General features: G+C 67.4%; 212 protein-coding genes, 4 tRNA genes and 3 rRNA genes (2 of these 219 only partly in view). 98 read left to right on the plus strand and 121 right to left on the minus strand.

Annotated elements, in window-relative coordinates; genetic code table 11:
• The 3 genes from JL101_RS20035 to JL101_RS20045 all read right to left on the minus strand — a co-directional run.
• A protein-coding gene (locus JL101_RS20035; protein ID WP_203097641.1) for a quinoprotein dehydrogenase-associated SoxYZ-like carrier crosses the window boundary here: on the minus strand, window positions 1–113 show its 5' portion. Its footprint begins 736 nt before the window's first position; the window shows 113 of its 849 coding nt (coding positions 1–113); its start codon is at window positions 111–113; its stop codon lies off the left edge, out of view.
• 24 nt (window positions 114–137) lie between these two features.
• Window positions 138–1,058, minus strand: coding sequence for a quinoprotein relay system zinc metallohydrolase 2 (locus JL101_RS20040; protein ID WP_203097640.1), 921 nt, complete (start codon window positions 1,056–1,058; stop codon window positions 138–140).
• A gap of 79 nt (window positions 1,059–1,137) precedes the next feature.
• A complete protein-coding gene (locus JL101_RS20045; protein WP_203097639.1) occupies window positions 1,138–1,821 on the minus strand; it encodes a sugar transferase in 684 nt (227 codons plus the stop codon).
• Window positions 1,822–2,059: 238 nt separating this feature from the next.
• On the opposite strand from JL101_RS20045, the gene JL101_RS20050 reads away from it, so the two are divergent.
• The gene (locus JL101_RS20050) at window positions 2,060–2,644 is read left to right on the plus strand and encodes an NADPH-dependent FMN reductase (RefSeq protein ID WP_203097638.1); all 585 of its coding nucleotides are present in this window, start codon (window positions 2,060–2,062) and stop codon (window positions 2,642–2,644) included.
• Window positions 2,645–2,729: 85 nt separating this feature from the next.
• The gene (locus JL101_RS20055) at window positions 2,730–3,839 is read left to right on the plus strand and encodes an S-(hydroxymethyl)glutathione dehydrogenase/class III alcohol dehydrogenase (protein WP_203097637.1); all 1,110 of its coding nucleotides are present in this window, start codon (window positions 2,730–2,732) and stop codon (window positions 3,837–3,839) included.
• 91 nt (window positions 3,840–3,930) lie between these two features.
• Here the strand turns inward: JL101_RS20055 and JL101_RS20060 are convergent, their stop codons facing one another.
• The 4 genes from JL101_RS20060 to JL101_RS20075 all read right to left on the minus strand — a co-directional run bounded on the left by JL101_RS20060 (window position 3,931) and on the right by JL101_RS20075 (window position 6,202).
• A complete protein-coding gene (locus JL101_RS20060; protein WP_158046694.1) occupies window positions 3,931–4,269 on the minus strand; it encodes a Gas vesicle protein V in 339 nt (112 codons plus the stop codon).
• A gap of 155 nt (window positions 4,270–4,424) precedes the next feature.
• Complete coding sequence (locus tag JL101_RS20065) at window positions 4,425–5,435, minus strand: Tim44 domain-containing protein (protein WP_203097636.1); 1,011 nt, start codon at window positions 5,433–5,435, stop codon at window positions 4,425–4,427.
• A 62-nt stretch (window positions 5,436–5,497) separates the two neighbouring features.
• Window positions 5,498–5,839: a hypothetical protein gene (locus JL101_RS20070; protein ID WP_203097635.1), complete on the minus strand. Its 342-nt coding sequence runs from the start codon at window positions 5,837–5,839 to the stop codon at window positions 5,498–5,500.
• A gap of 120 nt (window positions 5,840–5,959) precedes the next feature.
• Window positions 5,960–6,202, minus strand: coding sequence for an RNA polymerase sigma factor region1.1 domain-containing protein (locus JL101_RS20075; RefSeq protein WP_203097634.1), 243 nt, complete (start codon window positions 6,200–6,202; stop codon window positions 5,960–5,962).
• A 216-nt stretch (window positions 6,203–6,418) separates the two neighbouring features.
• On the opposite strand from JL101_RS20075, the gene JL101_RS20080 reads away from it, so the two are divergent.
• Window positions 6,419–7,846 (plus strand): GntP family permease, encoded by a 1,428-nt coding sequence (locus tag JL101_RS20080; protein WP_203097632.1) that lies wholly within the window; start codon window positions 6,419–6,421, stop codon window positions 7,844–7,846.
• A 10-nt stretch (window positions 7,847–7,856) separates the two neighbouring features.
• On the opposite strand, the gene JL101_RS20085 is transcribed toward JL101_RS20080, so the two are convergent.
• Window positions 7,857–9,692: a sigma-54-dependent Fis family transcriptional regulator gene (locus tag JL101_RS20085; protein WP_203097836.1), complete on the minus strand. Its 1,836-nt coding sequence runs from the start codon at window positions 9,690–9,692 to the stop codon at window positions 7,857–7,859.
• 212 nt (window positions 9,693–9,904) lie between these two features.
• Here JL101_RS20085 and JL101_RS20090 point away from each other — a divergent pair, with 212 nt between their 5' ends.
• The 4 genes from JL101_RS20090 to JL101_RS20105 are packed head-to-tail and all read left to right on the plus strand — an operon-like array spanning window position 9,905 to window position 11,727.
• Window positions 9,905–10,948, plus strand: coding sequence for an NAD(P)-dependent alcohol dehydrogenase (locus tag JL101_RS20090; protein ID WP_203097631.1), 1,044 nt, complete (start codon window positions 9,905–9,907; stop codon window positions 10,946–10,948).
• 26 nt (window positions 10,949–10,974) lie between these two features.
• On the plus strand, window positions 10,975–11,217 hold the full coding sequence (locus JL101_RS20095; RefSeq protein ID WP_201078160.1) for a CDGSH iron-sulfur domain-containing protein: 243 nt from the start codon (window positions 10,975–10,977) through the stop codon (window positions 11,215–11,217).
• On the plus strand, window positions 11,207–11,509 hold the full coding sequence (locus JL101_RS20100) for a hypothetical protein (protein ID WP_203097629.1): 303 nt from the start codon (window positions 11,207–11,209) through the stop codon (window positions 11,507–11,509). The genes JL101_RS20095 and JL101_RS20100 overlap by 11 nt, the downstream gene beginning before the upstream one ends.
• 35 nt (window positions 11,510–11,544) lie before the next feature.
• Entirely contained in the window at window positions 11,545–11,727 is a 183-nt protein-coding gene (locus JL101_RS20105; protein WP_203097628.1) for a hypothetical protein, read from the plus strand.
• An 8-nt stretch (window positions 11,728–11,735) separates the two neighbouring features.
• Here the strand turns inward: JL101_RS20105 and JL101_RS20110 are convergent, their stop codons facing one another.
• Window positions 11,736–12,035, minus strand: coding sequence for a hypothetical protein (locus JL101_RS20110; protein WP_203097627.1), 300 nt, complete (start codon window positions 12,033–12,035; stop codon window positions 11,736–11,738).
• 540 nt (window positions 12,036–12,575) lie between these two features.
• Here JL101_RS20110 and JL101_RS20115 point away from each other — a divergent pair.
• The 8 genes from JL101_RS20115 to JL101_RS20150 all read left to right on the plus strand — a co-directional run bounded on the left by JL101_RS20115 (window position 12,576) and on the right by JL101_RS20150 (window position 22,653).
• Complete coding sequence (locus JL101_RS20115; protein ID WP_203097625.1) at window positions 12,576–14,240, plus strand: aromatic/alkene/methane monooxygenase hydroxylase/oxygenase subunit alpha; 1,665 nt, start codon at window positions 12,576–12,578, stop codon at window positions 14,238–14,240.
• Between the two features lie 86 nt (window positions 14,241–14,326).
• Entirely contained in the window at window positions 14,327–15,385 is a 1,059-nt protein-coding gene (locus tag JL101_RS20120; RefSeq protein WP_203097623.1) for an NADH:ubiquinone reductase (Na(+)-transporting) subunit F, read from the plus strand.
• A gap of 41 nt (window positions 15,386–15,426) precedes the next feature.
• Complete coding sequence (locus JL101_RS20125) at window positions 15,427–16,548, plus strand: aromatic/alkene monooxygenase hydroxylase subunit beta (RefSeq protein ID WP_202682698.1); 1,122 nt, start codon at window positions 15,427–15,429, stop codon at window positions 16,546–16,548.
• A gap of 31 nt (window positions 16,549–16,579) precedes the next feature.
• Complete coding sequence (locus tag JL101_RS20130) at window positions 16,580–16,936, plus strand: MmoB/DmpM family protein (RefSeq protein WP_201078142.1); 357 nt, start codon at window positions 16,580–16,582, stop codon at window positions 16,934–16,936.
• 41 nt (window positions 16,937–16,977) lie between these two features.
• Complete coding sequence (locus tag JL101_RS20135; RefSeq protein ID WP_203097621.1) at window positions 16,978–18,036, plus strand: amidohydrolase family protein; 1,059 nt, start codon at window positions 16,978–16,980, stop codon at window positions 18,034–18,036.
• A 5-nt stretch (window positions 18,037–18,041) separates the two neighbouring features.
• Entirely contained in the window at window positions 18,042–18,857 is an 816-nt protein-coding gene (locus JL101_RS20140; protein WP_203097619.1) for a metal-sulfur cluster assembly factor, read from the plus strand.
• A complete protein-coding gene (gene groEL, locus JL101_RS20145) occupies window positions 18,854–20,482 on the plus strand; it encodes a molecular chaperone GroEL (protein ID WP_228434994.1) in 1,629 nt (542 codons plus the stop codon). The genes JL101_RS20140 and groEL overlap by 4 nt, the downstream gene beginning before the upstream one ends.
• A 233-nt stretch (window positions 20,483–20,715) precedes the next feature.
• On the plus strand, window positions 20,716–22,653 hold the full coding sequence (locus JL101_RS20150; protein ID WP_203097615.1) for a sigma-54-dependent Fis family transcriptional regulator: 1,938 nt from the start codon (window positions 20,716–20,718) through the stop codon (window positions 22,651–22,653).
• Here the strand turns inward: JL101_RS20150 and JL101_RS20155 are convergent.
• The gene (locus JL101_RS20155; RefSeq protein WP_228434995.1) at window positions 22,647–23,273 is read right to left on the minus strand and encodes a trimeric intracellular cation channel family protein; all 627 of its coding nucleotides are present in this window, start codon (window positions 23,271–23,273) and stop codon (window positions 22,647–22,649) included. The genes JL101_RS20150 and JL101_RS20155 overlap by 7 nt on opposite strands.
• Before the next feature lie 100 nt (window positions 23,274–23,373).
• Between JL101_RS20155 and JL101_RS20160 the strand changes: the two genes are divergently transcribed.
• Window positions 23,374–24,576, plus strand: coding sequence for a Bcr/CflA family multidrug efflux MFS transporter (locus JL101_RS20160; RefSeq protein ID WP_228434998.1), 1,203 nt, complete (start codon window positions 23,374–23,376; stop codon window positions 24,574–24,576).
• 6 nt (window positions 24,577–24,582) lie between these two features.
• Here JL101_RS20160 and JL101_RS20165 read toward each other — a convergent pair whose 3' ends face one another.
• From JL101_RS20165 to JL101_RS20175, 3 genes are all read right to left on the minus strand, one after another.
• Entirely contained in the window at window positions 24,583–25,530 is a 948-nt protein-coding gene (locus JL101_RS20165) for an Rpn family recombination-promoting nuclease/putative transposase (protein WP_203097611.1), read from the minus strand.
• Window positions 25,531–25,617: 87 nt separating this feature from the next.
• Window positions 25,618–25,806, minus strand: coding sequence for a hypothetical protein (locus tag JL101_RS20170; protein WP_203097609.1), 189 nt, complete (start codon window positions 25,804–25,806; stop codon window positions 25,618–25,620).
• 307 nt (window positions 25,807–26,113) lie between these two features.
• Complete coding sequence (locus tag JL101_RS20175; protein WP_203097607.1) at window positions 26,114–26,986, minus strand: extracellular catalytic domain type 1 short-chain-length polyhydroxyalkanoate depolymerase; 873 nt, start codon at window positions 26,984–26,986, stop codon at window positions 26,114–26,116.
• 875 nt (window positions 26,987–27,861) lie between these two features.
• Between JL101_RS20175 and JL101_RS20180 the strand changes: the two genes are divergently transcribed.
• The 4 genes from JL101_RS20180 to JL101_RS20195 all read left to right on the plus strand — a co-directional run bounded on the left by JL101_RS20180 (window position 27,862) and on the right by JL101_RS20195 (window position 32,075).
• The gene (locus tag JL101_RS20180) at window positions 27,862–28,554 is read left to right on the plus strand and encodes a LuxR C-terminal-related transcriptional regulator (protein ID WP_203097606.1); all 693 of its coding nucleotides are present in this window, start codon (window positions 27,862–27,864) and stop codon (window positions 28,552–28,554) included.
• Between the two features lie 65 nt (window positions 28,555–28,619).
• Window positions 28,620–28,838, plus strand: a complete 219-nt coding sequence (locus JL101_RS20185) for a hypothetical protein (RefSeq protein WP_201078129.1) — start codon at window positions 28,620–28,622, stop codon at window positions 28,836–28,838.
• A gap of 236 nt (window positions 28,839–29,074) precedes the next feature.
• The gene (gene glgC, locus JL101_RS20190) at window positions 29,075–30,376 is read left to right on the plus strand and encodes a glucose-1-phosphate adenylyltransferase (protein ID WP_267133569.1); all 1,302 of its coding nucleotides are present in this window, start codon (window positions 29,075–29,077) and stop codon (window positions 30,374–30,376) included.
• A 67-nt stretch (window positions 30,377–30,443) separates the two neighbouring features.
• On the plus strand, window positions 30,444–32,075 hold the full coding sequence (locus JL101_RS20195) for an alpha-D-glucose phosphate-specific phosphoglucomutase (protein ID WP_203097602.1): 1,632 nt from the start codon (window positions 30,444–30,446) through the stop codon (window positions 32,073–32,075).
• Between the two features lie 39 nt (window positions 32,076–32,114).
• Here JL101_RS20195 and JL101_RS20200 read toward each other — a convergent pair whose 3' ends face one another.
• The 6 genes from JL101_RS20200 to JL101_RS20225 form a co-directional block, all read right to left on the minus strand.
• A complete protein-coding gene (locus tag JL101_RS20200; RefSeq protein ID WP_203097600.1) occupies window positions 32,115–32,513 on the minus strand; it encodes a response regulator in 399 nt (132 codons plus the stop codon).
• 72 nt (window positions 32,514–32,585) lie between these two features.
• Window positions 32,586–34,421, minus strand: a complete 1,836-nt coding sequence (locus JL101_RS20205) for an MHYT domain-containing protein (RefSeq protein ID WP_203097598.1) — start codon at window positions 34,419–34,421, stop codon at window positions 32,586–32,588.
• Between the two features lie 155 nt (window positions 34,422–34,576).
• Entirely contained in the window at window positions 34,577–34,900 is a 324-nt protein-coding gene (locus JL101_RS20210) for a hypothetical protein (protein ID WP_203097597.1), read from the minus strand.
• A gap of 111 nt (window positions 34,901–35,011) precedes the next feature.
• Window positions 35,012–35,356 carry a hypothetical protein gene (locus tag JL101_RS20215; protein ID WP_203097596.1) on the minus strand — a complete coding sequence of 115 codons (345 nt, stop codon included), beginning with the start codon at window positions 35,354–35,356 and terminating at the stop codon, window positions 35,012–35,014.
• A gap of 228 nt (window positions 35,357–35,584) precedes the next feature.
• Window positions 35,585–35,779, minus strand: a complete 195-nt coding sequence (locus JL101_RS20220; protein WP_201078115.1) for a hypothetical protein — start codon at window positions 35,777–35,779, stop codon at window positions 35,585–35,587.
• Window positions 35,780–35,888: 109 nt separating this feature from the next.
• Window positions 35,889–36,434, minus strand: a complete 546-nt coding sequence (locus JL101_RS20225) for a YgjV family protein (protein WP_203097595.1) — start codon at window positions 36,432–36,434, stop codon at window positions 35,889–35,891.
• 546 nt (window positions 36,435–36,980) lie between these two features.
• Here JL101_RS20225 and JL101_RS20230 point away from each other — a divergent pair.
• The 3 genes from JL101_RS20230 (at window position 36,981) to JL101_RS20240 (ending at window position 39,054) form a co-directional block, all read left to right on the plus strand.
• A complete protein-coding gene (locus JL101_RS20230; protein WP_203097594.1) occupies window positions 36,981–37,562 on the plus strand; it encodes a hypothetical protein in 582 nt (193 codons plus the stop codon).
• Between the two features lie 90 nt (window positions 37,563–37,652).
• Window positions 37,653–38,492 (plus strand): SDR family NAD(P)-dependent oxidoreductase, encoded by an 840-nt coding sequence (locus JL101_RS20235; RefSeq protein WP_203097593.1) that lies wholly within the window; start codon window positions 37,653–37,655, stop codon window positions 38,490–38,492.
• A gap of 10 nt (window positions 38,493–38,502) precedes the next feature.
• Window positions 38,503–39,054 carry a 2,4'-dihydroxyacetophenone dioxygenase family protein gene (locus JL101_RS20240; protein ID WP_203097592.1) on the plus strand — a complete coding sequence of 184 codons (552 nt, stop codon included), beginning with the start codon at window positions 38,503–38,505 and terminating at the stop codon, window positions 39,052–39,054.
• Between the two features lie 109 nt (window positions 39,055–39,163).
• Here JL101_RS20240 and JL101_RS20245 read toward each other — a convergent pair whose 3' ends face one another.
• Together JL101_RS20245 and JL101_RS20250 are read right to left on the minus strand one after the other, a co-directional pair.
• Window positions 39,164–40,579, minus strand: coding sequence for a nucleobase:cation symporter-2 family protein (locus JL101_RS20245; RefSeq protein WP_228435002.1), 1,416 nt, complete (start codon window positions 40,577–40,579; stop codon window positions 39,164–39,166).
• Window positions 40,580–40,650: 71 nt separating this feature from the next.
• On the minus strand, window positions 40,651–41,181 hold the full coding sequence (locus JL101_RS20250) for an aspartyl/asparaginyl beta-hydroxylase domain-containing protein (RefSeq protein ID WP_203097591.1): 531 nt from the start codon (window positions 41,179–41,181) through the stop codon (window positions 40,651–40,653).
• Between the two features lie 262 nt (window positions 41,182–41,443).
• On the opposite strand from JL101_RS20250, the gene JL101_RS20255 reads away from it, so the two are divergent.
• Genes JL101_RS20255 through JL101_RS20280 form a run of 6 tightly spaced genes read left to right on the plus strand, consistent with a single transcriptional unit; the run spans window position 41,444 to window position 48,694 of the window.
• The gene (locus JL101_RS20255) at window positions 41,444–43,609 is read left to right on the plus strand and encodes a TonB-dependent siderophore receptor (protein ID WP_203097590.1); all 2,166 of its coding nucleotides are present in this window, start codon (window positions 41,444–41,446) and stop codon (window positions 43,607–43,609) included.
• 6 nt (window positions 43,610–43,615) lie between these two features.
• On the plus strand, window positions 43,616–44,395 hold the full coding sequence (locus JL101_RS20260) for an ATP-binding cassette domain-containing protein (protein WP_203097589.1): 780 nt from the start codon (window positions 43,616–43,618) through the stop codon (window positions 44,393–44,395).
• Window positions 44,392–45,285, plus strand: coding sequence for an ABC transporter substrate-binding protein (locus JL101_RS20265; protein WP_203097588.1), 894 nt, complete (start codon window positions 44,392–44,394; stop codon window positions 45,283–45,285). The genes JL101_RS20260 and JL101_RS20265 overlap by 4 nt, the downstream gene beginning before the upstream one ends.
• Window positions 45,278–47,311 carry a Fe(3+)-hydroxamate ABC transporter permease FhuB gene (gene fhuB / locus JL101_RS20270; RefSeq protein WP_228435004.1) on the plus strand — a complete coding sequence of 678 codons (2,034 nt, stop codon included), beginning with the start codon at window positions 45,278–45,280 and terminating at the stop codon, window positions 47,309–47,311. The genes JL101_RS20265 and fhuB overlap by 8 nt, the downstream gene beginning before the upstream one ends.
• Window positions 47,312–47,315: 4 nt before the next feature.
• A complete protein-coding gene (fhuF, locus tag JL101_RS20275; RefSeq protein WP_203097587.1) occupies window positions 47,316–48,053 on the plus strand; it encodes a siderophore-iron reductase FhuF in 738 nt (245 codons plus the stop codon).
• 20 nt (window positions 48,054–48,073) lie between these two features.
• Window positions 48,074–48,694, plus strand: coding sequence for an MSMEG_1061 family FMN-dependent PPOX-type flavoprotein (locus tag JL101_RS20280; protein WP_203097586.1), 621 nt, complete (start codon window positions 48,074–48,076; stop codon window positions 48,692–48,694).
• Between the two features lie 5 nt (window positions 48,695–48,699).
• Here JL101_RS20280 and JL101_RS20285 read toward each other — a convergent pair whose 3' ends face one another.
• The 9 genes from JL101_RS20285 to JL101_RS20325 all read right to left on the minus strand — a co-directional run bounded on the left by JL101_RS20285 (window position 48,700) and on the right by JL101_RS20325 (window position 58,249).
• Window positions 48,700–50,238, minus strand: a complete 1,539-nt coding sequence (locus tag JL101_RS20285) for an amidohydrolase family protein (RefSeq protein WP_203097585.1) — start codon at window positions 50,236–50,238, stop codon at window positions 48,700–48,702.
• Window positions 50,239–50,255: 17 nt separating this feature from the next.
• The gene (locus JL101_RS20290) at window positions 50,256–51,095 is read right to left on the minus strand and encodes a carbon-nitrogen hydrolase family protein (protein WP_203097584.1); all 840 of its coding nucleotides are present in this window, start codon (window positions 51,093–51,095) and stop codon (window positions 50,256–50,258) included.
• Between the two features lie 13 nt (window positions 51,096–51,108).
• Window positions 51,109–51,912: an ABC transporter ATP-binding protein gene (locus JL101_RS20295; protein ID WP_228435006.1), complete on the minus strand. Its 804-nt coding sequence runs from the start codon at window positions 51,910–51,912 to the stop codon at window positions 51,109–51,111.
• Window positions 51,909–52,814 (minus strand): ABC transporter permease, encoded by a 906-nt coding sequence (locus JL101_RS20300; RefSeq protein WP_203097583.1) that lies wholly within the window; start codon window positions 52,812–52,814, stop codon window positions 51,909–51,911. The genes JL101_RS20295 and JL101_RS20300 overlap by 4 nt, the downstream gene beginning before the upstream one ends.
• 80 nt (window positions 52,815–52,894) lie before the next feature.
• A complete protein-coding gene (locus JL101_RS20305; protein ID WP_203097582.1) occupies window positions 52,895–53,965 on the minus strand; it encodes an ABC transporter substrate-binding protein in 1,071 nt (356 codons plus the stop codon).
• 394 nt (window positions 53,966–54,359) lie between these two features.
• The gene (locus JL101_RS20310) at window positions 54,360–55,952 is read right to left on the minus strand and encodes a sulfatase-like hydrolase/transferase (protein ID WP_203097581.1); all 1,593 of its coding nucleotides are present in this window, start codon (window positions 55,950–55,952) and stop codon (window positions 54,360–54,362) included.
• Entirely contained in the window at window positions 55,939–57,333 is a 1,395-nt protein-coding gene (locus tag JL101_RS20315; RefSeq protein WP_203097580.1) for a hypothetical protein, read from the minus strand. The genes JL101_RS20310 and JL101_RS20315 overlap by 14 nt, the downstream gene beginning before the upstream one ends.
• A gap of 3 nt (window positions 57,334–57,336) precedes the next feature.
• The gene (locus tag JL101_RS20320) at window positions 57,337–57,561 is read right to left on the minus strand and encodes a hypothetical protein (protein WP_203097579.1); all 225 of its coding nucleotides are present in this window, start codon (window positions 57,559–57,561) and stop codon (window positions 57,337–57,339) included.
• A 211-nt stretch (window positions 57,562–57,772) separates the two neighbouring features.
• Window positions 57,773–58,249, minus strand: a complete 477-nt coding sequence (locus JL101_RS20325) for a hypothetical protein (RefSeq protein ID WP_203097578.1) — start codon at window positions 58,247–58,249, stop codon at window positions 57,773–57,775.
• A 193-nt stretch (window positions 58,250–58,442) separates the two neighbouring features.
• On the opposite strand from JL101_RS20325, the gene JL101_RS20330 reads away from it, so the two are divergent.
• Both JL101_RS20330 and JL101_RS20335 read left to right on the plus strand, forming a co-directional pair.
• The gene (locus tag JL101_RS20330; protein ID WP_228435008.1) at window positions 58,443–59,231 is read left to right on the plus strand and encodes a peptidoglycan-binding protein; all 789 of its coding nucleotides are present in this window, start codon (window positions 58,443–58,445) and stop codon (window positions 59,229–59,231) included.
• Between the two features lie 103 nt (window positions 59,232–59,334).
• The gene (locus tag JL101_RS20335) at window positions 59,335–61,275 is read left to right on the plus strand and encodes a di-heme-cytochrome C peroxidase (RefSeq protein WP_203097577.1); all 1,941 of its coding nucleotides are present in this window, start codon (window positions 59,335–59,337) and stop codon (window positions 61,273–61,275) included.
• Between the two features lie 292 nt (window positions 61,276–61,567).
• Here the strand turns inward: JL101_RS20335 and JL101_RS20340 are convergent, their stop codons facing one another.
• Window positions 61,568–62,893: a DUF3422 family protein gene (locus JL101_RS20340; protein ID WP_203097576.1), complete on the minus strand. Its 1,326-nt coding sequence runs from the start codon at window positions 62,891–62,893 to the stop codon at window positions 61,568–61,570.
• Window positions 62,894–63,208: 315 nt separating this feature from the next.
• Here JL101_RS20340 and JL101_RS20345 point away from each other — a divergent pair, with 315 nt between their 5' ends.
• Genes JL101_RS20345 through ligA form a run of 3 tightly spaced genes read left to right on the plus strand, consistent with a single transcriptional unit; the run spans window position 63,209 to window position 67,832 of the window.
• The gene (locus JL101_RS20345) at window positions 63,209–64,030 is read left to right on the plus strand and encodes an outer membrane protein assembly factor BamD (RefSeq protein WP_228435510.1); all 822 of its coding nucleotides are present in this window, start codon (window positions 63,209–63,211) and stop codon (window positions 64,028–64,030) included.
• Between the two features lie 8 nt (window positions 64,031–64,038).
• Window positions 64,039–65,718, plus strand: coding sequence for a DNA repair protein RecN (recN, locus tag JL101_RS20350; protein ID WP_203097830.1), 1,680 nt, complete (start codon window positions 64,039–64,041; stop codon window positions 65,716–65,718).
• Window positions 65,718–67,832, plus strand: a complete 2,115-nt coding sequence (ligA, locus tag JL101_RS20355) for an NAD-dependent DNA ligase LigA (RefSeq protein ID WP_203097574.1) — start codon at window positions 65,718–65,720, stop codon at window positions 67,830–67,832. The genes recN and ligA overlap by 1 nt, the downstream gene beginning before the upstream one ends.
• A 3-nt stretch (window positions 67,833–67,835) precedes the next feature.
• On the opposite strand, the gene JL101_RS20360 is transcribed toward ligA, so the two are convergent.
• From JL101_RS20360 to JL101_RS20400, 9 genes are all read right to left on the minus strand, one after another.
• Window positions 67,836–68,120 (minus strand): acylphosphatase, encoded by a 285-nt coding sequence (locus JL101_RS20360; RefSeq protein WP_203097573.1) that lies wholly within the window; start codon window positions 68,118–68,120, stop codon window positions 67,836–67,838.
• Window positions 68,121–68,285: 165 nt separating this feature from the next.
• Complete coding sequence (locus tag JL101_RS20365) at window positions 68,286–68,531, minus strand: 2TM domain-containing protein (RefSeq protein WP_203097572.1); 246 nt, start codon at window positions 68,529–68,531, stop codon at window positions 68,286–68,288.
• A gap of 14 nt (window positions 68,532–68,545) precedes the next feature.
• Entirely contained in the window at window positions 68,546–69,187 is a 642-nt protein-coding gene (locus JL101_RS20370; RefSeq protein ID WP_203097571.1) for a phosphoribosylanthranilate isomerase, read from the minus strand.
• A gap of 9 nt (window positions 69,188–69,196) precedes the next feature.
• Window positions 69,197–69,898 carry an orotidine-5'-phosphate decarboxylase gene (gene pyrF, locus JL101_RS20375; RefSeq protein WP_203097570.1) on the minus strand — a complete coding sequence of 234 codons (702 nt, stop codon included), beginning with the start codon at window positions 69,896–69,898 and terminating at the stop codon, window positions 69,197–69,199.
• Complete coding sequence (locus tag JL101_RS20380) at window positions 69,895–71,076, minus strand: NAD(P)/FAD-dependent oxidoreductase (protein ID WP_203097569.1); 1,182 nt, start codon at window positions 71,074–71,076, stop codon at window positions 69,895–69,897. The genes pyrF and JL101_RS20380 overlap by 4 nt, the downstream gene beginning before the upstream one ends.
• Window positions 71,077–71,099: 23 nt before the next feature.
• Window positions 71,100–72,035: a bifunctional Delta(1)-pyrroline-2-carboxylate/Delta(1)-piperideine-2-carboxylate reductase gene (gene lhpI / locus JL101_RS20385; protein WP_203097568.1), complete on the minus strand. Its 936-nt coding sequence runs from the start codon at window positions 72,033–72,035 to the stop codon at window positions 71,100–71,102.
• A 37-nt stretch (window positions 72,036–72,072) separates the two neighbouring features.
• Window positions 72,073–72,480: a lipopolysaccharide assembly protein LapA domain-containing protein gene (locus tag JL101_RS20390; protein ID WP_201078056.1), complete on the minus strand. Its 408-nt coding sequence runs from the start codon at window positions 72,478–72,480 to the stop codon at window positions 72,073–72,075.
• An 83-nt stretch (window positions 72,481–72,563) separates the two neighbouring features.
• Complete coding sequence (gene ihfB, locus JL101_RS20395; protein WP_037458738.1) at window positions 72,564–72,845, minus strand: integration host factor subunit beta; 282 nt, start codon at window positions 72,843–72,845, stop codon at window positions 72,564–72,566.
• A 123-nt stretch (window positions 72,846–72,968) separates the two neighbouring features.
• The gene (locus tag JL101_RS20400) at window positions 72,969–73,406 is read right to left on the minus strand and encodes a DUF6194 family protein (RefSeq protein ID WP_203097567.1); all 438 of its coding nucleotides are present in this window, start codon (window positions 73,404–73,406) and stop codon (window positions 72,969–72,971) included.
• A gap of 175 nt (window positions 73,407–73,581) precedes the next feature.
• Here JL101_RS20400 and JL101_RS20405 point away from each other — a divergent pair, with 175 nt between their 5' ends.
• Complete coding sequence (locus JL101_RS20405) at window positions 73,582–73,815, plus strand: hypothetical protein (RefSeq protein WP_203097566.1); 234 nt, start codon at window positions 73,582–73,584, stop codon at window positions 73,813–73,815.
• A gap of 91 nt (window positions 73,816–73,906) precedes the next feature.
• Here the strand turns inward: JL101_RS20405 and JL101_RS20410 are convergent, their stop codons facing one another.
• Window positions 73,907–74,719 (minus strand): SDR family NAD(P)-dependent oxidoreductase, encoded by an 813-nt coding sequence (locus tag JL101_RS20410; RefSeq protein ID WP_203097565.1) that lies wholly within the window; start codon window positions 74,717–74,719, stop codon window positions 73,907–73,909.
• Between the two features lie 213 nt (window positions 74,720–74,932).
• Here JL101_RS20410 and JL101_RS20415 point away from each other — a divergent pair, with 213 nt between their 5' ends.
• Window positions 74,933–75,547 (plus strand): glutathione S-transferase family protein, encoded by a 615-nt coding sequence (locus JL101_RS20415; protein WP_203097564.1) that lies wholly within the window; start codon window positions 74,933–74,935, stop codon window positions 75,545–75,547.
• A gap of 186 nt (window positions 75,548–75,733) precedes the next feature.
• Here the strand turns inward: JL101_RS20415 and JL101_RS20420 are convergent, their stop codons facing one another.
• From JL101_RS20420 to aroA, 4 genes are all read right to left on the minus strand, one after another.
• Window positions 75,734–76,120 carry a hypothetical protein gene (locus tag JL101_RS20420; protein ID WP_203097563.1) on the minus strand — a complete coding sequence of 129 codons (387 nt, stop codon included), beginning with the start codon at window positions 76,118–76,120 and terminating at the stop codon, window positions 75,734–75,736.
• Between the two features lie 154 nt (window positions 76,121–76,274).
• Complete coding sequence (gene rpsA, locus JL101_RS20425) at window positions 76,275–77,999, minus strand: 30S ribosomal protein S1 (protein ID WP_203097562.1); 1,725 nt, start codon at window positions 77,997–77,999, stop codon at window positions 76,275–76,277.
• A gap of 138 nt (window positions 78,000–78,137) precedes the next feature.
• Window positions 78,138–78,803, minus strand: coding sequence for a (d)CMP kinase (gene cmk, locus JL101_RS20430; protein ID WP_203097829.1), 666 nt, complete (start codon window positions 78,801–78,803; stop codon window positions 78,138–78,140).
• A gap of 64 nt (window positions 78,804–78,867) precedes the next feature.
• Window positions 78,868–80,205 (minus strand): 3-phosphoshikimate 1-carboxyvinyltransferase, encoded by a 1,338-nt coding sequence (aroA, locus tag JL101_RS20435; protein ID WP_203097561.1) that lies wholly within the window; start codon window positions 80,203–80,205, stop codon window positions 78,868–78,870.
• A 192-nt stretch (window positions 80,206–80,397) separates the two neighbouring features.
• Here aroA and JL101_RS20440 point away from each other — a divergent pair, with 192 nt between their 5' ends.
• Together JL101_RS20440 and JL101_RS20445 are read left to right on the plus strand one after the other, a co-directional pair.
• Window positions 80,398–80,790, plus strand: a complete 393-nt coding sequence (locus tag JL101_RS20440; protein WP_203097560.1) for a TIGR02300 family protein — start codon at window positions 80,398–80,400, stop codon at window positions 80,788–80,790.
• 138 nt (window positions 80,791–80,928) lie between these two features.
• A tRNA-Ala gene (locus JL101_RS20445) sits at window positions 80,929–81,004 on the plus strand.
• Between the two features lie 65 nt (window positions 81,005–81,069).
• Here JL101_RS20445 and JL101_RS20450 read toward each other — a convergent pair.
• From JL101_RS20450 to JL101_RS20480, 7 genes are all read right to left on the minus strand, one after another.
• A complete protein-coding gene (locus JL101_RS20450; protein WP_228435011.1) occupies window positions 81,070–82,491 on the minus strand; it encodes a ribonuclease J in 1,422 nt (473 codons plus the stop codon).
• A 430-nt stretch (window positions 82,492–82,921) separates the two neighbouring features.
• Window positions 82,922–83,007 (minus strand) — tRNA-Tyr (locus JL101_RS20455).
• A 38-nt stretch (window positions 83,008–83,045) separates the two neighbouring features.
• Window positions 83,046–83,121 (minus strand) — tRNA-Ala (locus JL101_RS20460).
• A 102-nt stretch (window positions 83,122–83,223) separates the two neighbouring features.
• Window positions 83,224–83,298, minus strand: a tRNA-Gly gene (locus JL101_RS20465).
• 348 nt (window positions 83,299–83,646) lie between these two features.
• Window positions 83,647–83,761, minus strand: a 5S ribosomal RNA gene (gene rrf / locus JL101_RS20470).
• A gap of 130 nt (window positions 83,762–83,891) precedes the next feature.
• A 23S ribosomal RNA gene (locus tag JL101_RS20475) occupies window positions 83,892–86,646 on the minus strand.
• 317 nt (window positions 86,647–86,963) lie between these two features.
• Window positions 86,964–88,450: ribosomal RNA gene (locus JL101_RS20480) — 16S ribosomal RNA — on the minus strand.
• The 16S, 23S and 5S rRNA genes sit together here with 3 tRNA genes alongside, the layout of an rRNA operon.
• A gap of 784 nt (window positions 88,451–89,234) precedes the next feature.
• On the opposite strand from JL101_RS20480, the gene JL101_RS20485 reads away from it, so the two are divergent.
• On the plus strand, window positions 89,235–90,740 hold the full coding sequence (locus tag JL101_RS20485) for a M23 family metallopeptidase (protein ID WP_228435012.1): 1,506 nt from the start codon (window positions 89,235–89,237) through the stop codon (window positions 90,738–90,740).
• A 111-nt stretch (window positions 90,741–90,851) separates the two neighbouring features.
• Here JL101_RS20485 and clpB read toward each other — a convergent pair whose 3' ends face one another.
• Window positions 90,852–93,512, minus strand: a complete 2,661-nt coding sequence (gene clpB / locus JL101_RS20490) for an ATP-dependent chaperone ClpB (RefSeq protein ID WP_203096591.1) — start codon at window positions 93,510–93,512, stop codon at window positions 90,852–90,854.
• A 211-nt stretch (window positions 93,513–93,723) separates the two neighbouring features.
• Between clpB and JL101_RS20495 the strand changes: the two genes are divergently transcribed.
• Together JL101_RS20495 and JL101_RS20500 are read left to right on the plus strand one after the other, a co-directional pair.
• On the plus strand, window positions 93,724–94,203 hold the full coding sequence (locus JL101_RS20495) for an NUDIX domain-containing protein (RefSeq protein ID WP_228435013.1): 480 nt from the start codon (window positions 93,724–93,726) through the stop codon (window positions 94,201–94,203).
• Between the two features lie 258 nt (window positions 94,204–94,461).
• Entirely contained in the window at window positions 94,462–95,223 is a 762-nt protein-coding gene (locus tag JL101_RS20500; protein WP_203096589.1) for an MOSC domain-containing protein, read from the plus strand.
• 37 nt (window positions 95,224–95,260) lie between these two features.
• Here the strand turns inward: JL101_RS20500 and JL101_RS20505 are convergent, their stop codons facing one another.
• From JL101_RS20505 to JL101_RS20545, 9 genes are all read right to left on the minus strand, one after another.
• Window positions 95,261–95,605, minus strand: coding sequence for a DUF4167 domain-containing protein (locus JL101_RS20505; RefSeq protein ID WP_407697340.1), 345 nt, complete (start codon window positions 95,603–95,605; stop codon window positions 95,261–95,263).
• A gap of 296 nt (window positions 95,606–95,901) precedes the next feature.
• On the minus strand, window positions 95,902–96,786 hold the full coding sequence (gene prmC / locus JL101_RS20510) for a peptide chain release factor N(5)-glutamine methyltransferase (protein ID WP_228435015.1): 885 nt from the start codon (window positions 96,784–96,786) through the stop codon (window positions 95,902–95,904).
• Window positions 96,783–97,844, minus strand: coding sequence for a peptide chain release factor 1 (gene prfA, locus JL101_RS20515; RefSeq protein WP_203096587.1), 1,062 nt, complete (start codon window positions 97,842–97,844; stop codon window positions 96,783–96,785). Before prfA ends, prmC begins: the two co-directional genes overlap by 4 nt.
• Window positions 97,841–99,181, minus strand: coding sequence for a glutamyl-tRNA reductase (hemA, locus tag JL101_RS20520; protein ID WP_203096586.1), 1,341 nt, complete (start codon window positions 99,179–99,181; stop codon window positions 97,841–97,843). The genes prfA and hemA overlap by 4 nt, the downstream gene beginning before the upstream one ends.
• Window positions 99,182–99,223: 42 nt before the next feature.
• A complete protein-coding gene (gene ispG / locus JL101_RS20525; protein WP_203096585.1) occupies window positions 99,224–100,384 on the minus strand; it encodes a flavodoxin-dependent (E)-4-hydroxy-3-methylbut-2-enyl-diphosphate synthase in 1,161 nt (386 codons plus the stop codon).
• 133 nt (window positions 100,385–100,517) lie between these two features.
• Window positions 100,518–101,789, minus strand: a complete 1,272-nt coding sequence (locus JL101_RS20530; RefSeq protein ID WP_203096584.1) for a helix-turn-helix domain-containing protein — start codon at window positions 101,787–101,789, stop codon at window positions 100,518–100,520.
• A gap of 115 nt (window positions 101,790–101,904) precedes the next feature.
• On the minus strand, window positions 101,905–104,157 hold the full coding sequence (ptsP, locus tag JL101_RS20535) for a phosphoenolpyruvate--protein phosphotransferase (RefSeq protein WP_228435512.1): 2,253 nt from the start codon (window positions 104,155–104,157) through the stop codon (window positions 101,905–101,907).
• A 141-nt stretch (window positions 104,158–104,298) separates the two neighbouring features.
• Complete coding sequence (locus tag JL101_RS20540; protein WP_228435017.1) at window positions 104,299–105,402, minus strand: NAD(P)H-dependent flavin oxidoreductase; 1,104 nt, start codon at window positions 105,400–105,402, stop codon at window positions 104,299–104,301.
• A 99-nt stretch (window positions 105,403–105,501) separates the two neighbouring features.
• A complete protein-coding gene (locus tag JL101_RS20545; protein ID WP_203096627.1) occupies window positions 105,502–106,737 on the minus strand; it encodes an aspartate kinase in 1,236 nt (411 codons plus the stop codon).
• Window positions 106,738–106,996: 259 nt separating this feature from the next.
• Here JL101_RS20545 and ubiG point away from each other — a divergent pair, with 259 nt between their 5' ends.
• A complete protein-coding gene (gene ubiG, locus JL101_RS20550; RefSeq protein ID WP_203096583.1) occupies window positions 106,997–107,806 on the plus strand; it encodes a bifunctional 2-polyprenyl-6-hydroxyphenol methylase/3-demethylubiquinol 3-O-methyltransferase UbiG in 810 nt (269 codons plus the stop codon).
• A 78-nt stretch (window positions 107,807–107,884) separates the two neighbouring features.
• Here ubiG and JL101_RS20555 read toward each other — a convergent pair whose 3' ends face one another.
• The 3 genes from JL101_RS20555 to JL101_RS20565 form a co-directional block, all read right to left on the minus strand.
• Window positions 107,885–108,064 (minus strand): hypothetical protein, encoded by a 180-nt coding sequence (locus JL101_RS20555; RefSeq protein WP_203096582.1) that lies wholly within the window; start codon window positions 108,062–108,064, stop codon window positions 107,885–107,887.
• A 324-nt stretch (window positions 108,065–108,388) separates the two neighbouring features.
• Complete coding sequence (locus JL101_RS20560; RefSeq protein ID WP_203096581.1) at window positions 108,389–109,462, minus strand: sensor histidine kinase; 1,074 nt, start codon at window positions 109,460–109,462, stop codon at window positions 108,389–108,391.
• A 149-nt stretch (window positions 109,463–109,611) separates the two neighbouring features.
• Complete coding sequence (locus tag JL101_RS20565; RefSeq protein ID WP_228435019.1) at window positions 109,612–110,631, minus strand: chemotaxis protein CheB; 1,020 nt, start codon at window positions 110,629–110,631, stop codon at window positions 109,612–109,614.
• A 120-nt stretch (window positions 110,632–110,751) separates the two neighbouring features.
• Here JL101_RS20565 and JL101_RS20570 point away from each other — a divergent pair, with 120 nt between their 5' ends.
• Window positions 110,752–111,783: a chemotaxis protein CheB gene (locus tag JL101_RS20570; protein ID WP_203096580.1), complete on the plus strand. Its 1,032-nt coding sequence runs from the start codon at window positions 110,752–110,754 to the stop codon at window positions 111,781–111,783.
• A 21-nt stretch (window positions 111,784–111,804) separates the two neighbouring features.
• Here JL101_RS20570 and JL101_RS20575 read toward each other — a convergent pair whose 3' ends face one another.
• A complete protein-coding gene (locus tag JL101_RS20575) occupies window positions 111,805–114,075 on the minus strand; it encodes a CheR family methyltransferase (RefSeq protein WP_203096579.1) in 2,271 nt (756 codons plus the stop codon).
• Between the two features lie 183 nt (window positions 114,076–114,258).
• On the opposite strand from JL101_RS20575, the gene glpK reads away from it, so the two are divergent.
• The 5 genes from glpK to JL101_RS20600 all read left to right on the plus strand — a co-directional run bounded on the left by glpK (window position 114,259) and on the right by JL101_RS20600 (window position 120,191).
• Window positions 114,259–115,758, plus strand: a complete 1,500-nt coding sequence (glpK, locus tag JL101_RS20580) for a glycerol kinase GlpK (protein ID WP_203096578.1) — start codon at window positions 114,259–114,261, stop codon at window positions 115,756–115,758.
• A 128-nt stretch (window positions 115,759–115,886) separates the two neighbouring features.
• Window positions 115,887–117,212 (plus strand): sn-glycerol-3-phosphate ABC transporter substrate-binding protein UgpB, encoded by a 1,326-nt coding sequence (gene ugpB, locus JL101_RS20585; protein ID WP_203096577.1) that lies wholly within the window; start codon window positions 115,887–115,889, stop codon window positions 117,210–117,212.
• Window positions 117,213–117,362: 150 nt separating this feature from the next.
• Window positions 117,363–118,247 (plus strand): sn-glycerol-3-phosphate ABC transporter permease UgpA, encoded by an 885-nt coding sequence (gene ugpA, locus JL101_RS20590; protein WP_203096576.1) that lies wholly within the window; start codon window positions 117,363–117,365, stop codon window positions 118,245–118,247.
• A gap of 12 nt (window positions 118,248–118,259) precedes the next feature.
• Window positions 118,260–119,105, plus strand: a complete 846-nt coding sequence (gene ugpE, locus JL101_RS20595) for a sn-glycerol-3-phosphate ABC transporter permease UgpE (protein WP_203096575.1) — start codon at window positions 118,260–118,262, stop codon at window positions 119,103–119,105.
• 6 nt (window positions 119,106–119,111) lie between these two features.
• Complete coding sequence (locus JL101_RS20600; protein WP_203096574.1) at window positions 119,112–120,191, plus strand: sn-glycerol-3-phosphate import ATP-binding protein UgpC; 1,080 nt, start codon at window positions 119,112–119,114, stop codon at window positions 120,189–120,191.
• A 45-nt stretch (window positions 120,192–120,236) separates the two neighbouring features.
• On the opposite strand, the gene JL101_RS20605 is transcribed toward JL101_RS20600, so the two are convergent.
• From JL101_RS20605 to JL101_RS20640, 8 genes are all read right to left on the minus strand, one after another.
• Window positions 120,237–121,502 carry a polyhydroxyalkanoate depolymerase gene (locus JL101_RS20605; protein ID WP_203096625.1) on the minus strand — a complete coding sequence of 422 codons (1,266 nt, stop codon included), beginning with the start codon at window positions 121,500–121,502 and terminating at the stop codon, window positions 120,237–120,239.
• A gap of 360 nt (window positions 121,503–121,862) precedes the next feature.
• Complete coding sequence (locus JL101_RS20610; RefSeq protein WP_203096573.1) at window positions 121,863–122,642, minus strand: sulfite exporter TauE/SafE family protein; 780 nt, start codon at window positions 122,640–122,642, stop codon at window positions 121,863–121,865.
• Between the two features lie 73 nt (window positions 122,643–122,715).
• Window positions 122,716–123,366, minus strand: coding sequence for a rhomboid family intramembrane serine protease (locus tag JL101_RS20615; RefSeq protein ID WP_203096572.1), 651 nt, complete (start codon window positions 123,364–123,366; stop codon window positions 122,716–122,718).
• A complete protein-coding gene (locus tag JL101_RS20620) occupies window positions 123,363–123,617 on the minus strand; it encodes a hypothetical protein (RefSeq protein WP_203096571.1) in 255 nt (84 codons plus the stop codon). Before JL101_RS20620 ends, JL101_RS20615 begins: the two co-directional genes overlap by 4 nt.
• A 15-nt stretch (window positions 123,618–123,632) precedes the next feature.
• Entirely contained in the window at window positions 123,633–124,316 is a 684-nt protein-coding gene (locus tag JL101_RS20625) for a peroxiredoxin (protein ID WP_228435021.1), read from the minus strand.
• 97 nt (window positions 124,317–124,413) lie between these two features.
• Complete coding sequence (locus JL101_RS20630; protein ID WP_203096570.1) at window positions 124,414–125,046, minus strand: hypothetical protein; 633 nt, start codon at window positions 125,044–125,046, stop codon at window positions 124,414–124,416.
• Between the two features lie 80 nt (window positions 125,047–125,126).
• Window positions 125,127–125,288, minus strand: a complete 162-nt coding sequence (locus JL101_RS20635; RefSeq protein WP_203096569.1) for a hypothetical protein — start codon at window positions 125,286–125,288, stop codon at window positions 125,127–125,129.
• Between the two features lie 44 nt (window positions 125,289–125,332).
• Window positions 125,333–125,809 carry an MgtC/SapB family protein gene (locus JL101_RS20640; protein WP_203096568.1) on the minus strand — a complete coding sequence of 159 codons (477 nt, stop codon included), beginning with the start codon at window positions 125,807–125,809 and terminating at the stop codon, window positions 125,333–125,335.
• Window positions 125,810–125,892: 83 nt separating this feature from the next.
• On the opposite strand from JL101_RS20640, the gene JL101_RS20645 reads away from it, so the two are divergent.
• The gene (locus JL101_RS20645) at window positions 125,893–127,524 is read left to right on the plus strand and encodes a sulfatase-like hydrolase/transferase (protein WP_203096567.1); all 1,632 of its coding nucleotides are present in this window, start codon (window positions 125,893–125,895) and stop codon (window positions 127,522–127,524) included.
• A 55-nt stretch (window positions 127,525–127,579) separates the two neighbouring features.
• Window positions 127,580–128,761: a GNAT family N-acetyltransferase gene (locus JL101_RS20650; protein ID WP_203096566.1), complete on the plus strand. Its 1,182-nt coding sequence runs from the start codon at window positions 127,580–127,582 to the stop codon at window positions 128,759–128,761.
• A gap of 22 nt (window positions 128,762–128,783) precedes the next feature.
• On the opposite strand, the gene JL101_RS20655 is transcribed toward JL101_RS20650, so the two are convergent.
• The 4 genes from JL101_RS20655 to JL101_RS20670 form a co-directional block, all read right to left on the minus strand.
• Window positions 128,784–129,869, minus strand: a complete 1,086-nt coding sequence (locus tag JL101_RS20655; RefSeq protein WP_203096565.1) for a patatin-like phospholipase family protein — start codon at window positions 129,867–129,869, stop codon at window positions 128,784–128,786.
• Window positions 129,870–129,887: 18 nt separating this feature from the next.
• Window positions 129,888–130,760, minus strand: coding sequence for an SIR2 family protein (locus JL101_RS20660; protein ID WP_203096564.1), 873 nt, complete (start codon window positions 130,758–130,760; stop codon window positions 129,888–129,890).
• A gap of 85 nt (window positions 130,761–130,845) precedes the next feature.
• Window positions 130,846–133,071 (minus strand): PAS domain S-box protein, encoded by a 2,226-nt coding sequence (locus JL101_RS20665; RefSeq protein ID WP_203096563.1) that lies wholly within the window; start codon window positions 133,069–133,071, stop codon window positions 130,846–130,848.
• A 142-nt stretch (window positions 133,072–133,213) separates the two neighbouring features.
• Window positions 133,214–134,338: an ArsO family NAD(P)H-dependent flavin-containing monooxygenase gene (locus JL101_RS20670; protein WP_203096562.1), complete on the minus strand. Its 1,125-nt coding sequence runs from the start codon at window positions 134,336–134,338 to the stop codon at window positions 133,214–133,216.
• Between the two features lie 350 nt (window positions 134,339–134,688).
• On the opposite strand from JL101_RS20670, the gene JL101_RS20675 reads away from it, so the two are divergent.
• The 3 genes from JL101_RS20675 to JL101_RS20685 all read left to right on the plus strand — a co-directional run bounded on the left by JL101_RS20675 (window position 134,689) and on the right by JL101_RS20685 (window position 137,889).
• Window positions 134,689–136,050 carry a ferritin-like domain-containing protein gene (locus JL101_RS20675; RefSeq protein WP_203096561.1) on the plus strand — a complete coding sequence of 454 codons (1,362 nt, stop codon included), beginning with the start codon at window positions 134,689–134,691 and terminating at the stop codon, window positions 136,048–136,050.
• A 73-nt stretch (window positions 136,051–136,123) separates the two neighbouring features.
• Entirely contained in the window at window positions 136,124–137,245 is a 1,122-nt protein-coding gene (locus JL101_RS20680) for a patatin-like phospholipase family protein (protein ID WP_203096560.1), read from the plus strand.
• A gap of 68 nt (window positions 137,246–137,313) precedes the next feature.
• Window positions 137,314–137,889 carry a TspO/MBR family protein gene (locus tag JL101_RS20685; protein WP_203096559.1) on the plus strand — a complete coding sequence of 192 codons (576 nt, stop codon included), beginning with the start codon at window positions 137,314–137,316 and terminating at the stop codon, window positions 137,887–137,889.
• Window positions 137,890–138,127: 238 nt separating this feature from the next.
• Here JL101_RS20685 and JL101_RS20690 read toward each other — a convergent pair whose 3' ends face one another.
• Window positions 138,128–141,271 (minus strand): ATP-binding protein, encoded by a 3,144-nt coding sequence (locus JL101_RS20690; RefSeq protein ID WP_203096558.1) that lies wholly within the window; start codon window positions 141,269–141,271, stop codon window positions 138,128–138,130.
• Between the two features lie 465 nt (window positions 141,272–141,736).
• On the opposite strand from JL101_RS20690, the gene JL101_RS20695 reads away from it, so the two are divergent.
• The 5 genes from JL101_RS20695 to JL101_RS20715 are packed head-to-tail and all read left to right on the plus strand — an operon-like array spanning window position 141,737 to window position 149,187.
• Complete coding sequence (locus tag JL101_RS20695; protein ID WP_203096557.1) at window positions 141,737–142,759, plus strand: gluconate 2-dehydrogenase subunit 3 family protein; 1,023 nt, start codon at window positions 141,737–141,739, stop codon at window positions 142,757–142,759.
• Window positions 142,760–142,772: 13 nt separating this feature from the next.
• Window positions 142,773–144,641 (plus strand): GMC oxidoreductase, encoded by a 1,869-nt coding sequence (locus tag JL101_RS20700; RefSeq protein WP_203096556.1) that lies wholly within the window; start codon window positions 142,773–142,775, stop codon window positions 144,639–144,641.
• A gap of 23 nt (window positions 144,642–144,664) precedes the next feature.
• Window positions 144,665–145,843 (plus strand): cupin domain-containing protein, encoded by a 1,179-nt coding sequence (locus tag JL101_RS20705; protein ID WP_203096555.1) that lies wholly within the window; start codon window positions 144,665–144,667, stop codon window positions 145,841–145,843.
• A gap of 34 nt (window positions 145,844–145,877) precedes the next feature.
• Window positions 145,878–147,248 carry a cupin domain-containing protein gene (locus JL101_RS20710; protein ID WP_203096554.1) on the plus strand — a complete coding sequence of 457 codons (1,371 nt, stop codon included), beginning with the start codon at window positions 145,878–145,880 and terminating at the stop codon, window positions 147,246–147,248.
• 4 nt (window positions 147,249–147,252) lie between these two features.
• On the plus strand, window positions 147,253–149,187 hold the full coding sequence (locus tag JL101_RS20715; RefSeq protein WP_203096553.1) for an alpha-amylase family glycosyl hydrolase: 1,935 nt from the start codon (window positions 147,253–147,255) through the stop codon (window positions 149,185–149,187).
• A gap of 226 nt (window positions 149,188–149,413) precedes the next feature.
• On the opposite strand, the gene JL101_RS20720 is transcribed toward JL101_RS20715, so the two are convergent.
• Window positions 149,414–149,587 carry a hypothetical protein gene (locus tag JL101_RS20720; RefSeq protein ID WP_203096552.1) on the minus strand — a complete coding sequence of 58 codons (174 nt, stop codon included), beginning with the start codon at window positions 149,585–149,587 and terminating at the stop codon, window positions 149,414–149,416.
• 338 nt (window positions 149,588–149,925) lie between these two features.
• Window positions 149,926–150,915 (minus strand): Rpn family recombination-promoting nuclease/putative transposase, encoded by a 990-nt coding sequence (locus JL101_RS20725; protein WP_203096551.1) that lies wholly within the window; start codon window positions 150,913–150,915, stop codon window positions 149,926–149,928.
• Window positions 150,916–151,343: 428 nt separating this feature from the next.
• Here JL101_RS20725 and JL101_RS20730 point away from each other — a divergent pair, with 428 nt between their 5' ends.
• On the plus strand, window positions 151,344–152,102 hold the full coding sequence (locus JL101_RS20730; RefSeq protein ID WP_203096550.1) for a hypothetical protein: 759 nt from the start codon (window positions 151,344–151,346) through the stop codon (window positions 152,100–152,102).
• Between the two features lie 128 nt (window positions 152,103–152,230).
• Window positions 152,231–152,674 carry a hypothetical protein gene (locus tag JL101_RS20735; RefSeq protein ID WP_203096549.1) on the plus strand — a complete coding sequence of 148 codons (444 nt, stop codon included), beginning with the start codon at window positions 152,231–152,233 and terminating at the stop codon, window positions 152,672–152,674.
• 16 nt (window positions 152,675–152,690) lie between these two features.
• On the opposite strand, the gene JL101_RS20740 is transcribed toward JL101_RS20735, so the two are convergent.
• Window positions 152,691–152,876 (minus strand): hypothetical protein, encoded by a 186-nt coding sequence (locus JL101_RS20740; RefSeq protein WP_203096548.1) that lies wholly within the window; start codon window positions 152,874–152,876, stop codon window positions 152,691–152,693.
• A gap of 132 nt (window positions 152,877–153,008) precedes the next feature.
• Between JL101_RS20740 and JL101_RS20745 the strand changes: the two genes are divergently transcribed.
• Complete coding sequence (locus JL101_RS20745) at window positions 153,009–154,445, plus strand: FAD-binding oxidoreductase (protein WP_203096547.1); 1,437 nt, start codon at window positions 153,009–153,011, stop codon at window positions 154,443–154,445.
• On the opposite strand, the gene JL101_RS20750 is transcribed toward JL101_RS20745, so the two are convergent.
• The 6 genes from JL101_RS20750 to JL101_RS20775 form a co-directional block, all read right to left on the minus strand.
• Window positions 154,440–156,062, minus strand: a complete 1,623-nt coding sequence (locus tag JL101_RS20750) for an MFS transporter (RefSeq protein WP_203096546.1) — start codon at window positions 156,060–156,062, stop codon at window positions 154,440–154,442. The genes JL101_RS20745 and JL101_RS20750 overlap by 6 nt on opposite strands.
• A gap of 13 nt (window positions 156,063–156,075) precedes the next feature.
• Complete coding sequence (locus JL101_RS20755; protein ID WP_228435023.1) at window positions 156,076–158,037, minus strand: amidohydrolase; 1,962 nt, start codon at window positions 158,035–158,037, stop codon at window positions 156,076–156,078.
• Between the two features lie 91 nt (window positions 158,038–158,128).
• A complete protein-coding gene (locus JL101_RS20760; protein ID WP_203096545.1) occupies window positions 158,129–158,815 on the minus strand; it encodes a hydrolase in 687 nt (228 codons plus the stop codon).
• Between the two features lie 54 nt (window positions 158,816–158,869).
• Entirely contained in the window at window positions 158,870–159,256 is a 387-nt protein-coding gene (locus JL101_RS20765; RefSeq protein ID WP_203096544.1) for a response regulator transcription factor, read from the minus strand.
• A 103-nt stretch (window positions 159,257–159,359) separates the two neighbouring features.
• Window positions 159,360–159,986, minus strand: a complete 627-nt coding sequence (locus JL101_RS20770; protein ID WP_203096543.1) for a response regulator transcription factor — start codon at window positions 159,984–159,986, stop codon at window positions 159,360–159,362.
• Window positions 159,983–161,602, minus strand: coding sequence for an ATP-binding protein (locus JL101_RS20775; protein ID WP_203096542.1), 1,620 nt, complete (start codon window positions 161,600–161,602; stop codon window positions 159,983–159,985). The genes JL101_RS20770 and JL101_RS20775 overlap by 4 nt, the downstream gene beginning before the upstream one ends.
• Window positions 161,603–161,833: 231 nt before the next feature.
• On the opposite strand from JL101_RS20775, the gene JL101_RS20780 reads away from it, so the two are divergent.
• The 5 genes from JL101_RS20780 to JL101_RS20800 all read left to right on the plus strand — a co-directional run bounded on the left by JL101_RS20780 (window position 161,834) and on the right by JL101_RS20800 (window position 165,914).
• Window positions 161,834–162,622 (plus strand): SDR family NAD(P)-dependent oxidoreductase, encoded by a 789-nt coding sequence (locus JL101_RS20780; RefSeq protein WP_203096541.1) that lies wholly within the window; start codon window positions 161,834–161,836, stop codon window positions 162,620–162,622.
• A gap of 186 nt (window positions 162,623–162,808) precedes the next feature.
• Complete coding sequence (locus tag JL101_RS20785) at window positions 162,809–163,444, plus strand: NnrU family protein (protein WP_203096540.1); 636 nt, start codon at window positions 162,809–162,811, stop codon at window positions 163,442–163,444.
• A gap of 60 nt (window positions 163,445–163,504) precedes the next feature.
• Window positions 163,505–164,326 carry a DUF2249 domain-containing protein gene (locus JL101_RS20790; protein ID WP_203096539.1) on the plus strand — a complete coding sequence of 274 codons (822 nt, stop codon included), beginning with the start codon at window positions 163,505–163,507 and terminating at the stop codon, window positions 164,324–164,326.
• Window positions 164,326–165,603 carry a hypothetical protein gene (locus JL101_RS20795; protein ID WP_203096538.1) on the plus strand — a complete coding sequence of 426 codons (1,278 nt, stop codon included), beginning with the start codon at window positions 164,326–164,328 and terminating at the stop codon, window positions 165,601–165,603. Before JL101_RS20790 ends, JL101_RS20795 begins: the two co-directional genes overlap by 1 nt.
• On the plus strand, window positions 165,600–165,914 hold the full coding sequence (locus tag JL101_RS20800; RefSeq protein WP_203096537.1) for a metal-sulfur cluster assembly factor: 315 nt from the start codon (window positions 165,600–165,602) through the stop codon (window positions 165,912–165,914). Before JL101_RS20795 ends, JL101_RS20800 begins: the two co-directional genes overlap by 4 nt.
• Window positions 165,915–165,963: 49 nt before the next feature.
• Here JL101_RS20800 and JL101_RS20805 read toward each other — a convergent pair whose 3' ends face one another.
• Window positions 165,964–167,166: an NnrS family protein gene (locus tag JL101_RS20805; protein ID WP_203096536.1), complete on the minus strand. Its 1,203-nt coding sequence runs from the start codon at window positions 167,164–167,166 to the stop codon at window positions 165,964–165,966.
• A gap of 572 nt (window positions 167,167–167,738) precedes the next feature.
• On the opposite strand from JL101_RS20805, the gene JL101_RS20810 reads away from it, so the two are divergent.
• From JL101_RS20810 to JL101_RS20840, 7 genes are all read left to right on the plus strand, one after another.
• Complete coding sequence (locus JL101_RS20810; protein WP_203096535.1) at window positions 167,739–168,191, plus strand: c-type cytochrome; 453 nt, start codon at window positions 167,739–167,741, stop codon at window positions 168,189–168,191.
• A 64-nt stretch (window positions 168,192–168,255) separates the two neighbouring features.
• Window positions 168,256–169,605, plus strand: a complete 1,350-nt coding sequence (locus tag JL101_RS20815; protein ID WP_203096534.1) for a cbb3-type cytochrome c oxidase subunit I — start codon at window positions 168,256–168,258, stop codon at window positions 169,603–169,605.
• 11 nt (window positions 169,606–169,616) lie between these two features.
• Window positions 169,617–170,426 (plus strand): CbbQ/NirQ/NorQ/GpvN family protein, encoded by an 810-nt coding sequence (locus JL101_RS20820; protein ID WP_203096533.1) that lies wholly within the window; start codon window positions 169,617–169,619, stop codon window positions 170,424–170,426.
• Between the two features lie 9 nt (window positions 170,427–170,435).
• Window positions 170,436–172,349 (plus strand): nitric oxide reductase activation protein NorD, encoded by a 1,914-nt coding sequence (locus tag JL101_RS20825; protein WP_203096532.1) that lies wholly within the window; start codon window positions 170,436–170,438, stop codon window positions 172,347–172,349.
• A gap of 20 nt (window positions 172,350–172,369) precedes the next feature.
• Window positions 172,370–173,044, plus strand: coding sequence for a DUF4142 domain-containing protein (locus JL101_RS20830; protein ID WP_203096531.1), 675 nt, complete (start codon window positions 172,370–172,372; stop codon window positions 173,042–173,044).
• A 112-nt stretch (window positions 173,045–173,156) separates the two neighbouring features.
• Window positions 173,157–173,336, plus strand: a complete 180-nt coding sequence (locus tag JL101_RS20835; protein ID WP_203096530.1) for a hypothetical protein — start codon at window positions 173,157–173,159, stop codon at window positions 173,334–173,336.
• Window positions 173,337–173,377: 41 nt separating this feature from the next.
• A complete protein-coding gene (locus JL101_RS20840) occupies window positions 173,378–174,160 on the plus strand; it encodes a CbiX/SirB N-terminal domain-containing protein (RefSeq protein WP_203096529.1) in 783 nt (260 codons plus the stop codon).
• A 48-nt stretch (window positions 174,161–174,208) separates the two neighbouring features.
• Here the strand turns inward: JL101_RS20840 and JL101_RS20845 are convergent, their stop codons facing one another.
• The 4 genes from JL101_RS20845 to JL101_RS20860 all read right to left on the minus strand — a co-directional run bounded on the left by JL101_RS20845 (window position 174,209) and on the right by JL101_RS20860 (window position 177,588).
• Window positions 174,209–174,952 (minus strand): Crp/Fnr family transcriptional regulator, encoded by a 744-nt coding sequence (locus JL101_RS20845; protein ID WP_228435025.1) that lies wholly within the window; start codon window positions 174,950–174,952, stop codon window positions 174,209–174,211.
• Between the two features lie 151 nt (window positions 174,953–175,103).
• Window positions 175,104–176,567, minus strand: coding sequence for a cytochrome c oxidase accessory protein CcoG (gene ccoG, locus JL101_RS20850; RefSeq protein WP_203096527.1), 1,464 nt, complete (start codon window positions 176,565–176,567; stop codon window positions 175,104–175,106).
• A 1-nt stretch (window position 176,568) separates the two neighbouring features.
• Window positions 176,569–176,736, minus strand: coding sequence for a hypothetical protein (locus JL101_RS20855; protein ID WP_203096526.1), 168 nt, complete (start codon window positions 176,734–176,736; stop codon window positions 176,569–176,571).
• A gap of 99 nt (window positions 176,737–176,835) precedes the next feature.
• Window positions 176,836–177,588: an SDR family NAD(P)-dependent oxidoreductase gene (locus tag JL101_RS20860; protein ID WP_203096525.1), complete on the minus strand. Its 753-nt coding sequence runs from the start codon at window positions 177,586–177,588 to the stop codon at window positions 176,836–176,838.
• Between the two features lie 229 nt (window positions 177,589–177,817).
• Between JL101_RS20860 and JL101_RS20865 the strand changes: the two genes are divergently transcribed.
• The 9 genes from JL101_RS20865 to JL101_RS20905 all read left to right on the plus strand — a co-directional run bounded on the left by JL101_RS20865 (window position 177,818) and on the right by JL101_RS20905 (window position 187,152).
• Window positions 177,818–178,096, plus strand: coding sequence for a DUF6522 family protein (locus JL101_RS20865; protein ID WP_203096524.1), 279 nt, complete (start codon window positions 177,818–177,820; stop codon window positions 178,094–178,096).
• Window positions 178,086–178,733, plus strand: a complete 648-nt coding sequence (locus JL101_RS20870; RefSeq protein WP_323374676.1) for a cytochrome c oxidase subunit 3 family protein — start codon at window positions 178,086–178,088, stop codon at window positions 178,731–178,733. The genes JL101_RS20865 and JL101_RS20870 overlap by 11 nt, the downstream gene beginning before the upstream one ends.
• Before the next feature lie 3 nt (window positions 178,734–178,736).
• Window positions 178,737–179,018 (plus strand): cytochrome C oxidase subunit IV family protein, encoded by a 282-nt coding sequence (locus tag JL101_RS20875; protein WP_203096523.1) that lies wholly within the window; start codon window positions 178,737–178,739, stop codon window positions 179,016–179,018.
• Window positions 179,019–179,444: 426 nt separating this feature from the next.
• Entirely contained in the window at window positions 179,445–180,293 is an 849-nt protein-coding gene (locus tag JL101_RS36810; RefSeq protein ID WP_203096522.1) for a calcium-binding protein, read from the plus strand.
• Between the two features lie 144 nt (window positions 180,294–180,437).
• A complete protein-coding gene (locus JL101_RS20885) occupies window positions 180,438–182,195 on the plus strand; it encodes a type I secretion system permease/ATPase (RefSeq protein WP_203096521.1) in 1,758 nt (585 codons plus the stop codon).
• Window positions 182,196–182,292: 97 nt separating this feature from the next.
• Entirely contained in the window at window positions 182,293–183,567 is a 1,275-nt protein-coding gene (locus JL101_RS20890; RefSeq protein ID WP_203096520.1) for an HlyD family type I secretion periplasmic adaptor subunit, read from the plus strand.
• A gap of 30 nt (window positions 183,568–183,597) precedes the next feature.
• Complete coding sequence (locus JL101_RS20895) at window positions 183,598–184,623, plus strand: M23 family metallopeptidase (RefSeq protein ID WP_203096519.1); 1,026 nt, start codon at window positions 183,598–183,600, stop codon at window positions 184,621–184,623.
• 257 nt (window positions 184,624–184,880) lie between these two features.
• On the plus strand, window positions 184,881–185,552 hold the full coding sequence (locus JL101_RS20900; protein WP_203096518.1) for a LuxR C-terminal-related transcriptional regulator: 672 nt from the start codon (window positions 184,881–184,883) through the stop codon (window positions 185,550–185,552).
• A gap of 151 nt (window positions 185,553–185,703) precedes the next feature.
• Complete coding sequence (locus JL101_RS20905) at window positions 185,704–187,152, plus strand: sensor histidine kinase (protein WP_203096517.1); 1,449 nt, start codon at window positions 185,704–185,706, stop codon at window positions 187,150–187,152.
• An 84-nt stretch (window positions 187,153–187,236) separates the two neighbouring features.
• Here the strand turns inward: JL101_RS20905 and JL101_RS20910 are convergent, their stop codons facing one another.
• The 3 genes from JL101_RS20910 to JL101_RS20920 all read right to left on the minus strand — a co-directional run bounded on the left by JL101_RS20910 (window position 187,237) and on the right by JL101_RS20920 (window position 190,830).
• The gene (locus JL101_RS20910; protein ID WP_203096516.1) at window positions 187,237–188,247 is read right to left on the minus strand and encodes an ABC transporter permease; all 1,011 of its coding nucleotides are present in this window, start codon (window positions 188,245–188,247) and stop codon (window positions 187,237–187,239) included.
• Window positions 188,240–189,766 carry a sugar ABC transporter ATP-binding protein gene (locus JL101_RS20915; protein ID WP_203096515.1) on the minus strand — a complete coding sequence of 509 codons (1,527 nt, stop codon included), beginning with the start codon at window positions 189,764–189,766 and terminating at the stop codon, window positions 188,240–188,242. The genes JL101_RS20910 and JL101_RS20915 overlap by 8 nt, the downstream gene beginning before the upstream one ends.
• 101 nt (window positions 189,767–189,867) lie before the next feature.
• Window positions 189,868–190,830, minus strand: coding sequence for a sugar-binding protein (locus JL101_RS20920; RefSeq protein ID WP_228435027.1), 963 nt, complete (start codon window positions 190,828–190,830; stop codon window positions 189,868–189,870).
• A 550-nt stretch (window positions 190,831–191,380) separates the two neighbouring features.
• Here JL101_RS20920 and JL101_RS20925 point away from each other — a divergent pair.
• Window positions 191,381–192,982, plus strand: a complete 1,602-nt coding sequence (locus tag JL101_RS20925; RefSeq protein ID WP_203096514.1) for an SLC13 family permease — start codon at window positions 191,381–191,383, stop codon at window positions 192,980–192,982.
• Between the two features lie 122 nt (window positions 192,983–193,104).
• Here the strand turns inward: JL101_RS20925 and JL101_RS20930 are convergent, their stop codons facing one another.
• Window positions 193,105–193,503 (minus strand): RidA family protein, encoded by a 399-nt coding sequence (locus JL101_RS20930; protein ID WP_203096513.1) that lies wholly within the window; start codon window positions 193,501–193,503, stop codon window positions 193,105–193,107.
• Window positions 193,504–193,726: 223 nt separating this feature from the next.
• Between JL101_RS20930 and JL101_RS20935 the strand changes: the two genes are divergently transcribed.
• On the plus strand, window positions 193,727–194,323 hold the full coding sequence (locus JL101_RS20935; protein ID WP_228435029.1) for a TetR/AcrR family transcriptional regulator: 597 nt from the start codon (window positions 193,727–193,729) through the stop codon (window positions 194,321–194,323).
• Between the two features lie 250 nt (window positions 194,324–194,573).
• Complete coding sequence (locus JL101_RS20940; protein WP_203096512.1) at window positions 194,574–194,741, plus strand: hypothetical protein; 168 nt, start codon at window positions 194,574–194,576, stop codon at window positions 194,739–194,741.
• Window positions 194,742–194,926: 185 nt separating this feature from the next.
• On the opposite strand, the gene JL101_RS20945 is transcribed toward JL101_RS20940, so the two are convergent.
• Together JL101_RS20945 and JL101_RS20950 are read right to left on the minus strand one after the other, a co-directional pair.
• Entirely contained in the window at window positions 194,927–195,640 is a 714-nt protein-coding gene (locus JL101_RS20945; protein WP_203096511.1) for a CBS domain-containing protein, read from the minus strand.
• Between the two features lie 146 nt (window positions 195,641–195,786).
• On the minus strand, window positions 195,787–197,196 hold the full coding sequence (locus tag JL101_RS20950) for an Nramp family divalent metal transporter (RefSeq protein ID WP_203096510.1): 1,410 nt from the start codon (window positions 197,194–197,196) through the stop codon (window positions 195,787–195,789).
• 384 nt (window positions 197,197–197,580) lie between these two features.
• On the opposite strand from JL101_RS20950, the gene JL101_RS20955 reads away from it, so the two are divergent.
• The 3 genes from JL101_RS20955 (at window position 197,581) to JL101_RS20965 (ending at window position 201,088) form a co-directional block, all read left to right on the plus strand.
• Window positions 197,581–199,359 (plus strand): SLC13 family permease, encoded by a 1,779-nt coding sequence (locus tag JL101_RS20955; RefSeq protein ID WP_203096509.1) that lies wholly within the window; start codon window positions 197,581–197,583, stop codon window positions 199,357–199,359.
• A 932-nt stretch (window positions 199,360–200,291) separates the two neighbouring features.
• The gene (locus tag JL101_RS20960; RefSeq protein ID WP_203096508.1) at window positions 200,292–200,540 is read left to right on the plus strand and encodes a hypothetical protein; all 249 of its coding nucleotides are present in this window, start codon (window positions 200,292–200,294) and stop codon (window positions 200,538–200,540) included.
• 53 nt (window positions 200,541–200,593) lie between these two features.
• Window positions 200,594–201,088 carry a cache domain-containing protein gene (locus JL101_RS20965; RefSeq protein ID WP_203096507.1) on the plus strand — a complete coding sequence of 165 codons (495 nt, stop codon included), beginning with the start codon at window positions 200,594–200,596 and terminating at the stop codon, window positions 201,086–201,088.
• Between the two features lie 72 nt (window positions 201,089–201,160).
• Here the strand turns inward: JL101_RS20965 and JL101_RS36815 are convergent, their stop codons facing one another.
• Both JL101_RS36815 and JL101_RS20985 read right to left on the minus strand, forming a co-directional pair.
• Window positions 201,161–202,996 (minus strand): PQQ-dependent sugar dehydrogenase, encoded by a 1,836-nt coding sequence (locus tag JL101_RS36815; RefSeq protein ID WP_203096506.1) that lies wholly within the window; start codon window positions 202,994–202,996, stop codon window positions 201,161–201,163.
• Between the two features lie 156 nt (window positions 202,997–203,152).
• Window positions 203,153–204,019 (minus strand): MBL fold metallo-hydrolase, encoded by an 867-nt coding sequence (locus JL101_RS20985; protein WP_456115336.1) that lies wholly within the window; start codon window positions 204,017–204,019, stop codon window positions 203,153–203,155.
• Between the two features lie 103 nt (window positions 204,020–204,122).
• Here JL101_RS20985 and JL101_RS20990 point away from each other — a divergent pair, with 103 nt between their 5' ends.
• Together JL101_RS20990 and JL101_RS20995 are read left to right on the plus strand one after the other, a co-directional pair.
• Window positions 204,123–204,455 (plus strand): ArsR/SmtB family transcription factor, encoded by a 333-nt coding sequence (locus tag JL101_RS20990; protein ID WP_203096505.1) that lies wholly within the window; start codon window positions 204,123–204,125, stop codon window positions 204,453–204,455.
• Window positions 204,456–204,492: 37 nt separating this feature from the next.
• Complete coding sequence (locus JL101_RS20995) at window positions 204,493–205,269, plus strand: sulfite exporter TauE/SafE family protein (RefSeq protein ID WP_203096504.1); 777 nt, start codon at window positions 204,493–204,495, stop codon at window positions 205,267–205,269.
• Between the two features lie 20 nt (window positions 205,270–205,289).
• On the opposite strand, the gene JL101_RS21000 is transcribed toward JL101_RS20995, so the two are convergent.
• Window positions 205,290–205,559: a hypothetical protein gene (locus JL101_RS21000; RefSeq protein ID WP_203096503.1), complete on the minus strand. Its 270-nt coding sequence runs from the start codon at window positions 205,557–205,559 to the stop codon at window positions 205,290–205,292.
• Between the two features lie 403 nt (window positions 205,560–205,962).
• Between JL101_RS21000 and JL101_RS21005 the strand changes: the two genes are divergently transcribed.
• Genes JL101_RS21005 through JL101_RS21015 form a run of 3 tightly spaced genes read left to right on the plus strand, consistent with a single transcriptional unit; the run spans window position 205,963 to window position 207,584 of the window.
• On the plus strand, window positions 205,963–206,517 hold the full coding sequence (locus JL101_RS21005) for a c-type cytochrome (RefSeq protein ID WP_203096502.1): 555 nt from the start codon (window positions 205,963–205,965) through the stop codon (window positions 206,515–206,517).
• An 18-nt stretch (window positions 206,518–206,535) separates the two neighbouring features.
• Window positions 206,536–206,991: a DUF305 domain-containing protein gene (locus JL101_RS21010; RefSeq protein WP_228420783.1), complete on the plus strand. Its 456-nt coding sequence runs from the start codon at window positions 206,536–206,538 to the stop codon at window positions 206,989–206,991.
• Window positions 206,991–207,584 (plus strand): DUF6692 family protein, encoded by a 594-nt coding sequence (locus tag JL101_RS21015; protein WP_203096501.1) that lies wholly within the window; start codon window positions 206,991–206,993, stop codon window positions 207,582–207,584. The genes JL101_RS21010 and JL101_RS21015 overlap by 1 nt, the downstream gene beginning before the upstream one ends.
• A gap of 426 nt (window positions 207,585–208,010) precedes the next feature.
• On the opposite strand, the gene JL101_RS21020 is transcribed toward JL101_RS21015, so the two are convergent.
• From JL101_RS21020 to JL101_RS21080, 13 genes are all read right to left on the minus strand, one after another.
• Window positions 208,011–208,253, minus strand: a complete 243-nt coding sequence (locus JL101_RS21020; protein ID WP_202679145.1) for a thioredoxin family protein — start codon at window positions 208,251–208,253, stop codon at window positions 208,011–208,013.
• A gap of 49 nt (window positions 208,254–208,302) precedes the next feature.
• The gene (locus JL101_RS21025; RefSeq protein ID WP_203096500.1) at window positions 208,303–209,763 is read right to left on the minus strand and encodes a permease; all 1,461 of its coding nucleotides are present in this window, start codon (window positions 209,761–209,763) and stop codon (window positions 208,303–208,305) included.
• A gap of 157 nt (window positions 209,764–209,920) precedes the next feature.
• A complete protein-coding gene (locus JL101_RS21030; protein WP_203096499.1) occupies window positions 209,921–210,409 on the minus strand; it encodes a hypothetical protein in 489 nt (162 codons plus the stop codon).
• A 53-nt stretch (window positions 210,410–210,462) separates the two neighbouring features.
• Entirely contained in the window at window positions 210,463–210,951 is a 489-nt protein-coding gene (locus JL101_RS21035; RefSeq protein WP_203096498.1) for a DsrE family protein, read from the minus strand.
• Window positions 210,952–210,984: 33 nt separating this feature from the next.
• Window positions 210,985–211,680, minus strand: a complete 696-nt coding sequence (locus JL101_RS21040; protein ID WP_203096497.1) for a c-type cytochrome — start codon at window positions 211,678–211,680, stop codon at window positions 210,985–210,987.
• Window positions 211,664–212,938: a sulfite dehydrogenase gene (soxC, locus tag JL101_RS21045; RefSeq protein ID WP_228435030.1), complete on the minus strand. Its 1,275-nt coding sequence runs from the start codon at window positions 212,936–212,938 to the stop codon at window positions 211,664–211,666. Before soxC ends, JL101_RS21040 begins: the two co-directional genes overlap by 17 nt.
• A gap of 191 nt (window positions 212,939–213,129) precedes the next feature.
• The gene (gene soxB / locus JL101_RS21050; RefSeq protein WP_203096496.1) at window positions 213,130–214,827 is read right to left on the minus strand and encodes a thiosulfohydrolase SoxB; all 1,698 of its coding nucleotides are present in this window, start codon (window positions 214,825–214,827) and stop codon (window positions 213,130–213,132) included.
• A gap of 81 nt (window positions 214,828–214,908) precedes the next feature.
• The gene (soxA, locus tag JL101_RS21055) at window positions 214,909–215,775 is read right to left on the minus strand and encodes a sulfur oxidation c-type cytochrome SoxA (protein ID WP_228435034.1); all 867 of its coding nucleotides are present in this window, start codon (window positions 215,773–215,775) and stop codon (window positions 214,909–214,911) included.
• 37 nt (window positions 215,776–215,812) lie between these two features.
• A complete protein-coding gene (soxZ, locus tag JL101_RS21060) occupies window positions 215,813–216,139 on the minus strand; it encodes a thiosulfate oxidation carrier complex protein SoxZ (protein WP_202679151.1) in 327 nt (108 codons plus the stop codon).
• A 21-nt stretch (window positions 216,140–216,160) separates the two neighbouring features.
• Window positions 216,161–216,616 carry a thiosulfate oxidation carrier protein SoxY gene (soxY, locus tag JL101_RS21065; protein ID WP_203096494.1) on the minus strand — a complete coding sequence of 152 codons (456 nt, stop codon included), beginning with the start codon at window positions 216,614–216,616 and terminating at the stop codon, window positions 216,161–216,163.
• Window positions 216,617–216,658: 42 nt separating this feature from the next.
• Window positions 216,659–217,057, minus strand: coding sequence for a sulfur oxidation c-type cytochrome SoxX (gene soxX / locus JL101_RS21070; protein WP_228435035.1), 399 nt, complete (start codon window positions 217,055–217,057; stop codon window positions 216,659–216,661).
• A 319-nt stretch (window positions 217,058–217,376) separates the two neighbouring features.
• Window positions 217,377–217,871 (minus strand): thioredoxin family protein, encoded by a 495-nt coding sequence (locus JL101_RS21075; RefSeq protein WP_203096492.1) that lies wholly within the window; start codon window positions 217,869–217,871, stop codon window positions 217,377–217,379.
• A gap of 26 nt (window positions 217,872–217,897) precedes the next feature.
• Window positions 217,898–218,632, minus strand: a complete 735-nt coding sequence (locus JL101_RS21080) for a cytochrome c biogenesis CcdA family protein (protein ID WP_203096491.1) — start codon at window positions 218,630–218,632, stop codon at window positions 217,898–217,900.
• 130 nt (window positions 218,633–218,762) lie between these two features.
• Here JL101_RS21080 and JL101_RS21085 point away from each other — a divergent pair, with 130 nt between their 5' ends.
• From JL101_RS21085 to JL101_RS21095, 3 genes are all read left to right on the plus strand, one after another.
• Complete coding sequence (locus JL101_RS21085) at window positions 218,763–219,122, plus strand: thioredoxin family protein (protein ID WP_228435037.1); 360 nt, start codon at window positions 218,763–218,765, stop codon at window positions 219,120–219,122.
• A 17-nt stretch (window positions 219,123–219,139) separates the two neighbouring features.
• Window positions 219,140–219,514, plus strand: coding sequence for an ArsR/SmtB family transcription factor (locus tag JL101_RS21090; RefSeq protein ID WP_203096490.1), 375 nt, complete (start codon window positions 219,140–219,142; stop codon window positions 219,512–219,514).
• A gap of 100 nt (window positions 219,515–219,614) precedes the next feature.
• Window positions 219,615–220,712: a YeeE/YedE family protein gene (locus JL101_RS21095; RefSeq protein ID WP_203096489.1), complete on the plus strand. Its 1,098-nt coding sequence runs from the start codon at window positions 219,615–219,617 to the stop codon at window positions 220,710–220,712.
• Window positions 220,713–220,732: 20 nt separating this feature from the next.
• On the opposite strand, the gene JL101_RS21100 is transcribed toward JL101_RS21095, so the two are convergent.
• Window positions 220,733–221,677 carry an MBL fold metallo-hydrolase gene (locus JL101_RS21100; protein WP_203096488.1) on the minus strand — a complete coding sequence of 315 codons (945 nt, stop codon included), beginning with the start codon at window positions 221,675–221,677 and terminating at the stop codon, window positions 220,733–220,735.
• Between the two features lie 167 nt (window positions 221,678–221,844).
• Between JL101_RS21100 and JL101_RS21105 the strand changes: the two genes are divergently transcribed.
• Together JL101_RS21105 and JL101_RS21110 are read left to right on the plus strand one after the other, a co-directional pair.
• Window positions 221,845–222,312 carry a flavodoxin family protein gene (locus JL101_RS21105; protein WP_203096487.1) on the plus strand — a complete coding sequence of 156 codons (468 nt, stop codon included), beginning with the start codon at window positions 221,845–221,847 and terminating at the stop codon, window positions 222,310–222,312.
• Window positions 222,313–222,517: 205 nt separating this feature from the next.
• Window positions 222,518–223,555 (plus strand): sodium:calcium antiporter, encoded by a 1,038-nt coding sequence (locus JL101_RS21110; RefSeq protein WP_203096486.1) that lies wholly within the window; start codon window positions 222,518–222,520, stop codon window positions 223,553–223,555.
• 30 nt (window positions 223,556–223,585) lie between these two features.
• On the opposite strand, the gene JL101_RS21115 is transcribed toward JL101_RS21110, so the two are convergent.
• The 5 genes in view from JL101_RS21115 to gsiC are tightly spaced (at most 9 nt apart) and all read right to left on the minus strand, a layout consistent with a single transcriptional unit that may run on beyond the window.
• Entirely contained in the window at window positions 223,586–224,533 is a 948-nt protein-coding gene (locus JL101_RS21115) for an isoaspartyl peptidase/L-asparaginase family protein (protein ID WP_203096485.1), read from the minus strand.
• A gap of 9 nt (window positions 224,534–224,542) precedes the next feature.
• The gene (locus tag JL101_RS21120) at window positions 224,543–225,361 is read right to left on the minus strand and encodes a M55 family metallopeptidase (protein WP_203096484.1); all 819 of its coding nucleotides are present in this window, start codon (window positions 225,359–225,361) and stop codon (window positions 224,543–224,545) included.
• On the minus strand, window positions 225,358–226,410 hold the full coding sequence (locus JL101_RS21125) for a DmpA family aminopeptidase (RefSeq protein WP_203096483.1): 1,053 nt from the start codon (window positions 226,408–226,410) through the stop codon (window positions 225,358–225,360). The genes JL101_RS21120 and JL101_RS21125 overlap by 4 nt, the downstream gene beginning before the upstream one ends.
• A complete protein-coding gene (locus JL101_RS21130; RefSeq protein WP_203096482.1) occupies window positions 226,407–227,294 on the minus strand; it encodes an ABC transporter permease subunit in 888 nt (295 codons plus the stop codon). The genes JL101_RS21125 and JL101_RS21130 overlap by 4 nt, the downstream gene beginning before the upstream one ends.
• A protein-coding gene (gene gsiC / locus JL101_RS21135; RefSeq protein ID WP_203096481.1) for a glutathione ABC transporter permease GsiC crosses the window boundary here: on the minus strand, window positions 227,291–227,716 show its 3' end. It continues 495 nt past the right edge of the window; only the last 426 of its 921 coding nucleotides appear in the window; its start codon lies off the right edge, out of view; it ends in the stop codon at window positions 227,291–227,293. Before gsiC ends, JL101_RS21130 begins: the two co-directional genes overlap by 4 nt.

The following is a 227,716-nucleotide window of genomic DNA, read 5'->3' on the forward strand; positions in this document are numbered from 1 at the left end:
TCGGGCTTGGCGTCGCTCGGCCGGGTTTGCGCCGGCACCGGGCCGACGGTGATCAGCAGGGCGGCCAGGGACGACCCCAGCAGGGTTGCCAGACGCGAAGCTCGTGCGGACATGATGCGATCCTCCGATCAGGTTTCCTATTCCCACTCCAGCTCGGCGAACACGGTCACCGCATTCCGGGGGTTGTCCTCGTCGAACAGGCTCCAGCGCCCGCGTTCCGACGCGGCGGCATCGGCCGACGCCCGGTCGATGGTGCCGCCGTCCTTCTGGATGGCGCGGATGTCCCCGACCAGCGTGGTCAGGTAGCGGCGGGTGTCTTCCGCACCCTCCGGCCAGGAGGCAGACGCCGGCCCGTGGCCCGGCACGACCCGCCGGGCCGGCACCTGGACCAGGGCGTCGATCACCCGGAGCCATCCGAGCCCGCTGCCGTCGACCGTGGGCAGCCTCTCCTGGAACACCAGGTCGCCCGCGAACAGCGTGCCGGTCGCGCCATCGAACACCGTCAGGTCGTTGTTGGTATGGGCGGTCGGGTGGGCCGTCAGCTCCAGGGTGCGGCCTCCCAGGTCGATCCGGTGAGTGGATTCGACCGTGACGGTCGGAGGGACCAGGACGGCACGGACCGCCTCCTCCGCGCCGAATTCCTCCTCCAGGCGCCGCTGGTAGGTGTCGGCACGGGCCATCAGGGCGCCCTGGAAATCGGCATGGGCGACGAAGTCCGGGCGGTCGTCGAGGAAGGCGCCGTTGCCGAACACGTGGTCCGGATGCATGTGGGTGTTGATCACGTACCGGATCGGCAGGTCCGTCCGCTGCCGGATCGCCTCGCGCAGGTCCCGGCCCAGGGCGGGCGTATTGCCGGTATCGATCACCGCGACCGCCTGCGTCCCGACGACGAACGCCATGTTGGCCACGTCGCCGCCGTTCGACCGGCCGGCATATTCCGGCAGTCCGGCATGGACGAAGATCCCGGCGGCCACCTCCTCCACGCGCAAGGGATCGGCGACCGCGGGTCCGGTGCCGGACAGGCATAGCAGCAGGATGGCCGCCTTCGATACCTTCATGACAAACAGGATAGTGGATCCCGGCCCCGCGAGAAACATCTCGATGGTCGAAAAGATCAGGCGGCTACGCCCCTCCGCCTCAGATGCCGTCCGCCCGCACGATCACCGCGATGGTGCGCCGGAGTATCGCCATGTCCTGCCGGAACGACCTTCCCTCCACATAGGCGAGATCGAGCCGGATGCGGTCCTCGAAAGTCGTGCGGTGACGCCCGGATACCTGCCACAGCCCGGTGATCCCGGGTTTGACGCGGGCGATCGCGGCGCGGGCTCCCGGATGAGCCGCCAGTTCGCTGGGCATATAGGGGCGCGGGCCGACCAGGCTCATGTCGCCTGCCAGCACGTTCCAGAGCTGCGGCAGCTCGTCCAGGCTGGTCCGGCGGAGCAGGCGGCCGACCCGGGTCACCCGAGGATCGTGATGCAGCTTGTGATGCCGCAGGTACTCGCTCCTCAGGACCGGATCCGCCGCCAGCAGCCTGTCCAGGCGGGCTTCCGCATCGACATGCATGGTGCGGAACTTCAGCGCGCTGAAGATTCCCGTCCCGGCACCGCAGCGCCGCTGCCGGAACAGGGCCGGGCCCCGCGTCTCCAGCCTCACCGCCAGCCCGATCAGCAGCAGCAACGGCGCCAGCAGGCCCAGCAGCATCGCCGCGACCGCGATGTCCAGCAGGCGCTTCGCCGGACCGCATCCCGCCGACCGCCGGGCGGCAATCGGCACCGTCGCGGGCATCGCCGCATCCCGATCCCCGGCTTCCATCACGGACATTGAGGCCTCCCCGTCGAGCGTCGTTCCGGACTTGTCGACGGGACGTTAGCCGGCCGGGCCGCGCGGCGCTGTGAGCCGGATTACAAACGGACGCCCCTGGCAAGACGCGCGGCCCGGAGCAATCTTGTTCTCCGCGGCCGTGGATCGTTCCGCGGCGGCCCGCGTTCCCCTCCATGCTTTCCGGACGGCAGCCGGACCTCCGGAACCCTGCCCCTGCGAGACCCCAAGGAGCTTGTCCATGACCGAACAACAGACGCCGCTGCGTATCGTCGGGATTTCCGGCAGTCTGCGCAAGGCTTCCCTCAACTCCGCCGCCCTGCGCGCCGCGCGCGATCTCGCCCCGCCCGGCGTGACGATCGAGATCTTCGACATCGCGGACATCCCGCTCTACAACGACGATATCAGGACCGAGAACGGATACCCGGCACCGGTCCAGGCCCTGCGAGATGCCCTGAAGGGCGCGGACGGCATCCTGTTCTCGACTCCGGAGTATAATTACTCGGTGCCCGGGGTGCTGAAGAACGCGATCGACTGGGCCTCGCGGCCGCCGGAACAGCCGTTCGACGCGAAGCCGATCGCGATGATGGGCGCCAGTCCCGGCGTTCTCGGCACCGTGCGCGCGCAGACCCACCTGCGCCAGTTCTTCACGTACCTGAACGGATTCGTGCTGAATCGCCCCGAGGTGATGATCGGGCAGGCCAATTCCAAGTTCGATCCGGAGGGACGGCTGACCGATCAGGGCACAATCGACTTCCTCAAGGGCTTCCTGGCCTCCTTCGCCGATCACATTCGTTACCACCAACGTGCTAAATCAAGGCATTAGACGGTTGGACGATTGACCTCACCGGACGAATGGTCAACGATCGCGGCACAAGGGAAGAAATGTCTCGGTTGGGAGGGATTTTGTAATGGACGTACGTGCTGCCGTAGCCTTCGAGGCCGGCAAACCACTCAGCATTGAGACAGTACAGTTGGAAGGCCCCCGGGCCGGCGAAGTGCTGGTCGAGATCAAGGCCACCGGCGTCTGTCACACCGACGCCTACACGCTCTCGGGCGCCGACAGCGAGGGCAAGTTTCCCTGCATCCTGGGCCACGAAGGTGCCGGCGTCGTGGTCGACGTGGGGCCGGGGGTCACCAGCCTGAAGAAGGGCGACCACGTCATTCCGCTCTACACGCCGGAATGCCGCCAGTGCGAATACTGCCTGAGCCAGCGGACCAACCTGTGCCAGGCGATCCGCGAAACCCAGGGCCGCGGCGTGATGCCGGACGGAACCAGCCGGTTCTCGCTGAACGGCAAGCCGATCTGGCACTACATGGGCACCTCGACCTTCGCCAACTACACCGTGGCGCCCGAGATCGCGCTGGCCAAGATCCGCGAGGACGCCCCGTTCGACAAGGTCTGCTACATCGGCTGCGGCGTCACGACCGGCCTCGGCGCCGTGATCTGGACCGCCAAGGTCCATCCCGGCGCCAACGTGGTCGTGTTCGGCCTGGGCGGCATCGGGTTGAACGTGATCCAGGGTGCCCGGATGGTCGGGGCCAACATGATCGTCGGCGTCGACATCAACCCGTCGCGCCGCGAGATGGCCGAGAAGTTCGGGATGACCCATTTCGTCAACCCGAAGGAAGTCGAAGGGGACCTCGTCCCCTACCTGGTCAACCTGACCAAGGGCGGGGCCGACTACAGCTTCGAATGCATCGGCAACATCAATACGATGCGCCAGGCATTGGAATGCTGCCACAAGGGCTGGGGCATCTCGACCATCATCGGCGTCGCCCCGTCCGGTGCCGAGATCTCGACCCGGCCGTTCCAGCTGGTGACCGGCCGCGTGTGGAAGGGCAGCGCCTTCGGCGGTGCGCGCGGGCGGACCGACGTGCCGAAGATCGTCGATTGGTACATGGACGGCAAGATCAACATCGACGACCTGATCACCCATGTCGTGCCGCTGGAGCAGATCAACGACACCTTCGACCTGATGCACGAAGGCAAGTCGATCCGTTCGGTCGTCACCTTCTGACGTCCTGCCGGATATCCTAAAAAAGAACGCCCGCGCGTGGCTTCAAGCGCGGGCGTTCTTGTTCGATATGCAAGGTTTCGGCAGGCGGGTCTCAGTAGCCGGAGCGTCCGGGCCGGCCACGGGGCGGGAAGCGGCTCGACGTCGACCGGATTTCCTGCCGGGCGCCGCCGTCCTCGTCATCGTCGGGATTGCGCGCGGACTGCCTTTCCCGCTTGTTCTCGGCCTCCGCGCTGGCGATGGTCGCCTCCATTTCCCTGATGCGCTCCTTCAGGGGGGCGATCACCGAGCCGTCCGGTTTGCGGGCGATGAACTGTGCGAGATCGTGCTTCAATCTGGCGAGCTGGCTCTTCAAAAGCGGCACGTTGGGCTTGGCGTTGGGATTGGGCTTCCCACCGCCGACACGGTAGGCTTGCTCCTCGTATTTGCTCACGACTTCCCTCCTGGTTCGACCCACAATACACGGGGACCGTCCGGTGTACCCATGGGACCGGCGTGGAGTACCGTAAGGTGCTTTGCCCCCGGGGTCACGCGGTTTAGGCCGCCGGCGTCTCGACCGGCGGCCCAAAGGCGAATGAAAGCCGAACCTTAGGCCTGCTGTATCGCCGAGAGAACCCAGCCGCCGCCGGCCGGGCGCCGGAAGGTCCAGACCTCGACGGCCTCGGTCGGCTTGGTGCGGTCGCCGTCCACCACGGAATCGCCGACCCGATCGACCGTGTAGTCCACCAGCGAATAGCGCATCGCGACCGTGGCGTAGTCCACGGCTCCCTCGCGCCAGGCCTCGGACAGGTCACCCTGGAGCAGGCGGACATCCTCGATCCGGTTGACGACGCCGCGCGCCGCGTTGGCGTCCAGTTCCTCGGCGAAGTAGGAGGCCATCTCCGGCGTGGTCAGCGAGCGCAGGGCCGCCCGGTCCTCACGTCCGTAACCGGTCTGGATATCGCGCAGCAACCGCTCGAACGCCTCGTAGTCGGCCGGTCCGATTCCGATGCCGTCGACTCCCTTGGGCGTCTTGGGCGTCTTGGCCGTCCGGGCTCCACCGCCGAGGCCCGCGCCGGTCCGGGCATATCCGCCCGGCGCCGCGTTCCGGTTCAACGGCCCCTGGCCCAGCGGGCCGCGGCCGCCGGAATTGCCGGCCCCGGCATAGGCCGGCTGGTTGCGGCTCCTGAAAAAGCGGATCGCCAGCCAGATCAGTCCGCCGATCAGCGCCACCTGGAGCAGGAATCCGAGGATCGACGCGAAGCCGCCCAAACCGCCGAAGAAGCCGCCCCCGAGGAGCATGCCGATCAGGCCGGCCCCGAGCAGACCGCCGGCGAGGCCGCCGAAGAAGCCGCGGTTGGCGGGCGTTGCCGGACGCTGAAGCCCGGCGGCCGCGCCGGGCTGCCCCGCGGTCGGGCGTTCGGTCGCCGAGCGCTCCAGCGGGGCGGCGGTGCGCGGGGCCGTGTTGGTCGGTGCGGGAGCTTCGTAGGTGCGGGCACCCCGGCTGCCTAGGTTGCTACTCCGCCCAGGGCGGGCGTCGACCGATGTCGCGACGAGCGTCAGGACGGCGGCAAGGGCGATGAGCGCCTGGGTTCGCCTGGGCTTTCTGTTCTGGGTCATGACCTGCTTCTTTGGGCCTGTTTCTTTTGCTTTCCTCCATATGGGAGGTCATGACCGGAATTTCAGCGACTCTCGGAAGCGGGGCCGGCGGTATCGGCCCGGCCCAGGGGATCGCGCATCTGGCGCAGCCGGTCGGACCGCCATTCCCAGTAGTTTGCGCCGACGTCGGCGATCTCGCCATATCCTCGCGCGGGGCGGACCCGCTCGGAGAAAGGATCGGACGGCGGCAGCGACGATCCCAGGAGCTGCCGGTCGTCCGGCAGGGGCGTCAGATTGCCGGAATGGTTCGGCGAACCGTAGGCGTCGCGATAGGTATCGTAAGGCACCACGCCCTGCGCCAGCGCGATGCCCGGGGCCAGCAGCAGGATCGCCCAGGGAACGGCATGGCGCAGGGGGAAGGGCATGGCGGCGGCTCCGGTTGCTCCGCCGAAGGTTAGCCGGAGACCGCTCCGCTCCCCATGCTTCCGGCCGGGGTAAGGCCCATGTTCCCGCCGTCCCCGGTCGGCCGCCCGGAAGGTCGGATCCTAGCGCGGATAGATGATCCGGTCGTCTTCCAGCAGGTTGAAGTCCCCGTTCGCCGCGGTCGACCGTGCCAGGACGATGCTGACCCCCCGGCTGCGGAGCACATCCAGGATCCGGTCGGCGTCCCTGGTATCGACGCCGTCTATCGGGAGCAGCCTGTCCAGTTCCGCGATCGTAACGTTGCCGTGCCGGTTTCCGATATCCAGCAGCCGCAAGACAGGAAAGCTATGATCGACAGTAGCCACAGCCGGCCCTCCACCAACGTTATTGCGCTATGGTCCAACATTCCGTCCGGCGAATCGTTACTCCGGCCCGCCTGGTCCGCCCTCTTGCGGCGGTATGAAAAACAATCCCTTTGGATAAGCGCTCGCCAAATGATCAAAAGCCGGGCTTCGGTGTTGTTTGCTTTGCTGCACCGCACCGGTTAGAAACGCCAAAAATCTTCATGTGAGGAAACCGCCATGGTAGGCCTTTTCGGCATCATACTATCTCTTGTATTGCTTATGTATCTGGCATACAGAGGCATCACGGTTCTCGTGCTTGCGCCTTTGCTTGCCGCCATGGCCGTTCTTTTCGCCGGCGATCTGCCGCTTCTGGCCACATATACGCAGGTCTTCATGACCGCGGCGGGCCGTTTCGTCACCACCTATTTCCCGCTGTTCCTGCTCGGCGCCCTGTTCGGCAAGCTGATGGACGACAGCGGGTCCGCCCGGACCATCGCGCACTGGATCGTCGAGAAACTGGGAGCCGAGCGCTCCATCCTGGCCGTGGTCCTGGCTTGCGGGATCCTGACCTATGGCGGCGTCTCGCTGTTCGTCGTCGCCTTCGCCGTCTATCCGATCGCCGTGGCCCTGTTCCGCGAGGCGCAGATCCCCAAGCGCCTGATCCCCGGTGCCATCGCGCTGGGTTCCTTCACCTTCACCATGACGGCGCTGCCCGGCACCCCGGCGATCCAAAACCTGATCCCGATGCCCTATTTCGGCACCGACGCCTTCGCCGCCCCCGGCCTCGGCCTGCTGGCCGCCGCGATCATGCTGGTCGGCGGCACCGCTTGGCTGACCTGGCGCCACCACCGCGCCCATGCCGCCGGCGAGGGGTACGGCACCCATCCCGACGATCCCCGCCCGGAACCGCGCGCCCGCTCGGTCGGCGCCATGGCGCTCGACCGGGACGAGGTCGCGGCGCCCGGCATCCTGGTCGCCGTGCTGCCGATCGTGCTAGTCATCGCGCTGAACTATGCCTTCACGAACTTCCTGATCCCGACCTGGGAAACCGGCTACCTGGCCGAACCCAAGTACGGTTCGACCACCGTCGCCAAGGTCCAGGGCACCTGGGCGATCATCATCGCCCTGATCGTCAGCAGCGTCGCCGTCGTCGCGCTCAACTGGCGCGTCCTGCGCGACCGGGTCGTCGCCTCGATCAACGAGGGCAGCCTGGGCTCCCTGCTGCCGATCTTCAACACGGCGTCGGAAGTGGGCTACGGCGCCGTCATCGCCTCCCTGGCCGCCTTCACCATCCTGCGCGACTTCGTGCTCAACCTGTCGCCCGACAACCCGCTGATCTCGCTGGCGGTCGCGGTCAACGTGCTGGCCGGCGTCACCGGATCGGCCTCGGGCGGCATGAGCATCGCGCTGGAGACGCTCGGCAGCACCTATGCCCAACTCGGACAGGCGGCGGGCATCAGCCCGGAACTGCTGCACCGTATCACCGCCATATCGTCGGGCGGGTTCGACGCCCTGCCCCATAACGGCGCCGTCATCACGCTGCTGGCGATCTGCAAGCTGACCCATCGGCAGTCCTACGTGGACATCCTGATGGTCGCGGTCGCCATCCCGGTGACGTCGCTGATCATCATCATCGCCCTGGGCACGATGTTCGGTTCGTTCTGAACCCGCCCGCTCAGCGATTCCGAAGCTTCTTGTAGACCGTGTTGCGGGTGATGCCCAGGCGGCGGGCGGTTTCGGCGACGTTGCCGCCGGTCTGCTCCCAAGTCGCGACGACACGGTCGATCACCGCCCGCTCCAGCGTCGAGGGTGACGGCGCGGGACGGGTCCGGGGCGCCCCGACATGGTCGGCATCGATCAGGCCCCGCTCTCCGACCGCGATGGCGAGCCGGGTCAGCGCCCCGCGCAGTTCGCGGATGTTGCCGGGCCAGGGTCGCCCGGCCAGCGCCTCCAGCGCCGCGTCCGTGATGGTGCAGCCGGGATCGATCGCCCGCAGCAGGTGGCGGGCGATGGCCGCGAAATCGGACCGGCCGGCCAGGGGCGGCAGTTCCACCGCCACCATGTCGAGCCGGTAGAACAGGTCGGCCCGGAAGCGCCCGGCACCCACCGCCTCCGCCAGATCCACGTTGGTCGCGGCGACGAGCTGGAGATCCACCTTCCTGCGCGTCCCGCCGCCGACCGGACGGACCGTCCAGTCGTCGAGCAGCCGCAGCAGGCTTCCCTGCACCGGCAGCGGCATGTCCCCGATCTCGTCCAGGAACAGGGTGCCGCCGTCCGCCTCGACGACCAGTCCCCGGGCGCCGCCCCGGCGGGCCCCCGTGAAGGCGCCCTCTGCATGGCCGAACAGTTCGGCCTCCACCAGGCTCTCCGGCAGCGCCGCGCAGTTCACCGGCACGAAGGCGCCGGAACGGCCGCTGGCGGCATGGGCGTGGCGGGCCATCAGTTCCTTGCCGGTCCCGGTGGCACCCCGGATCAGGATCGGCACCCCCCGCGCCGCGGCACCGGACACCTGCCGCATCGCCGCCCTGACGGCAGGGTCCTCGGCGATGAAGCCGGGCTTGGCGCCGGGCGTCCCCCGGTCCTTGCGCGCGTGGATCGGGCAGGCATGGCGCAGGTTGTCGATCGCCACGACGTAGCTGCTGCCCTCGTGGTCCTCCAATCGCACACGGTCCCGGCGATGCCCCTCGTCCAGGAACCGGTGGAAGCCGGTCCGGAACAGCTCCGCGAAATGGTGTCCGGGTCGGGCCGGCAGCCCCTGGAGGAAGAACTGCGCCTGCCGGTTGGCGGCCAGGACCCTGCCCTCCCCGTCCACCGCCAGCAGGCCGGCGCTCAGCGTGCGCAGATATTCGGCCCTCGTGTGGAAGATCAGGACGAGATGGTCCCGGTACGCTTCGCGGAACAGCCCGTTCTCGATCTGGCGGACCGACATCTTGACCAGCGCCATGGTGTGCCGCTGGCGGGATCGGCAGTCGCTCGACGCGTCCAGCACGGCGGCGATCTCTCCGGTCGGGCCGAAGATCGGCGCCGCGTTGCAGGTCAATCCGCCATAGGTGGTGAAGAAATGCTCCGGGCCATGGACCGTCACCGGCGCCCGCATGGCCGCCGCCAGCCCGAGGGCGTTGGTGCCCTGGTGCAGCTCGCCCCACAACCCGCCGGCCCGGATGTTCTTGGCGTCGGCCGTGGTGCGGAAGGTGTCGTCCGTGATCGTGTCCAGCACCATGCCCCCGGGGTCGCCCAACGCGATCATGAAGTTCGAGCCGGAGATCTGATGATAGAGGTTGTGCATCTCGGCCAACGCCAGCCGTCGGGTCAGCTCGTGCCGCTCCCGCGCCTCCTCCAGCAGGGTGCCGGCGGCGTATAGAAGCTCCGGCGAGCGGTTGGGCTCAAGCCCGGCCTCCAGGCAGCGGTCCCAGGATTGCCGGATCTCCGGGGCGAGCAGGTCCGGCGAGGCGATGCCCCGGTCCTGGAGCACGATGCGCGCCTGCCTCAGGCGCTCCGCGGGCGAGAGCATGTCCCGTTCCTCCCCTGACGACCTGTTATGTTCAAGTCTTGCACAGCCAAGGTGTGAGCAGGCGTTGATTATGTAAACACGCCATTCGGGTCAATTCCGGAGAATGCCGCGGATTCCCGCCGCTCCCGTTCCTGGCACGCCCATTGCGTCCAGAGTGCCGGTTCCAACGAGGACCGGAACACCGACCGAATCACAAACGGGGAGGCTCATCCATGAAGGCGGCCGTGCTCTACGAATTCGACCCGTCGCTCACCAGCCCGCAGTTCGTCCGGTACGAGGAGGTCCCCGATCCGAAGATCGAGAAGACCACCGACGTGATCGTGCGCATCGGCGGCGCCGGCGTCTGCCGGACCGACCTGCACATCGTGGAAGGTATCTGGCGCAGCAAGGTCGATGTCCAGCTTCCCTACATCATGGGCCATGAGAACGCAGGATGGGTCGAGGAGGTCGGCAAGGGCGTCGAGGGCATCAAGGTCGGCGACCCCGTTATCTGCCACCCGCTGGTGACCAGCGGCCACTGCCTTGCCTGCCGGCGCGGCGACGACATGCACGCGACCGACAGCAAGTTCCCCGGCATCAACGCCAACGGCGGCTATGCCGAGTACCTGCTGACCGGCGTCCGATCCCTGATCAAGCTGCCGTCCAGCCTGACGCCCAAGGACGTCGCTCCCTATACCGACGCGGGCCTGACCGCCTACCGGGCCGCCAAGAAGGCGTCGCGCCACCTGCTGCCCGGCGAATACGCCGTCGTGATCGGCGTCGGCGGGCTGGGCCATATCGGCGTCCAGGTGCTGGCCGCCCTGTGCGCCGCCGAGATCATCGCGGTGGACCGCTCGGACATGGCGCTTGGCCTCGCGAAGGAGTGCGGCGCGCATCATCTGGTGAAGTCCGACGGCACCGAGGTCGAGCAGATCCTGGCCCTGACCGGTGGCCGAGGGGCCGAGGCGGTGATCGACTTCGTCGGCGAGGGCGACGCGGTCGAGAAGGGTCTCGCCATGACCCGCAACGCCGGCTTCTATTACATCGTCGGCTATGGCGGGAAGGTGGAGATCCCGACGATCGAGATGATCACGTCGGAGAAGACCATCGTCGGCAACCTGGTCGGGACATATCCCGAACTGGTCGAACTGATGGCCCTGGCCGACCGCGGCCTGGTCAAGCTGGCGACCCGCGAGTACCGGCTGGAGCAGGCCAACGAGGCGCTGCACGACCTGCACCACGGCAAGGTCAAGGGCCGTGCCGTCCTAATACCCTGAGGCCCGGATACCGGAAGGACATCGCCATGGGTTTCGAACCCGAGGTCGCCCAGGCCGGCCCGTACGAGTGGGAGGTCGAGGAAGGCGATCTGGTCTTCTGGTGCCGCTGCGGGCGCAGCGCCACCCAGCCGATCTGCGACGGCTCCCACGCCGGCACGGGGATCAGCCCGATGGGGTGGAGGGCGCCCGGCACCGGGACGGTCTTCCTGTGCGGCTGCAAGCGCACCGCCAACCCACCGCTCTGCGACGGCCATCACAATGACCTCTGACGATGCGTTCCAGACCCTGATGGCCGAGCGCTACGCCATCGTCGCCAAGCTGACCGAGCTGAACTCGGCCCAGCTCACGCGGGAGGGCCGGCGCGCCGGGGTGGAGTTCGAGCTGTCCCGCTGCCGCCAGGACCTGGCGGCGGCGCCCACTCCCGAACTGTCGGCCCGGCTGGCCGAGCTGGAACGGGAACACCGCGACGCCATCGAGCAGACGAAGAAGATCGAGGCCGAACGCGAGGCGCTGATCCTCAAGCTGGAAGACATCGTCCATCGATTGAACGAACCGCACTGAACGCTGGACCGAACGAAAACCGGAGGCCCGACACCATGAGCACTTCAGCGGCATCGGCCGAGGATGCATCCAAGGACGAGTTCTTCAAGCGGCTCGCCGATCTATCACAGGAGATGATCGCCGCCCATGGAGAAGACTTCACCATGGGCGCCCTGATCCTGGGCGCCCGCTATATCGCGGAGAAAAAGGCGAAGCCGGAGGAGACGGCGAAGAAGTAACGCCGCGGTCAGTGGCTGGGCATGGCGAAGCGCATCAGGCTGTAGACGGTCACGACCAGCCCCGTCAGCGCGACATACATGTGCCAGTAGCTCGGCAGATGCTTCATCGACAGCTGGACCTCCAGGACGCCCTTGCCCATGGTCTTCATCTCGGACTTGATCTCACCGACATCCTTCTCGAGTGCCGAGATGCGCGTATCCATCTGCTCGAAGCGGCGATCCATGCGCCCTCCGAGTTCATGGATGGCGGCGAGGATTGCTTCACGCTCGCTGCTGGGAATCTTGCCGAAGGTTCCGCCAGTCATCATCAACCCCGCCGTCCGTCTCAAGCCCGGCACTGCTGCCGACCTGAAAAATAGCATGGTGTGCCGAAGCGCTCCAGAAAACTCTCGGGACCACCGGGCAGGTCATACTGTCGCATGACGCGAGTGGGACCAATCTTCACAACCGTCCACACCGGCCCGTTTTGAAACACTCCTGCAAGCCTGGACGTTCCACAAGTAAACAATGACCACAGACCAGATCAGGAAAAAGCCTCGCAAGGCAGCGATTACAAGACTTTGCAGGCCACTCAAGAGTTGGCACAGCGTTTGCTGACTATCGCAAGCACAACAAAGCACCGCCCATGACGCAGTGCAATAAACAAGGAAGTAGTGCGGGGAAACGGCCATGACAGCAGCACGGCGGAAAGTTTCTGCATCCTGAGCGCAAGCAGCGCTCCGGAACATCATGGATCGCCATCCCGGACTGAACTCAAGCCGGCCCGAAGAGCCGGCCAAGGCGGAAACCTGTCGTTACACGAAATGTCGGCAACGAGATTCCAGCCAACGAATTCCAGGGAGTAAACCATGCCTGACGGTTTGACGCTCAACAAGATCATCGCTCAGAAGGGCATCAGCATCGGCGAGGCGGCGCGCCGGGTCGCGGACTTGGGCTGGACGCCCTCCTATGTCCAGGAAGCCATGACCTTCCCGACCGACTACAAGATCTCCAAGGCGCCCAAGGACCCCATGAAGCAGGTCCTGCGGTCTTACTTCCCCATGCAGGAAGAGAAGGACAACCGGGTCTACGGCGCGCTCGACGCGGCGTTGCGCGGCGACATGTTCCGCAACGTGGAGCCCCGCTGGGTCGAATGGATGAAGCTGTTCCTGGCGATCATCCCCTTCCCCGAGATTTCCGCCGCGCGCTCCATGGCGATGGTCGGCCGGCTGGCGCCGGGCGATGACCTGCGCACCGGGTTCACCATGCAGATGGTCGACGAGTTCCGGCACTCGACCATCCAGATGAACCTGAAGAAGTGGTACATGGAGAACTACATCGACCCGGCCGGGTTCGACATCACCGAAGCGGCGTTCGGCAAGTGCTACGCCACCACCATCGGCCGGCAGTTCGGCGAAGCCTTCGTGACCGGCGACGCGATCACCGCCGCCAACATCTACCTGACCGTCGTCGCCGAGACGGCCTTCACCAACACCCTGTTCGTCGCGATGCCGTCGGAAGCGGCGCGGAACGGCGACTACGCCCTGCCGACCGTGTTCCTGTCGGTCCAGTCGGACGAGAGCCGGCACATCGGCAACGGCCACTCGCTGCTGATGTCGATCCTCAACAATCCGGACAACCACCAGCTCCTGGAACGCGACCTGAAATATGCGTTCTGGCAGAACCACGCGATCGTCGACGCCGCCATCGGCACCATCATCGAGTACGGCACGACCAACCGCGACAAGAACAAGGAGAGCTACGCGGAGCTGTGGCACCGCTGGATCTTCGAGGACTATTACCGGACCTACATGCTGCCGCTGGAGAAGTACGGCATCAAGATCCACCATGACGACGTCCACGAAGCCTTCGACCGGATCGTCAAGAAGAACTACGTCCACAAGGTCGCCCAGTTCTTCTCCGCCGGCTGGTGGGCCAACTTCTGGCGCATCGAGGCCATGACCGAGCGGGACTTCGAGTGGTTCGAGCACAAGTATCCCGGCTGGTATGACGAGTTCGGCGCCTGGTGGGAGAACTACGCCAAGCTCAGCAAGCCCGGCAACCCGCCGATCACCTTCGTCGACACCGGCTATGTCTATCCGCACCGCTGCTGGTCCAACCTGGTGCCCTGCCTGATCCGCGAGGACATGGTCGTGGACGAGGTGGACGGCCAGATCTACACCTACGGCCACGAGGTGGACCGCTGGACCCACAAGGTCGCCTTCCAGGGCGAGTACGAGGGCCGGCCGACCCCCGCCATGGGCCGTTTCAGCGGTCATCGCGAATGGGAAAGCATGTACCATGGCTGGGACCTGGCCGACGCGATCAAGGACATGGGCTTCGTCCGTCCCGACGGTAAGACCCTGATCGCCCAGCCCCACCTGTCGTTCGAGGAGAAGGACATGTGGACCCTGGACCATGTGCGCGGCTACGAGATCAAGAGCCCCCTGATCACGCTCCGCGAGATGACCCCCGAACAGCGCGAGAAGCACGTCGCCGAGTACAAGAAGGGCTTCAAGGTCCATCGGATCTGACGCCCGGCCGGAAACAGGGGAGCGCCGCCGAGGCGCTCCCCGACTTCCGCCGCAAGCCGCCAGATCTTCGTCCAGGGGAATTCCACATGACCCAGAACCCGTTGGCCGCCCGCGCGGTCCACACGGTCCTGTTGCAGCCCGCCGGCATCGAAATGGAAGTCGAGGAAGGGGAAACCGTTCTCGATGCGGCGTTCCGCCAAGGCATCTCGCTGATGCACGGCTGCAAGGAAGGACAATGCTCCAGCTGCAAATCGGTGCTGATCGACGGTGACGTCGAACTGCTGAAATACTCCACCTTCGCGCTGTCCGAGATGGACCGCGACACCAACCACATCCTGCTCTGCCGCACGCTGGCCTACAGCGACATAGAAGTCGAGCTACTGAACTATGACGAGGACCTGCTGTCCCGCTCGATCGCGGTGAAGGACTTCGCGGCCCGGCTGACCGCCATCGTCCCGCTGACCCACGACATCTTCCGCCTGGAACTGGAGATCGAGCAGCCGCTGAAGTTCTGGGCCGGCCAGTACGTGGACATCACCATCCCGGGCAAGGGCATCACGCGCTCCTTTTCCATGGCGAACCCGCCGAGCGACCCGCACCGCCCCCATTTCATCATCAGGAAATACCCCCAGGGCGCCTTCTCGGCCCAGCTCGACGGCAGCCTGAAGGCGGGAGACAGCCTGATGCTGCGCGGCCCCTTCGGCACCTGCCTGCGGCGCGAGAACCGCTCCGGCCCGATGGTGCTGGTGGGCGGCGGCTCGGGCATGTCGCCGCTGTGGTCGATCCTCCAGGACCAGATCGGCTGCGGCGAGCCCGCCCGGCCGATCCGCTTCTTCTACGGCGCCCGGCAGGCCCGCGACCTCTTCTACCTGGACCGTTTCGTCGAGCTGACCGAACGCCTGCCCGACTTCCGCTTCATCCCGGCGCTGTCCGACGCGGCGCCCGACGACGGCTGGACGGGCGAGACCGGCTTCATCCACGAGGTGGTGCGCCGGCATCTCGGCACCCTCGGCGACGCCTCCGACATCGACGTCTACTCCTGCGGCCCGCCGCCGATGATCGACGCCCTGCTGCCGGTGCTCCAGATCGGCGGCGTCGAACCGGACCGCATCTATTTCGACAAGTTCACGCCGGCCCTTCGGTAAGGACCGACCGCCAACCTTTGCAAACGGGGAGGAAAACAAAAATGACGGCACAGGTTCAGGAAACGGAAGTCAAGTCCGGCGCCGCCGGCGCGAAGAAATTCCCGGGATGGGATAGCCGCAAGTACAATTACTACGAACCGAAGGGCCGCAAGGCGACCCATTACGAGGACATGACGGTAGACGTCCAGCCCGATCCGGAACGCTACCTGCTCCAGAACTGGATCATCTCCTTCGCCGACGGGACGCCGACCTACTACAAGGGCTGGACCAAGCTCCAGTCGTCGGACTGGCACAAGTTCCGCGCGCCCGACCAGGAATGGGAGCGGACCCATTACCAGCGCCAGTCCACCATCGAAGGCATGATCAAGAACGTCGTGGACAATGCCCGCAAGTCGGGCGCTCCGTCGCGCTTCGATCCCCGCTGGGTCAAGATCCTCCAGGACCATGTCGGCGCCTACAAGCATGCGGAGTACGGATTGGGCAAGGCGACCATGCATGCCCAGCGCTACGGCTACACGCAGATGGTCAACAATGCCATCCTGACCAACTCGTCCTACAAGCTGCGCTTCGCCCAGGACCTGACGCTGTACCTGAGCGAGATCGGCATGGACCTGCCCGTGTTCGACGCGACGGCCGGCAAGACCCACTGGCTCGAGGACCCGGTCTGGCAGGGCGTGCGCGAGGCGACCGAGGCCGTCATGGGCGCCGAGGATTACCTGGAGCAGTATTTCGCGACCAACGTCGTGTTCGAGCCGCTGGTCGCCGAGCTGTTCCGCAGCGGCTTCGTCATGCAGCTTGCCGCCGCCCAGAACGACTTCGCCACCCCGGCCGTGGTGTCGGCGGCCGAGGCCGACTACGAGCAGAACCTCGCAAACACGGTCGAGCTGTTCCACCTGCTGGCCCAGGATCCGGAGCATGGCGAGGCGAACCGCAAGGTCATGGAAGGCTGGCTGGAGAAGCACGGCGCCCTATGCGTCAAGGCGGCGAACCAGTTGCAGCCGGTCTGGTCGCAGCCGCGCGTCAAGGCGGCCCAGTTCACCGACGCCTTCGCGGCCTCGTCCAACCGCCTGAGGGCCATCTGCGCCGAGATCGGCATCGAAGTGCCCGCCGCCGTCGCGATCGCGCCGGCCGCCGCCCCGGCCCAGCCGGCCGCCGACGCCTGAAAACCCCGGATCGAGAGAGGAGGAAAGAGCCATGAGCGTCGCCCATGACTTCAACATCTTCAAGCCCATGCAGGACCTGACCTTCGAGCACACGATCTCGCACCAGTGCGGCGTCACCATGAACGACAGCGTCGAGGCGCGCTGCATCGCCGAGGTGATGGAGAGCAAGCCGGGCATCAAGGTGACCTACATGCCGGCCATGATCCGAATCGACGGCGAAGGCAGGATGGAATTCAAGATGGACGAGATCAGCGAGGCGCTGGGTCGCGAGATGACCCCGCACCTGTTCGAGATCTCCACCTCCACCCATTACGGCCGCATGGTCATGATCGACGACAACACGGTCATGCTGTTCGGCAACATGGACGACGCACTCGAATACACCTGACCCGACAAGATCCAATCAAGAATCGATCGGCGGAGGAAACGATGTTCAAGACGGCGGAAGGCGAGGAAATCTTCATCATCGACGGCCACACCCACCTGTGGGACGGCAGCAAGGAGAACCAGAAGAACGTCCACGGCGCGCAGTTCATCGACTGTTTCTACGGCTATCATACCGCGCTCAGCCCCAAGGAGTATGTCTGGCCCAAGGAGAAGTTCGACAAGTACGGCGCCGAGACCATGTACAACGACCTGTTCGTCGAAGGCTACGACGACATGGCGATCTTCCAGCCGACATACCTGAAGGACTTCTACGTAAACGGCTTCAACACGACGGAGCAGAACGCCGTCCTGAAGGAAAAACATCCCGACCGCTTCATCCTCAACGGCGCCTGGGACCCGCGCGACGGCGAAGCGGGAATCGAGGCGCTGCACGAGTTGGTCGAGAAGTACAAGATCAAGGGCGTCAAGCTCTACACCGCGGAGTGGAAGGGTGCCAGCAAGGGCTGGAAGCTGACCGACGAGTGGGCCCAGCGCTACATGGCCGAGTGCGTCAAGCTGGGCGTGAAGAACATCCACGTCCACAAGGGCCCGACCATCCTGCCCCTGAACCGCGACGCCTTCGACGTGGCCGACATCGACGACGCGGCGACCAGCTTCCCCGAGCTGAACTTCATCGTCGAGCACTGCGGCCTGCCGCGCCTGGACGATTTCTGCTGGATCGCGGTGCAGGAGCCGAACGTCTATGGCGGGCTGGCGGTGGCCCTGCCCTTCATCCACAGCCGGCCCGACTACTTCAACCAGGTGATCTCCGAGCTGCTGTTCTGGCTCGGCCCCGACCGGCTGCTCTACGGCAGCGACTACGCGATCTGGTCGCCCAAGTGGATGGTCGAGAAGTTCATGGCGCACGAGCTTCCCGACACTATCAAGAAAGACAAGGGCGTCGATCTGAACCTGGATGCCAAGCGCAAGATCCTGGGGCTCAACGCCGCGAAGCTCTACGACATCGACGTGCCGGCCCACAAGGCTAGGTTGAGCGGAACGGCACCGGCCCATGCCGGGGAACAGACCATGGCGCAGGTCGCCGAAGTCCTGGGAGACTGACGCCCATGACACCCCACGTCACCTCGGGCGACCCCCGCGTGGCGGAGGTGTGGGCGAGCCTGGCAGCGGTGACGGACCCCGAACTCGACGAGTCCGTGACGGAGCTCCGCTTCGTCACGGAGGTCGACGTGGACGCGGAGGACCGCGTCCATATCGGGTTCCGATTGCCGACATACTGGTGCGCCGCCAACTTCGCCTTCCTCATGGCCGATGACATGCGCGTCGCCGTTTCCTCCCTCCCCTGGGTCCGGCAGGTCCTGGTCGACCTGCGCGACCATATGTATTCCGACACGATCAACGAGGGGCTGGCCCAGGGCCGATCGTTCAAATCCACCTTCAGCGATGAGGCGGTGGACGAGGACCTGGACGACCTGCGCCGGACCTTCCGGATCAAGGCGTTCCAGCGCCGGCAGGAGGCGGTGATCCGTTACCTGCTCGACCGGGACTGGTCGGTCCAGGCGATCCTCGACCTCGACTGCCCGCACTTGGCGACGCTGGCGATCGACGATGCCGAGGCCGCCCGCCAGCGCGGCCGCTACCTGGAAATCCGCCGGGAGTTCGGCGGCCCCGGCGACACCGCCTTCACGACGGCGCAGGGCGAGCCGATCGATCCCCGCAACTTCGCCGAATACCTGTCGCTGCTGCGCCGGGTCCGGATCAACACGGAGTTCAACGGGCATCTCTGCCGGGGCCTGCTCCAGGCCCGCTACGACGACCCCGCGCCAGACGGGGAACCCACCCTGGCCGACTTCATCGCCGGCCGGGTGGCAACCCAGGTGGCAAAAAGCAACACGGGAGGGAATGACGGATGCCGAAAATGATGCTCCACCGCGCGGAGGCGCGCGCCGCCCTCGGCCGGGGCGTCGAGAAGCTGACCCTGGCGGTCCAGGGCACCCTCGGCCCCAAGGGCATGAACGCGATCATCGACCGGCCCATCGGCACGCCGATCGTCTCCCGGGACGGGGTCAGCATCGCCGATGAGGTCGAGCTGGAATGCCGGTTCGAGAACATGGGCGCCCAGGTGGTGCGGGAGGTGTCCAAGCAGACCAACGAGATCGCCGGCGACGGGACCACCACCGCCACCGTGCTGGCCAACGCGCTGATCCAGGGCGGGCTTAAAGTCCTGGAGAACCAGGGCAGCCCGGTGGACCTGGTCGCCGGCATCGACCGGGCAGCGGGAGCGGTCATCGAAGCGCTGCGGAAGTCCGCCAAGCCGCTCTCCGGCCACACGCAGCTGGAAGCGGTCGCCACCATCGCCGCGACCGATCCGGCCCTGGGGCATCTGGTCGCCGAGGCGCTCCGCAGGGTCGGAAGCGACGGAATCGTCGAGGTGACCTTCGGCCCGGGCATCGAGACGACCCTGGAAGTGGTCGAAGGCATGTCGTTCGACCGGGGCTACATCTCCCACCACATGGTCACCGACGTGGAGACCATGCGGGCCGTCCTGGACGATCCACACATCCTGATCACCGACCAGCGGATCGCCTCGCCCGACCAGATCGCTCATATCCTGACGGAGGTCTCCGCTACCGGCCATCCCTTGCTGATCATCGCCGACGAACTGGCCCCGGAGGTCGTCGTGACCCTGATGGGCATGCGCCGCAACGGCGCGGGGCTGGCGGTCGCGGTCAACCCGCCGGAATTCGGCCACTGGCGGAAGGCCATGCTGGAGGACATCGCGATCCTGACCGGCGGACGGGTGATCGCCCGCGATCTCGGCGGCCGGCTGGAACAGGTCACCCTGGAAGACCTGGGAAGCGCCGACCAGGTCCGGGTCGGCCAGAGCTTCACGTCCCTGATCCGCGGCCACGGCGATCCCGAGCTGATCCGCGCCCGCCGCGCCCAGGTGCAGCGCCAGTTCGACGCGGCTCCCCCCAACATCGAGCGGGACAAGTATACAGAACGGCTCGCCAAGCTGACCGGCGGCACCGCCACCATCCTGGCCGGCGGGGCCACCCCGGCGGAGCAGAAGCGCCGGGTCCAGCTGCTCGACGACAGCCTCAACGCCGCCCGCGCCGCCATGGAGGAAGGCGTCGTGCCCGGCGGCGGCACGGCGCTGATCCAGGCGGCCCCTGCCCTGGACACGCTGGCCGACCAGACCTCCGGCGGGGTCCGCGACGGGATCCGGCTGTTCCAGCGCGCGCTTGCGGCACCGCTCGGCTGCATCGCCGAGAACTGCGGCCTCGCGGCGAACGACATCGCGGCCCGTGCGGCGGAGGCGCCCAGGGGCACCGGGTTCGACGCGCGGACCGGCCAGTTCACCGACCTGATCGAGGCCGGCATCACCGACCCGGTCAAGGTCACCACGACGGCGGTGCGCAACGCCTCCTCCGCCGCTTGCCTGATCCTGAACACGCACACGCTGATCGCGGACAAGCCCGACATGTCCGATCCCACGGCCGGACCGGCGCTCGGCGCCGGAGCGGAGAAGCTTGGACGCGAATAGGCTTGGTTGGCAGTGAGATCCGCCGCTACCTGCCGGCCGGGGGTGCGACGCACGGGGCTGACCGCCGGTCCCGTGCGTCAATCTCGCCCTGGACGGCAAAACCGAAGGAGAACGCAAGAAGACATCACCCGAACTTTATCGTTACCCAAAGACTGTACGCAGTGTAAACTCCATGTTCCGGACCGCGCCGTCTGAGCACTAATAATAGGATCCGGGCGAGGGAGTGTGAATACATGCCCAAGACGGGAATCGGGGCGACGATGCCGCCCCGTGCCGCTGCCCATGCCGATGAAGCGTCGATCATGCGCGCGTGGGAGGATTTCCTGGCCGGCGTCGATCACCATCCACCGGTCCGGAACGTGGTCATCAATTCCTGGCGGCGGAGCCTCGAAAGCGGCGTCAACGCCCACGGCTCGAGCGCTCCCCTGGCGGTCCGGGACGACGGGCTGCACCATCTCCGCATCCGGAACCGCGACCTGCTGACGGCGGCGGCCGGTACCCTTGCCGAGGCGATCGACCTGTTCATCGGCACCGGGTCGATCATGCTGGTCACCGACCCCGAAGGCGTCGTCCTGACCACCGTCGGCGACCGCGCGACCCTGGAGGCCGGCCGCGAGATCCACCTGGAGCCCGGCGGGGCGTGGCACGAATCGGCGGCCGGGACCAACGGCATCGGAACCGCGCTGGTCACCCGGCAGCCGGTCCTGGTCCATGCGACCGAGCATTTCTGCGCCGGGGTCAAGACCTGGACCTGCGCCGCGGCGCCCATCCGCGACCCGATCGACGGCTCGCTGGTCGGACTGCTCGATATTTCCGGGCCGCGCCAGACCTTCCAGCGCCACAACCTCGCCCTGGCCGTCGTCGCCGCCCGCCAGGTCGAATGGGCCATGGCCGACCAGGCGCGGCAGGAGCGCGTGAAGCTGCTGGAGGCCTGCGTCGCCAAGCTGCCGACCTGGGTCGAGGACGGCATCATCGCGGTGGACCGAAAGGGCCGCGTCCTGCACATGAGCGAACGCGCCCGCGGCTTGCTGGAACACGGCACCGGCCCCGCCCGGGTGGTGCTCGACAAGGAGTCCAGGGTCGCCAGCCTCGACCCGTCGTGCTGGCCGGCCGAGTGGACCAAGCCGCTTACGGTCGACGGCGAAACCCTGGGCGCCCTCCTGGTCATCCCGGCGAAGCCCCGGCGCACCGCCAGATCGGCGGGGCCGCGCCACGAGGGCGACGCCCGGCGCGGCAGCTTCGCCGCCATCGTCGGCTCCAGTCCCTCCGTCCGCGGCGCCATCGACCGGGCCCGCAGGCTGGCGGGCCGGCGGGCGCCGGTGCTGATCGAAGGCGAGACCGGCACCGGCAAGGAACTGTTCGCCCGCGCCATCCACGGCGAGGGCGCCGCGTCCCCGTCGGATCCCTTCGTCGCGTTCAACTGCGGCGCCGTTTCCAAGGAACTGGTCGCCAGCGAGCTGTTCGGCTATGTCCGCGGCGCCTTCACCGGGGCGGCCAACGAAGGGCGCCTCGGCCGGTTCGAACTGGCGAACGGCGGGACCCTGTGCCTGGACGAGATCGGCGAGTTGCCGCTCGACCTCCAGCCCTACCTGCTGCGCGTCCTGGAGGAAGGCATCGTCTACCGCGTCGGCGACAGCGAGCCGCGGCACGTCGATGTCCGCCTGATCGCGATGACCAACCGGAACCTGCGCGACGAGGTCGCCGCGGGGCGGTTCCGGCAGGATCTCTATTACCGGATCAGCGTGACGACGGTCCGGATCCCGCCGCTCCGCGACCGCGCCGGCGACACCGACCTTCTGGTGCCCCATTTCAACGACCTGCTCGCCCGCCGCCACGACTTGGCGCCCAAGCGGTTCGAGCCGGCCGTGATGGACGCGCTGCGCCGCCACTCCTGGCCGGGCAACGTGCGCGAGCTGCGGAACGTGGTCGAAAGCCTCCTGCTGATGAGCGACGAGGAGACCGTCACCCTGGCCGATCTGCCGCCCGACATCGTGCCGGCCCCGGCCGAACCCACGATCCCCCACCGGCTCGACCAGCTGGAACGCCAGGCGATCGAGGCCACCATCGCCGCCCACACCGGCAACCTGACCAGCGCCGCCCGCGAGCTGGGCATTTCCCGGACGACCCTGTACCGCAAGATGGAGCAGTACGGGCTGGAGCGGTATCAGTAATCCCGGCCGGGGCGCGCCCGGTAGACCGGCAGCGAGACCCCGAAGGCGATGCCGATGGCGCGGATTCCGAAGGCGGCGAGGAAGCCCGCTCCCTGGGACCACAGGGCACCGACCCCCGCCAGGACCAGCAGAAGATAGACCAGGGCGCCAGCCGCCGCGGCAGTCGCGTAGATCTCCTTGCGCAGGATCAGCGGCACCTCGGCGCACAGCACGTCGCGGATGATGCCGCCGAAGGTGGCCGTCATGACGCCCAGGATCACGGCGACCGGCAGCGGCGCTCCGGCACCCAGCGCCTTTTCCGCCCCGGTCACGCAGAACAGCGCCAGCCCGGCGGCATCGGCCCAGAGCAGGGCCTTGTAGCGCGATTCGAGATAGGGCGCCGTGAAGAACAGCAGCACGCCGACGCCGATGCAGGTCATCACGTATTCCGGCGCCGAGATCCAGTAGACCGCCCCCTGCCCCAGCAGAAGGTCGCGCATGGTGCCGCCGCCGATGCCTGTCACGGTGGCGATCAGGCAGAACCCGACGACATCCATCTGCTTGCGCGACGCCGTCAGCGCGCCGCTGGCCGCGAAGACGGCGACGCCGCAGAGGTCGAGCCAGGCGATCCATTGATCCAACGCGAGTCTCCCATGCCGATGGTTGGGGCTCCACCTTCTATACAGGCACGCCCAAGGGTGCGAAGCTGGGCGGACATATCCCCGCGACGCAGAAGACTCAATGACATCGCTGTCCGCAGGACGGGCCAGGCCCGTCAATCCCCATTGGCTCGCAATCGTCCTCAGCTCCTTGATGGCGTTCGCCCCGCTGGCCATCGACATGTATCTCCCGGCACTGCCGGAGATCGGCCGTAGCCTCGCCGCCTCCCCGGCATCGGTCCAGCTTTCGCTGTCCAGCTTCTTCCTGGGCTTCGGCTCCGGGCAGCTGGTATGGGGACCGCTGGGCGACCGGTTCGGCCGGCGCGGGCCGATCACCGTCGGCATCCTGATCTACATCGCCGCCAGCTTCGGCTGTGCGCTGACCACCGACGCCGACCATCTGGTACTGTGGCGGTTCGCCCAGGCGTTCGGCGCCTGCGCCGCTCCCGTCCTGGCCCGCGCCATGGTGCGCGACCTGTTCCCCCAGGACCAGGCGGCGCGCATGCTGTCGCTGATGATGCTGATCATGGGCGTGGCGCCGATGGTGGCGCCGCTGCTGGGCGGCCAGGTTCTCGTGCTCCTTGGCTGGCGCGCGATCTTCTGGGGGCTGGCCGCCTTCGGGCTCGTGGTGCTGCTGGCGCTTTTCTCGATACCGGAAAGCTTGGCGCCGGCGGCGCGCCGGCAGGTCGGCATCGGCGCCATGCTGTCGGGTTACCTGCGCCTGCTGGGCAACCGGTCATACCTGGCCTATTCGCTGGCCGGCGCCTTCTTCACCGGCGGGATGTTCAGCTACATCGCCGGGACGCCGTACGTCTATATCGAGTATTTCGGGATATCGCCGCAGTCCTATGGCCTGTTGTTCGGCGTCAATGTCGTCGGCATGATGATCTTCAACCTGGTGAACCGCCGGCTGGTCCTGGCGGTCGGGTCGGACCGCGCGCTGCTCTACGGAGCCCTGGGCTGCGCCGCGTCTGGCATCGTCCTGGCGGCGCTGGGCGCCACCGGAAGCTTCGGGCTGGCCGGTATCGCCGTGCCGCTGTTCTTCTATCTCGCCATGCTGGGTCTGGTCGGCGCCAACTCCATGGCGGGCGCCATGTCGGTCGTGCCCGGCATGGCCGGCGCGGCGTCGGGCCTTGCCGGAACGATACAGTTCGGCGTGGGAGCGGCGGCGAGCGCCCTGGTCGGCTGGCTGTCGGACGGAACGCCCGGGCCCATGGTCCTGGTGATCGGGGCCATGGGCATCTGCTGCGCCCTGGCGGCGCTGGCGCTTCCGGCGCGGCCTTGATGACGATCAGTGGAGATGATCTTCCGGGAAGACGGCATCGAGCGACTCGGCCGTCAGGGAACGCCTCAGCACCTGATCAAGCTGATCGTGGGGTGTGCGCCGAAGACTGTTCTCCACCGCCGCCGGAATCGGCCCGAAACGGGTTTCGAGCGTCATGCGGATGCTTTCCAGCTTCCCCTCCGCTTTGCCGCCGACCCATCCCTCGGCGCGACCCTCGTCCAGCCATTGCTGCGCAGCGAGCGATACCATGTCCTGCTCCCGGTCCGGCCTGACCCTGCCGTTCACCGTCCGCATCATGTCGACGGAGATCCGCGGGTACATATCGAGCATATAATACAGCACTTTCTGTGCCAGGGGCGAGCCCTCGCGCAGGCCCGACAGCACCGCCTCCAGCAGCATTTCCGGATCGGGCTGGCGGTAGACGTATTTCAGCGGCAGCAGCGCCGCCCGGACCTCCGGGTCGGAGGAGAGCTGGTCGTCGGGAATGGGGACGATGTTGCAGACGACGTAGCGGAAGTCGCGCAGGCCCTCGTCGGCACCGATGGCGTCGATGACGGAGGTCGGCACCGTCCACGGTCCCCTCCCGTGATAGAACACCAGAGGGACGATCGGCGGCAGCCGGCGCATCCGGGAAGCGTCGTCGCCGACGAAGCTCTCCCAGATGTCGACCAGATAGCCCAGCACCTGGAGCGGGGTCCGGGGATCGGGGTGGCTCTTGTGCTCCAGCAGCACGTAGATCAGCAGCGTGCCGCCGTCGCGCAGGCGGACCGAGAACAGGCGGTCGACCCAGCTGGGGGTCAGCGTCCAGTCGACGAAGCTCCCGTCCAGCGGCACCGGCGGCTCGTCGCCCAGGCGGGCGGCGATGTCGGCCGGCAGGTAGTCGCGGATCAGGATGCCGGCCCGGACCGGATCGTCCAGCAGGGCCCGGAACAGAAGGTCGTGCTGCTGGCCCATCGGAAGGCGACCGTCCGCATGCGGTGGAATGACGGCGCCAATTGAGGGCGCCCGCATCCAACCGGCAATGCGGCATGTCGCCCTGCGTCAGGCGGCCTTGCGGACGCTGTCGTTGGCGGGCTGGCCGTTGAAGTTCGCGCTGCCGACACCCTTGACGCCGCCCTCGGCCAGTTCGTCGCGGGTCAGCTTGCGCGCGATCACGGCGGTCACGGCGAAATGGACGATGGCGATCAGGGCGAGCAGGGTCACGATGTTGGCGGTGGCTTCGGTGAGCATTGGATAGTTCCTGTCTTGGATGTCCGTTTGTGCGGTGCACCAAATATGGTCCCTGAACACCCCGCATGTCAAATGCGGCATGCCGTATTTTGTATACCAGCACCGCGAGGCAGCCTTGCGTTTCGCGGATAGGTAAGGATAACCCGGCGCAAACTATCATCTGAGCCTGATCGCGGATACCCGCTGAGCACCCTTCGCACCTTTCACGGGCTTCTTCTGTTACTCATTCGCCTCTTGAAACAATGTGACGCACCGCAGCATAAGACAGCCATTTCCTTGCCCGGGGGTATCGATTGACATGGTTTCGTTACCCGCTGGAAGAGTGCTGCCGGGTCCAGCGTCCGGGGCGCCGCTTCGACAGGCCCCAGAACCACGCGATATGGTCCACGCAGGCTATGCCCATGTCGAAGACATAGGGGGCGGTCAGGACCGACCGCGCGCCGCTGCCGGCCCGCACCGGGGTGCCGTGCGCCATGCCCTTGACGACATATTCCTCGACGACCGCCTCGCCGGCCCGGTTCAGCCAGGCGCGCCGCATGTGCCCGTTGACCTTGTCCACCGTGCCGGGGCCGCGGGGCAGCCGGTGGACGCCGACCCATTGCTTGACGATCTCCGCGCCATTGGCGGGATTGACGGTGCGGTCCGAGTCGCCATGCCAGACCGAAACCCGCGGCCACCGGCCCCGGTGGGCCGAGGCGGCACGGACGAGCCCCGCCCAGACGATGGACGGCCTGGCCCGGCCATGGACCATGGCATTGAGCGCGTCCATCCTGCCATAGGCCGCCTTGTAAGGCATGCCGGCGATGACGGCCCCACCTGCGAAGACATCCGGATAGGTGGCGAGCAGAGTCGATGTCATCGCGCCGCCGGCCGACAGGCCGGTCACATAGATGCGCCCGGGGTCGATCCGATGTTCGGCGACCATCCGGTCGACCATCTGGCGAATCGACAGGGGCTCGCCCTGGTCCCGCTCCATGTCGCCCGGCGAGAACCAACCGAAACACCGGTTGAAGTTGTTCGCCCGCTTCTGCTCCGGCAGAAGCAGCGCGAAGCCCAGGCGGGCGGCCAGTCTCGACCAGGCTATGCCGTGGTCGAGACTGGCCGCCGTCTGCCCGCAGCCATGCAGGGCCACCACCAGCGGAGCGTTCCTGGACAACCGCGGCGGCACGAACTTGTACATCCGGAGATTCCCGGGATTGGAGCCGAACTCCTCCACCTCCAAGATGTCGGGCCGCCATGACGGTGCGGCATCGACCGAACGCGGATTGCGGAATGCCGTCGCAGCCCTGCCTGTCGCTCGGGCCATAGTCCTGCCTGTCGAAACGATTGGAAACGCCGGGGAAAGCCTGCCATCGGCCGGCCGCCACCGGGAATGAACCCGCCACCGAAGCGACTCGTTCCTTCGCGGGTGCGATATGATCACGGGGAACCGGACGTGCCTGGATTTGCGGCAACAGCGATTGCCTAATTTTTCGGCACAGTTACAAAAAAAGGATATAAGAAAGTTTGCGCATTAAGCAGTTGGCAAGCGCTTCGTTTTGTGCAAAAAAAAGGCCGCCCCGAAAGGCGGCCTGAGTCTAGGGAGGAAACGCCCAAAGAGGCGTATGCAGCATCACTGCTGCGATATCGAAGTTATCCGAATCCGGATTTCGATCAATGGGAAAGGCAGGTCGTCAGATCTGCCCTTCGCCATTTGCATGGCCATGCGCCATTTCCCGGCCGCGCGGAAGACGCCCCGGCCAGCGCCCTCCCCCTTGTGGAAAACACGACCTCGGTGCGGGTCACCCCGAACCGCCCCTCCTTCGGGTCGCGCCCTCCCCCGCCCGGCATGCGCCGAACCATCGTCAGACCAGCGGTTCTCTGCCCGCCTATGCCGTTCGCACGATGAACGCCGGGCGGATACACCGGTCTATCCCTAAAATTCTATTAATTTCCCCTTTATATTGGGCATTTTTTAGACCATTCTTAGTCTCAAGAAGATCACAACCCGAAAACGACTTACCAACCGGCCCCCTCGTCTAGCTGCGCAACAGCAATTCATAGGAACCCATAGTCATGAACGCCAACGGTCGCACGATCCTCGTTGAATCCAATCGTCTTTTTCGTGAAGGGCTGAAGCATCTGCTGGCGGGCACCCGCTTCGAAGTCGGTGCGGAGTTCAACACCATGGAGCAGGCGATCGCCCATGCCGGCGCCCGGGAAGGTTCGGGCCAGGACGCCGAGCCGGGCCTGGTGATCACCGGACAGGCCGTCAAGGCCGCCGCCGACCTGCAGCAGCTCCGGGATACCTATCCCGCGGCCCGGATCGTCGTGCTGGCCGACGACATGTCGGTGGACATGCTGCGCGAGGCGATGGGCGGCGGCGCCGACGGGTTCCTGATCAAGAACGTCTCGCCGGAGGCGCTGATCCAGTCGCTTCAGCTCATCATGCTGGGCGAGAAGGTGTTCCCGACCAATCTCGCGGCGATGCTGCTCGACATCAACGCGCCCTCGCCCCAGAACTCGATCCGCGGCCTGTCGCCCCGCGAGCAGGAGATCCTGCAGTCCCTGGTCACCGGGGCCAGCAACAAGATGATCGCGATCCGGCTCGGCATCACCGAGGCGACCGTCAAGGTCCACCTGAAGACGCTGCTGCGCAAGATCGACGTCAACAACCGCACCCAGGCGGCGATCTGGGCCATGAACAACGGCTTCTCGGCGGAAGGCGCCGGCACGCCGACCCGCGGCCTCCAGGCGGTTTCCGCCTGAGGCCGGGCATCCGGGGTCACGACAGGAACCAGGACGGCGACAACAGGCTGCAGACGGGGCTTCCCATGAACGATCATTCCAAACTTCACACCATTCCGGTCAAGCTGGGCCTCAGCGAACACTATCTCGTGGGCCGCATGCTGATGCTCAGGGAGAGGCTCACCCCGCAGCAGTGGAACGTCTACGATCGCAGCGCGGAGGCGATCTGCAACCAGATCCTCAGCCGTCTGCCCGCCGACAATCCCGACTCCGCCAAGTGGGACAACCGCCGCAAGCGGGGCTGAGACACCCGCCCGAAGCCGAAACCGAGAAGGCCCGAACGGCCGCGTCCCAGGTATGGGGCGCGGCCGTTCGCCGTTCACGGCAGTTCAAGTGACTACCTGGAACTGTTCTTAATTCAGTCTGAAAAACATAGTAAACGAGGAGGGATTAATCCTCTGGACAAAAGCATCACCGCAGTGCAACAAGGCTACCTTTTCCCGCATCGGCTGTTACTCTGATACCGAAGTGCGAAAGCCATATCCAAGAGCGTCAATCCCCAACAGACGCCAATAGAAGGAACAGCTTGATGCAACTCAAGATCATGGGCCTGATCCTCGCCGGCGGCAAAGGCACGCGGCTGTTTCCGTTGACGAAGGAGCGGGCGAAGCCGGCCGTACCCTTCGGCGGCAAGTACCGCATCGTCGATTTCGTCTTGAGCAATTTCATAAACTCGGGAATTTTCTCGATCTATGTCCTGATACAGTTCCGCAGCCAGTCCCTGCTCCAGCATCTGCGCGACGGCTGGCAGTTTGGCGGACTGCTGCAGGAACAGTTCATCATCCCGGTGCCGGCCCAGATGCGCTCCCCGGGGGAGACCTGGTATAGCGGCACGGCCGACGCCGTGGCCCAGAACTGCAACCTGATCGAACAGTCCCGGCCCGACCTCGTGGTCCTGTTCGGCGCCGATCACATCTACCGGATGGACATCCGGCAGATGATCGAGTTCCACTCCCGCAAGAACGCCGGCGTCACGGTCGCGGTGATCCCGGTCGACAAGAAGTACGCCAAGGAATTCGGCGTGATCGAGGTGGACGAGGAAGGGCGGATCATCGGTTTCGTCGAGAAGCGCGAGGATGCCCCGACCATGCCGGGGGACCCGACCAAGGTCCTTGCGTCCATGGGCAACTACATCTTCTCCACCGACCTGCTGCTGAAGATGGTCTACGACGACGTCAAGAACCCGAACAGCTCCCACGACTTCGGCAAGGACATCCTGCCGAACCTGGTCGGCAAGGTCGAGATGTTCGCCTACGACTTCCAGACCAACCGCATCGCCGGCGACCCGCCGGACCGGGTCCCCTACTGGCGCGACGTCGGCACGCTGGATGCCTATTACGAGGCCAGCATGGACGTCCGGGCGATCGATCCGCCGCTCAACCTCTATAACCGCCAGTGGCCGCTGCGCACCTCGGGCTATTCCGACCCGCCGGCCAAGTTCGCCTTCGACGAGGACGATCGCCGGGGCCAGGCGATCGACAGCATGCTGTCCGGCGGCTGCATCGTTTCGGGCGGCGTCGTCAAGCGCTCGGTGCTCGGCCGCTGGGTGCGCGTCCATTCCGGCGCCCTGGTCGAGGACAGCGTGATCTTCGACAACGTAGACATCGGCCGCCGGGCCAGGATCCGCCGCGCGATCATCGAGAAGAACGCCCGCATCCCGCCGGATGCCGTGATCGGATACGATCTCGAGGAGGACCGCAAGAAATACCACGTGACCGAAAGCGGGATCGTGGTCATCGACGGCACCCGGTCGCCGGTTCCGCTGGGCCACATCACCGTCTGATCCGGTACCCACCACCCCGGCCGGCCGACGACCGGCCGTCCCACCGACCAAGCGAACAGGAACAGGAATGGCCCCGGTGATCGTCCAAACCACCCCCTTCAACGACCAGAAGCCCGGCACGTCGGGCCTGCGCAAGAAGGTGGCCGTCTACAGCCAGCCGCACTACGTGGCCAACTTCGTCCAGTCCATCTTCGACGTGATGGACGGCATCCGGGGCCAGACCGTCGTGGTCGGCGGCGACGGGCGCTTCTACAATGCCGAAGCCATCCAGATCATCATCAGGATGGCGGCGGCAAACGGCATCGGGCGCCTGCTGGTCGGCCGCGGCGGCATCCTCTCCACGCCGGCCGCGTCCAACGTCATCCGCAAGCACAAGGCGTTCGGCGGGATCATCCTGTCGGCCAGCCACAATCCCGGCGGCCCCGACGGGGACTTCGGCATCAAGTACAATACCGGCAACGGCGGCCCCGCGCCGGAGCGGATCACCGACGCGATCCACCGCCGCACCGGCGAAATCACGGAATACCGCACGGTGGAGGCGCCGGACCTCGACCTCGACCGGCTCGGCGAAACCCGGCTCGACGGCATGGCGGTCCAGATCATCGACCCCGTCGCCGACTATGCCGAACTGATGGAGAGCCTGTTCGACTTCGCCCGCATCCGCGCGATGTTCCAGGGCGGCTTTCGGATGACCTTCGACGCGCTCAGCGCGGTGACCGGCCCCTATGCCACGGAGATCCTGGAGAACCGGCTGGGCGCCCCCGCCGGGACAGTGCTGAACGGGACTCCCCTGCCCGACTTCGGCGGGCACCACCCCGATCCCAACCCGGTCCATGCCCATGACCTCGTCGCCGCCATGACCGGGCCGAACCCGCCCGACTTCGGCGCCGCCTCCGACGGCGACGGCGACCGCAACATGATCATGGGGCCGAACCTCTTCGTCACGCCCAGCGACAGCCTGGCGGTCCTGGCGGCCAACGCCCATCTGGCCCCGGGCTATGCCGCCGGCCTCAAGGGCATCGCCCGCTCCATGCCGACCAGCCGCGCCGCCGACCGGGTCGCGGCCAAGCTGGGCATTCCCGGCTTCGAGACACCCACCGGCTGGAAGTTCTTCGGCAACCTGCTGGACGCAGGCATGGCGACACTGTGCGGCGAGGAAAGCGCCGGCACCGGTTCGGACCATGTCCGCGAGAAGGACGGGCTGTGGGCCGTGCTGCTCTGGCTCGACATCCTGGCGGTCCGGGGCGAGCCGATCGGCCGCATCATGACGGGGCACTGGCGCGAGTACGGCCGCGATTACTATACCCGGCACGACTACGAGGACATCGACACCGCGACGGCCGACTCGCTGATGGCCGATTTGCGGGCCTCTTTGCCGGCCCTCCCCGGCAAGATCTTCGGGGAAACCTCGGTCGAGGCGGCCGACGATTTCGAATACCGCGATCCGGTGGACGGCTCCGTCGCCAGCCGCCAAGGCGTTCGCGTCACCCTGAAGGACGGCTCCCGCGTGGTCTACCGGCTGAGCGGCACCGGTACCGGGGGGGCCACGCTCCGCGTCTACATGGAACGCTACGAGGCCGATCCGGCCGGCCAGGACAGGGACGCGCAGGAAGCCCTGTCGGGCCTGATCGCCATCGCCGACGGGATCGCCGGGATACGGTCCCGGACCGGCCGGGAAGCGCCGTCGGTCATCACCTGACCGGCGGCCGGGGCCGCCCGAAGGGGCGGCCCCCCCCTTTCACACGGCGGGACTGCTTCCCGTTTCGGGGCCCAGCATCGCCTTCAGCGTGCGCAGCATGCCGGCAAGGTCGAGCGGCTTGGTGAAGATCTCGATCGGGCCGTCGATCTCGACCCGCAGCCGGTGTTCGACCGCCTCCGACAGGTAGCCGCTGGCCACGATCACCGGCAGGCGCGGCGCCGCCACCCTCAGGCGGGCGGCCAGTTCGTCACCTGTCATGCGCGGCATCTTCAGATCGGTCACGACCGCGTCTGCCCCGTCGCGCTGCCAGATGTCCCAGGCTTCCTGTCCGTCACCCGCCCGACTGACCCGGAACCCCCGCCGCTGAAGCACATGCTCCATCGCCATCGCGGCGAGCACCTCGTCATCGACGACAAGGATGTGGCGCTGGTCCGACATTGTCTGCTCCCCCTCAACCGTATAGACCCATTGAACACCGGAACCGGGCATTTAGCACTTCCGAATTTGTGCTTATTCCACAAGCGGCAGCCGGACCTCGAAACGGGCGCCGGTCACCGTGCCGTCCGCCACGACATTGGCGGCGGTGATGCGGCCCGCCAGCGCCTCGACGATCCGGAAGCTGATGGCGAGGCCCAGGCCGGTCCCGCGCCCGGCCTCCTTGACCGTGAAGAAGGGATCGAAGATGCGGGCCATGTCGCGCGGCTTGATGCCGGTGCCGGTATCGGAAACGCAGATCACCAGGGTGCCGGCCGCCGGGTCGGTCCGGACCGCGACGTCGATCCGGCTGTCCCGGTCGGGCGCGACCGCGACCCTGTCCTGGACGGCGTCGCGGGCATTCGTCAGCAGGTTCAGCACGACTTGTTCGAGTTGGAGCGGGCGGCCCCGTGCCTGGGCCGGCTCCTCGGGCAGAGCGAGCGCCACGGTGACGCCCTCCGCCGCGAACTGCCGTTCGACCAGCTGGACCGCGACCTTCAGGCTGTCCCGCACGTCGAAGACCTCGGTCGTGCCGGTGTCGCGGCGGCTGAAGACGCGCATGTGGTCGACGATCGCGCGCAGGCGCTGCGCCTGCTCGACCGCCACCTTCATGACCTGCTTCATGTGGTCCCTGTCGAACTCGCCGTCCTCCATGGCCAGCAGCGCGTCCTCGCTCCACAGCGAGATCGCGTTGAGCGGCTGGCTCATTTCATGGGCTATGCCGGCGGCCATGGTTCCCAGCGTGGCGAGGCGCGACGTCTGGTCCAGTTCCTCCTCCAGCCGCAGGCGTTCGGTCAGGTCGCGGAAAGTCAGGACGATCCCGGCCACCGCGGGCTGGTGCAGCAGGTTGGTCGCGATCACCTCCAGGGTCCGGTAGCCGCCTTCGGGCAGTTCCGTCCTTACCGTCCGGCTGACGCTTTCGCCCGGCTTGGCCGCCGAGTCGGAGACCAGTTCGGCGATGTTCCCGCCGTCTCCCTCGACGACCTCCGCGGCGAGGCGTCCCAGCAGCGCGGTTTCGGACCGGCCGAAAATCCGATCGACGGGGCCGCTGGCGAAGCCGATGGTCCCGGCATGGTCGGTCAGCAGCATGGCATCCGACGCATTCTGCACCAGCGCCCGGAAACGCAGTTCGCTGGAACGCAGCATGCCGGCTTCCCGCCGGGCCAGCCGACGGTCGATCATCGCCGAGGCCAGGGCCATGGAAAGCAGCACGAAGCTGACCACCGTCACCAGGGTGCCGACCACGGTCTGGTCCAGCCCGTCGCCGCTCGGGGCCGGCAGGTCCGCATCCATCACCAAGGTCGCGGCCGCCATGCCGGTATAGTGCATGCCGACGACGGCGAGCCCCATGACGCCCGCGGCGGCGAACCGCTGGAGCCCCGAACCGGTGCGGAACGCCAGCCGCAACGCCGCGACAGAGGCGACGATGGCGATCAGCACCGACACCGCGACCAGCACGGGATCATAGTCCAGCCGGGCCTGCATCCTCATGCCGGACATGCCGAGATAATGCATGGAGACGATGCCGGCTCCCATCAGGGTGCCGGCGGCCAGGGTCCGTCCGGTGGAGGATGCGTCGGCATTGACGACGAACAGGCCGATGCCGGTGACGACGATGGGAAGCAGCAGCGATGCGACGGTGATGCCGGAGTCATAAGCGACCGGCATCGGCATCATCCAGGCCAGCATGCCGACGAAATGCATCGCCCAGATGCCGCCGCCCATCGCGACGGCGGCGGCGGCGATCCAGGCCCTGGCGCCCGTTCCATCGGTGGTGCGGACGCGGGTGGCCAAGTCGAGGGCGGTGAACGAGGCGAAGACGGCGATGGCGTAGGACAGCAGCACGAGCGCGGTGCTGTAATGCCCGCTCATTCCCATGGTCGTCCCGTCAATTTACAGCCTCCCTTAGGTTGCGAGGAGGCTTATACGACGGTCCAGGCCCGCCCGCACCTGACCTTTCGGCCCTTCCCTGTTCCGGATAGAAGGGATGTATGCCCAAAGGCCGGGCGGCCGTCAGGTCCTAGGCATCACCTGACGTCGAACCGCCACCATACGCTGGGCGGCGGCGGGCGATGATAGTGCGGCGGGGCCTGCCAGTGGCGCCGGCCGAAGTCGTCCTGGCGCCAGACGCGCTCGCGGCGCGCCGCCCGGCGCTCCCCGATGATCTCGCCCAACTCGACGCAGGCGCGGCGGTTGCCGAAATCGCAGGCCCGTTTCAGGCTGTGGGACTGGTACGGATTGGAATGCAGTTGCCTGCCCCAACGGTCCCCATGCCGGTCCCAATCGGCCTGCGCCGGGAGAGCGGACAATAGGAGCAGGGACGCTGATGCGAGCAGGGTACGGATACCCATGGGGGTCACCTTGCAGGTTCGTGTGCAAGGATCAACAGCCGCACCGGGGGGTTATTCCGACCCGGGCGGAGGAAGCGGCCGGGATGCCGCTCCCTGCCCGGATGGTCGCGGTCAGAGACCGGTCGCGGCGGTCCGGGTCGCGGAGTCGACGCGCAGCTTGTCGCCGTCGCGGGTCAGCACGAGGCGGGCGGCGGGCGTACCCTCGTCACCGGCCAGCTCGATCACGGCCGACTGGCCGGCGGCCAGGTCGTGGGTGAAACGCAGGGCCGGCGACCGGTCGTCCGCGACGACGGTGGTGACGACTTCGAACTTGTCCGAGGAATTGGTGAAATAGACCACGGCGGAACCGTCGCGCAGGGAGACGGTACGGGCCTGATCGGCGCTCACGACGTCGGCGGCCGAAGCGACCGAGGGAACCAGGAGGGCCAGGGCGGCAGCGGCGATGATGCGACGCATTGTGAAGTCCTTTCGCAGTGCAACAAACTGCGAGGATATATAATAGACCTTGGTTAGGAAAACATGAATTTTTGCACTGCAAAAAAGCTATAGGTGGTTTGCATCCATCGTATTGGCCCGATCGGGACGCGGTGCGGCGCATTCGGGATGGACATACTCGCGCCGATTGCCGGATCAGGTTGACAGCACCTGCGGAAGATGCCGATCAACCTGTCCTGGAAGTCCCTGTTACTTGCGATCTCGCGGCGGCGTCAGCATGGGCATCCAGAACTGCATGGACATACGGATCCAGTTCTGGATGAACTCCTGCTGCTGACGCTGGATTTCGGCGTTCCAGGCGCCGCGCATCATACCGGCCGAGGAGTTGAAGGCCGAGAGCCAGACGCTCATGAAGGGGTTCTTGGCGGTATAAAGGTTCTGCACGGAAGCCTCCTGTCGTGGGTGCGTGAAGACTCAACATCCCGCAGTGCGAAACGGCACCACGGGACGTTCATCGACCGACCGGCAGGAGGCTGCGGCGCCGCAGCCTGCGTCACGTTGAAGCGGCGAGCCCCGGAAGCGCGGGAGCCGGCGGCGTCCTGCGCGGGCGACGAAGCCCCAGTTCTGTCCGGAGGCGCCAGAGATTGCTGACGAAGCACATGGTGTCCGATGCCAGCCCGAACGGCGAGCCCACCACCATGTTGTGCGTCGCCCAACCCATGGAGCAAAGGATGAAGAAGCCGCGCAGCTTGAAGGTGTCGGTCTGCCAGCGGCCCAGCGTCGCCATCGCCATGCCGAACGCGGCGCCGGCCGAAGCGAGCCCGTTCCAGGTCAGGACGGTCAGCAGGGCGATCATCGGGACCGTGGACCAGAACAGGATCGTGGTCGCGCGGTTGCGGCGCTCGGGCAGCGAGGCCACCGCCTGGACCAGGGTCACGGCGCACATGGCCGAGCCGCTCCAGGCGCCGAGCAGTCCGTAATGGATGCCGAACATGACGGTGGCGAAGGCCTGGACCGCGAGAATGGCGCGGCGGTCCTTGAGGAAACCCCAGGACGAACCGGCAACGACGCCGGTGATGCCAAAAATTTCGGCGAGCATGGCTCTGGACAGCACTGCATGGGAGGGAGGGGAAAAGACCGTATTGTATATACCTCGACCGATGATCGGGCTGTCGTGCGATGTTCGCTGGTGAGCCATGCGGAAACTGTGCCCTCGATAGCGCACTTGTCACATGCCGGACACACCCGCATTATCGGATGACACCATTCCGAATGGAGCGGCCGGGAGGAAGAGCCGACTCGCCGGCGGTCCCCAGGCCGGCTGGGACAGGCCGGCCGCCGGAGTCCGGGTGCATTCGCCGTCTGTCCGCCGGCTTTAAGATTTCGTTACCGAGCCTTTCCGCATACGCCAGGAACGAAGTTCCGAACAAAGTTAGATAGTTCAGGGTCGTTAACGACTTTGAACATATGACCTATCTCACAGACGCGGCTTCGCTGCAAAATTCCATGGATTTTCCTTGTATTGCAAAGGGATGGCAAAATTGGTTTCGCATCTAACTCCTGCGAATTGGGTAATCATTCATTAACTTAACGAGCCGTATTTCAGATCCCAGCAAGATCACGCTGCGTATGGAGCACGTCGACCATGAAGGACGATCAGAATTCCGGTAAGGACAACGGTTCCTACCTGCTCGGACAGGCCCTCACGGGTCGGCACCTGCTGGATTCTCCCGGTCCTTCGAGCGGCATCGACACTGGCGGCGCGAAGCGGCCCGACGGCGACACCTACCTGCGGGGTCCCCGCCCCCTGCCCCGCCGGCCCAACCGGCGCATCGACCCGCGCGGCTTGGGCGACCGCCCGACGGTGACGGACCGCACCGTCGGCGTTCCCGATCGCACCGCCGCCGAGCGGATCTCGGCCGCCGCGTCCGCCATGCAGGCCGACAACGACTTCGAACTGGACGACGACGATTCCGACGACCTGAACTCGAACGGCCTGATCTCCCGCTCCGGCTGCCCGCGCGGATGGCTGATCAGCGAAGCCGAACTGGCGCGCCGTTTCGCCCGCATGGGCGGCCGGTTCGAGGACGTCGAGGTGGACACCGAGCTGGACCGGCCCGCCGCCCCCGCCAAGCCCGCCCAACCCGCCCCGCGGGACGCCGCGCACGCCTCCTCCTACACCTCCCTGTTCGACCTGCCCCGCCGTCCTCCCGCTTCGAAGCGCTGACCGGACGCCCTGCGCGCGAGGGCTTGAAACTTCCCGCCGCCGACGTGTTTCCTTCCCGGGGAATAGGCCCCACGGGAAGAGGAAATGGATATGTCGAACCACCCTGCCCTGGCACCCGGCCGCGTCGCCGTCGTCACCGGGGCGGCCAGCGGCATCGGCCTTGCCGCGGCACGTCGCTTCGCGGCGCTCGGCATGAAGGTCTGCATGGCCGACATCGATGCGGACACCCTGGAAACAGCCGCATCCCAGCTTGGCGGCACCACCGAGACCCTGGCGGTCCCGACCGACGTCTCCGATCGCGCCCAGGTCGAGCGCCTCCGGGACAAGGTCCTGGACCGCTTCGGCGAAGTCGCCGTCCTGATGAACAATGCCGGCCGCGAGGGCGGCGGCGGGCTGTTCGGCGATCCTGCGCGCTGGCGGGCCATCCTGGACACCAACCTGTGGGGCGTCGTCCACGGCGTGCAGGTCTTCGGCCCGGCCATGATCGCCCAGAACACAGCGGCGGCCATCGTCAACACCGGCTCCAAGCAGGGCATCACCTGCCCGCCCGGCGACACCGCCTACAACGTGACCAAGGCCGGCGTGAAGGTCGTGACCGAAGCGCTCGCCCACGAGCTGCGCAATACCGAGGGCTGCCAGGTAACCGCCCACCTGCTGATCCCCGGCTTCACCTTCACCGGCTTCACCCGCGTCCGCGTTTCGGAGAAACCGCCGGGAGCCTGGACGCCCGAGCAGGTCATCGATTTCATGCTGCCCGCCATGGCCGCAGGCGACTTCTATATCCTCTGCCCGGACAACGACGTGACCCGGGAGATGGACGAGAAGCGCATCCGCTGGGCGGCCGAGGACATCATCCGCAATCGTCCCCCCCTGTCCCGCTGGCATCCGCTGTACAAGGAAGAGTTCGAGAAGTTCGACCCGAAGGGCTGAAAGGGACATCATGACCGCCACAGCGAACGATACCGCCACCGCACGCCAGGACCCCAGCCGGGTCGCCTACCAGAAGCCGCAGCCTTTCGGCATGATGCCGGACATCTTCTTCGGCGGCGCCCTCGACCTTGGCGACGACGACAGTTCCTGGGTGCCCCAGGCCGACGGCGTCTGGTTCAAGCCGCTGATCCTCAACGTCAGCCAGGGCTACTATGTCAACCTGCTGAAGGTCCGCCAGTCCGGCGTACTGTCCCGCCACCGCCATTCCGGTCCGGTCCACGCCTTCACCCTGCGTGGCTCGTGGCACTATCTGGAGCATGACTGGGTCGCCCGCGAGGGCGACTACGCCTTCGAACCGCCGGGCGAGACCCACACGCTGGTCGTGCCGGAGGGCGTGGAGGAGATGGTGACCCTGTTCCACGTGACCGGCGGCTACACCTATGTCGATCCCCAGGGCGAGGCGCTGGGCTACGAGGACGTCTTCACCAAGCTCGCCAACGCCCGCCGCCACTTCGAGGCGATCGGCCTCGGCGCCGACCACGTCCAACGGCTGGTGCGGTGAGGCGGGGAGCCGGAGCCAAGTTTAGATTGCGGCACCCGACACCACCCCGTCCACTTGCCGGGTGCCGCTTCGCTCTACCAGACCCACAATAGGTTGGGTCCCGCCTCCCTCACACGTGCTCGGCCGCCGCTGCCGCCGCGGAGGCCTCGCCGCGGGCATGCTCCGCGCTCTTCATGCCGTTGAAGAAGGCGTTCAGCGCGACCGCGACGATGGCGGCCAGCAGGATGCCGGACTCCAGCAGCGGGTGCAGGGCGTGGGGCAGATTCTTGAAGAAGTTCGGCGCCACCAGCGGGATCATGCCGAAGCCGATGGAGATCGCGACGATGAACAGGTTGTTCGGGTTGTTGCGGAAATCGACGGCGGTCAGGATCCGGGCGCCGGTCGCCGCGACCATGCCGAACATCACCAGACCCGCCCCGCCGAGCACCACCACCGGCACCGCCTCGACCAGCGCCGCCATCTTGGGAAGCAGGCCCAGGATCAGCATGATCACGCCGCCCGCCACCGTGACCCAGCGCGAGCGGACGCCGGTGATGCCGACCAGACCGACATTCTGCGAGAACGAGGTGTAGGGGAAGGTGTTGAAGATGCCGCCCAGCAGCGTGCCGACGCCGTCGGCGCGCAGGCCTCGGGTCAGCGAGGCTTGGTTCACCTCGCGGCCGGTGATGTCGCCCAGCGCCAGGAACATGCCGAGCGACTCGATCATGACGACCAGCATCACGATGCACATGGTCAGGATCGGGATCAGGTGGAACTGGGGCATGCCGAAATGGAAGGGCAGCACCAGGTCGAACCACGCCGCGGTCGCGACCTTGCCGAAGTGCATCAGGCCCAGCGACGCCGCGAGGACCGACCCGGCGACGATGCCCAGCAGCACCGCGATGTTGGCGACGAACCCCTTGCCCCACTTAATCAGCGCCAGGATCACCAGCAGCACGAACAGCGCGATGCCCAGCCCGGCCACCTGCCCGTAATTGGGATTGGGGAAGGCCGCCGGCACGCCGTCCACCATCTTGGTCAGCATCGGCAGCCCGCCGCCCGCCCAATTGATCCCGACCCGCATCAGCGAGATGCCGATCACCAGGATGATGGTGCCGGTCACGACCGGCGGAAAAAGAGGCAGTAATCTGCTGATGAAAGGGGCAACCACGATCCCGAACACACCCGCCGCGATGACCGAGCCGTAGATCCCCAAGAGCCCGATATCAGGCGCCGCGGCCATGGACAGCATCGGCCCGACGGAGGCGAAGGTCACGCCCATCATGACCGGCAACCGGATGCCGACTCCGGGGAAACCCAGGCACTGCACCAGCGTCGCCAACCCGCAGGCGAACAGGTCGGCGCTGATCAGGAAGGCGACGTCCTCCGGCGGCAGGCTCAGCGCCCGCCCGATGATCAGCGGCACCGCAACCGCACCGGCATACATCACCAGCACGTGCTGCAAGGCCAGGGGTATCAGCCGCGGCAGCGGCAGTCGTTGGTCCACGGGGTGGGTGGTGGTCGCCATAAGGGTCCTCTGCGCCAAGAATGCATCCTGAGGCGCAGAGGATTGCAACAATTACGCCATAATTCCACCGATCCGGCGCCCCGCTGCCGTCACTGCCCGTAGGCCAGCACGTGGTCGGGATAATGGACGTCGGCGGCGGGATCGCGCTTGAAGTCGAGCAGTAGGACGACGCGCGTCTCGCCGCTGCGATTCCAGGCCTCGTGCTCGGTCGTGTCGTCGAACAGCATCAGGCCGCCGGGGGTCCATGACTTGGTCTCCGGCCCGACCCGGATCGCGCAGTCGGGGGGCGTCAGCAGCCCCAGATGGGCGCGTAGGACCTCGCTGGTGTAGCCGAAATGCGGCCCGATATAGGTCCCGGGCGCCAGGGAGGAGAAACCGGCGGTCAGCAGTCCGGGAATCCCCTCGATCGCCTCGGTGGTGCGCGGGCAGAGCGCGCAATGCTCCTCCACCTTCTGGCCGAACTTGTAGAGCGGGAACACCGTCCAGTTCCCGTCATAGATGCTCTTCTCGGGCCAGGCGATGAAATACTCCTTGGAGAGGGCGAGCAATTCGGCCCGGATATCCATCCAGGCGTCGGAGAGGGCGGCCAGTTCCGGCACCTGCGCCGGGTCCATGAACATGATTGAACCTCGTGAATACAATGTAACTCAAAAGAGAAATATAATGGCACAGAATGCTCCGAAGGGGCAATCGCCGCTGCGGTTTTGAGCTTCAGGTGGCGCCGACTTCACGCCCGCCCAGGCATATCGTCCGCAATCCCCTCGATTGACTACCCCAACCAAAACTATTGCAAGTCACTCGCATTATCATTAGCGTCCCGCAGCACCGTCCCGGCGCCTCCCCGACCGGCCGCCCTGTTCTGTCTTCTGCGGGAAAATCCCCATGCCTTCCGAAACTCGCCCAATTCCCCTCCTGGCAAGGCTGCTGGGAACCGCGGCGATCACAATTCTTCCCGTGGCCCTTCCCGCGACCCTTCCCGCCGGGGCTTCCGCCCAGGAGACGGACGGCGGCCAGATCGTCCTGCCGCCCATCTCGGTCGAAACCACGGCCCCGACCGGCACCAGCCCGGTGCAGGGCTACGTGGCGCCGGTGACGTCCACCGCTACCAAGACCGACACGCCGCTGATCGAGACGCCGCAGTCGATCTCCGTCATCACCCGCGACCAGCTCGACGACCGCGCCGTGCAGTCCATCAGCGAGGCGCTGGGCTACACCGCCGGCACCTTCTCCGGCACCATCGCCGACCCGCGATTCGACGATCCCAATATCCGCGGGTTCAGCGCCGGCCCCAACCAGTTCCTGGACGGGCTGCGCATCCTGCGCACCTTCGGCGCGCCGGCGATCGAGCCCTACGGCCTGGAGCGGGTCGAGGTGCTGCGCGGCCCCTCCTCCGTGCTGTACGGCCAGTCGGTGCCGGGCGGGCTGGTCAACATGGTCAGCAAGCGCCCGACCGAACAGAGCTTCGGCGAGGTCAACCTCCAGGCCGGCAGCCACGACCGCTACCAGGGCTCCTTCGACCTGGGCGGACCGCTCGACCAGGAGGGGCAATTCCTCTACCGGCTGACGGCGCTGGGCCGCAAGAGCGACACCCAGATGGACCATGTGGAGGACGACCGCTGGTTCGTCGCCCCGGCGCTGACCTGGAAGCCCGACGCCGACACCAGGCTGACCCTGCTCGGCCGGTTCCAGCACGACGAGGCGCAGTCGCCGCCGGGCCTGCCCGCCGTCGGCACCCTCTTCGGCAGCCCGTTCGGCGACATCTCCACCAGCTTCTACCCGGGCGAGCCGACCTTCCGCGACAGCGAGCTGGAGCTGTCCAGCATCGGCTACGACTTCGAGCACCGCATCGACGACACCTTCACGATCCGGCAGAACGCCCGGTACCTGCATCTCAGTTTCGACTACGACACGCTGTTCACGTCGGGCTTGGCCGCCGACCAGCGCACGCTCCAGCGCGGCAGCCTGGTCCAGCGGGAAAGCTCCGACACCGTCAATGTCGACACCTCGGGACAGGCGAAGTTCGTCACCGGCCCGCTGGGCCACACGGCGTTGCTGGGCGTGGATTACCGCCGCTTCTGGGGCGACACCCAGACGGGATTCGGCGCCGCCCCGTCGCTCGACCTGCTGAATCCGGTCTACGGGCAGGCGATCGCCCTGCCCCCGATCGGGACCGACCGCGACGACGACCTCAGCCAGCTCGGCGTCTATGTCCAGGACCAGGTCAGGCTCGACAAGTGGCTGCTGACCCTGGGCGGGCGCCACGACTGGGTCGAGACCGAGCAGCGCAGCCGCATCACCGGCGCGGAGACCACGCAGGACGACAGCGCCTTCACCGGCCGCGCCGCCCTGATGTACCTGTTCGACAGCGGCTTCGCCCCCTATGTCAGCTACACCACCTCGTTCGACCCGGTGATCGGGACCCAGGCGCCCCAGCGCGGCGGCGGCAGTTTCGAGCCGACCGAGGGCGAGCAGTACGAGGTCGGCGTCAAGTACCAGCCGCCCGGCAGCAACAGCTTCTTCACCGCGGCCCTGTTCGACCTGACCCGGACCAACGTCACCACCACCGACCCCGACTTCCCGACCTTCCAGGTCCAGACCGGCGAGGCGCGGGTCCGCGGCATCGAGCTGGAGGCGACCGCCAGCCTGATGCAGGGCCTGGACGTCACCGCCGCCTATACCTACCTCGACTCGGAAGTGACCGAGAGCAACACCGGGACCGAGGGGAACCGGCTCGCCGCCGTGCCCGAGCACCTCGCCAGCCTGTGGGGCGACTACAGCTTCCCCGAGGGCAGCGTGCTGGAAGGCTTCGGCCTGGGCGCCGGCGTGCGCCATGTCGGCTCCCGCTTCGGCAACGAGGCCAACGACATCAAGGTGCCCGGCGTCACCCTGTTCGACGCCGCGATCCGGTACGATTTCGACCGTTTCCGCCTCGCCCTCAACGCCAACAACCTGTTCGACAAGGAATACGTGACGTCGTGCGGCAGCGTCGGCGGCTGCTACTACGGCAACCGCCTCGCGGTGATCTCCACCCTGACATACCGCTGGTAACCCGCCTTGGACGGAAACCTCTACGAACTCCAGGGCGCCGCCTTCGGCGTGCCCGGCCGCGACCTGCTCCATCCGCTCGACCTGACCCTGGCCGGACGCCGCATCCACGGGCTGATCGGCCCCAACGGGTCGGGCAAGAGCACGCTGGTCAAGCTGCTGGCCGGGCAGCAGAAGCCCACCCGGGGCACCGTCCGGTTCGCCGGCCGGCCGGTCGGCGACTGGGCCGGGCGCGCCTTCGCCCGCAAGGTGGCCTACCTGCCCCAGTTCACCCCGGCCGCCGACGGCATGACCGTGCGCGAGTTGGTGGCGCTCGGCCGCTTCCCCTGGCACGGCGCGCTGGGCCGGGTCACGGCGGCGGACCGGGCGGCCGTGGAGGAGGCGATCGCGCGCACCGGCATGGCGGGCCTGGCCGGGCGGCTGGTCGATACCCTGTCCGGCGGCGAGCGGCAGCGCGCCTGGCTCGCCATGATGCTGGCCCAGGACACCGAATGCCTGCTGCTGGACGAGCCGACCTCCGCCCTCGACGTGGCGCACCAGGTCGAGGTGCTGGCCCTCGTGCGCCGGCTCAGCCTGGAACGGTCGCTGGGCGTCGTCGTCGTCCTGCACGACGTCAACATGGCGGCGCGCTATTGCGACGAGATCCTGGCACTCGGCGGCGGCCGGCTGGTCGCGCGCGGCTCGCCGGCGGAGATCATGCGGCCGGAGATGCTGGCGCGGATCTACGGCCTGCCCATGGGCGTGCTTCCCCACCCGGCGACCGGCCAGCCGATCGGCTACGTCCAATGAGAGGTAGCGCCGCCCTGTCCCGGCGGGCCTTCTGCGGGGCCGCCGCCCTGCTCGGCCTGCTGCCGTCCGACCTCGCCGCGGCGCCCGCACCGTCGCGCGTCGCCGCGGTGGACTGGGCCATGCTGGAGACGGTGCTGGCGCTCGGCCTCGTGCCGGTCGCCGGGACCGAACTGGCCCACTACGCTCGCTGGGTCGTGACGCCCCCAGTCCCGGCCCCCGTCGCCGACCTGGGCCTGCGCGGCGCGCCCAACCTGGAGCTGCTGCTGCGGACCGCCCCCGACCTGATCCTCAGCTCCCACTTCTACGCCGGCATCCGCCACCGCCTCGGCCGGATCGCGCCGGTGCGGGAATCCTCGATCAACGCCCCGAACGGCCGCCCCTATGCCCGCGCGCTGGCCGAAACCGCCGAGCTGGGCGCCTTGCTGGGCCGGGCCGACGCCGCCCGCGACTTGGTCGAAACGACAGAAGCGGCCATGGACGCCCACCGCCGCCTCCTGGCAGGAACCGACCGGCGCCCCGTCCTGGTGATGAATTTCGGCGACAGCCGCCATATCCGCACCTTCGGCGCCGACAGCCTGCTCGGCTCGGTGCTGGAACGGCTGGGCCTGCCCAACGCCTGGACCGACCGGACGCAGTACCGGGCCTCGGCCACCGTCGGCATCGAGCGGCTGGCGGAGATGCCGGACGCCGTCCTGGTCGTGGTCGAGCCGACGCCTCCCGGGGTCGAGCCGGTGCTGCACTCCAGCCCGCTGTGGCACGCGCTGCCCGGCGTGCGCGCCGGTTCCCTGGTCCGCCTGCCTGCCGTCAATTCCTTCGGCGCGCTGCCCGCCGCCACCCGCTTCGCGGATCTGCTGGTGCCGCGCCTGACCGGGGAGCCCGCCGATGGCTGACCTCGCCGCCCCCCGCCGCCACACGCCGGCAATGCCGCGCGGCCCGGCCCTGCTGGCCCTGGCGCTGGGCCTGACGGCCGCCGTCCTGGCGTTCCGGGAACTCCATCTCCTGCTCCCTGTGGCCCGCTGGCCCGGCGCGCTGCTGGCGCCGGACCTGACGGACATGGACCAGGTGCTGTTCCACTACAGCGCCCTGCCCCGCCTCGCGATGGCGCTGCTGTGCGGGGCGGCGCTCGGGCTGTCCGGCGCGCTGCTCCAGCGGGTGCTGCGCAACCCGATCGCGGAACCCTCGACGCTCGGCATCTCGACCGGCGCCCAGCTCGCCCTCGGCGCGGCGACGCTGCACGCCCCCGCCCTGATGGAAGCCTCGCGCGAGGCGGTGGCGCTGGCCGGCGCGGTGGCATCCATGCTGCTGGTCCTGGCGCTGTCGTGGCGCCAGGGCCTCCGCCCGGTCTCCGTCGTGCTGTCCGGCCTGGTGGTCGGCCTGACCTGCGCCGCCCTCGGCGGCACCCTGATCCTGCTGAACGGCGAGTACCTGATGTCGCTGTTCATCTGGGGCGGCGGCTCGCTCAGCCAGCAGGGCTGGGGCGACGCCCTGACACTGCTGCCCCGCCTGGCGGCCGCCGGCATCGCCGCGACCCTGCTGATGCGCCCGCTGGTCCTGCTGGGACTGGACGACGCGGCGGCCCGCAATCTCGGCGTGGCGCTCCACGCGACACGGCTCGGCGTCCTGCTGGTGGCGGTCTGGCTGGCCGCCTCCGTGGTGGCGCTGGTCGGAATCATCGGCTTCGTCGGCCTCGCGGCGCCGACCTTCGCCCGTCTCGCCGGCGCCCGGAACCCGCGGCAGGTGATGGTGTGGGCTCCCGTCATCGGCGCCCTGCTGCTGTGGCTGGCCGACGCCGCCACCCAGACCCTCGCCGGCGGTCAGGCCAGCCTGGTCCCGACCGGCGCCATGACCGCCATGCTGGGCGGGCCGCTGCTGCTCTGGATGCTGCCCCGGCTGCACGCGCTGGCCGGGCCGACCGACGCCGGGACCGCCTCGACCGGGATCGGGCGCACCGTCCCGCATCCCTGGCGGCTGGTCGCCGGGCTGGCCCTGGCGCTGCCGCTGCTGTGCTGGGCGGCGCTGGCGCTCGGAACCGGGCCGGACGGCTGGACCCTGGCGACCGGCGACCAGTTCGACCGGCTGCTGCCCTGGCGGGGTCCGCGCCTCGCGGCATCCGTCGCGGCCGGCGCGATGCTGGGGGCGGCGGGGACCATCCTCCAGCGCCTGACCGGCAACCCCATGGCGAGCCCGGAAGTGCTCGGCATCAGCTCCGGCGCCGGGCTCGGCCTCGCCGTGCTGATGCTGACCGCCGCCGCCCCGGGCCGGATGGAACAGCTCGGCGCCACCTCGGCCGGAGCGGCGGCGGCGCTGGGCGTCATGCTCCTGCTGGCCCGCCGCTCCTCCTTCGCGCCGGAACGGCTGCTGCTGGCCGGCGTGGCGCTGGCGTCGTTCTGCGGCGCGGTGCTGGCCGCCATCATGGCGAGCGGCGACATCCGGGCGTTCCAGCTGCTGGGCTGGATCACCGGATCGACCTACGGCACGGAAGCGCAGGACGCCCTCCTGGCCGGCGCCGCCGCCCTGGTCCTGCTGCTGGCGGTGCCGCCGACCGCCCGCTGGCTGGAGGTCCTGCCGCTGGGCGAGACCGCCGCCCGCGGCCTCGGGCTTCCGCTGGGCGGCAGCCGGCTGTACCTGATCGTGCTGGCGGCCCTGCTCAGCGCGGCGGCGACGCTGGTGGTCGGCCCGCTCAGCTTCATCGGGCTGATGGCGCCGCACCTCGCCCGCTTGGCCGGGCTGCGCCGGCCGCTGACCCACCTGGCGGGCGCCGTCCTGCTGGGCGCCCTCCTGATGGGTCTGTCGGACTGGCTGTCGCGGACGCTGGCGTTTCCCTACCAGCTTCCGGTCGGCCTGTTCGCGACGCTGGTCGGCGGCCCCTACCTGATGTGGCTGCTGGCCCGCCCCGCGGGCTCCGGCCGAGGTTGACGCGATGGAAACTCCCGTTCCCGCCCCCTTCGAGTTCCTGACCGGCCCGGCCGGCCGGTTCGGCGCCCGTCTGGTGCCGCCCTCGTCCGCCCCGGGCGCCATCCCGGCCGCGGCCCTGGTCGCCGTGGGCGGCCTGGACCTGGCGCTCGGAACCCTGCGGTCCCGCCATCCCGACGGGGAAGCGCGGGCCTTGCTCTCCCTCTGGTCGCGCCATTACTTCTACACCCTGATCCCCCCGGTGGTGCTGGGCGCGCTGCTGGCCGGCCGGACGCTCCCGCTCGACCTGTCCGAAACGGCGGTCCAGTTGAACGACGACGGCCTCCCCGCCGCGATCGTCCTGCCGCACGCGGGGACCGACGGCGACCCGGTCGCCGCGGCCGACATGCTTCGGGCGCTCGCCCGCGACCATCTGGAACCGCTGATCGACGGCCTCGCCGCCCAGGCCGCCGTCTCGCCGCGCGTGCTCTGGGCCAACGCCGCCGGCTACCTGCACTGGGTGGTCGAACTGCTCGCCGGCGAGGACCCGGCCTCCCCGGCGCTCGCCGAAGCCCATGCCCTGATCCACGCGGGCGCCTGGCCGGACGGCCGGCCCAATGCGCTGGACGAGCCGATGCGCTATACCGACGGACCGGACGGCCGGCAGGCCTGGCGCAAGGTCTGCTGCCTGCTGTACCGCGTCCCCGGCCGTGACCTGTGCCCCTACTGCCCCCTGGCGCTCCGGGCGAGCCGCCGCGAACACTGACCCGAAAGGACTCCCGCCCCATGGACCATGACACGACCGACTGGTTCGACGACGCCCATGGCATCCACGGCGTCGAAGCCCTGGCCGCCCGCTATCCGACGCCGCACGAGAAGGTCGTCGGCAAGCAGATCGACCGGATGGACGACCATTCCCGCACGCTGATCGCGGCATCCCCCTTCCTGGTGATGGCGACGGCCGGCGCTTCCGGCCTGGATTGCTCGCCGCGCGGCGGCAAGCCCGGTTTCGTCCAGGTCCACGACGACCACACGCTGCTGCTGGCGGACTGGCCGGGCAACAACCGGCTCGACAGCCTGCGCAACATCGTCCAGAACCCGGCGGTCGGGCTGGTCTTCCTGCTGCCGGGCATGGGCGAGGTGTTCCGGGTCAACGGCCGGGCGAGGCTGTCCGCCCATCCCGGCCTGCTCTCCCGCCTCGCGGAGGGTGGCAAGCAGCCCCGCTCCGCCATCGTCATCACCGTGACCGAAGCCTTCATCCACTGCCCGCGCGCCATCGCCGTCGCCGACCTGTGGAACCCGGAGAAACACGTGGACCTGTCGGCGCTGCCCAGCGCCCGCACCGTCTTCGAGGCCCACGTGGCCCTGTCGTCTGTCGCGCCGTCGTCCCGCAAGGTCCGGGCCTGAAATCCTCAGAACATCGCGGACTGGCCGTAGAACGGCTTCGCCTCCCCCTCCCGGATGTAGCCGTCGTAGAAGGACTTGACGTGCGGGAACACGGCGTTGCCGAGTTCCCGGCGGGCCACCTCGTCGGGCGTGCGCGGCCTGGAGAGGGTCTCGGCGATCTCCGCCAGCACCTGGTCGCGGTCGATGCGGGTGAAGCGGCCCTCGGCGTAGACCAGGTCGCCGTCGATATAGACCGCGTCGACCGCGTTGGTCTTGGCCCGCTGGATGACGGCGTCCAGCATCGGGATATCGGGGTCCTGGAACGGGTACGTCGCCGTCTTCCAGTTGATCAGCACAGCGTCGAAGAAGCGGCCGGGGTCCAGGCGGCCGATCTGCTCGCCGAAGGCGGTGGTGCGGGCGCCCGACTCGGTCGCCATCTTCAGCACCTGCGGGCAGGTCGGCACGTCGTCCTCCATCCCCGGCGTGCGGTGGACCCGCAGCGCCAACCGCATCTCCTGGAGCATGTCGCGGTCGTCGTTGATCCCGGCCTCGTCCAGGCCCATGCCGACGGTGATCCCCTTCTTCTCGAAGAAGTTCAATGGCGCGATGCCGGAGCGCAGGCGGAAATTGGACGAGCAGTTATGGCAGATGCAGGTGCCGGTGTCGGCGGCGATGTCGATCTCCTCCTCGTTCAGCCAGACGCCGTGGCCGAGCGTCATGCGCGGGCCGAGCAGGCCCAGGTCGTGTAGGTGGCGCACGGCGGTCTTGCCGGTGCGGCGCATCGCGTACTCCTTCTGGTACGCGGTCTCCAGCAGGTGCATGTGCATCGGCACGCCGGCGGCCTTCGACTTCTCGTTCAGCGCCAATAGCCCCTCGTCGGTGCACCAGTGCAGGTTGGCCGGCGCCAGCTGGATGCGGGTCAGGCGCTGGCCCTCGTTCTCGCGCGTCAGCTGGTCGAACAGGGTCAGGAAATCCTCGAACGGCAGGGCCTGCGACTTCAGATACTTCAGCAGGTCGGCGCCGAGCGGCCCCGGCAGGCGCTCGCAGAAGGCCTCGTCGGCCTCGTAGACCAGCCGGTTCTGCTCGCGCACGGCATAGCAGTAGGACGCGCGCATGCCGAGGTCGCGGTAGGCCCCCAGCACCTTCGAGGCGGCGCCGTGGACCGCGTCGTAGCCGCCCTGCATCCAGCCATGGATATGCTGCACGGTGGTGATTCCGGACGAGATCATCTCGAAAGCGGAATACAGCGTGTCGAGGTAGAGGTCGATCCGGCGGGCCGGCATCCGGCTGGCGAACCACAGCTCCAGCGCGTGGTCCGGCGAGCCGAGCTGGAGCGGCGTCAGGCCCACATGGTGGTGGCTGTTGACGAAGCCCGGCAGCATGACATGGTCCGGATAGCTGCGCACCGACGCCAGCGGGGCAAGTCGCTTCATCTCGTCGAGGGTTCCGGCGGCGGCGACGACGCCACCGCGCGACAGCACCGCGCCGTCCTCGATGACGACGGGGGTGTGGCGGTCCTGGATGCCGGTGACGACCCAGCGGGCCTGGACGATGAGGTCTCCCATGGGGGACTCCTTGGTGTTCATGATCGTTGGGGAATGAGGGTGCGGAGCCGGCGGGCGGTCGGGTTGCGTTCCGCGGCGAGCGAGAGGCGGGCGGGATCGATGTCGGCGAGCACGGCGGCTCCCGGACCGGAGACGACCGCGCCGTCCGGACCGACCGCGACCGTGTCGCCATCGTGGCGGACGCTGCGGCCGTTGATCGTTTCGATACCGGATCGGGCTGCCGAGACGGCATAGACCGCGTTGGCCCGGGCATGGGTGCGCAGTTCGGCCAGGAAGATGCCGTCGGGATCGTCGGGCGCCGGGCCCGCCACCAGCACCGCGACGATGTCGGCCCCCGCCGCGGCCGCCGCGCGCCAGCATTCGGGGAACCGGCGGTCGTAGCAGACCAGCGCCGCCAGCCGGATCGGCCCGACCCGGACGGTCCCGATCCTGGCCGGACCGGCATCGAAATGATCGGCCTCGCCGAACGGCTGGCCGGGAGCGGCGGGCGGCAGGTGGATCTTCAGCGCGATCGTTTCGGCGATACCTTCCGGCCGGGCGAGGACCGCCGCGTTGAGCGGCCTGCCCGGCCCGTCCGGCGACAGCGCCATGCCGAACAGGATCGGGACGCCCAGGCGGGACGCCACCCCAACCGCCCATGCCGCGGTCGGACCGTCCAGCGGTTCGGCGGGATGACCGAAGCGGCCGGGGTCCTCCGCCGCGGCATAGGGCACGGCGAACAGCTCCGGCAGGATCACCAGATCGGCGCCGGCCCCGGCGAGCGCCTCGGCGGCCCGCTCCGCCCCGGCGAGGGCGCAGCCTTCCCCGCCGCCGGCCGGCCCCGTCGAGGCCGCGCCGACTCGAAAGAATCTTTCCATGAAGGATCGGCCCCTACGCTTCCTGTTCGGCGAAGGCGCGGTCCACCTCGTCGGCCAGCAGCTCGGTGAAGAGGTCGCGATATTCGTGGTAGCGCGGGTCGCGGCTGGGCCTGGGGCGCGGCAGGTCGATCGGGACGATGGTCTTGACCTGGCCGGGACGCGCGGTGAAGACGACCACCCGGTCGGCGAGCGAGATCGCCTCGTCGATGGAGTGGGTGACCAGGATCACCGAGGCGCCACTGTCCCGCCAGATCTGGAGCAGGAAGTCCTGCATCTTCGACCGGGTCTGGACGTCGAGCGCCGCGAACGGCTCGTCCATCATCAGCACCTTGGGCCGCATCGCCAGCGCCCGCGCGCAGGCGGCGCGCTGGCGCATGCCGCCCGACAGTTCGTCCGGCTTCTTGTCCAGCATGTCGCCCAGGCCCACCGACCGCAGCATGTCGGCGGCGACCGCGCGCCGCTCCGTCACCGGGACGCCCCTCACCGACAGCCCGAAGGCGACGTTGTCGGCGATGGTCAGCCAGGGGAACAGCGAGGCATCCTGGAAGATCAGGCCGCGCTCGGCGGACGGCTGGGTCACCGGGATGCCGTCCTGCTCGATGCTGCCGCCGGAGGCGCCCTCGAGCCCGGCGATCATGTAGAGCAGCGTGGATTTCCCGCAGCCCGAAGGCCCCAGCAGCACCACGAACTCGCCCGGCATGATGTCCAGGCTCAGGTTCCGAAGCGCGTGGACCGGCGGACGGCCCTCCGGCATCCAGGTCTTGGCGACGTCCCGGATCGAGACGGCGGGATGGACCGGTTCGTTTGCCGCTGTCATCGCGAACCTCCCTGGCCGGGGGCTACCCACCACAGCATGCGGCCCTGGATGGTGCGGAGCCCCCAGTCGAACAGGAAGCCCAGCACGCCGATGATCGCCATGGTGAAGAAGACCAACTTGGCGTTGAAGGTGGCCCGCGCCATGCTGGTGATCTGGCCCAGGCCGGTGCCGACCCCGACCGCCTCGGCGATCAGCACGACCATCCAGGCGGCGAACAGGTTCAGCCGCAGCGTCATGAACAGGCTCGGCAGGATGGCGGGCAGGATCACGCGCCAGAAGGTCTGCGCCTCGGTCGCCCCCATGATCCGGGCGACATGCAGGTAGTTCTTCGGCACGCTCTCGAACTGGGCGACGGTGGACAGCACGATCGCGAAGAACACGGTGATGAACACCAGGAAGATCGCCGGCACGTCGCCGATGCCGAACACGAAGATCGCGACCGGCAGCCAAGCCACCGGCGAGATCGGCGCCAGCAGCAGGATCGTCGGCAGCAGCAGGTTGCGGACCAACCTGACGTAATGGACCATGGCGCCGACCGCGACGCCCAGCACGAAGCCAAGCGTCAGGCCCAGCACGACGCGGCTGGTCGTCCACAGGATCGTCAGGAGGAGCCCGGTCAGCCCGCTGCCCGTCCCCCGGCTGCCAACCCTGTTGGTCTGGTCGAAATAGGCCAGCGTGCCGGGTATGTCCTGGAGGAACAGGTGCGGCGGCGGCAGCAGCAGCGGGTTGGCCCAGCCGACCGCCCACAGGATCTCCCAGATCGCGGTGAACAGGCCGATGGACGCCAATCCCCAGCCGAGGGAGACGACATGGCGGCGGAGCTTCGGCGATACCGGCGGACGGACGGCGGCGCTCTGGCCGCTCCCCCGTCCCAGGGCGCCGATCTCCGTTTTGGTGGTCATGCTCATGCAGGTTGCTTCCGGTAGCGGGATGGCCGCGCCTGCGGGGCGCGGCCTCTCTTGCTTCGGGTCAAAAGGCGGGATCAGGCTGCGGACTTCAGGTTGAGGGAGCCGTAAAGCTCGCCGTTCTCGGCGATGACCTGGTCCAGCAGGCTCCAGTCGAAGGCGCCGGCGTCGGGCATGTTGCGGATATAGCCCAGCTCCTGCATCGACCGGCCCCGGTCGATGATGAATTGCTGCTGGTTGCGCTGGTCCACGACGATCGGCTGCTTGTTGGACGCGTCCAGCGCCGCCTCCATGGTCGTCTTGTAATAGCTGCCGACGGTGTCGTTGAGGGCGGCCTGCTTGTCGGACTCGGCCTGCGACTGGGCTACCATCAAGGCCTTGATCACCGCCTTGACCGCGCCCGGATCGCTCTCCAGCAGAGGGATGCGGGCGGCCAGCACGCAGTCGGAATAGCCCTTGCCGTAAAGGTCGGTGCCGTCCGACAGCACGGTGGCGCCGGGGCGCCCCATCACGCACTGGGAGGCATAGGGCTCGATATGGCAGATCGCGTCCACGGCGCCGGCGATGAAGGCCTGGGCCAGTTCGGGCGAGGTGTTCAGGTAACGGACATCGACGTCCTGGAAGCTCATGCCGGCCTGCTTCAGGTAGTCGTAGGGCAGCACCTCCAGCGTGTCGGCCTGGAAGGTGCCGAAGCTCTTGCCCTTCAGGTCGGCGGCCGACTTGATGCCTTCCTTCGCCACGATGATGCAGCCCTGGACGCCGCCGCCGGCCACGATGCGGACCGGCGCGCCGGCATCGTAGAGGGTCATGAAGTTGGAGTACGGGATCATCGAGATATCGACCAGCCCGGCCCCGAACATGGTCGTGATCTCGGTGTTGGACGGCGTCACGACGAATTCCAGGTCGACGCCGTCGGCCTTGGTCAGCTCCCGCTCCTTGGCAAGGAAGATGCCCATGTTGCAGAAGCCCGAGCCGTGGGTCGCCTTGACCGTGGTCGCGGCATGCGCGGCTTTCGGGGTCAGCAGGGCCGCCAGATGGGCGGGGATCGCCACCGTCGCGGCACCGGCGGCCGAGGTCTTCAGGAAGCCGCGCCGGGATATTTCGGCCGACGAGAATTTGCGGAAGAAGGTGCCGTCACGATCGCACATGGTCCACTCCAGCCGGTTGAAAGACCGCATGGAGCCCGCACAAGGTCATGTCTCCACCCGACGAGGGGACCGGAGCGGCGCCTGAACTGAAAGTCCTTCACTGCGCCTGCCATTGCACGGAGTCCATACAATGGGCACGCCAACCCGAAAGAGCGTCGATCGCTCTGCGCTGATGGATTCCCATACGCAACCGCCGTGCCAGTTCCGGATTCCGCCCCACGCCCCGTGAAGCGCCGGAATTTCAGGCGCCGACCGCGGCCCGAACGCCCGGATATGCGGCAAATGCACCGAATCGGTGCATACGTCATTATGCTGATCGAAGATCCACCCGGCCGGGATCCGTAGGGCGGCTATGGCGAAGCGGCAGCCGACACCAACGCGCCGGCTCCCCGGGTCACTCCGGCCCGCAGGTCCGGGCCAGTTCGGCCGGCGCGACGATGCGCCGGATTTCCGGCTGCTTCCAGCCGACGAACACGCTGCGCGCCGGCAGCAGGGGCATCGCCGTGCCGAAATAGGTGTTGAAGACCACCCGGTACAGGTTGGCCAGGCCGATGTCGCGGGGCAGGTCCCGCTGTAGCCTTCCGTCGCTGGCATAGACCGCGAGCAGCGGCGAGAACCGCTCCTGCATGCAACTCCGCTCCGCGCTGTCATGGTCGAACCGCTGGCCGCCGCCGTGGTCGCCGTGGACGATCACGACGGTGGGGCGCTTCGCCTCTCCGATGATCCTCCCGACGAGCGCCAGGATGCCGTCGTTGGTATAGAGCAGCTTCTCGACATAGCCGCGCCGGTACGATTCCCGCTTCTCCGGCTTATGCTCGGTATAGTGGGCGCCGTCGTTCATGCTCCAGAACCCGCCTTCCGGCGGCAGCACCTCGCCGGCCCGCGTCACGTCGAAGGGGGGATGCGGCGTCAGCAGGTGAAGGTACAGGAAATACGGCCCCGTCAGCTCCCGCTCGTAAGCTTTGGCGAAGGTCTCCGGCGGAACGCTGGCCTCGCGAAGCCCCGCCTTCAGGGCGATCGGGTAGAAGACGGTCTGCCGCAGCCCGGTGATCTCGAAATTGCTCAGCACGTGCCTGTCCAGCAGCCGGTCGAGCTGGTCCATCCGGACGGGATCGTAGCGGATGTCCAGCGCCGCGGTCTCGTACCCCAGCCGCTCCAGGGTTGCCATCACCGGATTGTGCCGGAGGCGGGCGCGCAGGGCGTCGCGCAGGTCGGCGCCCGTCCTCTCCCCGCCGACGCCGTCGAGATCCGAGGCGGTGAAGACGCTGGTCATGGTCTGGAGCGTCTGGCTGTAGGGCGAGGTGGCGCCGTCCGCCACGGCGAACCCCATCGACCGCAGCCCGTCCAGGAAGCTCGAATTGTCGAAGCCGTAATAGCGTTCCAGCATGTCGGCGCGGGAATAGCCGTCGAGCACGATATGCACGATGTCCGGCCGGTCCCCCCCGGTCCGGACAGCGTCGAACGCGGCATCGCCCCGCTCCTGCTCTCCGCCGCCTGCTGCCGCCGTGTTGACCATCAGCCCGCGATGGGCCAGCGTGACGGCGGGAAAGGCTACCATCACGGCCGCGACGACGGTAGCGATCCGGGAGAAGTTCCCCCCTGGACGCGCTCGCCACCCGATCAGGACCGCCGCGGCGACCATGCCGGCCAGGGCGTAGATGCCGGGAAGCTCCTCGATCCAGGGGCTGAAGACGCCGTCGATCATGCGCTGGATCAGCCGGAAGTCGAAGGTGATCACCAGGGCCAGCGCGACCCAGAGCGCCGCCCGGTGCCGGTCGCCCAGGATCCGGCCGAGCCCGGCGGTGGCTGCCAGCGCGACGAGCACGCACACGGCCAGCGGGCGGACGACGTCGGACAAGTTGGTCATGCCCAGGTCGGCCGACATCAGGTAGAGCGGGAAATAGGCCGCGATCAGCAGCGGGTACAGGGGAAAGCCAGCCGGCTTGCCGACGCCGGCCGACCTCCCGGTTCCCTCAGCCCCGGTCATACCAGAACAGCCGGCGGCCGCTGTCGGCGACCGGCATCTCCCGCACGATCCGGGCGCGGCCGAGGAGCGCCGCGGTGAAGGCCTCGACGCAATAGCCGTCGAAGATGTCCTCGCGCAGCGCCAGCATGCGCCGGACCGTGGGATCGTCCTTCGGCACGAACTCGATCACCCCGCGCGGGGCCAGCCCGGTCAGCCAGCCGATGGTCTGGTCCAGCGGCACGTTCCGGCCGATCACCAGGTGATGCTCGAAGGCGAGCGCCAGCAGCCCGTCGGCCTGGCCCCGTCCCTGGATGCCGCGCCGCTCGCTCTGCTTCCAGCCCTGGTCGGGGCTCGGGTTCGCGGCGTCCTGGAACAGCGGCAGCAGGTTCAGCCGCTCGGAGACCGCCCGGTCGAAGGCCAGTTCCAGCGCCTTCTGGTCGAAATCGAAGCCGATCGCCATCCCGGCCCCCGCCCCCAGCGCCACCGCCGAATAGTTGCCGCTGTTGCAGCCCAGGTCCCACAGCAGGGTCGGCCGGGTCGCCTCGGCGAACTCGGCGATGAAGCGGCACTTGGCCTCCTCCGCCGCGTCCGTATAGGTGTTGTTGCGGGCGTAGTCGCCCCAGACCGTCCTGCCGGTGTCGGCCGGCTTCAGCTTCTCGATCCAGCCGCGGAGCTGGGTCAGGATGCCGAGCAGCGCCGGCTTCGACAGGCCTTTGCGCCGGATGCCGGCGGCACCCTTGTCGTTGGCCGACGCCTCCAGCCGCGCCTGGAGCACGACATAGGTCATCACCTGCCAGGACATTTTCTTGTGGAACGGCAGCAGCCGGTTGAGGTCGGCGGTCGGGATGCCTTCCAGGCTGCCGCGGTACCACTGGTTATGGGGCACGCCCAGCACCGCGCGCAGCAGCAGCGGGTTCAGGAACTGCTCGCAGAACTGCCGCAAGCCGGTCCAGTATTCGCCTTCCCGGTAGCGCCGGAGCGACAGCAGGTCGATCAGCACCGGGCGGGGGCCGATGAACTGAACATTGTAGGCGCTGGCGTCGCTCAGCATGACATTGTCGGCCAGCAGCTCGATCTGGAGGTCGAGATGCAGCAGCGCCGCCGCCTTCAGCGCCGGGAACGGCCATTCGTAGGGATACGACACGAAGGGGATGCGCGGATGCTCGACGACGATCGGCGCTCCCCGGACCTCCGCGCCCAGGGATGCCGGCAGCAGGGCGGGATCGACCTCCTCCGACGCCACCAGGCGGCCGTCGGCGGCAAGGCGGCGGAGCACCCCGCTGTCGCGGACGAAGGTATAGTCGGCGAGCGCCCGGGCGGCGACGGTGCGGAAGATCCGGCCATCGGCTTCGAACACGTGGCCGGACGGATCGCGGAAGGAACCGGGCTCGGCAGCGGTCATGCGTCAGCCGGCCTTGCCGTCGCGGGGATCTTTCCCATCCCTCGGCGACGCGGGCACGCGGCCGAACCGGCTCTTCAGCTTGCCCCAATACAGGCGGATGGCAAACAGACCCCCGGCGATACCGCCGATCAGGCCTTGCAGGATCATGCTGCCGGTGCCCGGATCAAGATAAGCGTAAGCATTCTGCATCGAAACGATCAACATTGCCGGAACAACCAGCAAAGCCATGCATATCCGGTTCATACCGGTTGGCCTCCCACCATGCTCTTATCCTTGACGAAGACGACACGAGTCTTCGCGCGAATCCATCCGGATCAGATGGAAACGGGATTGGAGCACGGTGGGCGGGGCTCAACAACCCCACCCAACGTACATGAAAGTGACACATCAGTGTAATAAACGGACGGGCAGGCTTCGGCGGCGGGGTGGTTCCGCCCCGTTATCGCAGGCTGGCCTGGGCCACCTGGCTCTGCCGGGCCAGCTCGTCGGGCCCCATCGCCACGGCGGTGTAGAACGGCCCGCGCATCTCCGAGCAGTAATACTGGTCGCCCATGGCCAGCAGGCGCAGGGATTCGCCGTTGGAGATGCGGGTGTGCATCTTGTCGAACTCCGCCATGCCGCCCATCCGGTCCGCCAACTCGTGCTGGGACCGGCGCAGGATCGCCGCGTTGCGGTTGGTGAAGCTGGCATATCGGGCGAAAGCCGTGGGATCGCCCCAGACATGGCCGCAGGCGAGGCCCGCCAGCATCGTCCGCGTCTGGAGCGAGACGATCCGGTCGGCCGAACTGTCGCCCAGCATCAGCGGAGTCTGCGCCGTTTCCAAGACAGGATCGGGCGTTTCCGCGCAACCGGTCAGGACCAGCGCGCCGAGTAGAATGCTGACGAGCGCTCCCGCATTCGTGAAAAGGTGTTTCATTTTTGCCCACCGGAAAGTCAAAGCCTTGTGGAGCGTAGCACCTTTTCACCCCGGAATTCGATAACGCTGACCGTGGGCGGAACAGCCACCTCCATGAAGACTACCCCTACAGTTCCCCCATTTGTGCGCTGTACCCGGATCGGCACCGGGGCATTCTTCAGGGACGGTGGAATTTTCGATATGGCTGGCGTCGATGCGTGCGTTCATCCTGCCCCTCACGGTTCTGCTCGCAGGCTGCGTCACCGGAACCGCTCCGGATGGCGGCCCTGCCCGGCGCGCTTCCGGGAGCGACGGGGCGGCAAGTCCGCCGGCGCACGAGCAACCCCAGACCGACGAGAAGGCGCGGCTCGTCATGCGCGTGCAGGATCTCCTCGCCCTGCTCGGCCATGATCCCGGAGGCGCGGACGGCATCGCCGGCCCGGCGACCAGGTCGGCCATGGCGCGGGCCGCCGCCGACCTCCGCATCCCGGTGCCGGAGGAACCCGACCTCCGCTTCGCCCGCGCGCTTGAGTCGGCCGTGGCCGAACGCGTCCGCACCGCCCAGCGGCAGCTTGCCGCCCGCGGCTACGATCCGGGGACCGCCGACGGGCAACTCGGCCCCCGGACCCGCCAGGCGCTCGCCCGCTATCGCGCCGACAACGGCCTGCCGGACGGCCCGGCGATCATGGCGGACTGGCCGGAGCCGAAGCCGGAGCCCGAACGGGAGGCGAAGCCGGTTCAGGCGCAGGCCCCTGCGGGCAATCCGGCCCCTTCCGGGCCGCTGACGCCGGGCCGGCGCATCACCGTCCTGCTGCCCGGGGAGCCGGAAGGACGGGTCCTGACGGTCGGGGACGACGGAACGGTGGAGGTGCCGGGCATGGGTACCGTCCAGGCCGCCGGCAGGCATCCGTCGGAGATCGAGAAGGACATCGCTGTCGGAATGCTCGACCGCTACATCGCGACGCTGGTCGGCGCCGTCCGCGTCGATGTCCTGCCGCCGTGAACCTCCGGGATCGCTGCCCTCTGGAATAGACCCTCTTCCAAAGTAATACCACTTTAGTGTATCTGGAACAGGCAAATTCTATTCCGGTGGAAGAGATACGTTAATGAAATACACCCATATGGCATTGCTGGTCACGGCCACGCTGCTCGCGTCGGGTTGCGACAAGATCAAGGAGTTCCTGCCACCCGACCTGCCGCCGGCCCCCGTCGTCAAGGAGGCGAAGTGGTTGAACCAGAATTGGAGCCAGGCCGACCGGCACTGGTTCCACCACGCCACCCAGGGCACCTCGACCTTCCCGATTCCCTATTCCTGGTTCGTGGCGCTGGAGCAGCCGGAGATCACCATCTTCAGCGCCGCCCCGCTGCTCCGGGACGAGACCTACCTGTCGCGCTTCGGCTTCATTCCCAGCCCCAAGGCGACGCCGGGCCTCTCCGCGGCGGAATCCAACCGCTGGGGCCAGAAGGCGGGCGAGGTCAACCCCGACATGCTGCCGGTCGGTTTCGCCCGCACGCCCGGCTATGACGACCCCGCGACCGGCCGCAAGCTGCCCGACCAGATCGGCCTGACCTGCGCCGCCTGCCATACCGGCCACCTGGAATACAAGGGCGTCAGCTTGCGCTTCGACGGCGGCACGGCCCCGGTCGATTTCGGCAAGCTCCAGACCGTGCTTGGCCTGTCGCTGGCCTATACCAAGTACCTGCCGTTCCGTTTCGGCCGCTTCGCCGACCGCGTGCTGGGGCCGAACCACACCGCCGACCAGAAGGCGGAGCTGAAGGCCCAGCTCGACGCGCTGATCGTCGCCGGCGAGGTACTGTCCAAGAAGATGAAGGAGCTGCCGGGCACCGACGCGGCCGAAGGCTTCGCCCGCCTGGACGCCCTGACCCGGATCGGCAACGCCGTCTTCGTCAACGCCCTGATCGGCGCCAAGGACGCGCCGGGCTTCGACCCCTGGCAGAACTTCGCGCGCATCTCCGCGCCGGTGAAGTTCCCGCACACCTGGAACACCTCCTGGTTCGACTGGGTCCAGTACGACGCCTCGATCATGCAGCCGATGGTCCGCAATGCCGGCGAGGCGCTGGGCGTGGCGGCGAAGATCAACCTGACCAACCCCGCCCGCGAACTCTACGCCTCCTCCGTCCAGGTCGAGAACATTTACGACATGGAGGAGATGCTGGCCGGCTCCGATCCCCTCAAGAAGGTCCCCGGCCCCGACGGGCGGGAAGTGCCCCAGGGCTTCAACGGCCTCCTGGCGCCGACATGGCCCGAGAAGGAGTTCGGCGCGATCGACCCGGCCAAGCGGGACGAGGGCCGCAAGCTCTACCGCGACCTGTGCCAGGGCTGCCACCTGCCCCCGGTCAACGATCCGGACAAGGAGTTCTGGTCCGACAAGTACTGGACCGAACTGCCCCAGGCGACCGGCAAGTACCTGAAGGTCACCCAGGTCCCCATTTCCGTGGTCGGCACCGATCCGGGGCAGGCCGACATCCTCCAGAACCGCACCGTGACGACGGTACCGCCCTATGTCGCGATCGACTACAAGGACCCCTGCGCGCCGCCATCGGCCGACGCGGCGCAGCCCGTGACCACCACCAGCTTCGCCGCGGCGCTGGGCTACACCGTGCAGCGGGCGACCGAGACCTGGTACCTGACCAACAAGGTGCCGCCCGAGCGGCAGGAGGAGATGAACGGCAACCGGGCCAACTGCCTCCAGGCCAAGGCGATCTACAAGGCCCGCCCGCTCGACGGCATCTGGGCGGTCCCGCCGTTCCTGCACAACGGCTCCGTGCCGACCCTCCACGACCTGCTGCTCCCCGCGGCGCAGCGCCCGAAAAGCTTCTGCCTGGGCGGCCGCGAATACGACCCGAAGAAGCTCGGCTACGAGGCGTCCTGCGCCAAGGGCACGACCCTGGTCGACACGACCGTCGCCGGCAGCCGGAACACCGGCCACGAATTCAAGGACGGCCCAAAGGGCAACGGCGTCATCGGCCGCGCGCTCACCGAGGCCGAGCGCATGGCCCTGCTGGAGTACCTGAAGAGCCTGTAGACCTCCCGGCTCGCCGAGAGCAACCGTCGGTCGGCCTACGGCCGAGGCCGACCGACGGCAATCGCCTCACCCGCCGCCACATCAGCCGCGGCCCGGCTGCCCCGGGGCGGATCGACCTGATCGGGCACCGCCCCGGCGGGGGCGGCGCAAGCGTGATTCAGGCTCTTGCCACAGATTACGGCGATGGACGAAGATACCGACCGGATCATCTGGGGATATCGCCGTAATCTGTGGCCGATTCCCTTCATTCCATGCCGGCCGCGAACAAGGCAGGCCGGATGGGGGCCGCCCCTCACCCGTGCCCCTCCCGCCCGGTCACCACCTTGCGGATCCGCCGCACTCCCTGCCACACCAGCACCAGCACCACCGGCACCGCGATGCCGACCGCCAGGTCGGGGTCGATCGGCAGGCCGACGCCCTTCAGGGCTTTCGACAGGTACGAGACGATGCCGATCAGGTAATAGCTGATCGCGACCACCGACAATCCCTCGACCGTCTCCTGCAATCTCAGCTGAAGGCTGGCGCGGCGGTCCATGGAGAGGAGAAGGTCGCGGTTCTGCTCCTCCAGCGCCAGATCCACGCGGGTGCGCAGCAGGTTGCTGGCGCGGCCGATGCGGGCCGACAGCGACTCCTGCCGCTTGGCGACCGCCTCGCAGGTATCGACCGCCGGGGTCAAGCGGCGGGCCATGAATTCCGCGATGGTCTGCATGCCTTCGATGCGGTCCTCGCGCAGCTCGACGATCCGCCGGGCGACCAGGTCGCTATAGGCCCGGGCCGCGGCGAAGCGGTAGGTCGTCTCGGCCGAGGTCTGCTCCGCCTCGGCGGCCAGCTTCGACAGCTGCTGGAGCAGCGCCTGCTCGTCCTCCATGCGGGCGATGTGGGTGGTCTGCTCGGTCAGCTTGGCAAGCTCCGCCTCGATCCCGCGGATCCGCGGCAGCACGCCGCGGGCCAGCGGCAGGGCCAGCAGGGCCATCATCCGGTAGGTGTCGATCTCGAACAGCCGCTGGACCAGCCGCCCGGCCTGGCGCGGCTTCATTCCGTGGTCGGCGACCACGTAGCGCCCGAACCCGTCGGCATGGATGCGGAAGTCGGTCCAGCCGGTGGCGCCGCCGCCGGCCATCCGCGCGCCGACGAACCCGTCGGACCCGAATACGCCCTGGAGCCCCTCGGGCGTCGCCAGCGGCGAATCGGACTGGACCAGCGACAGGTGGACGCCGGCCAGCATCTCGCCCGCGATGCCGGCCAGCCATTCCGGCGGCAGGGCCATCAGCGCGGTGTCGGAGAAGCCGTCGCCGCCCCTGGGGTTCCCCCACGGCCGGAAGACCGTATAGCTGCTGAACTCGGTGTGGCGCTCCCACTTGATCCGGCAGGTGCCCAGGTCGGCGCTGTAATGGGTGGCTCCCGCCGGCGGCGGCGCCACGCCGGCGCGCTCGCACAGGCGGGCCAGATGGGCGCGGTCCCGCTCGCCGGCCCCCTCGCCCGACAGCATCGCGAGATGGGTAGCCCGGAGCGGCGCCCTCAGGCTCTCCGCCGGTCGGGCGTGGACCTCGTTGGCCAGCGTCTCGCGCAGGGCATGGTCCTTCAGCGGGCGCAGGGGCGTGGTCAGCGTGGCGGTCATGGAGGCGGACACTGCAATGGCTTCGGGTGCGGCAGATTAGCGGGTTTGCCCGCCGAAGGCTCGCGGGAAACCGGTCGGGGCGGTCCGGCCGATAATTCGGGGAGCCGGTTGATATGCCGCAGGTGTTCTGGTAACGTTCCAGCCGAACTCCTCAACTTTGTCATCTTGGAATGCTTCAGGGTTTTCGACAAATTAACCGAACCGGCGGCACCGTCGCAGGCACTCCCTCCCGACCCGGCGCTCCAAACGGTGTCGCGTCCGGGTTGGAGCGTGCTATACAGGCGCCAACTCCGTACCCCGTGTGAAATGTCGATGATGACCCGTCTGTCTCCCGCCCTGATCCGCCTGGTCGCCGCTCCCCTGCTCGGCCTCGGCCTCGCCGCCTGTGCGTCGACCGAGGAGGCGCCCTATGTCGAGCGCCCGGTCGAAACGATCTATTCCGAGGCGGCCACCGCCATGGACGAGGAACGGTACAAGGAGGCGGCGCGCCTGTTCGACGAGGTCGAGCGCCAGCACCCCTACTCGCAGTGGGCGACCCGGGCGCAGCTGATGGCGGCTTACGCCCACTACCAGGCGCTGGAATATGACGATGCGATCATCGCGCTGGACCGGTTCATCCAGCTCCATCCCGGCAGCGACGACATCGCCTACGCCTATTACATGAAGGGGCTCTCCTATTACGAGCAGATCACCGACGTGGGCCGCGACCAGCGAATCACCCAACAGGCGCTCGACGCGCTGGGCGAGGTCACGCGGCGCTTCCCGGAATCGCCCTATTCCCGCGATGCGGCGCTTAAAATCGACCTGACCAATGACCATCTGGCAGGCAAGGAGATGGAGATCGGGCGCTACTACCTGCGCCAAGGCCATCAGAACGCCGCGATCGGCCGTTTCCGCACCGTCATCGAGAAATACCAGACCACCAGCCACGTGCCGGAAGCTCTGCATCGCCTGACCGAAGCCTACCTCGCCCTCGGCGTGGTGGACGAGGCGCAGGCGGCGGCGGCCGTGCTGGGTCACAACTTTCCGGGCAGCGAATGGTACGTAGACAGCTACGCCCTGCTGGTGGACGCGAACGTGCGGCCGGAGAGCAGCAGCAACTCATGGATCAGCCGGGCCTGGGCCTCGGTGTTCTAAGGCAGCCCATGCTGGTCGCGCTGTCGATCCGCGACGTCGTCCTGATCGAGCGTCTGTCCCTGTCGCTGAACGCGGGGCTTTGCGTCCTGACCGGCGAGACGGGTGCGGGCAAGTCGATCCTGCTCGACGCGCTGGGCCTGGCGCTCGGCGGCCGGGGCGACAGCACCCTGGTGCGCCACGGCAGCGACCAGGCTTCCGTCACCGCGGAGTTCGACCTGCCGGAGGACCACCCGGCCGTGGCCCTGGTGCGCGAGCAGGGGCTGGAGATCGAGGACACCCTCGTCCTGCGCCGGGTCGTCACGGCCGACGGGCGCTCGCGCGCCTATGTCAACGACCAGGCGATCGGCGTGACCCTGCTCCGCCGGCTGGGGGAGACGCTGGTCGAGGTCCACGGCCAGTTCGACACCCACGGCCTGCTCAACCCGCAGACCCACCGGTCCGTGCTGGACGCCTATGCCGGCCTCGCCACCATGGGCGCGCAGGTCTCGGCCGCGTACCGCGCCTGGCGCCAGGTCGAGGCCGCGCGCGAGGAGGCGGCGGAGGAGATCGCCCGCGCCCGGGCGGAGGAGGACTATCTCCGCCACGCCGTCGCCGAGTTGGACGAGCTCCGGCCCCGTCCCGGCGAGGAGGAGGAGTTGGCCGAGACCCGCACGGTCATGATGCACCGGGAGAAGGTGGTCGAGGCGCTGAACGCCGCCTTCGGCGAGCTGGCCGGCGAGCGCGGGGTCGAGCGGGGCCTCAACGGCGCCCACCGGGCGCTGATGCGGATCATCGACAAGGCCGGCGGCCGGCTGGAGCCGGTGATCGGCGCCCTGGACCGCGCCCTGGCGGAGGTCGCCGACGCCGTCGCCACCCTCCAGGCGCTCTCCAGCGACGAGGACATGGACGCCAACGCGCTGGAGAAGCTGGAGGAGCGTCTGTTCGCGCTCCGCGCGGCCGGCCGCAAGCACAATGTGGACGTCGACAGGCTGGCGGCGCTGCGCGAGGACATGTCGCGCCGCCTCAACCTGATCGAGGACCAGGGCGACGCGCTGGAACGCCTCGCCCGCGAGGCGGCCCAGGCCCGCGACGCCTATCTGGAGGCGGCGAAACGCCTGTCCGACTTCCGCCGCAAGGCGGCGGCCAAGCTGGACGCCGCGGTCGCCCGCGAGCTGCCGCCGCTCAAGCTGGACCGCGCCCGGTTCACCACCACGCTGGAGCCGCTGGACGAGTCCTCGTGGGGTCCCGACGGCATCGACCGCGTCGCCTTCCTGGTGGCGACCAACCCGGGCTCCCCGCCCGGCCAGATCAACAAGATCGCGTCCGGTGGCGAGCTGGCGCGCTTCATGCTTGCGCTCAAGGTGGTGCTGGCCCAGGTCGGCACCGTGCCCACCCTGGTGTTCGACGAGGTGGACACCGGCATCGGCGGCGCCGTCGCGGCGGCGGTCGGCGAGCGGCTGGCCAAGCTGGGTCGCGACCGCCAGGTGCTGGTGGTGACCCACAGTCCCCAGGTGGCGGCGCGCGGCGCCCATCACCTGAAGGTGCAGAAGCAGGTCCAGAAACAGGATTCGGAGGAACGGGTGACGACGGAAGTGGTGGAATTGGGCGACAGGCAGCGGCGCGAGGAGATCGCGCGCATGCTCTCCGGCGCCAAGGTCACCGAAGAGGCCCGCGCCGCGGCGGAAAGCCTGATCGCGGGGCACGGCTGATGACGGCGGGTGCCCGCGAAGCCGTCCGCGACATCCCCGCCGACGAACTCTCCCCCGAACAGGCCGCCGAGGAACTGGCGGCCCTGGCGTCGGAGATCGCCCACCACGACACCCTCTACCACCAGCAGGACCGGCCGGAGATCTCCGACGCCGCCTACGACGCGCTCCGCCGCCGCAACGACTCGATCGAGCTGCGCTTCCCCGAGCTGAAGCGCGGCGACAGCCCCTCCCAGAAGGTCGGGGCCGCCCCCGCCGCGGGCTTCGCCAAGGTCCGCCACGCCGTGCCGATGCTGTCGCTGGGCAACGCCTTCGCGGGCGAGGACGTCCACGAGTTCGTCCAGCGCATCTGCCGCTTCCTCAACATCAAGGAAGCCGACCAGGTCGAGTTCGTCGCCGAGCCCAAGATCGACGGCCTGTCCTGCTCGCTGCGCTACGAGAGGGGCCGGCTCGTCCTCGCCGCCACCCGCGGCGACGGCCAGGAGGGGGAGGACGTCACCGCCAACGTCCGGACCATCGGCGACGTGCCGAAGCAACTCCCCGGCCCGGTTCCCGACGTCCTGGAGGTGCGCGGCGAGGTCTACATGGACCGGGCCGAGTTCATGGCCCTGAACGAGCGCCAGGCCGCCGCCGGCAAGCCGATCTTCGCCAACCCGCGCAACGCCGCCGCCGGCAGCCTGCGCCAGCTCGACTCCAGGATCACCGCGTCGCGGCCCCTGGGCTTCTTCGGCTATTCCTGGGGCGAGGTGTCCGAGCCGCTGGGCGCCACCCAATGGGAGGTGCGCCGGCGCCTGGAGGACTGGGGCTTCCGCCCGAACCAGCCGGCGGCGCTGTGCTGCGGCGCCGACGCGCTGCTGCGCTATTACGACGGGATCCAGGAGCGGCGCTCCAGCCTCGCCTTCGACATCGACGGCGTCGTATACAAGGTCAACCGGCTGGATTGGCAGGACCGGCTGGGCTTCGTCAGCCGGGCGCCGCGCTGGGCCATCGCCCACAAGTTCCCGGCCGAGCAGGCCCAGACCCGCCTCAAGGACATCACCATCCAGGTCGGCCGGACCGGCGCCATGACCCCCGTGGCCGAGCTGGAGCCGGTGACCGTCGGCGGCGTCGTGGTCAGCCGCGCCACCCTGCACAACGAGGACGAGATCCGGCGCAAGGACGTGCGCAAGGGCGACCTGGTCGTCGTCCAGCGCGCCGGCGACGTGATCCCGCAGATCGTCCAGGCCGTCCTGGACAAGCGCCCGGCCGAAGCCGAGCCCTACGTCTTCCCCGACCATTGCCCGGTGTGCGGCAGCGCCGCCGTCCGGCCCGAGGGCGAGGTGATCCGCCGCTGCACCGGCGGCCTGATCTGCGAGGCCCAGGCCGTCGAGCGCCTGCGCCATTTCGTCAGCCGCGACGCCTTCGACATCGAGGGCCTGGGCGAGAAGATCATCCGGGAATTCTGGGACGAGGGCATGGTCCGCCGCCCCGGCGACATCTTCCGCTTGCGCGAGAAGGACGCCGCCAGCCTGACCCGGCTGAAGAACCGCCACGGCTGGGGCGAGAAGTCGGCGGCCAAGCTGTTCGACAGCATCGACGCCCGCCGCGACATCCCGCTCGACCGCTTCATCTTCGCGCTCGGCATTCCCCAGGTCGGCCAGACCACCGCCCGCCTGCTGGCCCGCAGCTACCGCAGCTTCGACCATTGGCGGGAGCAGATGGCCGCGGCGCAGGTCCACGGCTCCGAAGCCTATGGCGAACTGATCGGGATCGAGCAGATCGGCCCCTCGGTCGCCGACGACCTGCTGGGCTTCTTCGCCGAGCCGCACAATCTGGAAGTTCTGGAAGACCTGCTGGCCGCCGGGGTCACCGTCACCGACTTCGTGCCGCCCCGGACCCAGTCCTCGCCCATCGCCGGCAAGACGGTCGTGTTCACCGGCACCCTCGAAACCGTGACCCGCAGCGAGGCCAAGGCCAGGGCAGAATCCCTCGGCGCCAAGGTGGCCGGCTCCGTCTCGTCCAAGACCGACTATGTCGTGGTCGGCGCCGATGCCGGCAGCAAGGCGACCAAGGCCCGCGACCTCGGCCTCACCACCCTGACCGAGCAGGAGTGGCTGGACCTCGTGGCCTCGCAGTAGGGGTCAATAGGTCGCCCGCTGCTCGAACCCGTCCACGCTCGGGAACCCCGCCGGCGCGACCGCCACGCCGGCGACCCGGGCGTGCGTCGGCCCCCGCCGGCAGGCCTCGACCATGTCGTCCACCTGCCCGGCCGGCCCGGCGAAGACCGCCTCGACCGTCCCGTCGCTCCGGTTGCGCACCCAGCCGACCAGCCCGCGGGAGCGCGCCTCCTCGACCGTCCAGGCGCGGTACCACACGCCCTGGACCTTGCCCGAAACCGTGACGTTGACTGCCTTGGTGTCACTCATGGGTACCCTCGCGCTTCCTTTTTCCCACTCACCGCCTGAAGCGGTCGAACAGTGGTGTAGGTCGGCATTCGCCCGTCAGGGCGAACGCCGACACCCTGCGTCAACGCTCCGGCCACGCTGTCGGCGTCGGCCTGCGGCCGAGGCCGACCTACGATCCATCATGTTTCACCGCTTGAAACGGTCGAACAGCCCCATGGCGAAGGCGGCGTGGATCGCCAGCGGCGCTCCCCACGCGACCAGGGGGAAGACGAACCAGACCCTGCCCGGCGTCAGCAGGAAATTGATCGGCACCAGCAGGATCATGGCCGAGAAATAGATGATCAGGTGGTTCAGGAAGCCGCGCAGCCGGCGCTTCGCCGGGCCGGCCTCGTCCCGTTCCTCCACCTCGCCTTCGGACGGCAGCTCTTCCATGGCCCTAGCCCGGATCAGCGGCCGGCGGCCTTCAGGAAGTCGCGGATCAGGTCCGGGTCCTTGTGGCCCGGCCGGTCCTCGACCCCCGAACTGACGTCGATCGACGCGGCGCCGCTGACCGCGATGGCCTCCGCGACGTTGCCTGCGGTCAGGCCGCCCGACAGCATCCAGGGCTTCGACCAGGTCCGCCCGGTCAGGATGGTCCAGTCGAAGGCGATGCCGTTGCCGCCCGGAAGTGCGGCGACCTTGGCCGGCGGCTTGGCGTCGAACAGCAGCCGGTCGGCCACCGCGGCATAGGCGTCGACGGCGTCCAGGTCGGCCGCGGAGGACACCTTGATCGCTTTCATCACCGGCATGGAGAAGGCGGCGCGGATCTCCGCGACCCGCTCCGGCGTCTCGTCGCCGTGGAGTTGGATCAGGTCGAGCGGCACCTGGCTCACCACATGCTCCAGGTACTCGTTCGTGGGATCGACGAACAGCCCGACCGTCCTCACTCCCGTCGGCACCATCCGCGCCAACTCCGCCGCCAGCGGCGGCGCCACGTGCCGGGGCGAGCGCTCGTAGAACACCAGCCCGATATAGCGCGCCCCGCCCTGGACCGCGGCCGTGACCGCGCCCGGATGGCTGACGCCGCAGATCTTCACCTGAACAGACATGTGCGATTCCTAAAGTTCGCCGACGATGGCGCGCGCGGCCTCTGCCGGGTCCGGCGCCTGGGTGATCGGGCGCCCGATGACGAGGAAGTCCGCCCCCTGCTCCACGGCGTCGCGCGGGGTCATCACGCGCTTCTGGTCGCCCACGGCGGAACCGGCCGGCCGGATGCCCGGCACCATCAGCACGAAATCCGGCCCGCACTCGGCCCGCAGCGCCGCCACCTCGGCCGGCGAGCAGATGATCCCATCCAGCCCGGAGGACTGCGCCAGCGCCGCCAGCCGCCGGGCCTGGTCCAGCACCGGCACGCCCTGCCCGACCGCCACCAGGTCGTCGTCGTCCAGGCTGGTCAGCACCGTGACGCCCAGCAGCCGGGGCCGCGGCAGGTCGGTCATGGAAGCCGCCTCCGCCGCCGCCCGCATCATCGCCGGCCCGCCGCCGGTATGGATGGTCAGGAAGGCGGGCTGGAGCGGCAGCACCGCCCGCACCGACGCCGCCACCGTGTTCGGGATGTCGTGGAGCTTCAGGTCCAGGAACAGCGGCAGCCGCACGCCGCCCATGACGGCCCGGATGCCCGCCGGCCCCTGCCCGCAGAAGAATTCCAGCCCCAGCTTGACCCCGCCCACAAGGCCGGCCAGCGTCTCGGCCAAGCCGCGCGCGGCGTCGATTTCGGGCGTGTCGATGGAAACGAAGATCCGGGATGCCGGCGAAGTCATGATGATGGCGTATCCGTCACTGTGTCCCGCGGGGTGTCCCGCGGGACGGGTTGGCGGCCGGCGGCCCACGACGTCAATGTCGGTCCCAGGTCCGGGTTTTCCAAGGCCGCGGCCATGCGTTCGCCGAGCACGGGGCCGAATTTGAAGCCGTGGCCGGAAAATCCGGTCATCACCCAGGCCCGTCCCCCCGACGCTCCCGTCCCGTCCAGCGGCTCGACGACGAAGCGCTCGTCCTTCTCGCAGGTATAGAAGCATGTGGCGGCGCTGGCGATCGAATAGCGGTCCGGATCGGCCAGCCGCGCGCGGCCGAACGCCCAGATCCGCTCCGCCTCCTCCAGCCCGGCCTCGCGGTCCCGGTCCGGGTCGCCGGTCAGGGTGAAACGGTGGTCGCCGATCTTCATCCCCGTCCCGGCCACCGACGGCACCAGGTAGAAGCCGCACTCCGGGTCGATGTCCAGCACCATGGGATGCCTCGCCCAGGCGTCGCGCAGCCCCTCCGGCATCGCCAGGTAGGTCAGCACCTGCCGCGACGGCACCGCCCGCCCGGCCAGTTCCGGCACCAGCCGCGGCACCCACGGCCCCGCCGCGACCACCAGGGCGTCGGCCCGCACCACCGTCCTGTCGGCCAGCCGGATCGTCGCCGTCGCCGGATCGACATCGAGCACGGCGGCATGGGGATGGATGGTGACGTTCCGGCCCGGCAGATGGTGCGCCATCAGCTCGACGATGCGCCCGGCCAGCAGCACGCCGCCGGTCTCCAGGTGGAACGCCTCCCGCACCCCGCCAGCCTCGATCAGCGGGAACTCCGCCGCCAGCGCCGCACCCGACAGCCAGCGCACCGCCCGTCCGCGCGTGGCCAGGGTCGCCGCACTCTCGTGCAGCCAGGATGTGTCCTCGACCGAACCGAGGCACAGCGTCCCGGTCGGCTCGTACAATCGCTGCCCCAGGTCGGCCCACAGCCGCTCCCACGCGCGATAGGCCTCGTCCACCATGTCGGTGTAGCCGCCCTCCGCCCCGTAGGCGTGGCGGATCAGCCGGTGCTGGTCCACCGAGGAGCCCAGCGGGTTCGGCACCGCGTACTGGTCGTAGACGCTGACCCTGTGTCCCCGGCGCGCGAGCGCCCAGGCGGTCGAGAGGCCCATGATTCCGGCCCCGACCACCGCGACATGCATTCCCATGGTGCCTTGAATCCCTTCGCGCCTCAGGTGACTTCGACGGCGTACTGGGCGGCGGCGAGGTCTTCCAGCGCGGTCCCGACCGACTTGAACAGGGTGATCTGGCTGTAGAAGCGCCGGCCGGCGCGGTCGCCCCGGGTCAGGTCGAACAGGTCGCCGGCGATGTCGTCCACCGTCATCAGCCCGGCCGCCAGCGGCTGGGTGATGTCCCCGGCCTCCTTCGTGGCGCCTTCGCGGGTATCGACGAAGATGCGGGCGCGGGCGATCGCCGCGTCGTCGGCCTCCCGCATCTCGGGGGTGAAGCCGCCGACCAGGTCCACGTGGACGCCCTCGGCCAGCCACTCCCCCCGGATCAGCGGCTCGCGCGACAGGGTAGCGCAGGACACGATGTCGGCCCCGCGCACAGCCCCCTCCAGGTCCTGGGTCGCGGAGACCTTCATCCCGCGCCGGTTGAGCTGCTTCGCCAGCCGGTCGGCCTTGGCCGGATCGCGGCCCCAGATCAGCACCTCGCGAATCGGCCGCACGGTCGCGTGGGCCAGCACCAGATGGGGCGCCAGCGCGCCGGTGCCGACCATCAGCAGCCGGCTGGCGTCGTTCCGCGCCAGGTAGGAGGCCGCCAGGGCCGAGGCCGCCGCCGTCCGCTTGACGGTCAGCGCCGGCCCGTCGATCATGGCCAGCGGCGCGCCGGTCTTGCCGCTCAGCAGCAGGTAGGAACCCATGATCGAGGGCAGGCTGCGCGTCCCGTTGTCGGGGAACACGGTGACCAGCTTGACCCCGATATAGCGGCCGACCTGCCAGGCCGGCATCACCAGCAGCGTGGCGGCGTGCTGGTCGAAGGTCGGGATGGTGTGGTGGTGCCGGACCGGCGCCTCGCACCCCGAGCGGAACATCTTCCGCAACCTCTCGATCAGCGGCCCGAACTCTAGGGCCGCCTCCACCTCGGCGGCACTGATAGTCCTCATCAGCCCTTCCGTACTGCTTGCAGCCTCACGGCCGGCGTCACTGCGCCCTGGCCGTCTCGATCTGGGACATCGGCACCCGGCGCGCCGCGGCGTCGGACGTCAGCATCGGCGCGTTGCTCGCGGCCAGCCGCTGGGCCGCCTCGGCGACGCGCTTCTCGGCGGCGGTGCGCTCCTCCCGCTCGCGGGACAGCTCGCGCTCCAGCTGGGCGGCCTTGCGACCGCGCACGCGGGCGGCGACGCGGTGCTTGCGGTCGGCGCTCCAGGCGACGAAGCCGCCGGCCAGGAAGCCCAGGACCAGCGCCGTGAGCGCCGCGACATAGATCGGCACCGTGATCGAGAACGGCAGCGGCCACAGGGCCAGCTCGACGGGATCGCGGTTGGACACGGCGAACGACACGATGACCAGGGCGATCGGGATGGTGATGATCCAGGACAGGTAACGCACGGGCTTCCTCGCCTCTTGAAGCTTCAATCACGGAGCGGCTCGGCCGAGGGTCGCGGGAACGCGGCCTCGGCGGACAGTGACCCTTACTCCGTGTTCAGACGTTCGCGCAACTGCTTGCCGGTCTTGAAGAAGGGAATAAACTTCTGCGTCACGTGGACGCTGGCGCCGGTGCGCGGATTGCGCCCGACCCGGGCGTCGCGCTTCTTCACCGAGAACGCGCCGAACCCGCGCAGCTCCACCCGGTCGCCGCGCGCCAGCGCCTCCGATATCTCGTCGAAGATGGTGGTAACGATCTTCTCGATGTCGCGCTGGTACAGGTGCGGATTCTGTTCGGACAGACGAAGAATCAGTTCAGACTTTGTCATTGGTCCCGACTCTCCCTGGTTGCGCGGGCGTTCCCTTGAGCTGGGGATCTCTCTCCGCACGCAGCCCCAACGGTGCCATGCCGGGACCGGCACCGTCAAGGTAAGTTCTTATGATACAACAGTTTAGCCCGATACGTTTTTGCCTGCGCGCTCGTCGAACCGCGCGACCGCCCTGCCATGGGCCAGCCCGATCAGCGGCCGGCACTCCTCCTGGAAAGTCTTTGCGGAGGGAATGATGACGCTCACCCAGCCGTCCCAGCCATAGCTCGGATGAGGCATCAGCGTGTCTATCATCGTGAAGTCCCACGGTCCCGCGATCACGCCGCCCTTGGAGGGGATCTTCCGCAGCCGGCCGAACAGCTCCACATAGGTTTCCCTCGGCACCCCCAGGTCCAGGCGGAACAGCCCCTTGCGGTCGAGCCGGCTGCCCTTGTCGCTCTTCCCATCCTTCCGCTTCAGGGTCGCCATGTGCGTCCCCTGTTCCAAGCAGTCTTCCGGATTGTAGAAATACTCGTCCTGCCCCGGCCTGGGGATCACCCGCACCTCCGCGCACGTGTCCATGATGTACTGATGAATCTCTTCCGGCGTCGCGGCACATCCTCTCCGGCTTTCGGACGGCCGTGAATACCACTTTCGCGAAAGAAACACCCTGCGACACGTCAACCCGCCGCCGCGGCGGGCCGAACATCCCCTGAATTCAGCGTGAATTCTTTCTACTGGAAGATCCTTGCGGGCGATGCGGCCGCTCCCTGCGGATATTGCGAACGGCATCCTGTGGGTCCGAGCTTTCGACGAGGCGCGCCGCCGCTTCCGCCAGGCCCTCGGCCGCGCCCTGCTGGATCGCGGCCTCATGATCATCACGCCGGACCTCCGCGCCGTCTTCGCCCTGCGGGCGCTGGGACACTACCGGGAATTCGGTGGCAAGCCGCTGCGCATGCCGGCGCGCCGGCGGGATTGGCCGCAGCCATGACGGCCTCCGACGTAGGTCCGCCTTCGCCCATAGGGCGAACGCCGACGCCCCGCATCACCTCCGCTTCGCGTCAACCCGGTCGGAAACCACCTTAGACGAAGACCATGCCGCCATCCACCAGCAGCGACTGCCCCGTCATGAAGTCGCTGTCGGATGACGCCAAGAAGCGGGCGACGCCGACCAGATCCTGGGGCGCCGAGGGCCGGCCGAGCACCGCGATGCCGGCGAAGGTCTCGAACGCCTCGTTGTCGCGGCTGGTCAGCCCGTGCTCGCGGAAGCCGCCGTCGATCACCTTCCACATGTCGGTCGCCACCACGCCGGGGCAGATCGCGTTGGCGGTGATGCCCTCCTTGCCGAACGCCCGCGCGGCGGCCTGGGTCAGCGCCACCACGGCGAACTTGCTGGCGGAGTAGTGGGCCAGCGGCTCGTAGCCCTGCTTGCCCGCGATCGACGCGGTATTGACGATCTTGCCGCCGGCCTTGCCGGTCCCGGTACCGTCCCGGGCCTGGGCCTGCATCTGGCGGATCGCCTCCTGCATGCCGATCAGCACGCCCAGCGCGTTGACGTCGTTGACGAAGCGCCAGTCCTCCTCGGTGATGTCCAGGAACGGCTTGGTCTGGGCGACGCCGGCATTGTTGAAGATCACGTCGAGCCGGCCATGGGCGCGCACCGTCTCCCCGATCATGGCGCGCACGCTGCCCCGGTCCCGCACGTCCACGGCGACAGCGACGGCCGTGCCGCCGGCCTCCCGGATCGCTCCGGCCACCGCGTGGGCGTTCTCCTCCGACAGGTCGGCGACTGTGAGCCGGGCGCCGTCGGCGGCGAGACCCCGCGCGATCTCCGCGCCGATCCCGCGGCCGGCGCCGGTGACGATGATGCTCTTGTCTTGGATGTTCGTTGGCATGGCGTTCCTCCTTTGCCCGGACCATACAAGCAAACCCCGCACCAGATCCCGGCTTCCGGAAAAGCCCTGTCCCGGCAGCGACTTGCCCCGGAGCCCCCGCGCAGCCGCCGTCCCCTTCCGCGACAGTCCCCGCGACACTGTGCGACGGCTGTAGCGGCCGGCGGCGTGCTACCGTTTCCGCCGCCGTCTTCCCTTCTTCCGCGGGAGTGTCCGATGAGGCTCTACATGACGCCGGGTTCGTGCTCGACCGGCATCCACATCCTGCTGGAGGAAATCGACAACCCGTTCGAGGCGGCGATCGTCAACCTGCCGGCCGGCGACCAGTTCAAGCCCGACTATGTCGCGATCAATCCCAAATCCACCATCCCGACGCTGCTGCGCGACGACGGCACCGCCCTGACCGAGTTCCAGGCCATCGCCTACTGGCTGGCCCGCATCAACCCGCGCGCCCGGCTGATGCCGGGCGATCCCGACGGCGACGCGCTGGTGATGGAGGTGATGGATTATGTGGTCGGCACCATCCACATGCAGGGCTTCGCCCGTATCTTCACGACATCGAGCTTCACCCCCGACCCGTCCGCGCACGATGCCGTCCAGGCCCGCGGGCGGGAGATCGCGGCCAAGGGCCTCGGCCTGATGGACAAGGTGCTGGAGGGCAAGGACTATGTCGCCGGCGCCTTCTCCATCGCCGACGCCGCCCTGTTCTATGTGGAGTTCTGGGCCGACAAGACCGCCATCGACCTGCGGCCCAACTGCCGCGCCCATTATCACCGAATGCGCGCCCGCCCCGCTGTCCACCGCGTCCTCCGGGAGGAAGGATACCGCTGAGGCGAGCATATAAGACCAAAATCCTGGAATTTTCGGCCTGTTTTCCTATATGAAGATGCCGGGACCGCATTGCCGGCCCGGCAACCGAGGCTACGGGGCGGCGATCGATTGGGTCACGGATGAACGGCGATGGGCAAAGATACCGCCGGCAGCATCTTTATCCATCGCCGTTCATCTGTGGCCCGTTCAGCGCTCGACCTTGTCGTCCGCGTCCGGCCGGGCGCCGGCACCGCCCGCGCCGACGGCGACCTCCGGCGAGGTGCCCGGTGTCGTTCCGCCCACGCCCAGGCCGGTAGTTCCCGACACGGTGCCCTCGTTGTTCTCCGGGCCGGGCGTTCCGGGAGTCGCAGTGGTGCTGGAGCCGGAGCCCTGCGCGCCTTCCAGGCGCGACCGGCCGGCGCCGGTCCCCGCGAGGCCGGCTTCTTCCGACACCCCGGCATTGCCCAGGATGCTGGTCTCGCGCTGGGAGACGACGCCCTGCGCACGGTCCTCCTTGCTGACCTTGACCTCGCGGCCGGGATCTTCCATCGGGGCGTCGCGGCCGGTGGTCGCGGTGTTCTTCTCGTCTGCCATGGCTCGGGCCTCCGGTCTGTTGAACGGTTCGTGCCGCTCCCAACAGACCTTCGACCTGCGGGGTTCCCCCCAGCCGGGTTCCCCAAAGAGAAGGGCCGCCGCGGTTGCCCGCGGCGGCCCTTTCGACCGGAAGCCCGGATCAGCGCGACGGAGATTACTCGTCGCTCTGCTCCTTGCTCTGGGCGCGGCGCAGCGCCGCACCCAGGATGTCGCCCAGGCTCGCGCCGGAGTCGGACGACCCGAACTCCTGCATGGCCTGCTTCTCTTCTTCCACTTCCTTCGCCTTGATCGACAGGCTGATGCGGCGGCCGCCGCGATCGACCTGGGTGACCTTGGCGTCGACCTTCTCGCCGACCGCGAAGCGGTCCGGGCGCTGCTCGGAGCGCTCGCGCGACAGGTCGGACTTGCGGATGAAGCCCTGGAAGCCGTCGGCCACCGCGACCTCGATGCCGCCGTCGGTGATGGCGGTGACGGTGCAGGTGACGACGTCGCCCTTCTTCAGGCCGGCAGCGGCGCTCTCGAACGGATCCGAGGAGAGCTGCTTGATGCCCAGGCTGATCCGTTCCTTCTCGACGTCGACGTCGAGAACCTTGACCTTGACCTGATCACCCTTCTTGAACTCGGCGATGGCTTCCTCGCCGGACTTGTTCCAGTCGATATCGGACATGTGGACCATGCCGTCGATATCGCCGGGCAAACCGACGAACAGCCCGAATTCGGTGATGTTCTTGACCTCGCCTTCCAGCTCGGTGCCCGCCGGGAACTTGTCGACGAACGACTCCCAGGGGTTGTCCAGGCACTGCTTGAGGCCCAGGCTGATGCGGCGCTTCTGCGGATCCACGTCAAGCACCATGACCTCGACTTCCTGGGAAGTCGAGACGATCTTGCCGGGGTGGACGTTCTTCTTGGTCCAGGACATCTCGGAGACGTGCACCAGACCCTCGATCCCCGGCTCCAGCTCCACGAAGGCGCCGTAGTCGGTGATGTTGGTGACGCGGCCCTTGAACTTGGCCCCGACCGGGTACTTCGCCTCGACGCCTTCCCACGGATCGGCTTCCAGCTGCTTCATGCCGAGGCTGATGCGCTGGGTCTCCGGGTTGAAGCGGATGACCTGGACGGTGACCGTCTGGCCGATCTGGAGGGCTTCCGACGGATGGTTGATGCGGCGCCACGCGATGTCGGTGACGTGCAGCAGGCCATCGACGCCGCCGAGATCGACGAACGCGCCGTAATCGGTGATGTTCTTGACGACGCCCTGGAGGACCTGGCCTTCCTTGAGGTTGGCGACCAGCTCCGACCGGGCCTCGGCGCGGCTCTCTTCGAGCACGGCGCGGCGGGACACCACGATGTTGCCGCGCGAGCGGTCCATCTTCAGGATCTGGAACGGCTGGGGGGTGCCCAGCAGCGGGGAAATGTCGCGGACCGGACGGATGTCCACCTGGCTGCCCGGCAGGAACGCCACGGCGCCGGAGAGATCCACGGTGAAGCCGCCCTTGACCCGCCCGAAGATCACGCCGGTGACGCGGGACTGATCGTTGAACGACTTCTCCAGCAGCGTCCAGGCTTCTTCGCGCTTGGCCTTCTCGCGGGACAGGACGGCTTCGCCGTTCTTGTCTTCCATCCGCTCGAGATAGACCTCGACGGTGTCGCCAGGCTTCAACTCGGCATTGCCGCCGGGTCCGCCGAATTCCTTGAGGGCAACGCGGCCTTCCGACTTCAGACCGACGTCGATCAGCACGTTATCGTTCTCGATCGTGATGATACGGCCTTTGACGACGGTACCTTCCAGGCTGTCGCTGGTGCCGAGCGACTCCTCGAGCAGCGCGGCGAAGCTTTCCATGCCGCCCATGCTCTCGGATCTAGCTGCTGCTTGTGCCATTGAAACTCCTTGGGTTGATCATATAGCGCCCCCCGAACCGTCGGCATCCGATGGTTGAAACGGTAAGGGGACCGCCGCGCCGGACCTCATGCCCGGCGACTTTTAATTCCATCCTGGACGGCTGGCTCGGCAGCAGGCCTACGCACAATGATCGGAGAGGCCGGTTTTGGAGCAGATGAAGGTCATCGCCGCGTCGAGCGCCTCATTGGCATCCATCGACGAGGTGTCAAGCAAAAATGCGTCGGCAGCCGGTTTGAGCGGGGCTACCGCTCGCTGGCTGTCGCGCGCATCTCGTTCCTTCATGTCCTCCAGGACGGCTGCATATATAACGGCGACGCCGCGATCCCGCAACTCTTTCAAACGCCGTTCGGCCCGTGCCTCGACCGAGGCGGTAACGAACAGCTTGGCGTCTGCGAAGGGGCATACGACGGTCCCGATGTCGCGGCCGTCCAGCACGGCGCCCCGCGCCCCGCCGGGCGGGGTGGAGGCGAAGCCGCGCTGGAACGCCAGCAGGGCCGCCCGCACCTCCGGCACGACCGCCACCTTCGACGCGGCGGCGGCGATCTCGTCGCCGCGCAGCGCCGGGTCGGCCAGCACCCGCGGCGTGGTCTCGGGGTGGAGCGCGCGGGCGGCCGCGGTCGCGGCGGCGGGGTCCCCGGGGTCTCCGCCGCCGCGGATCACCGCGAGGCCGACGGCGCGGTACAGCGAGCCGGTGTCCAGGTGGGCGAAGTGCAGCCGGTCGGCCAGCCGGCGGGCCAGCGTGCCCTTGCCGCTGGCCGCCGGCCCGTCGATCGCGACCACCAGGGCCCCGTGCGCGGCTTCAGGCATGGAATACCCTCTATGCTGTCTGTCTGGTCAGTTTGTCTGGTCAGCGGGCTTCGGGAGCGGAAATGCGCGCTCCGAGGCCGTTCATCAAGTCCACGAAGCCCGGAAAGCTGGTGTCGATGAAACCGGAATCGTCCACCGCGACCGGCTGGTCGGACGCCATGCCGAGCACCAGGAAGCTCATGGCGATGCGGTGGTCCATGGCGGTCGCCACCGTCGCGCCGCCGGGCGGGACGCCGCCGCCGTGGACCGTCAGGCTGTCCGGGCCGGCTTCCACGCGCACGCCGCAGGCATGCAGCCCGTCGGCCACCATGGCGAGCCGGTCGCTCTCCTTCACGCGCAGCTCGGCGACGCCGTGCATGGTCGTCGTCCCCTCGGCGCAGGCGGCCGCCATGGCCAGGATCGGGTATTCGTCGATCATCGACGGCGCGCGGTCGGGCGGGACCGCGATGCCGGTCAGGGCGCTGGACCGGACCCGCAGGTCGGCGACCGGCTCGCCCGCCTGGTCGCGGCGGTTCAGGAAGGTGATGTCGGCGCCCATCTCGATCAGGGTGTCGTACAGGCCGGTGCGGCGCGGGTTCATGCCGACGTCGGTCAGGGTGACGTCGGAGCCCGGGCGGATCAGCGCGGCCACGGCCAGGAAGGCGGCCGAGCTGGGATCGGCCGGGACGTTCACGGTCTTGCCCGTGATCTCCGGCTCTCCCGTGATGGAGACCGCGAGAGCCCCGCCCTCGATCCGCTCGGTGGTGACCGTGGCTCCGAAGTGGGCCAGCATCAGCTCGGAATGGTCGCGGGTCGGCTCCGCCTCGATCACCGTGGTGACGCCCGGGGTGTTGAGGCCGGCCAGCAGGATCGCCGACTTGACCTGGGCGGAGGCGACCGGCAGGCGGTAGGTGATCGGCACGGGGTTCTCCGTCCCGACGACGGCGAGCGGCAGGCGGCCGCCGGACCGGCAGACGAAGCTGGCGCCCATCTGCTCCAGCGGGGTGCTGACCCGCGCCATGGGGCGCTTGGTCAGGCTGGCGTCGCCGGTGAAGAAGGTCGTGATCGGGTGGGTGGACACCAGCCCCATCATCAGGCGCGCGGCGGTTCCGCTGTTGCCCATGTCGAGCACCCGGGACGACTCGACCAGGCCGCCGACTCCGACGCCGCGCACCCGCCAGACGCCCTGGTCGTCCCGGACGATGTCGGCGCCGAGCGCCCGCATGGCGGCGGCGGTATGCAGCACGTCCTCCCCGGTCAGCAGGCCGTGGACGGTGGTCTCCCCGACGGCAAGCGCCCCGAACATCAGCGCCCGGTGCGAGATCGACTTGTCGCCCGGAACCCGGACGGTGCCGGACAAGGGGCCGGTTTGGACGGACTGGAGCGGCCTGGGCGCCATGCCTGTTGCTTCCCTCTGGCTGACGGCGGATGGGGTCGGCCGGTTCCTAGCATAGATGCGCGCCAGGGGTAAGGGGCGGCCGGAACGAGCGTGCCGGTGGCATCGTCAATTAGATTTTGACTTCAGCGTGGCGGCATGGCAGAGGGGCGTGCTTTGACCAATAGATACCGTGATGAGACCGGAGGATAAGGCGTGGCGAAACCTGAGTGGGGAACCAAACGCATCTGCCCCAATTGCGGGGCGCGCTATTACGACCTCCGCAAAGACCCGCCGGTTTGCCCGAGCTGCGGCACGACCTTCGACCCCGAGGCGCTGCTGAAGTCGCGCCGCGCCCGCCCCGCTCCCGTCGAGGAGGTGGTCAAGAAGGCCCCCGCCGACACGGAGGACGAGGAGGAGACGGTGGACGCCGGCGACGGCGAGCTGGAGGAAGCCGATGACGAGGTCGCCGTCGACGACCTGGACGAGGAAGCCGACGAGCCCGTCCAGGAGGAGGACGACGTCCTGCTCGAGGACGCCTCCGAGCTGGGCGACGAGGACGACATGGGCGAGGTCGTCGATGTCGAGGGCGAGGACGAGGAGCGCTGAGGGGCCCCGGCGAAGAATTTCGAGTGGAGGCGAATTTTTCACTTGAATGACGGGGTCGGTTTGAGGATAGTCCCCGGCACCGCAAAGCCGGGGGCACCCAGCCCCCACCGAAGGCCACGCACCGGACTTCAAGAGATCGGGGCCATAGCTCAGCTGGGAGAGCGCTACAATGGCATTGTAGAGGTCAGCGGTTCGATCCCGCTTGGCTCCACCAAAAAGAAGAAGGCCCCGACCACGGATGTGGTCGGGGCCTTCTTCTTTTTAAGTCGCCTGCCCGGGTCAGGCCGCGAAGGCGGATTTCGCGCCGTTGCGGTCGGCGCGCTGTTCCGCCCGGATGCCGAAGGTCGCCTCGACCGATCCGGCCCAGGGGAGCAGGAACTGGCCGTCGTTGACCAGCCGGTGCGGCTCGATATGGCCCACCACCGCGGTGCCGCTATCGGCGAGGCGGATGACGTCGCCGTCTTCCGGCACCAGCGCCCGCTCGACGCCGCAGCTCCGGGCCAGCCGGGCATGGGCCTCCAGGTGCTGGATCTCGCCATGGACCGGGACCGCGAAGCGCGGCCGGATCAGCTCGTACATGCGGGTGAGATCGCCGCGCGCCGGATGGCCGGACACGTGGATCGGCGCGTCGGACGGGGTCACGACCTTGACGCCCATGTTGGCGAGCAGCTTGTAGATCGCCTCGATCGCATCCTCGTTGCCGGGGATGGTGCGGGCGGAGAACATCACCGTGTCGCCGCGGTGCAGGGCCAGCGAGCGGTGCTCCGCCCGGGCGATCTTGCTGAGGGCGGAGCGCTCCTCCCCCTGGCTGCCGGTGCAGATCAGGACGAGGTTGCGGCGCGGCACGGATGCCGCCTCCGACAGGCTCAGGAAGGGGGCGAGACCGTCCAGGTAGCCGCAGGCGCGCGCCGCCTTCTCCATCCGGAGCAGGGAGCGTCCGGCCAGCACCACCTTGCGGTCGTTGGCGGCGGCGGCCTCCGCGACGGCCTTCATGCGCGCGACGTTGCTTGCGAAGCAGGTCACCGCGATGGCGCCCTTGCGGCCGCGGAACGCCTCGACCAGCCCGGCGCGGGCCTGCCCCTCGGAGCCGGTGGTGCCTTCGACCTGGGCGTTGGTGCTGTCGCACACCATGGCGAGCACGCCTTCGTCGCCGAAGCGCTTGAGCGCCGCGAAATCGGTGGAAGCCCCGACCAGGGGTTCCGGATCGAACTTCCAGTCGCCGGTGTGAAGCAGGTTGCCCGCCTTGGTCCGGATCGCCAGCGAGACGGGTTCCGGAACCGAATGGGTCACCGCGATCGTCTCGATGTCGAAAGGACCGATCTTGAGACGGCCGCCGATCGGGATCGTGTTGACCTGTACGGCCCGCGCGGCTCCCGTTTCCTTCAGCCGCTCCCGGATCAGGTGGGTGGCGAAGGGCGTCGCGTAGATGGGGCAGCTCAGGCGCGGCCAGAGATGATGGATGGCGCCGACATGGTCCTCGTGGGCATGGGTGACCACGAGGCCGACGACATCGTCCATCCGCTCTTCGATGAAGGCCGGATCGGCCATGAAGGACTGGACTTCGGGCATGTCGTCGCCCGCGAAGGCCACGCCGGCATCGACGATCAGCCATTTGCCGGCATGACCATAGAGGGTCATGTTCATGCCGATGCGGTTGCAGCCGCCGAGCGGAAGGAAGATGATTTCATCGGCACGCGGCACGGGGCCGCGGACGGGAGCGGAAGCCGAAGCGCGGGACTTCCTGGAAGCTCTTGCCGGGGCGACGGGGGCCGTGGGGACCAGCGGTTCCCCGACGCCGAGGTCCTGGGCACTTCTGACGGATAGGGTGGATGTCCGCGACCTGCGGCGATCCCTTGAACTTCTCATACAGCTTGTTCTTTCTTGCTTGCGTCCGGAATGGGATGGAAAACCCTTCGGATTGGTCCGGACCGGTTTGAAACGACGCACCGGCTCGGTGCGCCCACTGGAATTCTGAAATGGCCTGCGGCGGTCGAAACGCGGCGGCGCGCCCGGCATTACGCCGGCGCAGCCGTTATCGGCGGAAAGCAAATCGGAAAAACGAAAAACCCGGCTACTCTGACCGGCACCGCCAAGCGATGCGATCCGAGGAACCGGGTGCTCTGATCTGTCATGGTGGAGGGGGCTGGATTCGAACCAGCGTACGCTGTCGCGGGCAGATTTACAGTCTGCTGCCTTTAACCACTCGGCCACCCCTCCGGATGGAACTTGCCTGAACCCGCGAGGGGGTAGTGTGATGGTGGAGCCAAGCGGGATCGAACCGCTGACCTCTACAATGCCATTGTAGCGCTCTCCCAGCTGAGCTATGGCCCCATGTCTCTGGTATGTATCGTGTCGTTCCGCCGTCTCGCTCCCCTGCCCTACGCCGGCGCCGACTTGCGTGGCGGCCGGTTCCTGTACCGGACGGAAGAACGATGGAGCGGGCGAAGGGATTCGAACCCTCGACCCCAACCTTGGCAAGGTTGTGCTCTACCCCTGAGCTACGCCCGCAAACCTGTGTTCGGATCACCCTCCCCCGGGGAACGGTGATGGAAATGATGTGTTCGGAAGAGGCTCTGCCTGCCGGCTTGCCGGCGCGCCCGAACGGGCGCCTTTCCTACCGGGCATTCCTGTTCCCGGCCCCCGATCGGTTCCACTCGAGCCGATGGGCCGGAGCTTCGTTCCCTCCCGGGGTCCCCGCGCTTCCAGTTCCTGATATGGGCAACTGTGGATCCGGGTATCCTGACGCCGGCGCCCTTGATCGGAGGTGCCGACATCATCTTACTTGATTACCTGTTTCAAAAGGTAAACTTTTCAACCGTTTTGCTCAACAGGCCGGCTGAACACTGCGTCTGGCGGACCTGGCGGCGACCTACTCTCCCACGTCTTGAGACGCAGTACCATTGGCGCGGAGGGTTTTCACGGCCGAGTTCGGGATGGGATCGGGTGCGGGCCCCTCGCTATGACCACCAGGTCGGCCAGGCGCAGGGGCGCCGGGCTGTCGAGGATGAGTTCAAGTGACCTTGGACGGAAGTGATGCATGTCCTCGATGGATCGCCGCCGTGCGGCCTTGCCGCTGCGTATGGCGTCCGGAGGGCTCGGTCGGGATCAAGCCGCTCGAGCGATTAGTAAGGCTTAGCTTCACGCGTTGCCGCGCTTCCACACGCCTCCTATCGACGGGATGGTCTATCCCGGCTCTAAGGGGAGTGCTTGTTTTGAGGGGGGTTTCCCGCTTAGATGCTTTCAGCGGTTATCCCGTCCGCACTTAGCTACCCGGCGATGCGGCTGGCGCCACAACCGGTACACCAGAGGTGCGTCCATCCCGGTCCTCTCGTACTAGGGACAGCGCCTCTCAGCACTCCGACACCCACGGCAGATAGGGACCGAACTGTCTCACGACGTTCTAAACCCAGCTCACGTACCACTTTAATCGGCGAACAGCCGAACCCTTGGGACCTGCTCCAGCCCCAGGATGTGATGAGCCGACATCGAGGTGCCAAACCTCCCCGTCGATGTGGACTCTTGGGGGAGATCAGCCTGTTATCCCCGGCGTACCTTTTATCCGTTGAGCGATGGCCCTTCCACGCGGGACCACCGGATCACTATGGCCGACTTTCGTCTCTGCTCGACTTGTCGGTCTCGCAGTCAGGCTGGCTTATGCCATTGCACTCGTCGAGCGATTTCCGACCGCTCTGAGCCAACCTTCGCGCGCCTCCGTTACTCTTTGGGAGGCGACCGCCCCAGTCAAACTCCCCGCCATGCAGGGTCCCGGCTCCCGGTTCAGGGAGCGCGGTTAGATGCCAGAGATCCCAAGGGTGGTATTTCAAGGATGGCTCCGCGCAAGCTGGCGCCTGCGTTTCATAGCCTCCCACCTATCCTACACATGGGAACCCTGGCACCACTGCAAAGCTGGAGTAAAGGTGCACGGGGTCTTTCCGTCTGACCGCGGGTACTCCGCATCTTCACGGAGAATTCAATTTCGCTGAGTTGGTGTTGGAGACAGCGGGGAAGTCGTTACGCCATTCGTGCAGGTCGGAACTTACCCGACAAGGAATTTCGCTACCTTAGGACCGTTATAGTTACGGCCGCCGTTTACCGGGGCTTCAGTTCGGAGCTTGCACCCCTCCCTTTAACCTTCCGGCACCGGGCAGGCGTCAGACCCTATACGTCGTCATGCCAGACTTCGCAGAGCCCTGTGTTTTTAGTAAACAGTCGCCACCCCCTGGTCTGTGCCCCCCGCCCCTGCTTGCGCAGGAACGGGGCCCTCTTCTCCCGAAGTTACGAGGGTAATTTGCCGAGTTCCTTCAACACCATTCTCTCAAGCGCCTGGGTATGCTCTACCTGTCCACCTGTGTCGGTTTCGGGTACGGTCTGTATGGCAGGGCTGTTTCCAGGAACCCCTCCAGCGCACGGCCAATCCGATAAGGCCGCACGCACTTCGGGATTCGTCACCTCTGCCAGGCCCTGGAATATTAACCAGGTTCCCATCGACTACGCCTTTCGGCCTCGCCTTAGGGGCCGGCTCACCCTGCGCGGATTAACCGTGCGCAGGAACCCTTGGACTTCCGGCGAGAGTGTTTCTCACACTCTTTGTCGCTACTCATGTCAGCATTCTCACTTGCCATACCTCCAGGCAACCTCACGGGTGCCCTTCATCGGCCTAGGCAACGCTCCGCTACCACGTCGTCATCGTGAGATGATCGACATCCGCAGCTTCGGTGGGTGGCTTGAGCCCCGGTACATTTTCGGCGCAGGCCGGCTTGTCTAGACCAGTGAGCTATTACGCTTTCTTTAAAGGATGGCTGCTTCTAAGCCAACCTCCTGGTTGTCATGGCCTTCCCACATCCTTTCCCACTTAGCCACCACTTGGGGACCTTAGCTGGCGGTCTGGGCTGTTTCCCTCTTGACGATCGACCTTAGCACCGACCGTCTGTCTGCCGGACTGTGCTCCACGGTATTCGGAGTTTGGTTAGGTTTGGTAAGCGGTGAGGCCCCCTAGCCCATCCAGTGCTCTACCCCCGTGGGCAATCATCCGACGCGCTACCTAAATAGCTTTCGCGGAGAACCAGCTATTTCCTGATTTGATTGGCCTTTCACCCCTAGCCACAGGTCATCTCCGACTTTTTCAACAGGCGTGAGTTCGGTCCTCCAGTGCGTGTTACCGCACCTTCAACCTGCCCATGGCTAGATCATCAGGTTTCGGGTCTAGAGCATGCAACTGAAACGCCCTGTTCAGACTCGCTTTCGCTGCGCCTCCACCTACCGGCTTAAGCTCGCTGCATACTCTAAGTCGCTGACCCATTATACAAAAGGTACGCCGTCACGGCACAGGGCCGCTCCGACTGCTTGTAGGCATCCGGTTTCAGGTCTGTTTCACTCCCCTCGTCGGGGTGCTTTTCACCTTTCCCTCACGGTACTGGTGCACTATCGGTCACTGAGGAGTACTTAGGCTTGGAGGGTGGTCCCCCCATGTTCAGGCAGGATTTCACGTGTCCCGCCCTACTCGAGGATCGCGGAGGTCATTACCCGTACGGGGCTGTCACCCGCTCCGGCCCGACTTTCCAGACGGTTCCGGTTGTCCCTCTGCGACCACTGGCCTGGTCCGCGTTCGCTCGCCACTACTTGCGGAGTCTCGGTTGATGTCCTTTCCTCCGGGTACTTAGATGTTTCAGTTCCCCGGGTTCGCCTCTTCCTCCTATGTATTCAGAGAAAGATACCGCCGAAGCGGTGGGTTGCCCCATTCGGAAATCCACGGATCAAAGCCTGCTCGCGGCTCCCCGTGGCTTATCGCAACGTGCTGCGTCCTTCATCGCCTCTCAGTGCCAAGGCATCCACCAGATGCCCTTCAGACGCTTGATCTCGACTCGATTTCTCCGAACGCCACGCGCAGGGGCAAACCCGCACGCGGACGATCTTCGAGAAGATGCATCACGACCCAACCGACGCTCTCCCGTTGCCGGAAGAAGGCCCTGTCGGGTCATCCTTGGTCACTTATCCTCTTCACGATGTAAATAGATCCCGTATCCGCACACCCGTGGCGCGCGGACACAAACCGCTTCCCAGCAGAAACCCCTCCCCCCGGTTGCCCGGGAGGCGGTGCGATCTGATGAGAAGGGATGCGGAGGCGGCGGCGCGGCGGATCTTGCGATCCAGGCCCGGCCCGGAGGCTTCCTTAGAAAGGAGGTGATCCAGCCGCAGGTTCCCCTACGGCTACCTTGTTACGACTTCACCCCAGTCGCTGACCTGACCGTGGTCGGCTGCCTCCTTGCGGTTAGCGCACCGGCTTCGGGTAAAGCCAACTCCCATGGTGTGACGGGCGGTGTGTACAAGGCCCGGGAACGTATTCACCGCGGCGTGCTGATCCGCGATTACTAGCGATTCCAACTTCATGCACCCGAGTTGCAGAGTGCAATCCGAACTGAGATGGCTTTTGGAGATTGGCTCGACCTCGCGGTCTCGCTGCCCACTGTCACCACCATTGTAGCACGTGTGTAGCCCAGCCCATAAGGGCCATGAGGACTTGACGTCATCCCCGCCTTCCTCCGGCTTGTCACCGGCGGTTTCTCCAGAGTGCCCACCGTTATGTGCTGGCAACTGAAGATGGGGGTTGCGCTCGTTGCGGGACTTAACCCAACATCTCACGACACGAGCTGACGACAGCCATGCAGCACCTGTGCGGCGTCCGGCCGAACCGAAGGATGGGTCTCCCCACCCGCGACGCCCATGTCAAGGGCTGGTAAGGTTCTGCGCGTTGCTTCGAATTAAACCACATGCTCCACCGCTTGTGCGGGCCCCCGTCAATTCCTTTGAGTTTTAACCTTGCGGCCGTACTCCCCAGGCGGAGTGCTTAATGCGTTAGCTGCGACACCGAAGCCCTAAGGGCCCCGACGTCTAGCACTCATCGTTTACGGCGTGGACTACCAGGGTATCTAATCCTGTTTGCTCCCCACGCTTTCGCGCCTCAGCGTCAGTGTCGGTCCAGATGGCTGCCTTCGCCATCGGTGTTCTTCCCAATATCTACGAATTTCACCTCTACACTGGGAATTCCACCATCCTCTCCCGAACTCGAGCGTGCCAGTCTCAAGCGCTGTTCCCAGGTTGAGCCCGGGGCTTTCACGCCTGACTTGACACACCGCCTACGCGCCCTTTACGCCCAGTAATTCCGAACAACGCTAGCCCCCTTCGTATTACCGCGGCTGCTGGCACGAAGTTAGCCGGGGCTTCTTCTCACGCTACCGTCATCATCGTCGCGTGCGAAAGAGCTTTACAACCCGAAGGCCTTCATCACTCACGCGGCATTGCTGGATCAGGCTTGCGCCCATTGTCCAATATTCCCCACTGCTGCCTCCCGTAGGAGTCTGGGCCGTGTCTCAGTCCCAGTGTGGCTGATCATCCTCTCAGACCAGCTAAGGATCGTAGCCTTGGTAGGCCGTTACCCCACCAACAAGCTAATCCTACGCGGGCCCATCCCGTGGCGATAAATCTTTGTCCCAGGGGACACATACGGTATTAGCTCCAGTTTCCCGGAGTTATTCCGTACCACAGGGCAGGTTCCCACGCGTTACTCACCCGTGCGCCACTAGGGCCGAAGCCCTCGTTCGACTTGCATGTGTTAGGCATGCCGCCAGCGTTCGTTCTGAGCCAGGATCAAACTCTCAGGTTGAAGACGATCCAGCCGCCCCGGCCGAAGCCGGAACATCCGAACCGCTCAACGGGAACCGTCACCCAAGACAGTCCCGAGAACCTAAGCCTTGAACCATGTGATTCTCTGCGTAGCTTCCAGGATGTCAGACTGACAGTTCCGATTTGTGCCCCGAACCGGGCCAAACCGCGCCGCCGCCTGCGCATCCCTTCTCTCATACGATCAACTTGTCAAAGATCCGGGCGGGTCCGAGAGCCGGAGCCGCAGGCCCGTTTGAAAAACAGGCCGAAGTTCTTGCCTCAACCCTAAACCCGGAGACAGATTTTCGACGCGCTACAGCGCGTCGTTCGATCGGTCCTCGGTGGGCTGGTCCCTCTGCATGTCGGCGGCGTCAGCCACCAGCGCTTCGGTGAGGCGGTATATAGACCGGCGAATTCGGCCCCGCAACAGAAAAATTCACGGCCATGAAACTTTTCTGACGCATCGGTCAGGAACAGCGGCCAAGGCCCCAATGGACCGCCTTGCCACCAGTGGGCTGGAGTCGCTTCGTTGATCGGTTCGCGACGCAACAGATCGCAAGAAAGTCGTACGATATCAGCCCCTTGCGTTCCGACTTTAAGGTGCCTCCGGAGGCTTTTCCGCTTGACTAAAAAGAAAAGCTCGCCAAGGGCGATTCGGTATTCCTGCGCCGTTGACAGGGATACTCCTCTCGCGCATGGTCGGTCGACAGCTTCGTCAAACCTGAGCTTTCCCCATTTTCGAGAGCCGAACCCCGGGCGCTCGGTAGCAGCAAGGAGGACACCCGGTGCGTCTAAGGGTTGCCGCCATACCCGCCCTCGCCGTCTGTCTGGCAGGCATTCCCTCCCTCGCTTCCGCGGATTGGGAGTATCCTTACAATCACCCTGCCCGCTCAGGCGCCGCTGAACGGCCGCCGTCGGGGACTTCGGCGGCCCATCCGGTCGATCTCGACCGGGAAATCGCCCGGCTGAACCTCGTCACCGCGACGACCGCCGACGAGCCGGACGCACCGGGCGCCTCGGACCGGGAGGACAGCCCTTCCAAGGATGCCGGGCAGACCGTGGCACAGGCACTGGGCGAGCCGCTGCCGGACGACGGGCAGACGGAACTGCTTGCCGATATTGACCGGAAAGTGGTCGAGGTCGGCCGGGGCGACACGCTCCTGGAGCTGCTGGTCAATGCCGCCGTTCCCCGCCTGGACGCCCATGACGCCATCGAGGCTCTCCGCAGCGTCTTCGACCCGCGACGGCTGCAGGTCGGTCAGGAAATAGCGCTGCTGTTCCAGCAGGAAGCGGGATCGGACCGTCGGTTCGTCGGGCTGGAACTGGAGCCGGGCGTGGACCGGGCCGTTTCGGTCGCGCGCCTCGACGGCGACGCCTATGAAGCGGTCTCCATCGACAAGGAACTCCAGCGACGCAAGGCCGCCGCTTCGGCGGTGATCGATTCCAGCCTGTTCGAAGCGGGAGCCAGCGTCGGCGTGCCGATCCCGGTCATGGCGGCGATGATCCGGGCCTATTCCTACGACGTCGACTTCCAGCGCGATATCCAGCCCGGCGACGATTTCCAGGTGATGTACGAACGCTACTTCACCGACAGCGGAGCCGCCGCCCGTGACGGCGACATCCTGTACGCGGCCCTGACGCTCGGCGGCAGGCGCATGGAACTGTACCGCTACAAGACCCGCGACGGAGTGGTCGACTACTTCAACCGGAAGGGCGAAAGCATCCGCAAGGCGCTGCTGCGCACGCCGATCGACGGTGCGCGGGTCTCCTCCAAGTTCGGCATGCGCAAGCACCCGGTCCTGGGCTTCAGCAAGATGCACGCGGGCATGGACTTCGCGGCCCCGAGCGGTACCCCGATCTACGCGGCCGGCGACGGCGTGGTGGAGGAGATCGGCGGCAAGGGATCCTACGGCAACTACGTCCGCATCAAGCATAACCAGCAGATGGCGACCGCCTACGCGCATCTCTCGAAGTTCGGCCCGGACATGCGCCGCGGAGGACGGGTGAAACAGGGCGACATCATCGGTTATGTCGGCAACACCGGCCGCTCCACCGGCCCCCACCTCCATTACGAGGTCCTGCGCAACGGCCGGCAGGTCAATCCCATGAGCGTCGATCTGCCGACAGGCATCGCCCTGCAGGGCGCCGAACTGGCCGCCTTCAGGCGCCATGTGGAAGAGTCCGACCGGCAGTTCGTCGCAAACCTGCAAAGCGCGGCGCAGGTCGCCCAGACGGCCGGGGCGAGCGGCGACGATCATCCGCAGTCCTGCCGCGGCGAGCGGAGCTGCTGAAGAGTCCCTGCGGCAAAGACCTGACCTGGACGAAGGGCCGGCCCGTCATGGCGCCGGTCCTCAAGTAAAGCCCCCTCCCGCGCCGGCGGGAGGGGGCTTGCACAGGGTAGGTCAGTGGACGGTCGGCCTGTTGCTCCAGCCGGAGCGTCCGGGGGCGCCCGCCGCCGCGGCTCCGGCGGTCGCCTGGGTATCGGCCGGAACGCCGTCGATCATCAGGCCGTGCTCGCCGGCGCTGACCTCGACCGTCTGCCCGTCGGCGATACGGCCTTCCAGCAGCATCGTGGCGAGCGGGTTCTGCAGCGCCCGCTGGATCACCCGCTTCAGCGGCCGGGCGCCGTAGACCGGGTCGTAGCCGGCATCGGCCAGCCAAGCGAGCGCCTTGTCGTCGATCGCCAGTTCGATGTCGCGATCGGCCAGCATGCGCCGCAGGCGGCCCAACTGGATCTTGACGATGCCGCCCATGTGGCTGCGGCTCAGCCGATGGAACAGCAGGATCTCGTCAAGCCGGTTCAGGAACTCCGGCCGGAACGACGCCCGGACGATCTCCATCACCTCGTCGCGCACGGCGGAGCTGTCTTGCCCCTCCGGCTGGTTCGCCAGGATCTCCGACCCGAGGTTTGAAGTCATGACGATCAGGGTGTTGCGGAAGTCCACCGTACGCCCCTGCCCGTCGGTCAGGCGACCGTCGTCCAGCACTTGGAGCAGCACGTTGAAGACGTCGGGATGCGCCTTCTCGACCTCGTCGAACAGGATGACCTGATAGGGCCGGCGCCGGACCGCCTCCGTCAGGGCCCCGCCCTCCTCATAGCCGACATAGCCCGGAGGCGCGCCGATCATGCGGGCGACGGCGTGCTTCTCCATGTATTCCGACATGTCGAGCCGGATCATGGCGGTCTCGTCGTCGAACAGGAACTCGGCCAGCGCCTTGGTCAGCTCGGTCTTGCCGACGCCGGTCGGACCCAGGAACAGGAACGAGCCGATCGGCCGGTTCGGGTCCTGAAGGCCGGCACGCGCGCGCCGGACCGCGTTGGAGACCGCGACGATCGCCTCGTCCTGGCCGATCACCCGGGTACCCAGGCGGTCCTCCATCGCCAGCAGCTTCTCGCGCTCGCCCGTCAGCATCTTGTCCACCGGGATACCGGTCCAGCGGCTGACGATACCGGCGACGTCGCCGTCGCGCACCTCCTCGTTCAGCATCCGGTTGCCCGCCACTTCCTCGGCAGCCTTCAGCTTTCGTTCCAGCTCCGGAATGACGCCGTAGGCGAGCTCGCCGGCCTTGGTCCAGTCGGCGTTGCGCTGGGCCTGCTCCAGTTCGACGCGGGCGTGGTCCAGCTGTTCCTTCAGCTTCTGGGCGCCGGTCAGCTGCTCCTTCTCCGCCATCCAGCGCGACGTCATGTCGGCCGACTTGCGCTCCAGCTCGTCCAGTTCGGTGCCCAGCTTCTCCAGCCGGTCGCGCGACGCCTGGTCGCTCTCCCGCTTCAGGGCCTCTCGCTCGATCTTGAGCTGGATGATCCGGCGATCGAGCTCGTCGATCTCTTCCGGCTTCGAATCGACCTCCATCCGGAGCCGCGACGCGGCCTCATCGATCAGGTCGATCGCCTTGTCCGGCAGGAACCGGTCGGTGATGTAGCGGTGCGACAGGGTGGCCGCGGAGACGATCGCGCTGTCGGTGATCCGCACGCCGTGGTGAAGCTCGTACTTCTCCTTCAGGCCGCGCAGGATCGAGATGGTGTCCTCGACCGTCGGCTCCGAGACGAAGACCGGCTGGAACCGCCGCGCCAGCGCGGGGTCCTTCTCCACATGCTTGCGGTACTCGTCCAGCGTCGTGGCACCCACGCAGTGCAGCTCGCCGCGCGCCAGCGCCGGCTTCAGCATGTTGGAGGCGTCCATCGCGCCGTCGGCCTTGCCGGCCCCGACCAGGGTATGCATCTCGTCGATGAACACGATGATCTCGCCGGCCGCGGCGGTGATCTCCTGCAGGACGGCCTTCAGCCGTTCCTCGAATTCGCCGCGGTACTTGGCACCCGCCACCATGGCACCCAGGTCGAGCGCCATCAGGCGCTTGTCGCGCAGGCCTTCCGGCACGTCGCCCTTGACGATGCGCTGCGCCAGCCCTTCGACGATGGCGGTCTTGCCGACGCCGGGTTCGCCGATCAGGACCGGGTTGTTCTTGGTGCGCCGGGCCAGGACCTGGATGGTGCGGCGGATCTCCTCGTCACGGCCGATGACCGGGTCGAGCTTCCCCTCGCGCGCAGCCTCCGTCAGGTCGCGGGCGTATTTCTTGAGCGCGTCGTAACCCTGTTCGGCCGACGCGCTGTCGGCGGTGCGGCCCTTGCGGATCGCGTTGATCGCCTGGTTGAGCGACTGCGCCGTGACGCCGGCATCCTTCAGGATCCTGGCGGACGGGCTGCCCTCGGCCATGGTCAATGCCAGCAGCAGGCGCTCGGCGGTGACGAAGCTGTCGCCGGCCTTTGTCGCCAGTTCCTCCGCGGTCTGGAAGAGGCGTGCCAGCTCGGGTGCCAGATAGATCTGGCCGGCGCCGGCCCCTTCGACCTTGGGCTGCTTGTTCAGTTCCGCCTCGACCGCGGAAAGTGCCCGCGCCGGGTCGCCGCCCGCCGAGCGGATCAGGTTGGCCGCCAAGCCTTCCTTGTCTTCCAGCAGGGTGCAGAGCAGGTGTTCGGCGGTCAGCCGCTGGTGTCCGCGCCGCAGCGCCAGACCCTGGGCGGCCTGCACGAAGCCGCGGGACCGTTCCGTGTATTTCTCGAAGTCCATGAATACGCTCCTAGTCTACCGGTCGCCCGCCAGGCAGCACGACCGAATTCCGACCCACTGATGTGCGATCCAGGAGGATGCTGAACCCTATATGGCGAGGGGTTATTCGGCGCACAAGCGGGCAGGAGTGGGCATTTCGCCATCCGATGCCTATGTTGCCGAAGCGTCACCAGCAGCCCCATGGCCCCCGTCCATCCAGGAGATCAGCCGCGTGAAGAAGCTTCTGGCCCAGTCCGGCCTGCTCCGTACCGCCCATCTGGCGCGCGTCGGCTGGCTGACCGTCGCGAGGCCGCTGACCATGGGTGTACGCGCCATCATCCGCGACGCGGACGGCGCGGTCCTGATGATCCGCCACAGCTATGTCGACGGCTGGCACCTCCCAGGCGGAGGCGTCGACCGGAACGAGACGGTCCGCCAGGCGATGACGCGGGAGGTCCGGGAAGAGGTCGGGGTCGAGGTGGTCGGGACCGCGCGCATGCTCGGGCTCTATGCCCGGTTCCGGCACCGATCGAGCGATCATGTCAGCGTCTTCGTGGTCGACGAGTGGCGTGGCGGCCCCGAGGTCGACGGGCTGGAGATCGTGGAATGCCGCTTCTTCGCGCTGGACGCCCTGCCCCGCGACACGACTCCGGCGACGCGCCGGCGGCTCGCCGAACTGGTCGGGGACGCCGAGCCCTCCGATTTGTGGTGAGGCGGCCAAAAAAATACCCCCGCCGAGGGATGGCGGGGGCGGCCGGACCAGTCTGCGAGGTTTCGGATCACGGAACAGGAGAGAGTGTGTGACCGGCTGGAAGCGTTTATAGCCGATCCGGAGCCTCCTGCAAATGCAAATCGTTCGCATTCTCATGCAGACCTGAAAATTTCCGGATCCGAAACACGCGCCCTCTCAGGCCGGCCGCATCCCATCGTGGGATTGACGCACCCCTGTCCCATCTGCATAACATCAGGCATGAATACCGCAGTTGCGAAGATATATCGTTATCCGGTCAAGGGACTGAGCGCCCAGGCTCTGGACGAGGTCGCCCTCGCGCCCGGCGAAGGACTTCCGGACGACCGGCGGTTCGCCATCAGCCACGGAGCTTCCAGCTTCGACCCGACGGCGCCGGAGTGGCGCCCCAAGAGGGATTTCCTGATGCTGGCCAAGAACGAAAGGCTGGCGGCGCTGGAGACCGACTACGACTCCGCGACCGGCATCCTGACGGTGCGCCGCAAGGGCAGGCAGGTGGCCCGCGGACAGATCACCAGCGGCATGGGACGGCTGCTGATCAACCAGTTCTTCGCGGCCTACATGAAGGGAGAGGCGCCTGGAACGCCGAGCCTGGTCGAGGCGCCCGGAGTCATGTTCAGCGATACGCCGGAGAAGTACGTCTCGATCCTGAACCTGGCCAGCGTCCAGGACATAGAACGCGTCGTCCAGGCCCCCGTCGATCCCGTCCGGTTCCGGGCGAACCTGCTGCTCGACGGGTTGGAGCCCTGGGCCGAGGCTAAGTGGGTCGGCCGCTCCGTCGCGATCGGCGATGCGGTGCTGGAAGTGGAAGAACAGATCGGCCGCTGTGCCGCGACCGAGGTGAACCCCGCCACGGCAACGCGGGACATCAATATTCCGCTTCAGCTCCAACGGGGCTATTCGCACCGCAACTGCGGTGTCTATGCTCGGGTCATCCAGGGTGGACGGATCGCGTCCGGCGATCCGGTCCGCCTGATCGATTGAGGCCGCGGCCGACCCCGATCCATGGGAGCAAGCAGCGTTACGCGTTCATTTGAGCGCGTTCGTCCTCCGCATCGGCGTCTTCATCGTCGTCCTGGTCATCGCCGAACTGGTCCTGGCCGTTGCCATTGGCGCCGCCGTGCCCATTCGGCGCGCCATTGCCGTTGCGGCCCTCGCGGCCGCGCTGGTTTTCGCCGCTCTGTTCGTTGATGAGGCCGATGATGCGGAAGTAATGCTCGGCATGCTGAAAATAACTTTCTGCCGCAATACGGTCACCGGCAGTCTGTGCATCCCGAGCTAGCGCCAGATACTTTTCATATACCTGGAAAGCGTTGCCTCGGATGCGAACATCGGGACCGTTGCTGTCGAAAGTCTGATGGCGCAAAGGAACATTGTTCTGACGACGGCCACCATTGTTGCTGCCCCGGCCGCGAGAACGCCTGGTGTTTGGTCCTTGTCTCATTCGGCTATTACGAGCCCCACTTTGAGATTTGCGCGCCCCGATCCAGCTTGGCGGCGATCACACGGGCTACCAAGCACCCGCGGAGCGATGCTGCGCGGTGGAATATCGGGGGTTCTTATCACGCAGGCCGCGCCAAACATGCTGCGGTCCTTCGTAGTAAAAGACCCTAGCGGGGAAACGACTGCAATCCAACCCCTTTCTTGTGTGCAAACGCGGAATCACGCGTCCAAATGGCCAAAAACCGCGCGTTCCACGCCTCCGAGATCCTTGCGCGCGCCGATCCGCCCGAATCCGGCCGCCCCGAGCAGGGCCGACACGTCGGCTGATTGGCCGAATCCAACTTCGAAGATGATTCGCCCGCCCGGTTTCAGCACCCCGGGAAGTTGCGCGACGATGGTGCGGTAGGCGTCCAGCCCGTCGGGGCCGCCGGCCAATGCCCCCGGCGGGTCGAACCGGGTGACTTCCGGGGCCAGGGTTTCGATGTCGGCATCGGGGATGTAGGGCGGATTGGAGATCACGAGGTCGAAACGATCCTCGATTCCCGAAGCCCAGTCCCCTGTGGAGAAGCGCGCGCGCTGCCCCAGTCCGAGCCGCCGGGCGTTGGCCGAGGCCGTCTCCACCGCCTCCTCCGAGCGGTCGACGCCGAGCCCCGTCGCCCTCGGCAGTTCGCTGAGGACGGCCAGCAACAGGCAGCCGGTGCCGGTCCCGAGGTCCAGGATCGACAGGGGTGCCTGCCGGTCCTGGACGCCGGCCAGGGCCTCCTCGACCACCGTCTCGGAATCGGGCCTCGGGTCCAGGGTCGCGGGGGAGAGGGTGAAGTCCAGGCTCCAGAACTCGCGCCGGCCCAGGATGCGGGAGACCGGCTCGCGCGCCACCCGCCGGGCGACGAAGCCGAGGACGCGGGCGACCTGGGGCTGGTTCAGCCGCGCCGTGGCATGGATCAGCATGTGCTCGCGCGTCATGCCCAGCGCGGCCCCCGTCAGCAGGCGGGCGTCCAGTTCCGGCGTGTCGATACCGGCCTCGCGGAGCAGGCCCTCGGCGTGGCGCATCACCTCGCGGAGCATCGGCGTCCCGGACAGCCCCGGCGCGGCCGGAGCGGTCATTGCAGTTCGGCGAGGCGCTCCGCCTCGTCCGCCGCGATCAGGGGATCGATTACCTCGTCCAGGGCCTCGCCGCCCATGACCTTGTCGATCTTGTAGAGCGTCAGGTTGATCCGGTGGTCGGTCACGCGGCCCTGGGGAAAGTTGTAGGTCCGGATGCGTTCCGACCGGTCGCCGCTGCCGACCTGGCTCTTGCGGTTGGCGGCGCGCTCGGCGTCCAGGGCGCTGCGCTGGGCGTCGTAAAGGCGGGAGCGGAGCACCCGCATGGCCTTGGCCTTGTTCTTGTGCTGCGACTTCTCGTCCTGCTGGGAAACGACGATGCCGGTCGGCAGATGGGTGATCCGCACGGCGCTGTCGGTGGTGTTGACCGACTGGCCACCCGGCCCGCTGGAGCGGAACACGTCGATGCGCAGGTCCTTTTCGTCGATCTGGATATCCACCTCCTCCGCTTCCGGCAGGACGGCCACGGTGGCGGCGGAGGTATGGATGCGGCCGCCGGCCTCGGTCGCGGGAACCCGCTGGACCCGGTGGACGCCGCTCTCGTATTTCAGCCGGGCGAACACGCTGCGCCCGCTGATCGAGGCGGTCGCCTCCTTGTAGCCGCCGATCCCCGTCTCGGACACGTCCATGGTCTCGAACCGCCAGCCGCGCAGCGCCGCGTAGCGCTGGTACATCTGGAACAGCTCGGCGGCGAACAGGGCCGCCTCCTCGCCACCGGTGCCTGCGCGCACCTCCAGGATCGCGTTCTTGGCGTCGGCCTCGTCCTTGGGCAGCAGCAGGACCTGGATGCCCCGCTCCAGCTCGGGCAGGCGGCGGTCGAGCGCCTGGATCTCGGCCTCGGCGAGATCCTTCATCTCGGGATCGGACAGCATGGCCGCCAGGTCCTGGCGCTCGGCCCGGGCCTTGCGCAGGTCGGCGATCGCTTCCGCGATCGGGGTCAGCTCGGCGTATTCCTTCGACATCCGGGCGAAGGCCTGGGCATCAACCTGACCGCCGGCCAGGGCGTCGCGCAGCTCGTCATGGCGCGCGGCGACGCGGTTGAACATATCCTCGAAACTCACCGTACCTCACCCTCACTGGGCCCCGGAACGGGGCCCGCAGTCGAAAATCCAGCGCCGGCGGCGGCGTTCTCCGCCCCGTCCAGGCGGAAGAGCCGGCGCAGCAGCCGTTCGGCCTCCACCTGCTCCATGTCGTGCGACGCCGCCATGGCCCGCAGCACCTGCGACGGGTCGTGAAGCAGCCGGTTGACCAGCAGGCGGGTCGCCTCGGCCGGATCGGCGCCGGCATGCTCGGCCAGCAGGCGGCTCCTTACGGCCTCGAAATGACCGCGCAGGGCCGCCACGGCCGGAACCGCCGCCCGCTCCGCCCGGCCCCGGGCGAAGGCGGCGACCGCCTGGTCGACGATCGCCCAGGCGGCCGCGGCCGCGGCCTCGCGGGTGGCGCGGCCCTCCAGGGCGACCCGCTCCAGGTCGGCAAGGTCATAGACGAAGACGCCTTCCAAACCGCCGACGGCCGGATCGACGTCCCCGGGGATCGCCGTGTCGATCACGAAGACCGGGCGGCGGCGGCGCTTCTTCAACACCGCCTCCATCCGGTCGGCAGACAGGATATAGCGCCCGAGCCCCGCCGCCGTCACGACGATATCGGCGGAGACCAGCGCCGTGTCGAGATCGTCGATCGGCACATGGTGGCAGCCCAGCCGCCGGGCCGCCGCTTCCGCCCGCCGATCGACCCGGGCCGCGACGGTCAGGCGGGGCAGCCCCGCCTCGCGGAGCGCATCCACCATCAGCTCGCCCATGTCGCCCAGCCCGATCAGCAGGGCGGCGGAGCGGTCCAGGTCGCCGTGGATGTCGCGCGCGGTCTGGACCGCGGCGGCGGCGATCGATACGGGACGTTCCGCGATGGCGGTCTCGGTGCGGACCCGCTTGGCCGCGGCGTAGGCCGCCTGGAGCACCGCCTCCAGCTCCGGCCCGGTCGCATGGGCGGCGACCGAAGCCCGGTGGGCGGCCTTGACCTGCCCCAGCACGTGCGGCTCCCCGACGACCTGGCTGTCGAGCGAGCAGGCGACGGCGAACAGGTGGCGGACCGCGTCGCCGCCGGTCAGGGTATAAAGCTCCGGCGCCAGGGCCTCGGCGGTCATGCCGGCACGCTCGGCCAGCGCCGACGCGGCGGCCGCGGCGGCGGCGGCGGGATCGCAGGACGCCGCCAGAACCTCGACCCGGTCGCAGGTGGACAGCCAGAGCATCTCGGTCAGCCCGGCCGCCCGGAGGCGGGCCAGCACGCCGGGAACCTCGGTCCCCTCGGTGCAGATCAGGTCGCGCACCGCTCCAGAGCTGGAGCGGTGATTGGCGCCGACCAGCACCAGTTCGGACGACGCATGGCCCCCGGATGCGGGCATGGCGGGGGCGTCAGGGTAGATCTGGGCGGCGCCGGCCCGCCGTCACTCGGCCGCCTCCGCGGCGGCGGCTTCGGCCTTCCCAGCCTCGATGCGGGCGGCCTCGGCCTTCTCGGCCTCGATCTGAGCCGCCTTCTTCTCGACCAGGCCGACGAGATGGCCGACGATGTCCTCGTCCTTCAGCCGGTGGTCCGGCTGGCCGGCGATGTAGACCTGATGCGTGTTGCTGCCGCCGCCGGTGAACCCGATGTCGGTTTCCCGCGCCTCGCCCGGCCCGTTGACCACGCAGCCGATCACCGACACGGTCATCGGCGTGGTGATGTGGGCCAGCCGCTGCTCCAGCACCTCGACGGTCTTGATCACGTTGAACTGCTGGCGGGCGCAGCTGGGGCAGGAGATCACCGTGACGCCACGCCGCCTCAGGTTCAGCGACTTCAGCATCTCGTAGGCGACCTGCACCTCCTCGACCGGGTCGGCCGACAGGGAGACGCGGATGGTGTCGCCTATGCCGGACCACAGCAGCATCCCCAGGCCGATCGAGGACTTGACCGTGCCGGCCCGCAGGCCGCCGGCCTCGGTGATGCCGATATGCAAGGGATAGTCGCAGGCCTCCGCCAGCCCCTGGTAGGCCGCGACCGCCAGGAACACGTCGGACGCCTTGACGCTGATCTTGAAGTCGAAGAAGTCGTGGTCTTCCAGGATGCGGGCATGGTCCAGGGCGCTCTCGACCATCGCCTCCGGGCAGGGCTCGCCGTACTTCTCCAGCAGGTCCTTCTCCAGCGAACCGGCATTGACGCCGATGCGGATCGAGCAGCCATGGTCCTTGGCCGCCTTCACCACGTCGCGCACCCGGTCGGCCGAGCCGATGTTGCCCGGGTTGATGCGCAGGCAGGCGGCACCGTTCTCCGCGGCCTCGATCGCGCGCTTGTAGTGGAAATGGATGTCGGCGACGACCGGGATCGTGATTTCCCGCGTGATCTGCTTCAGCGCCAGGGCCGATTCCTGGTCGGGGCACGAGACGCGGACGATGTCGGCGCCGGCCTGCTCGATCCGCTGGATCTGCTCGACCGTGGCCTTGACGTCGGTGGTCAGCGTGTTGGTCATCGTCTGCACCGAGATCGGCGCATCCCCGCCCACGGGAACCTTGCCGACATGGATCAGGCGGCTCTTGCGGCGCTCGATGTGGCGGTAGGGTCGGACGGTCATGGACTGGCTTTCGACAATGGTTACAGGCGCCCCGGACGGGCGCGGACATATGGGCAGACGCAGGGACGCCTCACGCTAAAGTGCGGACGCGCATGCCCCCGGTCAAGTGCAAGTCCGGGGCAAGTCCCTCGGGTCAGCGCACCCCGGCGGCGAACCGCTGCGGGTCGAGCTGGACGTCGCGCATCACCTGCCCCTGGGCGCCCAGGGCGCTGCCCTGCCCGCCGTCGACCGAGACCATCAGGCCGCCGGCATTGCCGGTGACCATCCGCAGGCCGGGCTGGTCGGGCACGCGGTAGACATCGCCGGGGCGGAGCACGCGGGTCATCAGCAGGTCGCCGGTTCCGTCCCGTACCTGGATCCAACTGTCCTGGGTCGCCCGGATCTGGATGCGCGACTGCCCGTTGATCGCCCCGTAGATCCGGGCATCCCCCTGCCCCGCTTCCGGAGCGGCCGGAGGCGCCGGCGGCATCGGCAGGGCGGCGACCTGGCCGGGCGCGGCCGGGGGAGCGGGGATCGCGGGCGAAGCGGCGGAGGGCCGGGCGCCCGTCTCCGACGCCTGCGCGGCGCGGGGATCGCCGTTCGGCGGCGTGATCGGGGTCGACTCGACGATTGGGCTCTCCTCCTCCTCCTCGGCCTCCTCCGCGGCAGCCACGGTGGCGGCGGGCGCGGACGACGGGGCGGGAGCAGGAGCCGGCGCCACCGCCATGGATGGCGGAGCGGTCTGGGGAGCCGCGTCGGGAGGCGTCGGCGGGGGGGCCGCCGGCGCGGGAGCCGGGATGGCCGCCGCGGGCGGCGCTTCGGCCGTCCGGCTGTCGGGCGCGGCCGGGCCGGGCTCCGACGGGGTGACCGGAACGACCAGCCCGGGAGGCGGTGCGGCCGGCGCGACGTTCAGCGCGCTGGCGATCCGATCCGGCAGTTCGGGCACCAGGTCGACCAGGTCGCGTCCGGTGGAATTGACATAATACCAGCCGCCATAGGCGGCGCCGGCCAGCAGCACCGCGACCAGCAGCAGCGCTCCGCCGGGGATGCGGCCTTCCGGGACCGGCTTGGGCAGGTAGAGCTCGGGCTTGGCGGTCAGCGCGCCCGAACTTTCCTCCTTGAAACGGCGCAGCACCATCTGGGGATCGAGCCCGAGATGCTCCGCATAGGTGCGCAGGAAACCGGACACATAGGTTGCGCCGGGCAGATCGTTGAACCGCCCCTCCTCGATCGCCTCCAGATAGGCGAAGCGGATGCGCAGGGCCACTGCGACCTCCTGGAGGTCGTAGCCGAGCGAGAGGCGGCGGCTGCGCAGCACGTCGCCGACCCGGGGTTCGTCGGAACCCTGGAACACGCGGGGCGCGGATCCCTGCCCGCTCCGGCCTTCCTCGACGATGTGGAGTTTCCTAGGTCTGGTGTCGCCCATACCGTCAGCCGTCTTCCCGCACTGGGTCCATGATCAGGCGGCAGGCGAAGTCACGCAAACCGCCCCGTCACTGTCGCCGAAGTTGTAACAAACTTTCCGAGCGGAATGCAATGAATTAGATCATGACACCATGATCTATCGCAAATGAACGAAGCTTTTCCCGCAGGCTGTGATCGCGCACAGGATAGAGGGTTTCTATATACTCGCGTAATTGCGATACGTTCAGGCTGCGCAGCATCGTCTTGACCGGGCCGACCGCCGGCGGCGACATGGACAGGCTGCGGAATCCGACGCCGAGCAGGGCCATGGCGTCGAGCGGCCGGCCGGCCATTTCGCCGCACACGCTGATCGGAACGCCGGCGCCTTCGCACAGGCAGACGAGATGGCGGAACATGGTCAGCATCGGCGGCGACAGCGGGTCGTACCGGGTATTGATCCGCGGATTGCCCCGGTCGGCCGCGAACATGTACTGCATCAGGTCGTTCGACCCGACCGAGATGAAGTCCAGCCGGGGCAGCAGCGCCGGCAGGTGCCAGACCAGGGCGGGAACCTCCAGCATCGCCCCGACCAGCACGCGGGCCGGCGGAACGCCGCCGCGCCTGACCAGCCGGTCCAGTTCCAGATCCAGCACGGCGCGGGCGTCCTCGAACTCGGCGCATTCGCTGATCATCGGGAACATGACCCGCAGGTCCCGGCCGCCCGAGGCGCGCAGCAGCGCCCGAAGCTGCTGGCGCAGCATGGCGGGACGGTCCAGCCCGATGCGGATGGCGCGCCAGCCCAGGGCCGGGTTCTCCTGCTCCTGGTCGGCGAAATAGGGCAGGCTCTTGTCGCCGCCGACGTCGAGCGTGCGGAACACGATCGGCCGGTCGCCGGTCAGTTCCAGGACCCGCCCATACAATTCGGTCTGGGCTTCCACACCGGGATATTCCGACCGGATCATGAAGGGGATCTCGGTCCGGTAGAGCCCGACCCCGTCGGCGCCGGTATCGTCCAGGTGCTGCAGGTCGATCAGCAGCCCGCAATTCAGGTTGACCGAGACCTCCACGCCGTCCAGCGATACCGCAGGCTGGTTGATCGTCTCGGCATAGAGGCGCTTGCGCTGAGCGCGCACCGTCATGCTGTTGTGGAAGGCGTCCTGGATGTCCTCGGCCGGGCGGACCAGCACCTGGGCGTTGTCGCCGTCCACGATCAGCTGGTCCAGCGGCTCGATCCGGGTCAGAACGTCGGTGCATTGCCCGACCACCGGGATGTCGAGCGCCCGGGCGACGATCGCCACGTGGCTGGACGCCGATCCCTCCTCCAGCACCAGCGCCCTGAGCCGGCGCCGGTCGTAGTCGAGCAGCTCGGCCGGCCCCATCGAGCGGGCCACCAGCACGACGTCGTCCGGCAGGTTGGCCGACGCCAGCGACTCCTTTCCCGCCAGGTGCTGGAGCAGCCGGTTGGTCAGGTCGTCCAGGTCGAGCAGCCGCTCCCGGAAATAGGGGTCGTGCATCTGGCTCATGCGCGCGCGGGTGTCGTTCTGCACCCGCTGGACCGCCGCCTCGGCGGTCAGGCCGTTCCGGATCGCCTCGCGGATGCGCGACAGCCAGCCGCGGTCCTCGGCGAACATCCGGTAGGTCTCCAGGATGTCGTGGTGCTCGCCGCCCTCGACGCTGGAGACGCGCAGCAGGTCGTCGAGCGCGGTATGCATCCCCTCCAGCGCCTTGCGGAACCGCTCGATCTCCACGTCGGGATCCTCGGCCACCATCTGCCGGATGGTCAGCTGCGGACGGTGCAGCACCGCCAGCCCCATTGCGAGCCCGCGGTTCAGGCTGACGCCGTCGAACCGGGTCGGCAGCAGGGCCGCGTCGGCGACCGCCGAAATCTCCTGCTGGCTGACCAGTTCGCCGCCGGCGGTCAGTTCCGCCACCACCATCGCGATGGTCTGGAGGGTCTCGACCTCCTCCTCGAAATAGACGCGCTTGTCCTTGTGCTGGATCACCAGCACGCCGCGCACCCGCCCGCCGCGCAGGATCGGCACGCCCATCAGCGACAGGAAAGCCTCCTCCCCGGTTTCGGGACGGTAGGCGAAATTGGGATGGGACGGCGCGTTGGCCAGCGCCACCGGCCGGGCATGGGCGGCGATGTCGCCCACCAGCCCCTCCCCGACCCGCAGCCGGGTCTTATGGACGGCCGACTGGTTCAGGCCGACCGTGGCGAACAGTTCCAGGATGTCGCCGGCGCGCATGACGTAGCAGGAGCAGACATCCGCTCCCATCTCCGCCCCGATCAGCGTGACGATCTTGTCCAGCCTGTGCTGCGCCGAGCCGGAACCGGCCATCACGTCGCGCAGCCGCGCCAACAGGCGCCGAGACGTTATACCGGGCATGGTCGCTCCCTGTTCCGTCCCGTAAGTTCCGTGGTCCCGGGTCCTGTCGCCCTGAGTTCCACTGTCCATGGCGTCGCCCATGGACCGGCCCGATCCCGGTGCATCCCGCGCCGGGGTTCCCTGCCCCGGAGCGTCAGTCATCTATTCCGCCGCCCCGGGTATGACGTCTCGCCTCTCCGGTTTCCCGAAGGCACCGGAGCGCGCCTCCAGCGCGCGGAGGGCCTGCTCGACCAGCTCCCGCAGGATCTCCGCGGCCGGCTGCTCGCGGGTGACCATGCCGACGCTCTGGCCCGCCATCAGGGAGCCGTTCTCCACGTCGCCCTCGATCACCGCGCGCCGGAGCGCGCCGGCCCAGAAATGCTCGATCTCGAGCTGGGCTTCCTTCTGGCTCACCTCGCCCCGGTTGAACCGCTCGATCACCTCCGCCTGGAAGGCCTGGAACCGGCGGGTCCCCTCGTTGGTCAGGGCGCGGACGGGGATCACCGGGAAACGCGGGTCGATCTGCACGGACGGCACGGCGTCGCGCGCCGCGGCGTTGATGAAGGCCTGCTTGTAGCGCGGATGGGCGACCGACTCCGTGGCGCAGACGAAGCGCGTGCCGAGCTGGACCCCGGCCGCTCCCATTTCCAGGTAGGACAGGATGGCCTCGCCCCGGCCGATGCCGCCGGCGACGAAGACCGGCACGTCGCTGACCACCGGCAGGACCTCCTGCGCCAGCACCGACGTGGACACCGGCCCGATATGGCCGCCCGCCTCCATCCCCTCGATCATGATGGCGTCGGCGCCGCTCTTGACCAGCTTGCGGGCGATCGAGGCGGCGGGCGCGAAGCACACCACCTTGGCTCCGCGCTCCTTGATCCGCCGGATCGAGGCAGACGACGGCAGCCCGCCGGCCAGCACCACGTGCCCGACCCGGTGGTCGGCGCAGACATCGATCAGCTCGTCCAGGCGCGGGTGCAGGGTGATCAGGTTGACGCCGAAGGGCCGGCCGGTCAGCGCCCTGGTCCCCTGGATCTCGGCATCGAGCTGCTCCGGCCCCATGGAGCCGGACGCGATCACGCCGAAGGCCCCGCCGTTGGAGATCGCGGCCACCAGGTGCCGTTCCGAGACCCAGGTCATGGCGCCGCCCAGCACCGCGAGATCGGTGCCCAGGAAGGCCCGTCCCCGGCTCCACAGGCGGTCGAGTCGGGCGCGCGCGGCGCGCGTCGGGTCTTCGGCCGGCATCGGGGCTGGAGCTTGGGTCATGGCAGGGCCTTCATCGGGCTCACCCTCTCACGGTCGGCGGCACAGGTTGGCAGCTCGGGTCGGCGGGACCAGATCGGGGGCCAAGGTCGGGCGCGCGGGTCAGGCGGCGTCCAGCCCGTAGGCGGTATGGAGCGCGCGGAGCGCCAGCTCGGTGTATTCCTCCGCGATCAGGACGCTGACCTTGATCTCCGACGTCGAGATCACCTGGATGTTGATGCCCTTCTCGGCCAGCGACTTGAACATGCGCTGGGCGACGCCGGCATGGCTGCGCATCCCGACGCCGATCACCGACACCTTGACGACGTTGCTGTCGGCCAGCAGGCGGCGGTACTGCAGCTCGCCCTTGGCGGCCTCCAGCACGTTGCGGGCCCGCTCCAGGTCGCCCTTCGACACCGTGAAGGTGATGTCGGTGCTGGCGCCGTCCTCCGACACGTTCTGCACGATCATGTCGACGTTGACCGACGAGTCGGCCAGCGGGCCGAACAGGCCGGCGGCGACGCCGGGGCGGTCGGCCACGCCGATCAGGGTGATCTTCGCTTCGTCGCGGCTGTAGGCGATGCCGCTGACCAGTTCCTGTTCCACGATTTCGTCCTCGTCCACAACCAGAGTACCGGGCAGCTCGCTGCCCGCCGCCTTTTCGAAGCTGGAAAGCACCTGCACCCGCACGCCGTGCTTCATGGCCATCTCGACCGAGCGGGTCTGGAGCACCTTGGCGCCCAGCGACGCCATTTCCAGCATTTCCTCGTAGGTGATCTTGGACAGCTTGCGCGCCTTCGACACGATGCGCGGGTCGGTCGTGTAGACGCCGTCCACGTCCGTGTAGATGTCGCAGCGGTCGGCCTTCAGCGCCGCGGCCAGCGCCACCGCCGAGGTGTCGGAGCCGCCGCGGCCCAGGGTGGCGATCCGGCCGTTCGGCGACACGCCCTGGAAGCCCGCGACCACGGCGACCTCGCCGGTCGACAGCCGGCGCTCCAGCTCCCCGGTCTCGATCGAGCAGATGCGCGCCTTGGCATGCACGTCGTCGGTCCGGATCGGGATCTGCCAGCCCTGCCAGGATCGCGCGGGAATGCCCAGTTCCTGCAATGCCAGGGCGGTCAGGCCGCTGGTCACCTGCTCGCCCGAGGCGACGACGGCGTCGTACTCCCGCGCGTCGTGCAGCGGGCTGATGCCGGCGCAGTATTCCACCAGCTTGTTGGTGACGCCCGACATGGCCGAGACGACGACCGCGACCTGATGGCCGGCGTCGACTTCCGCCTTAACCTTGCGCGCCACATTCTTGATGCGGTCGATGTCGCCGACCGATGTGCCGCCGAATTTCAAAACGATCCGCGCCATTGCCTTGAAGCCCCACCACCTGACCAGTCTGCCCGCTGCCCGGCGGCCCTGCCCCAGTTCAAAACGGATCTGATGATCACGCATCCGGACCGATCCGCCGGGATCGATCGGGGACCGGTTTGATCGGGTACCGGCGAACAGGCGGTTCCATTGCCGCAGCAAGGCGGGGTATCCATACTATCTCGGGGGAAGCGAAGCAAGCTTGCCCCGACTGACTTCCAGTCGCATCCGGCAGCAACCGGCACCCAGGAACATACCCATGTCTGCCACAAGCACCGCCTCAGCAACTTCCCGCGTCTCCGCCTCCGCAGCAGCGCCTTCCGGCGGCACGGTCGATGCCGGGGAGATCGCCCGTTTCAGCGCCATCGCGGCGCAGTGGTGGGACCCGCGCGGCAAGTTCAAGCCGCTGCACAAGTACAACCCCATCCGAATCGGCTATATCCGCGACGCGGTATGCGCCCGGTTCGGCCGCGACCCCGCCGCTCCACGGCCCCTCGAAGGACTGCGCTTCGTCGATATCGGGTGCGGCGGCGGCCTGCTGGCCGAACCGCTCGCCCGGCTGGGCGCCGAGGTGGTCGGCATCGACGCGGCCGAGCGGAACGTGAAGGTGGCGGCGCTCCACGCCGAGGAATCCGGCGTGAGCGTCGATTACCGCCACACGACGGCGGAGGACCTGGCCGAGTCCGGGGAACGGTTCGACGTGGTGCTGGCGCTGGAGGTGGTCGAGCACGTGGCCGACGTGCCGCTGTTCCTGCGTTCCCTCTGCACCCTGATGAAGCCGGGCGGGGATCCGGGAAGCATGCTGTTCCTTGCGACCATCAACCGCACGCCGAAGTCCTTCGCGCTGGCGATCGTCGGGGCCGAATACGTGCTCCGCTGGCTCCCCCGCGGCACGCATGACTGGCGCAAGTTCCTGAAGCCCTCGGAACTGGCGGCGGGACTGCGCCCCCATGGGGTCAAGGTGCGCGACATCACCGGCGTGGTCTATAACCCGCTGCGGGACGAGTTCTCGATCAGCCGGCGCGATCTGGACACCAACTACATGCTGTGGGCCGGCGCCGACGCATAGCCTGGGGAACCCGCGGCACCAAAAGCAAAGGCCTCGGAAGATCCGAGGCCTTGCTATGGTCCGGCGGTTCGCCAGGAACTATCCAAGCGCAACCCTCCGCTCAAGTTTACGACTCTGCAGCGACTGCATGCCCTTCAGTTCATCGAGACGTTCGAGGAGCTTGGCGTTGGCCGGGCGTTCGCCGGCAGGATTGGGGTGGTTCTGAAACAGCGTGGTAATCCGCTGCCCACTTGCCACCATTTCTTCAAGAGTCAGCATCCCACCTCTCTCGATATCCGCACGATTTCCTGACGGAGGCCACGGCTGTCCGGCACGGTACTTGCCAATCAACCTGAATGTGATGTTAAAGATATTTTGTCTTCCCTTTATCGTCATGCCCGGACTTGATCCGGGTATCTCCCTGCACGGCGACGCTGATGAAGCCTGCAAGCGATGACCGGGCCAAGCCCGGTCATGACGATGAACGGAGGAACGCTCCACCAAAAAAGCACCCTCTGATTGAGGCGGCAATCACCGTGCCGAATAGCCGTGGGCGCGGGCCGCCTGTAGGCGACAACCATTTTACGCCAACCAGATGCCGGATCATGGCGTCATGGGCAGGGGCAGCTTCAGGGTGAAGCGGGTGCCGTCCTGCCGGGCGACGTCCAGGCGGCCCCCGACCTGTTCGGCCATCGCCTTCACCACCTGCAAGCCCAGGCCACTGCCACGATACCAGTCGAAATCCGGGGGCAGGCCGCAGCCGTCGTCGGCGACCGTGAGTTCCACTCCGCCTCCGGCGGAGCGGCGGAAACATACCCGGACGCTGCCGGCCTCGTCGGCGAAGGCATGGCGGAAGGCGTTGGTGACCAGTTCGGCGGTTATCAGCGCCAGCGGAACCGCGAGGTCCGTCGGAACCTCGATGGCATCGGCCTCGACCTCCAGCCTCCGCCGGCGGCCATCCACGCCCAGGGTCTCGCCGAGGAAGGTGCAGATCTCGTCCAGGTACTCGTGGAAGGCGACGCCTTCGGCACTGTTGCGGGCATAGAGCATGCTGTGGACCTGGGCGATCGCCTGGATGCGCATCACCGCGGTCTGCAGGGCCTGCCGGGTGGCGGCATCGGCGGCACTGCGCGCCTGGATCCGAAGCAGGCTCATGACCATCTGCAGGCTGTTCTTGACCCGATGGTCCACCTCGCGGATCAGCAGGTCCTTGCGGCCGATCAGGGCGTCACGCTCGGCCACGGCGAGGTTCAGGCTGGCGGTCCGCTCCGCCACCTGCTTTTCCAGCGTCTCGTTGGCCAGCCGCAAGGCGGCATTGGCGTTTTCCAGCTCTTCCGCGGTGACCTGAAGCTCCTCCAGGGAAACCTGCAGTTCCTCGTTCAGGATCGATATCTCGCCCTCCAGCCCTGTCTGGGGGCGCCGAGCGTTCCGGCCGACCGACACCTGGGCTTCCAGATAACGCGCGTGGCTCTGTGCCAACAGATGGCGCAGATGGGCATTGTCGTTGATCAATTCCCTCCGCTCAGCCTGCAGCGAGGAATTCTCTTCGGCCAGGGCATCGAGACGCCTCGTCATGTCTTCGAGCGCGGTCTGGAGCTGTTCGTTTTCCTGACCGGTCGCCGCTTGGCGATGGCGTAGTTCCACCAGCTCGTCGGACTGCTGCCGAGGTCCATTCATGATCCGTCACCGAATTCAATTTAGCAATCTAGCCTAAGAAATATTTACATCCATGGCAATCAAGTCGGGCACGATTGCCGCAGAAGCTGAATTTTCTGCCGGATGAGATGAAATTTATTAGAACATACCGAATTTCCCCGCCAGGATCTTCAGATGCCAGCCTCTTCGGCACTGGGCGCCCTGATCCAGCCCTGCTCGAGAAAGCGCTGCAGCGCTTTCGCTTTTTCCTCTGCTTCCGCCCTTGCCTCGTCCCAGCGTCGCGAGGAAAGGTTATGCCCATTGTCCAGTGCCATTTCGGCCATCCGCCGACACAGCGCGGCACGCTCGTTCAAGGTTCGCAATGCGATCTCGAACGACTGCTCAAGCTTCTCGACCTGGCCGGCATCCATGTCGGCGATCGCGAAACGATGACCGATGTGGCAGGTATAGTAAGGCAACTGCCCGACCATTGTTTCCTTCAACGAGCCGCCGCAACCCGGGCAGGTCAGTGAAACCGGCTGCCCTATTTCGTATCTGCCTGTCACCTCGTCATCCTTTTCTGGTGCTTGCATGCTCTCGCCGTGCTCCTGCATACCTTCCGGAGCCTTGGCCTGGCCTGTGCCCGACAGGCGGACGACGAGTTCGGGGATATCCCCGACCGGCATGCAATGGTCGGCCCCAACATAGCGCAACGCATTGCTCGGCATGCCAGGATATTCAGCCTCATCCGGGTCCTGCACCACGGTGACGCCGCCGCACCGCTTGATCGCGCTGAAGCCGGCGGTGCCGTCGCTCAAGGTTCCGGACAGGATGATCCCGACGACCCGCGGGCCATAGGCTTCGGCGGCCGATCGGAACAGCGGATCGACCGCCGGGCGGGTCCGGTTTTCCCGCGGGCCACGCGTCAGCCGCATGTGTCCGGGTTCGAGGAGGAGATGGTGATCCGGAGGCGCCACATGGATGTGCCCGTTGCGGATCTCTCCGCCGTCGATGGCTTCGGCGACCGGCAGCGGACTCGACGAATTCAGGATCCGCGACGCGGCGCTGCGCCGCGCGCCGATATGCAGGACGATGAACACGGCTGCGGCAAGGTCCTGCGGCAAGCCACCGACGAAAATCTGGAGCGCCCTGAGGCCGCCGGCCGAGGCCCCCACGACGATGATGTCTCGACACTTCATGACATTCGACAACAGGCGAGGACGCCATCCATGGCGACGCGGCGTGAGGAATATGGGAGTATGGGCGTCGTGGCCCGACAGTCCAAACCCGCAAGGGCGTGCCGAGACATGCACGCATCGAGGTGATATCGCATGGAACAGGCCCACAGGCGGGACATCGTCGTCATCGCGGCGTCGGCCGGCGGCGTGAGCGCCTTGCAGATCCTGTGCGCAGGTCTGCCGAAGGATCTCGGGAGCGCCATCTTCATCGTCCAGCATGTCAGCCCCGGCGCCAAGAGCATGCTGCCCGCGATCCTGGGCCGTACCGCGTCCCTGCCGGTGCTCCATCCGGCGGAAGGAGACGCGATCCGGTCCGGCCACATCTACGTCGCGCCGCCCGACCGGCATCTCCTGGTCAGGCAAGGCTATCTGCTGGTCAGGAGGGGACCGAAGGAGAACAGGACGCGGCCGGCCGCGGACCCGCTGTTCCGCTCGGCGGCGGCGGCCTACGGCTCGCGGGTCGTGGGACTGGTGCTGACCGGCACCCTTGACGACGGAACGGCCGGGCTGCTGGCGGTGAAGCGCTGCGGCGGCATCGCCGCGGTCCAGGATCCGGACGATGCCGCCTGGCCCGACATGCCGCGCCATGCCATGCAGAAGGTCGCGGTCGACCACTGCCTTCCCCTGGAGCGGCTGGCGGATCTCATTCGCCGGCTGTCCCTGGAACCCGCCGGACCGCAGCCGCCGATACCGGCCGACATCGAGCTGGAAGCCCGCATCGCCGAGCAGGAAATGATCGCCATGATCGAAGAGACGAGTGACAACTCCATATCGGGCCGCCCCGCCCTGATCACCTGCCCGGACTGCGGCGGGGCGATGATGGAAGTGATGGACGGCCCCCTGCTCCGGTTCCGCTGCCATATCGGCCACGCATACAGCCCTGCGACGCTGGCCGAGGCGCAGGGCGAAGCGTTCGAGCAGGCCCTCGGGATGGCGCTCCGCACCCACCACGAACGCATCAAGCTGTTCGAGCGGATGGCGGAGAACGCCACGGCGCAGGGCCAGCATCACGCGGCCGCGAAATGGACGACGGCGGCGGAGGAGGCCCGGGGCCATGTCGACGTGCTGCGGACCGTCCTGTCCAACCAGTCGCCCGCCGGCGCAGTCACGCCTGAAGCGGACTGACGCTCCGGCCGGCTGATCCGCTCAGGGCATTCCGCCCTGCTCCCGGGCACCGTCGGCCAGTTCGAGCTGCTGGCGCTCCGTCGTGTCGTGGACGATGGCGATCAGGATGGGCGGATCCTCGTCGTGCAGGTACTGCATGCAGATCTCGGCCGGATAGGGGCCGCGGTGCCGCGCATCGAGAACGGTCTCGAAGACGACCTCCTCGCTCTCCTTGGAGATCAGCGGCGCCAGCAGCTCGCGCAGCCTCTTGCTGGAAACCTCGGGCATCAGTTCCGTCAGGGCCATCTGCTTGAGCTGGTCCAGCGGATAGCCCAGCTTCCGCTCGGCGCCTCTGTTCACCAGCTGGAAGTGGAGGGTATCGGGCGACAGGATATAGACCTCGTTCAGCGATTCGCCGATGATGCGGCCGAGATACAGGTTGAAATCCTGCGTGCGGCGGAGATCGGTGACGTCGTCGATCAGCAGGACGAGGCCGCGAAGATCATTGGTGCCATACGCCAGGGGCAGTATCCGGAAACGGCAATCCAGCGTGCGGCCACGCCGATCGATCGCCTTGAACTCGATCGACTCCACTGCCTCGCGCTGGTCCAGGACCTGCCGCATCTCGGCGTTCAGCTTGAACAGGGGCAGCCCGATGTCGAGGCTGCCCAGGCGCTGGCCGATGACCTCCTCGCTCCGCAGGCCCCAGGTGTTCTCGTTCCAGCGGTTCCAGGATTTCACCCTCAGGTCGCAGTCGAGGACGATGATCCCGTTGTCCATGCTGCGCAGGACCGCTTCGGAATAGAGCCGGTATTCGGCCGTCTCCTCGGACTGGCGGCGCATCTCCTCGTTGGTGGTCTCCAACTCCTCGTTGGTCGAGCGCAGTTCCTCGTTGGTGGTCTCCAGCTCCTCGTTGGTCGACTGGAGCTCCTCGTTGGTGGTCTCCAGCTCCTCGTTGGTCGACTGAAGCTCCTCGTTGGTGGTCTCCAGTTCCTCGTTGGACGATTGCAGCTCCTCGACCGTGGTCTCCAGCGTTTCCTGGGTCACCTCCAGCTCCCGCTGGAGCAGGCGGGCCCGCGTGGTGTCATTGAACCCGAGCAGGGTCGCCATGAGCTGCCCGTCCTCGCCATGGATCGGAGAAATGTCGATCGTCAGCCAGATCGGATCCGCCGGCGGGCGGTGATAATTCTGATTGTCCAGCCGCAAGGAGCGGTTCGTGATCTGTACCTCGTCGATGCGGCTGCGCAGTTCGGTCGGGCGATAGGATATGGCGAGATCCTGGAAGGGTTTGCCGATATCCCCCGGCCCGATATCGAGCAGGCGCCGGGCCATGGTGTTGGCGAGCAGGACGTGGCCCTGGGGGCTGACCGCCAGGTAGGCCGTGGCGCTGCAGTCCACGATCGCTTCCAGCAGGCGGTTCTGGTTGACCTTGCGCACCGGGTTGTTCTCCGTCGTGACGGCCAGGCTTCCGCCGAGGCTGCGCTGCCATTCCTGGCCGACCTTCTTGAAGATCCGGCTCTTTAGATTGACCGATTCGAACAGCTTGGACCGGGCGAGCTGGGTTTCGGCCTTGCCGAGGAACAGGAAGCCGCCGGTGTTCAGCGCGTAATGCAGCCTGGGCAGGACGGCGGCCTGGGTCTTGGTATCCAGATAAATCAGCAGGTTGCGGCAGATCAGCAGGTCCACGCGGGAAATCGGGGCATCATGCACGATGTTGTGGCGCCCGAAGATGACGCACTTCCGCAACTCGCGATGGAAGACATAGTGGTTGCTGGAGCGTTCGAAATACTTGTCGAGCAGAGCAGGCGGCACGCCCTCGACATCGCGCGGGACATATGTGGCGAGCCGCGCCGTCCGCAGCGCATCCTCATCCAGGTCGTTGGCATAGATCTTCACGGACCGGCAGAAATTCTCGATGCCCAGCGCTTCGGCGAACAGCATGGCCGCCGAATAGGGCTCTTGTCCGGAGGCGCAACCGACGCTCCAGATCCGGATCGGGTGCTTGTCCTTCCTGCGCTCGATGATCTGCGGAACGACCTCCTCCTGCAGCACCCTCCAGGAGTCCGGATCGCGGAAGAAGGACGTCACGTTGATCAGCACGGTGCTGAGGAGGTTCGAGACTTCCTTGGGGTCGCTGTCGATCAGCGCGCGGTAGGTCGCGTAGTCCGGACACTCGACCTCGGCCATCCGCTGCTGGATCCGCCGTTGAAGGCTGGTCCGCTTGTATCCGCGGAAGTCGACCTGGCGCATCTCCTGCAGGTGATGGATCAGGTCTTCCAGTTCAGGGTTCGAGGGCTTCTCGTCAACCATCATGGCCTCGGCGGTGGCAGGGGCGCGGATACTAGCGCAAGGGTTTCCAATGGCCAAATCGGCTTGCGTCCGCAAAACCAGCCGGCGTTCACGCGCCATTGACACTTCGGAGCGCGGTCATCCACAGTCGGCTTCAGCGAAGGTGGAGAATGGACCACCAATAACAACAATCGACGGGGGGATATAATGGCGCAAAAGGCGGTGCATGTGCTCGCCATCGACCAGGGCACCACTTCGACCCGGGCGATCGTGTTCGACAGCGCAGGGCTGCCGGTCGCCACGGCGCAGCGCGAGCTTCGCCAGTTCTATCCCTATGACGGCTGGGTCGAGCACGACCTGGAGGATATCTGGCGCGACACCACGGTGGTCTGCCGCGCTGCGCTGGAGGAGGCGGGCCTGACCGCGGACGGCATCTCGGCGATCGGCATCACCAACCAGCGCGAGACGACGGCCCTGTGGGACCGGGCGACCGGCGAGGGCCTGCACAACGCGATCGTCTGGCAGGACCGCCGCACGGCGGAGACCTGCCGCCGGCTCCACGCCGACGGCGTCGAGGCGCTGGTGGCGGAGCGCACGGGCCTGCTGATCGATCCCTATTTCTCCGCGACCAAGCTGGGCTGGCTGCTCGACCACGTGCCCGGCGCCCGCGCGCGGGCAGAACGCGGCGAGCTGTGCTTCGGCACCATCGACAGTTTCCTGCTGTTCCGCCTGACCGGCGGAGCCGTCCACGCGACCGACGCCAGCAACGCCTCGCGCACCTTGCTGTTCGACATCCACACCCAGGACTGGGACGACGAGTTGCTGCGCCTGTTCGGCGTTCCTCGGGCGTTGCTGCCGCGCGTGCTCGACAACAGCGCCGACTTCGGCATGGCGGAAGCCGACTTCATCGGGGCTCCCGTGCCGATCACCGGGATGGCCGGCGACCAGCAGGCGGCCACCGTCGGGCAGGCCTGCTTCGAGCCGGGCATGATCAAGAGCACCTACGGCACCGGCTGCTTCGCCCTGCTGAACGTGGGCGACAAGCCGGTGCGCTCGACCAACCGGCTGCTGACCACGACGGCCTACCGGTTGGAGGGCAAGCCCGCCTACGCGGTGGAGGGCTCGATCTTCGTGGCCGGGGCCGCGGTGCAGTGGCTTCGCGACGGCATCAGGGTGATCGCCGACGCCGCGGCCTCGGAACGGCACGCCAACGACCTGCCCGATACCCAGGGCGTTTACATGGTGCCGGCCTTCACCGGGCTGGGAGCGCCCTACTGGGACCCCGACGCCCGCGGCGCCCTGATCGGGCTGACGCGGGACACCGGCATCAGCCATATCGTCCGGGCGGCGCTGGAGGCGGTCTGCTACCAGACCCGCGACCTGATGGAATGCATGGCGGCCGACGGCGGCACCCGGCCCAGCGCGCTCCGCGTGGACGGCGGCATGGTGCGGAACGACTGGCTGATGCAGTTCCTGGCCGACATCCTGGAACTGCCGGTGGAACGCCCGATCGTGACCGAGACGACGGCGCTGGGAGCGGCATACCTCGCGGGCCTGCGTACGGGAGTGTACGCCTCCCTCGACAGCGTCGCCGCCGCCTGGCAGCGGGAAAGGCTGTTCGAGCCCGCCATGCCGCCGGCCGACCGCACGCGCCTGTACGACGGATGGCGGCGGGCGGTCCGCCGCGTGCGCAGCGATCTGGCGTAACCCTGAAAAGAAGTTTAGAATGCGTCTCAACCGGCGGATGGTCATCGAAGCTTAATCGAACCGTCACGGCGGAGACATAGCGGAGGGCTAACCATTTGGCCCATCGTGAAAATCGGGAGACGAGACAAATGCAGCGCATCCACGCGACGATCGCCGTTTCGGCGTTCGCCCTTCTTGCCATGACGGTCGCCGGCACGGCCCCCGCGCACGCCCAGACCGAGATCCAGTGGTGGCACGCCATGTCGGGCGCCAACAACGAGACGGTCGAGAACCTCGCGAAGGAATTCAACGCCACGCAGAGCGAGTACAAGGTCGTCCCCGTCTACAAGGGGACCTATCCGGAGACCCTGAACGCCGGCATCGCGGCCTTCCGCGCCCGGCAGCCGCCCCACATCATCCAGGTGTTCGACGTCGGCACCGGCGTGATGATGGGTGCGCGCAGCGCGATCAAGCCGGTCGCCGAGGTGATGAAGGAAGGCGGCGAGAGCTTCGACAAGTCCAAATACCTGGCGGGCATCGTCTCGTACTATAGCGCCGCCGACGGCACCATGCTGTCCTTCCCGTTCAACAGCTCGTCGCCGATCCTGTACTACAACAAGGCGAGCTTCCGGAAGGCCGGCCTCGACCCCGAGGCGCCGCCCAAGACCTGGCCGGAAGTTTTCGAGGCGGCCAAGAAGATCAAGGCTTCGGGCCAGTCCTGCGGCATGACCACGACCTGGCCGACCTGGATCCACCTGGAGAACTTCAGCGCCTGGAACAACCTGCCCTACGCCACCGACCAGAACGGCCTGACCAGCCTGACGCCGGAACTGAAGATCAACGGCCCGCTCAACATCCGGCACTTCTCGACCCTGGCGGAGCTTCAGAAGGACGGCACCTTCCAGTACGGCGGCCGCACGTCGGAGGCAAAGGCCAAGTTCCTGAACGGCGAATGCGCCATGCTGCCGGAATCGTCGGGCGGCATCGGCGACATGGTCAAGGCCGGCCTGGATTTCGGCACCGGCAACCTGCCCTATTATCCGGAAGCGGCGGGAGCCCCGCAGAACACCGTTCCCGGGGGCGCGTCCCTGTGGGTCTTCGCCGGCAAGCCGGCCGCCGACTACAAGGGCGTCGCCCAGTTCTTCACCTACCTGTCGAAGACGGAAGTCCAGTCCAGGCTGCACCAGGTGTCGGGCTACCTGCCGGCCACCATGGCCGCCTATGAGGCGACCAAGAAGGAAGGGTTCTACGAGAAGAACCCCGGCCGGGAGATCCCGATCCAGCAGATGATGGGCAAGGAGCCGACCGAGAACTCGAAGGGCATCCGCCTCGTCAACATGCCGCAGGTCCGCGACATCCAGAACGAGGAGATCGAGGCCCTCCTGAACGGCAGGCAGGATGCCAAGACCGCGCTGGACAACGCCGTCCGGCGCTCCAACGAGGCGATCAAGGAAGCGGCCAAGGCCTACCAGTAAACCCGGCGGCCATCCCCGCACCGTAGGTCGGCCTTCGCCGAAGGCGAACGCCGACGCCATGCCCCGGCATTCCGGCATGGCGTCGGCGTCGCCCCTCCGGGTCGAGGCCGACCTACGGCGCGGCTCCGCTCGCCCTTTTCACGGATCTTCATGTCAAGACGCGTCGTCTTTCCCAACCGGCTGCTGCCGTACCTGCTGCTGGCCCCCCAGATCGCCATCACGCTGGTGTTCTTCTTCTGGCCCGCCTTCCAGGCGGTCCGCCAATCGCTCTACCGGGACGATCCTTTCGGCTTCAGCAGCCGCTTCGTGGGGTTGGACAATTTCGAGCTGGTGCTGTCCGATCCCAACTACATCAACTCGCTGAAGGTGACGGTCGTCTTCAGCCTGTCGGTCGCCGTCGTGGCGCTGGTGGTGGCGCTGCTGCTGGCGGTCATGGCCGACCGGGTGGTCAAGGGCAAGGGCGTCTACCAGACCCTGCTGATCTGGCCCTACGCCGTCGCCCCCGCGATCGCCGGCATGCTGTGGCTGTTCCTGTTCAGCCCGGCCATGGGCACGCTGGCGGTGATGCTCCAGCGCGCCGGGTTCGACTGGAACCCGCTGCTGAACGGCAACCAGGCCATGGCCATGGTCGTGGGCGCCGCCGCCTGGAAGCAGATCAGCTACAACTTCCTGTTCTTCCTGGCCGGGCTCCAGGCGATCCCGAAATCCCTGATCGAGGCCGCCGCGATCGACGGCGCCGGGCCCGGACGGCGGTTCTGGACCATCGTCTTCCCGCTGCTGTCGCCCACATCCTTCTTCCTGCTGGTGGTCAACACCGTCTACGCCTTCTTCGACACCTTCGGCATCATCCACGCGGTGACCGGCGGCGGACCGGCGCGGGCGACCGAGACCCTGGTCTACAAGGTCTACAACGACGGCTTCGTGAACCTGAACCTCGGGGCCTCCTCCGCCCAGTCGGTGATCCTGATGGTGATCGTCATCGCGCTGACCGTCGTCCAGTTCAAATATGTCGAGCGCAGGGTGCATTACGCATGATCGAGCCCCACAATGATTGAAAGGCGTCCCCTGGGCGTTCTGCTCGCCCACTTCATCCTGATCCTCGGCATCCTGATCGTCGCCTTCCCGATCTACTACACCTTCGTCGCCTCGACCCTGACCACGCCGGAGATCATGGCACCGCCCATGCCGCTGGTGCCGGGGCCGCACTTCCTGGAGAACTACGGCGGCGCCTTCGGAGGCATCGGGACCATCGGCGGCGTCGGCGTCGGCCGGCTGTTGCTGAACACGCTGGTCGTGGCGCTCGCCATCGCGGTCGGCAAGATCATCATCTCGATCCTGTCGGCCTACGCGATCGTGTTCTTCAGCTTTCCCGGCCGGATGCTGTTCTTCTGGATGATCTTCATCACGCTGATGCTGCCGGTCGAGGTGCGGATCCTGCCGACATACCAGGTGATCGTCGACCTGGGGCTGATCGACACCTACACCGGCCTGACGCTGCCGCTGATGGCGTCGGCGACCGCGACCTTCCTGTTCCGGCAGTTCTTCATGACCATCCCGGACGAGCTGATCGAGGCCGCGCGGATCGACGGCGCCGGGCCGATGCGGTTCTTCAAGGATATCCTGCTGCCGCTCTCCTACACCAACATCGCGGCGCTGTTCGTCATCCTGTTCATCTATGGCTGGACCCAGTACCTGTGGCCGCTGCTCATCACCAACGACAACGAGATGAACACGATCATCATCGGCTTGCGGAAGATGATCTCGTTCGTGGACGCGGACACGCAGTGGAACCTGATCATGGCGATCACGATCCTCGCCATGATCCCGCCGATCGCCGTCGTGGTCTTCATGCAGCGCTGGTTCGTCAAGGGCCTGGTCGATTCGGAGAAGTGAAGAAAAATGGCTGAAGTCGGTATCCGCGGCGTGCGGAAGACCTATGCGGGCGGTTTCGAGGCGATCAAGGGGATCGACTGCGCGGTCGGCGACGGCGAGTTCCTGGTCATGCTCGGGCCGTCGGGCTGCGGCAAGTCCACCCTGCTGCGCATGGTCGCCGGGCTGGAGACGATCAGCGCGGGCGAGGTCTCGATCGGCGGCCGGGTGGTCAACGACCTGGAGCCCAAGGACCGGGACATCGCCATGGTGTTCCAGAACTACGCGCTCTACCCGCACATGACCGTCTACGACAACATGGCCTATGGGCTGAAGATCCGCGGCATGTCCAAGCCGGAGATCGAGGAGCGGGTCCACAAGGCGGCGGATATCCTGGAGCTTCGGCCCTTCCTGGACCGCCGCCCCCGCCAGCTCTCCGGCGGACAGCGCCAGCGCGTCGCCATGGGCCGCGCCATCGTGCGCGAGCCCAAAGTGTTCCTGTTCGACGAGCCGCTGTCCAACCTGGACGCCAAGCTGCGCACCCAGATGCGGGTGGAGATAAACCGCCTCCAGGACCGGCTCGGCATCACCAGCCTCTACGTCACCCATGACCAGGTGGAGGCGATGACGCTCGCCGACCGCATGATGGTGATGAACGGCGGCGTCGCCGAGCAGATCGGCACGCCGATGGAGGTGTATCACCGGCCGGCCAGCACCTTCGTCGCCGGGTTCATCGGGTCGCCCGCGATGAATTTCCTGCCGGCCAGGCTGACGGCCGCGGGGGTCGAGCTGAACGGCGGCCATGCCGTGCCGCTGCCGGGGGAAACGGGAATAGCCGGCGCCGCGGGCCGGGAGGTCACCCTGGGCATCAGGCCCGAGCATCTGACGCTGGAGAGCGGTCGGGGAATCGGCGACATCGCCGTACGGGTCGAACTGGTCGAGGCCCTGGGAGCCGACACCGTGGTCCATGCCCGCCTTGCATCGAGCGGCGATCCGCTGCTCGCCCGCCTGCCCGGCAGCGCCCGCGTCGCGACGGGTGACACGCTGCACTTCGCGATCACGCCGGGGGAGGTCCACCTGTTCGACCGCCAGGGCGGCCGCAGGCTCTGAGGCATTGCTGCCGGAGGGGCGGCGTGGCGTCGCCCCTCCTTCTTCCTACTCCGCCGCGACCTGCTGCGACGCCGGAGGCGCGAAGCGGCCGGAGGTGTCGTGGGTCAGCATGAAGTCGCGGACCTTCGGCAGGATCTGCTCGCGCCACCGGCGGCCGTTGAAGATGCCGTAATGGCCGACGCCCTTCTGCAGATGGTCGCCGCGCTTCTCGGCCGGCAGGCTGGAGACGATCTGGTGGGCGGCGCGGGTCTGGCCGGGGGCCGAGATGTCGTCCAGTTCGCCTTCGACCGTCATCATCGCGGTGTGCCGGATCGCCGAGGGATCGACGCGCTGGCCCTGCCACTGCATGGTGCCCTTGGGCAGAGAGTGCTTCTGGAACACGTTCTCGACGGTCTGGAGGTAGAATTCCGCCGGGAGATCCATCACCGACAGGTACTCGTCGTAGAACTTGCGGTGCTGCTCGGCGCTGTCGCCGTCGCCCTGGATCAGGTGCTGGTACAGCTTGACGTGCTCGCCCACATGGCGGTCCAGGTTCATCGACATGAAGCCGGTGAGCTGGATGAAGCCGGGATAGACTTGGCGCAGGCCGCCGGGGTAATAGGCCGGGACGGTCTGGATGACGTTGCGCTCGAACCAGCTCAGCGGCTTGTTCTCGGCCAGCTCGGTCACGACCGTCGGCGCCGCCGTGGTGTCGATCGGGCCGCCCATCAGGATCATGCTGGCGGGCTGGTTCGGATCGTCGTTCTGGGCCATCAGCGACACCGCGCACAGCACCGGCACGGTCGGCTGGCAGACAGCCATCACATGGGTGTGCGGACCCAGGTGCCCCATGAACTCGATCAGGTAGCTGATATAGTCGTCCAGGTCGAACTTGCCGCGTGACAGCGGGATCTTGCGGGCGTCGAGCCAGTCCGTGATGTAGACGTCGTGCTCCGGCAGCAGGGCCTGGACCGTGCCGCGCAGCAGGGTGGCGTGGTGGCCGGACATCGGCGCCACGACCAGCACGGGGGGATGCACCTTGTCGGTGTCCCGCTCGAAATGGATCAGGTCGCAGAACGGCTTGCGAAGCACGGGGACTTCCCGGACAGCCACCTCGACGCCATCGACTTTGGTGGTCGGAAGGCCGAATTCCGGTTTGCCGAACCGCCGCGTCGTCCGCTCGAACAGCTCGGCCCCGGCGGCGATCGTGCGCCCGATCCGGGTGTAGGAGGCCGGCATGAACGGATTCTGGAAAGCGGTCTGGGTGGCCTCCGCCATCAGGCGTACGGGATACCAGGCCGCGTGCTGGAGATCATAGAGCTGGTAGAGCAAGATTCCCCTCACATACACCGTTTGAGTGACGCCGCGGCGTTCGTTTTTTGCTGCGCTGCGATCCTGCGACTTGTTGCCGCTTACCCTTGCGAACAGCTTGATGTAGCAATTGTTTCATAGTCGTAAATATGAACTATCGAACCATTGATAGCCGCAGCGCAGCTTAAATGTGCCGCAGAGCAGGAAAGTTGCGCGCTGCCGGCATATCCCGCAACAAAAAAGTTCGGCATTTGATCGGTCTTAATGCCGCATGGTCATGCCGACCCCAACAACCGTAGCACCAACGGATATGTCGCGGGTGCGAAGCAGTTCACACCCTTTTGCCGTATGCTTTGGATCGGGTTACGGGATCTGCCAGTGTCAGGCGACCATACGCCAGGCCATGTAGCCGAGCACGCCGGCATTGGCCGCCATGATCAGCGGGGCGACCCGGGCGACCACGCCGCGGAAATTCCGCCCGGCCACGTGCCCGGCCAGCCCGACCGCCAGCAGGCTCGGCACCGTGCCGGCGGCGAAGGCCACCATGCCGAAGGCGCCGGCCACCGGGCTGCCGCTGGCCGCTGCGACCGCGACCGCGCCATAGAGCAGCCCGCAGGGGATGAAGCCCAGCGCCAGCCCGAGGCCGTAGCCGCGCCAGCCGGTCGGCCGGCCGAACAGCGGCTTGGCCAGACCGCTCACATGGTCGGCCCACCGGCGCCGGACCCTGCCGCCGGAGCTCTTGCCCGAGCGGGGAGCCCGGCCGAGGAGGCCGCCCAGGGCCTGGACCAGGAAGAACAGCGCGGCGAAGACCAGCAGCGCCCCGGTGACCCAGCGCAGGCCCGGCACGGCGCCGATGCCGCCGGCCAGCAGCGCCGCCGCCGCGCCGATCCCCGCATATGTCGTTGCGCGCCCGAAATGGTACGGCAGGACCGCGGCGCCGGTCAGCCGGTGGAACTCGGTCATCCGGCTGGCGGGGACCCCTTCGAGCCGCGTCGCGACCTGGGCCAGGACGAAGGGGCCGCACATCCCGGCGCAGTGGGACCAGCCGCCGACCAGGCCGGCCATGAACAGGCTGGCGAACAGCCCGCCGTCGCGGCCGAAATCCACCCCGCATTGCTGCAGGCCCGCGTCGATCAGGGTCAGTACGGTATGCTGGTCCATCGTGCCGGTTCGTCTCGCTGCGGGATACCCGCCCCACATCAGCGTATCGGGGCGCCGGGAACAATGACGTACGTCAAGGCCGGAGACCGAACCGCCCGCGAAAATGCCGGAAAGGCAGGACCAGGATCGTTCCGGTTATGAAACCGCCGAGATGCGACCACCAGGCGACCATGGCCTCCAGGTCTCCGGCCACCGCTTCCAGGCCCTGGATGCCGAGCCAGCCGCCGAGCGCCACGTAAACAGGCACGGGCAGGGAAATCCGCCTTCCCGGCAGGACCAGGATCAGCCACGCCTTGGGATGGAGCATGACGGCGGCGGCCAGCAGGCCGGAGATCGCGCCGCTCGCCCCGACCACCGGATCGATCGAGGCGGGGTCATGCAGGATCTCCGCGCCCGCCCCGCCCAGCCCGCACAGCAGGTAGAACAGGCCGTAGCGGACATGGCCCAGGGCCATCTCGACGCTGTCCCCGAACAGCCACAGGAACAGCATGTTGCCGGCCAGGTGCCAGACGTCGGCGTGCAGGAACATGGAAGACAGCAGGCTGAAGGCCCAGCCCAGCGACGGAACGTCGGGCGGCAGCAGGCGGGCGCCGGTGACCACGGCCGGAACCATCGAGAAGCCGAGCACGAAGTTCCATGCCGCGGGTCCGGACAGGGCCTCCTGGACCAGGAAGGCAAGGACGCACAGGGCGACGATCGTGACCGTCGCATAGGGCGGCCTCACGCCGGCCCGCTCCCCTCGTCGAGGTCCAGCGCCTCCCGCCCCAGATCGGTCAGCCGCCATCCCGCCCCGTCGCCCTCGATCAGCTTCGCCCTGCCGGTCTCCCGCACGGTGGCGCGGACCCGGTGCAGCGGCAGCCCGGCCGCCGCCGCGATCTCCTCCGGCGCCGCGAACGCCGCGCCGCGGCGGGCCATGTCGGCCAGCACGCGGCGCGCCACCTCCGTCAGGGTGCCGTCGGGGTTGATGCAGGCCATGCGCCCGGCGCCCGCTCAGCCCTTCGAGCCGGGAGCCGGCACGGTGGTCTTGCAGAACCACCAGTCCGTGCACTCGTAGCCCAGACCCTTGCGCGCCTCGGCGTCCTCGACGGTGCGCGGAGGCGGGACGATCACGGACTCTCCGGGCCGCCAGTTGGCCGGGGTGGCGACCCTGTGCCGGTCGGTGGTCTGGAGCGCATCGATCAGCCGCAGGATCTCGTCCGTGTTGCGGCCGGTGGTCAGCGGATAATAGATCATGGCGCGCAGGACGCCCTTGTCGTCGATGACGAACAGGCAGCGGCTGGTCTCGGTGGAACTTTCCTCGGGGTTGATCATCCCATAGAGCGATGCGACCTCCCGGTTGCCGTCGGCGATCACCGGGAACGGGATCTCGACGCCGAACTTGTCGCGGATCGCCTGGACCCAGGCGAGATGGCTGTAGATGCTGTCGATCGACAGGCCCAGCAGCTCGGTGTTCCGCTCCTTCAGGGCCGGGGCCATGCGGGCGAACTCGATGAACTCGGTGGTGCAGACCGGCGTGAAGTCGGCCGGATGGGAGAACAGGACGACCCAGGTCCCGCGATAGTCCTCCAGGGCCAGCCGCCCCTGGGTGGTCTCGGCCTCGAAGGCGGGCGCCATGGCGTTCAGGCGCGGCAGGGCGGTCTGGATGTGATAGTCGCCGGTGGTGCTGTGTTCCACTGTGTTCCTCCGCGGGCTCGGGCTGGTACCGTATCGGCACCCGCTTTTACCCGAGCCCGCGGCCGAAAGGTATGCGCTTATCGGGGGTGGTGCCGGATCACGCGACCGTGCCGGTCGCGGCGGGCGCCGGGTCGGCCTTGGCGACCTCGTGGACCTCGACCGGGCGGCTGGCGTGCTTGCGCAGGATGCCGGTCACCTTGGCCTCGTCGGCGGTTCCCGGCTTCCCGGGACTGTCCAGCGTCACCCACATCAGGATACCGCCCTTGTCCAGGTGTTCCTGAAGCCAATCGTTGCGCTTGTCGCCGATCCATTGGGACATCACCGATCCCAACGCGCCGCCGCCGACACCGGCCGCCGCGGCTCCCAGTCCCGCCACCAGGGCGGTGCCTCCGGTCGCGACGATGGCCCCGGCGGCGACCAGCGCGCCGATATAGGCGGGGGCGGCCATGGCGGCGCCCACCCCATTGCCGACCTCCTCCGGGGCGACATAGGACTGGCGCGGCGCGTTCGGGTCGTCCTTCGCCTCGTCGACGGTCCGGTAGGTACGCCCGAGCTTTTCGGTCACGGCCGCGTCGCTGGACATCAAGCTGATGGCGGCGCCGTCGACCCCGGACAGGGTCAGTTCGTCGACCGCGGCTTCAAGCGATTCGGTGCTGCCGAAAACGGCTATGGCTTCGCGCACCGAGGGCAGGTCCGTACCGCCGGACGCGGTGCCGTTGGCGTATGTCATTCCAGATCCTCCGTTTCGGTCCCGTAGGACGCTTGCGGAGGCAATTGGTTCCCGATGGCCGGCTTGCAAGCCGCCCCCTATCATGCGGCCGGAACGGGGACGGCCGGACGCTCCCAACCCGTACGCGGGACCATGGGCGATGGCTTGGGAGCCGGCCAGAGGACGTACAGCGCCGCCACGACGACCGCGACCTTAAGGATCAGCGCAAGCGCCACCTTGATGAGGAATGGAGTATTCGGCATGCCGCCATCCTGACGGCAGGATCGGGCCGGCGCCTTGATCTCCGTCAATCGCTCCGGTCCTGGTGGAACACCCATTTCTCCACGAAATGCAACCCGGTCAGGATCACCGCCGCGAAGATCGTGATCATCAACGCCAGGGCGTGGAGCCCCGCTCCCGCTCCGACCCCAACGGCGCTGCACAGCCAGATGTTGACGGCGGTGGTGAGGCCATGGACGTCCCGCCGGGCCTGGATGATGACGCCGGCGCTGATGAAGCCGATGGCCTGGGCCAGTCCCTGGACGATGCGCAGCGGGTCCATGTCGGTATGGCCCGCCGCCTTCAGCATCTCGAAGATCTCCAGGGTGACCAGCGTCGTGCCGGCCGAGCTGAGCGCCACCAGCATGTGGGTGCGCAATCCGGCCGACTTGCCCCGGATCTCCCGGTCGATGCCCAGCACCATGCCGCAGAACGATGCCACCGCGAGCCGGAACGCCATTTCCGACAGCGGCGTGATGGTCCGGAACTCCGCCGCGAAGTCCATCGATCACCCTTCGCGTTTGCCGTGGATTTGACTCAATGGGGCGGTCATCTACACTCCTTGATGAAGGTTCGGTGAAAGCGCTGATGGCCCCTGTATCCAGAGCACCCTCCCCGGTAACATTTGTCTCAACCTTCGGGTTCCTGCTCGCCTGGGCCTATCTCAGCCTGGTGCTGAACATGCCCAACTGGACCGGCGATCTGCTGGGCCCCAACCATGTCAGCCCGTCGCTGGAGGTCGCCGCGATCTTCGGCCTGTTGGCGCTGGCATCGGCCGCCGGGGGCCGGGCCGGCCGGGGCCTCAGCGTGGCGCTGGCCTGGGCGGCGCTGCTCCTGGGGGCGCTGCGCCTCGCCGACATCACCAGCCACATGCTGATCGGCCGGCCCGTCAACCTGTCGCTCGACCTCATGCTGCTGCCGGCGATCCTGGAAGTGCTGGCCGGGGCCGCCAGCGTCCCGGAACTGGTCGCCGCCGCGGCGGCGGTGCCGGCACTCCTGGCCGCGCTGTTCCTCCTGAACCTTCTGGCGATCCGGACGGCCGCGAGGTTCCTGGAACGTCGGCCGAACCGGCTGCTGTTCGCCGGGGCCTTGTCCGCCCTGGCGGTACCGACCCTGTTCGGCCTGCACCCCTATGCGCCGCTCGACCAGGGATCGGTGGCGCTGCTCCGCTGGCAGGTCGCCCAGGCCGCGAGCGCGTCGGCGCTGCGGGCGGAGCATCTCGCCGGCTTCCGGACCGATCCGTTCGCCGGCCTGTCCGACGACGCCGTGCTGGCGCACCTGGGGCGGCGGGATGTCCATGTCATGTTCTTCGAGTCCTACGGCGAAACGGTGCTGGTCGATCCGCGCTACCGTTCCGTGATCGAACCGACCCTGGCGGATTTCGACCGCGCCCTCTCGGAGGAGGGATTCGGCGTGCGCTCCGGGCTGATCGAGTCGCCGATACGGGGCGGGCAGTCCTGGCTGGCCCACGGCACCTTCCTCAGCGGCGCCCGGCTCGGCGACCAGGGGCTCTACAACCTGATGCTGGAGAGCGGCCGGCAGTCGCTGACCCATTATTTCAGGCGCGCCGGCTATGAGACCATGGCCGTCATGCCGGCCCTGTCCCGGGCCTGGCCGGAGGGCGGCTTCTGGGGCTTCGACCGGATCTGGAGCACCGACGACATGGGCTATGCCGGGCCGCCCTTCGGCTGGGCCGCGATCCCCGACCAGTACACGCTCGATTTCATCCACAGGCAGAAGCTTCGCCAGCGCGACCGGCCCCTGTTCATCGAATACGCCCTGATCAGCAGCCACGGCCCCTGGGAGCCGCTGCCCCCGCTGCTGGACGACTGGGACGGCATCGGCGACGGCTCGGCTTTCGAGGGCATGGCGGCGCCGGTCCCGGCCGACCGGCAAGGCTGGAGCGGCATGACCCGCAACTATGCCGACTCGGTCGACTACACCCTGAAGGTCCTGCGCGACTACATAACCCGATACATCGCAGACGATGCGCTGATCATCGTCCTGGGAGACCACCAGCCGGCACCGCTGATCACCGGCGACGGCGCGTCGCGCTCGGTCCCCATCCATGTCATCAGCCGGGATCCCGAACTGCTGGCCCCGTTCGAGGAGTGGGGCTTCAAACCCGGCATGATTCCGGAACCGGAACGGCCGCCCGTACCCATGGAGCAGTTCCGCGACCGCTTCCTGGCGGCGTTCAGCGCACGCGAGACCGGCTGACCGATCGAACGGCCGGCTTGCCCGGGGGAGCGGCGCTGGGGTACACCATGACCCCATGTCCATCCCTCCCGTCTACGCCTCCTTCGAGCCGGCCGATCTCGACCGGATGACGATGCTGTTCCGGCACGCCTTCGCCTCGACGGCGGACGGTGTCCGCTTCTACATGTCGATCATCGGGGACGACAATTTCCGGGTGATGCGCCGGTCGGGCGCCGCCGTGGGCACCCTGGCGCTGCTCGACATGGCCCAGTATTTCGGCGGGCGCGCCGTTCCCTGCCGGGGGATCGCGGCGGTCGCGGTCGAGCCGGGCGAGCGCGGGCGCGGCACCGGCGGCCGTATGATGGCCGCCATGCTGGAGGAGGCGCGCGCCGACGGCATGCCGATCTCGACCCTCTATCCCGCGACCCTGCCGCTCTATTCCAAGGCCGGCTACGGCATGGCCGGCGACCGCTTCACCTACCGCATCCCGTTCGGAATCCTGCGCGGCCTCCGTCCCGACCCGGCGCCCCGGCTGGCCTCGCCGCCGGACCGCGCCGTCCTGGCCGGGCTTCAGCGGGAGCGGGCGCAACGGACCAACGGGCTGCTGGAGCGTTGCGAACTGATGTGGCAACGGGTGCGCGGCACCGCCGACAAGCCGCTCGACACCTTCCTGATCCCGGGCGACGACGGCCCCGAGGGATACCTGACGGTCGGCCCGCGGGCGCCGGACCGGACTCTCCACGTGGAGGACTGGGTCGCGCTGACCCCCCGTGCCGGGCGGGCGATCCTGGGCTTCCTGGCGGGCTGGCATTCCCAGGCCAACACCGTCACCTGGGGCGGCGGCCCGGAGGATCTTCTTCTCCACCTGCTGCCCGACGTCGGCGGCTCCATCGCCTCGTGGGAGCAGTGGATGCTGCGCGTCACCGACGTGGCCGGCGCCCTGGCCGCCCGCGGCTGGCCCAACGGGATCCGGGCCGAACTGACGCTCGCCGTGGCCGACCCCCTGCTGCCCGACAATGCCGGCCGCTATAGGATGGAGGTCGCCGACGGCGAGGCTTCGGTCGAGCGGACCGGCGACGCCGGCTCCGGACCCGCCGACATCGAATTCGGCATCGACGCCCTGGCGACGCTCTACAGCGGCCATCTCGGCCCCGGCACCCTGGCCGGCCTCGGCCGCCTCCGCGCTTCTCCCGAGGCGCTCGCCACCGCGACGGCCTTGTTCGCAGGACCGCGGCCGTGGCTGGCGGACATGTTCTGAAACCTCCCTGAACCGGAGGGGATCAGGATCCGCGGTGCTTCCGGGCCGTCTCCGCCGGTTCGGGCGCCACCGCGAAATAGTCGAACCGCCCTTCGGGCTCCGGCCGCTTGGGCAGCATGTCCAGGGCCTTTGCCATCTGGCGGCGCCCCGCCGCCCAGCGGTCCCGGATCGATCCCGGCGAGAAATCGAACAGTTTCCCGGCGAGCTCCAGTTCCGGCGCATCATAGATGACGTGGACCAGCGTCACCCGCGACCCCCGGGGTTCGTACCGATCGCGCAACGCGTATTCCCGCCGGAGCCCGGCGATGTTCCGCCTCCCCTGGCTGGAGAACACGAGGTCCTCCGTCCGCTGGAACGCGGCGTTCAGGCGCTTCGGGCGATCGCCGCGCATGCTGTGCAGGTCGGACGCGAAACAGACCATGTCCCGTTCGGGCGGATCCTCCAGCACGCGGTCCACCGGCAGGTTGTTGCCCAGCCCCGCGTCGCACAGCAGGCGCCCGTCGACTTCCACGGGCTGGAATATCGGCATCAACGCCACGGCCGCCAGCAGGTGCCGGGCGTCGATCCGGTCCTGGGTATTGTCGAACAGCACTTCCTCCCCTGTTTCCACGTCGATGCAGACGAAGGAGAGCCGCGTCTCGGCCCGGTTCAGCAGATCGAAGTCGATCAGCCGCTCCAGGGTCCTGCGCAGCGGAGCCTGGTCGTAGAGCGCGACGTCGTTGGGCAGCCAGGGCAGTGCCGAAAGCGCTCCGGGGAAGCGGTGCCGGTAGATGCCGGGCCGCCCGAAAGCCAGCGCGTTGACGATATGGGCGGCGCTGTAGAACTCGCGCAGCCGCGCGTCGTCCGTCGGGATCGGCCAGAAACTGGCCTGCGCCGCCTCTTCCCAATACTGGCGAAGCCGTTCCTGGCGGTGCTCGGGACGGTTGCCCGCCAGGATCGCGGCCGTCAGGGCGCCCACGGAGGTTCCGGCCACCCAGCCGGGCCGGATGCCGCGCGCCTCCAGTTCCTCGTGGACGCCGCCGTGATAGGCGCCCAGCGCGTTGCCGCCGCTCAGCACGAGCGCCGTTTCGACCGGCTTGCCGGTCCCGGATGGGATCGATGCTGTCATCGGGTACCTTTTGCACTGCTACGGAAACTGGCCGGCCCGGGCCTCTTCGAGGCCTTCCCTCAGCTTGGTGAGGAACGATACCAGCGCCCGGTCAGGCGTCTCCGCCTCCTCGCTCAGGACGCGGATGCCCCACTGGTTCAGGACCGCCTCCTCGACCGGGTTGCGTTCGATCATGAAGACGAAGGATTGCGGCCGATCCACTTCGTAGCCGGACTGCCTCCATGTCTGCCAAAGGCGGTGCAGCAGCAGCCTGATGTTCATGTCGTGCATGCTGTATCCGATGAACAGGATCGTCTTTCCGAACGCATCGGACCGGAACTTGATATCGAGGGGCGAGTCGAACGACAGACGCCTGAAATAGTCGCTCTCGGTTATGACCAGCGACTGGTCGTCGTCGAAATCGCCGTGGAACTTGATGATCTGCGTGACGCCCTCCACGGTCTTGGCCATGTCGCGGGCGTTGATGACCTTGATGAAATCCCGGTCGTACAGCGCATAGGCGACTTCCAGGTTGCGGTCGTAGTTGGTCGTGTAGATGATCGGGAAATCGAGCTGCACGATCAGCTCATGGACCTTGGACTCCCGGATCCTCTGCTCCGACACGCACCAATTGCGATCCATCCAGCTCCTCAGCGGGCCGATGCTGCCCTGGCGCAGGCGGTAATACTCGGCCAGGACTGGATAGTCGACGCCCAGGCCGTAGCGCAGCCCCTCGTCGAACCCGAACTCCCTGCCCATGCGGGCGATCAGTTCCCGCCATGGCGGCAGGCCCGCGTTGATCGATACGCCCGCCCCCGCGAACAGGATCGCACGGCGGTCCTTCAATGCATGAACCAGCTCCTGGATCGGCGACATCGATACGGCGGTTGCTCCGGCAGTGGTTTGAGACATGGGCTCACCTTTCAGCCGGAGAACAGGCTCATCCCGAGTTGCGTTCCTCGCGACGGGACACCGGGCCGACGCTGCGAGGCGTCCGCTACAGGATCGCTCCGTAAGTCGCCGGCATCGGCTGCCCGGGCCTGAATTCCGTGGCATCGGCGGCGGATCGGGAAGACCGCTCCGGACGGCTCTCCCCCGCCCCCTCCTGTATCGCGGCCTGGATCTTCCGGTTCAGCTCGGCGCCGGAGTAGGGTTTGGCGATCATCGCGTAGCCCCGGTCGGTGCCGTCCTCGTTGGCGACCGCATGGCCGGCGAATCCGGAGGTGAGGAGGATCGCGAGGCCGGGGCGCAGGCGTTGCGCCAGGCGGGCGAGTTCCGCCCCGTTCATGCCGGGAGGCATGACGATGTCGCTGAACAGCAGGTCGATGGGCTGTTCTCCCCGCAAGACCACCAGCGCCTCGTTGGCGTTGGCGGCGCCGGTCACCCGGTGTCCCTGATCCTCCAGGGTGGACATGGCGGCCACGCGGATCAGGGCATCGTCCTCGACCAGCAATATGTCCAGCGGGCGGACGGCGCCCGGATGGGCCGACTGCCTTGACGGCCGGCGTACGACCCGGTCCCGCGGAAAGCGGACCGTCGCGGTGGTCCCGCTGCCCACGACGCTGCTGAGCTGGATGGTGCCGCCGTGCAACTCGACGAGCCGGCGGGTCAGCGGCAGGCCCAACCCGGTTCCCTCGACATCGCGGGCTCCGGCGTCGTCGGCGCGCCAGAAGGATTCGAACATGCGGCTCAGGTTGTCCTCGGCGACGCCGATTCCGGTGTCCACGACCGACAGGACCAACCCTCCGAAGGCGTCCAGGTCGACCATGATATCCACCTTCCCGCCGCTCGGAGTATATTTGACCGCGTTGGAAATCAGGTTGAGCAGGATCTGGCGCAGCCGCTTCTCATCCCCGCGGATGAAGCGCGCCTCGGCCTCGACCGCGGCCGACAGGGACAGGCCGGCCCGTTTGGCCCGGGGCTCCAGCATCCGGGTGCAGAAATCGACCGCCTTCAGCAAATCGACGTCTTCCTCCTGAAGGGCCAGCTTGCCGGCCTCGGCCTTGGCATGGTCAAGGATCTCGTTGATCAGTTCGAGCAGGTGCTGGCCGCTGTCGCAGATATCGTTAGCCCATTCCCGGTAGCTCGGATCGCCGAGCGGTCCCGAAACCTCGTTCCGGGTCATGTCGGCGAAACCGATGATGGCGTTGAGCGGGCTGCGCAACTCGTGGCTCAACCCGGCGAGGAACTCGCTCTTGGCCTGGCTTGCGGCCTCGGCGGCGTCCTTGGCCCGCTGCAGTTCCGCAGCCGTGCGCTTGCGCTCCGAGATATCCCGCATGATCCCGGTGAAGTGCCGCTGCCCGTCGCCGCTCTCCCATTCCGCGATCGACAGGTCGAGCGGAAAGACGCTGCCGTCCCGGCGCCGCCCCTGCACCTCGCGCCCGACACCGATGATTCGCTGCTCCCCCGTCGCCAGGTAGCGGGCGAGATGGCCGTCATGGGCCGAGCGGCCCGGCTCGGGCATCAGGATGCCGACATTCTGCCCGATCACGTCGGCCGCGGCGTAGCCGAACATGCGCTCCGCGGCCGGATTGAACGCGACGAGCCTGCCCTGGTGGTCGATGATCGTGATCGCGTCGACCGCGGTATCGAAGATGGCCCGGTGCCGGGCCTCGCTTGTCCGGAGGGCGTGGATGCTGTCGATCCGTTCCCGCTCGCGGGAGAGCATGGTGCCGAACAGCAGGATCCCGCCGGTCGTCATGATCGCCAGCGGCAGCGCGGCGGTCGAGAACGTGTGGATCGCGTCGGCCCAGGACGGCAGCAGGAAGACGCTCAGCACCTGGGATGACGCCATGATGCCGAGAACCAGGAAATGCCCTGTCCGGAGCCGGCCGAGGGACCTCCGGAACATCAGGACGAAGACGATGCCGGCGAGCGAGCACAGCATGACGCCGGCCGTCCCGGCGAGCGCCCCGATGCCGCCGCTCCAGAAATAGCGGTACGCTCCGGCGACGGCCCCGGCGAGGACCGCGGCGGGGATCCCGCCGAATGGAGCGGCAAGGCCGAGCATGATGCTCCGCGCATCGATGAGCACTCCGGGAATGATCTGGATCGGCGCCAGCATCGAAAGCACGGCGCCGCCGCCGAAAAGAATACCGCAGGCCAGGGTCCGCAAACGCGGCCGCTTATCGACCCGCCTCAAGGCGTTGGTGTAGGCAGCGAGTATCAATCCGAGCAGGCCGGCGCTCTCGGCGAGGGAAAACAGGACACCAAAAAAGGACATGAAACTACTCGCGAAAAGATCTTCGGCGAGTGTGCTGCCTAGGTCTTGAAGATTTGATAACGCGGCGCCTGCCGGGCCGCGGACCCTGTCCCGGACAAGTAAACGAAGTCACGGCAACATGAACATATATTGTTATGAATTTCTAACGATTTTGCTTGGAATCGCAAAATTCCCCGATCGGGTGCCGTCCGAGCACGGCCTCGATCTGCTTCGCCGTCTCACGGGCGGTCCGCATGACGCCGATCAGCGTCGCCGAAGCGATCCCGGTCCACTCGCCGTAGCCGACCAGCCAAAGGCGCGGCTCCCCCGTGGACCGCGTGCCGTCGACCCGGACCCTGCCGTCCGCCTCGACGACGCCGAGCCCTTTCAGCGGGTCCAGGGCCGGCCGGAACCCGGTGCACCAGATCACGGCATCCGCCTGCGTTTCGGTACCGTCGCGCCACACCACGCCCGACTCGGTGAACCGCACGAACGGCCGCACCGATGTCAGCACGCCGCGGTCCCGCGCCTCGCGGACCGGCGGCACCATGACGATGTCGCCCAGCCCTCCCTTCGGCGTCTCCACCGTCCGCCCTTCCTGCAAAGCCCGCCAGCGGTCGGTGGCGCGCTCGAACAGGACCCGCCCGTCCACATCGTTGGGCAGGAACGACGGCGGGTCGATCGTCACCCAGAGCGTCCGCGCCACCTTCGAGACTTCCGCCAGGATCTGCGCGCCGGAATTGCCGCCGCCGACGATCAGGACGGTGAGGCCGGCGTAATCGTCCGGGCGGCGATAGTCCGCCGAATGCACCTGCCGGCCCCCGTACTCGTGCCGCCCGGGATAATCCGGAACGAACGGCCGGCGCCAGGTCCCGGTGGCGCTCACCACCGCCCGGCCCCGCCAGTCGCCGCGGTCGGTGCGGACCAGCAGGCCGTCGCCGGCCCGGACCACCGTCTCCACCCTTGCGGGACGGACGACGGGAAAGCCGTAGCGGGCCTCATAGCGCGCCAGGTAATCGATCACATGGTCGCGGCGCGGATACTCCTCCCCGGCCGGGGGCATCGGCCACCCGGGAAGCGAACTCCACTGCGCCGGAGAGAACAGGCGCAGCGACTCCCAGCCATGCCGCCACGCACCGCCCGCTCCATCCTCCCCGTCGAGGATGACGAAGGACAATCCCGTCCGGCGCAGAAAATACCCGACGGCCAAGCCGGACTGCCCACCGCCGATCACCACGACATCGCATGCCCGGGCCTGCCGTTCGGCCCCGATCGGCTCGCCGTCCATCGCTCGACTCCCTCCATGGAACTTCAGGCCCGACGGCGGGGCCTTGCGGGCGGTTCCCGCACTTTAGGGCAGTGCGCGCGGGTCCATCAACACTCCGGCACCGGAGAGATCGCGGGGCGGTTTCACATGAATGAAAATCGCGAGCTCACAAAATCCCGACGAGTAAAGGCGCCTTTTTGATACACCAATACTGAAGTCTTCTCTTTAGGTGCTGCACCGATACGTTGGGTCTCCAGGGAAAATATGTGAACCGGATCACTGTGAGCCAGGTCTCATCTTCGTAGCCTCGGCCATCGCACCGGATAGCCGGGATCTTCCATAGCCCGGACACCTCTCGATAGGAGCCGACCATGCTCGAACACGGCAAGCGCGCGCGCCTGAAGTCAGGCGCGGTCCGATCCGTCGACGGATTGCCCGACGCTACCAGACGCACGTTCCTGCGAACGGTCGCGGTCCAGGCGGTCGCCCTTCCGGCGGCCTCCGTCCTGGCCGCCCACGGCGGCTCTCTCGCCGCCGCCACCTTGGGTCCCGGCACAGCCCCGTCGGTGCCGGGCTCCGGGGACGGCACCGTGCGTCCGATCGTCCGGGAATTCGCCGATCCCTGGCTGGAACTCGTCCGGCTCCTGCGCGAAGCGGCCGAGGTCGAGCATGCCCTGATGGTCCAGTACCTGTACGCCGCCTTCTCGCTGAAGCCGGCCTATGCCGCCATCGCCGGATACGGTGCTCCCAACGCCGACGACCTGCTCGGGGTCGCCGTCCAGGAGATGCAGCACCTGGGAGCGGTCAACCGCTTCCTGGTCGCGATCGGCTCCTGTCCCCACCTGGAGCGGCAGGATTTCCCCTACGAGCCGGCGATCTATCCCTTCGCCTTCCATCTGGAACCGCTCAGCCGGCACAGCCTGGCGAAATACGTCTATACCGAGGCGCCTCCCGATGCGCTCGACAGGACCGGTGCCGGCCCGGAGGATGCCCGGTTCATCGACGAGGTGTTCGCGGCACTGGGCACGGAGCGGCGGCCCAACCATGTCGGCAGCCTCTACGAGCAGATCATCGCCCTGGTCGGAGAGCTGAGGCAATCCGGCTCCGCCCCGAAGCATGTCGATTTCGACGGATGGGCCGCCGCCTTCGAGGCGATCAAGGACGAGGGCGAGATCGACCATTATCTATTCTTCCGCAGGCTCTTCACCGGCCGGCACGAAGGCTTGGCCGCGGCCATGGGCGGGGCGGGGAATGCCTGGGACCTGCCCAGGAGCGATCCGCGCTATCCGGCCTTCGATATCGCGATCGATCCGACCGCGTTCATCGGGCATCCCGGGCAGATCATGGACGGGACCGCGCTGCGCATCGCCTGGCTCGGGAACCTGGAGTACTGGACGGTCCTGTGCCTGCTCGACGACCACTACCGCGAAGGCGGCGACTGGGCTGTCGAGCGCGCCAGGGCGCACATGGTCGGCGCCATGCTGCCGATCGCCCGGACCCTGGGCGCCCGGGGTACCGCCCTGCCCTTCGACGCGCTGAGCATGGGCTATGCGCCCGGCACCGACGGCGCCCTGTCGCGGCTCGCGATCCTGCGGCTGGTCAGGGAGGCGCAAGCTGTCGCCCGCTCCCTCGGGCCGGACCTGCCGGGCGACTTCCCGTGGGACGTCCACGCGGACACCATCGCGGCGATCGAGGGCGACGTCGTCCTCGCCGGCTTCGGCACGCGGAGGTGACATCGGACCGCCTCCGGGGGCTTGCCTTTTGGCGGCGCAGCATAGGAATATCCCGGCACAAGGGGAGATCCGCATGAAGCCCGAGGCATACGCCACCAAGACCATCAATCTGGCGCTTCAGGGCGGAGGCAGCCACGGCGCCTTCACCTGGGGCGTGCTGGACCGCCTGCTGGACGAAAAGCGCCTGGTCATCGACGGAATCAGCGGGACCAGCGCCGGCGCCATGAACGCGGCGGCGCTTGCCCAGGGCTGGACGCGGGGCGGACGCGCGGGAGCGAAGGCGACCCTGGACCAGTTCTGGCGCAGGACCTCCGAGCTGTCGCACTTCAACCCGATCCGGCGCAGCCTCGCCGACCGCCTGCTCGGCCGGTGGAACCTGGACCATGCGCCGGCCACCAGGGTGCTGACATGGTTCCAGCACCTGCTGTCCCCGTACCAGAGCAATCCGCTAGGCCTCAATCCGCTGCGCACCGTGCTGAGCGAGCTGATCGACGAGCCGGACATCCAGGGCTGCTCGGGCATCAGGCTGTTCATCGCCGCGACCAACGTGGAGACCGGCCGGGCCCGCGTCTTCTGGCGGCACGAGGTCACGCTGGACGTGCTGCTCGCCTCGGCCTGCCTGCCCTTCACGTTCCAGGCGATCGAGATCGACGGCGTGCCCTACTGGGACGGCGGCTACATGGGCAATCCCGTGATCTGGCCGCTGATCTACCACTGCGACAGCCGCGACGTCGCGGTCGTGCAGATCAATCCCCTGGTCCGCAAGGGCACCCCCCGCACGTCCATCGAGATCATGAACCGGGTCAACGAGATCAGCTTCAACGCGTCGCTCATGGCGGAGATGCGGGCCATCGCCTTCGTCCAGCGGCTGATCGAGGAGGACGTGGAAGGCGGGTCGAGCAGCCGGCTGAAGCGGATGAACATCCACATGATCGGCGACGAGGAACGCATGCGCGCGCTCGGCGCCACCAGCAAGATGAACGCCGAACTGGATTTCCTGCTCCATCTCAAGTCGCTCGGCCAGAACGCGGCCGACGCCTGGCTGACCGAGAACTGGGGCCATATCGGCCAGCGGTCGAGCATCGACCTGCGCCGCATCTTCCTGGCGGCCCAGCCCTCCGGAAGCCCGTCGCCCTCCGCCGGACCCGGCGGTCCCGATCCGGCGCTGCCCCAGAAGGTCGCGGGGCAGGCATAGCGCCGGCCGGAACCAAACCCGGACGGGTCCTGTTGCCCTCGCCAGACCACGACTTTCGGAGTTCCGGCATGGGCACGCGACGCACATTCTCTCCCGGCATGGCGGCCCTCGCCGTGGGCGGCGCGCTGGCGCTGAGCGGGCTTTTCAGCCGGCGCTACAGCCCCGACCCGACCCATCCCGACATCCGGGACTGGTACGACAGCCTGGAAAAACCCTCCTACAAGCCGCCCGATCCGGTTTTCGGGGCGGCCTGGCCCGTGCTGAGCACCCTGCTGGGCATCGGCGCTTACCGGCTGATGAGGTCGTCCCCCAGCCCCGAGCGCGACGCCGCGCTGGCATTAGCGGCGCTCGACATCGCCGTCATGAGCGGATGGGCAAAGGTCTTCTTCGGCGAGCGCAACATCACGGGCGCCGCCATCGACAGCGCCGTGCTGGTCGCCGGAGCCGCCGGCTATGTGGAGCGGGCGTCGAAGGTGGACGGCGTCGCCGCCGCCCTGGGCGTGCCCTTCGCCGCCTGGAGCCTGTTCGGCGGCGTCATGACGGAGGATCTGCGCGAGCGGAACAGGGATCTCGACGGCCGCGACGCGGGCCGGCGTCCGCCAGGGCGGCGAAGGCCGGTCCGGTCGGCGCGGACTCAGTGGTGAGCCGCCCCAGTCTTCTCCGATCTCATCATATCCAGAAACGCGACCACGGTGGGAACACCAATAAGGACGAGCGCGAACAGCAATCCCATGATGACACCTCTTCAATGAGCCGGAACGACCGGTAATCCGCCTAGCATAACCGCATCCGGGCCGTCCGGTCTCGCCCGAGGTGACGTCATACCCCGTTTGCCGCGACCCCTGATCGATTTCGCTCCGACCGGACCGGAACCGGCCGTCGTCACGTCCAGGACAGGACCGCCCGGGCGTTCCTCAGGTCGCGGGTATCCAGACCTTCCCGGAACCATGAATAGATCGGCTCCAGGAGCTCCCGCGCTTCCCGGCGTCGGCCCCGGCGGCGCCACAGGCGGGCGAGGCTGGTCGCGGCGCGCAGTTCGCGCATCCGGGCGTTCTGCCGGCGGGCGATGTCCAGCCCCCGGCGCAGGGCCGCTTCGGCCGCGGCGACCTGGTCGACCGCGATCAGCAGCTCGCCCCGGCGCCACTGCAGTTCCGCCTGCGACCCGAGCTCCCAGCGCTCCGCCCGCTCGATCGCCTCGTCGATGAGCACCAGTCCTTCGGACGCCCGCCCCGCCTTGCTCAGGGCTTCGGCGAACAGGGCGAGATGGAAGGGAATGCCGAGTTCGCCGCGGGTCGCCCGATAGGCCGTCATTCCCTCCTGCATGATCGGCATGCCTTCGGCGATCCGGCCCAGATGGACCAGCGCCCATCCCCGGAGAATCCGACCCGCGGCCAGCGCCGAGGCGAAGCCGCAGTCCGACGCCAGCCCGATCAGTTCCCCGGTCAGGTCGGCCACCTGCTCCGGAGCCCCCGCATAGGCGGAGAAGTCGCTGGCCTGTTCGAGCGCGAAGGCAAGGGTGGCCGGGTGCGACAGAAGCCTGGCCCGGGTGAGCGCCTCCCGCTGCCGCTCGACGGCCCTGTCGGGATAGCCCTGGCTGAACAGGTTCCAGGACAGGAACCCGAGGCATTTGATGCGGTGGTTGTAGGGCTGCACCAGGGGAAGGTACCGGTTCTGCGGCAGGTCGTGGAGCGCTATCGCCTGTTCCAGGTGCCTGCCCGCGGCTTCGAGCTGTCCGAGGTAGAAGGAGATGACGCCGACCGCGCTGTGGCCCGTCAGCCGGGCCGGCGTTTCCCGCTGCTGCTCGGCCTCGGCCAGCAGCTCCTTGGCGATGGCGAGCGCATGCCTCAGTTCGGCGCGGCCGAGATGGAATTCGGTCTGGCCGTAGAGGACGGTCAGGAGCTGCGCCCTTTCGCCGATCTGTTCGCACAGCTGCCGCGCCCGGGCATAGGCTCCGCCCACCTCCGGGGCCGCCAGACCCTTGGTGGCGGCGAGGGCCGCCCCGAGCGTGATCTGAAGCGGGATCTCCAGGCGATCCCGCCCGGTCCCCTCGGGCAGTCCGGCGAGGAGGCGCAATCCCTCGTTCACCTGCTCGACGGCTTCGAGGCTGCCCGCCTGGGCCAGCGCCCTTTGCCCGGCGATCAGCCGATACCGGGCGGCTTCCCGGAACTGGCTGGATTCCTCGTAATGGCGGGCGACCAGTTCGGGCCGGCTCCGGACGGTATCCGGAAACTGCTCGACGAGGGTCCGGACGATGCGGCCATGCAGCTGCTGCCGCTTGCCGCGCAGCAGCGCTTGGTAGGCGGTCTCCTGGATCAGCGCGTGCTTGAAACTGTAGGTCGCCCCGGGCGGAGTCCCGTGGGACAGCAGGAGTCCTCCTCCGGTGAGCTGGTCCAGGGCATCGCGCAGGGCGCGGTCGTCCAGGTCGGAGACCGCGGCCAGCATATCGTAGGAGAACTCCCGCCCGATCACGGCGCCGATCTGCGCCACCTCCTTGCCCGGGGCCAGCCGGTCGAGGCGGGCCATCAGCAGATCCTGCAGGGTGGCGGGAATCGTCGTCGCCGCAAGGCCGGGATGCCCGCTCCCGTCGCCGGGAACGCTGGCTTCGATCACCGCCTTCGTCAGTTCCTCGATGAACAGGGGGACGCCGTCGGCCCGGCCGATGATCCTGCCGACCACCCCGTCGGGCAGCGTTCCGCAATGCGCGACGCTGTTCACCAGCATCGCCGACTGCGCGGGAGTGAACCGTTTCAGCACGACGCCGGTGACGTTGGGCCGGGCGTCCTCCGTCCAGGGCGGGTCGAAGTCCAGCCGGAACGTGACGATCACCATCAGCCGCGACGACCGGGCGCGATCCATGATCAGCGTCAGCAGGTCCAGGGTGCTCGGGTCGGCGGCATGCACGTCCTCGAACTGCAGCAGCAGGGGCCGGCGGGAAGCCAGCCCCGCGAAATGGGCCGCCAGGGCTTCGAGCATCAGTTCCCTGCGCTGGCTCGCCTCCTGGACGACCGGCCGGCCCCGATCGTCGACCGGGATCGACAGCAGGGACGCGATCGGCTGCAGCGCTCCGTCGCCAAGGCAACCCGACCGGGCGAGCATGGCCCTCAGCTTGTCGAGCCGGCGATCCGGCCTGTCGTCGGCCGCGAACCCGGCCTCCCGCTCAAGCGTCTCGATCACGGGAAAGAAGGCGGTATGCCGGAACTGCGGACTGCAGGAGAACTCGAGCCGGCCGTCCGGAGGGATGTCGAGGTTGCGCGAGAGTTCATGGAGCATGCGCGACTTGCCGATGCCGGGTTCTCCGCCGAGCAGCACCACCTGGCCTTCGCCCCTCTCCGACCGGCGCCAGCGGTCCGCCAGCAGCGCGAACTCCTCCTCACGGCCGATCAGCGGAGTCGCTCCCGTTTCGTGAAGGGCGGCGAAACGGTTTGCCACGTTCCTTTCGCCGTCCACCCGCCAGACCCGCACGGGTTTCGCGAAGCCCCTCAACTCCCGGTCGCCCAGGTCGGCGCAGTCGAACAGCCTGCCGATCAGCCGGCGCGTCGTCTCCGCGATGACCACCGAATTCGGCTCGGCCAGCGTCTGCAGGCGGGCCGCCAGGTTGAGCGGACCTCCGATGACCATCCGCTCCTCCAGGGCGGACCGGTCGGCCGGATCGTCCACGACCACCAGGCCAGTCGCGATTCCGACGCGGACGCGCAGGCCGGTCCTCGACGGCAGCACCAGTCCGGCGACGGCCCGGACCAGGCCCAGGCCGGTGCGGACCGCCCGCTCGGCGTCGTCCTCCTGGGCCGCGGGATAGCCGAAATAGATCAGGATGCCGTCACCCAGATGCCGGGCGATCCAGCCGTCGAACCGCTCGACGACACCGGTGCAGGCGTCACGGTATGCCCGGATGACATTGACCATGTCCTCCGGGTCCAGCTGCTCCGACAGGGCGGTCGATCCGACGATGTCGCAGAACAGGGCCGTGATCTGCCGGCGCTGCCCTTCCGGCCGCAGTGCCTCCCCGTCCCGGCTCCGGGTCCTCAAGGCCGTCCCGCAATGGCGACAATAGAAATCCCCGCGCTGGTCTTGATGGCCGCAGGCAGGGCATTTCATCGGGGAATCTCTCTCGCTACACTGGACTAGGATACACCTGACTCTGGAAGAAAGCGTCGCGCCATGGTCGTCGGCAGCGTACCGCACGCTTCGACCGGCATCCTATTCCGCTTTCGGCGTGTCACCAAAGAGCAGGTGGCTGGTCAGGACGATCCGGCGGGACCGATGGTCTCCTTGAAAATAGGCCTCTCCACTTCGGTACATACAACCAATTCCATGAATATCTTGGGCCGGTTTGATAGTAACAATCTCGAATACATATGCCTCAGACAGTAACCGTGCAGCCTTGAGAAACCGTCCGTCGGGCAAAGCGAAACCGCACCCGACCCGCGGAACCCAAGGATCCCCATGAGCGCTCGACTTGACGCAGTACAGTCTTTCCATCCCGGAGGGATCATGACGTTTGCCACCATTGTCGAAACGACTGACGACGATCATGTCCTTGATCTGTGCGCGAAGCACTTGGCGCGGCTGAACTCCGACCTCCGGCATTCCTACAACGGGCACCTGGCCGGGGATCCGCGGGGACGCTTCAGCGAAGGCTGGCGCTTTCCGGCCATCGAGTCCGACCGGCAGCCGGAGTTCAACCAGGTCACCTTCGTCTGGCGCCGGGAAATGGACGAGCCTCGCCCCGACGCCGTCGGCCTGATCGGGACCTTCCGAGCCCTGTACGACCGGATCCCGCTGCGCGAGATCCCGGATTCCCTGTACTGGCATGTGACGCTCCGGATCCCGAAGCGGACCTGCCACAGATACCTGTTCCAGGTCGGTGGCGCCTACCATCAGGACCGCATCAACCCGCAGACCGAGACGGACGGCGACGGTCGGGTCTGGTCGCGTTTCTTCACGGAGGAAACGACCACGCCGCTGGTCCTGCAGATCCATGAGCGCCGGCTCCTGGGCCGGTTCGTGCAGCATATCCTGCCGTTCCGGACCGATGCCGCGGAGGAGTTCCTCCGGTCGCCGGGCAATCCCTTGCCCAAGGATGTCTACGAACTGGACCAGGCCGTGGGGGTCGTCAACTTCATCGACAAGGTGCTGGCCCGGGAGGAGCGGCACAACCGGATCGACTATGCGATCTGCCTGCGGGAGATCGAGAAGATCCTGCGCCAGCGGGAGCCCTATTCGGAGCCGGAGAAGGTGAGCAAGGATGCCTTCACCAGGCTCTACGGCGAAATGTGGGGCCAGGTGCCGGGCTGGAACGCGTCGGCCTACGAGAACCCCTCGCACTTCCTCCGCATGGTCCGCAGGCACGTCTTCCTCGGCGCCTTCTCCCATCCGAAATACGGCGGCAACGCGATGGCCCTGGGCTGGCGCTTCCTGGAGGAGCGCTTCCGCGATCAGGCCGGCAACAGCGTCTTCGACTGGCGCAAGGCCATCGAGAAGCCGCTCGGGACCAACAACGAGTATGTGGGCTAGGAGGGCCGGGCGCGTGGCTGAGACATACGACATCGTCATCATCGGCAGCGGCGCCGGCGGCGCGCCGATCGCGGCGGAACTGGCGGCCCTGCAAGGCCGGGCCCTGCGCATCCTGGTCCTCGAGAAGGGCCCGAAGCTCCGGACGCAGGAGGACAATCCGGCCGGCGGCTTCAGCGACTTCAAGCGGGACGAACTGCTCAACGCCGGGCCGGAGAAGCGCATCAACTGGGGCGGCGTCGGCAACACGAACCGTCCTTTCTATTCCAGCCACATCGAGCCCGACCTGAACGACGAGCCGCACCTGTGGTCCGGGCATGACGAGCAGGACCCCCGCGTCACGGTCGAGGGCTATACCGCCCAGGTCGTCGGCGGCGGGACCCAGCTCTACGGCGCCGTTTCCCTTCGTTTCCCGGAGCGGGACTTCAAGCTGGCCTCGGCCGACCGTCCCGCCGGGCTGCCGAACGATCCCTACGCCGATCCCGACGTGGACATCCGGGACTGGCCCATCGGCTACGACGACCTGCTGCCCTATTACGAGAAGGCGGAGACGCTGGTCGGCATCAACGGAACTGTCACCGACGTGCAGACCGGCGCGCAAGCCCAGGAGAAGAAGTTTCCGAAGAACTGCTACCAGACGCCGGTCGCTCCGAACCCGATCAGCGACTTGGCCCTGAGCGGGATGAAGAGCATCGGCGCCCAGGTCTACCGCACGCCGCTGGCCGTCATCACCGAGGCCCACGCCCCCAGCGGACGGCCGACGCCGGGCTGGGTCAAGACGGGCTATGTCAACCGCTACGGCGACCCCTTGGGCTACAAGTCGAACACCTGGGTCTCCCTGCTTCGCCCCGCCATGCGGACGCATCCCGGCCGGATCGACCTGCGGGCCAACTGCACCGTCACCCACCTGGAGGCGAGCGGCAAGCGCATCTCCAAGGTCCATTACCGCGACGCCAGCGGGTTCCCGAAAAGCGTCGAGGGGAAGATCGTTGTGGTCGCCTGCTCTGCGATCGAGTCCGTGCGGCTGCTGATGCTGTCGGCGGAAGAAGACCCCACCGGACTGGGCAAGCTCCTGCGCCACGACGAGGACGGCACTCCCCTCGGCCGGTATTTCCTGACCCACTGCTTCGGCGGCGCGGAGGTCAGCATCCCGGACGGCAGGCGGTTCGACAAGACGCAGTCCCTGGACAGCGACTACGCCACGGACTGGACGAGCCGGCTCGACTTCCTGCGCGACAAGAACCTGTGGGCCGGCGCCGCCATCTACAACAACACGTCCGACCAGTCCCTGCCCGTCACCCTGGCGCGGACGGACGGAGCCAACGACCTGGATACCTGGTGGCAGGGCTTCGACAACGACCCCGCCAAGACCGGCGAGGGCATCCTCGACTGGATGAACGCCGATTTCGGCACCCGGCTGAGCGTCAGCTTCATGGCCAACCAGGTCCCCTGGCGGAAGAACCGCATCCGGCTGAGCGACGTGCGCGACAAGTGGAACCGCAAGAGCGCCTGGGTCGTCAAGGACTGGCACCCCCATGACGGCCACGTCATGGACACCCTGGCCCGCGTGTGCGAGGACATCCTCTTGGCGGGCATTCCCGGAACCATGCGGGAGGGCCAGAATATCCCGTGGAACAGAGGCGTCATCGGCGAAGGCAGCGTCTACGGCCAGGGCGTCCGCATCGCGAACCACATCCTGGGCGGGGCGCGCTTCGGCACCGACCGCGCGACGTCGGTTCTGGATCCCGACTGCCGCGTCTGGGACATCGACAATCTCTACGTCACCGACGGCTGCTTCATGCCGACGTCGGGCGGCGGCAACCCGACGCTGACGATCCAGGCGAATTCGTTCCGCGTCGCCGACATTCTCAAGCAGGTGATCTAACCAGGACGGATCGAGGAACGGCCATGGATTTCCGGTTCCAGAAAATCTTCAACGACCCGAGCGCAAGCGTCTTCCAGGTCGTGTTCTTCCCCGACCGCATCTACCACGACCAGTACCTCAACGCGACGCGGTCCGAACGCTACCGCTACAATGTGCAGGAGGTCCGCACCAAGGCGGACATCACCGTCCTGAAGGGCGAGGTCTACAAGGACTCGGTCCTGTACACCAACTTCCTGCGGGTCGAGTACCGCTCGGCCCGGCTGGTCGAGGCGATGCGGGTGAAGAACCGCCTGGGCGGATCGGCGGTCCGGGCGCGCATCCGCCTGTGGCTCGACGATGAGCAGCGCGACCTGAGCCAGGCCCAGTTCCTGAACCAGGACGATCCGGTCATCCGGCTCTATTACTGCCCCTGGGTCGACGCCTACCAGGTCGAGCTTTGGAACACGCTGGAACCCGGCGAGGGCGACCATCACGACATCGAGGTGCTGACCCAGATGGGCCGCAACGGCGCCATCACCAAGATCCCCAAGCTGTCGGCCAGGATGGCGGACATGAAGCTGATCCGCGAGGTGGACCTGGAGTTCCTGGAGGACGACGTCACCGAGACCTCCGGCTATTTCCTGCCCGACACCGAGGTGGCGAAGGACAATTTCTATTTCCGCAATCTCCAGGTCCCGAACACGAACGACCCCAGCAGCGACGGCAACACGATTCAGAAAGGGACCTACACCCTGAACTTCCGCCGGGGCTTCTTCATCCCGGACGTCAAGAAGGTGGCGCCGGTCCGCTACCGCAACGCCATGATGCTTCCCGGCAACCCGGACGCCAGGGATGACAACATCCTGGAGATGCGCTGGCTGCTCCAGGACGAGTTCTCCTCCTCCATGGTCTTCTTCCACGAGGTGGCGGTGCCGCCCGGGGTGGTGGAAGGCACGCACCAGCATATCGGCAGCGAGGAGCTCTACTTCGTGTACGAAGGCGAAGGCATCGCCTACATGGGCGCCGCCGACCATCCCGATCTGCCGGACACCCACCCGGTCGAGGACCGCCACGTGTTCGGGCTCGATCCCAAGCAGGTGCGGCCGCTCGACGTGAAGGCGGGCTCCGTCATTTTCACCAAGAGCGGCGGCGTCCACGGCATCCGGAATACCCACGCGACCCAGACCCTGCGGTTCGTCGCATTCCTCTACCAGAGCGCCTGAACAAGAGCCCCCGACCCGGCACAGGATGACGTCCATGCAGATCTTCGAAGCCGAAATCCGGAACAACATCGCGGTTTCCCCGGGACAGGGTCCCGACTACCAGGAGCGGAACCCGATCCTGAGGATGATGGAGGTCTGGGCGAAGGCGGAACTGGCGGCCGACCGCGAGCATTACGACGCCGGCAGCCTCGACTTCCTGTTCCCCTTCAAGGATCTGGCGCTCTACGGCCCCAGGCCGCCGAACTCGGGCGTGCTCGACCCGCGGAGCCAAGACGAGAAGCAGGATTTCCAGAAGCAGAACGTCGCCGACTTCAATCTGGAGGATTGCTGGCTCGCCCGGGGCTATGCCAGCGCCGATCCCTGGGAGGGCAGCTTCCTCAAGCTCTCCTATTCGGCCAGCCCCTTCACCCGGCTCGCCACCAAGGCGGCAGAGGCGGGTTCGCCGCTGAAATCGACCATCCGCGCCTGGATCAAGGTCGGCGGCAACGCCACCTCCTTCCCCATCCTGGTGCCCTACAATCCGCGCACCGACCGCTACGAGATCGAGATCTGGGCCTATCCGGGCCGCGACCTGTCCGGCCGGCTGGGCGACAAGGGCCGCGCGGCCCTCGAGACCGGGGCGATCGTCGCCGACGCCTCCCTCGTCCGCGGCGAGCGCTCGGCCTTCCACGGGCCTGCCGTCAGCGGGGAGCGCGACCAGGCGAACCGGGCGATCGCCCAAACCAACGATCCCGCCCCGGTCGACATGATACAGCGCGCCACCGACCACACCCTGCATCCGGTGCTCCCGGTGACGGTGGAGGTCGCCTGGGCGAACGACTCCCTCCAGGTCTGGGACAACAATGGCGGCGGCAACTATACCTACAAGTTCAACATGCTGTTTCGCGGGTGGCGGAACTACCTGCAGGTCGGGCAGAGCCGGCATCCCCACGGCGGCGTCGGCTTCCTGGAATACCGCAACCTGCTGTCGAACTATTTCTCGCTGGAGGACAGGCGCAGATCGGTGCTGGGCAACCGCTGGGAGCCCGAGTTGGGCCGCGAGCTGAACTCCTGGAACTTCGGCGCCGAGGCCTGGAACGGCCAGCAGGCCGCGGGACCCAAGCCCGCCGGCCCGAAGCTGGAGCGCTTCATGGCCGTCGATTACATGGACCTGCACCTGCTCAACAGCCGCTGCGGCATCGGCATCCACCGTCACCGCGACAATCAGGAGGTGTTCCTGCTGATGGAAGGCAGCGCTCTGATGCTGGTGGGCGACTGGTGCAAGTTCCCCGACCGGGAGCGCGCGTTCGAGCTGCGCCAGATGGAGGCGGGCGACCTTGCCGTCTGCAAGACCGGCCAACTGCACGCCCTGTACAACCATACGGACGAGCAGATCAAGCTGTTCATGTTCGGGGGGTACGACTGATCCGATGCCCGCATCCCAGCAACACATCACGCCGGCGACGCCCATGGGGGCGAACCTGGTCCAGGACGGCGCCACGTTCCGCGTCTGGGCGCCGCGCGCGAGGATGGTCCATGTCTGCGGCGACTTCAACGGCTGGGTCCGGGACGACTCCTCCCTCCTGGTCAGGCAGGGCGACGGCCGCTGGACCGGGTTCGTGCCGAACGCGCGGGACGGCGACAAGTACAAATTCTACGTCACCGGCGACGGCACCGAAGGTTTCAAGCGGGATCCCTACGCCCGGGAGCTGACGGTCGCCTGGCCCAACCCCGACTGCATCCTCCGCTCGGCCGGCAGCTTCCCCTGGCAGGACTGGAGCTGGCGCACGCCGGATTTCCGCGACCTGATCATCTACCAGCTCCATGTCGGGACCTGGTACGGCCCCGACCGACCGAACCGGGTCGCGAAGTTCCTCGACGTCCTGGACCGGATCGAATATCTGGCCGACCTGGGCATCAACGCGATCGAGCCGCTGCCGATCGTCGAATACAGCACCTCGCGCAGCATGGGCTACAACGGCTCAGACCTGTTCTCGCCCGAGATGGACTATCAGGTCGGGGATGCCGAGCTGGACCGGTATCTCGCCTTGGCGAACCGGCTTCTCGCCCAGAAGGGCAAGGCGCCGCTGACCCGCGCCGTGCTCGCGGTCGGAATCAACCAGTTCAAGGCGCTGGTCGATATCTGCCACCATTACGGCATCGCGGTCCTGCTCGACGTGGTCTACAACCATGCCTCGGGCGACGTCAGGTCCCAGCCGGAATCGATCTATTTCTTCGACCGCGCCGCCGGCACGGACCCCAACGACAGCCTCTACTTCACGGAGCAGGACCATACCGGCCCGGTCTTCGCCTTCTGGAAAGGCGACGTGCGCCAGTTCCTGATCGACAATGCCCGGTTCTTCCTGGACGAATACCATGTGGACGGCTTCCGCTACGACCAGGTGACCGTGATCGACCGCCAGAACGCCGGCTCCGGCTGGCTGTTCTGCCAGCACCTGAACGAAACGCTCACCCATCAGGACCCTTCCGCCATCAACATCGCGGAATATTGGGGGCCGGACCCCTCGGTCGTCCGCCCGCAGGACCAGGGCGGCGCCGGATTCCATGCCAACTGGCACGACGGGCTGCGCACCGCGATCCGCGGCGTCATCCAGCAGGCGGCAGGCGGCCGGGATGCCTTCGTGGACTGGCAGCCGGTCGTGGACCAGCTCCGCGCCCCCGGTTTCCGGGACGCCTGGCGCGCCGTCCAGTACATCGAGAGCCACGACGAGGTTTACCGCGACCGCAACGCCCGAATCCCTTCCCTCGCCGTCGGCGGCAGCCGGCAGACCCGCACCTGGTATGCGACCAGCCGGTCACGGGTGGCGACCGGCCTCGTCCTGACCGCCCCCGGCATCCCCATGCTCTTCATGGGCCAGGAGTTCTACGAGGACAAGCGCTGGGCCGACGACCCGCCGAACCACCGCGACGCGCTTCTCTTCTGGGACGGCCTGGGCACCGACAGGACCATGATCGACTTCCACCGGTTCACCCGCGAACTGGCCTGGCTGCGCCGCAAGCATCCCGCCCTGAGGGGCGAAGGGGTCCGCACCGTCTCCATGGAGAACGGCCCCCGCGTGCTGGTCTTCCAGCGATGGGTGGAGGGCGTCGGCCGCGACGTGATGGTGGTGGCGAGCCTGAACGAGGCGACCCTGTACGGCTACCGGATCCCGATGCCGGCCCCCGGCCGGTGGTTCGAGGTCTTCAACAGCGACCTCTACGAAACCTGGGTGAACCCGAACGCGGCCGGCAACGGCGGATCGGTCCTGGCCGACGGCCCCGGCCTGAACGGCCTGCCCTGGTCGGCCGCCATCACGGTCCCGGCCAACGCCTTCCTCGTATTCGCCCGCGACCAGGGGGATTGAGCTAAGAAAACTCCCCTTTCGACAGGGCGGACTTGGAAGTACAAAACATGGTAGCAACACCCCTTTTCTTCATGACCGGGCTTGACCCGGTCATCCACGCGCGAATTACATCGCGCCGTCTTGCACATGGATGTACGGATCAAGCTCCACGTAGGTCGGGCAGAGCGAAGCGGCACCCGACAAAGCCCGACGCACGGGTGTCGGCTGCCGTTTCGCCCTAGCTGACCTACGGTTGACCGCCGGATTCCGGGTGGAGTTCAAGGAAGACGTCGCCCGGCGCGCGGGCATCCATCAGGCGGTACATGTAGTCGTCGAACTGTTCCGCCGTCGCGTCCTCGATCAGGCTCTCCGCGCCGGCCGGCAGGGCGCCGAAGCGGCGGGTGAGCTGGCGCCGGAGCATCGCGGCCCGGCCCTCATGACCTCGGCTCTTCCCTCCGCGAAGCCTTCGGCGAAGCCTTTGGCGAGCAGTTCCTTTTCCCACTTCTTGATGCGTTCCGCCAGCATGCCCTGAATCCCCTCCATATCCATCGGCACCGTTGCGGCCTGCGGGCCGCCGAACAGACCCATGACCGCGTGCGCCACCACCTCGCCGAACGCCAGCCGTAACGTGGCGTGCCCGGGATGGTCGGCAAACCGTTCCTGTTCCCGCCTTGACATTTGGTTCCAGGCGTTGGGCCTTGGCCCAACGCATCGCAGGACATGAAGTGGGGAGTCGTCCGATTCGGCCGGAGAACCGGGTCACTCGCCGGGGCGGAGGAGGCCGGGGAAGACGTCGCTCGGCGCCTGGGCGTCCATCAGTCGATCCATGTAGGCGTCGTGCTGGTCCGGCGTCGCGGTATCGATCAACCGTTCCACATCCTCCGGCAGAGCCCCGAAGCGTCGGGTGAACTGGCGCTTGAGCAGGGCGGCCCTGCCCTTGGCCTCGCCCCTGGCCTCGCCTCTGGCTTCGCCCTTTGCGACCAGCTCCTGTTCCCACTTCTTGATGCGTTCCGCCAGCATGCCCTGAACCTCCTCGATATCCATCGGCACCGTTGCGGCCTGCGGGCCGCCGACCAGCCCCGCGACCGCGTGCGCCACCACATCGCCGAACGCCAGCCGCAGCGTCGCGTGGCCCGGATGGTCCTTGAACCAGGCCACCGCCTGGGTGACCAGGCCGGGCAGGTCCTCCGGCCGGTCGCAGATCTCGATCCGGAACAGCAGCGCCACCAGGCTGTCGTGCCGGGCCAAGTCCTCGGCGCGCAGCCGTCCCTCGTCGATCAGATGATAGCGGACCTGCGGCTGCCAAGGCCAGAGCGGCGAGTCCTCGGGCAGGGCCACCAGGTCGGCGGTGTCGGCGGGGCAGTCCCAGCGGGCCTCGCCGGCGTAGAGCACGATCGGCAGCAGCGGCGGCAGCCGGCCGCCCGGGGCGAGGGCGCGCCCGGCGATGATCTGCTGCCAGAGCAGGCCGGAATAGACCTGCACCCGCACCGGCATGAACCGCTCCGGGGTCGATTGGAACTCCAGCAGCAGGTAGATGTGGACCATCTCGCCGGCCAGCGTCGGCACGCGCCAGATCACGTCGCCCTCGCGCCGGTCGCCGCGGGCGGCATGGAACTTGGCGTTGACCCGTTCGAGCCGGGTGAAGTCCAGTATGGCGGCGATCCCGGCGGGCAGGAAGCCGCGCACGAGCTGCTCGATCATCACCGGGTCGGAGAACAGGCGGTGGTACAGGGAGTCGGAGGCTTGCATCGTCGCGTGTGCCCGGAAGGAAGTGCTCGCGCGATCAGCAGCACACTCCCGCAACCATCGGCAAGGCCCGGCCGGTTGCTGCGACCTTCTGACCCGATGAATTTGCCCCACGGCGCGGTGTGGGAGCGCTGGCTCCGAGGCAATCGGCATCGGAGCGCCACATCAACCTGCTTCCGAGCACCCCGGATCAATACAGTTGTTCCCCGACTACCCGGCACAGCATAGTTCTCGGCTTTGGTCTTGGGTGTCCTGAGCGTGTCTTCCCGGGCAGAAATGCTCGAGCCTTATTGAAACCCGCCGAGGATCGCGTGCTCCTCGTTAATCATCATGCCCGCCCAACCCGACGCCCCCAGCCAAAAACGTTGCATTCGCGCTTAACGCTGGGTAATGTTCCCTAATTGTTCTCATCCGGCCAAGGCGCTCCAGCCATGCTCGACCACAGCTCCCCGGCACCCGACGCACCCTCCCCGCCCGCGATCCACCCCGCGACCGCGCCCGTGATCCTCCTGTCGCCGCGCCACGAGGCGTTCTGCAAGGCCATGGCCTGCGGCGTCGGCGCGGCGGAGGCGGCGCGGCGGGCGGGGTATTCGCCTTACGGGGCGAAGCAGCGCGGCGCGGTCCTGACAGCCCGGCCGGAGATCCGCGTCCGCATCGACCAGCTCCGGACCGACCGGCAAGCCTGCCACCAGGACGCCCTGGACCGCGCCGCCGCCCTGGTCGAGACGATCGGGACCGAGGCGCTGGAGCGCAAGAGCCTCGGGCTGGCGCTGCGCGCGGTCGAGCTGGGCCTCAAGCTCCGCGGCGTGGTCCAGGACAAGCGCATTCCGCACCACTACCTCGGCGACAGGCCGCACCCCGACGCCGACCTCGAGATCATGTACTGCGACCCGGAGGAGGAAGCCGACCACGCCACCGTCGGCGGGGCGCCCGAACCGGGTCCGGACCAGTCCCCCGGCACGCGGCAGGCTCCCCCGCCGGCCGAAGCCGCCGCCGCGCCCGAACCCGCGCCGGCCGCAAAGCCCGCAGCGACGACGGCCGCGGTGCCCGCCGCCATGCCGGATAGTGACCTTTCGACCGTTTCGATAGTGACCCGCCCCGCCAGGCCCGCCCCCGCCCTGCTCGGCTCGACCTCACTGTCCGAGCCGTCCGCGCCGGTGCCGCCCTTCCGGGTGCCGGCCGCCGCCTGACGGTGACCATGCCGAAAAGCCCGGCGCGGCAATGGACATGACGCTGGAATCCACCGCCCAGGTCGGCGATACTCATCAGGTAAGGCATACCGAGGGAATCCATCGACACTGTCCGGCGGAGACGGGTGATGCGCGGGTCCTTTGCCTTCTTGGCGGCACTGCTGTTGGGGCCGGCCACGGGTCTTGCCAACTGGGAGTTCACCCGGTGGGGAATGACCGTGGACGAGGTTCAGCGGGCGTCCCGCTACGACGCCATCCTCAACGGCCAGGGGTTCGGCTGCCTGCTGGAGATGCCCGGCCCCATCCGGTTCCAGGGCAGCCGCTTCGACAAGGTACTGTTCTGCTTCGACGACGACACGCTGCTGAGGCGGGTGGAACTGGTCGCCGATGCGAGCGCCTATGCGGCCATCGAGAGAACCCTTCAGCAGGCTTACGGCGCCCCCAGGCTCCGGCGCAGCCTCGACATGCCCGAGCGCTACTGGAGCCACCCCGAAAGCGGCGACATGGTCCAGCTGTCGCTGGAGGAGAACGCCGTCGTCACCTACCGGGAAGCCCCGGCGGGATCGAACTGACGCATGAGCCGACGGGTCAGCTGTCGCCCGGCTTGGCCGGCTTGAGGTTGGGATCGGCCTTGCCCTTCGGGGCCTGCGCCGCGCCCTTCCCGGTCTCCGTCGTCGTGTCCTGCTTGCCGGACTCGCCGCCGCCCTGCGGGATGGCGGTGTCGCCCTTCAGGCGCTGCTGGTCCTTGGCCGCGGCTTCGCTTTCGCTGGTCATCGTCAGTCTCTCCACCGGTACGGGATGCTCGACGGGGAACAACAGTCCGATACGCTGTTATGTCCCGAAAACCGGCCGCTTGACACGGCCCCGCCCCGCGGCTTGAACATCCTGGAGAAAACCGGAGGAAACATGCCGACGCCGTCCGACGCCGCCTTCGTCCCCCTTGCAGATGCCCTCGCGGACGCCCTCGGCCCCGCCGTGGTCTCGACCGACCCTGCGGACCGGGAGCGGCATGCCAGCGACTGGAGCGGCCTCCAGGGAAGCCGGCCCCGCGCCGTCCTCCGTCCCCGCACCACCGAACAGGTCTCGGCCGCACTCCGGCTCTGCTCCGCCGCCGGGCAGCCGGTGGTCGTCCAGGGCGGGCTGACCGGCCTGGCCGGAGGCGCGTCAGCCCAGGAAGGCGAGGTGGCGCTGTCGCTGGACCGGATGGCCGGCGTCGAGGCGATCGACCGGGCCGCCATGACCATGACGGTGAAGGCGGGAACCACGCTCGCCGCGGTACAGGCCGCCGCCGAGGAAGCCGGCCTGTTCTACGCCGTCGATATCGGCGCCCGCGGCTCCTGCACGATCGGCGGCACCATCGCGACCAATGCCGGCGGCATCCGGGTCGTGCGCTACGGCATGACCCGGATGCAGGTGCTGGGCCTCGAAGCCGTCCTGGCCGACGGGACGGTGCTCAGCGACATGGGCGGAATGCTGAAGAACAACACCGGCTTCGACCTGAAGCAGCTTTTCATCGGCGCCGAAGGGGCGCTGGGCGTCGTCACGCGGGCCGTTCTCCGCCTGCAGCCGGCACCCAGGGCCCGCGCGACGGCGTGGCTGGCGGTCGCCGACGACTCATCCCTGATCACGCTCCTGTCGGCGGCGCGCCAAAAGCTCGGTTCGAACCTCGCCGCCTTCGAGGCGATGTGGCCCGGCTACCTGTCGGCGATCACCGCGCGCGGGGCGCACTACCGCACGCCCCTTGCCGACATCGCCACGCCCGCCGTCCTGATCGACGTCTTCGGCGACGACCCCTCCGCCACCGATGCCGACCTGCGCGAGCGCCTGGAGGGCTTCCTGGCCGACGCCCTGCAGCAGGGCTGGCTGAACGACGCGGTGATCGCCGAAAGCATTGACCAGTCCCGCCGCCTGTGGGCGATCCGCGACGAGGCCCCGGCCGAATACTCGACCCTCTTCCGGAGTTCCAAGGGCTATGACGTGTCGATCCCGATCGGCCGCATGATCGACGCGGTCCGGGTCCTGGAAACCGCCCTGTCCGGAGCGGTGTCCGAGGCCGCCGTCCTGATCTACGGTCACCTCGGCGACGCCAACATCCATGTGGTCATAGGCTTCGACGCCCCGGTGGAGAAGGCCGTCTACGGGCGCGTCGACGACCTGCTCTACGGCACGGTGCGGGACTTCTCCGGCTCGGTGTCGGCCGAGCACGGGATCGGCGTCCTGAAGCGCCAGTGGCTCGGCTTCACCCGGTCGGAGGCGGAGATCGCGACCATGGAGCGGCTGAAGGCGGCGCTCGACCCGTCCGGCATCCTCAACCCGGGCCGGGTGGTCGCCGCTCCCTCATGACCCCGCGCCCACCGTCGGCGCCAGCAGATGGGAGACTAGCGGCGGCTCGGCGCCGCGGTGGAACGCGCGCGCCCGATCCTGGAGGGCCTGGTCGGTCCGGCTGACCCGCTCGTGCTGGCGCAGATGGTCGAGCCAGGATTGCAGGATGAAGTATTCCAGGTACCGCCCCTGCGCGGCGGCGTCCTCGAACACCCCCCAGGACAGGGCGCCGGACCGCCGCCGCGCCCGCCTCAGCTCCGCCATGGCGGCGGCGAAGGCGGCCGCGTCGGCCGGATCGATCCGGTACTCCACGGTGACCATGACCGGCCCGCGGTCCGGCTCGGGGTCATGGTCGACCATCGGCGCGGGCCAGTGCATCGAGGGCGCGAGGTCGAGGCCCGCGCCGCCGCCGAGCGGGAAACGCAGCGCCGCCGCCGATCCCAGCACGAGGCCCGCCGCCGCCAGCGCCAGGGCCGTCGGCGTGCCGGCCAGGGTCGCGACCTGCCCCCAGACGGCGCTGCCCCCCGCCATGGACCCGAAGAAGACCACGAGGAAGACCGACAGCGCCCGCGCCTTGACCCAGCCGGCGGTCGCCTGCTGCGCCCCGACATTCAGGGTGGACAGCATCGCGATCCAGGAGAACCCGGCGGCCAGCATGGCGACGGCCACCAGCTCGTAGGTCCTGACGAAGGCCAGCGCCAGCGTCGCCGCCGCGAACGCCCAGGTGGCCAGCACCGTCAGCCGGTCCGCCGAAAGCCTGGCGCGGAAACGGGGCAGCAGCAGCGCGCCGGCCACGGCGCCGACTCCGATGCAGGCGAGCAGGATCCCGTAGCCTCCCGGTCCCTCCCCCAGCTCGTTTCGGGTGACGATGGGCAGCAGGGCCCAGGCGGCGCTGCCGAAGGCGAAGAAGGAGACCGCCCGGACCAGGACCGTACGCAGGGCGGGCGCTTCGCGGACATAACGCAGGCCCGCCCGCATCGCCGGCACGAAATGCTCGGGCGGCAGACGGTTCGGCGTCGGCTCGCGCTTCCAGGCCAGCAGCACGGCCAGCACGCCGAGGAAGGAAAGCGCGTTCATCAGGAACACGGCGGCCGGGCCGGCGAAGGACAGGATCGCGCCGGCCAGCGCCGGGCCGATCGCCCGGCTGACATTGATGCCCATGCTGTTCAGCGCCACCGCCGAGGACAGCTCCTCCTTAGGCACCAGTTCGGGCACGATCGCCTGGAAGGCGGGCGCGTTCATGGCGGCGCCGGCGCCGAGCGCGAAGGTCGCGGCGAGCAGGATGCCGGGGCCGACCAGCCCGAGAAGCGCAAGCGTGCCGAGGGTCGTCGCGACGGCGAGCCCCCAGAGCTGGGCGGCGATCAGGAACCTGCGCCGATCCACGATGTCGGCGAGCACTCCCGACGGCAGCGCGAACAGGAACATCGGCAGCGTGGTCGCGGCCTGGACCAGCGCCACCATGAAGGGGCTGGGCGACAGCGAGGTCATGAACCAGCCCGCGCCGACATCGTGCATCCAGGTGCCGATGTTGGACGCGACGGTCGCGATCCACAGCGCCCGGAAGGTCCCGTGCCTGAACGGGCTCCAGGCCCCGGCGCCGGAGGCAGGCGCCGGGGTTCGTTCGACGGCGGCCGTCATGGGATATCCTCCGTCAGAAAGCGAAGCAGTTGCAGCCCAGGGCGCCCCAGAACCGGCTCTTGTCGGAGACCGGCAGCGGGGTGGACCAGGCGATGTGGTGGGCATGGCCGTGGACGCCGCACTGGTCGGCGCAGCCGCACGCCGAGGACAGCGCCATGGCGTTGGTGGCGCTCGCCGGCCTCCCCTCCGCCCGGCGCCAGTGCCCGCCGAAGGTCCGGGCCGGCGACCAGTCCGGCGACGGCGGCGGGGGCGCCGGGTCGCGGCCGCGGAACTCCGCCGCGGCGTAGACGATCCTGCCGCCGAGCACGGTCATCACGGACTCGATGTCCTTGATGGCCTCGCCCGGGACCGAGAAATAGTCGTCGGACAGCACGGTGATGTCGGCGTATTCGCCGGGCGCCAACGCACCCTTCACGCCGGCCTCGCCGGAGAACCAGGCGCTCCCCTTGGTCCACAGCCGCAGCGCCGCTTCCCGGTCCAGCCGGTTGCGTTCGGGAGTCAGCGTCAACCCGCCCAGCGTCTTGCCCTGGGTCAGCCAATAGAGGGCCACCCACGGATTGTAGGAGGAAACGCGGGTCGCGTCGGTGCCGGCGCCGACCGGAACGCCCGCTTCCAGCATGCGGGTGATCGGCGGCGTCGCCTCGGCGGCATCGGCGCCGTACCGGTCGACATAATATTCGCCCTGGAAGGCCATGCGGTGCTGCACCGCGATGCCGCCGCCGAGTGCCGCGATACGGTCGATGTTCTTCTGCGTGATCGTCTCGGCATGGTCGATGATGAAGCGCAGACCGTCGAAGGGGACGTCCCGGTCCACCCGCTCGAAGACGGTGAGGAAACGGTCGATCGACTCGTCGTAGGTCGCGTGGATGCGGAACGGCCAGCGGTTCTCGGCCAGCAGCCGGACGACGCTCTCCAGCTCCGCCTCCATCACGGGCGCCAGGTCCGGGCGCGGCTCCAGGAAATTCTCGAAGTCGGCGGCCGACCAGGCGAGGTTCTCGCCGCCGCCGTTCATGCGCAGGAACGCGTCGCCCTCGCCCGGCTTGACCATCCCGGTCCAGCGCCGATAGTCCGCCAGCTCCTCGCCGGCCTTCTGGGCGAACAGGTTGTAGGCGACCCGAACCGTCATCTGCCCGTCACGATGGAGCGCCCGGATGATCTCGTAGTCGTCGGGATAGTTCTGCCCGCCCCCACCGGCGTCGATCACGGACGTGATGCCGAGGCGGTTCAGCTCGCGCATGAAGTGCCGGGTGGAATTGGCCTGGTCCTCGGGATCGAGCTTCGGTCCTTTGGCCAGCGTGGAATAGAGGATCAGCGCCGACGGCTTCGCCACGAGCAGCCCGGTCGGCTCCCCGGCCGCGTCGTGCTCGATCACGCCGCCCGGCGGGTTCGGCGTGTCGCGGGTGAAGCCGATCGCGCGCAGGGCCGCGCGGTTGAGCAGCGCCCGCCCGTAGAGATGCAGGATGAACACCGGCGTGTCGGGGGCGGCGGCGTTGATCTCGTCCAGCGTCGGCATGCGCCGCTCGGCGAACTGGAACTCCGACCAGCCGCCGACCACCCGAACCCATTGCGGCGACGGCGTGCGCCGGGCCTGCTCCCGAAGCATGCGCAGGGCATCGGCCAGGCTCGGCACCCCTTCCCAGCGAAGCTCCAGGTTATAGTAAAGCCCGCCGCGGATCAGGTGGGTATGGCTGTCGTTGAGCCCCGGGATCGCGCGGCGCCCTTTCAGGTCGATCACTTCCGTCCCGGCCCCGGCCAGGGGCATGATCTCGTCGGCGCGTCCGGCGGCGAGGATGCGGCCGTCGCTGATCGCGATGGCCTCCACCTCGGGCTTGGTGCGGTCGAGCGTCGTGATACGGCCGTTGGTCAGGATCAGGTCGGGTGCGGTCGTCATGGCTCCCTCGGCGTGACGGATGCCCGTGCCCAGAAGGGCGGCGGCGCCAACGGATTTCAGCAAGGTGCGGCGGGTCGGGGTCATAAGCTCCGGCCTCCTGTCAGTCATGTCCCGGTCCGGGCCGCGCACGGTGACGCGCGCAGCCCGGCAAGCCCGGTCTCGTTCGGAAGACCGGCTACTCGGCGGCGATCGGCGCCAGGGCCTCGTTCGGCTCCCTGGTGCGCTGCGGCGCCTTGTGGACCATGGTGTAGGCATAATCGACGCCCATGCCGTAGGCGCCGGAATGCTCGCGCACCAGGGCCATGACGGCGTCATAGGTATCCCGGCGCGCCCAGTCGCGCTGCCACTCGAGCAGCACCTGCTGCCAGGTCACCGGGACGACGCCGACCTGGATCATGCGCTGCATGGAATAGTCGTGCGCCTCCTTCGAGGTGCCGCCGGACGCGTCGGCCACCATGTAGATCTCGTACCCGCCCTCCAGCATGGCCGACAGGGCGAAGGAATTGTTGCACACCTCCGTCCAGAGACCGGAGACGACGACCTTCTTCTGTCCGTTCGATGCCAGGGCGTCGCGCACCTTCTGGTCATCCCAGGAGTTCATGGAGGTCCGCTCCAGCAGCTTCTTGCCGGGGAACACGTCCAGCAGTTCGGGATAGGTGAAGCCGGAGAAGCTTTCGGTCTCGACGGTGGTGATCGTGGTCGGGATATTGAAGATCTTCGCGGCCTTGGCCAGCGCCACGGTGTTGTTCTTCAGGACCTGGCGGTCGATCGACTGCACCCCGAACGCCATCTGCGGCTGGTGGTCGATGAAGATCAGCTGGCAATTGGACGGCGTCAGCAGGTGGAGCTTCGTGTCGGTCATCTCTCTAGTCTCCCTTGTCGGATCATGTTCTTGAGGGGGTGCCCGCGGTCCGGATCAGCTCGGCCTCCCGGTTCCCTGGGCGAAGGCCGAGCGGATGCAGCCGAGCAGTTCGTCGGGTTCGAACGGCTTGGCCAGATAGCTCCCGACCCCCGCCTTCAAGGCGCGGGCACGGGTCGTCTCATCGGGAAAGGCGGTGACCAGGATGGTCGGGATCGGCGTGCCCGACGCGACCAGATGGCGGTGCAGGTCGAGCCCGCCCATGCCGGGCATCCTCACGTCCGTGATCAGGCAGACCGTCCGCGCCATCTCGCCGGAATCCAGGAATTCGGCGGCGCTCCGAAATCCCGACGCCGCGAACCCCATTGCCCTGACGAGGCTGACCGCGGCCTCCCGAGCCGAATCGTCATCGTCGACGACCGCAATCAGCAGGTTCGCGGACATCCCGTCGCTTTCCCCGTTCTTCCCCGACGCAAGCGTTCCTGCGTCGGGGCGAACCATGGGGAAAGTCGTGGGATGGGAACAATCATACTGTAGTATCGAAGGCCTAATGCCTGGCGGTACCGGCACCCAGCCTGTCCGCGATGCGCACCAGGTCCGGCAGCGATTTCGCCTGCATCTTGCGCATCACCTGGGCACGGTGGACCTTCACCGTGACCTCGCTGAGCTGAAGCTCGCCGGCGATCTGTTTGTTCATCTGGCCGGCGGCGACCATCGCCATGATCTCCTGTTCGCGCGGCGTCAGCGTCGCGAAACGCTCCCGCAGTTCCGCGAGCAAGGCCAGTTCCGCCCGGCGGCTGCGGTCCAGCTCGATACCCCGGTGGACCGCGTCGAGCAGATCCTGGTCCCGGAAGGGCTTGGTCAGGAATTCGAGCGCGCCCGCCTTCATCGCGGCCACCGACATCGGGATGTCGCCGTGCCCGGTTATGAAGACGATCGGAATGCTGATGCCCGATCCGGCCAGGACGCGCTGGAACTCCAGCCCGCTGGAGCCGGGCAGCCTGACATCCAGGATGAGGCAGCCGGGCGCGTCGATCCTCTCTCCGAGCATGAAGGCTTGCGCCGTCTCGAACGCCTGGACCGAGTGGCCGACGGAGCGCAGCAGGCTCCGGATCGACTCCCGGACGGAGGGATCGTCATCGACGACGAAGACGACGGAGGGCGGCTGACTCATCGGGCCTGCTCCCCGACCGGCCAGACGCCGTCGTCGCTGCCCGGCAGCGTGAACCGGAAGACCGCGCCGTGCGGGACATTGTCGTCCGCCCAGAGCCGTCCGCCGCCGGACTCGATGATCAACCTGCAAAACATCAGTCCCATGCCCATTCCGTCGGGTTTCGTCGTGAAGAACGGCTCGAAGATCCTGCCCCTCAGCTCCGGATCGACGCCGGATCCGGAGTCCTCGACGGAGACCATGACCTCGCCGGGAACCTGCGATCGGGACGTGACCCGCAGCACGCGCGCCCTGCCCGTCACCGGGCACATGGCGTCGATCGCGTTCGAGACCAGGTTGGACAGGACCTGCTGGAGCTGGATCGGGTTGCCGGTGACGGTCGGCAGCCCCGGCTCCAGCGCCGTTTCGACGGTCACGCGGCCCAGGCGGGCATCGTCCCGGCAGCGGCCCAGGACCTCCTCGATCAGCTGGTTGACGTCCAGCGGAACGCGATCCCGGGTGTCCTTCTTGAACATCGTCCTGATGCTCTCGATCACCGTCCCGGCGCGGTGGCCGTCATTGACGATCCGTTTCAAGGCCGCCTGCACCTCGCCGAGGTCGGGGTCCTTCTTTTCGAGCCAGCGGAGCCCCGCGGCCGCATTGGTCACCATGCTCGCCAGGGGCTGGTTGATCTCGTGGGCGATCAGGGCAGACAGGGCCTCCATCGCGGTAAGCCTCGTCTCGCGGGCGCGGCGCTCGGCGGAAACCGACCGGGCGACCCGGGCATAGAGGGTCGTCGATTCCGACAGCAGGACGAGCAGGACGATGCTGGCGGAGGCCAGCCCGTAGGACCTTCCTCCCCACCACCCCACGCTCAGGCGGATGCCGGCACTGATGTAGGAGAGCAGGATGATCTCGATCAGCAGCGTGCAGAGCACGACCATCAGCCAGAGATCGAGGACCGACCGTCGGCGGACGAACAGGACGGCGAGCGCCGTCAGGTAGAGGAACACCGCCATGGTCGGGACATACAGCCACAAATCGGTGACGTTCCTCGCGTTCCTCATGAAGTTCGGCAGCGAATCGTCGTTGGCCAGGATGAACCAGGTCAGCCCGCCGGCGGCGGCGAGCGTGCCGGCGACGCTCCCGACGATCGCCTTCCGGACCGAACCCTGGAACCTCGGCGCCGAAGTCGCTCCATCCTTCGACAGCGCGTAGGCGAGCACGAACAGGGGGAACCCCAGGCGGCGCAGTGCGGCGATCGACGCGGTGGCCTGCAGTCCCGCGTCCAGGCCCAGCGCGTCGAACACGTCGGGAAAGGTGAGCATCCACGGCACCACCATCAGGCCCGAGAAGAGGTAGCCTATCGCCAGGACGAGGACGGCCCGTGACTGCTGGACGGAGAACAGCGCCAGCAGCAGGGCCGAGGTGATCAGCTCGATCAGCAGGATCGCCGCCCCGTATGCCGGCAGCAGGACTTCCGTACCGGTCAGGGGAATGCGCGCGAACGGCATCGTGACCAGCAGTTCGACGACCAGGACGACGAGCACGCAGACGGCCAGCCGCTCCTGGTTCCGGGACGGCGGCGATGTCGAAAGCAGGAACGGATGGTCGCCCTGCACACGCCTCGGTGATCTCACGCACGTCTCCCCAATCTGCCGCCCTGCGGGCCGGAGGATTGCAGCGAAAGTCGGACGGACGCAACAGGACACCTTTGGAAATGGCCGGTGCCATCGCCGATCGACCGCGATCGCTTCGAACCTCCCCGCTTCGGTTGCTATCCTCTCCCGGACGGACTATGGCAGTGGGAAACGGATCGGCTTTGGAAGTCAAAGCCGCGACCTGCGTCATCTCGGGAGTTGGATGCGGATATGGCTGACGAAGCGCAGAGGGTGGCATTGGTGACAGGTGCTGCCCGGGGCATCGGTCTCGCCGCGGCGAGACGCTTTCTGGCCGGCGGCTGGCGCGTCGCGCTCCTCGACATCGACGGCGGGACGCTCCGGGAAGCGGTCGCCGGGACCGGCGCGCCGGAGGCGACGATGGCGCTCGTCTGTGACGTCGCCGACCCCGACGCCGTGAATGGCGCCGTGGAGGATCTCGGCAGCCGGTTCGGTCGGCTCGACGCCCTGGTGAACAATGCCGGCATCGCCGTCTTCAAGCCGATCCTGGAGACGTCGTTCGAGGAGTGGTCGCGCGTCCTGGCGGTGAATCTGAGCGGTCCGTTCCTGTGCACCCAGAAGGCCGCGCCGCTGATGGCCGAGACCGGCGGAGGCGCTGTTGTGAACATCACGTCGATCTCCGGTATGCGGGCCTCCACACTCCGGGTCGCCTACGGCACGAGCAAAGCCGGGCTCGCTCACCTGACGAAGCAGCAGGCGGTCGAACTGGCTGGTCTCGGCATCCGCGTCAACGCCATCGCGCCCGGCCCGGTCGACACGGCCATGGCCAAGGCGGTGCACAGCCCCGCGATCCGGGCGGACTATCGCGACGCCATCCCGCTTGGCCGCTACGGACTCGAGGAGGAGCTTGCCGAAGCGATCTTCTTCCTGTGCAGCGATAGCGCCAGCTACATCACCGGGCAGACGCTCGGCGTGGACGGGGGTTTCGGCGCCACAGGCATCGGGTTGCCGACGCTGCGCGGTGAAGCGCGCAAGGACTGATGGCGGAGTCCGGGCTCTCTATAGGGCGAGGGCCGGCGGTGGTCGGTTCGCCGGGGACGGCAGCGTCGCCCGGACCGGTTTTGTGAACGCGCTTGACCGAGGTCAACAAGGCCTCTCCCGTTCCGATGTCTTATGGAGGGAGATTGCCTGAGGCACCTTTCCGTCAGCACCACCGATTTGTTCACCATGGAAACCCTGATCCTCGCCACGCTCTTCCTGGTCGGAAGCCACGTCGTTCCCGGGCTGCCGGGGATGCGTTCCTCGCTGATCGAGGCACTCGGGCGCCGGATGTTCCTCGCGGTCTATTCGATAGTCTCGCTGGCGGCCCTTGTCCTGTTGGTCTGGAGCTACCGGACGGCCGATGCCGGGACGTGGCTCTATCTTCCGTCGGTCGAGGCGCGGACCCTGGCGGTGCTCGCGATGCCGGTCGCCCTTTTCCTGCTGGTCGGCAGGCTCACCACGCCGGCCGGATCGCCGGAACCCGTCGGCATCTATCGGATCACCGCCGTGCCCGGCAGCCTGTCGGTCCTGCTCTGGACCCTGCTGCACCTCGCGGTGCTGGGAGGAACGCGGCAGGTGATCGTCTTCGCCGGCATGGCCGCCATCGCCCTGTTCTCCCTCGTCAGGAACTGGCAGGCCGCCTCGCCGGCTCGCCGCCGGGCCGGCATCCTGCCGTTTTCAGGCATGATCCGGGGCCGCGAGAAGTTGGTCTGGAACGAGATCGGCTGGGGCCGGCTTCTCCTGGCCCTCGCTGTCTGGGCGGCACTGCTTCTGCTCCATCCCGTCGTGATCGGCCCCGATCCCCTCGCGTACCTGCTCTGACACGCCCGGCCGTCACCATGCGGCACCATGGCAACCAGATCACCGGAGTTGATGATGAGCTTGCGGACACATTCCCTCACCCCCGACATGCTGCTGGTCGACGCGATAGCCGGACGGCCTGAAACGATCGCCAGGCTGACCGCCCTCGATCCGGCATTCGCCGGGCTGTTGGATCCGGACCACGGGAAGCCCATGGCCGGACAGATCCGTTTGGACGAGGCAGCCCGGGTCGCCGGCGTCCGGTTCGAGACCCTGCGCGGAGTGCTGCAGGGCGAATTGTCCCCATCGGACGTTTCCCGCGGCGGCGTTGTCGACCAGCCCGCCGATGCGGGGCGCGGAACGAGCGGCGACTGGTTCGATCAGGCCGAGCGCCTGTCGGCACCCCATCTGGATGTGCGGCCGCTGCTCGCATCGGGACAGGATCCGTTCGCCCAGGTGATGTCCCTGGCGGCCCGGGTGCCCGGAGGCAGCTTCATGGTGGTGGACGCGCCCTTCGATCCGGCTCCGCTGCGCCGGGTGCTCGCCGGAAAGGGTTTCACCTCGATCGGCCGCCAGCTCGGCCCCGGCCACTGGCGCATCTGCTGGCGCCGCGAGGAGCCCCAGGAAACGGAGCCTGCGGCCGAGGAACCCATGGCGCGCCAGGGCGCCGAACCCTGGAACGCGGCCGACGGCACCCACCTGGACGTACGCGGCCTGCAGCCGCCGGAACCGCTGACACGGGTGCTCGACCTGATCGACCAGGGCGGAATCGATCGGCTGGTGGTTCATCACGACCGCGAACCCGTCTTCCTCTATCCCATGCTGGCCGAGCGGGGCTGGTCGTGCCTGTCGGTCGATCATCTGGAGGGCGAGGTCCGGATCAGGCTGGCCCGGGAGGCTTGATGATCGCCCCAGGATCCAGGCTGCTGCCGGCAACGATCCCGTTCCGCTTCCTGACGGCCGCCCTGCTGTTCCACCTCCTGGGCTGGACGGCGCTGGCGGCCGGAGCCCCGATCCTCGCCGCCTCGGAGGGCGGGCTGGGCCTGCCGGTCGCGGCGCTCCACCTGATGACGCTCGGCGTGCTGACCGCCACGGCCATGGGAGCCGGGTTCCAGTTGCTGCCCGTGGCGATCCAGGCGGATCTGCCCGCCGTGTGGCCGTGCCGGCTGGCCAGCTGGTCGCTGCTGCCGGGCATCCCGGTGCTGGCGTGGGGCATGATGACGGCCGACCTCTGGTTGCTTGGCATCGGCGGAAGCGCCGTCGCGCTGGCCCTGCTGCTGTTCGCCGGGATCGTCGGCCTCGCGCTGTGGCGCGCGGACACCGCCAAGCCGCAGGTCCGGCTCGTCGGTCGTTACCTGTGGGCATCCTTGGCCTGCCTGGTGGCACTGGCCGTACTCGGCCTTGCCCTGCTCGGCGATTTCGCGCACGGCTACCTGGACGATCACCGGACCGTGTCCGTAGTCCATCTGGCGGTCGCCTGCTACGGCTTCCTGGGGCTGCTGGCCGCCGGGTTCGTGCAGGTGCTGGTCCCCATGTTCGCCCTGGTGGCACCGCAACCAGAACGCCCGGTCACCATCGTGCTCGTCCTCGCCGTCGCGGCACTTGCCCTGGCCGGCGTCGGGGCCTTCGTGCCGGCGGCCTGTGTCGGCCTGGGAGGGACATGCCTGCATGTCCATGGAATGGCCGGCCTGATGCGCCGGCGAAACCGCCGCGATCTCGGCACCTCCTTCCTCCTGATCCGGCTTTCCTGGGCCATGCTGCCCGTCAGCCTCGTGCTGGGGCTGCTCCTGGCGCTCGATCTCCTGCCCGCCCGCGGTGGCGGCCTGTTCGTGTTGGCGATTGTCGTCGGCTGGCTGCTCAGCCTCGTGCTCGGCATGCTCCAACGGATCCTGCCGTTCCTGAGCGCGATCCACGCAGCCAGGGCCGGCCGGCGAATTCCCAAGGTATCGGAGCTTGGCGACGACCTGATGCTGCGGATCCAGGCGGCGTGCCATGTCGGTGCGCTGGCCGCGGTCGGGGGAGGCATGGCGCTCGACCTGGAGGTGCTGATACGCGGAGGCGCCTTGGCCGGGGCGGCGGGTGCCGCGGCCTTCATCATCTACGCGCTCGATCTTTACCTGCGGATCAGGGCCCTGCCCCGGGCCCGCCCCGTCGCGGCGAAAGAAGGAACCATCCCATGAAATCCGAAGAAGCCATTTCCGCCGCCCGCGAGGCGCTGGCCCAGGTCATCGACCCCGAAACGGAGCTCAGCGTGCTCGATATGGGGCTTGTCTACGGCATCGAGGAATCGGCGGACGGCCTGCGCGTCATGCTGAGCCTGACGCATCCGAGCTGCCCGATGGGCGGGCTGATCGTGGAGCAGGCCGAAGCCGCGCTGGCCGGGGTTTCCCATCCCGATTACCCGACGCGGCTCGAACTCACCTTCGACCCGCCCTGGACTCCGGACCGGATCACCGCAGAGGGCCGCCGCCAGTTGGGCAGTCCAGGGTGACCCGCCGGAATCCCTGCGCCAGCCCCCACGCCTCCTCGAAAAGCCGGGATCATCCCGGCCGACCGTCCACTCGCGCGCCGGTCAGGATGGGAACATACTCGACCAGGTAGAAGGCGAAGGCGACCGCCCACAGCATACCGGACAGGGCGATCACGGGAACCGGAAGACCCGGTGCCATAATCGGGCCGAAGACCCGGACGAGGGCGGCGAGGTTCATGATGGCGAAGGCCGCGGTCATCAGGCGGGTCGCTTCGATCGCCCGACCGGTATGGCCGCGGGCGGTGCGGGCCATCATGCCAAGGGTCAGGACGCCGATGCCGCCGATGGTGAACGCATGGTCGGGCGCGCTGGCCGGCAGGTCGAGCCCGAGATCCAGCGCCGCGCGCAGGAACAGGGCCACGGCGATCCAGGCATGGCCGGCGTGCAGCACCCAGAGCATCGGCACGTCACGCGTTTCCCAAGGTTTCCAGGGCAACGCCCGGGCCACCAGCAGCAGCGCCGAGGCGAGGGCCGTGATGCCGCTCGCCGGTGTCAGCGGTGCCAGGACGGAAAGCACAGCGGCCAGCACGGTCGCCGCCGTGGCAAGGGTATCCAGCCGCTCGCTGCGGTCGGCGCCTGCCGCGGGCAGGCGGTTCTTCGTGAAGAACGGGATCACCCGCCCGCCCATGATCACCAGGATCACCAGCAGGGCTCCGAGCACCGCGCGGGTGGCTTCGGTCCCCAGCAGAAGGACGCCGCCCGCGTCCAGGTGAAGGACGAGGTTCGCCAGGGCCAGGCCGAGCAGGACGAAAGGAAAAGCGATGTTGCGCCGGTTCCGTGCCGCCACCAAAGGCGGCAGCATAGTGACGGCAGCGACCGGCAGGAAGGCTACATCCACTGCGGCGGCCATCTGCCATGGCACGGCGTCGCCCGCCAGCATGACCACGCGGCCCGCCACCCAGAGCGCGGCCAGCCCGGCGAGCTTCAAGCCGGTGGCCGTCGGCCGGCCGGTCCAGTTCGGAATCGCGGTCAGCAGGAAGCCGACCAGGACGGCCGAGGTGAACCCGAACAGCATTTCGTGGGTGTGCCAGCCGACCGGACCGAACCCGCTCGGGATGGTGAAATGCCCATGCCAGACCATGACCCATAGCGGGATCCAGGACGCGGCGAGGCCGGCGGCGAGCAGGTAGAAAGGCCGGAAGCCCAGGGCAAACAGGACATGGCGCCGGCGGAGCCGATCCTGACCGGCTTGGGTGAGGGCGGTGTTGGTCATGATACGCTCTTCCGGATGGTGGCGGACATCAGGACGCATCATCCACCGTCGCAGGGCTGCGGACCTTGATCATGGTCAAGGCCGCGATCCGCCGCCAAGCGCGTTCCAGCGCGGGTCAGGAACCTCTCCATGGAAAGAATTTGGATCAGAATACACGAACCGGAACCCGATCCATCCCTCCCCAAGCGCGAGAGCGAAGAAGCGACGTCGAGTGAAACCGTATAAAAATTGGAATCACCCTGTCATCCGATTTGACGCCAATGCCATGGACCGATGCACGACGGTCCATTCGACTGACAATGCTGGAAAAAGTTGAAAACTTTGCTTTGGAGCAAGGTTTCGCATCCTCGTTGGTGCTTACGTATCCGGCGTTCGCCACTCTCGGAGAATGGATCATGGTTGCCGCCCACCCCAGGCCCCTTTTCTTGAATGCGGGCATGGTGATAGCTCCATACGCAACCAACCCACCCTTGAGAGCGCTGGAATGGCATTTGCCAACCTGGAAAAGCCACTGATCACCACGGACGCGAATCCAGATCAAAAACCCGGCAGCGTTCAATTGAGGTTAGTTGATGGCCGAAAGATTCACGAAATCAGCTGCCCGTAATATCTTCTACGGCGGCTCCGCATTCTTCCTGGTCACCTTCGTGGCACTCACGATCCACAGTCACTATTACATACGGACGGTCAGCACCGACGAGTCGACGCTGACCGAGGGTGTCGCGCGCGGCAAGCATGTCTGGGAAAGGAACGCCTGCATCAACTGCCACTCCATACTCGGCGAGGGTGCCTATTTCGCGCCGGAGTTGGGCAACGTCTGGGTCCGTTACGGCGGCCGCGACGATCCGGAGGGTGCCCGCGCGGCCCTGGTCGCATGGATGCAGTCCCAGCCCAGCGGCATCGAGGGGCGCCGTCAGATGCCGCAGTTCAACCTGACCGACCAGGAACTGAACGATCTCGCGGATTTCCTGGAGTGGACCAGCCGGATCGATACCCAGGGATGGCCGCCGAACGACGCAGGTTGACGGGGCCTGGACTGCCGATCGGACTTGCGATGATCACGACGGTGGCTGCAGGGGGAGCCAACGAATGAAATACGATACCCAACGGATCGCCTACTGGTACTTCGTCTGCGCGATGACGCTGTTCGTCGTCCAGGTACTGGTCGGGGCGCTCGCGGCGACGGTCTACGCCGTGCCGAACTTCCTGGCCGAGATCCTGCCTTTCAACATCCTGCGGATGATCCACACCAACGCGCTGATCGTGTGGCTCCTGCTGGGCTTCTTCGGCTCGGCCTACTATCTGGTTCCCGAAGAGACCGAGCGCGACATCGAGAGCCCCATGCTGGCCTATATCCAGCTGGCGATCCTGATGGTCGGCGCCCTGGGCGCGGTGATCGGCTACACCTTCGGCATCCACGAGGGCCGCGAATTCCTCGAGCAACCGCTCTGGGTCAAGATCGGCATCGTCGTGGCGGCCCTGATCTTCCTCTACAACATTTCCATGACCGTCCTGAAAGGCCGCAGGACCGCGGTCTCCAACGTCCTGCTTCTGGGCTTGTGGGGAATCGCGGTCTTCTTCCTGTTCGCCTTCTACAATCCCGTCAACCTGGGGGTCGACAAGCTGTACTGGTGGTACATCGTCCATCTCTGGGTCGAGGGGGTCTGGGAACTGGTCATGGCCTCGGTTCTCGCCTTCCTGGTCATCAAGATGACCGGCGTCGATCGCGAGGTGGTGGAGAAGTGGCTTTACGCCATCGTCGGCCTGGCGCTGTTCTCCGGCCTGCTCGGCACCGGCCATCACTACTACTGGATCGGCGCTCCGGCCTACTGGCAGTGGATCGGATCGATCTTCTCGACGCTGGAAGTCGCCCCGTTCTTCGCCATGGTGCTGTTCGCCTTCACCATGGCCTGGAAAGGACGGCGCGACCACCCGAACAAGGCGGCCTTCCTGTGGACGCTGGGCACGCCCGTCTTCGCCTTCTTCGGCGCCGGCGTGTGGGGCTTCATGCACACCCTGTCCTTCGTCAACTACTACAGTCACGGCACCCAGGTCACCGCGGCACACGGCCACCTCGCCTTCTTCGGCGCCTACGTGATGCTGAACCTCGCGATCATCAGCTACGCCATGCCGCATCTGCGGGGCTACGCGCCCTACAACCAGGTGCTCAACATGTGGAGCTTCTGGATCATGACCTCCGCCATGGCCTTCATGACCTTCGTGCTCACCTTCGGCGGCGTCGTGCAGATCCATCTCCAGCGCGTCATGGGGATGAACTACATGGAGGTCCAGGAACAGCTGGCGCTGTTCTACTGGATGCGCCTCGGGTCCGGAATCTTCGTCGTGATCTCGGTACTCATGTTCGTCTATGCGATGTTCGGCCCGGCCCGCGAGCAGGCACCGGCCCGCATCCAGGCCTCCGTCGCCCCGGCCGAATGATGGCCGCGGCGATGGGCGACCCGATCGGGGGAACGGCGGCATCCGCCGCCGTTCCCTTCTACGCGCCGACCGGCAACGAGGTGGCGCTGTTCGAGCATGCCTACCGGAACCGGCTGCCGCTGCTGCTCAAGGGGCCGACCGGGTGCGGCAAGACGCGGTTCGTGGCTCACATGGCGGCCCGGCTCGGGCGTCCGCTCAACACCGTCTCCTGCCATGACGACCTGACCGCCGCCGACCTGACCGGGCGTTACCTGCTGAAGGGCGGCGACACGGTCTGGGTCGACGGCCCGCTGACCCGCGCGGTGCGCGAGGGTGCCGTCTGCTACCTGGACGAGGTTGTCGAGGCGCGGAAGGACGTCACCGTCGTGCTGCATCCGCTGACCGACGACCGCCGTCTGCTGCCACTGGAACGTACCGGCGAACTCCTGGAGGCCCCGCCCGAGTTCATGCTGATCGTCTCCTACAATCCGGGCTACCAGAACATCCTGAAGTCGCTGAAGCCCTCGACCCGCCAGCGCTTCGTCGCCATCGAGTTCGGTTTCCCGCCTCCCGAGGCCGAGACCGCCATCGTCGCCCAGGAGAGCGGCTTGCCGCGGGGCCGGGTGGCGCCCCTGGTGCGCCTCGGCAACGCGTTGCGGGGTCTCAAGGGCCAGGATCTCGAGGAGGGAGTCTCGACCCGCCTGCTCGTCTACTGCGCGACGCTGATCCAATCCGGGATGAAGCCCGAAGAAGCCGTCCTGGCCGCCATGATCGAGCCGCTGACCGACGATCCGGAAGTCAAGAAGGCCCTGCTGAGGGTCGTCGAACTGACGCTGGGCTGAGGGACGTGCATGGCCTCGATCTGGGAGCCGGAGGAATTCGTCGGCGGCATCTGGCACCGCCTGGTGGGCAGCGCCTCCTCTTATCCCCATCACCCCCAGGCCGCCGTGCGCCTGGAAGAGATGCGCACCCGCCTCGGCGTGCTGTTCCGGGCCCTGGGCGGCCCCGGCGCCGTCCGGCTCGCCGGGGGTGCCGCCGAGACCTCCGGGCATCGCCTGGGGCTGGTCCAGAGGCTCGGTCTGGGCATCGAGAAGCTGGAAAGCGCCCGCTATGACGGCATCACCCTGCAGTTGCCGGACCGCATCGACGTCTTTCCCGACCGCACGGACAACGCGGCCCTCTACGAGTGGCTGGGTGCCTTCTTCGTGCATGCCGACGCCCCGCCGGTCCTTCCCGCCGACCCTCTCCAGGCCGACCTGGCCCACCTGCGTGCCGCCGCCCTGACGACGCGACGCGCCGTTGCGGAATGGCCGGGCCTGCGGTCGCTGCACGGGCGACTCTGCCGAGCGCTCCGTCATGCCAGACCCAGGCGGAGGCTGTCCGGACAGGAGGCCGCGGTCGAGGCGCTGGTCATGACGCTGATCGGGGGTGACGCCGATGCGGATCCCGACATGCTGGCCACGGTCGCCGACGCGACGGCCCCGCTGGATCGCTTCCGCGCGACGGCGGGCTACCGTCCCTTCCTGCCGGTACCGCTGTGGGGTGAAATGATCGACCTGCGGGCGGGAACGCCGCCGGCCGATGGCGACGAGGATGGCGGCGCCGGCTCCGAGGGTGACGGCAAGCGCCGCAAGGCGTCGCGCCGGGAAACCGACCAGACCCGGCGGGACGACCCGCTGATGCTGAACCGCTTCGAGAAGATCCTGGGCTTGGCGGAGATGGTGAACCTGAACCGCAAGACCGAGGAGGACGACGAGGAGGATGCCAGGAGGGCGGCCGAGGACCTGGACGAGATCGCGCTCGGGCAGCACGAGCGCAAGGTTTCGACCCGGCTCAAGCTCGACCTGGATCTGGCGCCCGGCGATGTGGAAGCCGAACCGATCAGGGCCGAGACCACCTATCCCGAGTGGGACTGGAGGAAGCGGCGGCATCATCCCGACCATTGCCGCGTGATCGCCGGCCCGGCGGAGACGACGGGCGACGAGTGGCGTCCCGACGAGGACGCGCTGCGCCGTATCCGCCTGGTGCGCCGCCAGTTCGAGGCGATGCGCCCGCGCCGGCAGGTGATGACCGGCCAACCCGATGGCGACGATCTGGATCTTTCGGCCCTTGTCCGCTCGGTCGCCGACCGGCGGGCCGGCGGCATCGGCTCGGAGCGGGTCTATACCGCCGTGCGCAACGTCGCCCGCGACCTCTCGGTCTGTGTCCTGGTGGACGTCTCCCTGTCCACCGACAGCTACGTCGAGGAACGCCGGGTCCTCGACGTCGAGAAAGAGGCGCTGCTGGCGCTGACGCACGGTCTTTCCGCCTGCGGTGACGAGCACGCGATCCTGACCTTCACGTCCCACCGGCGCCAGCGCGTCGATATCAGGACCGTCAAGGATTTCGAGGAACGCCTCGACCCGCGTGTGGTCCGCCGCATCCAGGCGCTGAAGCCCGGCAGCTACACCCGCATGGGGACCGCGATCCGCCACGCCACGGCATTGCTGGACAGGCGGCCGCACTCGCACCGGCTGCTGCTGGTCCTGACCGACGGCAAGCCGAACGACATCGACCACTACGAGGGCCGCTACGCCATCGAGGACACCCGCGTGGCCGTCCAGGAGGCACGGCGCGCCGGTCTCCGGCTGTTCGGCGTCACCGTGGATGCCCAGGGCCGTGATTACCTGCCCTACATCTTCGGGCCGGGATCCTACGCCATCTTCCCGCATGTCGCCCGTCTTCCCGCGGCGCTGCCCGCAATCTACCGCCAATTGACGGGGTGAGAGCCCCCGGAGGAGTCATCATGAACAAGACCGCCGCCCTGATCCTGATCGGTCTCGCCACGCTCTCCGGGCCGGCCTGGTCCCAGGCCAACATCAGGCCCGACCCCGACCCGCGGGTTCCGCCGCAGCAGGGCCAGTCACTCCCGCGCGAGGACGCCCTGTTCCTCAAGGAGGCGGCACTGGCCAGCCAAGGCCAGGCCGAGCTGGGGCGGCTCGCCGCGGAGAAGGCGCCGGACGACCAGCTCCGGTCCCTCGCCGGGCGGATCACGGAAACCCATGTGAGGCTGGCCGGCGACCTGAAGCGCCTGGCCGATGCCCGCGACCTGCCCCCCGCCGAACAGCTGCAGCCCGAGCGCACCGATGCCTTGGGTGCCGCAGGCGCCGTCAGCAATCCGGAGAACGCGCGCGAAGGCATGGCGCAGGAAGCCGTCCGGTCGCTGTCGGGTGTCGGCGGCGACGCATTCGGCAAGGCTTATGTCGAGGCCCAGCTGCGTCTCCATGACCGCCTCGTCGATCTGTACCAGACCCAGGCCTCGCACACGCCGGACCGCGAACTCGCCACCTTCGCGATCACCAGCCTGGTCGGGATCCAGAAGGACCGGGATGCGCTTCGGCAGGCGGCCGGCCGGTTCGGGATCGAGACCTCTCCCGGAGGCCAGGCGATCCAGTACGGCGATCCGACCAGGGCCCGCTGAGTTCTTGCCTGGAAACATCCCGTACGGCGGAGAGGAGGAACGGTAGTCGGGGCGGCAGTGACGCCGTCCGTTCATCCGGATCCCGCTGACCGACAGGGCGCTCGCGGACCGGATGATCGAGGCGGGATTGCCGGCCTCCACCTTCGTGGCGACGATCGGCGAGCTTGCGGCCGCGCTGCGCCGGACCGGGCGGGCGCTGTTCGTCATCGGGAAGATGGTCAGCCTCGCGAGGGCGGCGCAGCCCGCGGAAAAGGAAAGCGGCCTTGGTTTGAGCGCGATCGATCCAAGTTAATCGGGTCAGAGTATGCGTTTCGCATGGGGAAAGCAGGCGTCATGGAACAGCAACCCGGTATCCTGATCATCGGCCACGGATCGGAGCAGAGTCCCGGCCCTCTCGCCTCCGCCTGCGGCCACGCGGAACGCCTGATGGGAAGCGGGCGTTTCGCGGAGGCCCGCGTCGCCTTCCTGATGGCGGGAGAGGATCCCCGCGACCAGCTGGAGGCGATGCGTGCGCGGACGATCCACGTCGTTCCCCTGTTCATGTGCGACGGCTACTACACGCGCACCGTCATCCCGAAGACGCTGGGGCTCCAGGGACCCCGGACCTCTCGCGACGGCAGTCTCCTGATCTACGGGACGCCGATCGGCATGCATCCCGGCATGGCGGAGATCCTGAGGCTCAGAACCCTGGAAACCTGCAGTGCGGCCGGATGGACGCCATCCCGTACGCGGCTGGTTGTGATCGGCCACGGCTCACCGAAGAGTCCGGCATCCGCCGAGGTCACCCATCGTCACGCGGGCGAGATCAGGCGCCGGTCGGAGTTCCTTGCGGTCGAGTGCGCCTTCATCGACGAGGCTCCGAAGGTCGAGGACTGGCTGCACGATCTTCCCGCCGAAGGGCCGCCCGTCGTGCTGGCCGGCTTCTTCGCGGCCGACGGGCTGCATTCCTCCCTCGACGTCCCCGGCTGGATCGAGGCATGGGAAGAGCGGACCGGAGCCCGGCCGGGAGAGCGGGTGCGCTATACCGGAGCCGTGGGCGCCGACGAAAGGGTGACGGCGCTGATGGTCGAGGACATCGAAACCGGGTCGGTCAGGGCGAACGCCTGGGCCTCTTAAGGGCGGCATGCCGTGCGGGGGAATGGCCAGGCCGTTCGCCGGAAACAGTCATTGAAGCCGGCCGACCGGCTCGTCGATGCGCGGCCTCGGGCGTGATTTCAGATCCGATGCTTTCTCCGCGATGGCGGTGAGCGCTTGCAGCTGCCGGACGACGATCCGGCGGCGGCTGGCATCGACGATGCCCCGGGCCTCCCAGTCCTTGAGGACCCGGCTGACCGTGAACATGGACGTGCCGGTCAGTTCGGCCACGTCCTGGCGCAGCAACGGGATCTCGATTTCGACATGGTGACCGACACGGCGCCCGGCGTTCCTCACCAGCCGCAGCACCGCGTGGGCGATGCGGCGCTCGACCGGCTGGTGGGCCATTTCCCGCAGCCGGTGCTGGGCCTCGTGATAGCGGTTGGCGATTATGTTGATGGCGTTCAGGGCGATGCACGGATACCTCATCATCAGCCCGGTCATGGTCTCGGCCGACCAGCGCAGGTCCATGCACTCGGTGATCGCGAACGCGTCGGCCGGGTGTCCGGCACCGAGAAAAAGTGCCGCGATGCCATACATCTCGCCCGGCCCGACGAAATGGATCAGCACCTGCTCGCCATCGGGTCCGGTCTGAACGATCTTGGTCCGCCCCGCTATCAGGAGATGGCAGGCCTTGGAGGGTGCGCCTTGGCTGAATATACGCGTTCTCTTAGGCACCCGCCGGATCTGTCCTGCCTGGAAGATCGCGTCGAGCGCGGTCGGATCAATGCCGCGGAACAGGTCCGCGCCTTTGAGGACCGAGGAATCAACCATTGCATTCATCCCTTTAGGAGGACAACGGGCCACCGTCCTTTTCACCGGGACCCGCCGCGTCGATTCTGGTTCAGGTCGATGCCGAAGCCGGCTCGACGCGGTCCGGGGCGTCGCTCAGGAATCCCCCGCCATCTGCCGGCCATGCCGCGGCTCACCGGATCGGCTCAGGCGCCAGGAAGACGCTGTCGTAGACCGCCCTCTCATCCGCGGCGCGCTCCACCAGGCCGAACCTGATGTCGGTGGAGGCGGCCTTCAATGAGTCACGCGGAGCCTTGACGGTGACGCGGAAGCTGGCGATGGAGTCGGGGCGGACCTCGAGATCGACCGGTCCCGCCTGTTGGTCCCGGCCGACCACATGCACGACGGCCTCCGGAACCCCCGTGACGCTCAAGGCGTAGCTGTGGGCTTGGCGGGTCATGTTGCTGATCTTGACCGTGTAGCCGTTGCGGATCGCGCCGTCGGAAAGCTCGACATAGAGCGGTGCGCGGTCGCGCTGGACCGAGACGTCGAGCCGGGGCCGGAGGAGCAGCGTGCCCGTCATGATCGCCCCCACCACCAGCAGGATCAGCGCGTAGACGATCGTCCGCGGGCGGAAAGGCGTCCAGTGCACGGGCCTGCCCTGGGCGCGGGCCGCCGAGTTGGCGAGCGTGTCGTAGGAGATCAGCCCACGCGGACGCCCGACGGTGTCCATGATCGAGCCGCAGGCATCCACGCACAGGCCGCAATTGATGCAGTCGCCGTTGATGCCGTCGCGGATGTCGAGTCCCATGGGGCAGACCTGGACGCACTGGGCGCAATCGACGCAATCGCCAAGCCCCCTGGCCTCCCGTTCATCCCAGCTCTCGGACTTGCGTCTGGCTGCGCGCCGGTCGCCCCGCCATGCCTGGTAGGTCACCACCAGGCTGTGCTCGTCGAGCATGGCCGCCTGGATACGCGGCCAGGGACACATATAGGCGCACACCTGCTCGCGGGCCCAGCCGGCAAGCAGATACGTCGTCGCCGTGAACAGGCCGACGAATGTCAGGACCGTGACCGACACGTCGAGCCTGAGCGCGTCGGACAGGAGCGTCGGCGCGTCCGTGAAGTACATGACCCAGGCCCCTCCGGTCACGAGGCTGATCAGAACCCAGGCGGTGTGCTTGGCGGTCCGGCGGGCCAGCTTGGCCAGGGTCCACGGCGCCCTGTCGAGACGGATCCGCTCGGCCCGGTCGCCCTCGATCCGGCGCTCGACCCAGATGAAGAGGTCGGTCCACACCGTCTGCGGGCAGGCATACCCACACCAGACACGACCTGCCAGCGAGGTCGCGAGGAACAGCCCGATGGCGGCCATGATCAGCAATCCGGTCAGGTAATAGACTTCCTGCGGCCAGATCTCAATCATGAAGAAGTACAGCCGGCCCTGCCCGGCATCGACCAGGATGGCTTGGTCCGGCGCCCCGGGGCCGCGATCCCATCGAAGCCACGGCGCCACGTAGTAGATGGCCAGGAGAAGCCACAGAAGCCGCCATTTGAGCCGCCGGTAGAAACCGGAAACGGACTTCGGGACTATCTTGACATGGCTCGCGTAGAGCTGGGGCTTGGATCCGGATTTCGGTGGCAGCGAGCCGTCCGGCATCTCACCGGCCCCCTTCGGCGGATTCGGGGCTGCTTTCGCAAGCGAAGCTCGACCCGAGGAAGGCGCCGATCCGCCGGGCGCCGCGGCGGGCCTCGGGCTCGCGACCGGACCGTCCCTCGGCGTCCTTCACCCGGTATCTGATCGACTTCGTACGGACGCGCGTGTCCATGGCGTCACTTCCTTCAGGCAAGACAAGGTATTTCCCATGGGCCGGGGCGGGCCGCCGCCGGGAGGTCCGAATGTTCCGGGTCCCGGCCGTCACCCCCGGTCAGCCGACCGTGTAGCCGCCGTCGATCACGATCTCCTGGCCGTAGATGTTGCGGGCGGCGTCGGAAGCCAGGAAGACCGCCATCTCGGCGATATCTTCGGGTTTGCCGAACTGGCCGGGCATCAGCCTGGCGTTGATTTGTCCGGCCACCGCCTGCAGCGTCTCCGGCTGCAGGCCGACCTTGCCCCATAGCGGCGTGGCGATCGGCCCGGGCGCGATCGCGTTGACGCGGATACCCTGCGGCCCCAGTTCGGCCGCCAGGGTCTGGGTGACCGATTTCAAGGCCGCCTTGCTGGCGCTGTAGATGGCAAGACCTGGAAAGCCGACCTGGGTCAGGAAGCTGGTGTTGAACAGGATCGAACCGCCCCTGTTGATATGCGGCAGGAAGAGCCGGACGGTCTGCACGGCCCCCACGAAGTTGACACTGAACTGCTTGTCGATCTCCTCCTCGGTGCTGTCCGCGAAGGACACCACCTTGGCCATGCCGGCGTTCGGGACGACGATATCGACCTTGCCGAACCGCTCGCAGGTATCGTGCACAAGCCTGTGCAGGTCGGCTGCTTTCGTGACGTCACCGGCGACGGCGAGTACGGCATCCGGGGCGGACCTGCGGATCGCCTCCAACCCTTCCCGGTCCCGGGCAAAGACAGCCAGGCGCGCGCCAGCATCCAGGTAACGCTCGGAAACCGCCCGGCCGATCCCGGAACTGGCGCCGGTGATGACGGCTACTTTCCCTTCGAGTACCTTCGGCATATCCAGGCTCCTGTCCTTCATGAAAAGTTTTGTCGGCGAGCTTCCGAGGCCTGTTGATAGCAGATACTGGCGCCCACGAATTGACCACGGTCAAATCGCTCGGATAAATCCGGGTACAGTATGCGTCCCGGGCATGAAGAGCCGACGGGCTTCAACTCTTATCCGGGGAAGAGTAGTTGGAGGAACCGTGCCCGTTCCATCCCGTATCTAGCGAGAATGAAGAGAAATCATGGCAGGCTTGAGAAAACACCCGATCGATATCATCGGCACCAAGGTGGCCGAGGTAGACGCGGCTGGAGATTTCGTCTTTGACGCGGTGGTTGTCGCCCCTCTCCTGGGACTGGCGCCCGAAGTGTTCATGGAGGATCTCAGGAGGGGGATCGTCTTCCAGATGTTCGAGCGGGGAACGGGGGGAGATCTGGGCAAGAGCAGGGTGACGTTTCGGCACAGGGCACGCCAAGCCGTCCTGACCATGGACCATCATGGACGTGTGCTCGATGTCGCCTGAGGACGACCCGGATACCCGGCCGCGGGAGCAGCCCGCATCCTTCGAAGAGGCCGGCGAAGAGGCCGGTTCACCCGGCGGGAGCGGACCAGCCGACGGCGCGGACTGGGGTCCGCTGTCCAGCCTGCCCGGCAATCCCATGATGTGGATCCTGATCCTGGGCGAGCTGGCGGTTTTCGGCGCCTTGTTCGTCGGGTTCGCGGTGGCGCGCGCCCTTGATCCCGTGACCTTCAGCGCCTCCCAGGCCCACCTCGACGGTCTTGTCGGCGGGGTGAACACCATGGTCCTGGTGACCAGCGGCTGGCTTGTCGCGGTCGCCGTCCAGCGGAGGTCGACGGACGGCGCCCACCGTACCTCGATGCTCGGCGCCATGGCGCTCGGCGGGGCGTTCCTCGCGATCAAGGCCGTGGAGTACGCCGACAAGATCGGCCAAGGCTTCACGCTCGAAACCGACCTGTTCTTCCAGCTCTATTACCTGATGACCGGCTTCCACGCGCTGCACGTCGTCATGGGCCTGATCATCCTCGGCATCGTCACCTGGCATGACAGCCTGGAGAACATGGAAACCGGTGCCGCGTTCTGGCACATGGTCGACTTGATCTGGGTGCTGCTTTACCCCATCGTATATCTGCTTCGGTAAGACATGACCGTCCTGACACGCACCTGGGGTCTTCTGATGGCGCTTGCCGCGGTTTCCCTCCTCGCGGGCAGGCCCGGCGACGCGGGGACCCTGGGCCCGCTTGGGAGCGGCCTCGTTCTGATGGCCGCCAATTTCAAGGCGGACCGGATCCTGACGCACTTTCTTGGCCTCCGGAGCGCCGGTTCCGGCTGGCGGATGCTGTTCCGGGTCATGCTGACGCTGCTGGGGATGGCGATTTTCGCGATCCACGCGCTGACGCCCATAATCGCGGCCGCCTCCCGTTGATATCGACCCGGCCGGCGGATCATCAGGCCGACCGCGGGATCCAGGAGGGCCGGATCCAGAAGGATAGCGGCTGATCCCGAAGCTGTCGGCCGACCACCTCTTCCGATATCGTAGCGCCATGATCCATTGGAATTAACGTTAAAGTCGCAGTAACGCATACGATAGACGCCGGATATCTTTCGTCAGGTGGCTGGAAAGGGTGTTTTCAAATAGAGCTTCCCCATTCGTTTATGTACTTTATTAGTCATCCCAACTTCTTTCCAAAGATGTAATGTAATTCTCGTACGGAACTTTTTGCGCCTGAGACGCCGCATCAAGTGAAAGTACCAATTTGCACAAGCACAAGGCGCACATTATCTGAGCGCCCCGGCGGAGAAATACTCAGGCCGTCAATTCCGTGCGCAAACAAAACGGAGGAAGCCACCAATGTCCGATTACAACGATCACAACCACAACGATGGCGACACCAACGATTATGACGGCCACAACGATTATCATCATTGGAAAAAGTATAATGTGATTTTCGGCACGAAGTATGCCGATGAAATTCCGGGAACCAGAAAAAACGACCTAATCCTGGCCGGAAAAGGCAACGACAAGGTCTGGGGTAATAACGGTGACGACGTCATCTACGGCCAGAAGGGCGACGACCGGCTCTACGGCGACAATGGCGACGACAAGCTCTTTGGCGGCAAGGGCGACGACTACCTCGACGGTGGAAACGGCGACGACAAGCTCTTCGGGGACGAAGGTTACGACGAACTCCGTGGCGGCAGGGGCGACGACTACCTCGACGGCGGAAACCGCGACGACATGCTCTATGGCGACAACGGTCGCGACAGGCTCTACGGCGGGAACGGCGACGACCATCTCGACGGCGGAAACGACGACGACAAGCTCTCCGGCGGCAATGGCCGCGACAGGCTTTACGGCGGAAACGGTGACGACTACCTCGACGGCGGAAATGCCGACGACAAGCTCTACGGTGACAACGGTCGCGACAAGCTCCATGGCGGAAACGGCGACGACCATCTCCATGGCGGCAACGGCGACGACAGGCTCTACGGCGACCATGGCCATGACCATCTCCATGGCGGAAACGGCGACGACTACCTCGAAGGCGGCAAGGGCGACGACAAGCTCTATGGCGGCAAAGGCAGGGACTATCTAGTCGGGGGCGAGGGCCGGGACACGTTCTACGTGGATAAATACGACATCATCAAGGACTTCAACGAGAACGAAGACGAGAAGGTGTACGATCATTACATCGCCTGACGCTCAGATCCGCAGATCCGAGACATAAGACTGCAAGCAGGCGGGCCCGGATTGCTTCCGGGCCCGCTCCCCGTCACCGGAGTGGCCTACCCGGTGCGCCTTTCAGGAAGAACCGGCGACAGAACCGGTTTGGGATGCTCAAGCATGCCTTACGATCGCCTGCTAACCGTTGCCCTTTCACGTTGCCGCGGCCCTCTGCTCTGGATTTCGGCTTTCAGCCTGGTGCTCAACATCCTGACGCTGACCTCGTCACTCTACATGATGCAGGTCTTCGATCGCGTCCTGGCGTCCGGCAGTCTTTCGACGCTTCTATTCCTGACCTTGGCCGCCGCGGGTGCCCTGGCGCTTATGGCCATGCTGGATTTCGTTCGATCGCGCATTCTCTCGGGGCTGGGGGAGTGGATCGAGCGGCGTCTCGGTGCGGCCGCCCTGGAAAGATCCCTCGAGAGCACCCTGTCCGGCCGGAACGAGCGGACGGATGCTCTGCGCGACCTTGAAATGCTGCGCAGTTTCTTCTCCGGCGGCCTGACGTTCCTGTTCGATGCACCGTGGGTTCCCATCTACATAGCGGTGATCTACCTCCTGCATCCGGTCCTGGGGCATACGGCCCTGGGGGCAGCGGTGGCGCTGTTCTCCCTCGCCCTTGCCAACAATGCGCTGACCAGCAAACCTCTCGCCGCCGCCAATACCGCCAGCCGTCGCGCCATGCGTACTGCCGACGCAGCCCTCAGGAACGCGGAGGCCGTGGAGGCCATGGACCTGATGCCGGGCATCGTCCGCCGCTGGGAAGAAGACCAGGCGACGATGCTGGAAAACCAGGCGTCGGTGTCGCGCAGGGGCGCCCTGATCCTCGACGTGACAAAGTTTCTCCGCCAGATGGTCCAGATCGCCATCCTGGGATTGGGTGCCTGGCTGGTCGTCAGGCAAGAGCTGACCGGGGGGGCCATGATCGCCGGCTCGATCATCCTCAGCCGGGCTCTCCAGCCCGTCGAGCAGGCGATCGGCGGCTGGAAGCAGGTCTCCAACGCGCGCGCTGCCCATCGACGCCTGAAGGAATTCTTCGATCGCCCGCAACGGCGTCCGGCTGGGCTTCCCTTACCGGCGCCGACCGGACGCCTTGTCGTCGACAACCTGTTCTTCAGGCTTCCCGCCGGCCAGAAACCCATTCTGAAAGGCGTCAGCTTCGATGCCCGTCCGGGTGAAGCTATCGCCGTGATCGGCCCGTCGGCCGCCGGGAAATCGACCCTGGCCCGGCTTCTTGTCGGCCTGCATCCGCCGACATCGGGAACGGTACGGCTGGACGGCGCGGAAATCTTCACGTGGCGTCGCGACGAGATCGGCGGGTACCTGGGTTACCTGCCGCAGGACGTCGAGCTCTTCTCCGGCACCATCGCCGAGAACATCGCCCGACTTCGCGAACCGGATGCCTCCGCCGTCGTCACGGCGGCGCAGCTCGCCGATTGCCACGACATGATCCTGCAATTGCCCAGAGGCTACGACACCGAGATCGGCGAAGGCGGAGCCATGCTCTCCGGGGGACAGCGGCAGCGCGTCGGCCTCGCCCGCGCCCTGTACGGCAATCCCAGGCTGGTGGTCCTCGACGAACCGAACGCGAGCCTGGACATCGAGGGGGACGATGCCCTCAACCAGGCGATCGCGACCATGAAGAAGAACGGCACGACCGTGGTGGTGATCGGACACCGGCCCAGCACCTTGTCCCAGGTCGATCGCATCCTGGTCCTGCGTGACGGGCGGGTCAGCCTGTTCGGACCACGGACGGAGGTGATCGACAGGCTCAAGCGGCAGCGCATGCATCCCATTCCCCCTCAACCCGCGGCGCCTCAGCAGATGCCGTCGCAATCGCCGCCCGCCCGCATCGCCCAGCCCGAAACGGTCGAGTGAGTAACCATTCATGACCGAGATGCCCCCAGCCATTCTTCGTCATTCCCCGGCATATCCGCCTTCCCAGGGCCCGTCAGCCAGGAACCAGCATCCGCCCGTGGGCCGCGCCGTCATGGCAGGCGTGATGCTGACGCTGGTCGGATTCGGCGGGTTCACCACCTGGGCGGCGCTGGCACCGCTGGCGAGCGCCGCGATAGCGCCGGGCATCGTGACGGCGGATACCAACCGCAAGACCGTGCAGCACCTCGATGGCGGCGTGATTGCGGAGATCGCGGCCCGCGACGGCGACCGCGTCGAGGCCCGGCAGGTCCTGATGCGGCTGGACGATCTGGAGACCAGGTCCGTCGTGACGCTTCTCGAAGGCCAGCGGCGGGCCTATGCCGCCCAGGAAGCCCGCCTGGTGGCGGAACGCGACAAGAAGGATCGGCTGGTCTTTCCGAAGGACCTAGCTGATCTCCGGAGCGTTCCGGAGATGGCCGAGATCCTGTCCGGGCAGGAGCGGATCTTCCAGAGCCGACGCGCCTCGCTCGAGGGCAGGATCGACGTGACGCGCCAGCGCATCGCGCAGTATCAGGCCCAGGCCAAGGCATTCGAGGCCCAGTTCGAAGCCGGCCGACAGCAGCTCGACCTGATCCGCGAAGAGCTTGTCGACGTCTCGGAGCTGACGGCCAAAGGGCTGGAACGTAAGCCGCGCCTCCTGGCACTCAAGCGTCAGGCTGCCAGCCTGGACGGTGACCAGGGGGAATTCCTGAACAGCATCGCGCAGGCGAAGGAGGCCATCGCCGAAGCCGAGATGGAGATCCTGAGTGCCGAGGCCGACCATCAGAGCGAGGTCGCGACCGAACTGCGGGATGTCCAGGTTCGGCTGGCCGAAGTGACGGAGAAGCTGGCGGCGGCTCAGATACGCCAGGGACGCCGCGATGTCCTGGCTCCGGAAGCGGGGACCGTGCTTAACCTCCGGTATTTCGCGCCCGGCGCCGTCGTGCCGCCGGGCGGGCCGATCCTCGATCTGGTGCCGCGGGACGACTCCCTGGTGGTCGAAGCGCGGGTCAAGCCGTCCGACATCGATGTCGTTCACGTCGGATTGTCCGCGAAGATCGTCTTCAGCGCCTTCAAGAGCCGGACTACGCCTCAGATCGACGGCAAGGTGACCCGCGTAACGGCCGATGCCCTCAAGGACGAGCGCACCGGAGAATTCTACTATGTCGCACGCGTCGCCGCCGATCCGGCTCAGCTCGGCAAGCTTGCCGATGTACAGTTGCAAGCCGGCATGCCGGCGGAGACGCTGATCATGATCGGGGAACGCACCATGCTGGAGTATCTGATCCAGCCGATCCGGGACACTTTCCGCAGGGCATTCCGCGAACAGTGAGGCTCGGCGGCTCGCTTCGGAGGTTTCGTGATGTCCGATTTCCTGCATGCGTCACTGAAAGCGCTGCTGGCGCCCTGTGCGATGGCGCTGGTTTCGTCGGCGGCTCCCGCGGCGGCCGGCGCTCCGGAACTGGCCCTGCCGGTCGCCTGCGAGATCGGCCGGAACTGCTTCGTGCAAAACTTCTTCGATCACGACCCCAGCCCCGACCGGCGCGATTATTCCTGCGGACGGCTGAGCTACGACGGCCATTCCGGAACGGATTTCCGGGTGGCCGACATACCCTCGATGCTGCGCGGCGTGACGGTCGTTGCGGCTGCCGGCGGCACCGTGAAAGCCGTCCGCGACGGCATGCCCGATGTCGGGCTCGCCGGGACCGGCCGTGAGGCGCTCGAAGGACGGGAGGCCGGCAACGGCGTCGTGATCGATCATGGCGACGGCTGGGAAACCCAGTACAGCCACCTGTCGAAGGACAGTACCGTCGTGAAGGCGGGACAGAAGGTCGAATCGGGGACGCCGCTGGGCCGGATCGGAATGTCGGGAATGGCGGAGTTCCCCCACGTGGATTTCTCCGTGCGTCACGAGGGTCGGGAGATCGATCCTTTCACCGGCTCGGCGGACCTGCCGGCCTGCGGTGACATCACGCGGACCCTGTGGCGTGCCGATACGCTGGCGGTACTTCGATACCAGCCTACCGGCGGGCTGGTCTCCGGGTTCGCCGAAGGGCCGGCCGCATCGGCGGAGGCCAGGAAGGGAAGCTACGCCCGGGAAACGCTGAAGGATCCGCCGGCCCTGGTCTTCTGGGCCGACGTTTTCGGCGCTCAGGCCGGCGACGAGCAGCAGATCCGCATAACCGCTCCGGACGGCAACGTGATCCATGAGTACGCATCCACGCTGAAATCCAGCAACGTGTCATGGTTTGCCTTTTCCGGCCGGAAACGCCCACCGGAAGGCTGGCAATCCGGGAAGTACCGGGGCACCTATACCCTGCTGAGGAACGGAGCGGTGGTCGCCCGACTGGAGGACAGCGTCGACGTGCGGCGCTCAGGCACGCCGTAGCCTTGAGCCTTGGGCGCCTGCCGACCGCCACGGCGTCTCTTCGGGCTGGGAAGGCCGGTTACGCCGGAAGGCATGGCCGGCTCGAGGGATCCGACGACAAGCATAGGACGATTTTTCCGCGATAAAGGGTTAATTTTTCCTTTATTGCACACGAATTTTCGGGCAGTTTCTATCCAACGCAGTATCGAACGCGCCATCGCCTACCGCCCCGGATCATGCAGCCGTTCGATCGCCGATGCTTTTGGAGAGATCCCGTCATGACCACGTCCCGCACCTTCCTGATCGAACCCAACCGCCTTTTTCGCCAGGGCCTGAGGCATCTGCTGTCCGGCACCCGCTTCGAGGCGGGTGCGGAGTTCGATACGATCAAGCTGGCCCTGGAAGCCGGCGACGCCGGTTTCACGCCCGATCTCATCATCAGTGGCCAGCCGGTGGGGGACGAGGCTGATCTGCGCACCCTTCGGGAAGTGTTCCCGAGCGCCCGGATCGTCGTGCTGGCCGACGACATGTCGGTCGATGTGCTGCGCGCCGCCATGGGGGCCGGTGCGGACGGCTTCCTGAGCAAGAACGTCTCGCCGGAGGCGCTGATCCAGTCGCTCCAGCTGGTCATGCTGGGCGAGAAGGTGTTCCCGACCAATCTCGCGGCGATGCTGCTCGACATCAACGCGCCCTCGCCCCAGAACTCGATCCGTGGCCTGTCGCCCCGCGAGCAGGAGATCCTGCAGTCCCTGGTCACCGGGGCCAGCAACAAGATGATCGCGATCCGGCTCGGCATCACCGAGGCGACCGTCAAGGTCCACCTGAAGACGCTGCTGCGCAAGATCGACGTCAACAACCGCACCCAGGCGGCGATCTGGGCCATGAACAACGGCTTCTCGGCGGAAGGCGCCGGCACGCCGACCCGCGGCTTCCAGGCGGCTTCCGCCTGACAGGCACGGGCCGCGCCGGATACCCTCGCGAACGAGCACGGACCCGGCTTCATACAGTTTTAAAGGGCCGTGAAGCATAATCCCCTGGGTTCGCGCATTTCTGATGGGCATGATGCATCCTGTGCTGATCCGCAGGCATGGGAAGTATCTCATGGATCTGGGCAAGATCGTTTGGACGGTGTCATTCGTGCTGGTGTTGTTCAGCACGCCGATGCTGATCCCCGACCTGATCGGGATCCAGCGGTCGGTCGAGATCGCCAGCGGGGCGGACCTCTGGTACGAAGGGGAGCTTTCCGCCGACCTGTTGCGTCTCCAGGTTGCCATCCGTGCCCTCGATCCGGGTAGCCGGCCGGAAGTGGGCGAGGAGGTGATGCTCCGCCTGGACAACTTGTTCAACCGGCTCAACGCATTCCCGGAAGCGGGCAGCGCCGAGTGGCATACCTGGGCTGCCGGGCGCGAGGCCGGGGTGGCGGAGGTCCGGCGGATCGTCGACCGGATCGACGGTGACCTGCCCCTGCTCCGGACCGATCCGGCCGCTTTCCGGGCGCTGGCGGATCGCAATGTCGAAGAGGCGGTGGTCATCCATCGGCGATTGCTGTTCGCCGGGTCGGACCACCAGAATGTTCTGGTCGGGCAGATACAACGCCAAGTCAGCGTTTTCCAGATGAAGCTGCTGGGCTATGGCGCCGGCTTCATCGTGGTGGTGCTGGCGCTGGTCTGGTTGATGCGGCGCCACGTCGGGGCCGAGAAGGAGCTCAGGGCGACCAACCGGCATCTCCGGGACCTGACGGACCGCCTCGTCGTCGCGCGTGACGCGGCCGTACGGTCCAACGAGGCCAAGACCAACTTCCTGGCCAATGTCAGCCACGAGCTGCGCACGCCGCTGAACGCGATCCTGGGGTTCTCCGAAGCGCTGACGAGCGGCATCTTCGGCCGGCTGGCCGGCCGCCAAGCGGAATATGTCGGAGACATACACCAGTCCGGCCAGCGCCTGCTGGCGCTGATCAGCGACATTCTCGACCTGGCCAAACTCGACGCCGGCAAGCTGGAACTCCGGGAGGAGGCGGTCGCCCTGGACAAGCTGGTGGCCGAGGCGATCCGGGATATGCGGGTCGCTTCCCATGCCGCCGGGGTCACGGTCGATCTCACGTCGGCCGGCGTCGATGCCAGGGTATTGGGCGACCCGCTGCGGCTTCGGCAGGTCCTGGACAACCTGCTCTCCAACGCGATCAAGTTCACGCCCCGGGGTGGTCGGATCGAGGTCGCCCTGGAGCGGCTCGCCGATGGCCGCACGGTCGTCACGATATCCGATACCGGGGTCGGCATTCCGGCCGAGGATCTGGCGCGCGTCTTCCTGCCGTTCGAGCAGATCGACAGCCGGCGGGCGCGCCAGGTCCAGGGGACCGGATTGGGATTGCCGCTGGTCCGCCAGCTGGTGGAGCGCCATGGCGGCACGGTCAGGATGTCGAGCCAACCCGGCATCGGCACCGAGGTGCTGGTCGAGTTGCCGCCCGAACGCGCGCTCCGGGCGGAGGCCAGCCCAGGGCCGTTGGCCTTGGGGAATTCCGTGGCAGATCACCGTCCCCGCAACATGGCATGAGGGGGACCGGAAGCGACGGAGGGAAAGCAGCGTCGCGTCCCGCCCCCTCCTTCACCTTCGCAAGGCCCCCGGCCGCGACGCCGCCTAGACCGCCGCTCCGGCGGCGCCTTTCTTCGCCAGTTCGCGCGCCTCGGCGCTTGCCATCGCAAGCCGGCGCTGGCGCCGGATCTGGAGTTGCTGGTCGGCCAGGACGCCGAGCAGGATCACGGCTCCCATGACGGCGAAGTTCAGCGAACTCGGGATGCCCAGGATGTTCACGAGATTCTGCAGGACCTGGAGGAGAACGGTGCCGAGCACGATGCCCAGGATCGAGCCCTCGCCGCCGCGGAGAGAGCATCCGCCCAGGACGGCGGCGGCGATCGCATAGAGTTCATAGAAGTTGCCATGCGCGGATGGCGAAACCGACTGCGTGTAGAAGACGAAGAAGACGGATGAAATGCCGGCCAGCGTTCCGCCGATCACATAGGCCGCGGTGATCACCATGTTCGTGGGAATGCCGGAGAACCGGGCCGCCTCCTCGCTCTTGCCGACGGCGAACAGGTAGCGGCCATAGACGGAACGGTGCAGCACCACGCCCATCACGGCCGCGACGATCAGCAGGAAGATGAAGGTATGGGGAATGTTGTAGGTCCGGCCGGACATCAGCCATTCCAGGGTCTCGTAGCCATAGCCGTAACCGAAGCCCCGGGTGGAGTCGGCCGTGTACCAGCGCGCGATACCCCGGTACAGCAACAGTCCGCACAAGGTCACGACGAAAGGCTGCATCTTGAGCCGGGTCACCAGAAGCCCGTGGATAAGCCCGAGCACCGATCCGCCGGCGACCGTCAGGAGCAGCGCCACGGGCCACGCAAGCTCGTAATTGACGAGCAGATCGAGAAAGACGATCCCCAGCAGCGCGAACATCGAACCGACGGACAGATCCACCCCGCCGGAGATGATGACCAGGCCGGCACCGATCGAGATCAGGCCGAACAGGCCGATCTGATTGGCGAGGTTCATGAGGTTGATCTGGGAGATGAACTGCGGGTTGATCGCAGCCGTGATGGAGCCGATCACCAGTATCAGGATCAGCAGGCCGAGTTCCTTCTTAAGCATGGGTGACCAGCTCCTCCCTGCCCATGTTCCCCACGGCGAGCGTCAGGACGTTGTGTTCCGAAAACTGGGACCTGTCGAGCAGCCCGCTGATTCGGCCCTCGTGCATCACCGCGATGCGGTCGCTGACGCCGATGACCTCCTCCATGTCGCTGGAGATCATCAGGATCGCCACGCCGGCATCGGCGAGGCCGCGCATCAGGGCGTAGATCTCGCTCTTGGCTCCGACGTCGATGCCCCGCGTCGGCTCGTCGAAGATGATGAACTGCGGGCGCATCGAGATCCATTTGGCCAGGACGACCTTCTGCTGGTTTCCGCCGGACAGGGTGATGGCGTCGGTGTCGATGGACGGCGCCTTGATCGCGAGGGCGCGGCACTGTTCCCTGGCCAGGCTCGCCTCGCGCGACACGTCGACCAGCATGGCCTTGGCAATGCTCCGGAGGTCGGGAAGCGAGATGTTCTCGGCAATGGTCATGTTGAGCAGCAGGCCCGATTTCTTCCTGTCCTCCGGGACGAGGTAGATGCCGCAGGCGATCGCGTCCCCCGGCACCGTGATCGAGAGAGGCTGCCCATCCAGAAGAATGCGCCCCCCCTTGGCCGCATGGATGCCGAAAATGGTCTGGGCGAGCGATGTCCGCCCCGCCCCGACCAGACCGGCCAAACCGAGGATCTCGCCGCGATGCACGGTCAGCGAGACCTCCCGCTCCGGGAAGGCCGACGTGACGAGGTTCTGGAGTTCGAGCCCGCCGTTCCTTCCCCCCGCCTTGGGCGGGATATAGAGGGACTTCAACTCCCGCCCGATCATGAGGCGGACCATCGCTCCGCTCTTGATCTGCGACTTCGGCAGTTCGCCGACCCGGCGGCCGTCGCGCAGTACCACGACCCTGTCGGCGCACTGCTCCACCTCGCCGAGCCGATGGGAGATGTAGATGATGCTGACCCCCGAAGCCTTGAGGTCGGCGATGACGTTCAGCAGGTTGTCGGTTTCGGTCAGCGTCAGGCTGGAGGTGGGTTCGTCCATGATGATGAGGCGTGCGTCCATGGACAGCGCCTTGGCGATCTCCACCATTTGGCGCTGCGCGATGGACAGGGCATCCACGGGGTCGTCAGGACGGAAATCGACGCGGAGCCGCTTCAACAGCGGCTTCACGCGCTGGTGCAGGGCGGTATTGTCGATGAGGTTGAGGATGCCTCCCCTCCGGGGTTCCCGCCCGATGAAGATGTTCGCCGCGACATCGAGGTTCTCGAACAGGTGCAGTTCCTGATGGACGAACGCGATGCCGGCGCGGGCCGCATCCTTGACGGTCAGCGTGGACCTTGGAACGCCGTCGATGACGATCGAGCCCGACGAGGGCGAGACGACGCCCCCCAGGATCTTCATCAATGTGGACTTGCCGGCGCCATTCTCGCCGATGAGGCCCACGACCTCACCGTGCCCGACCGAGAAATCGACACCGGCCAGCGCCTTGACGCCGGGGTACGTCTTCGTGATCGAACGGAGTTCCAGTAGGGTATTCGACATGCGCGAACCTCGTTCGCACGCAAGGAACGGCATTCCCTGCGATGGCCACTATCCGAAGGACGGCAAAGGGCCCGGCATCCCGATGCCGGACCCTTCAGGAACTACTTTTTCAGAAGTTCCCTGATCTTGGCCGCGAAATCCTTGACGTTGGACTTGTCGATCACCTGGGTGGGAATGATCTTCTGCTTGTTCTCGGGGATGAAGGACCGATCGCCCTCGATGTATTTGGCGAGATAGATCATGGATTGGTAGCCGAACTCGTAGGGCTGCTGGACGACGGTCGCATCGATCACGCCCTCGGAAATGCCCTTGAGGGTCTGCTGGTCCTCGTCGAAGCCGACGATCTTGAGCGAGCCTTCCTTTCCGGCCGCCTTCACCGCGTTGTAGATCTGCGGCGTGTTGTAGGCCCACAGACCGACCAGGAGGTCGATGTCAGGGTACTTCGTCAGCGTGTCCTCGACGTTGGCCTTCGCCTTTGCCTGGTCGCCGCCATCCGTCCGGACGTCGATGATCTCGATCTTCGACCCGGCTATCGCCTCCTTGATGCCCTGCAGCCGCTCGCGCGCATTGGCTGCATCGAGGGTGCCGACGAAGACCATCGCCTTGCCGCCGTCCGGAAGTGCCTTCATCATCTGCTCGCCGGCCTGCCGGCCGGCGGCCACGTTGTCCGTCCCGATATACAGCGCGCGGTTCGACTGGGGGGCGTCCGCGTCCTGGGTGAACAGGGCGGCCTTCGCAGCGACCTGGTTCAGGATTTCCGTCGAGTTGTCGGGATTGACGGGGCTGATCGAGACCCCGGCCACGCCTTTGGCGAGAAGGTCTTCCAGGATGCGCTTCTGCGCCGCGGCGGACATCTCACCGGGGATGTAGAACTCGATATTGTAGTTCGGAAGTTCGTTCTGGGCCTTCTCGGTGCCACGACGGGCGATCTGCCAGAAATCCGCGGGGACATTGACCACGAAGGCCAGGGTCTTCTTTTCCTGGGCGAAAGATGGCTGGGTCGTCATGACGCCGGCCAGAACGGCGACAGCCATACCGGCCAGGGCGCTCTTCATCTTGAACATGGCGTTTCCTCTAGGTTGCTTGTTATTTTATTTTAATTTCACTAACCTAACGCTTCGCCAAACTCCGACATGCGCGTTTGCCGCGTCGATCCGGAGCTTGTTCCTCCTTGGCCGCCAATTTCACGATGCAAGGCTGCCTCGCGTCAATGATTAATTAGACCCTCAGTATAAAGAGCCATCGACTCCTCCCAGGGCGGCGGACACCCTTGTCGGCCGCCCGGTCCTGGACCCGACACCAACAGGAAAGCCGATCGCCTCCGTGTCGCGATCGACGGCGCATCTCCCGGCGGCAGTCACGGGGCGGACGCCGATGCCGACCGGAATGGAACCGCCGCCGTGCGGTATGGATGCTCTGGACTGAACAAAAAAACCCTGTTTCCGTTCAGTCCTTGAAACGATCGTCCAAATGATCGCTTGGCGCCGCAATGGGGGAACATCGGCCTGCCGGCCACCGGTGCCGGCTGCGTTACGCGGATCGCCCCCTGGGGCGAGGGAGAGCTCGCGCATAATCGAACCAAAACAAGAGGGGCCCGACATGGGAGGACCGCAGATGGGAACCGAGCCGTACCAGCAAGGCGAGTATGACGAGTATGCCGAAGCCGCCGCACCCAATTCGCGGCAGGCGAGACTCCTCTGGGGCATGCGGGCTTTCGGGCTGATCGCGGCCTTCGCGGTCTGGCTCGCCATGGGGCGCTCGGAAGGGCTGTCGCCCGACGCGCGATGGGTCGCGGCGATCGGCACGCTCATGGCGATCTGGTGGATGAGCGAGGCCATCCCGCTCTCGGCCACGTCACTGCTGCCGATCGTGCTGATCCCGATGTTGACCGAGCGGACCGTCAGCGAGGCGACGGCGCCCTACGCCAGCTCCATCGTCTTCCTGTTCCTCGGCGGCTTCCTGATCGCCATCGCCATGGAGAAATGGAACCTGCACCGCCGCGTGGCACTGCTGACCCTGGCCCGTGTCGGGGTCGAACCCCGTCGGATCGTGCTGGGGATGATGCTCTCGACGGGCTTCCTGTCCCTGTGGGTGTCCAACACGGCGACGACGCTGATGATGCTGCCGATCGGACTGTCGGTGCTCACCCTGGTCGTGGAACACAGCCCGACGCGGCAGAACGCCTCCGATGTCGAGGCGCTGCAGAGGGGAGCCCGCATCTCCGACGTCATCGAGGACGACAACATCAGACGGTTCGGCGTCTGCCTGATCCTCGCCATCGCGTGGTCGGCGACCATGGGCGGGCTCGGAACCCTGCTCGGCAGCCCGCCCAACGCCATCGTGGCCGGCTACGCCGCCGACGAGCTCGGCCGCAACATCGGTTTCCTGGAGTGGATGATGGTCGGCCTGCCGCTGGCCCTCGCCTTCATCCTCATCGGCTGGGTCCTGATGACCCGGGTGCTCTATCCGTTCAGCCTGGAGCAGATTCCGGGAGGCCGCGAGATGATCGACAAGGAGATCCGCGATCTCGGTCCGCTCAGCCAGGGCGAGAAGGTCGTGATGACCGTCTTCGGCGCGGCGGCATTCCTATGGGTCGTGCCGGGCGTCCTTGCGGCCATTCCCGGCCTGGAGGGCCGGCTCGGGCCACTCGGCGAACTCAACGATACCGCGATCGCCATTGCCGCCGGCATAGCCCTGTTCATTATTCCCGGCCGGGGCCGGACGGAGATGACCCTGAACTGGAAGGATGCCGAGAACGGGCTGCCATGGGGCGTGCTTCTCCTGTTCGGCGGCGGCCTCAGCCTTGCCAGCGCCGTCGGGGCTTCGGGTCTCGACAACTGGTTCGGCCAGCAGGTGGTCGGCCTTGGAGCGCTTCCCATCATCCTGCTGGTCGCGGCGGTCACCGCGATCGTCCTCTTCCTGACCGAGGTCACCAGCAACACCGCGACCGCCGCGACCTTCATCCCCGTGCTCGGGGGCGTTTCGGTCGGCATCGGAGCGGATCCGCTCACGCTGCTGATCCCTGCCGCCCTGGCCGCGACCTGCGCCTTCATGCTGCCGGTCGGCACGCCGCCGAACGCGATCGTCTTCGGCACCGGCGCCGTGACCATAGGGCAGATGGCGCGGGGCGGCTTCGTCCTGAACCTTATCGGGATCATACTGATCACCGCTTTCTGCTACGTCCTGGGCGGCTTCGCCCTCGGCCTGAAGTTCTGAATTCCCAGGAGCGGGAGGGAGATCGTTGAAGCCGCGCGGAGGTCGGCGCGGACGGCGGCGCTCCCTCCCGCCAGGCGGTCGGCTGGGCGGCAGCCCCTCCTTCGAGCCACGCCGCCCCTGGGTCAGGCGACCGCAGGCAGGCGCGCGATGACCTTGATCTCGAAGTCGAAGCCCGCCAGCCAGTTCACGCCGACCGCGGTCCAGTTCGGATAGGGCGGTTCGCCGATCACCTCCTGCCGCACGGCCATGACGGTCTCGATCTGCGCCTGCGGGTCGGTGTGGAAGGTGGTCACGTCCACAACATCCTGGAAAGTGCAGCCAGCCGCCTTCAGGACCGCCGCGAGGTTGTCGAAGGCCAGCCGAACCTGACGTTCGAAATCGGGCTCGGGCGATCCGTCCGCCCGGCTGCCGACCTGGCCCGAGACGAACAGGAGGTCGCCCGAGCGGATCGCCGCGGAGTAGCGGTGCTTCTCGTAAAGCGCATGCCGGCCGGGCGGGAAGATCGCTTCGCGTCGTGTCATCGTTTCATTCCTTTTTCAAAGGGGACAGGCCGGGCCGGCTGGCGCGGCGGTGTTGCCCACCAGGGGCGGGGCACGTGCCCGGGGCTCACGGGTCCGCAAGCTCCTCCGGGGTTCACGAACGGCGCATCGCATTCATATACGCTTCGTATGTGAAAAGAGAGCATACATGCGCCCCGTATGTCAACTAGCATGCTGCTCGCAGTTCGATCGGTCGGAGGTGAGGGTGGCAACAGGACGGCGCGCCGAGATGATGGAGGAGACCCGGGCCAAGCTCATCAGGGCGGCCCGGCAGGCTTTCGCGGTCAAAGGCTATGCGGCGGCGTCGATGGACGACCTCACCGCCGAGGCGGGCCTGACGCGCGGCGCGCTCTACCATAACTTCGGCGACAAGAAGGGTCTGCTCCAGGCGGTGGTCGACCAGATCGACGCGGAAATGGCCGAGCGCGCGCGCGCCGTCGGAAGCCGGGCCGGAAACGACTGGGACGGGCTCCTGGCGGAAGGCGTCGCCTATATCGAGATGGCATTGGAGCCCGAGGTCCAGCGCATCGTGCTGCTGGACGGACCGGCCGTCCTGGGCGACCCCTCCGCCTGGCCCACCCAGAACAGCTGCCTGCAGACAACGACGCGAACCCTTCAGGCGCTGATCGCGCAGGGAACCGTCAAACCGGTCGACCCTGAAGCTGCCGCCCGGCTCATCAACGGGGCGGCGCTCAATGCCGCGCTCTGGATCGCCGCGGCCGACGACCCGCACAGCGTCTACGAGAAGGCCGTCGAGGCCTTTCGCCATCTGGCGAGCGGACTCCTGCGAACCGGGAGGTGACGGCAGGACTGGACGCGACGTTCCGGAGCGAAGCCCGCAGAGGCAGTCCGGATCATCGGAACCGCGGGCCGTGATGACCGGCGCCGGACATGCCTGGACTTACCGGACCGGTTGGTCGATCGGGCCGGAATGCGTTTTTCCGCGGATTAGGCATCCTGCGGTTCATCAGCCTCTTCGGGGATCAAATCCCCTGGCGTATGGTTGACATCAGGCTATCTGAGGCAACCCGAACCACATGTGGGAGGAGTCAATGACCGGTGGTAATATCGCTTATCTGATGCTCGTCGTCGGATCTTTCCTGGCTTTCAGCGGAGCCCTGTACTACGGCAGCACGCGGACCCTGGAAGCCGAGAGCGACCCGAGGATGCCGACCGGAAAGACCAATCCGGACACCCTGCACGACCACGACCAGATGTGAGCTTTCCGCAAGAGGCGTGATTCGGCAGGGTTCGCCCGTGCTTTCGTTAGGGAATGTGATCCCGCCTGCCGGACGGTGAGCCGGAAGGGGAAGCCGCTCCACGGGACCGGCTTCCCCCTGCCCCTTTCCTCTCCTTCCGCCCCCGCGCACCGGTGCCCGGGTCGGTCCGCCCTTCCGTGCACGGGCTACACGATGCCGCCGGCCCCGCCGAAGCCACGCCCACGGCTCCCGGCCCAGGGGATCGGCGAGAAGTTCAGGTGATCCTCGACCTTCTGGACGCCCGGCACCGTCTCGGCGGCAACCCTCAGGGCCTTGCGCTCGGTGTCCGAACCGACGAAGCCCCAGAGTTGTGCGACTCCGTCGGACACGACGATGCTCAGCTGCGACACCCGCGCCCAATCCTGCCCGTCCAGGTTGGCCATGATCCTTTCGCGAAGCTCGCGGTCGTTGGCGCTGATGGAGGCCCCTGTCCTCGGCGAGGAGGCGAGGACCACGCGGAGCAGGTCGGAGCGCGAGACGATGCCGACCAGCCGGTCGCCGCGCAGTACCGGCACGCGCTTGATCCGCCGCTTCTCCAGGATGCGGACGATCTCCTCGGCCGGCGTGTCCTCCGTGACCGTGGTGACCTCGCGGGTCATTATGTCCCTGGCGTGGATGGCGCGGGTCTTGATGAACTCGGCCGCGTCCTTTCCCGAGCCGTCGAACAGCCTGGTCCACCAGGAGCGGTGCCCGTCGCTGACCGCGGCGACCCGGTGGATGATGTCCCCTTCGCTGATGATGCCCAACACCCGCCCGTCCGCGTCGGTCACCGGCACGGCGCTGATGTGCTTGGTCAGCAGGCACTCCGTGATCTCGTGGATCAGGCTGTCGGCTGCCACCGTCTTGAGGTGGGTCGTCATGATGTCTCTTGCGCGCAATCCTGCCTCCCTGACATTTCGTATTTCTGATACGGAAACCGAAGGGACCGCCTCGTTATGGTCCCCTCGATCCATGCCCATGGCATTGGTCCGGCTGGCTTTCCGTTCTTCACGAGACGGCCTGGTGATCAGCCCAGGAACTGGTAGTAGAGGACGTAGAGTGTCAGCAGCACCAGGCTGATCGTGCCAGCCCATGCCCAGGCAAACTGGAGCTTGCTCGGCAGATGTTCACGCTCGAAATCCGAGGTGAAGTTGTCTTTGATCGCCTTGATGGTCAGCCAATACAGGATCGGCGAGAAAAGCAGGGCCATTACCGAGGCGACCTGGACGACGAAGATGGGCTCGGGCAGGCCGAAGACCACGGCGATGCCGGCCACCAGCCAAGTGACCTGCATGCCTCGGTACAGCAGCTTGCGCATGCGCGGGTTGTCCCAATCCCGCTTCAGGCGGACGGCGCATTCCTCGAAGATGCGGGCTTGACCATCGAAGTAGGTGAAGACGGTCGAGAACAGGGCGGCCACGCCGCCGGCGATGATGACCGGGAAGATCCAGGCGCCGAAGGTATCGGTGTAGATTCGGGCGATCGTCACGCCCATCTCGCTGCCCCTGGGAACTAGCCCCAGCGGGTTCAGCACGGCCGCGCCCACGATCAGGAAGACCATGCCCGACAGCATCGAGATGATATAGCTGATGTTCATGTCGCGCTTGAACAGGATCAGGCTGTTCTTCATGTAGTTCGGGTCCATATGCACCGTGTGCCCCTGGGCCCGCATCTCGTTCACCTTCACCATGCCGGCTTTCTTGTCCACGGCCCAGTTCGACTGCATGGGCGCTACTTCCAGCGTCGTCGGGAAGTAGCCGAACATGGCGCCGAACAGCAGCATGGCGCCGATCGGCGGCAGGGTCGGCAGCAGGCGCGACAGATACTCGGCCGGAGGCGTCGCCTGCAGGGCGAACGCCACGAAGCAGGATACGGCGAAGACGATGATCAGGACCTTGCAGATGCCCTCGACCGACTTGTAGCTGCCGAGCCACAGGATGGCGACGGTGCCGACCAGGATGGCGACTGCCCACATTTCGAGCGGAATGAAGGGAAAGGCCGCCCACATCAGGGCCGCGCAGCCGAGCGCGCGCCCGGCGATGCCGACGGTGTTGGCGAAACCCTGGAAGATCATGAACCAGAGCGGCCAATTGCCCACCCGGTGGTAGGCGTTGATGATGGTTTCGCCCTTCACCATCGTGTAGCGGTGGGCGAACTCGAAGGCGCAGTACTTGATGATATAGGCGGCCAGGATCACCCAGAGAAGATCATAGCCGAAACGAGCGCCGGCGGTCGGCGCGTGCATGATATGGCTGGCGCCGATACCTGTCATCGCCGCGGCGATGCCCGGTCCCATGGCCCGCCACGTGTCGCGGACGCCCGTTCCCGGAGCTTTCAGGGTAACGGTTTTCAGATCGTCCGTCGGGTTTTCCTTGGCCACGACGGCGGCCGGCCTCAGACCCTTGTCTGGATCTCCTGGAAGCGCTCTGACGGTCATTTTTCCTCCCAAAGATTATTTTTGTGCGCAGGGGCCAGTGCTGCCGAAGGATTGTTGCCCTTGCTGGTATACTAAATGCAATATACAAAGCCTGCCGGTCTCATCCACGGTTTTATTCCGCATCGCGAAAACGGTTGTCGGTCCGATGACGAAATCTTCGGATTTGATGGAAGTTCGATTGGGGACGTTTGGCCAAAGCGGAACCAGGCAGCCTCTGCCCATTCCGAAACTGCGGCATGTGTGGGCGCCGGTGACGGTCGGGGCCTGCCCCCTGAAGGAGAGGGCAGCAACCGTATTGCCGTTGTACCGAGGATCCACAGGGATATCTAATCGCGAGGCAGGCTGGTTTCGTGCCTGTGAGCGATCTTCAAGCGATGCCTGTTGATGACCCTTGATCAGACGCTGACGCTTGCCATCCTGTTCGGGACGATGGCGCTGTTCATCTGGGGGCGCTGGCGGCACGACCTTGTGGCGATGGTAGCCTTGATGGCGGGAGTGACCGCCCTTGTAGTCCCCGTCGGCGAGGCATTCTCCGGTTTTGGGCATCCTGCGGTCGTCACCGTCGCGGCCGTTCTGGTGCTGAGCAAGGGCCTGTCGAACTCGGGCGCGATCGACATCCTGGCGCGCCATGTCCTGCCGGCCAGGGCGGGAGCGACGATGCTGATCCTGGCCATGTCCGGACTGACTGCGTTCCTCTCGGCCTTCATGAACAATGTCGGTGCCCTGGCCCTGATGATGCCGGTGGTGATCCAGGCGGCCCGGAAGAACGAGATCCCCGTCGGATACCTGCTGATGCCGGTCTCCTTCGGGTCGATACTGGGCGGCATGACGACGCTGATCGGAACGCCGCCCAACATCATCATCGCTGGGTTTCGCGACCAGGCCGGCGGCAGCCCGTTCGGCTTGTTCGACTTCACGCCAGTCGGGGCGGCCGTGGCTCTGGCCGGCATAGCTTTCCTGTCCCTGGTCGGGTGGCGACTTCTTCCCGTATCCGCGCGACGCAGCCGGACCGGCGGGCAGCTTTTCGACGTGGGCAAGTACCTCACGGAGATCCTGGTGCCCGACGGGAAGCTCGCCGGTCGATCGCTGGCCCAGTTCGAGCCTGAGTTGGTCGAGGTGGGTGGTCAGATCGTCGGGCTGGTGCGCGATGACGAGCATATCCTGGCGCCCCGGGCTTGGCGCCGTATCCGGCCTGGAGACATCCTGGTGGTCGAGGCCGAGCCCGCCGCCCTGACCGATATCGTGACCGCCTACGGGCTGGAACTTGTGGACGACCGCCGCATCAGCCAGGAAGACCTGCAGTCCGACGAGATGGAGTTGATGGAGGTCGCCGTTCGTCCGGGCAGCCTGCTGGCGGGCCGCACCGCGGCGGGCATCCGCCTGCGCTCCCGGTTCGGCATCAACCTGCTGGGCCTGTCGCGCCAGGGCCGCCAGACGTGGAGCCGCCTGCGGGACCAGAAGTTCTCCGCAGGCGATGTCCTGATGCTGCAGGGTCCTGCCGGCCGCCTTGGCGACTTCATCGCGGATACCAACTGCGTTCCCCTCGTCCAGCGGACGTTGAAATTTCCAAGGCGTGGCCAGACCATCCTGGCCGTTTCCATCATGGGCACCGCCATAGCCACCATCACGGTTGCCGGAGTCCCAGCGGAGATCGCCTTCGTCGCGGCCGCCGTGCTGTTCGTCCTGGCGGGCCTGGTCAGGCTCAGGAACCTTTACGAGGCCATCGACTGGTCGGTCATCGTCCTTCTTGGCGCCCTCATCCCGCTGGCAGTGGCGATGGAGACGACGGGTGCCGCGGCGTTGCTGGCGCAGACGATCGTCGGATATCTGGCCGGCGGATCCGCGGTAGTGGCGCTCATTCTCATACTGGTCGTGACGATGACCCTGTCCGACCTCATGAACAACGCGGCGACCGCCGCCGTGATGGCGCCGATAGCCATCGTGGCGGCCGGGCAGATGGATGCCAATCCGGACTCCTTCCTGATGGCTGTGGCCATCGGGGCGTCCTGCGCGTTCCTGACGCCGATCGGGCACCAGAACAATACCTTGATCCTGGGTCCCGGCGGATACCGGTTCGGCGACTACTGGCGGATGGGCCTTCCGCTGGAGATCATCGTCACCGCCGTCGGAGTCCCGGCGATCCTGCTGGTCTGGCCGCTTTGACACCGCGGTACGCCGAACCGATTCATCAGGTATCCATAAAGTAAACAGGGATCTACTCTCCTGGTAGAGGCAAGAATACAAGCATAGACGTTGCGCTCCGTCCTCGGCGGTGCGATGATCTCTCCACCGCCAGTTGCCAAACTACTCTATCGTTTCACCTGAGACGAATGAGATCGGATGCGCCCTGGTGACGTGACGGGAACGCTGCACGAGGAGGCAGCAAGATGATCCCGAGTGAAGTCTTGGCAGCCTGGGTCGTGGCCGTAACGACCGGAGCCACGGCATTGGGCGGACTTTCGGTGTTTGACGTCCATCATCCGTCCGGCGGCATGGAAGCTCGATCCCAGCCGCTCCATCACCCCGCCGAAAGCACGGTCCGGCGGCCCCTTCCCCTCGACCTGGCCTGGAGATCCCGCCTGGAGGCTACCGGGAGCTTACCGGCTCGCCCAGGGGCGACTCCCGTGGAGTGGGACGACGATGACGATCAAGGGGATGAAATCGATCGGCACGACAGGAGAGATGAACCACCCGAGGGACCGCTTGCGACAGCGTACAATGCCGCCGTGTTCCTGAGTCCGTAGACTAAGCGGTGCGACGTCGTCTCGAAAATGTCGGTCACATCGGCCGTCGATGTTCCGCTTTTCTCTTCGGCGGAGAACGCCGCCAAGTCCTGACCGGGTTTTTCGGCTGATCCTACCTTGATCCGAAGCGCTGATCATTCGCGGGGCCGGACAGCTCAGCCAGGGCTTACCCAACGAACCGGTGCCCTTTGACAGCTTCGTCAAGGGCATCCCGACCATACGGCGACACAGCGATGCTTGGCTTGCGATATGGAAAGTCCAATGATCCATCTATCCTCGCCTACGGCTGGATTCCCTCCGGGCGATACAGCCTCATCTCTCCGGTCCGCGGGTCTGGAGGTCATCTACATCGTGGGAGAATGCCCGATCCGGCTCCGCAGTCGCGACATCAGTCCGCCGCGGAGCCATGCCAAAGCTGTCCTGGTCGTTCTGACCGCGGACGAGGCGTACTGGGCGAGCCGGATCGCCGACGCGATCGAGGCCTGGGAGACTGCCCGTCTGAGCCGTGATCCATTTTGGATCAAGGCCGTCGCCAAGCGGATCGGACGGCTTGCCCGGACCAGCAACGGGCTGATGATCTTCACGCCTCCGGCGGCGTGACAGCCGGCGTGCCGGCCATGACGGGTGTGATACGGGGCGAGCAGGAGGCTGCCATGTGGAGGAAGGTACTCGTTGTTGCCGTAGCCCTGCCCCTTTCCGGCGGTCCGGCCTGGGGTCAGGAAAAGGCGACGCCGCAGCAGGTGGTGCAGAAGGTCCGGCAAGCCGCCGGTTATCTGAGCCAAAAGAAAGAGGCCGGCCTCGCGACTTTCAAGAATCGGCGATCCGACTACGTATGGGCCAACAGCTATGTCTTCGTGATCGACTGCGAACACAGGAAGGTGGCGGCAAACCCGCTGTTCGGTTTCGTCGGCATGCCGCTGTCCGACCTCAAGGATCCGACCGGCAAGGTGATCGGCCCGATGTTCTGCCCGAGCGGCACAACCGGGGGCTACTGGGTCGAGTATCACTGGCCCAGGGCAGGCCAGAAGCAGCCGGCCCGCAAGCTGACTTACATCGAACCTGTTCCGGATACGCCGTTCACGGTGGGAGCGGGGATCTACGACGACCAGATGACCCTTGCGGATGTCGAAACGGTAAGCGGACGGTGAGGTGGATTGACCGACCGCCCTTTGCCCGCCGGCCTCCGTGCCGCCCCTCCGCTCCTGGAGCGGCACGGAGCCTCAGGTGAACCAGACGCCGTCGGCAACCAGCGGCGCGGTGCCGAGTTGGCTTTCCGCCGATTCAGAGAAATCGACCAGAACGCTCTCCCGGCCAACCCCGGCTTCCAATCGACCGAGATGGAAGGCGAAGCCGTCGGGATCGCCCTGCGTGCCGCGGAGATTGTCGTAGAGTTGATCGACGAAATCAGCATCCGACAGCGTCCCGTACTTCTGCAGGAATTCCGCGGAACCCAGAAAGTCCAGCGCCACGTCGGTCAGAGGAGCGCCGCCATCGAGGCGGTCCACATGGGAGCCCAGCCCGGCAGCGTCGGGCTCGCGGTCGAGCGCGAGCCGGTAAAGCCTGAATGCCTGGACCGCCGTATCGCCATTTTCCAGGGCCAGGGTGCCGTCCGGGAACCGGAGACGCTCGATGCCCTGAAGCGTGTCGGCGCCCTCCGGGCCGGCGATGTCGAGCCGGGCCGCCTGCGCCGATACCGCGTAGACTGCCCGCTCGGCATCGTAAAGGGCCGTATCCGTTCCCGTGCCGCCCAGGAGCCGGTCGTCTCCCGGACCGCCCTCCAGGAGGTCGCTTCCCGCTCCGCCGAACATCATGTCGTTCCCGGCGCCGCCCCTCAGCACATCGCCCTGATCCCTGGAGGTGCCTCGGGGCTCCAGGCGAAACACCTCGCCGTCGATGTCGACGAGATACGGGTTTCCCTCGCCGTCGCTGCCGAACGAGGAGGGACTGTCGATGGTGCCGGCATCAACGGCCAACTGTCCCGTACGCTCGGCGACGGCCGCCCCTCCCTCGGTGGGCCGGAGCGACCACAGACGCCCACTCACGAAATCGGCGAAGAGATACTCGCCCTGCAACGCCTCGGCCCCGCCGCGGTAGACGGTTCCGCCCACTATCGACTGTCCGGCGTCGCGCCCGTAGACATGGAGAGGAGCTACCGTCACGCCAACCGAGGGGGAGCCGGGCTTGAATGCCTCCGGGCCCTCGGAAAAGCTCCAGCCATAGTTTCCTCCGGCAACGCCGAGATTGACCTCCTCCCAGCGGCCCTGCCCGACATCGGCGATCCACAGATCTCCCAGCCCGCTGTCGAAGCCTGACCGCCACGGATTGCGCAACCCCATCGCCCAGACCTCGTCGGCACCGGGGCCGGCCACGAAGGGGTTGTCGGAGGGGATCGCGTAGTTCCGCGCCGGGTCGTCGGGAAAGGCGTCCCCGTCGACATCCAGGCGAAGCATCTTGCCGAGCAGGCTTTCCGGGTTCTGCGCGGCGTTCAGGGGATCTCCGCCGCCGCCGCCGTCCCCGAGCGCCGCGTAGAGATCACCGTCCGGGCCGAAGGCCAGCCAGCCCGCCTTGTGATTGGCGAACTGGTCGGGCTGGTCCACGGTCAGCACCGGGCGTGCGCTCGCGGGATCCGCCGTCGACGGGTCGCCCGGCAAGGTTCGGTACTCCCGGATCTCGGTGTCTCCCCGGGTATTGATCAGGTTGACGTAGAACCGGCCGCTCTGCGTGAAGTCCGGCGCGAAGGCCAGGCCCAGGAGGCCGCGCTCGCCGTCGCTGAGGATCTCGGAGGACACGTCCAGGAACGGTCTTGCCGCCACGGTGCCGGTGGTCCCGTCGAGAACGCGCACCGCGCCGGTCTTCTCGACGACATACAGGGTCGAGGGACCGCCTGGAGCCGCGGTCACGAACAATGGCTGGTCGAACCCCGCCGCCACGCGCGTCGCGTCGATGCCGTCGACGGTGACCGTCGCAGGATCGTATCCGTAGATGAGGTCGCCACCGTCGCTGCCCTGTATGTCGTCTGCCTGGTCGGTGCCTGTGATCTGCTTGCGGATCGGCATGGAGCGGCTCCCGGTGGGAATCCCGATCCGTTGAACGTTTCCCAGACCCCGCCGTTCCAGACCGTTTCAGGAATCTGCTCACCCAAGAGCCGCTTGCGCAATCCGGCGGGCCGGCGGAAGGCGACCCGTGGACCGGGATCCGCCCGAGCCCCCCACTCAGAGGGCGTCGATGGGGATCTTCAGGTAACGCTTGCCGTCGTCCTCCGGCGGCGGCAGCCGCCCGGCCCGGACATTCACCTGGATCGAGGGGATGATCAGCTTGGGCATATCCAGCGTCTTGTCGCGGGCTTGGCGCAGGGCGACGAACTCTTCCTCGCCCACGCCGTCGTGGACATGGATGTTGCGCGCCCTCTGCTGGGCTACCGTGCTTTCCCAGGCGAATTGATCCCGTCCCGGAGCCTTGTAGTCGTGGCCGGTGAACAGCCGGGTCTCAGGCGGCAGGTCCAGGATGCGCCGGATCGAGCGGTACAGGGCGTGGGCGTCGCCGCCGGGGAAGTCGCATCGCGCCGTGCCGTAGTCGGGCTGGAACAGCGTGTCGCCGACGAAAGCCGCGTCGCCGACCACATAGGTCATGTCGGCCGGCGTGTGGCCGGGCGTGTGGATGGCCCTGGCCTCCAGTCCGCCGATCCGGAACCGCTCGCCGTCGGTAAACAGGTGGTCGAACTGGCGCCCGTCGGTGACGAAGGCGGGCTCCATGTTGAACAGGGTCCGGAAGACCTTCTGGACTTCGCGTATGTGCTCTCCGATGCCGATACGGCCGCCCAGCTTCTCCTTCAGGTAGGGGGCGGCGGACAGGTGGTCGGCGTGGATGTGCGTCTCCAGTATCCACTCGGCCGCGAGGCCGCGCTCATGCACCGCCGCGACCAGGCGGTCCGCCGAGGCGGTCGAGGTGCGCCCCGACTTCGGGTCGAAATCGAGCACGCTGTCGACCAGGGCCGCGGCCTTGGTGGCGGGATCGACGACCACGTAGCTGACGGTGTTGGTTGCCTCGTCGAAAAAGGGGATGACGTCCGGTTTCATCATGACCTCCTGTATCGGCCCTTTCGAGGGCTACTCGCGTTGCTGCTTGAACAGGTGGGTCCAGCCGTTATATTAGTCAATGCTAAATTAGACAATGAGCATTGACATGGGAGAGCCGAGCGACGATCCGCTGAACCCGGCCGAGTTGGAAGCGCGGGCCGCTGAGGCCGAAGCGTTCCTGCGGTCGCTGTCGAACCGTCATCGCCTGATGATCCTGTGCTCGCTCGTCGAGGGCGAGATGCAGGCAGGCGAGCTGGTCCGGCGGCTGGGCCAATCGCAGTCCAACGTGTCCCAGCACCTCGCCAAGCTGCGCGAAGAGGGTCTCCTGGCGACCCGGCGCGAGGGCGTCGGAATCCATTACCGCATCGCCTCCGAGCGGGTCCGCCCGATCCTGGCCGAGTTGCACCGCCTTTTCTGCGCCGACCGCCGAACCGGCTGACGCCCTTTCCCGTTCCCCACAGCCCGAGCGTGCCCCGATGCAAGAACTCCTCACGATCCTGTCCGGCTCGCTGGTCGGCTTCACCCTCGGCCTGATCGGCGGCGGCGGGTCGATCCTCGCCGTGCCGCTTCTGCTCTACGTGGTCGGCGTGCCGGACCCCCACGTCGCGATCGGCACCAGCGCGGTGGCGGTCGCCGTGAGCGCCTTCGCCAACCTCGCCCAGCACGCCCGCGCCGGGACGGTGAAGTGGCCGTGCGCCGCCACCTTCGCCGCCGCCGGCGTTTTCGGGGCCCTGGTCGGCTCGACCATCGGAAAGGCGGTGGAGGGCGAGAAGCTGCTGTTCCTGTTCGCGCTGGCGATGGTCGCGGTCGGGGTTTCCATGCTGCGCCGGCGGGGTGGCGAGGGCGATCCCGCGGTCCGCATCGACCGGCGGATCGCGGTCCGGCTGCTGGCCATCGGGTTCATGGTCGGGACCGTGTCGGGCCTGTTCGGGATCGGCGGCGGCTTCCTGGTCGTGCCCGGCATCCTGTTCGGCAGCGGCATGACGGTGCTCAGCGCCGTCGGTTCCTCCCTGTTCTCGGTCGGCGCCTTCGGCCTGACCACCGCAGCCAACTACGCCGTTTCCGGTCTGGTCGATTGGACGATCGCGGGCCTGTTCATCGCGGGCGGGCTGGCGGGCGGCTTCGCCGGGCTGAAGGCCGCGGTCCGGCTGTCCACCAGGAAGGGGGCGCTGACCCGGATCTTCGCCGGCGTGATGTTCGCCGTCGCGGCCTACATGCTGTACCGGAACGCGGGCGCCTTCGGGCTGCTCTGACCGCCCGGAAAGGAGACCCCTTACTGGGAGCCGCCGCCGGGACCGCCGCCGCCGGGACCGCCGCCGCCCGAGCCACCTCCGCCGCCAGGTCCCATGCCCATTCCCTGCCCCATGCCCATGCCGCCATGGCCGGGCATCGGGGGAGGTTCATCGGGCAAGGTGACGCCACGCTCCTTGGCGCGGGCCTGCATCTGGCGATGATGTTCCTGGCGCAACTGCTCCCGTTCCTCCGCGGACTTGGCCTGATGCATGCGGTTGCGATGATCCGCCCGCTCCTGCTGGGTCATCATCTGGCTCCCATAGATCGGCGTATCGTCCGCCGGGGGCGACTGCGCGAGGACTCCTCGGGAGGCCGGCAGGGACAACGCCAAGGCAACCATAAATACTGTGGGAATACGCATGGTCGCGCCTTCTTCCTGAAAAGGATTGAGCCTCGCTTCAGTGTCGTCGCGCATTCAAGTCATGGAATTAAACTGGATCAAGTCGGCGCGCGTCGCAGCCGTTATTCCGCTCCAGCCTACAGGGCATGGAATGCCGACCTAAACAGGATCGGCGTTTTCGGAGGGTGCCCCGAAGTGGACGCGGTTCAACCAACGGCTCCACCGTTTTTGGAACCGGGTCCGGGATGCCTTGTTGCAAAAATACGGAAAAAGCAATGCGGGCAAGCCCTGGTGAAGGGAACGGCGGAAAGAGATGGACAGTCGGAAGAAATCCATAGGCCTGGCAGCCGCCGCGGGCATGGTGGGCACTCTGGCACTGCTCGGCATCGTCGGATTGCTCATCGTCTATACGGGTGCGTTCAACGTTGCCGCGACGGAAGAGCATGCCTCGTTCACTCGGTGGGCGTTCGACACTACCTTTCATAATTCCGTCGAGAGCCGCGCCGCGGACACCGAGGTGCCCGAAGACATCGCTCCGGACATGATCGAAACCGGCGCACGCTCGTACAAGTCGATGTGCCAGCACTGCCACGCCGGACCGGGTGTCGAACGGTCCCCTTGGGCGAGCGGCATGCGGCCGAGGCCGCCCCACCTCGCCGAAGCGTCGGCCGAGTGGGAGGCGCAGGAATTGTTCTGGATCGTCAAGCACGGGGTGAAGATGAGCGGAATGCCGGCGTTCGGGCCGACCCACGACGACCGGGCGCTCTGGGGGATCGTCGCCTTCGTCAAGGAACTGCCGGCCATGACGCCCGAGGAGTACGCGATTTCCGGTGGTGCGAACGACAAGGGCGGCGATCATGCGTACTGACCAGGGAGGACGAGCCTGATGCAGATGTCGTACTGGCGCTTCGCCGCGATGATAGCGACCTCGACGGTCGTCATGTACGGTCTGATGTACCTGAATACCTACTCGTTTGAGCATGTCTTCTGGAGCGAGACGCGCGCCTGGATGGCGCTGGTCATGGGTTCCACCATGTCCATCATCATGCTTGGCTACATGCTGAACATGTACAGGAAGCGGGCGGTCAACCTCGCCATATTCGGGGGCTCCATCGCGGTCTTCGCCTTTTCGCTCTGGGTCGTGCGCAGCCAGGCGACGGTGGACGACGTCGAGTACATGAAGGCGATGATCCCGCACCACTCTATCGCGATCCTGACGAGCGAGCGTGCCCAGATCACCGATCCGCGGGTCCGCAAGCTCGCGGAGGAGATCGTCGAAGCCCAGGAGCGCGAGATCGCGGAGATGAAGTACCTCGCCGCCGACCTGGAGGCGCGGGACTGATGGATGCCGTGTTTCCGCAGAATGGACGGGTCCCTTTTCTCCCGGGACTGATATTCGTCCTTGGGCTGCTCGCCGGGTGTGGCCAGGACGACGCGCCGGACGACGACACGGGGGCCATCCACGCACCCGAGATCGCGAGGATCGTCCCGGCGGAGGAGGCGCTCGCGGGCGCGCATATACCGACCCTGGATCCCGCCACGATGAACGGCGCGCAGATCCGCAAGGCAGTCGGTGCGGGTCCCGGCTGCGAATTCCGGTACACGGCCGCAGGCAAGCCGGCTCTGGCGGTGAGCATGGGAGCCGCTGGAGAAACGGTGGTCGGGATCGTCAGGCTGAACGGGAACCTGGTCGTCTTGGAACCGGCGCCGATCGACGGCGACGTCGGACAGGGCGCAGATTTCTCCCTGGCCGCGCCTCCGATCCGGATCACCGTCTCACCTGATGCCGGAGAGCCAGCCGAAGGCCGCGACGGCGTAAGGCACCGGGAGGCCAACATGATCTTCGAGGTCGGGCAGAGGCTCAAGGTCGGTTATCGCGGCTATCTGGACTGCCTGTCAGAACCGGCGATGGTCGATCCGGCACCGGGTGCGTGAGGGACTTTTCCCGGAACCCGGCGGACGCCCGGTCAGCCGTCGACCCGCAGGACGACGTGGATGGCCGGGATAATCACACAGCTGTCCGGCACATTTTTTGCTAATCGCGAAAAAGCGCCTGATACGGCGAGAAATACCTCCTTTTCGTCATACCCGGACTTGATCCGGGTATCTCCCGCACGGCGGCGCTGATGGAGTCTGCAAGCGATGACCGGGTCAAGCCCGGTCATGACGGACAAAGAAACGAGAGCGCTCCCGGAAATTCCATTTCAGGTTGATCAATAATCAGCGTGCCGGGCAGGTGTGGGATGACCAGGACGGTCTGCAGGGTCGAAGTCAGCGGGCCGAACAGCAGGGAGGCCGCCAGCCCCCCGGAAGATCGGGTCGGTCAGGATGAAGGCCGCGCCGATCGTTCGCCGCTCCGGCCTATGCGGCTGCCTGCCTCAGCCAAGCCACGATCTCCTCCCGGCGCGGCAATCGGCCGGACATCTTGACCTCCTCCCCGACGACGAGGCCCGGCGTGCTGATGACGGAGTAATCGAGGATCCGGGCCATGTCCGTGACATGCTCGATCTCGACGGCGACGCCGGCTTCCTGCGCCGCCTCCCGGGTCAGTTCCTCCAGGCGCTTGCAGCGGGCGCAACCCGGCCCAAGGACCTTGACGCGCATGATTCCATCCTCCTTCGAAGCAGTGGTTGCTCACGTTAGCGTTCGAGGCTCAAGCGGCCTTCGTCATGGTGCCGGCCCGGCGATGGAAGGCATGCAGGACCGCGGCAAGGACCAGCAGGCAAACCACGAATCCTCCGCCGAGCAGCCATAGGCTTGTTCCGTCCCGCCATGCCCCGAAGGTCAGGCCCGCCGCCGTGCTGAACAGCGCGACCAGGCCGACATAGGCCCACGCCTTGGTCCGGCCGACGATGCCGGCGGTGATCAGGATGCTTTGCAGGCTCAGCTCGGGGTCCGCCATCAGGTAGGCCAGCAGCGGCCCCGGATGCATGCCGAGCGACAGGAACATCTGCGCGACCGGCACCTCGACCAGGGTCGGGAAGTACATGAACACACCGAAGACGACGCCCACCAGATTGGCGGGAACGGTGTTGCTGCCGGCCATCGTCTCCACCCATTCCGGCCGGATGAACACGCGCAGGACCCCTACCGCGAAGACGCCGACGACCAGCAGCGGGAAGATCTGGCGGACGAACCGCCAGCTCTCCCACAGCCACTGCCGAACCTCGAACCGGTCGATGTGGCGGCAGGCGACCCAGGCGATCGCCGCCATGATGGCCACCACGCCGACCAGTCTCCCGGTCAGGTGGAGCGTGACGCCGCCGGCCCGGGGCTGCACGCCGACGGCCGCGACCGCCAGGGTCAGCAAGACCAGCGCCAGCGTCGCCCAGGTCCAGCGGTTGAACCCCTCGTCCACCCGGCCCAGCCCGATCGGTGCCACCGCCGCGATGATGCCCAGCAGCAGGACGAGGACCGCCCCTTGCGCGCCGATCCCCTCCTCGCCCCTCGCGGGATCGAAGGGCACCAGCCGGTGCAGCGTCGCCTCGACCCCGTCCATGCCGTGGATCGGCAGGGTGACGCTGGCATAGCTGTCGAGCAGGAGGCCGACCTTAAGCGTTCCGGCGACGAGCAGCGCCACCAGGAGAAGCATCAGGACGACGGCCGGGGGGTGGAGGCGCTCAGCCCCGGCAAAGGCGCCGTCGGGCTCGCCGGCGTGGACGCGGTCGTCCCCGCTGAAGACCAGCGCCATGATCATCCCGATGCCGATGCCGAAGACCAGCGACAGCACGAGACGCGCCGCCGCGAACTCGGCCCCCAGCGCGGCGCCCGTGTAGGTCAGCGCCAGGATGTTGGCCGCGGGCGCGAAGAACAGGAAGGTGATGGCCGGCCCCAGCCCGGCGCCCTTCCTGTAGATGCCCGCGAACAGCGGGACGATGGTGCAGGAGCAGACGGCCAGCAGGCTCCCGGCGGCGGTGGCCGCCGGATAGGCTATGGCCTTCGGCGCGCCGGGTCCCAGGAAACGGGTGATCACCGGCTTCGGCATCAGCGCGGAGAGGCCGCCCGCGATGAAGAAGGCCGGCACTAGGCACAGCAGCACATGCGCGGCCAGATAGGCCGCGAGACTCCCGAACCCGCTCTGCATGGTCTCGACGAGAATGGCGGACGGTTCCACGTCGGGGATCCCCCTCGGTTCGCAGCGTGTCGAGGGGCATTAGGCGACGGTATCGGGCGATCCGCCGTGACACATGTCAAAGCGCCCGCCGGTGGTCACGGCAAATCCGGGTGACCCGGGACCGCCCACTACTCGCGTCCCTTCGGGGCGAGGAGGCCTATTCGATCCCCGCAGCCTCCCGCGCGATACCGTCCAGAACGGAATTGATCTCCTTCAACGCGGCCCGGGAGCTTTCCGATCCGGTCTCGCCCAGGCGCCGGAATCCCACCACGCTGGTGCCCGGCGCGTCGGCGGGCGCATAGACGAAGAGGACATAGGGGCAGTAGGCGATATTGCCGGGGTCGGCCTCCATGGCCTTCCGCGACAGCAGGGCGGAGCAGAACTGCATCGTCTCGGCGTCGGCGTAGATCGCACGCGTACTCCCGACATCGCTGGCGGTACGCTGCAGCATCGCACCGATCTTCGCATTGTAGTCGATGACGTAACCCCGGTTGACGATCGAATCCTCGAGGTCGTGCCGGGCTTGGTCGAAGCTCCCCTTTGCCTCGTAGAGGACAATGCCCTGCATGTCGCCGGCCAGGGTGGGGTTGAGTGCCAGCCCCGACAGGACCGCAGCGAGCGTACCGAACCTGATAGCGAAAGACATGACCTCCTCCCGATCCGTCCGACGGCCCCATGCCGCCATTGTGTGATGCCGTCTCAAGGCTTGATGATGGTGTAGCCCTGCTCGTGGAGGGCGATCAGCTCCGCCACTCCCGCCTCGACGATCTCCGCATGGGAGACCAGTTCGGGCCGCCCGCCCTCCTTGCGCTCCAGGGTGTCCAGCGTGTTGCCGCAGGCCACGAACGTCACGTTCGGCATGCTCTGTTCGAAGGCCTTCAGCCGGTCCAGAACCGGCGAACGGTCCGGGCGCAGCATGTCGAGGCCCGGGCCGTAGACGACGATCCGGATCTCGACCTCGTGGGCCTTGGCGCCGTAGCTCCGCGAGACGTTGGAGGCGATGTCGAGCGCGGAGCGCATGGTCTCCGCATCACCGTCGCCGACCTGCAGGGCCAGTTTGTGGAAGACGATCTCCTCGGCGGCCTCGGACTGCGCAAGGATCGCGCGGGGAGCGGCGGCCAGGGACACGATGCAGCCGGCGGCCAGGGCCAGCGCCCGGACAGTCGCCTGGAGTTTCAAGCCCGCCATCCTGGTTGCTCCGGTCTTCGCTACGGTTTCGGGTCAGTCGACGTTGCCGGCCGCCGGCCCCTCTTCGTTGCCGCCCTCCGGCGTCACGTCGAGCACGCGCGCCCGCATGGTGATCGCAACGGGTCCCGGCTTGCAGTCCTTCATGCAGGGCTCGGTATCGGCGACATAGTGCTTTTCCCGCTCGCGGTCGTCGGGGACGAAGTTATCGACGTTCGGCATCCGGATGTCCGTGAAGTTCTCCCGGGAAAGCTCGAAGTCCTCGTCCGTCACGATGTCGTTCAGGTACAAGAGGTAGGCGGTCAGGGCATAGACGTCGTCGGGACCGAGCGACCGGGCGTTGCCGAACGGCATCGCGCGGTTGACGTAATCGTAGACCGTGGACAGGTAGGGCCAATAGGACCCGATGGTCTTTTCCGGCCGCTCCCGGTCCAGGGTCCCCTCGCCGCCGGCCAGCACCGGCCAGCGGCCGACGCCCTCGCCGAAATCGCCGTGGCAGGCGGCGCAGTTGTCGGTGAAAAGGACCTCGCCGTCGGCGACCGTGCCCCGTCCTTCCGGCAGCCCCTTGCCATCGGGCCGGATGTCATGGTCCCACGCCGCGATCTCGGCTTCGGTCGCGATGCGGCCCAGCTTGAGCGGGCCGGACGGGGAAGCCGCCTCGGCATGGACGGAGCCGGCCGACATGGCGAGCAGGCAGGCGGCCAGCAGCGATGCCTTAGGAAACTTCGACATTCTCGAGCGCTCCGTCGGGTTTCAGGTACCAGGTCTGGATGCCGTTGTTGTGGTAGATCGAGTTGGTGCCGCGCGCGGCGCGCAGATCGTCCTTGGTCGGCTGGACGAAGCCTTTTTCGTCCATCGCGCGCGACTGGAGGAACAGCTCCGAGCCGTCCCAGTCGAACTCGTGATAGAACCGGTGCAGCGCCTTCGGCAGGCTGGGCCCGTCGATCCGGGCCGTGTGCCAGTTGCGCCCGCCGTCCAGGGAGACATCGACCCGGCGGATCGTGCCGTTGCCCGACCACGCCAGGCCGGAGACCACGGTCCGCCCCCGCCCGTGGGCGATGGGCGCCTGCGGGCTCGGGCTGGTGATGACGGACTTGACCTCCATCTGCCAGGTGAACTTCCGGGCTTTGCCGTTGGCCAGCAAGTCCGTGTATTTCGACGTTTCCTCGCGGTGCTCCCAGGGCGCGTCGCCGACTTCCAGGCGGCGCAGCCACTTGACCCACATGTTTCCTTCCCAGCCGGGAACGACGAGGCGCACCGGGTAGCCCTGTTCCGGCCGCAGGGCCTCGCCGTTCATGCCCCAGGCGACGAGGCAGTCGTCCAGCGCCTTGTCCAGGGGGATCGAACGGGTCATGGCGGACGCGTCGGCCCCTTCGGCCAGCAGCCAGGTTCCCGACGTCTTCAATCCCGCCTCTTCGAGAAGGGTGCGCAGCCGGACGCCGGTATACATCACGCAATGGACCATGCCGTGGGTGAATTGGCAGCCGTTCAGCTGGGCGCCCCGCCATTCCATGCCCGAGTTGGCGGCGCATTCCAGGAAATAGACCCGGTTCTCGCGCGGAAACCGCTTCAGGTCGTCCAGGGTGAAGACCAGGGACCGCTCGACCAGGCCGTGGACCATCAGCCGGTGGTCGGCCGGCGCGATCTCGGCGATGCCGCCATGGTGCCGCTCGAAGCAGAGGCCGTTGGGCGTGATGATGCCGTCCAGCCTGTGCAGCGGCGTGAAATTGACCGAGCTTTTGGAATCCGCGGTCAGCCAGGGAACGTCACGGCGCACGACGTCGGCTTCGAACCTGGACGGTACCCCGTAGGGACGGGCGTCCACCCCATCGCCCAGGTAGCGGTTCCAATCCTGCACCTCGGTGATCAGCGGGTCGCCGGCCGCCAGGGCGGGCCGCACGGCGAGCCCGGCGCCCAGCGCGGCGGCACCGCCGAGAAAGGCGCGGCGGGATGCCTGCGGTCGCGAGGGCTTGTTCATCTTCTCGGTCATCGTCTTTCTCCAGTCGCCGGACGAAGGCCAGTGGTCACTAGTGTCTTTGCAGAGCGGAGTGCTGTAGGTCGTCCTTCGCCCGTCAGGGGGAACGCCGACACCCTGCATCAATGCTTCGGCCATGCCGTCGGCGTCGGCCTTCGGCCGAGCCCGACCTACGGCTGATCGATCAAAACCACTATGCCGGGCGACTAGACGCCCTTGAGCAGGACGGAGCGGTTTTCCTTCAGGCGGACGACCGGGTGCTTCGCCAGGTAGCTCTCCACCACGTCCCAGATCGCCGGCCCTTCGGTGTCCTCGTTGATCGACGCCCACCCGGCGACGGCATAGTCCCTGCCGGCCTCGACGGGCTCATGGGTCGCCAGGATGGTCATGTCCGAGATGCGGGAGCCGATCGTCCGGGTCGGGTCGATGGCGAAGCCGAGCCCACCCACCCGCACCATGTCGCCGCCCTGCTGGTAATAGGGGTCGGTGTTGAAAAGATTGTCCGCGACATCCTCCAGGATGGTCTTCAGCGTCTGCCCGGTCATGGTGCCGCGGTAGGCCGCCGGATAGGTCATCGCGCAATTGTTGTGGAGGTCCTCCACGGTGATGGCGCTTCCGGCCGGCAGCGTGGTTCCCCACCGGAAACCGGGGGACAGGGCGATCTCGGCGTCGCGCTCTTCCAGCAGCGCCTCGCAGATCAGGTCGTCCCAGCTGCCGTTGAAGTTGCCGCGACGGTAGAGCAGCGTCTCGGTCCGCCCGATCTCGCGCTTCAGGTCGCTCTCGTAGGGTGCCCGCACCCTGTCGATCAGCGCCGCCATGTCCCGGTCGGCGGAGATCACGTCGGAGAACACCGGGATCAGCCGGTACCGGAAGTCCTTCAGCACGCCGTCGCGCACGTCGAGATCGAGCCGGCTGAGGAACTTCCCGTTCGAGCCCGAGGCGATCAGCAGCGTCCGCCCGACCCTGAACGGTTCAGGAAGCGCGTCGTGGGTATGGCCGGTCAGGACGATGTCGATGCCCTGGACGCGGCTCGCCAGCTTGCGATCCACGTCGAAGCCGTTGTGCGACAGCAGGATAACCAAGTCCGCCCCGTCGGCGCGCACCGCCTCGACCGTCCTGGCGACCTGCTCCTCCCGGATGCCGAACGACCATCCCGGGATCATCCAGCGCGGGTTGGCGATCGGGGTATAGGGAAAGGCTTGGCCGATGACCGCGACCTTGACTCCGCCCCGTTCCACCATGTGGTGGGCCTCGAAGGCCGGTTCGTCCCACTCGGCATCGAAGATGTTGCAGCCCAGGAAGGGGAAGGACAGGCTCTCCACCACTTCCTTCACCCGGTCGGTGCCGTAAGTGAATTCCCAATGCCCGGTCATGGCGTCGGGCCGCAGAAGGTCCATCGCCTCGATCATGTCGGCCCCGGCGGTCTTGTTCGCCGTATAGCTACCCTGCCACGTGTCGCCGCCGTCGAGCAGGATGACGTTCTCCTCCCCCCGCTCGGCGCGTGCCCGCCCGACGATGGTGGCGATGCGGTCGAGCCCGCCCATCCTGCCGTAGGTCCCGGCCAGGGCGGCGAAGTCCTCGGAGGTCAGCGCATAGGCGTCGGGCGAGCCCGGCTTGATCCCGTAGAGCTTGAGGAAATCCGCCCCGGTCACGTGCGGCGGCAGGCCGGCGACCTCGCCCACCCCCAGGTTGATCGAGGGTTCGCGGAAATAGAGCGGCTTCAACTGAGCATGGATGTCGGTGATGTGCAGGACGGTGAGGTTTCCGAAATCCCCGGCGCCCAGCAGGTCGTCCTCGGTCAGGCGCTGCTGGGCCGCGGCGCGCGACCAGCGGCCAGCCATGCCCAGGCCCATCGCCGCGGAGAGGGCCGTGGTCGCCGACAGGAATTCACGTCTGGAAAACATGCACGATCTCCCTTGCCGACGGCATCGCGCCGCCGCATCGATGTTCGGCGAAGTCTAGGGTCGGTCGGCGGTCGGCCGGAGCTATTGCCGGACGGCCGGCGTCTCGACCGACAGGCCCGTGCCGCGCCAGGCGGTATAGACCTCGAGCGCCATCAGTTCGTCGGAGAAGGCCTCCGGCTGCTCCGCCCGGGTGTCCCTGATGCAGCCGCGGAAACGGTTGTGCAGCGAGACCATGCCGGCGGTGTTGAACCGGTAGGTCGGGAAACCGTTGGTCTGCCCCTGGCTCAGATGGTCGGCACGGATGTATTTGCCGGAATTCTGCTCGTGGCAGGAGGCGCAGGAAAAGTTGAGCTGGCCGGTGCGCTGATAGTACCGGTCCCTACCCTTCTCCCACCAGGACATCATCCCGCCCTGCGCCAGGTCGATCTCGACCGGTTGCCCCAGCGACTGGTGCCTGATGAAGGTCGTCAGGTCCCTTTGCCGCTGGTCGTCGTAGGGGTAGGGTTCGGCCTGCATGTTCCGGGACCGGCAGGCGTTGATCTGGAGTTCCAGGTTGAAGGGCTTGCCGGCCTCCGCGTTCCATTTCGGATAGTTGGCGCCGACGCCCTTCATGGATTCCGCGGCATCGCCATGGCAGGAGGAGCAGGACTTGCCCGCGGTGCCCTCGGCGGTCTCCCAGAGATCGGCTCCCCGCTCGACGCTGAGCATTCCGGGGTTCTCGAAGCTATCCTCCTGCAAGGCCCGGGTTTCCGCCTCGCGGTACAGCCAGCCCGACTTGACCTCGGGAAACGGATGCCCGGGCGGCTGCGACGGAGCCTTGGCGACGGTGGCGACCGTCACGCCGTCGATCTCGAGCTCGTCCTCGACCGGATCGGCGACCCCGTGGGATACGGTCGAGACAACCAGCAGCGAGGCCGCCCCCGCCAACAGGACAGACAGTTTCTTCACGCGCGCCTCCCATCCCGGCGGACCGGTGGTTTTTTCCTTATTGGACCTTGATCTGCTGCTCGTCGGTGTAGACCGAACCGTCGTCATCGACCCAGGTGAACTTGAAGGTGCCGCTCTCCGGAACCTTGGCGGTGAACTCCAGGTACGGATTGGCCGAGACCGCCGGGTCGAGGTCGCAGCCGAACACCGTCCTGCCGTTGAACTCGCAGGTGAACTTATTGATGATCTGGCGCGGGATCGTCTTGCCGCTGCTGTCCTTGCGCTGACCGGATTCCATCTCGTGGCTGATCAGGGTCTTGATCGTCACGACTTCGCCTTTGGAGGCGGTCTTCGGCAGCTTCACGCGGGGTTTGGGCGTCGCCATGGGTTGCTCCTCTTCGTTAGGTCAGCCGCCGCAGCCGCCGATGGTCACCTTGACTTCCTTGCGGTCGGAATAGACGGACCCGTCCTTCATCTTCGCGACGGCGACGACGTTCTGCGTCTGCGCCAGCCGGATCCGCGTGGTCGCCGTCGCATCGCCGCTCATCGGCGTGAAGTGGAAGGTGGCGACGCCCGGGTTCGGGTTGCCCTCCGCCAGGATGATCACGGATTCGACATGATCGTCGTCCGTCATCGGGCTTTCGACCTGCACCGTGATCGGGACGGTATTGCCGTTCTCGGCGATCTCGGGCGCGGTCAGCACGATCCGGCCGGCCTGCGGCTCCTTTCCGCCGGTGAAGGAGGACAGCATCTTCCGCGTCTCGTCGACGCTGGCGAATGCCGGGACCGATCGCAATCCGCCGAGGGCCACGACGGCCGTTCCGGTCGATAGCGCGAAGAACCTGCGTCGGGTGAGCCTCATGCCGTCACCTCCTTGCTTTCTGAACATGTCAGGGCTTTCTGGTCATTTCAGGGTTCCGAGGAAGGCGACCACGTCCTCGACCTGCTCGGCGGTCAGGATGGTCTTGCCTTTGAAGGCCTTGGCGACGCCGGTACCGACATCGAGGGTGTAGAAGCCCGGCATGACCGTGTCGGGTCCGAACACCTGCTTGGCGTTCACGACGATCGCCCGCAACTGGGCGGCCGACCAGCGGCCGGCGGCGCCGTCCAGCGACGGGCCAACGTCGCCATGGAAAAGCTCGTCGGAGAGGGTCGAGACGGCGTGGCAGGCGAGGCAGTTGCCCAAGCCGCGGTTGACGAAGGCCTTCTTCCCGGCCTCGGCGTTCCCGACATGGTCGGATACCCGTCCGGCAACGGCCGCGTCGTCGAACCGGACGTCCCCGGGAGCGATATCAGCAGCCATGGCGGCAGCCGCGGCGGATAAGGAAATCAGGGACGTCAGGCACAGTGCCGCGTGGAACGGGAACCACTTCACGGGCCACCTCATGGGTTCATCTCCCCCGGAACGCCGCCCTGTCCGGGCGATCTCTCTTGATTGTTCGAGCGTACCGCTGTTCGCAGCGTCAATCAATGCAAAAATTGCTATGTTTGAATATGTCGTCCGGAGCGCTCCGGCGGCGTCATTCGCCGGGCGCCATCCCCCGGGCCTGGAGCTCCTCCAGCTTCCTGGCATGGTACTTCTGGAAGTGCTCGTCGGTCGCGTAGCCCTTCTCGCGCACCCACTAGAACATGTGCAGGAAGGTCTGCTTGCCGAAGGCCCCCGGCATCGTGGCGACCGCCGCCTGCGCCACCGTCCCCTTGCCGGACGCGTCTTCCGGGGCCGTGTCGGGCAGGAAGATCAGCGTCGGCGTGAACACCACGTTCCAGCGGCGGGCGGCCGTCTTCTCGGTCAGCACCTCGCCGTCGAGGTCGGTCACCTCCTCGCTCCCGAAGAGATTGTACTGGACGACCTTGAAGTTGGACCGGATGAAGTCCCGGACCTGCGGATCGCCGAGGATCTGCTCGTGCATCCTGGCGCAGTAGACGCAGCCGCGCTGCTCGAACACCAGGACCAGCCCCTTCCCCTCGGACCGGGCCGCCTCCATGTCCTCCCCGACGTCGCGGAAGGTCAGGGAGAACCAGTCCTGTTTGTGCAATCCGTCGTCCCCGATCTCCGCCGCGTTCACGAGGGTGGCGCCCGAGAGCAGGACGGCCGCAGCCAGCAATGCCTTCGCCATGGTCGACTCCGTGGATCAAGGATTTCCTAACCGATCGATGCGAATCCCGGGAACGTCTCCAGCAGCCAATAGGAGATCGCCGCCATCTGCCCGGTGATGAACAGGATGCCGGTGAGCACGAGGAAGCCGCCCATCGCCATCTCGACCTTGTGCATGTGCCGGCGGAAACGCGCGGCGAAGCCCAGGAAACGCGTGGCGAAGGCGGCGGCCAGGACGAACGGCACGCCGATCCCCATCGCATAGACCGCCAGCAGTCCGGCACCGCGCACCGCGTCGCCCTGGGATCCCGCCACGAACAGGATCGCCGCCAGGACCGGGCCGACGCACGGGGTCCAGCCGAAGGCGAAGGCCAGGCCCAGGACATAGGCGCCGCCCAGGCCGGCCGGCTTCCGTTCCACCGTGATCCGGGCGTCGCGGTAGAGCAGCGCCAGCCGGAATACCCCGAGGAAATGGAAGCCCATGAGAATGATGATGATGCCGGCGACGATCGACAGCACGTCGAACCACTGCGCGATCATCTTTCCGACCACGCTCGCCGTAGCGCCGAGGGCCACGAACACGGTGGTGAAACCGGCGACGAAGGCCAGCGACGACAGGACGATGCGCCGGGCTTCGCCGGGTTCTCCCCCGCCCGACTGGACCTGATCGAAGCTGAGGCCGGCCAGATATGCCAGATAAGGCGGGACGATCGGCAGGACGCAGGGCGACACGAACGACAGAACGCCGGCCAGCAATGCGGCACCGAAACCGACATCGAGCATTTGAACGTTCCCCAGGGCGGTCTTATTATCGACTCCGGAGCGTGACCGCGCTTCACGCCTTCAGGAAACCGGACTAAGCTGAAGTATGCGGAAATCTAGATATATTGCAAATCGAATTTATGGGCTGGCGTTGCTGGCGGCCGTATCGGCCGGGGCCGCCGAGCTGCGGGCGGCCGAACTGGTCATGATGGAGCAGCCGGGCTGCGTCTGGTGCAAGCGCTTCAACGAGGAGGTGGCACCGCAGTACGGCCGGACATCGGAGGGGCGGCTGGCACCGCTGCGCCGCGTGGACATCACGAAGCCCTGGCCCGAGGATCTGGCGGAGGTCGCCCCCGAGCGGCTGACGCCGACCTTCGTGCTCGTCCACGACGGGCGGGAGCTCGACCGGCTGCGCGGCTATCCGGGAGACGAATTCTTCTGGGAACTCCTCGGCCGGATGTTGGAGAAGGTACCGGGGCACGTCGATACTTCATCGACCCCCGAACGGTAGACGGAGTGGCTTCGCGAATGGAACGACCCGCTGCACCCGCTTTTCCGCGGATCGACAAGGCCACCTCCAGGAAGGACATCGAGGTCTATTTGGAACAGGCGAGGAAAGCGAGCGAGCTTCTCAAGGCGCTGGCGCATGAAACCCGCCTGCTGATCCTCTGCCTGCTCGTCGAGGGCGAACGCTCGGTTTCCGACCTGGAGGAGATCCTGTCGATGCCGCAGGCCGCGGTGTCGCAGCAGCTTGCCCGCCTCCGCTACGACCGTCTGGTCAATACCCGGCGCGACGGCCGGATGATCTATTACAGCCTCGCCAACGAGGAGGTGACCGCCGTCATCGGCATGCTGCACGAGCTGTTCTGCGCGCCCGGGCGCGACGGGCAGGACCGTTCCTGAAGAGCGGTCGCCATGCGCGGGCTTGAACCCGGCCGAAGTCGCCCTTAACGTTCACCCTGCGAACGATAAGCCCTTCGAAGGGCACGGGGGAGGATGCAGCATGCTCGTCTCGAACGGCCTGCTTCTGCCGCTGGGCGGTTTCCTGGTCGGCTGCCTCATGGGCTTCATCGCCCGGCGGCATCATTTCTGCACGATGGCGGCGCTCGAGCGCCACTGGTATGCCGGTGACAGCAACGGCCTGCGGGCCTGGGCGCTGGCGATCGCGGTGGCGATCGCGCTGACCCAGGGCCTCGCCGCGACCGGCCTGTTCGATCCGCGGGAGAGCTTCTACCTGTCGCCGTCCTTCGGGTGGACCGGGGCGATCGCGGGGGGACTGGCCTTCGGCTTCGGCATGGCCCTGGTCGGCACCTGCGGCTTCGGCGCACTGGTGCGGGTCGGCGGCGGCTCGCTGCGCAGCGTGGTGGTGATGCTGGTGCTCGGCCTGTCGGCGCTGGCGGCGCAGCGCGGGCTGATCGGCTACGGCCGTGTCGCGGTGGTCGATGGACTGGCGTTCGACATCACGCGGATCGGCGCTTCCGACCAGTCCCTGGGCTCGATCCTGTCGGTCCTGACGGGAGCGGACCTGCGGCTCGCCACCGCCGTGACGGTGGCCGGACTCCTGGCGTTCTGGGTGTTCCGAAGCGCCGAATTCCGGAGGGACCGGGGCAAAATCATCGCCGGCACCGCCATCGGCTTCGCGGTCGCGGCCGGCTGGGCGATCACCTCCTACACCGCCGGCCACGCCTTCGTGCCGGTGCAGATCGAGTCCGCCTCCTTCGTCGTCCCGCCGGGCGACCTGATCCTGCACCTCATCACCTTCACGGGCACGATCCCGGATTACGGCGTCGGTCTGGTCGCCGGCGTGATCGTCGGCGCCGCCGCCGCCGCGTGGCGCCGGCAAGAAGTCCGGTGGGAAGCCTGCGACGACGCCCGCGAACTCTCCCGCCACCTCGCCGGTGCCTTCCTGATGGGTACCGGCGGCGTGTTCGCGCTGGGATGCACCATCGGCCAGGGCGTCTCTGCCGCCTCGCTGCTCAGCGTCTCGGCGCCGGTCGTCCTCGTCTCCATCGCCGTCGGGGCGCGGCTCGGGCTGGCGCTCCTCCTGGAGGGGTCCGTCCGCCATGCCTTCTGGCCGCTCCACCGCGCGCGGCTCGGCTGAGGCCCCCGGCGGGCGCGGGGTCAGCCCTCCCGGACGAAGCGGTAGCCGCCGCCCTGCCGCTCCGCCCGGCCGATGCCTCCGCCGGGCAGGTGGAAACCGACCAGCCGCGCCCGGTCGCCGGCAAGGCGATCGAGCAGGCGGCGGCGGGTGGCCGCTCCCCGGGCGGGATCATGGTCGGCTCCCCAAGGCCAGTCCGGCCGGGCGAAGGAGATCGGGTCGTTCGAAACAGCGTCGCCCACCACCATGATCGGGTCGTCGAGGCCATGGACGACGAACGCCATGTGCCCGGGCGTGTGCCCGGCCGCGTCGAAGGCTTCGACCCGCGGCAGGACCTCCTCGCCGGCGTCGAACAACGCCATCCGGGGCTCGATCGCGTCGAGCCGGCCGCGGGCGCCGACCACGAACGCCTTGCGCTCGTCCGGCATCGACGCCAGCGTCTCCTCGGCCCGCCAGTAGTCCCATTCGGTCCGGGAAATGCGGAAGGTCGCGTTGGGGAAGACGATCTCGTCGAAGTCGTCGGTGACGCCCCAGATGTGGTCGGGATGGGCGTGGGTGAACACCACGTCGGTGATTTCGGCCGGATCGATCCCGGCCTTGGCGAGATTGTCCGGCAGCTTGCCGGCGGTCGGCATGAAGTTCGGCCCGGCCCCCGCATCGAACAGCACCAGCCGGCCGGGCAGGCGCAGGAGCGTGACGTTGCACTCCGGCCTCAGTCCATCCTGCGGCAGGCCGAATTCCCGGCGGAAGTCCGCCAGTTCCGCTTGCGGGATGCCCGGCAGCACGAAGTCGAGCGGCAGTTGGAGGTGCCCGTCGCTGACCGTCCGGACCGTGCCGTCGCCGCCGGCCATCGCACGGCGCGGCCCCAGCGTGACCGCGGCTCCCGCGGCAAGCAGCGTCCGGATCGCCAAGCGATTGAAATCACGCCGCGACGCCCCCGCCCGGCAGCCCTTTCCCGTCCAGTCCATCACTCCCCCCAACATATGCAGTTTATTGAATGTTTGCACAAAGCCGTCGGACCGTCAATGCCGCCCCGGGACCGCGGGTCCGGCGCAGGCGGGCCGTGTCGGGCAAGGGTGGCGGGGCGGATCCGGGCAGGGTATCGTGCCCCGGACCCGCGGGCGGAAGAAACATCATGATCGGAAAGCATCTGCTGATCGTCGCCAATACGCCGTCCGAGAACACGCGGCTCCTCCGCGATGCCGTGATCCGCGGCGCGCGCTCTCCCGACGTCGAGGATGTCGAGGTGCGGGCCTTGGAGCCCCTGCGGGCCGGGCCGGAGGATGTCCTGGCGGCACGGGGCATCATTCTCGGGACGACCGAGAATCTCGGCTACATGAGCGGGGCGCTCAAGGATTTCTTCGACCGCATCTATTATCCCTGCCTCGACCGAACGCAGGGGCTTCCCTACGCCCTCTACGTTCGCGCCGGTCATGACGGGACCGGAACCTGCCGGGCCGTGACCACCATCGTCACGGGACTCCGATGGAGCGCGGTCCGGGAACCGCTGGTGCTTCGGGGCAACTTCAGCAGCGAGTTCGCCGGACAGTGCGAAGAGCTCGGCACCCTGATGGCGGCGGGACTGGAGGCCGGCATCTTCTAGTCCCACGGCGGCCCGGTCCGGCCGGATGGACCGCGTCCGAACGGGCATCAGGGCGCAATCCGGCGGAACCGATCCGCATTCCGGAGCGTCCTTACGGTCGGGCTGGTTCTTCTCTGAAGGATTCAATCGATGCCGCATCGCCTCGCCGAAGCAGCCCGGGGACCGCACCGCCGGCAGGCCCGCAGCTCCCACCGGAGCGGCTGAGGTGCTGCTCGACCTGTCGGGTTTCCCTCTCGCCGGCGTGATCGGCATCTTCGTGGTCTGCGCCCTGGCCATCGCGTTCGCCGGCACCAGGCTGGCCGGCGTCGCGGACACGCTGGCGGACCGGACCGGCATGGGCGAGATCATCGCGGGCGCCCTGTTCGTCGGCGGCAGCACCTCGCTGCCCGGCATCATCACCTCCATGACGACCGCCGGCGAAGGCTACGCGGGGCTGGCAATCGGCAACGCGGTGGGCGGCCTGACCGCCCAGACGACGTTCCTGGCGGTCGCCGACCTGGTATACCGGCGAGCCAACCTGGAGCACGCCGCCGCCACCCTGACCGGCTTGGTCCAGGGCACGCTGCTCGTCACCATGCTGACCATCCCGCTGCTGGCGATGGCGTCGCCCGAGATCACGATCCTCGGCGTCCACCCCGCCTCCATCCTGCTGTTCGTCATGTACGGCTTCGGCCTGAAGCTGCTGTCGCGCGTGAAGGAGATGCCGATGTGGTCGCCGGTGATGACGGACGATACCCAGGACGAGGCCCAAGAGGCCGAAGAAGACGGGGACCGCCGACCGACATTGAGGCTGTGGACGCTGTTCGGGGCCTATGCCGCGATCACGGCGGTCGCGGGATACCTCATCGGCGAGGCGAGCATCGCCCTGGTCGGCCTGACCGGCCTGTCGGAGACGGCGGTCGGCACCGTGTTCACGGCGGTGTCGAACTCCCTGCCGGAACTGGTGACCGCCATCGCCGCGGTCCGGATCGGCGCCGTGAGCCTGGCCGTCGGCGACATCATCGGCGGCAATGCCTTCGAGGTGCTGTTCCTGGCCGCGGCCGACATCTTCTACCGCTCCGGCTCGATCTACCACCGGTTCACGGACGAGAACGTCTTCACCACCGTCCTGGCCATCCTGATGACCGGCATCCTGCTGCTCGGCATGCTGCGGCGCCAGCAGCAGGGGATCGCCAACATCGGCTTCGAGAGCGCGCTGGTGCTCGCCCTCTACGCCTGCTCGATCGTGCTGGTCTTCACCTGACCGTTCCAGTAGGCAGGCCGGACGGGAAACTCATCTCCCGACCAGCGGATCGCCATAGATGCCGGTCAGCACACCGGCGCCGGATGCCACGCCGCGGTACATCCCGGAACTGTTGAACGGAAGCGCCACGTTTCCCCGGGCATCGACCGCGATGAGCCCGCCGGACCCGCCGAGCGGCGCTATCTCGGCGATGATGGATTCCGCCGCCGTGGCCAGCGGCTGGCCGCCCCAGCGCATGCGCGCGTCGATCTCGTGCGCGACCGCATGGCGGATGAACAGCTCGCCGTGGCCCGTGGCTGACACGGCGCAGGTCCGGTCGTCGGCCCAGGTGCCGGCGCCGAACACCGGGCTGTCGCCGACCCGGCCGGCCGCCTTGGCCGTCATGCCGCCGGTCGAGGTGGCGGCGGCCAGGTGCCCGTCGCCATCGAGGGCCACGGCCCCCACGGTGCCGTGCTTGCGCGCCTCGTCGCCGTCGTCGGCGGCCCCGGCGCGGCGCCGCTCCAGCTCCTCCTGCAACGCCTGCCACCTCTGCTCCGTGCGGAACCAGGCGGGGTCGCGGTGCTCCAGCCCGGCCTCGGCGCAGAACCGCCGGGCCCCGTCCCCGCAGAGCAGGACATGCTCGGAGCGCTCCATCACGGCGCGGGCCGCAAGGATCGGGTGGCGCGGCCCGCAGATCCCGGCCACCGCCCCGGCGCGCCGGTCCCTCCCATCCATCAGCGCCGCGTCCATCTCCTGGGTCCCGTCGGCGTTGAAGACGGCGCCGCGGCCCGCATTGAACAGGGAATTGTCCTCCAGCGACTTGACGGCCTCGACCACCGCGTCGAGCGCCGGGCCGCCGCGGGCCAGGACGGCGTAGCCGGCGGACAGCGCGTCGCGCAGTCCGGCATGGTAGCGGGCTTCCGCCTCCGGCGTCATGGATTGGCGCCGGATCGTACCGGCACCGCCGTGGATCGCCAGCACGGGATCAGGTCTGGTCACTGTGGAACCTCAGCGTAGAAAAGCGGCCATGGCCGAAATGGAGTTCATCCAGCCGATCGCGTCGGCGATCGACGCGGCCGGAAGCCGGATGCGGAGGGCGTCGAGTCGTTCGGCGGGCGGCAGGACCGCCACCAGATCGCCGAGCGACGGATGGGTCATCTCGAATTCCAGCGTCAGGGGCGGTTCGATGACGAAGGGTTTGATTTCCCCGAGCCGGGCCAGCGCGCGCCCGGCACCGTCGCGGATCGCCCGCCGCGCGGCCTCGACCGGAAGGTTCCGGGCGGCGCGGTTGCCCAGCGCCCGCTTGACCTCGACAAGTTCGGCGCCCGGGAAGAAACGCCGGTTCTCGGCGGCGCAGCGGTCGTCGCCGGTGACCATCGCCACCGGCGCGCCCAGGCTTCCCGCATAGGCGCCGTAGAGACCCGGCTCGCCCAGGTCCTCGCCGTTGACGCGAACGGCGCGGAACGCGAAGCCATTGGTGGTGTGTGCCAGCACGCCGAAGCCGCCGGCCCGGGCATGGTGCCCCACGCAGAAGACGGCGTCGAAACCGCCATCGAGCCCCGCGAACATGTTGAGCGGCTTCGGCTTGCCCAGGATCAGCCCGGCCGCCGGATGCAGGAGTTCCGGCAGGAGGTTGGTCATCGGACCGTGCGCGTCGTTGACCAGGACGGCGGAGGCGCCGGCCTCCAGCGCTCCTTCGACCGCGGCGTTGACCTCCTCCGTCATCAGGCGGCGGGCGCGCTCGTACTCTGCGTTGCCGGGCCGGCACTGCTCGGGCGAGACGACGCCGGCGACGCCCTCGATGTCGGCGCAGATATAGACGTTCACGAGGGTTCCCTTTCCGACAGCCAGTCGGCCAGCGATGGCCTCCCGTGCCCGTCGCGGCCCGTCATGGCGGGGGAGGCGCACAGCGCGTTGAGGACGGCTTCCTGGGTTGCCTCGGCGGCCGCCCGGAACAGGCGGTCGATCCGGTTCTCGTTCAGGCAGGCCGTTTCCACGATGTCGCGCGCCTGGTCGTGGCGGATGCGGCGCGCGGTGGTGAAAGCCAGCGCGATGTCGCCGCTGCCGTGGCCCCAGTAGGCACCCAGGCGGGCGAGGCCGGCACCGCCGCGCCTTGCCACGCGCCGGAGCTGCCGGCTCTCCAGCGGGATGTCCGTGGCCATCAGCAGGATCACGGAGCCGCGCTCGCCGCGCGGCCCCCGGACGTCGGGAGGCACCGGCCGGCGTCCGTCGGGCAGCACGAGGTCCCCTGCCCTGCCGAAATTGGCGAGCGCCAGGACGCCGAGATGGAAGCCCTCCCCGTCCAGGGCGAGGCGGCGCGACGCGGTGCCGATCCCGCCCTTGAAGCCGAAGGCGCTCATGCCGGTCCCGGCACCGACCGAGCCCTGGGCCACCGGCCCTTCCAGCGCGGCGGCGACCGCCTCCAGGGTATCGGCCTCAGTCAGGGCCATCGCCTGTATGTCGCTGAGATAGCCGTCGTTGCATTCGCAGACGACCGGATTGACGGTCGCCGTTTCGCGGCCGATGTCGGGGTTCCCCCGGATCGCGTGGCGGACCAGCGCGTTGAAACCGGTGCCGACCGCGAAGGTGTTGGTCAGCAGGATCGGCGTCTCGACCGAGCCCAGCTCCTCGACCTGGATCAGGCCGGCGCTCTTGCCGAACCCGTTGATGACGTCGGCCGCGGCCGGGACCTTGTCGCGGTACAGGTTGCCGCCATGGGGCAGCACCGCGGTGACGCCGGTTCGCAGGTCGCCGTCCGTGCGGGTCAGGTGCCCCACCCGTACGCCGGGCACGTCGGTGATCGCGTTGAGCGCCCCGGCCGGCAGGGTGCCGCAGGCCAGGCCGTAGTCCCGGGCAAGCCGGACGGTGCCGGTCACGGCGTCCTCAGCTTCGGGTCGAGCGCGTCGCGCAGGCCGTCGCCCAGCATGTTGAAGGCCAGCACGGTGATGAAGATCGCCAGCCCCGGAAAGACCGTCACGTGGCTGGCGACGCCGATATAGCTGCGCCCGTCGGCGAGCATGGCGCCCCATTCCGGGCTGGGCGGCTGCGCGCCGAGGCCGATGAAGCTGAGGCTGGCCGCCGTCAGGATCGCGGTCCCGATCCGCATCGAGAAATAGACGATCACGCTCGGCAAGGTCCCCGGCAGCAGGTGGCGCAGCATGAGCACGCTGTCGCGTACGCCGATGGCGCGCGCCGCGTCCACGTAGACGGCCTGCTTGAGCGCCAGCGTCGAGCCCCGGACCAGCCGGGCGAAGACCGGCACGCTGAAGACCGCGACCGCGTAGATGACGTTGTCGATGCCCGGCCCCAGGATCGCGATGACGGCGATCGCCAGCAGGATTCCGGGAAACGCCAGCAGCACGTCGCAGACCCGCATGATCGCGGAGTCCACCCAGCGGCCGTGGAAGCCGCTGACCAGCCCCAGGACCACGCCGATCAGGCCGCCGAGCGTCACCGAGAGGAAACCGACCGCGAGCGAGATACGGGCCCCGTGGATGATCCGGCTGAGGATGTCCCGCCCATAGGCGTCGGTCCCCGCCCAGTGGACGGCCGAGGGACCCTCCAGTATCCGCATGTAGTCGGGCTCGGCCGGGTCGTAAGGCGCCAGATAGGGAGCGCCGACCGCCACGATCAGCAGGAGGAGCAGGAAGATCCCGGCGGCTATGGCCAGCTTCTCGCGGCGGAACCGGCGGACGAACTCGCGCCAGGGGCTGCGGACCGGCCGCGCCGCCAGGGTCGCCGGGTTTGCGACGGCTGTCATTTGTAGCGGATCTCCGGGTTCGCCAGCGCGTAGAGCACGTCGACGGCGAGGTTGATGAGGATGAACTCGATCGAGAAGAGCAGGATCTCGGCCTGGATCACCGGATAGTCCCGGTACGACACGGAATCGACGAGAAGCCGCCCGAGCCCCGGCCAGGAGAACACGGTCTCGACCACGATCGAGCCGCCGAGCAGGAAGCCGAACTGGAGGCCGACCATCGTGATCACCGGCACCAGGGCGTTCCGCAGCGTGTGCTTCCAGACGACGAACCGCTCCGGCACGCCCTTGGCCCGGGCGGTGCGGACATAGTCCTCGCGCGCGATGTCCGCGAAGGCCGATCGGGTGAAGCGCGCCATCACGGCGGCGACCCCCAGCCCCAGCGTGAAGGCCGGCATGACGAAATGCTGCCAAGTTCCGTATCC

Origin of the sequence: Skermanella rosea (assembly GCF_016806835.2) — a bacterium.
Lineage (GTDB): Bacteria > Pseudomonadota > Alphaproteobacteria > Azospirillales > Azospirillaceae > Skermanella > Skermanella rosea.

Coding starts and splice junctions, on each gene's coding strand:
- JL101_RS20380 (WP_203097569.1), bottom strand. CDS start 71,076: ATGGGAATGCATGTCGCGGTGGTCGGGGCCGGAATCATGGGCCTCTCG.
- JL101_RS20235 (WP_203097593.1), top strand. CDS start 37,653: ATGTCGAACCACCCTGCCCTGGCACCCGGCCGCGTCGCCGTCGTCACC.
- JL101_RS20875 (WP_203096523.1), top strand. CDS start 178,737: ATGACCGTCCTGACACGCACCTGGGGTCTTCTGATGGCGCTTGCCGCG.
- JL101_RS20820 (WP_203096533.1), top strand. CDS start 169,617: ATGGGCGACCCGATCGGGGGAACGGCGGCATCCGCCGCCGTTCCCTTC.
- JL101_RS20745 (WP_203096547.1), top strand. CDS start 153,009: ATGCCGACGCCGTCCGACGCCGCCTTCGTCCCCCTTGCAGATGCCCTC.
- JL101_RS20265 (WP_203097588.1), top strand. CDS start 44,392: ATGAGAGGTAGCGCCGCCCTGTCCCGGCGGGCCTTCTGCGGGGCCGCC.
- JL101_RS20865 (WP_203096524.1), top strand. CDS start 177,818: ATGGCAGGCTTGAGAAAACACCCGATCGATATCATCGGCACCAAGGTG.
- JL101_RS20210 (WP_203097597.1), bottom strand. CDS start 34,900: ATGGGTATCCGTACCCTGCTCGCATCAGCGTCCCTGCTCCTATTGTCC.
- JL101_RS20900 (WP_203096518.1), top strand. CDS start 184,881: ATGACCACGTCCCGCACCTTCCTGATCGAACCCAACCGCCTTTTTCGC.
- JL101_RS20930 (WP_203096513.1), bottom strand. CDS start 193,503: ATGACACGACGCGAAGCGATCTTCCCGCCCGGCCGGCATGCGCTTTAC.
- JL101_RS20050 (WP_203097638.1), top strand. CDS start 2,060: ATGACCGAACAACAGACGCCGCTGCGTATCGTCGGGATTTCCGGCAGT.
- ligA (WP_203097574.1), top strand. CDS start 65,718: ATGACGGCGGGTGCCCGCGAAGCCGTCCGCGACATCCCCGCCGACGAA.
- JL101_RS20920 (WP_228435027.1), bottom strand. CDS start 190,830: ATGTTCAAGATGAAGAGCGCCCTGGCCGGTATGGCTGTCGCCGTTCTG.
- JL101_RS20170 (WP_203097609.1), bottom strand. CDS start 25,806: ATGCTCACCGAAGCCACCGCCAACATCGTGACCCTGCTCGCCCTGATC.
- JL101_RS21000 (WP_203096503.1), bottom strand. CDS start 205,559: ATGATGACCCAGCAGGAGCGGGCGGATCATCGCAACCGCATGCATCAG.
- soxZ (WP_202679151.1), bottom strand. CDS start 216,139: ATGGCGACGCCCAAACCCCGCGTGAAGCTGCCGAAGACCGCCTCCAAA.
- glpK (WP_203096578.1), top strand. CDS start 114,259: ATGGCGCAAAAGGCGGTGCATGTGCTCGCCATCGACCAGGGCACCACT.
- JL101_RS20090 (WP_203097631.1), top strand. CDS start 9,905: ATGAAGGCGGCCGTGCTCTACGAATTCGACCCGTCGCTCACCAGCCCG.
- JL101_RS20045 (WP_203097639.1), bottom strand. CDS start 1,821: ATGTCCGTGATGGAAGCCGGGGATCGGGATGCGGCGATGCCCGCGACG.
- JL101_RS20315 (WP_203097580.1), bottom strand. CDS start 57,333: ATGACCGCTGCCGAGCCCGGTTCCTTCCGCGATCCGTCCGGCCACGTG.
- JL101_RS20410 (WP_203097565.1), bottom strand. CDS start 74,719: ATGCCAACGAACATCCAAGACAAGAGCATCATCGTCACCGGCGCCGGC.
- JL101_RS20205 (WP_203097598.1), bottom strand. CDS start 34,421: ATGAGCGGGCATTACAGCACCGCGCTCGTGCTGCTGTCCTACGCCATC.
- JL101_RS20815 (WP_203096534.1), top strand. CDS start 168,256: ATGAAATACGATACCCAACGGATCGCCTACTGGTACTTCGTCTGCGCG.
- JL101_RS21090 (WP_203096490.1), top strand. CDS start 219,140: ATGGAACGACCCGCTGCACCCGCTTTTCCGCGGATCGACAAGGCCACC.
- JL101_RS20680 (WP_203096560.1), top strand. CDS start 136,124: ATGAAGCCCGAGGCATACGCCACCAAGACCATCAATCTGGCGCTTCAG.
- JL101_RS20130 (WP_201078142.1), top strand. CDS start 16,580: ATGAGCGTCGCCCATGACTTCAACATCTTCAAGCCCATGCAGGACCTG.
- aroA (WP_203097561.1), bottom strand. CDS start 80,205: ATGGCGCCCAGGCCGCTCCAGTCCGTCCAAACCGGCCCCTTGTCCGGC.
- JL101_RS21075 (WP_203096492.1), bottom strand. CDS start 217,871: ATGGCGAAGGCATTGCTGGCTGCGGCCGTCCTGCTCTCGGGCGCCACC.
- JL101_RS20965 (WP_203096507.1), top strand. CDS start 200,594: ATGTGGAGGAAGGTACTCGTTGTTGCCGTAGCCCTGCCCCTTTCCGGC.
- JL101_RS20540 (WP_228435017.1), bottom strand. CDS start 105,402: ATGACCCAAGCTCCAGCCCCGATGCCGGCCGAAGACCCGACGCGCGCC.
- JL101_RS20055 (WP_203097637.1), top strand. CDS start 2,730: ATGGACGTACGTGCTGCCGTAGCCTTCGAGGCCGGCAAACCACTCAGC.
- ubiG (WP_203096583.1), top strand. CDS start 106,997: ATGTCTGCCACAAGCACCGCCTCAGCAACTTCCCGCGTCTCCGCCTCC.
- JL101_RS20800 (WP_203096537.1), top strand. CDS start 165,600: ATGAAATCCGAAGAAGCCATTTCCGCCGCCCGCGAGGCGCTGGCCCAG.
- JL101_RS20415 (WP_203097564.1), top strand. CDS start 74,933: ATGAGGCTCTACATGACGCCGGGTTCGTGCTCGACCGGCATCCACATC.
- clpB (WP_203096591.1), bottom strand. CDS start 93,512: ATGGACTTCGAGAAATACACGGAACGGTCCCGCGGCTTCGTGCAGGCC.
- ptsP (WP_228435512.1), bottom strand. CDS start 104,157: ATGCCCGGTATAACGTCTCGGCGCCTGTTGGCGCGGCTGCGCGACGTG.
- JL101_RS20735 (WP_203096549.1), top strand. CDS start 152,231: ATGCGCGGGTCCTTTGCCTTCTTGGCGGCACTGCTGTTGGGGCCGGCC.
- JL101_RS20160 (WP_228434998.1), top strand. CDS start 23,374: ATGACATCGCTGTCCGCAGGACGGGCCAGGCCCGTCAATCCCCATTGG.
- JL101_RS20200 (WP_203097600.1), bottom strand. CDS start 32,513: ATGTCGGACCAGCGCCACATCCTTGTCGTCGATGACGAGGTGCTCGCC.
- JL101_RS20620 (WP_203096571.1), bottom strand. CDS start 123,617: ATGGCCTGCATCAACCCCGACGGCACCCTGACGGAGGTGGCGCGCCGC.
- JL101_RS20695 (WP_203096557.1), top strand. CDS start 141,737: ATGACGTTTGCCACCATTGTCGAAACGACTGACGACGATCATGTCCTT.
- JL101_RS20150 (WP_203097615.1), top strand. CDS start 20,716: ATGCCCAAGACGGGAATCGGGGCGACGATGCCGCCCCGTGCCGCTGCC.
- JL101_RS20905 (WP_203096517.1), top strand. CDS start 185,704: ATGGATCTGGGCAAGATCGTTTGGACGGTGTCATTCGTGCTGGTGTTG.
- JL101_RS20110 (WP_203097627.1), bottom strand. CDS start 12,035: ATGATGACTGGCGGAACCTTCGGCAAGATTCCCAGCAGCGAGCGTGAA.
- JL101_RS20215 (WP_203097596.1), bottom strand. CDS start 35,356: ATGCGTCGCATCATCGCCGCTGCCGCCCTGGCCCTCCTGGTTCCCTCG.
- ugpA (WP_203096576.1), top strand. CDS start 117,363: ATGTCAAGACGCGTCGTCTTTCCCAACCGGCTGCTGCCGTACCTGCTG.
- JL101_RS20665 (WP_203096563.1), bottom strand. CDS start 133,071: ATGTCCTTTTTTGGTGTCCTGTTTTCCCTCGCCGAGAGCGCCGGCCTG.
- JL101_RS20360 (WP_203097573.1), bottom strand. CDS start 68,120: ATGAGTGACACCAAGGCAGTCAACGTCACGGTTTCGGGCAAGGTCCAG.
- JL101_RS20925 (WP_203096514.1), top strand. CDS start 191,381: ATGGGAACCGAGCCGTACCAGCAAGGCGAGTATGACGAGTATGCCGAA.
- JL101_RS20255 (WP_203097590.1), top strand. CDS start 41,444: ATGCCTTCCGAAACTCGCCCAATTCCCCTCCTGGCAAGGCTGCTGGGA.
- JL101_RS21015 (WP_203096501.1), top strand. CDS start 206,991: ATGGATGCCGTGTTTCCGCAGAATGGACGGGTCCCTTTTCTCCCGGGA.
- JL101_RS20125 (WP_202682698.1), top strand. CDS start 15,427: ATGACGGCACAGGTTCAGGAAACGGAAGTCAAGTCCGGCGCCGCCGGC.
- JL101_RS20785 (WP_203096540.1), top strand. CDS start 162,809: ATGGAAACCCTGATCCTCGCCACGCTCTTCCTGGTCGGAAGCCACGTC.
- JL101_RS20290 (WP_203097584.1), bottom strand. CDS start 51,095: ATGGAAAGATTCTTTCGAGTCGGCGCGGCCTCGACGGGGCCGGCCGGC.
- JL101_RS20555 (WP_203096582.1), bottom strand. CDS start 108,064: ATGCTGACTCTTGAAGAAATGGTGGCAAGTGGGCAGCGGATTACCACG.
- JL101_RS20720 (WP_203096552.1), bottom strand. CDS start 149,587: ATGCTCCGGCGCCAGCTCACCCGCCGCTTCGGCGCCCTGCCGGCCGGC.
- JL101_RS20230 (WP_203097594.1), top strand. CDS start 36,981: ATGAAGGACGATCAGAATTCCGGTAAGGACAACGGTTCCTACCTGCTC.
- JL101_RS20780 (WP_203096541.1), top strand. CDS start 161,834: ATGGCTGACGAAGCGCAGAGGGTGGCATTGGTGACAGGTGCTGCCCGG.
- soxX (WP_228435035.1), bottom strand. CDS start 217,057: ATGGCTGCTGATATCGCTCCCGGGGACGTCCGGTTCGACGACGCGGCC.
- soxY (WP_203096494.1), bottom strand. CDS start 216,616: ATGAGGCTCACCCGACGCAGGTTCTTCGCGCTATCGACCGGAACGGCC.
- JL101_RS21010 (WP_228420783.1), top strand. CDS start 206,536: ATGCAGATGTCGTACTGGCGCTTCGCCGCGATGATAGCGACCTCGACG.
- JL101_RS20655 (WP_203096565.1), bottom strand. CDS start 129,869: ATGACAGCATCGATCCCATCCGGGACCGGCAAGCCGGTCGAAACGGCG.
- groEL (WP_228434994.1), top strand. CDS start 18,854: ATGATGCTCCACCGCGCGGAGGCGCGCGCCGCCCTCGGCCGGGGCGTC.
- JL101_RS20845 (WP_228435025.1), bottom strand. CDS start 174,952: ATGGTTGATTCCTCGGTCCTCAAAGGCGCGGACCTGTTCCGCGGCATT.
- recN (WP_203097830.1), top strand. CDS start 64,039: ATGCTGGTCGCGCTGTCGATCCGCGACGTCGTCCTGATCGAGCGTCTG.
- JL101_RS20365 (WP_203097572.1), bottom strand. CDS start 68,531: ATGGAAGAGCTGCCGTCCGAAGGCGAGGTGGAGGAACGGGACGAGGCC.
- JL101_RS21095 (WP_203096489.1), top strand. CDS start 219,615: ATGCTCGTCTCGAACGGCCTGCTTCTGCCGCTGGGCGGTTTCCTGGTC.
- JL101_RS20885 (WP_203096521.1), top strand. CDS start 180,438: ATGCCTTACGATCGCCTGCTAACCGTTGCCCTTTCACGTTGCCGCGGC.
- JL101_RS20760 (WP_203096545.1), bottom strand. CDS start 158,815: ATGACCGACACGAAGCTCCACCTGCTGACGCCGTCCAATTGCCAGCTG.
- JL101_RS20990 (WP_203096505.1), top strand. CDS start 204,123: ATGGGAGAGCCGAGCGACGATCCGCTGAACCCGGCCGAGTTGGAAGCG.
- JL101_RS20770 (WP_203096543.1), bottom strand. CDS start 159,986: ATGAGTCAGCCGCCCTCCGTCGTCTTCGTCGTCGATGACGATCCCTCC.
- JL101_RS20180 (WP_203097606.1), top strand. CDS start 27,862: ATGAACGCCAACGGTCGCACGATCCTCGTTGAATCCAATCGTCTTTTT.
- JL101_RS20985 (WP_456115336.1), bottom strand. CDS start 204,019: ATGATGAAACCGGACGTCATCCCCTTTTTCGACGAGGCAACCAACACC.
- JL101_RS21005 (WP_203096502.1), top strand. CDS start 205,963: ATGGACAGTCGGAAGAAATCCATAGGCCTGGCAGCCGCCGCGGGCATG.
- JL101_RS20250 (WP_203097591.1), bottom strand. CDS start 41,181: ATGTTCATGGACCCGGCGCAGGTGCCGGAACTGGCCGCCCTCTCCGAC.
- JL101_RS20240 (WP_203097592.1), top strand. CDS start 38,503: ATGACCGCCACAGCGAACGATACCGCCACCGCACGCCAGGACCCCAGC.
- JL101_RS20400 (WP_203097567.1), bottom strand. CDS start 73,406: ATGGACACGTGCGCGGAGGTGCGGGTGATCCCCAGGCCGGGGCAGGAC.
- JL101_RS20730 (WP_203096550.1), top strand. CDS start 151,344: ATGCTCGACCACAGCTCCCCGGCACCCGACGCACCCTCCCCGCCCGCG.
- JL101_RS20755 (WP_228435023.1), bottom strand. CDS start 158,037: ATGACCCCGACCCGCCGCACCTTGCTGAAATCCGTTGGCGCCGCCGCC.
- JL101_RS20640 (WP_203096568.1), bottom strand. CDS start 125,809: ATGGACTTCGCGGCGGAGTTCCGGACCATCACGCCGCTGTCGGAAATG.
- JL101_RS20570 (WP_203096580.1), top strand. CDS start 110,752: ATGGAACAGGCCCACAGGCGGGACATCGTCGTCATCGCGGCGTCGGCC.
- JL101_RS20545 (WP_203096627.1), bottom strand. CDS start 106,737: ATGGCGCGGATCGTTTTGAAATTCGGCGGCACATCGGTCGGCGACATC.
- JL101_RS20500 (WP_203096589.1), top strand. CDS start 94,462: ATGAATACCGCAGTTGCGAAGATATATCGTTATCCGGTCAAGGGACTG.
- soxC (WP_228435030.1), bottom strand. CDS start 212,938: ATGACCGAGAAGATGAACAAGCCCTCGCGACCGCAGGCATCCCGCCGC.
- JL101_RS20370 (WP_203097571.1), bottom strand. CDS start 69,187: ATGTCTGTTCAGGTGAAGATCTGCGGCGTCAGCCATCCGGGCGCGGTC.
- soxB (WP_203096496.1), bottom strand. CDS start 214,827: ATGTTTTCCAGACGTGAATTCCTGTCGGCGACCACGGCCCTCTCCGCG.
- pyrF (WP_203097570.1), bottom strand. CDS start 69,898: ATGACTTCGCCGGCATCCCGGATCTTCGTTTCCATCGACACGCCCGAA.
- JL101_RS20635 (WP_203096569.1), bottom strand. CDS start 125,288: ATGCCGAATACTCCATTCCTCATCAAGGTGGCGCTTGCGCTGATCCTT.
- JL101_RS20140 (WP_203097619.1), top strand. CDS start 18,042: ATGACACCCCACGTCACCTCGGGCGACCCCCGCGTGGCGGAGGTGTGG.
- JL101_RS20325 (WP_203097578.1), bottom strand. CDS start 58,249: ATGAAACACCTTTTCACGAATGCGGGAGCGCTCGTCAGCATTCTACTC.
- JL101_RS20175 (WP_203097607.1), bottom strand. CDS start 26,986: ATGTACAAGTTCGTGCCGCCGCGGTTGTCCAGGAACGCTCCGCTGGTG.
- JL101_RS21020 (WP_202679145.1), bottom strand. CDS start 208,253: ATGCGCGTCAAGGTCCTTGGGCCGGGTTGCGCCCGCTGCAAGCGCCTG.
- JL101_RS20165 (WP_203097611.1), bottom strand. CDS start 25,530: ATGGGCCAGCAGCACGACCTTCTGTTCCGGGCCCTGCTGGACGATCCG.
- JL101_RS20085 (WP_203097836.1), bottom strand. CDS start 9,692: ATGCTCTCGCCCGCGGAGCGCCTGAGGCAGGCGCGCATCGTGCTCCAG.
- JL101_RS20830 (WP_203096531.1), top strand. CDS start 172,370: ATGAACAAGACCGCCGCCCTGATCCTGATCGGTCTCGCCACGCTCTCC.
- JL101_RS20835 (WP_203096530.1), top strand. CDS start 173,157: ATGATCGAGGCGGGATTGCCGGCCTCCACCTTCGTGGCGACGATCGGC.
- JL101_RS20040 (WP_203097640.1), bottom strand. CDS start 1,058: ATGAAGGTATCGAAGGCGGCCATCCTGCTGCTATGCCTGTCCGGCACC.
- JL101_RS20560 (WP_203096581.1), bottom strand. CDS start 109,462: ATGAATGGACCTCGGCAGCAGTCCGACGAGCTGGTGGAACTACGCCAT.
- fhuB (WP_228435004.1), top strand. CDS start 45,278: ATGGCTGACCTCGCCGCCCCCCGCCGCCACACGCCGGCAATGCCGCGC.
- JL101_RS20185 (WP_201078129.1), top strand. CDS start 28,620: ATGAACGATCATTCCAAACTTCACACCATTCCGGTCAAGCTGGGCCTC.
- JL101_RS20945 (WP_203096511.1), bottom strand. CDS start 195,640: ATGACGACCCACCTCAAGACGGTGGCAGCCGACAGCCTGATCCACGAG.
- JL101_RS20910 (WP_203096516.1), bottom strand. CDS start 188,247: ATGCTTAAGAAGGAACTCGGCCTGCTGATCCTGATACTGGTGATCGGC.
- JL101_RS20810 (WP_203096535.1), top strand. CDS start 167,739: ATGGCCGAAAGATTCACGAAATCAGCTGCCCGTAATATCTTCTACGGC.
- JL101_RS21100 (WP_203096488.1), bottom strand. CDS start 221,677: ATGGACTGGACGGGAAAGGGCTGCCGGGCGGGGGCGTCGCGGCGTGAT.
- JL101_RS20280 (WP_203097586.1), top strand. CDS start 48,074: ATGGACCATGACACGACCGACTGGTTCGACGACGCCCATGGCATCCAC.
- JL101_RS20195 (WP_203097602.1), top strand. CDS start 30,444: ATGGCCCCGGTGATCGTCCAAACCACCCCCTTCAACGACCAGAAGCCC.
- fhuF (WP_203097587.1), top strand. CDS start 47,316: ATGGAAACTCCCGTTCCCGCCCCCTTCGAGTTCCTGACCGGCCCGGCC.
- ispG (WP_203096585.1), bottom strand. CDS start 100,384: ATGACCGTCCGACCCTACCGCCACATCGAGCGCCGCAAGAGCCGCCTG.
- JL101_RS20115 (WP_203097625.1), top strand. CDS start 12,576: ATGCCTGACGGTTTGACGCTCAACAAGATCATCGCTCAGAAGGGCATC.
- JL101_RS20860 (WP_203096525.1), bottom strand. CDS start 177,588: ATGCCGAAGGTACTCGAAGGGAAAGTAGCCGTCATCACCGGCGCCAGT.
- JL101_RS20345 (WP_228435510.1), top strand. CDS start 63,209: ATGACCCGTCTGTCTCCCGCCCTGATCCGCCTGGTCGCCGCTCCCCTG.
- JL101_RS21130 (WP_203096482.1), bottom strand. CDS start 227,294: ATGACAGCCGTCGCAAACCCGGCGACCCTGGCGGCGCGGCCGGTCCGC.
- JL101_RS20995 (WP_203096504.1), top strand. CDS start 204,493: ATGCAAGAACTCCTCACGATCCTGTCCGGCTCGCTGGTCGGCTTCACC.
- JL101_RS20805 (WP_203096536.1), bottom strand. CDS start 167,166: ATGACCAACACCGCCCTCACCCAAGCCGGTCAGGATCGGCTCCGCCGG.
- JL101_RS21030 (WP_203096499.1), bottom strand. CDS start 210,409: ATGTCTTTCGCTATCAGGTTCGGTACGCTCGCTGCGGTCCTGTCGGGG.
- JL101_RS21080 (WP_203096491.1), bottom strand. CDS start 218,632: ATGCTCGATGTCGGTTTCGGTGCCGCATTGCTGGCCGGCGTTCTGTCG.
- JL101_RS20740 (WP_203096548.1), bottom strand. CDS start 152,876: ATGACCAGCGAAAGCGAAGCCGCGGCCAAGGACCAGCAGCGCCTGAAG.
- JL101_RS20065 (WP_203097636.1), bottom strand. CDS start 5,435: ATGACCCAGAACAGAAAGCCCAGGCGAACCCAGGCGCTCATCGCCCTT.
- JL101_RS20300 (WP_203097583.1), bottom strand. CDS start 52,814: ATGACCACCAAAACGGAGATCGGCGCCCTGGGACGGGGGAGCGGCCAG.
- JL101_RS20675 (WP_203096561.1), top strand. CDS start 134,689: ATGCTCGAACACGGCAAGCGCGCGCGCCTGAAGTCAGGCGCGGTCCGA.
- JL101_RS20795 (WP_203096538.1), top strand. CDS start 164,326: ATGATCGCCCCAGGATCCAGGCTGCTGCCGGCAACGATCCCGTTCCGC.
- JL101_RS20725 (WP_203096551.1), bottom strand. CDS start 150,915: ATGCAAGCCTCCGACTCCCTGTACCACCGCCTGTTCTCCGACCCGGTG.
- JL101_RS20330 (WP_228435008.1), top strand. CDS start 58,443: ATGCGTGCGTTCATCCTGCCCCTCACGGTTCTGCTCGCAGGCTGCGTC.
- JL101_RS20660 (WP_203096564.1), bottom strand. CDS start 130,760: ATGTCTCAAACCACTGCCGGAGCAACCGCCGTATCGATGTCGCCGATC.
- JL101_RS20335 (WP_203097577.1), top strand. CDS start 59,335: ATGAAATACACCCATATGGCATTGCTGGTCACGGCCACGCTGCTCGCG.
- ugpE (WP_203096575.1), top strand. CDS start 118,260: ATGATTGAAAGGCGTCCCCTGGGCGTTCTGCTCGCCCACTTCATCCTG.
- hemA (WP_203096586.1), bottom strand. CDS start 99,181: ATGCCCGCATCCGGGGGCCATGCGTCGTCCGAACTGGTGCTGGTCGGC.
- JL101_RS20630 (WP_203096570.1), bottom strand. CDS start 125,046: ATGACATACGCCAACGGCACCGCGTCCGGCGGTACGGACCTGCCCTCG.
- JL101_RS20650 (WP_203096566.1), top strand. CDS start 127,580: ATGTCCATCCCTCCCGTCTACGCCTCCTTCGAGCCGGCCGATCTCGAC.
- JL101_RS36815 (WP_203096506.1), bottom strand. CDS start 202,996: ATGCCGATCCGCAAGCAGATCACAGGCACCGACCAGGCAGACGACATA.
- JL101_RS21105 (WP_203096487.1), top strand. CDS start 221,845: ATGATCGGAAAGCATCTGCTGATCGTCGCCAATACGCCGTCCGAGAAC.
- JL101_RS20955 (WP_203096509.1), top strand. CDS start 197,581: ATGACCCTTGATCAGACGCTGACGCTTGCCATCCTGTTCGGGACGATG.
- JL101_RS20670 (WP_203096562.1), bottom strand. CDS start 134,338: ATGGACGGCGAGCCGATCGGGGCCGAACGGCAGGCCCGGGCATGCGAT.
- ccoG (WP_203096527.1), bottom strand. CDS start 176,567: ATGCCGGACGGCTCGCTGCCACCGAAATCCGGATCCAAGCCCCAGCTC.
- JL101_RS20105 (WP_203097628.1), top strand. CDS start 11,545: ATGAGCACTTCAGCGGCATCGGCCGAGGATGCATCCAAGGACGAGTTC.
- JL101_RS21040 (WP_203096497.1), bottom strand. CDS start 211,680: ATGTCGAAGTTTCCTAAGGCATCGCTGCTGGCCGCCTGCCTGCTCGCC.
- JL101_RS20320 (WP_203097579.1), bottom strand. CDS start 57,561: ATGGCTTTGCTGGTTGTTCCGGCAATGTTGATCGTTTCGATGCAGAAT.
- JL101_RS20825 (WP_203096532.1), top strand. CDS start 170,436: ATGGCCTCGATCTGGGAGCCGGAGGAATTCGTCGGCGGCATCTGGCAC.
- JL101_RS20765 (WP_203096544.1), bottom strand. CDS start 159,256: ATGTCCGCGAACCTGCTGATTGCGGTCGTCGACGATGACGATTCGGCT.
- JL101_RS20610 (WP_203096573.1), bottom strand. CDS start 122,642: ATGGACCAGCATACCGTACTGACCCTGATCGACGCGGGCCTGCAGCAA.
- JL101_RS20295 (WP_228435006.1), bottom strand. CDS start 51,912: ATGACAGCGGCAAACGAACCGGTCCATCCCGCCGTCTCGATCCGGGAC.
- JL101_RS20645 (WP_203096567.1), top strand. CDS start 125,893: ATGGCCCCTGTATCCAGAGCACCCTCCCCGGTAACATTTGTCTCAACC.
- JL101_RS20305 (WP_203097582.1), bottom strand. CDS start 53,965: ATGTGCGATCGTGACGGCACCTTCTTCCGCAAATTCTCGTCGGCCGAA.
- JL101_RS20070 (WP_203097635.1), bottom strand. CDS start 5,839: ATGCCCTTCCCCCTGCGCCATGCCGTTCCCTGGGCGATCCTGCTGCTG.
- JL101_RS20950 (WP_203096510.1), bottom strand. CDS start 197,196: ATGACCGTCAGAGCGCTTCCAGGAGATCCAGACAAGGGTCTGAGGCCG.
- JL101_RS20710 (WP_203096554.1), top strand. CDS start 145,878: ATGCAGATCTTCGAAGCCGAAATCCGGAACAACATCGCGGTTTCCCCG.
- JL101_RS20080 (WP_203097632.1), top strand. CDS start 6,419: ATGGTAGGCCTTTTCGGCATCATACTATCTCTTGTATTGCTTATGTAT.
- JL101_RS20405 (WP_203097566.1), top strand. CDS start 73,582: ATGCGGCCGCTCCCTGCGGATATTGCGAACGGCATCCTGTGGGTCCGA.
- ugpB (WP_203096577.1), top strand. CDS start 115,887: ATGCAGCGCATCCACGCGACGATCGCCGTTTCGGCGTTCGCCCTTCTT.
- rpsA (WP_203097562.1), bottom strand. CDS start 77,999: ATGGCACAAGCAGCAGCTAGATCCGAGAGCATGGGCGGCATGGAAAGC.
- JL101_RS20120 (WP_203097623.1), top strand. CDS start 14,327: ATGACCCAGAACCCGTTGGCCGCCCGCGCGGTCCACACGGTCCTGTTG.
- JL101_RS20225 (WP_203097595.1), bottom strand. CDS start 36,434: ATGCTCGCCGAAATTTTTGGCATCACCGGCGTCGTTGCCGGTTCGTCC.
- JL101_RS20600 (WP_203096574.1), top strand. CDS start 119,112: ATGGCTGAAGTCGGTATCCGCGGCGTGCGGAAGACCTATGCGGGCGGT.
- JL101_RS20705 (WP_203096555.1), top strand. CDS start 144,665: ATGGATTTCCGGTTCCAGAAAATCTTCAACGACCCGAGCGCAAGCGTC.
- JL101_RS20895 (WP_203096519.1), top strand. CDS start 183,598: ATGTCCGATTTCCTGCATGCGTCACTGAAAGCGCTGCTGGCGCCCTGT.
- JL101_RS20840 (WP_203096529.1), top strand. CDS start 173,378: ATGGAACAGCAACCCGGTATCCTGATCATCGGCCACGGATCGGAGCAG.
- JL101_RS20285 (WP_203097585.1), bottom strand. CDS start 50,238: ATGGGAGACCTCATCGTCCAGGCCCGCTGGGTCGTCACCGGCATCCAG.
- JL101_RS20310 (WP_203097581.1), bottom strand. CDS start 55,952: ATGACCGGGGCTGAGGGAACCGGGAGGTCGGCCGGCGTCGGCAAGCCG.
- JL101_RS20715 (WP_203096553.1), top strand. CDS start 147,253: ATGCCCGCATCCCAGCAACACATCACGCCGGCGACGCCCATGGGGGCG.
- lhpI (WP_203097568.1), bottom strand. CDS start 72,035: ATGAGGACTATCAGTGCCGCCGAGGTGGAGGCGGCCCTAGAGTTCGGG.
- JL101_RS20420 (WP_203097563.1), bottom strand. CDS start 76,120: ATGGCAGACGAGAAGAACACCGCGACCACCGGCCGCGACGCCCCGATG.
- JL101_RS20100 (WP_203097629.1), top strand. CDS start 11,207: ATGACCTCTGACGATGCGTTCCAGACCCTGATGGCCGAGCGCTACGCC.
- JL101_RS20870 (WP_323374676.1), top strand. CDS start 178,086: ATGTCGCCTGAGGACGACCCGGATACCCGGCCGCGGGAGCAGCCCGCA.
- JL101_RS20095 (WP_201078160.1), top strand. CDS start 10,975: ATGGGTTTCGAACCCGAGGTCGCCCAGGCCGGCCCGTACGAGTGGGAG.
- prmC (WP_228435015.1), bottom strand. CDS start 96,786: ATGACCGCTCCGGCCGCGCCGGGGCTGTCCGGGACGCCGATGCTCCGC.
- JL101_RS20685 (WP_203096559.1), top strand. CDS start 137,314: ATGGGCACGCGACGCACATTCTCTCCCGGCATGGCGGCCCTCGCCGTG.
- JL101_RS20750 (WP_203096546.1), bottom strand. CDS start 156,062: ATGACGGCCGCCGTCGAACGAACCCCGGCGCCTGCCTCCGGCGCCGGG.
- JL101_RS36810 (WP_203096522.1), top strand. CDS start 179,445: ATGTCCGATTACAACGATCACAACCACAACGATGGCGACACCAACGAT.
- JL101_RS20915 (WP_203096515.1), bottom strand. CDS start 189,766: ATGTCGAATACCCTACTGGAACTCCGTTCGATCACGAAGACGTACCCC.
- JL101_RS20135 (WP_203097621.1), top strand. CDS start 16,978: ATGTTCAAGACGGCGGAAGGCGAGGAAATCTTCATCATCGACGGCCAC.
- JL101_RS20530 (WP_203096584.1), bottom strand. CDS start 101,789: ATGGGCGACACCAGACCTAGGAAACTCCACATCGTCGAGGAAGGCCGG.
- ihfB (WP_037458738.1), bottom strand. CDS start 72,845: ATGACAAAGTCTGAACTGATTCTTCGTCTGTCCGAACAGAATCCGCAC.
- JL101_RS21035 (WP_203096498.1), bottom strand. CDS start 210,951: ATGGCGGGCTTGAAACTCCAGGCGACTGTCCGGGCGCTGGCCCTGGCC.
- JL101_RS20340 (WP_203097576.1), bottom strand. CDS start 62,893: ATGACCGCCACGCTGACCACGCCCCTGCGCCCGCTGAAGGACCATGCC.
- JL101_RS20855 (WP_203096526.1), bottom strand. CDS start 176,736: ATGGACACGCGCGTCCGTACGAAGTCGATCAGATACCGGGTGAAGGAC.
- JL101_RS20940 (WP_203096512.1), top strand. CDS start 194,574: ATGACCGGTGGTAATATCGCTTATCTGATGCTCGTCGTCGGATCTTTC.
- JL101_RS20575 (WP_203096579.1), bottom strand. CDS start 114,075: ATGATGGTTGACGAGAAGCCCTCGAACCCTGAACTGGAAGACCTGATC.